General features: G+C 71.5%; 187 protein-coding genes, 2 rRNA genes, 26 pseudogenes and 2 riboswitches (2 of these 217 running past the window's edge). Of the genes and pseudogenes, 101 read left to right on the top strand and 114 right to left on the bottom strand.

Annotated features, from left to right (window positions below):
- Positions 1-59: the 3' end of a PASTA domain-containing protein gene (locus E4N62_RS46580; protein WP_230224478.1), read on the top strand. 1,504 nt of this gene lie to the left of the window's left edge; 59 of the gene's 1,563 nt are visible here — the last part of the coding sequence; the start codon falls outside the window, past its left edge; the stop codon is at positions 57-59.
- A protein-coding gene (locus E4N62_RS46575) for a serine/threonine-protein kinase (RefSeq protein WP_230224477.1) crosses the window boundary here: on the top strand, positions 1-1,942 show its 3' portion. It extends 5 nt beyond the left edge of the window; only the last 1,942 of its 1,947 coding nucleotides appear in the window; its start codon lies beyond the left edge, outside the window; it ends in the stop codon at positions 1,940-1,942. The genes E4N62_RS46580 and E4N62_RS46575 overlap by 64 nt, the downstream gene beginning before the upstream one ends.
- Positions 1,943-1,965: 23 nt before the next feature.
- A complete protein-coding gene (locus E4N62_RS46570) occupies positions 1,966-2,121 on the top strand; it encodes a hypothetical protein (RefSeq protein ID WP_184896882.1) in 156 nt (51 codons plus the stop codon).
- A 42-nt stretch (positions 2,122-2,163) separates the two neighbouring features.
- Here E4N62_RS46570 and E4N62_RS46565 read toward each other — a convergent pair whose 3' ends face one another.
- The 4 genes and pseudogenes from E4N62_RS46565 to E4N62_RS46550 form a co-directional block, all read right to left on the bottom strand.
- On the bottom strand, positions 2,164-3,396 hold the full coding sequence (locus E4N62_RS46565; RefSeq protein ID WP_184896880.1) for a sensor histidine kinase: 1,233 nt from the start codon (positions 3,394-3,396) through the stop codon (positions 2,164-2,166).
- Between the two features lie 61 nt (positions 3,397-3,457).
- Positions 3,458-5,203: a cation acetate symporter gene (locus E4N62_RS46560; RefSeq protein ID WP_230224476.1), complete on the bottom strand. Its 1,746-nt coding sequence runs from the start codon at positions 5,201-5,203 to the stop codon at positions 3,458-3,460.
- A 21-nt stretch (positions 5,204-5,224) separates the two neighbouring features.
- Positions 5,225-5,582 (bottom strand): annotated as a pseudogene (locus E4N62_RS46555) (hypothetical protein).
- Between the two features lie 9 nt (positions 5,583-5,591).
- Positions 5,592-6,359 carry a LytTR family DNA-binding domain-containing protein gene (locus tag E4N62_RS46550; RefSeq protein WP_230224475.1) on the bottom strand — a complete coding sequence of 256 codons (768 nt, stop codon included), beginning with the start codon at positions 6,357-6,359 and terminating at the stop codon, positions 5,592-5,594.
- 102 nt (positions 6,360-6,461) lie between these two features.
- Here E4N62_RS46550 and E4N62_RS46545 point away from each other — a divergent pair, with 102 nt between their 5' ends.
- The 3 genes from E4N62_RS46545 (at position 6,462) to rocD (ending at position 9,129) form a co-directional block, all read left to right on the top strand.
- On the top strand, positions 6,462-6,953 hold the full coding sequence (locus tag E4N62_RS46545) for an Lrp/AsnC family transcriptional regulator (RefSeq protein ID WP_045562354.1): 492 nt from the start codon (positions 6,462-6,464) through the stop codon (positions 6,951-6,953).
- Between the two features lie 122 nt (positions 6,954-7,075).
- On the top strand, positions 7,076-7,906 hold the full coding sequence (ddaH, locus tag E4N62_RS46540) for a dimethylargininase (RefSeq protein WP_230224474.1): 831 nt from the start codon (positions 7,076-7,078) through the stop codon (positions 7,904-7,906).
- On the top strand, positions 7,903-9,129 hold the full coding sequence (gene rocD, locus E4N62_RS46535) for an ornithine--oxo-acid transaminase (RefSeq protein ID WP_230224473.1): 1,227 nt from the start codon (positions 7,903-7,905) through the stop codon (positions 9,127-9,129). The genes ddaH and rocD overlap by 4 nt, the downstream gene beginning before the upstream one ends.
- A 152-nt stretch (positions 9,130-9,281) precedes the next feature.
- Here rocD and E4N62_RS46530 read toward each other — a convergent pair whose 3' ends face one another.
- The 4 genes from E4N62_RS46530 to E4N62_RS46515 are packed head-to-tail and all read right to left on the bottom strand — an operon-like array spanning position 9,282 to position 13,155.
- On the bottom strand, positions 9,282-10,580 hold the full coding sequence (locus tag E4N62_RS46530; protein WP_230224472.1) for an FAD-binding oxidoreductase: 1,299 nt from the start codon (positions 10,578-10,580) through the stop codon (positions 9,282-9,284).
- Complete coding sequence (locus E4N62_RS46525) at positions 10,577-11,440, bottom strand: amino acid ABC transporter ATP-binding protein (protein WP_230224470.1); 864 nt, start codon at positions 11,438-11,440, stop codon at positions 10,577-10,579. The genes E4N62_RS46530 and E4N62_RS46525 overlap by 4 nt, the downstream gene beginning before the upstream one ends.
- A complete protein-coding gene (locus E4N62_RS46520) occupies positions 11,437-12,213 on the bottom strand; it encodes an amino acid ABC transporter permease (protein ID WP_230224468.1) in 777 nt (258 codons plus the stop codon). The genes E4N62_RS46525 and E4N62_RS46520 overlap by 4 nt, the downstream gene beginning before the upstream one ends.
- 9 nt (positions 12,214-12,222) lie before the next feature.
- Positions 12,223-13,155, bottom strand: coding sequence for a transporter substrate-binding domain-containing protein (locus E4N62_RS46515; protein WP_230224466.1), 933 nt, complete (start codon positions 13,153-13,155; stop codon positions 12,223-12,225).
- A 199-nt stretch (positions 13,156-13,354) separates the two neighbouring features.
- On the opposite strand from E4N62_RS46515, the gene E4N62_RS46510 reads away from it, so the two are divergent.
- Positions 13,355-14,638: a sugar diacid recognition domain-containing protein gene (locus E4N62_RS46510; protein ID WP_230224464.1), complete on the top strand. Its 1,284-nt coding sequence runs from the start codon at positions 13,355-13,357 to the stop codon at positions 14,636-14,638.
- Between the two features lie 22 nt (positions 14,639-14,660).
- Here E4N62_RS46510 and E4N62_RS46505 read toward each other — a convergent pair whose 3' ends face one another.
- On the bottom strand, positions 14,661-14,921 hold the full coding sequence (locus E4N62_RS46505; RefSeq protein WP_374117267.1) for a SpoIIE family protein phosphatase: 261 nt from the start codon (positions 14,919-14,921) through the stop codon (positions 14,661-14,663).
- A 450-nt stretch (positions 14,922-15,371) separates the two neighbouring features.
- Between E4N62_RS46505 and E4N62_RS46500 the strand changes: the two genes are divergently transcribed.
- Positions 15,372-16,091, top strand: coding sequence for a 1-acyl-sn-glycerol-3-phosphate acyltransferase (locus E4N62_RS46500; protein ID WP_184896859.1), 720 nt, complete (start codon positions 15,372-15,374; stop codon positions 16,089-16,091).
- A 90-nt stretch (positions 16,092-16,181) separates the two neighbouring features.
- Entirely contained in the window at positions 16,182-17,207 is a 1,026-nt protein-coding gene (locus tag E4N62_RS46495) for an NAD(P)-dependent oxidoreductase (protein WP_230224694.1), read from the top strand.
- 116 nt (positions 17,208-17,323) lie between these two features.
- Here E4N62_RS46495 and E4N62_RS46490 read toward each other — a convergent pair whose 3' ends face one another.
- The 8 genes and pseudogenes from E4N62_RS46490 to E4N62_RS46455 form a co-directional block, all read right to left on the bottom strand.
- Positions 17,324-18,913 carry an alpha/beta hydrolase gene (locus tag E4N62_RS46490; RefSeq protein WP_230224462.1) on the bottom strand — a complete coding sequence of 530 codons (1,590 nt, stop codon included), beginning with the start codon at positions 18,911-18,913 and terminating at the stop codon, positions 17,324-17,326.
- A 163-nt stretch (positions 18,914-19,076) separates the two neighbouring features.
- Positions 19,077-19,874, bottom strand: a complete 798-nt coding sequence (locus E4N62_RS46485; protein ID WP_230224692.1) for an urease accessory protein UreD — start codon at positions 19,872-19,874, stop codon at positions 19,077-19,079.
- Entirely contained in the window at positions 19,871-20,554 is a 684-nt protein-coding gene (gene ureG / locus E4N62_RS46480) for an urease accessory protein UreG (protein WP_230224461.1), read from the bottom strand. Before ureG ends, E4N62_RS46485 begins: the two co-directional genes overlap by 4 nt.
- Positions 20,555-20,754: 200 nt before the next feature.
- Positions 20,755-21,427, bottom strand: a pseudogene (locus tag E4N62_RS46475) (urease accessory protein UreF).
- A gap of 30 nt (positions 21,428-21,457) precedes the next feature.
- Positions 21,458-23,179 (bottom strand): urease subunit alpha, encoded by a 1,722-nt coding sequence (locus tag E4N62_RS46470; protein ID WP_230224460.1) that lies wholly within the window; start codon positions 23,177-23,179, stop codon positions 21,458-21,460.
- A complete protein-coding gene (locus tag E4N62_RS46465) occupies positions 23,172-23,483 on the bottom strand; it encodes an urease subunit beta (protein ID WP_184896850.1) in 312 nt (103 codons plus the stop codon). The genes E4N62_RS46470 and E4N62_RS46465 overlap by 8 nt, the downstream gene beginning before the upstream one ends.
- A gap of 9 nt (positions 23,484-23,492) precedes the next feature.
- The gene (locus E4N62_RS46460) at positions 23,493-23,795 is read right to left on the bottom strand and encodes an urease subunit gamma (protein ID WP_045562427.1); all 303 of its coding nucleotides are present in this window, start codon (positions 23,793-23,795) and stop codon (positions 23,493-23,495) included.
- 111 nt (positions 23,796-23,906) lie between these two features.
- Entirely contained in the window at positions 23,907-24,551 is a 645-nt protein-coding gene (locus E4N62_RS46455) for a TetR/AcrR family transcriptional regulator (RefSeq protein WP_230224459.1), read from the bottom strand.
- A gap of 237 nt (positions 24,552-24,788) precedes the next feature.
- Here E4N62_RS46455 and E4N62_RS46450 point away from each other — a divergent pair, with 237 nt between their 5' ends.
- Entirely contained in the window at positions 24,789-25,808 is a 1,020-nt protein-coding gene (locus tag E4N62_RS46450) for an ABC transporter permease (protein WP_374117279.1), read from the top strand.
- A gap of 105 nt (positions 25,809-25,913) precedes the next feature.
- Here the strand turns inward: E4N62_RS46450 and E4N62_RS46445 are convergent, their stop codons facing one another.
- Positions 25,914-26,192 (bottom strand): type II toxin-antitoxin system Phd/YefM family antitoxin, encoded by a 279-nt coding sequence (locus E4N62_RS46445; protein ID WP_230224457.1) that lies wholly within the window; start codon positions 26,190-26,192, stop codon positions 25,914-25,916.
- A 133-nt stretch (positions 26,193-26,325) separates the two neighbouring features.
- Between E4N62_RS46445 and E4N62_RS46440 the strand changes: the two genes are divergently transcribed.
- The 4 genes from E4N62_RS46440 to E4N62_RS46425 all read left to right on the top strand — a co-directional run bounded on the left by E4N62_RS46440 (position 26,326) and on the right by E4N62_RS46425 (position 29,056).
- The gene (locus E4N62_RS46440) at positions 26,326-26,982 is read left to right on the top strand and encodes an ATP-dependent Clp protease proteolytic subunit (protein ID WP_230224456.1); all 657 of its coding nucleotides are present in this window, start codon (positions 26,326-26,328) and stop codon (positions 26,980-26,982) included.
- A gap of 7 nt (positions 26,983-26,989) precedes the next feature.
- A complete protein-coding gene (locus E4N62_RS46435; RefSeq protein ID WP_230224455.1) occupies positions 26,990-27,307 on the top strand; it encodes a hypothetical protein in 318 nt (105 codons plus the stop codon).
- Positions 27,308-27,672: 365 nt separating this feature from the next.
- A riboswitch (cyclic di-AMP (ydaO/yuaA leader) is annotated at positions 27,673-27,884 on the top strand.
- Positions 27,885-27,887: 3 nt separating this feature from the next.
- Positions 27,888-28,361, top strand: coding sequence for a C40 family peptidase (locus E4N62_RS46430; protein ID WP_184896845.1), 474 nt, complete (start codon positions 27,888-27,890; stop codon positions 28,359-28,361).
- Between the two features lie 77 nt (positions 28,362-28,438).
- On the top strand, positions 28,439-29,056 hold the full coding sequence (locus E4N62_RS46425) for a DUF6328 family protein (protein ID WP_230224454.1): 618 nt from the start codon (positions 28,439-28,441) through the stop codon (positions 29,054-29,056).
- Here the strand turns inward: E4N62_RS46425 and E4N62_RS46420 are convergent.
- On the bottom strand, positions 29,028-29,486 hold the full coding sequence (locus tag E4N62_RS46420) for an ATP-binding protein (protein ID WP_230224453.1): 459 nt from the start codon (positions 29,484-29,486) through the stop codon (positions 29,028-29,030). The two genes, E4N62_RS46425 and E4N62_RS46420, sit on opposite strands and share 29 nt — an antisense overlap.
- A 248-nt stretch (positions 29,487-29,734) precedes the next feature.
- Here E4N62_RS46420 and E4N62_RS46415 point away from each other — a divergent pair, with 248 nt between their 5' ends.
- A complete protein-coding gene (locus tag E4N62_RS46415; RefSeq protein ID WP_230224452.1) occupies positions 29,735-30,595 on the top strand; it encodes a helix-turn-helix transcriptional regulator in 861 nt (286 codons plus the stop codon).
- A 9-nt stretch (positions 30,596-30,604) separates the two neighbouring features.
- On the top strand, positions 30,605-30,829 hold the full coding sequence (locus E4N62_RS46410; protein WP_230224451.1) for a DUF397 domain-containing protein: 225 nt from the start codon (positions 30,605-30,607) through the stop codon (positions 30,827-30,829).
- A gap of 57 nt (positions 30,830-30,886) precedes the next feature.
- Here E4N62_RS46410 and E4N62_RS46405 read toward each other — a convergent pair whose 3' ends face one another.
- Positions 30,887-32,017, bottom strand: a complete 1,131-nt coding sequence (locus E4N62_RS46405; protein WP_230224449.1) for an 8-amino-7-oxononanoate synthase — start codon at positions 32,015-32,017, stop codon at positions 30,887-30,889.
- 195 nt (positions 32,018-32,212) lie between these two features.
- Between E4N62_RS46405 and bioB the strand changes: the two are divergent.
- From bioB to bioD, 3 genes and pseudogenes are all read left to right on the top strand, one after another.
- Positions 32,213-33,468 (top strand): annotated as a pseudogene (gene bioB, locus E4N62_RS46400) (biotin synthase BioB).
- A complete protein-coding gene (locus E4N62_RS46395) occupies positions 33,461-34,768 on the top strand; it encodes an adenosylmethionine--8-amino-7-oxononanoate transaminase (protein ID WP_230224447.1) in 1,308 nt (435 codons plus the stop codon). The pseudogene bioB and the gene E4N62_RS46395 overlap by 8 nt, the downstream one beginning before the upstream one ends.
- Before the next feature lie 14 nt (positions 34,769-34,782).
- Positions 34,783-35,501, top strand: a pseudogene (bioD, locus tag E4N62_RS46390) (dethiobiotin synthase).
- 81 nt (positions 35,502-35,582) lie between these two features.
- Here bioD and E4N62_RS46385 read toward each other — a convergent pair.
- A pseudogene (locus E4N62_RS46385) lies at positions 35,583-37,730 on the bottom strand (LuxR C-terminal-related transcriptional regulator).
- A 169-nt stretch (positions 37,731-37,899) separates the two neighbouring features.
- On the opposite strand from E4N62_RS46385, the gene E4N62_RS46380 reads away from it, so the two are divergent.
- Both E4N62_RS46380 and E4N62_RS46375 read left to right on the top strand, forming a co-directional pair.
- The gene (locus tag E4N62_RS46380; RefSeq protein WP_230224445.1) at positions 37,900-38,586 is read left to right on the top strand and encodes a triacylglycerol lipase; all 687 of its coding nucleotides are present in this window, start codon (positions 37,900-37,902) and stop codon (positions 38,584-38,586) included.
- A gap of 120 nt (positions 38,587-38,706) precedes the next feature.
- Positions 38,707-39,393 (top strand): class I SAM-dependent methyltransferase, encoded by a 687-nt coding sequence (locus tag E4N62_RS46375; RefSeq protein ID WP_230224443.1) that lies wholly within the window; start codon positions 38,707-38,709, stop codon positions 39,391-39,393.
- Here E4N62_RS46375 and E4N62_RS46370 read toward each other — a convergent pair.
- Both E4N62_RS46370 and E4N62_RS46365 read right to left on the bottom strand, forming a co-directional pair.
- Positions 39,362-39,736 carry a fic family toxin-antitoxin system, toxin component gene (locus E4N62_RS46370; RefSeq protein ID WP_230224441.1) on the bottom strand — a complete coding sequence of 125 codons (375 nt, stop codon included), beginning with the start codon at positions 39,734-39,736 and terminating at the stop codon, positions 39,362-39,364. The genes E4N62_RS46375 and E4N62_RS46370 overlap by 32 nt on opposite strands.
- Positions 39,737-39,740: 4 nt before the next feature.
- Positions 39,741-39,980 (bottom strand): toxin-antitoxin system HicB family antitoxin, encoded by a 240-nt coding sequence (locus E4N62_RS46365; protein ID WP_184896821.1) that lies wholly within the window; start codon positions 39,978-39,980, stop codon positions 39,741-39,743.
- A gap of 218 nt (positions 39,981-40,198) precedes the next feature.
- Between E4N62_RS46365 and E4N62_RS46360 the strand changes: the two genes are divergently transcribed.
- The 8 genes from E4N62_RS46360 (at position 40,199) to E4N62_RS46325 (ending at position 49,225) form a co-directional block, all read left to right on the top strand.
- Complete coding sequence (locus E4N62_RS46360; RefSeq protein WP_230224439.1) at positions 40,199-41,032, top strand: ABC transporter ATP-binding protein; 834 nt, start codon at positions 40,199-40,201, stop codon at positions 41,030-41,032.
- Positions 41,033-41,036: 4 nt separating this feature from the next.
- A complete protein-coding gene (locus E4N62_RS46355; RefSeq protein ID WP_230224437.1) occupies positions 41,037-43,607 on the top strand; it encodes an ABC transporter permease in 2,571 nt (856 codons plus the stop codon).
- Positions 43,608-43,655: 48 nt separating this feature from the next.
- A complete protein-coding gene (locus E4N62_RS46350) occupies positions 43,656-44,537 on the top strand; it encodes an LLM class F420-dependent oxidoreductase (RefSeq protein ID WP_230224435.1) in 882 nt (293 codons plus the stop codon).
- 371 nt (positions 44,538-44,908) lie between these two features.
- Positions 44,909-45,334, top strand: coding sequence for a GNAT family N-acetyltransferase (locus tag E4N62_RS46345; RefSeq protein ID WP_230224433.1), 426 nt, complete (start codon positions 44,909-44,911; stop codon positions 45,332-45,334).
- A 223-nt stretch (positions 45,335-45,557) separates the two neighbouring features.
- Complete coding sequence (locus tag E4N62_RS46340) at positions 45,558-46,895, top strand: hemolysin family protein (RefSeq protein ID WP_230224432.1); 1,338 nt, start codon at positions 45,558-45,560, stop codon at positions 46,893-46,895.
- A complete protein-coding gene (locus tag E4N62_RS46335; protein WP_230224430.1) occupies positions 46,892-47,908 on the top strand; it encodes a hemolysin family protein in 1,017 nt (338 codons plus the stop codon). Before E4N62_RS46340 ends, E4N62_RS46335 begins: the two co-directional genes overlap by 4 nt.
- Before the next feature lie 128 nt (positions 47,909-48,036).
- A complete protein-coding gene (locus tag E4N62_RS46330) occupies positions 48,037-48,849 on the top strand; it encodes an SGNH/GDSL hydrolase family protein (protein WP_230224428.1) in 813 nt (270 codons plus the stop codon).
- A 25-nt stretch (positions 48,850-48,874) separates the two neighbouring features.
- Positions 48,875-49,225 (top strand): DUF4326 domain-containing protein, encoded by a 351-nt coding sequence (locus E4N62_RS46325; RefSeq protein WP_215451202.1) that lies wholly within the window; start codon positions 48,875-48,877, stop codon positions 49,223-49,225.
- On the opposite strand, the pseudogene E4N62_RS46320 reads toward E4N62_RS46325, so the two are convergent.
- Positions 49,181-49,441, bottom strand: a pseudogene (locus E4N62_RS46320) (IS21 family transposase); the annotation flags it as partial. The gene E4N62_RS46325 and the pseudogene E4N62_RS46320 overlap by 45 nt on opposite strands.
- Before the next feature lie 322 nt (positions 49,442-49,763).
- Between E4N62_RS46320 and E4N62_RS46315 the strand changes: the two are divergent.
- Positions 49,764-50,144 carry a hypothetical protein gene (locus tag E4N62_RS46315; RefSeq protein ID WP_230224426.1) on the top strand — a complete coding sequence of 127 codons (381 nt, stop codon included), beginning with the start codon at positions 49,764-49,766 and terminating at the stop codon, positions 50,142-50,144.
- 905 nt (positions 50,145-51,049) lie between these two features.
- On the top strand, positions 51,050-53,731 hold the full coding sequence (locus E4N62_RS46310; protein WP_230224424.1) for a LuxR family transcriptional regulator: 2,682 nt from the start codon (positions 51,050-51,052) through the stop codon (positions 53,729-53,731).
- On the opposite strand, the gene rfbB is transcribed toward E4N62_RS46310, so the two are convergent.
- The 4 genes from rfbB to E4N62_RS46290 all read right to left on the bottom strand — a co-directional run bounded on the left by rfbB (position 53,642) and on the right by E4N62_RS46290 (position 58,747).
- Positions 53,642-54,682 carry a dTDP-glucose 4,6-dehydratase gene (gene rfbB / locus E4N62_RS46305; protein ID WP_230224423.1) on the bottom strand — a complete coding sequence of 347 codons (1,041 nt, stop codon included), beginning with the start codon at positions 54,680-54,682 and terminating at the stop codon, positions 53,642-53,644. The two genes, E4N62_RS46310 and rfbB, sit on opposite strands and share 90 nt — an antisense overlap.
- Complete coding sequence (locus tag E4N62_RS46300; RefSeq protein WP_230224422.1) at positions 54,679-55,743, bottom strand: glucose-1-phosphate thymidylyltransferase; 1,065 nt, start codon at positions 55,741-55,743, stop codon at positions 54,679-54,681. The genes rfbB and E4N62_RS46300 overlap by 4 nt, the downstream gene beginning before the upstream one ends.
- Before the next feature lie 485 nt (positions 55,744-56,228).
- Positions 56,229-57,404: a cytochrome P450 gene (locus E4N62_RS46295; protein WP_230224421.1), complete on the bottom strand. Its 1,176-nt coding sequence runs from the start codon at positions 57,402-57,404 to the stop codon at positions 56,229-56,231.
- A gap of 83 nt (positions 57,405-57,487) precedes the next feature.
- Complete coding sequence (locus tag E4N62_RS46290; RefSeq protein ID WP_230224420.1) at positions 57,488-58,747, bottom strand: glycosyltransferase; 1,260 nt, start codon at positions 58,745-58,747, stop codon at positions 57,488-57,490.
- Positions 58,748-59,159: 412 nt separating this feature from the next.
- On the opposite strand from E4N62_RS46290, the gene E4N62_RS46285 reads away from it, so the two are divergent.
- The 12 genes from E4N62_RS46285 to mug all read left to right on the top strand — a co-directional run bounded on the left by E4N62_RS46285 (position 59,160) and on the right by mug (position 75,251).
- Positions 59,160-60,674, top strand: a complete 1,515-nt coding sequence (locus E4N62_RS46285) for an NAD(P)/FAD-dependent oxidoreductase (RefSeq protein ID WP_230224419.1) — start codon at positions 59,160-59,162, stop codon at positions 60,672-60,674.
- Complete coding sequence (locus E4N62_RS46280; protein ID WP_230224418.1) at positions 60,671-63,961, top strand: ferritin-like domain-containing protein; 3,291 nt, start codon at positions 60,671-60,673, stop codon at positions 63,959-63,961. Before E4N62_RS46285 ends, E4N62_RS46280 begins: the two co-directional genes overlap by 4 nt.
- 30 nt (positions 63,962-63,991) lie before the next feature.
- Positions 63,992-65,251, top strand: a complete 1,260-nt coding sequence (locus E4N62_RS46275; protein ID WP_230224416.1) for a cytochrome P450 — start codon at positions 63,992-63,994, stop codon at positions 65,249-65,251.
- A gap of 62 nt (positions 65,252-65,313) precedes the next feature.
- Positions 65,314-66,141, top strand: coding sequence for a 3'-O-demethyl-4'-N-demethyl-staurosporine methyltransferase StaMA (staMA, locus tag E4N62_RS46270; RefSeq protein WP_230224414.1), 828 nt, complete (start codon positions 65,314-65,316; stop codon positions 66,139-66,141).
- A gap of 19 nt (positions 66,142-66,160) precedes the next feature.
- Entirely contained in the window at positions 66,161-67,579 is a 1,419-nt protein-coding gene (locus tag E4N62_RS46265; RefSeq protein WP_230224412.1) for an NDP-hexose 2,3-dehydratase family protein, read from the top strand.
- A gap of 1 nt (position 67,580) precedes the next feature.
- Positions 67,581-68,567: an NAD(P)-dependent oxidoreductase gene (locus E4N62_RS46260; RefSeq protein WP_230224411.1), complete on the top strand. Its 987-nt coding sequence runs from the start codon at positions 67,581-67,583 to the stop codon at positions 68,565-68,567.
- Between the two features lie 70 nt (positions 68,568-68,637).
- A complete protein-coding gene (locus tag E4N62_RS46255) occupies positions 68,638-69,747 on the top strand; it encodes a DegT/DnrJ/EryC1/StrS aminotransferase family protein (RefSeq protein ID WP_230224410.1) in 1,110 nt (369 codons plus the stop codon).
- Positions 69,748-69,802: 55 nt separating this feature from the next.
- A complete protein-coding gene (locus E4N62_RS46250) occupies positions 69,803-70,423 on the top strand; it encodes a dTDP-4-dehydrorhamnose 3,5-epimerase family protein (RefSeq protein ID WP_230224409.1) in 621 nt (206 codons plus the stop codon).
- Between the two features lie 132 nt (positions 70,424-70,555).
- On the top strand, positions 70,556-71,398 hold the full coding sequence (staMB, locus tag E4N62_RS46245; RefSeq protein ID WP_230224408.1) for a 3'-O-demethyl-staurosporine methyltransferase StaMB: 843 nt from the start codon (positions 70,556-70,558) through the stop codon (positions 71,396-71,398).
- A gap of 110 nt (positions 71,399-71,508) precedes the next feature.
- On the top strand, positions 71,509-73,146 hold the full coding sequence (locus E4N62_RS46240) for an FAD-dependent monooxygenase (RefSeq protein WP_230224407.1): 1,638 nt from the start codon (positions 71,509-71,511) through the stop codon (positions 73,144-73,146).
- A 120-nt stretch (positions 73,147-73,266) separates the two neighbouring features.
- Complete coding sequence (gene purB, locus E4N62_RS46235) at positions 73,267-74,709, top strand: adenylosuccinate lyase (protein WP_230224405.1); 1,443 nt, start codon at positions 73,267-73,269, stop codon at positions 74,707-74,709.
- A 44-nt stretch (positions 74,710-74,753) separates the two neighbouring features.
- Positions 74,754-75,251 (top strand): G/U mismatch-specific DNA glycosylase, encoded by a 498-nt coding sequence (mug, locus tag E4N62_RS46230; protein WP_230224404.1) that lies wholly within the window; start codon positions 74,754-74,756, stop codon positions 75,249-75,251.
- Between the two features lie 13 nt (positions 75,252-75,264).
- On the opposite strand, the gene E4N62_RS46225 is transcribed toward mug, so the two are convergent.
- Positions 75,265-75,705 carry a hypothetical protein gene (locus E4N62_RS46225; RefSeq protein WP_230224402.1) on the bottom strand — a complete coding sequence of 147 codons (441 nt, stop codon included), beginning with the start codon at positions 75,703-75,705 and terminating at the stop codon, positions 75,265-75,267.
- Between the two features lie 222 nt (positions 75,706-75,927).
- Between E4N62_RS46225 and E4N62_RS46220 the strand changes: the two genes are divergently transcribed.
- Positions 75,928-77,085: an ROK family transcriptional regulator gene (locus E4N62_RS46220; RefSeq protein WP_230224401.1), complete on the top strand. Its 1,158-nt coding sequence runs from the start codon at positions 75,928-75,930 to the stop codon at positions 77,083-77,085.
- Between the two features lie 107 nt (positions 77,086-77,192).
- On the opposite strand, the gene E4N62_RS46215 is transcribed toward E4N62_RS46220, so the two are convergent.
- Positions 77,193-77,954, bottom strand: coding sequence for a GntR family transcriptional regulator (locus E4N62_RS46215; protein WP_230224399.1), 762 nt, complete (start codon positions 77,952-77,954; stop codon positions 77,193-77,195).
- Positions 77,955-78,117: 163 nt separating this feature from the next.
- Positions 78,118-79,014 carry an RNA polymerase sigma factor SigJ gene (sigJ, locus tag E4N62_RS46210; protein ID WP_230224397.1) on the bottom strand — a complete coding sequence of 299 codons (897 nt, stop codon included), beginning with the start codon at positions 79,012-79,014 and terminating at the stop codon, positions 78,118-78,120.
- Between the two features lie 160 nt (positions 79,015-79,174).
- Here sigJ and E4N62_RS46205 point away from each other — a divergent pair, with 160 nt between their 5' ends.
- Positions 79,175-80,008 carry an alpha/beta fold hydrolase gene (locus E4N62_RS46205; protein WP_230224395.1) on the top strand — a complete coding sequence of 278 codons (834 nt, stop codon included), beginning with the start codon at positions 79,175-79,177 and terminating at the stop codon, positions 80,006-80,008.
- Between the two features lie 63 nt (positions 80,009-80,071).
- Here E4N62_RS46205 and E4N62_RS46200 read toward each other — a convergent pair.
- Positions 80,072-80,941: pseudogene (locus E4N62_RS46200) on the bottom strand (DMT family transporter); the annotation flags it as partial.
- Positions 80,942-80,988: 47 nt separating this feature from the next.
- On the opposite strand from E4N62_RS46200, the pseudogene E4N62_RS46195 reads away from it, so the two are divergent.
- The 3 genes and pseudogenes from E4N62_RS46195 to E4N62_RS46185 all read left to right on the top strand — a co-directional run.
- Positions 80,989-82,399: pseudogene (locus tag E4N62_RS46195) on the top strand (PLP-dependent aminotransferase family protein); the annotation flags it as partial.
- Between the two features lie 428 nt (positions 82,400-82,827).
- Positions 82,828-84,423, top strand: a complete 1,596-nt coding sequence (locus E4N62_RS46190; RefSeq protein WP_230224393.1) for an alkaline phosphatase — start codon at positions 82,828-82,830, stop codon at positions 84,421-84,423.
- Between the two features lie 329 nt (positions 84,424-84,752).
- The gene (locus tag E4N62_RS46185) at positions 84,753-86,054 is read left to right on the top strand and encodes a GNAT family N-acetyltransferase (protein ID WP_374117278.1); all 1,302 of its coding nucleotides are present in this window, start codon (positions 84,753-84,755) and stop codon (positions 86,052-86,054) included.
- Between the two features lie 220 nt (positions 86,055-86,274).
- Here the strand turns inward: E4N62_RS46185 and E4N62_RS46180 are convergent, their stop codons facing one another.
- Positions 86,275-87,501 (bottom strand): PLP-dependent aspartate aminotransferase family protein, encoded by a 1,227-nt coding sequence (locus E4N62_RS46180; protein ID WP_230224389.1) that lies wholly within the window; start codon positions 87,499-87,501, stop codon positions 86,275-86,277.
- A 60-nt stretch (positions 87,502-87,561) separates the two neighbouring features.
- Between E4N62_RS46180 and E4N62_RS46175 the strand changes: the two genes are divergently transcribed.
- Positions 87,562-88,053 (top strand): Lrp/AsnC family transcriptional regulator, encoded by a 492-nt coding sequence (locus E4N62_RS46175; protein ID WP_230224387.1) that lies wholly within the window; start codon positions 87,562-87,564, stop codon positions 88,051-88,053.
- Positions 88,054-88,192: 139 nt separating this feature from the next.
- Positions 88,193-89,884, top strand: a complete 1,692-nt coding sequence (locus E4N62_RS46170) for a DUF885 domain-containing protein (RefSeq protein WP_184896782.1) — start codon at positions 88,193-88,195, stop codon at positions 89,882-89,884.
- A 62-nt stretch (positions 89,885-89,946) separates the two neighbouring features.
- On the opposite strand, the gene E4N62_RS46165 is transcribed toward E4N62_RS46170, so the two are convergent.
- A complete protein-coding gene (locus E4N62_RS46165; RefSeq protein WP_230224385.1) occupies positions 89,947-90,477 on the bottom strand; it encodes an immunity 21 family protein in 531 nt (176 codons plus the stop codon).
- Between the two features lie 149 nt (positions 90,478-90,626).
- Positions 90,627-91,112, bottom strand: coding sequence for a rhodanese-like domain-containing protein (locus E4N62_RS46160; protein ID WP_230224383.1), 486 nt, complete (start codon positions 91,110-91,112; stop codon positions 90,627-90,629).
- A gap of 131 nt (positions 91,113-91,243) precedes the next feature.
- Between E4N62_RS46160 and E4N62_RS46155 the strand changes: the two genes are divergently transcribed.
- Complete coding sequence (locus tag E4N62_RS46155; RefSeq protein ID WP_230224381.1) at positions 91,244-91,699, top strand: Lrp/AsnC family transcriptional regulator; 456 nt, start codon at positions 91,244-91,246, stop codon at positions 91,697-91,699.
- Between the two features lie 95 nt (positions 91,700-91,794).
- On the opposite strand, the gene E4N62_RS46150 is transcribed toward E4N62_RS46155, so the two are convergent.
- From E4N62_RS46150 to E4N62_RS46125, 6 genes are all read right to left on the bottom strand, one after another.
- A complete protein-coding gene (locus E4N62_RS46150) occupies positions 91,795-94,785 on the bottom strand; it encodes an AAA family ATPase (protein ID WP_230224379.1) in 2,991 nt (996 codons plus the stop codon).
- A complete protein-coding gene (locus tag E4N62_RS46145) occupies positions 94,782-95,945 on the bottom strand; it encodes an exonuclease SbcCD subunit D (RefSeq protein WP_230224377.1) in 1,164 nt (387 codons plus the stop codon). The genes E4N62_RS46150 and E4N62_RS46145 overlap by 4 nt, the downstream gene beginning before the upstream one ends.
- A gap of 224 nt (positions 95,946-96,169) precedes the next feature.
- A complete protein-coding gene (locus tag E4N62_RS46140) occupies positions 96,170-98,035 on the bottom strand; it encodes an ABC transporter ATP-binding protein (protein ID WP_230224375.1) in 1,866 nt (621 codons plus the stop codon).
- Positions 98,036-98,287: 252 nt separating this feature from the next.
- Positions 98,288-98,914, bottom strand: coding sequence for a YigZ family protein (locus E4N62_RS46135; protein ID WP_230224373.1), 627 nt, complete (start codon positions 98,912-98,914; stop codon positions 98,288-98,290).
- A gap of 73 nt (positions 98,915-98,987) precedes the next feature.
- The gene (locus E4N62_RS46130) at positions 98,988-99,566 is read right to left on the bottom strand and encodes a histidine phosphatase family protein (RefSeq protein WP_230224370.1); all 579 of its coding nucleotides are present in this window, start codon (positions 99,564-99,566) and stop codon (positions 98,988-98,990) included.
- Positions 99,563-100,318, bottom strand: coding sequence for a hypothetical protein (locus tag E4N62_RS46125; RefSeq protein ID WP_230224369.1), 756 nt, complete (start codon positions 100,316-100,318; stop codon positions 99,563-99,565). The genes E4N62_RS46130 and E4N62_RS46125 overlap by 4 nt, the downstream gene beginning before the upstream one ends.
- 218 nt (positions 100,319-100,536) lie before the next feature.
- Between E4N62_RS46125 and E4N62_RS46120 the strand changes: the two genes are divergently transcribed.
- Positions 100,537-100,944, top strand: a complete 408-nt coding sequence (locus E4N62_RS46120; RefSeq protein WP_184896752.1) for a CoA-binding protein — start codon at positions 100,537-100,539, stop codon at positions 100,942-100,944.
- 127 nt (positions 100,945-101,071) lie between these two features.
- Positions 101,072-101,764, top strand: a complete 693-nt coding sequence (locus tag E4N62_RS46115; protein WP_230224367.1) for an ABC transporter ATP-binding protein — start codon at positions 101,072-101,074, stop codon at positions 101,762-101,764.
- Positions 101,765-101,776: 12 nt separating this feature from the next.
- On the opposite strand, the gene E4N62_RS46110 is transcribed toward E4N62_RS46115, so the two are convergent.
- The 5 genes from E4N62_RS46110 to E4N62_RS46090 form a co-directional block, all read right to left on the bottom strand.
- Positions 101,777-102,805 (bottom strand): ABC transporter ATP-binding protein, encoded by a 1,029-nt coding sequence (locus E4N62_RS46110; protein WP_230224365.1) that lies wholly within the window; start codon positions 102,803-102,805, stop codon positions 101,777-101,779.
- 207 nt (positions 102,806-103,012) lie between these two features.
- Positions 103,013-104,290 (bottom strand): IS701 family transposase, encoded by a 1,278-nt coding sequence (locus E4N62_RS46105; RefSeq protein WP_230213368.1) that lies wholly within the window; start codon positions 104,288-104,290, stop codon positions 103,013-103,015.
- A 263-nt stretch (positions 104,291-104,553) separates the two neighbouring features.
- The gene (locus E4N62_RS46100) at positions 104,554-107,283 is read right to left on the bottom strand and encodes an ABC transporter permease (RefSeq protein ID WP_230224363.1); all 2,730 of its coding nucleotides are present in this window, start codon (positions 107,281-107,283) and stop codon (positions 104,554-104,556) included.
- A 131-nt stretch (positions 107,284-107,414) separates the two neighbouring features.
- Positions 107,415-110,591 (bottom strand): ABC transporter permease, encoded by a 3,177-nt coding sequence (locus tag E4N62_RS46095; protein WP_230224691.1) that lies wholly within the window; start codon positions 110,589-110,591, stop codon positions 107,415-107,417.
- 237 nt (positions 110,592-110,828) lie between these two features.
- On the bottom strand, positions 110,829-111,779 hold the full coding sequence (locus E4N62_RS46090; protein ID WP_230224361.1) for a universal stress protein: 951 nt from the start codon (positions 111,777-111,779) through the stop codon (positions 110,829-110,831).
- A gap of 77 nt (positions 111,780-111,856) precedes the next feature.
- Between E4N62_RS46090 and E4N62_RS46085 the strand changes: the two genes are divergently transcribed.
- Positions 111,857-112,225, top strand: a complete 369-nt coding sequence (locus E4N62_RS46085) for a VOC family protein (protein WP_230224359.1) — start codon at positions 111,857-111,859, stop codon at positions 112,223-112,225.
- A gap of 4 nt (positions 112,226-112,229) precedes the next feature.
- Here E4N62_RS46085 and E4N62_RS46080 read toward each other — a convergent pair whose 3' ends face one another.
- The 4 genes from E4N62_RS46080 to E4N62_RS46070 form a co-directional block, all read right to left on the bottom strand.
- Positions 112,230-113,459, bottom strand: coding sequence for a VWA domain-containing protein (locus E4N62_RS46080; protein ID WP_374117266.1), 1,230 nt, complete (start codon positions 113,457-113,459; stop codon positions 112,230-112,232).
- Positions 113,456-113,731, bottom strand: a complete 276-nt coding sequence (locus E4N62_RS50010) for a hypothetical protein (RefSeq protein ID WP_374117265.1) — start codon at positions 113,729-113,731, stop codon at positions 113,456-113,458. The genes E4N62_RS46080 and E4N62_RS50010 overlap by 4 nt, the downstream gene beginning before the upstream one ends.
- A complete protein-coding gene (locus E4N62_RS46075) occupies positions 113,728-114,693 on the bottom strand; it encodes a MoxR family ATPase (RefSeq protein ID WP_230224357.1) in 966 nt (321 codons plus the stop codon). Before E4N62_RS46075 ends, E4N62_RS50010 begins: the two co-directional genes overlap by 4 nt.
- 82 nt (positions 114,694-114,775) lie before the next feature.
- The gene (locus E4N62_RS46070; protein ID WP_230224355.1) at positions 114,776-115,432 is read right to left on the bottom strand and encodes a TetR/AcrR family transcriptional regulator; all 657 of its coding nucleotides are present in this window, start codon (positions 115,430-115,432) and stop codon (positions 114,776-114,778) included.
- A gap of 160 nt (positions 115,433-115,592) precedes the next feature.
- Between E4N62_RS46070 and E4N62_RS46065 the strand changes: the two genes are divergently transcribed.
- Positions 115,593-116,153, top strand: a complete 561-nt coding sequence (locus tag E4N62_RS46065; protein WP_230224353.1) for an NAD(P)H-dependent oxidoreductase — start codon at positions 115,593-115,595, stop codon at positions 116,151-116,153.
- A 79-nt stretch (positions 116,154-116,232) separates the two neighbouring features.
- Here E4N62_RS46065 and E4N62_RS46060 read toward each other — a convergent pair whose 3' ends face one another.
- The 3 genes and pseudogenes from E4N62_RS46060 to E4N62_RS46050 all read right to left on the bottom strand — a co-directional run bounded on the left by E4N62_RS46060 (position 116,233) and on the right by E4N62_RS46050 (position 118,350).
- The gene (locus tag E4N62_RS46060) at positions 116,233-116,793 is read right to left on the bottom strand and encodes a YbaK/EbsC family protein (protein WP_230224352.1); all 561 of its coding nucleotides are present in this window, start codon (positions 116,791-116,793) and stop codon (positions 116,233-116,235) included.
- 43 nt (positions 116,794-116,836) lie between these two features.
- A complete protein-coding gene (locus tag E4N62_RS46055; RefSeq protein WP_230224351.1) occupies positions 116,837-117,409 on the bottom strand; it encodes a helix-turn-helix domain-containing protein in 573 nt (190 codons plus the stop codon).
- A 165-nt stretch (positions 117,410-117,574) separates the two neighbouring features.
- Positions 117,575-118,350, bottom strand: a pseudogene (locus E4N62_RS46050) (acyltransferase).
- 97 nt (positions 118,351-118,447) lie between these two features.
- On the opposite strand from E4N62_RS46050, the gene E4N62_RS46045 reads away from it, so the two are divergent.
- Positions 118,448-118,990 (top strand): gamma carbonic anhydrase family protein, encoded by a 543-nt coding sequence (locus E4N62_RS46045; RefSeq protein WP_230224350.1) that lies wholly within the window; start codon positions 118,448-118,450, stop codon positions 118,988-118,990.
- A 101-nt stretch (positions 118,991-119,091) separates the two neighbouring features.
- Here the strand turns inward: E4N62_RS46045 and E4N62_RS46040 are convergent, their stop codons facing one another.
- Together E4N62_RS46040 and E4N62_RS46035 are read right to left on the bottom strand one after the other, a co-directional pair.
- On the bottom strand, positions 119,092-119,742 hold the full coding sequence (locus E4N62_RS46040) for a DedA family protein (RefSeq protein WP_230224349.1): 651 nt from the start codon (positions 119,740-119,742) through the stop codon (positions 119,092-119,094).
- 261 nt (positions 119,743-120,003) lie between these two features.
- Complete coding sequence (locus E4N62_RS46035) at positions 120,004-120,441, bottom strand: DUF4442 domain-containing protein (RefSeq protein ID WP_230224689.1); 438 nt, start codon at positions 120,439-120,441, stop codon at positions 120,004-120,006.
- 251 nt (positions 120,442-120,692) lie between these two features.
- Here E4N62_RS46035 and E4N62_RS46030 point away from each other — a divergent pair, with 251 nt between their 5' ends.
- Both E4N62_RS46030 and E4N62_RS46025 read left to right on the top strand, forming a co-directional pair.
- Entirely contained in the window at positions 120,693-121,748 is a 1,056-nt protein-coding gene (locus E4N62_RS46030) for a hypothetical protein (RefSeq protein WP_230224348.1), read from the top strand.
- Between the two features lie 156 nt (positions 121,749-121,904).
- Positions 121,905-123,293, top strand: a complete 1,389-nt coding sequence (locus tag E4N62_RS46025; protein WP_230224347.1) for an MFS transporter — start codon at positions 121,905-121,907, stop codon at positions 123,291-123,293.
- On the opposite strand, the gene E4N62_RS46020 is transcribed toward E4N62_RS46025, so the two are convergent.
- Complete coding sequence (locus E4N62_RS46020; RefSeq protein ID WP_230224346.1) at positions 123,255-124,100, bottom strand: spermidine synthase; 846 nt, start codon at positions 124,098-124,100, stop codon at positions 123,255-123,257. The two genes, E4N62_RS46025 and E4N62_RS46020, sit on opposite strands and share 39 nt — an antisense overlap.
- A gap of 98 nt (positions 124,101-124,198) precedes the next feature.
- Positions 124,199-125,368 (bottom strand): elongation factor Tu, encoded by a 1,170-nt coding sequence (tuf, locus tag E4N62_RS46015; RefSeq protein WP_184896718.1) that lies wholly within the window; start codon positions 125,366-125,368, stop codon positions 124,199-124,201.
- Positions 125,369-125,880: 512 nt separating this feature from the next.
- Between tuf and E4N62_RS46010 the strand changes: the two genes are divergently transcribed.
- The gene (locus E4N62_RS46010) at positions 125,881-126,663 is read left to right on the top strand and encodes a TVP38/TMEM64 family protein (RefSeq protein WP_230224345.1); all 783 of its coding nucleotides are present in this window, start codon (positions 125,881-125,883) and stop codon (positions 126,661-126,663) included.
- Between the two features lie 95 nt (positions 126,664-126,758).
- Here E4N62_RS46010 and E4N62_RS46005 read toward each other — a convergent pair whose 3' ends face one another.
- The gene (locus tag E4N62_RS46005; protein ID WP_230224344.1) at positions 126,759-127,928 is read right to left on the bottom strand and encodes a thiolase family protein; all 1,170 of its coding nucleotides are present in this window, start codon (positions 127,926-127,928) and stop codon (positions 126,759-126,761) included.
- A gap of 112 nt (positions 127,929-128,040) precedes the next feature.
- Between E4N62_RS46005 and E4N62_RS46000 the strand changes: the two genes are divergently transcribed.
- The gene (locus tag E4N62_RS46000; protein ID WP_230224343.1) at positions 128,041-128,511 is read left to right on the top strand and encodes a helix-turn-helix domain-containing protein; all 471 of its coding nucleotides are present in this window, start codon (positions 128,041-128,043) and stop codon (positions 128,509-128,511) included.
- A 108-nt stretch (positions 128,512-128,619) separates the two neighbouring features.
- Here the strand turns inward: E4N62_RS46000 and E4N62_RS45995 are convergent, their stop codons facing one another.
- From E4N62_RS45995 to E4N62_RS45985, 3 genes are read right to left on the bottom strand one after another with little or no spacing between them, the layout of a single operon-like run.
- Entirely contained in the window at positions 128,620-129,333 is a 714-nt protein-coding gene (locus E4N62_RS45995; protein WP_230224342.1) for a cupin domain-containing protein, read from the bottom strand.
- Entirely contained in the window at positions 129,327-130,262 is a 936-nt protein-coding gene (locus tag E4N62_RS45990) for a PmoA family protein (RefSeq protein WP_230224340.1), read from the bottom strand. Before E4N62_RS45990 ends, E4N62_RS45995 begins: the two co-directional genes overlap by 7 nt.
- Positions 130,259-131,581: a Gfo/Idh/MocA family protein gene (locus tag E4N62_RS45985; RefSeq protein ID WP_230224338.1), complete on the bottom strand. Its 1,323-nt coding sequence runs from the start codon at positions 131,579-131,581 to the stop codon at positions 130,259-130,261. Before E4N62_RS45985 ends, E4N62_RS45990 begins: the two co-directional genes overlap by 4 nt.
- A gap of 353 nt (positions 131,582-131,934) precedes the next feature.
- Between E4N62_RS45985 and E4N62_RS45980 the strand changes: the two genes are divergently transcribed.
- Positions 131,935-132,810 (top strand): undecaprenyl-diphosphate phosphatase, encoded by an 876-nt coding sequence (locus tag E4N62_RS45980; protein WP_230224336.1) that lies wholly within the window; start codon positions 131,935-131,937, stop codon positions 132,808-132,810.
- 177 nt (positions 132,811-132,987) lie between these two features.
- Here E4N62_RS45980 and E4N62_RS45975 read toward each other — a convergent pair.
- The 6 genes and pseudogenes from E4N62_RS45975 to E4N62_RS45950 form a co-directional block, all read right to left on the bottom strand.
- Positions 132,988-134,659 (bottom strand): annotated as a pseudogene (locus tag E4N62_RS45975) (IS1182 family transposase).
- An 80-nt stretch (positions 134,660-134,739) separates the two neighbouring features.
- Positions 134,740-134,961: a hypothetical protein gene (locus E4N62_RS45970; RefSeq protein WP_230224335.1), complete on the bottom strand. Its 222-nt coding sequence runs from the start codon at positions 134,959-134,961 to the stop codon at positions 134,740-134,742.
- Between the two features lie 51 nt (positions 134,962-135,012).
- Positions 135,013-135,273, bottom strand: coding sequence for a Na+/H+ antiporter NhaA (locus E4N62_RS45965; protein ID WP_308186396.1), 261 nt, complete (start codon positions 135,271-135,273; stop codon positions 135,013-135,015).
- Positions 135,274-135,395: 122 nt separating this feature from the next.
- On the bottom strand, positions 135,396-135,731 hold the full coding sequence (locus E4N62_RS45960) for a DUF3040 domain-containing protein (RefSeq protein WP_230224334.1): 336 nt from the start codon (positions 135,729-135,731) through the stop codon (positions 135,396-135,398).
- 200 nt (positions 135,732-135,931) lie between these two features.
- A pseudogene (locus E4N62_RS45955) lies at positions 135,932-136,821 on the bottom strand (slipin family protein).
- A gap of 115 nt (positions 136,822-136,936) precedes the next feature.
- Complete coding sequence (locus tag E4N62_RS45950) at positions 136,937-137,179, bottom strand: hypothetical protein (RefSeq protein ID WP_230224333.1); 243 nt, start codon at positions 137,177-137,179, stop codon at positions 136,937-136,939.
- A gap of 210 nt (positions 137,180-137,389) precedes the next feature.
- On the opposite strand from E4N62_RS45950, the gene E4N62_RS45945 reads away from it, so the two are divergent.
- The 3 genes from E4N62_RS45945 to E4N62_RS45935 are packed head-to-tail and all read left to right on the top strand — an operon-like array spanning position 137,390 to position 138,533.
- The gene (locus E4N62_RS45945) at positions 137,390-137,539 is read left to right on the top strand and encodes a hypothetical protein (RefSeq protein ID WP_230224332.1); all 150 of its coding nucleotides are present in this window, start codon (positions 137,390-137,392) and stop codon (positions 137,537-137,539) included.
- Entirely contained in the window at positions 137,536-138,099 is a 564-nt protein-coding gene (locus E4N62_RS45940) for a PRC-barrel domain-containing protein (protein ID WP_230224331.1), read from the top strand. The genes E4N62_RS45945 and E4N62_RS45940 overlap by 4 nt, the downstream gene beginning before the upstream one ends.
- Positions 138,100-138,101: 2 nt before the next feature.
- On the top strand, positions 138,102-138,533 hold the full coding sequence (locus E4N62_RS45935) for a PRC-barrel domain-containing protein (RefSeq protein WP_230224329.1): 432 nt from the start codon (positions 138,102-138,104) through the stop codon (positions 138,531-138,533).
- A gap of 55 nt (positions 138,534-138,588) precedes the next feature.
- Here the strand turns inward: E4N62_RS45935 and E4N62_RS45930 are convergent.
- Positions 138,589-139,026: pseudogene (locus tag E4N62_RS45930) on the bottom strand (transposase); the annotation flags it as partial.
- Positions 139,027-139,749: 723 nt separating this feature from the next.
- Between E4N62_RS45930 and E4N62_RS45925 the strand changes: the two are divergent.
- The 8 genes and pseudogenes from E4N62_RS45925 (at position 139,750) to E4N62_RS45890 (ending at position 146,051) form a co-directional block, all read left to right on the top strand.
- A complete protein-coding gene (locus tag E4N62_RS45925; RefSeq protein WP_230224327.1) occupies positions 139,750-141,624 on the top strand; it encodes an AMP-binding protein in 1,875 nt (624 codons plus the stop codon).
- 209 nt (positions 141,625-141,833) lie between these two features.
- The gene (locus tag E4N62_RS45920) at positions 141,834-142,025 is read left to right on the top strand and encodes a hypothetical protein (protein ID WP_230224325.1); all 192 of its coding nucleotides are present in this window, start codon (positions 141,834-141,836) and stop codon (positions 142,023-142,025) included.
- Positions 142,026-142,286, top strand: a complete 261-nt coding sequence (locus tag E4N62_RS45915) for a hypothetical protein (protein WP_230224323.1) — start codon at positions 142,026-142,028, stop codon at positions 142,284-142,286.
- 65 nt (positions 142,287-142,351) lie between these two features.
- Positions 142,352-143,164: a transposase gene (locus E4N62_RS45910; RefSeq protein ID WP_230224321.1), complete on the top strand. Its 813-nt coding sequence runs from the start codon at positions 142,352-142,354 to the stop codon at positions 143,162-143,164.
- A gap of 18 nt (positions 143,165-143,182) precedes the next feature.
- Positions 143,183-144,184 carry a TIGR00341 family protein gene (locus E4N62_RS45905; protein ID WP_230224319.1) on the top strand — a complete coding sequence of 334 codons (1,002 nt, stop codon included), beginning with the start codon at positions 143,183-143,185 and terminating at the stop codon, positions 144,182-144,184.
- 829 nt (positions 144,185-145,013) lie between these two features.
- Positions 145,014-145,166, top strand: a pseudogene (locus E4N62_RS45900) (undecaprenyl-diphosphatase); the annotation flags it as partial.
- Between the two features lie 115 nt (positions 145,167-145,281).
- Positions 145,282-145,461 carry a hypothetical protein gene (locus tag E4N62_RS45895; protein ID WP_184896702.1) on the top strand — a complete coding sequence of 60 codons (180 nt, stop codon included), beginning with the start codon at positions 145,282-145,284 and terminating at the stop codon, positions 145,459-145,461.
- Positions 145,458-146,051, top strand: a complete 594-nt coding sequence (locus tag E4N62_RS45890) for an AAA family ATPase (protein ID WP_230224317.1) — start codon at positions 145,458-145,460, stop codon at positions 146,049-146,051. The genes E4N62_RS45895 and E4N62_RS45890 overlap by 4 nt, the downstream gene beginning before the upstream one ends.
- 81 nt (positions 146,052-146,132) lie before the next feature.
- On the opposite strand, the gene E4N62_RS45885 is transcribed toward E4N62_RS45890, so the two are convergent.
- Complete coding sequence (locus tag E4N62_RS45885) at positions 146,133-146,873, bottom strand: SDR family NAD(P)-dependent oxidoreductase (protein WP_230224314.1); 741 nt, start codon at positions 146,871-146,873, stop codon at positions 146,133-146,135.
- Between the two features lie 194 nt (positions 146,874-147,067).
- Between E4N62_RS45885 and E4N62_RS45880 the strand changes: the two genes are divergently transcribed.
- Together E4N62_RS45880 and E4N62_RS45875 are read left to right on the top strand one after the other, a co-directional pair.
- Positions 147,068-148,030 (top strand): RlpA-like double-psi beta-barrel domain-containing protein, encoded by a 963-nt coding sequence (locus E4N62_RS45880; RefSeq protein ID WP_230224312.1) that lies wholly within the window; start codon positions 147,068-147,070, stop codon positions 148,028-148,030.
- A gap of 249 nt (positions 148,031-148,279) precedes the next feature.
- A complete protein-coding gene (locus E4N62_RS45875; RefSeq protein WP_268270568.1) occupies positions 148,280-149,560 on the top strand; it encodes a serine hydrolase domain-containing protein in 1,281 nt (426 codons plus the stop codon).
- A gap of 4 nt (positions 149,561-149,564) precedes the next feature.
- Here the strand turns inward: E4N62_RS45875 and E4N62_RS45870 are convergent.
- A pseudogene (locus E4N62_RS45870) lies at positions 149,565-149,858 on the bottom strand (DUF4291 family protein); the annotation flags it as partial.
- Positions 149,859-149,965: 107 nt separating this feature from the next.
- Here E4N62_RS45870 and E4N62_RS45865 point away from each other — a divergent pair.
- Both E4N62_RS45865 and lnt read left to right on the top strand, forming a co-directional pair.
- A pseudogene (locus E4N62_RS45865) lies at positions 149,966-150,448 on the top strand (nuclear transport factor 2 family protein); the annotation flags it as partial.
- A gap of 205 nt (positions 150,449-150,653) precedes the next feature.
- Positions 150,654-152,258, top strand: a complete 1,605-nt coding sequence (gene lnt / locus E4N62_RS45860; RefSeq protein ID WP_230224310.1) for an apolipoprotein N-acyltransferase — start codon at positions 150,654-150,656, stop codon at positions 152,256-152,258.
- On the opposite strand, the gene E4N62_RS45855 is transcribed toward lnt, so the two are convergent.
- Positions 152,179-153,087 carry a Gfo/Idh/MocA family protein gene (locus E4N62_RS45855; RefSeq protein ID WP_230224308.1) on the bottom strand — a complete coding sequence of 303 codons (909 nt, stop codon included), beginning with the start codon at positions 153,085-153,087 and terminating at the stop codon, positions 152,179-152,181. The two genes, lnt and E4N62_RS45855, sit on opposite strands and share 80 nt — an antisense overlap.
- Before the next feature lie 73 nt (positions 153,088-153,160).
- Between E4N62_RS45855 and E4N62_RS45850 the strand changes: the two genes are divergently transcribed.
- A complete protein-coding gene (locus E4N62_RS45850) occupies positions 153,161-153,673 on the top strand; it encodes a DinB family protein (protein ID WP_230224306.1) in 513 nt (170 codons plus the stop codon).
- An 836-nt stretch (positions 153,674-154,509) separates the two neighbouring features.
- Here the strand turns inward: E4N62_RS45850 and E4N62_RS48470 are convergent.
- From E4N62_RS48470 to E4N62_RS45815, 7 genes and pseudogenes are all read right to left on the bottom strand, one after another.
- A pseudogene (locus tag E4N62_RS48470) lies at positions 154,510-155,028 on the bottom strand (hypothetical protein); the annotation flags it as partial.
- A gap of 233 nt (positions 155,029-155,261) precedes the next feature.
- A complete protein-coding gene (locus tag E4N62_RS45840) occupies positions 155,262-155,945 on the bottom strand; it encodes a uracil-DNA glycosylase (protein ID WP_230224304.1) in 684 nt (227 codons plus the stop codon).
- 132 nt (positions 155,946-156,077) lie between these two features.
- Complete coding sequence (locus tag E4N62_RS45835; protein WP_230224302.1) at positions 156,078-157,658, bottom strand: ABC transporter substrate-binding protein; 1,581 nt, start codon at positions 157,656-157,658, stop codon at positions 156,078-156,080.
- Between the two features lie 185 nt (positions 157,659-157,843).
- Positions 157,844-158,611, bottom strand: coding sequence for an SDR family oxidoreductase (locus E4N62_RS45830; protein WP_215451096.1), 768 nt, complete (start codon positions 158,609-158,611; stop codon positions 157,844-157,846).
- Between the two features lie 12 nt (positions 158,612-158,623).
- The gene (fabG, locus tag E4N62_RS45825; RefSeq protein WP_215451095.1) at positions 158,624-159,385 is read right to left on the bottom strand and encodes a 3-oxoacyl-ACP reductase FabG; all 762 of its coding nucleotides are present in this window, start codon (positions 159,383-159,385) and stop codon (positions 158,624-158,626) included.
- Between the two features lie 147 nt (positions 159,386-159,532).
- A complete protein-coding gene (locus E4N62_RS45820) occupies positions 159,533-159,943 on the bottom strand; it encodes a DUF3037 domain-containing protein (protein WP_230224300.1) in 411 nt (136 codons plus the stop codon).
- On the bottom strand, positions 159,940-160,695 hold the full coding sequence (locus E4N62_RS45815; protein WP_230224299.1) for a HipA family kinase: 756 nt from the start codon (positions 160,693-160,695) through the stop codon (positions 159,940-159,942). The genes E4N62_RS45820 and E4N62_RS45815 overlap by 4 nt, the downstream gene beginning before the upstream one ends.
- A 322-nt stretch (positions 160,696-161,017) precedes the next feature.
- Between E4N62_RS45815 and E4N62_RS45810 the strand changes: the two genes are divergently transcribed.
- Positions 161,018-161,320 carry a hypothetical protein gene (locus E4N62_RS45810; protein WP_230224708.1) on the top strand — a complete coding sequence of 101 codons (303 nt, stop codon included), beginning with the start codon at positions 161,018-161,020 and terminating at the stop codon, positions 161,318-161,320.
- Positions 161,321-161,333: 13 nt separating this feature from the next.
- On the opposite strand, the gene E4N62_RS45805 is transcribed toward E4N62_RS45810, so the two are convergent.
- Positions 161,334-162,755: an MBL fold metallo-hydrolase RNA specificity domain-containing protein gene (locus E4N62_RS45805; RefSeq protein ID WP_230224298.1), complete on the bottom strand. Its 1,422-nt coding sequence runs from the start codon at positions 162,753-162,755 to the stop codon at positions 161,334-161,336.
- 700 nt (positions 162,756-163,455) lie between these two features.
- Here E4N62_RS45805 and E4N62_RS45800 point away from each other — a divergent pair.
- Positions 163,456-164,556 carry an ABC transporter ATP-binding protein gene (locus E4N62_RS45800; protein WP_230224297.1) on the top strand — a complete coding sequence of 367 codons (1,101 nt, stop codon included), beginning with the start codon at positions 163,456-163,458 and terminating at the stop codon, positions 164,554-164,556.
- A gap of 275 nt (positions 164,557-164,831) precedes the next feature.
- On the opposite strand, the gene E4N62_RS45795 is transcribed toward E4N62_RS45800, so the two are convergent.
- Both E4N62_RS45795 and E4N62_RS45790 read right to left on the bottom strand, forming a co-directional pair.
- Positions 164,832-165,842: a Gmad2 immunoglobulin-like domain-containing protein gene (locus tag E4N62_RS45795; protein WP_230224296.1), complete on the bottom strand. Its 1,011-nt coding sequence runs from the start codon at positions 165,840-165,842 to the stop codon at positions 164,832-164,834.
- Positions 165,843-166,038: 196 nt separating this feature from the next.
- A pseudogene (locus tag E4N62_RS45790) lies at positions 166,039-167,660 on the bottom strand (oleate hydratase).
- Positions 167,661-168,039: 379 nt separating this feature from the next.
- Between E4N62_RS45790 and E4N62_RS45785 the strand changes: the two are divergent.
- The 3 genes from E4N62_RS45785 to cydD are packed head-to-tail and all read left to right on the top strand — an operon-like array spanning position 168,040 to position 174,179.
- Positions 168,040-169,584, top strand: a complete 1,545-nt coding sequence (locus E4N62_RS45785) for a cytochrome ubiquinol oxidase subunit I (protein ID WP_230224295.1) — start codon at positions 168,040-168,042, stop codon at positions 169,582-169,584.
- A gap of 35 nt (positions 169,585-169,619) precedes the next feature.
- Positions 169,620-170,615, top strand: coding sequence for a cytochrome d ubiquinol oxidase subunit II (gene cydB, locus E4N62_RS45780; protein ID WP_230224292.1), 996 nt, complete (start codon positions 169,620-169,622; stop codon positions 170,613-170,615).
- A gap of 57 nt (positions 170,616-170,672) precedes the next feature.
- Entirely contained in the window at positions 170,673-174,179 is a 3,507-nt protein-coding gene (gene cydD, locus E4N62_RS45775; protein ID WP_230224290.1) for a thiol reductant ABC exporter subunit CydD, read from the top strand.
- A gap of 447 nt (positions 174,180-174,626) precedes the next feature.
- On the opposite strand, the gene E4N62_RS45770 is transcribed toward cydD, so the two are convergent.
- Both E4N62_RS45770 and E4N62_RS45765 read right to left on the bottom strand, forming a co-directional pair.
- Positions 174,627-176,351 (bottom strand): GAF domain-containing sensor histidine kinase, encoded by a 1,725-nt coding sequence (locus E4N62_RS45770; RefSeq protein WP_230224288.1) that lies wholly within the window; start codon positions 176,349-176,351, stop codon positions 174,627-174,629.
- Between the two features lie 172 nt (positions 176,352-176,523).
- Positions 176,524-176,889: pseudogene (locus E4N62_RS45765) on the bottom strand (universal stress protein); the annotation flags it as partial.
- A 503-nt stretch (positions 176,890-177,392) separates the two neighbouring features.
- Here E4N62_RS45765 and E4N62_RS45760 point away from each other — a divergent pair.
- The gene (locus tag E4N62_RS45760) at positions 177,393-177,590 is read left to right on the top strand and encodes a hypothetical protein (RefSeq protein ID WP_230224287.1); all 198 of its coding nucleotides are present in this window, start codon (positions 177,393-177,395) and stop codon (positions 177,588-177,590) included.
- A gap of 694 nt (positions 177,591-178,284) precedes the next feature.
- Positions 178,285-180,972: a pyruvate, phosphate dikinase gene (gene ppdK / locus E4N62_RS45755; RefSeq protein WP_230224286.1), complete on the top strand. Its 2,688-nt coding sequence runs from the start codon at positions 178,285-178,287 to the stop codon at positions 180,970-180,972.
- Positions 180,973-181,606: 634 nt separating this feature from the next.
- On the opposite strand, the pseudogene E4N62_RS45750 reads toward ppdK, so the two are convergent.
- The 4 genes and pseudogenes from E4N62_RS45750 to E4N62_RS50005 form a co-directional block, all read right to left on the bottom strand.
- A pseudogene (locus E4N62_RS45750) lies at positions 181,607-182,529 on the bottom strand (carbamate kinase).
- A gap of 3 nt (positions 182,530-182,532) precedes the next feature.
- Positions 182,533-183,180: pseudogene (locus tag E4N62_RS45745) on the bottom strand (hypothetical protein).
- A 168-nt stretch (positions 183,181-183,348) separates the two neighbouring features.
- Positions 183,349-184,758 (bottom strand): amino acid permease, encoded by a 1,410-nt coding sequence (locus tag E4N62_RS45740; protein WP_230224683.1) that lies wholly within the window; start codon positions 184,756-184,758, stop codon positions 183,349-183,351.
- 253 nt (positions 184,759-185,011) lie between these two features.
- On the bottom strand, positions 185,012-185,119 hold the full coding sequence (locus tag E4N62_RS50005) for a hypothetical protein (RefSeq protein WP_374117264.1): 108 nt from the start codon (positions 185,117-185,119) through the stop codon (positions 185,012-185,014).
- A gap of 219 nt (positions 185,120-185,338) precedes the next feature.
- Between E4N62_RS50005 and E4N62_RS45730 the strand changes: the two are divergent.
- Positions 185,339-185,842 (top strand): annotated as a pseudogene (locus E4N62_RS45730) (nitrate reductase subunit alpha); the annotation flags it as partial.
- Positions 185,841-185,969, top strand: a pseudogene (locus tag E4N62_RS45725) (respiratory nitrate reductase subunit beta); the annotation flags it as partial. The pseudogenes E4N62_RS45730 and E4N62_RS45725, both read left to right, overlap by 2 nt.
- 309 nt (positions 185,970-186,278) lie before the next feature.
- Here the strand turns inward: E4N62_RS45725 and E4N62_RS45720 are convergent.
- From E4N62_RS45720 to E4N62_RS45710, 3 genes are all read right to left on the bottom strand, one after another.
- Positions 186,279-187,292 carry a 2-hydroxyacid dehydrogenase gene (locus tag E4N62_RS45720; RefSeq protein ID WP_230224284.1) on the bottom strand — a complete coding sequence of 338 codons (1,014 nt, stop codon included), beginning with the start codon at positions 187,290-187,292 and terminating at the stop codon, positions 186,279-186,281.
- A gap of 90 nt (positions 187,293-187,382) precedes the next feature.
- Positions 187,383-188,411: a type I glyceraldehyde-3-phosphate dehydrogenase gene (gene gap, locus E4N62_RS45715; RefSeq protein WP_230224283.1), complete on the bottom strand. Its 1,029-nt coding sequence runs from the start codon at positions 188,409-188,411 to the stop codon at positions 187,383-187,385.
- Between the two features lie 166 nt (positions 188,412-188,577).
- Positions 188,578-189,270, bottom strand: coding sequence for a response regulator transcription factor (locus E4N62_RS45710; RefSeq protein WP_230224281.1), 693 nt, complete (start codon positions 189,268-189,270; stop codon positions 188,578-188,580).
- Positions 189,271-189,562: 292 nt separating this feature from the next.
- Here E4N62_RS45710 and E4N62_RS45705 point away from each other — a divergent pair, with 292 nt between their 5' ends.
- From E4N62_RS45705 to E4N62_RS45690, 4 genes are all read left to right on the top strand, one after another.
- Complete coding sequence (locus E4N62_RS45705; RefSeq protein WP_230224279.1) at positions 189,563-189,958, top strand: hypothetical protein; 396 nt, start codon at positions 189,563-189,565, stop codon at positions 189,956-189,958.
- A gap of 80 nt (positions 189,959-190,038) precedes the next feature.
- Positions 190,039-190,746, top strand: coding sequence for a CBS domain-containing protein (locus E4N62_RS45700; RefSeq protein WP_230224277.1), 708 nt, complete (start codon positions 190,039-190,041; stop codon positions 190,744-190,746).
- Between the two features lie 200 nt (positions 190,747-190,946).
- Entirely contained in the window at positions 190,947-193,625 is a 2,679-nt protein-coding gene (adhE, locus tag E4N62_RS45695) for a bifunctional acetaldehyde-CoA/alcohol dehydrogenase (RefSeq protein ID WP_230224276.1), read from the top strand.
- 267 nt (positions 193,626-193,892) lie between these two features.
- Entirely contained in the window at positions 193,893-194,357 is a 465-nt protein-coding gene (locus tag E4N62_RS45690) for a pyridoxamine 5'-phosphate oxidase family protein (protein WP_230224275.1), read from the top strand.
- Between the two features lie 387 nt (positions 194,358-194,744).
- Here E4N62_RS45690 and pflA read toward each other — a convergent pair whose 3' ends face one another.
- The 3 genes and pseudogenes from pflA to E4N62_RS45675 form a co-directional block, all read right to left on the bottom strand.
- Positions 194,745-195,503: a pyruvate formate-lyase-activating protein gene (gene pflA, locus E4N62_RS45685; protein WP_374117263.1), complete on the bottom strand. Its 759-nt coding sequence runs from the start codon at positions 195,501-195,503 to the stop codon at positions 194,745-194,747.
- Entirely contained in the window at positions 195,500-197,776 is a 2,277-nt protein-coding gene (gene pflB / locus E4N62_RS45680) for a formate C-acetyltransferase (protein WP_230224679.1), read from the bottom strand. Before pflB ends, pflA begins: the two co-directional genes overlap by 4 nt.
- A gap of 493 nt (positions 197,777-198,269) precedes the next feature.
- Positions 198,270-198,474 (bottom strand): annotated as a pseudogene (locus tag E4N62_RS45675) (hypothetical protein); the annotation flags it as partial.
- Between the two features lie 315 nt (positions 198,475-198,789).
- Here E4N62_RS45675 and E4N62_RS45670 point away from each other — a divergent pair.
- A complete protein-coding gene (locus E4N62_RS45670; protein ID WP_230224274.1) occupies positions 198,790-199,302 on the top strand; it encodes a Rieske (2Fe-2S) protein in 513 nt (170 codons plus the stop codon).
- Here the strand turns inward: E4N62_RS45670 and E4N62_RS45665 are convergent.
- On the bottom strand, positions 199,299-199,976 hold the full coding sequence (locus tag E4N62_RS45665; RefSeq protein ID WP_230224273.1) for an isochorismatase family protein: 678 nt from the start codon (positions 199,974-199,976) through the stop codon (positions 199,299-199,301). The genes E4N62_RS45670 and E4N62_RS45665 overlap by 4 nt on opposite strands.
- Before the next feature lie 107 nt (positions 199,977-200,083).
- On the opposite strand from E4N62_RS45665, the gene E4N62_RS45660 reads away from it, so the two are divergent.
- Entirely contained in the window at positions 200,084-200,551 is a 468-nt protein-coding gene (locus tag E4N62_RS45660) for a pyridoxamine 5'-phosphate oxidase family protein (protein ID WP_230224272.1), read from the top strand.
- Between the two features lie 33 nt (positions 200,552-200,584).
- Here the strand turns inward: E4N62_RS45660 and E4N62_RS45655 are convergent, their stop codons facing one another.
- A complete protein-coding gene (locus tag E4N62_RS45655; protein WP_184896596.1) occupies positions 200,585-201,493 on the bottom strand; it encodes a LysR family transcriptional regulator in 909 nt (302 codons plus the stop codon).
- Between the two features lie 75 nt (positions 201,494-201,568).
- Here E4N62_RS45655 and E4N62_RS45650 point away from each other — a divergent pair, with 75 nt between their 5' ends.
- Positions 201,569-202,498 carry a DMT family transporter gene (locus tag E4N62_RS45650; RefSeq protein WP_230224270.1) on the top strand — a complete coding sequence of 310 codons (930 nt, stop codon included), beginning with the start codon at positions 201,569-201,571 and terminating at the stop codon, positions 202,496-202,498.
- A gap of 192 nt (positions 202,499-202,690) precedes the next feature.
- Here E4N62_RS45650 and E4N62_RS45645 read toward each other — a convergent pair whose 3' ends face one another.
- Complete coding sequence (locus tag E4N62_RS45645; protein WP_230224269.1) at positions 202,691-204,022, bottom strand: aminotransferase class I/II-fold pyridoxal phosphate-dependent enzyme; 1,332 nt, start codon at positions 204,020-204,022, stop codon at positions 202,691-202,693.
- A gap of 35 nt (positions 204,023-204,057) precedes the next feature.
- Here E4N62_RS45645 and E4N62_RS45640 point away from each other — a divergent pair, with 35 nt between their 5' ends.
- The gene (locus E4N62_RS45640) at positions 204,058-204,759 is read left to right on the top strand and encodes a pyridoxamine 5'-phosphate oxidase family protein (protein WP_230224268.1); all 702 of its coding nucleotides are present in this window, start codon (positions 204,058-204,060) and stop codon (positions 204,757-204,759) included.
- Here E4N62_RS45640 and E4N62_RS45635 read toward each other — a convergent pair.
- Complete coding sequence (locus E4N62_RS45635; RefSeq protein WP_230224267.1) at positions 204,746-205,903, bottom strand: DMT family transporter; 1,158 nt, start codon at positions 205,901-205,903, stop codon at positions 204,746-204,748. The genes E4N62_RS45640 and E4N62_RS45635 overlap by 14 nt on opposite strands.
- Positions 205,904-206,014: 111 nt before the next feature.
- Entirely contained in the window at positions 206,015-206,548 is a 534-nt protein-coding gene (locus E4N62_RS45630) for a Clp protease N-terminal domain-containing protein (protein WP_374117262.1), read from the bottom strand.
- Positions 206,549-206,857: 309 nt separating this feature from the next.
- Here E4N62_RS45630 and E4N62_RS45625 point away from each other — a divergent pair.
- Positions 206,858-207,283: pseudogene (locus tag E4N62_RS45625) on the top strand (SRPBCC family protein); the annotation flags it as partial.
- A 122-nt stretch (positions 207,284-207,405) separates the two neighbouring features.
- Here the strand turns inward: E4N62_RS45625 and E4N62_RS45620 are convergent.
- Positions 207,406-208,044, bottom strand: a complete 639-nt coding sequence (locus tag E4N62_RS45620) for a PadR family transcriptional regulator (protein WP_374117261.1) — start codon at positions 208,042-208,044, stop codon at positions 207,406-207,408.
- 142 nt (positions 208,045-208,186) lie between these two features.
- Here E4N62_RS45620 and E4N62_RS45615 point away from each other — a divergent pair, with 142 nt between their 5' ends.
- From E4N62_RS45615 to E4N62_RS45605, 3 genes are all read left to right on the top strand, one after another.
- A complete protein-coding gene (locus E4N62_RS45615) occupies positions 208,187-209,407 on the top strand; it encodes a metallophosphoesterase (RefSeq protein WP_230224265.1) in 1,221 nt (406 codons plus the stop codon).
- A gap of 82 nt (positions 209,408-209,489) precedes the next feature.
- A complete protein-coding gene (locus tag E4N62_RS45610) occupies positions 209,490-210,269 on the top strand; it encodes an SDR family NAD(P)-dependent oxidoreductase (RefSeq protein ID WP_230224264.1) in 780 nt (259 codons plus the stop codon).
- A gap of 257 nt (positions 210,270-210,526) precedes the next feature.
- Positions 210,527-211,336 carry a PhzF family phenazine biosynthesis protein gene (locus E4N62_RS45605; RefSeq protein WP_230224263.1) on the top strand — a complete coding sequence of 270 codons (810 nt, stop codon included), beginning with the start codon at positions 210,527-210,529 and terminating at the stop codon, positions 211,334-211,336.
- Between the two features lie 58 nt (positions 211,337-211,394).
- On the opposite strand, the gene E4N62_RS45600 is transcribed toward E4N62_RS45605, so the two are convergent.
- Together E4N62_RS45600 and E4N62_RS45595 are read right to left on the bottom strand one after the other, a co-directional pair.
- Positions 211,395-212,195, bottom strand: a complete 801-nt coding sequence (locus E4N62_RS45600; protein WP_230224261.1) for a CPBP family intramembrane glutamic endopeptidase — start codon at positions 212,193-212,195, stop codon at positions 211,395-211,397.
- 143 nt (positions 212,196-212,338) lie between these two features.
- Positions 212,339-213,853, bottom strand: coding sequence for a glutamate--cysteine ligase (locus E4N62_RS45595; protein WP_230224260.1), 1,515 nt, complete (start codon positions 213,851-213,853; stop codon positions 212,339-212,341).
- Positions 213,854-214,421: 568 nt separating this feature from the next.
- On the opposite strand from E4N62_RS45595, the gene E4N62_RS45590 reads away from it, so the two are divergent.
- A complete protein-coding gene (locus tag E4N62_RS45590) occupies positions 214,422-215,006 on the top strand; it encodes a hypothetical protein (protein ID WP_230224259.1) in 585 nt (194 codons plus the stop codon).
- 409 nt (positions 215,007-215,415) lie between these two features.
- On the top strand, positions 215,416-215,616 hold the full coding sequence (locus E4N62_RS45585) for a DUF5999 family protein (protein ID WP_013005137.1): 201 nt from the start codon (positions 215,416-215,418) through the stop codon (positions 215,614-215,616).
- Positions 215,617-215,733: 117 nt separating this feature from the next.
- Here the strand turns inward: E4N62_RS45585 and gcvP are convergent, their stop codons facing one another.
- Complete coding sequence (gcvP, locus tag E4N62_RS45580; protein WP_230224258.1) at positions 215,734-218,619, bottom strand: aminomethyl-transferring glycine dehydrogenase; 2,886 nt, start codon at positions 218,617-218,619, stop codon at positions 215,734-215,736.
- 172 nt (positions 218,620-218,791) lie between these two features.
- Positions 218,792-218,888, bottom strand: a riboswitch (glycine riboswitch).
- A gap of 124 nt (positions 218,889-219,012) precedes the next feature.
- Here gcvP and E4N62_RS45575 point away from each other — a divergent pair.
- Positions 219,013-219,380, top strand: a pseudogene (locus tag E4N62_RS45575) (PRC-barrel domain-containing protein).
- Between the two features lie 192 nt (positions 219,381-219,572).
- Here E4N62_RS45575 and E4N62_RS45570 read toward each other — a convergent pair.
- The 12 genes and pseudogenes from E4N62_RS45570 to E4N62_RS45515 form a co-directional block, all read right to left on the bottom strand.
- A pseudogene (locus tag E4N62_RS45570) lies at positions 219,573-220,933 on the bottom strand (DNA polymerase IV).
- A gap of 94 nt (positions 220,934-221,027) precedes the next feature.
- Entirely contained in the window at positions 221,028-221,555 is a 528-nt protein-coding gene (locus E4N62_RS45565; RefSeq protein ID WP_374117277.1) for a MerR family transcriptional regulator, read from the bottom strand.
- 419 nt (positions 221,556-221,974) lie between these two features.
- Positions 221,975-222,448 (bottom strand): bifunctional nuclease family protein, encoded by a 474-nt coding sequence (locus E4N62_RS45560; RefSeq protein WP_005475662.1) that lies wholly within the window; start codon positions 222,446-222,448, stop codon positions 221,975-221,977.
- An 84-nt stretch (positions 222,449-222,532) separates the two neighbouring features.
- On the bottom strand, positions 222,533-223,288 hold the full coding sequence (locus E4N62_RS45555) for a MerR family transcriptional regulator (RefSeq protein WP_230224256.1): 756 nt from the start codon (positions 223,286-223,288) through the stop codon (positions 222,533-222,535).
- A 42-nt stretch (positions 223,289-223,330) separates the two neighbouring features.
- A complete protein-coding gene (locus tag E4N62_RS45550; protein WP_230224255.1) occupies positions 223,331-224,302 on the bottom strand; it encodes an FHA domain-containing protein in 972 nt (323 codons plus the stop codon).
- A 61-nt stretch (positions 224,303-224,363) separates the two neighbouring features.
- Positions 224,364-225,248 carry a DUF881 domain-containing protein gene (locus E4N62_RS45545; RefSeq protein WP_230224254.1) on the bottom strand — a complete coding sequence of 295 codons (885 nt, stop codon included), beginning with the start codon at positions 225,246-225,248 and terminating at the stop codon, positions 224,364-224,366.
- 5 nt (positions 225,249-225,253) lie between these two features.
- Positions 225,254-225,586: a small basic family protein gene (locus E4N62_RS45540; protein WP_009343209.1), complete on the bottom strand. Its 333-nt coding sequence runs from the start codon at positions 225,584-225,586 to the stop codon at positions 225,254-225,256.
- Complete coding sequence (locus E4N62_RS45535; protein ID WP_230224253.1) at positions 225,583-226,488, bottom strand: DUF881 domain-containing protein; 906 nt, start codon at positions 226,486-226,488, stop codon at positions 225,583-225,585. Before E4N62_RS45535 ends, E4N62_RS45540 begins: the two co-directional genes overlap by 4 nt.
- Positions 226,489-226,586: 98 nt before the next feature.
- The gene (locus tag E4N62_RS45530) at positions 226,587-229,082 is read right to left on the bottom strand and encodes a mannose-1-phosphate guanyltransferase (RefSeq protein WP_184896552.1); all 2,496 of its coding nucleotides are present in this window, start codon (positions 229,080-229,082) and stop codon (positions 226,587-226,589) included.
- A 112-nt stretch (positions 229,083-229,194) separates the two neighbouring features.
- Complete coding sequence (locus tag E4N62_RS45525) at positions 229,195-229,803, bottom strand: CDP-alcohol phosphatidyltransferase family protein (RefSeq protein WP_230224252.1); 609 nt, start codon at positions 229,801-229,803, stop codon at positions 229,195-229,197.
- Positions 229,804-229,914: 111 nt separating this feature from the next.
- Positions 229,915-230,031, bottom strand: a 5S ribosomal RNA gene (gene rrf / locus E4N62_RS45520).
- Positions 230,032-230,126: 95 nt separating this feature from the next.
- Positions 230,127-230,686, bottom strand: a 23S ribosomal RNA gene (locus E4N62_RS45515); the annotation flags it as partial.

Genomic DNA, 230,686 nt, shown 5'->3' with positions numbered 1-230,686 from the left:
GTCAGGCGCACCGCATTCGGGAGCCGGCCGGGTCATCGCCGACCGCTATCTCCTGCTGAACCAGCTGGGCAGCGGCGGCATGGGCCATGTCTGGCTGGCGCACGACCGTCAGCTGGACTGCGAGGTGGCGCTCAAGGAGATCGTGTTCCGCCATCCGGGCGAGGCCGAGCAGGAGCGCACCGCTCGCGTGGCCCGCGCCCGCGCGGAGGCCCGGCACGCCGCCGGACTGCGCGCCCACCCGAACGTGGTCACCGTGCACGACGTCCTGGAACACGACGAGCTGCCGTGGATCGTCATGGAGTACGTGCCGGGCGCCCTGGACCTGAAGGCGCTGGTGACCCAACGAGGCTCCCTCGCGCCTGCCGAGTGCGCCCGGATCGGGCTCGCCGTGCTGGACGCGCTGACGGCCGGACACGAGCGCGGCATCATGCACCGGGACGTCAAGCCGGCCAACATCCTGCTCGCCCCGGACCGCACCGGATCACCGTACGCACGCGTCCTCCTCACCGACTACGGCATCTCCGTCCAGCCGGACACCCAGGAGACCCGGTACACCCGGACCCATGTCCTGGTCGGGACCGCCGGGTACCTGGCACCCGAGCGGGCGCAGGGTGGGGCGCCGACCGCCGCGTCCGACCTGTTCTCGCTGGGCTGCACGCTCTACCACGCCGTCGAGGGGTACGGGCCGTTCGACCGCGACTCGGAGATCGCGGCGCTCACCGCCGTGGTCCTGGAACAACCGCGCCCCATGCTGCGGGCGGGCGCGCTGGAACCGGTGCTGGCCACCCTGCTCGCCAAGGACCCCGTACACCGGATCACCGCAGCCGAGACCGAGGCGGCGCTCTCCGCGATCGTCACGCCCCAGGCCCACCCGCGCACCGAGCCCGACCTCGGCTCGCAACCGCAGTGGGCGAGCGGGCCCACGCACACGGCGGATCACGAGTACCCCCTCGCCCCTCCGGGCGCGCACGAGACACCGTGGTACGCGCCGTCGGGTGGAGCCGGCGAGCCGGGAGGAGGGGCTGCACCGGCACGTGCGGACGGCTGGTCCCCGCCGGAGCACCGAGGGGCGGGCTCCGGCGGGCATCACCGTCGGCATCGCAGCCGCGCCCTGCTCGCGGGCGTGGCGACCACCCTCGGTCTCGCTCTGGTCGTCGGCGGAACCTGGTACGCCATGGGGAACATGAAGGAGCTGACGGACGGCCTCGGCGGCGGAGGCGGCGGGAACGCGGCGCTGCCGTACGGCAGGGCCGTGGGCCTGACCGAGCCGCTGAAGGACGGTGACTGCGTCGACGTCACCTGGCGCGACACCCCGTTCACCGACCCGGCCGGGCTGCGGATCGTGGCCGGGTGCGCGGGGCCCGCGATGGACGGCCAGGTGATGGCCTCCTACGAGGTCTCGTCCGCCGCGGACGCCCGCGCGGGGGGCGCGGCCCGGTGCGAGCAGCTCACGGCGGAGGCCCGGGACAGGCTCGTGGACGTCCGCTCCCTCGCCGTGGTGCCGACCGACGACGGTTTCGACGCGGCCGGCCGCCGGGTCGCCTGTCTGCTGCTGGGCGAGCGCAGGCCGGTGTGGGGGCCGATCGGTGAGTACCGGACGGTGGGTGAGACGGTGCTCGTCGACGTGGCCACCCTGCAGAAGCAGGACTGTCTCGACACGATCTCCAGCAACAAGATCCGGCTGGTCTCCTGCCAGGAACGTCACGAGGAGAAGGTTCTCGGGTTCCACGAGATGAGTCCCGGCACCAGCTACGGCGATGCTCAGGAGCAGGCTCGCGACGCCTGCAAGAAGAACCTGCCGCCGGTGCAGTACGGCTATGAGCCCGATCGGACCGGATCCGGTTTCTGGGTCAGCGAGGACGGCTGGAAAAAGGGCGCGCATTTCGTCGTCTGCACTGTCATTTCCGCCACTGGGGGCACCATGGAGGGAGAAGAAGCCTGAGGACCTGAGGGAAGGGTGTCGCGATGCCCGGTTCGACGAAGGCCATGGGGGTGCTCACCGTCGGTGGGCTGGTCATGGTGACGGCCTACTCGGTGGCCCTCGGCAGCAACGGCTGGCTGTGGTTCGGCTGGGTCGTCCTGGGCCTGCTGACGCTGGGGATGGTGGCGGCGCGCACCTGAGGCCCACCGAGGGCTCGGCAAAGAGCTCACCCAGGGTGATCCTCAGGTGCGGGGTATTCCCCCGTCCGGGTGTACGCCCGGCTGGTATTTCGGCAGCCGGGCGGTGATCTTCATGCCCGCGCCCACCGCGGTCTCGATGACCAGGCCGTGGTCGTCCCCGTAGACCTGGCGGAGCCGCTCGTCGACATTGCTGAGGCCGATGCCGCCGGACGGGCTGGTCTCGCCGGCGAGGATACGGCGGAGCACATCGGGTTCCATGCCGACGCCGTCGTCCTCGATGACGACGAGGGCCTCGGCTCCGGCGTCCTGCGCGGTGATGCTGATGTGGCTCTTGCCGGCGGCGGTGACGGACCGGCCTTCGAGCCCGTGCTTCACCGCGTTCTCCACGAGGGGCTGGAGGCAGAGGAAGGGCAGGGTGACCGGCAGGACCTCGGGGGCTATCTGGAGCGTGACCGAGAGCCGGTCGCCGAAGCGGGCCCGGACCAGTGCCAGATAGTGGTCGATGGCGTGGAGTTCGTCGGCGAGGGTGGTGAAGTCGCCGTGTCTGCGGAACGAGTAGCGGGTGAAGTCGGCGAATTCCAGCAGCAGTTCGCGGGCGCGCTCGGGGTCGGTGCGGACGAACGAAGCGATCACCGCGAGCGAGTTGAAGATGAAGTGCGGGGAGATCTGGGCGCGCAGGGCCTTGATCTCGGCCTCGATCAGTCGGGTCCGGGACTGGTCGAGATCGGCCAGTTCGAGCTGGACGGAGACCCAGCGGGCGACCTCGCCGGCCGCACGGACGAGGACGGCGGACTCGCGGGGCGCGCAGGCGACGAGCGCGCCGTGGACCCGGTCGTCGACCGTGAGGGGGGCGACCACCGCCCAGCGCACCGGGCAGTCGATGATGTCGCAGGTCAGCCGGAAGGCCTCGCCCCGGCCGGTCTCCAGGGGCCCCGCCAGGCGCCCCATGATCTCGGCGCGGTGGTGCTCGGCGACGCCCTCCCAGGCGAGGACGGACTCGTGGTCGGTGAGGCAGAGCGCGTCCGTGCCGAGCAGGGTGCGCAGCCGTTTGGCCGATCTGCGGGCCGTCTCCTCCGTGAGGCCGGCGCGCAGCGGGGGCGCGGCGAGGGTGGCGGTGTGCAGGGTCTGGAAGGTGGCGTGCTCGACGGGTGTGCCGAGTCCGCCGAGGCTGTCGCGCGGGCGGGCCGTACGCCGGCCGAGCCAGAAGCCGGCCGCGAGCAGCGGGAGCACGGCCACGCAGAACCCGGCCAGGAACCCGGTCGCTTCACCGCTCATCGCTCACCTCCTGCATCTGGTACACCGCTCACCGCTCGTGGGTTCCCGCCCCGGTCGCCCCTCATCGCCGCCACAGTTCGATCTCCTTGGTCGCCGCGCGGGTCCGGCCTCCGACGAGTTCCTCCGGGAGGTGGAAGCGGGCCAGGATCGCCGGGGTCTCGGGCGGGACCTTGCCGGGGGTGGCCAGGGACACCAGGACCATCGTGAGGAAGCCGAGCGGTACGGACCAGAGGGCGGGCCAGGCCAGCAGGGCGTGCAGGGTGCCGGTGCCGGGGTATCCGGCCATCGTGGCTGCGACCGCGAGGAGCGCAGCGCCGCCTCCGACGAGCATGCCCGCGGCGGCGCCCGGCGGGGTGAGGCGCCGCCACCAGATGCCGAGGACGAGCAGCGGGCAGAACGAGGACGCCGAGACGGCGAAGGCAAGGCCGACCGCGTCGGCGACAGGCAGCCCGCCGACCAGGACGCTCGCGGCGAGCGGCACCGCCATGGCGAGGACCGTGGCGAGCCGGAAGTGCCGTACGCCCCGGGCGGGCAGCACGTCCTGGGTGAGGACTCCCGCGACCGCCATGGTCAGTCCGGAGGCGGTGGACAGGAAGGCGGCGAAGGCACCGCCCGCGACCAGCGCGCCGAGCAGGTCGCCGCCGAGGCCGCCGATCATCCGGTCCGGGAGCAGGAGGACGGCCGCGTCGGCGTCGCCGGTGAGGGTGAGGTCGGGGGCGTAGAGCCGCCCGAGTGCCCCGTAGATCGGGGGCAGGAGGTAGAAGACGCCGATCATGCCGAGGACGACGACCGTGGTGCGGCGGGCGGCGACACCGTCCGGGCTGGTGTAGAAGCGGACGACGACGTGCGGCAGGCCCATGGTGCCGAGGAAGGTGGCGAGGATCAGCCCGTAGGTGGCGTACAGGGGGCGTTCCTCGCGGCCGGACGCCAGCGAGGTGGACATGCCGCCGTTGGTGCCGCGGTCGGCGACGGGGACGGGGTCGCCCTCGGTGAAGGTCAGACGGGTGCCCCTCTCGATGCGGTGGGTGCCGCCGGGCAGGTCCACGCGCCGGTTGTCGTGGCGAAGGCCGTCGATCGTGCCGGTGGCGGTGACGGTGAGCGGGCCGTCGAGCTTCAGGTCGAGGGTCTCGTCGACGCGGACGACACGCTGTTCGCGGAAGGTCGCGGGCTCGTCGAAGGCGTGGCGCGGGGCGCCGTCGCCCTGCCAGGCGAGGACGAGGAAGAGGGCGGGGACGAGGAGGGCGGTGAGCTTGAGCCAGTACTGGAAGGCCTGGACGAAGGTGATGCTGCGCATGCCGCCGGCGGCGACCGTGGCGGAGACGACGACGGCGACGATGACGCCGCCGAGCCATTCGGGGGCGTCGGTGAGCACGTTCAACGTCAGTCCTGCGCCCTGGAGCTGGGGCAGGAGGTAGAGCCAGCCGACGCCGACGACGAAGGCCCCCGCGAGCCGTCGTACGGTCTTGGAGGCGAGCCGGGCCTCGGCGAAGTCGGGCAGGGTGTACGCGCCCGAGCGGCGCAGCGGGGCGGCGACGAACAGCAGGAGGACGAGGTAGCCGGCGGTGTAGCCGACCGGGTACCAGAGCATGTCGGGGCCCTGGACGAGGACGAGGCCGGCGATGCCGAGGAAGGACGCGGCGGAGAGGTACTCGCCGCTGATCGCGGCCGCGTTGAGGCGGGGGCCGACGGTGCGGGAGGCGACGTAGAAGTCGGAGGTGGTGCGGGATATCCGCAGGCCGAAGGCGCCGACGAGGACGGTCGCGACGACGACGAGGGCGACCGCGGGGACGGCGTAGTTCTCGTTCACGGGTTCACTGCTTCCGTCGCCTCAGCGGTCCTCGACGAGGCGGACGAGGTCCTGTTCGTTGCGTTCGGCGCGGCGTACGTGCCGCAGGGCGAGGAGGACCAGGGGTGGGTAGACGCCGAAGCCGAGGAGGGCCCACTCCAGGCCGGCGCCGTCCGGCATCGCGGCGAAGACCAGGGGCAGCGGGGCGACCAGCAGGACCAGGACCGCGAACACGGCGAGGGCGGCGCGGAGCTGGCTGCGCATGAGGGAGCGGACGTAGGTGTGGCCGAGGGTGGTCTGTTCGTCGATCTCGGTGCGGGGGCGCTGGTGGCCGGTGGGGCGGGGTGCGGCGGGGCACGCCGGTGACGACGACGCGGCGTTCGGTGGGGTCGTTCGGCATGGCGGCTCCTCAGCCCGTGGTCCGGCGCATCAGCAGGTCGCGCAGTTCGCGGGCGTGGCGGCGGCTGACCTGGAGTTCCACGGAGCCGACGAGGACGCTGACCGTGCCCGCGTCCAGCCGGAGTTCGCCGACGTGCCGCAGGGCGACGAGATGGCGGCGGTGGATGCGGACGAACCCGCGTGCGCGCCAGCGCTCCTCGAGGGTCGACAGGGGGATGCGGACGAGGTGGCTGCCGTGCGGGGTGTGCAGTCGGGCGTAGTCGCCCTGGGCCTCGACGTGGGTGATGTCGTCGACGCTGACGAAGCGGGTCACCCCGCCGAGTTCGACGGGTATCTGGTCGGGGTCGGGTTCGTGGACGGGGATCGACGGGGTCGGGGCCGTGATCGCCTCGCGGAGCTGGGCGGCCCGGCGGATCGCCTCGGCGAGGCGTTCCCGGCGTACGGGTTTGAGGACGTAGTCGACGGCCTTGAGGTCGAAGGCCTGGACGGCGAAGCCCTCGTGCGCGGTGACGAAGACGACCAGCGGGGGCCGGGCGAAGCCGGTGAGGAGGCGGGCGAGGTCGAGGCCGTCGAGGCCGGCCATCTGGATGTCGAGGAAGACGACGTCGATCGCCTCGGGCCCGTCGGGGCCGGACTCCAGGGCGCGGTTGATCCGCCGCAGTGCCTCGGTGGCGTCGTTGGCGCCCTCGGCGCTGCCGACCCGTGGATCCGCGTTCAGCAGGTACAGCAGCTCCTCCAGGGAGGGTTTCTCGTCATCGACGGCGAGCGCGCGCAGCATGAACGTGGAGTGTAGGAGTAATTCGTACTCCTGCACACGGGCGCGCGGCGGAGGCCTTCGCGCCGGGGGTCGCGGACGCCTCCCGCTGGCTACAGTGCCCTCATGAACAGCAAGTCCGCGGCGTTCGACGAGCTCGACCGCAAGATCATCACGGCGTTGATGGCGAACGCGAGGACCAGCTTCGCCGAGATCGGCTCGGACATCGGGCTTTCGGCCACCGCGGTCAAGCGGCGGGTGGACCGGTTGCGGGAGACCGGGGTGATCACCGGGTTCACGGCCACCGTGCAGCCGGCCGCGCTCGGCTGGCGCACGGAGGCGTACGTGGAGGTGTACTGCGAGGGCGCGGCGCCGCCCCGGCGGCTCGCGGAGGTGGTCCGCAACCATCCGGAGATCACGGCGGCGATGACGGTGACCGGGGGCGCGGACGCGCTGCTGCACGTGCGGGCGGTCGACGTGGAGCATTTCGAGGAGGTGCTGGAGCGGATCCGCACCGAGCCGTTCATCCGGAAGACGATCAGCTACATGGTGCTGTCGCACCTGCTGCCGGAGGCTCCGGAGGCCGCCGCGACCCAGGACGCAGCGAACGTGCGCTGAGCGGGTTCAACACGCAGTATTACTGCGCGAACACGCAACGTTCGTTCCTTGTCGTGCGCCTGGCCCGATTCCTACCGTGGTGTCATCCCCGTCGACACCGTCAGGAAGCGGAGAAACCCTCTGTGCCCGACAGCCGTGTGCCGCGCCTTCGGCGCTTTCTCGTCTGCGAACCCAGACACTTCGCCGTGCAGTACTCGATCAATCCCTGGATGCATCCGGACGTCCCCGTGGATGTCGACCTCGCCCAGGATCAGTGGCAGGAACTGATCCGCGCCTACCGGACCCATGGTCACACCGTGGACACCGTGGAGCCGGTGGCGGCGCTGCCGGACATGGTGTTCGCGGCCAACTGCGCGCTCGTCCTCGGCGGCCGTGTCCTCGGCTCGCTGTTCCACGCGCCCGAGCGGCGCGCCGAGTCCACCGCCTACGACGCCTGGTTCAAGAGCGCCGGGTACGAGGTGTTCCGCTCGGAGTCGGTGTGCGAGGGAGAGGGCGATCTGGTGCCCACCGGTCGCCATCTGCTCGCCGGGACCGGCTTCCGCACCACCCGTGAGGCGCACCGCCAGGCACAGGAGTTCTTCGGTGTCCCCGTGATCAGCCTCCAGCTGGTGGACCCGCGGTTCTACCATCTGGACACGGCGCTGTTCGTCCTGGAAGACGGCAGCGACGGCTCCGCGGGCAACATCGCGTACTACCCGGAGGCCTTCTCGCCCGGCAGTCGCGCGGTCCTCGCCCGCCTCTACCCGGACGCGGTGATCGCCACCCGCGAGGACGCCATGGCCTTCGGCCTGAACTCGGTCTCCGACGGCCGTCACGTCTTCCTCTCGCCCCGCGCCAAGGAGCTCGCCGACCAGCTCGCCCGCCAGGGCTACGTCCCCGTCCCCGTCGACCTGTCGGAGTTCCAGAAGGCCGGCGGCGGCATCAAGTGCGTCACTCAGGAGATCCGCTCATGACCGCTCCCGTCCGCGCGCGTTCGTCGGCCGACCTGATCCGCGCCGAGGAGCCCGTCCTCGCGCACAACTACCATCCGCTGCCCGTGGTCGTCGCCCGCGCCGAGGGCACCTGGGTCGAGGACGTCGAGGGCCGCCGCTATCTGGACATGCTGGCCGGCTACTCCGCCCTCAACTTCGGCCACCGCCACCCGGCGCTGATCGAGGCCGCGCACCGCCAGCTCGACACCCTCACCCTCACCTCACGGGCGTTCCACAACGACCGGCTCGCCGAGTTCGCCGAGTCGCTGGCCGAGCTGACCGGCCTGGACATGGTGCTGCCGATGAACACGGGCGCCGAGGCCGTGGAGAGCGCGATCAAGGTGGCCCGCAAGTGGGCGTACGAGGTGAAGGGAGTCCCGGCCGACCGGGCGACGATCGTGGTGGCCGACGGCAACTTCCACGGCCGGACCACGACGATCGTCAGCTTCTCCACCGACCCGGTGGCCCGGGACGGCTTCGGCCCGTTCACTCCCGGGTTCCGGGTGGTCCCGTACAACGATCTCGCGGCGCTGGAGGCGGCGGTCGACGAGACGACGGCCGCGGTGCTCATCGAGCCCATCCAGGGCGAGGCGGGCGTGCTCATCCCGGACGACGGCTATCTGCGCGGGGTCCGCGAGCTGACCCGGCGCACCGGCTGCCTGTTCATCGCCGACGAGATCCAGTCGGGCCTCGGCCGCACCGGCCGGACGCTCGCCGTGGAGCACGAGGACGTCCTCCCCGACGCCGTACTGCTCGGCAAGGCCCTCGGTGGCGGCATCGTGCCGGTGTCGGCGGTGGTGGCCCGCCGTGAGGTGCTGTCGGTCCTGCGGCCCGGCGAGCACGGCTCGACGTTCGGCGGCAACCCCCTCGCCGCGGCGGTCGGGTCGGCGGTCGTCGAGCTGCTGCGCACCGGGGAGTTCCAGCTCAGGGCCACCGAACTCGGCGGGGTGCTGCGGGAGGGGCTCACCGAACTGGTCGGCCGGGGCGTGGTCGGTTTCCGGGCGCGCGGACTGTGGGCGGGCGTCGACGTCGACCCCGCGATCGGTACGGGCCGCGAGATCAGCCGGCGGCTCATGGAGCGGGGCATCCTGGTCAAGGACACCCATGGCTCCACCATCCGGCTGGCCCCGCCCCTGACGATCACGGCGCCGGAACTCCGGTCGGCGCTGGGGACGTTGGGGGAGGTCCTGGGCGAGGGTTCCTGAAGCCGAGGGCGTCTCACGAGACGAAGCCCGCCCCCGCGCCCCGAAAGGTGCGCGGGGGCGGCGCGAGCAACCACGACGAACCCGCGGCGGGGGCGAAGGGGCACCGGCCCTGGGGACGGGACGAGGAGGGGCGGAGGGGCGGAACACGCCGCTCAGGACCGCAGCCGATCGAAGCGGAACGGCAGGAGCACCTCCGGCCTCCGCCCGGTACGGATGTACTCGGCGAGCCGCGCCCCGGTCGCCGGCCCCAGCGTGACCCCCAGCATCCCGTGCCCGGTCGCCGCGTACGCGTTCTCATGGCTCGGAACCCGGTCGACCACGGGCAGCCCGTCCGGGAGGAACGGCCGCCCGCCCACCCACGGATCCCGGATCAGGCTCACCAGATCGTCGGGATCGTCGAACCAGCGGCCCAGATAGGGCCGGCTCGCGAGGGCGACCGCGACGACCCGCCGCCAGTCGAGCCGGTTGTTGTTGCCGCTCAGTTCCATCGTCCCGCCGATCCGCGTGGTGCCGCCGATCGGCGAGGCGACGGCCCGGCGCTCACCGAAGTACAGCGTGTGGCGAGGCGCCGGATCCAGCTCCACGGAGAAGCTGTAGCCCTTGCCCGCCTGGAGGGGCATCGGCCTCCCCAGAGCGCGCAACAGGCCGGGCGAACGCATCCCGGCGGCGACGACGACGGCCGAGCAGGGGATCTCGCCGTGCGCGGTGCGCAGTGCGGTGATCCGCCCCCCGGCGGACCGGAATCCGGTGGCCTCCGCGTTCTCGTGAACCTTCACCCCGGCTGCGGCGAGCGCGTCGCCGAGCGCTTGGGCGAAGGCCTCCGGATCGACCACCCCCTCGCCCTCGACGAGATAGGCCGCGCGCACCGTGGGCGCCAGCGCGTCGTCCAGCAGCCGGGCGTCGGCGCCCGTGGTGACGTCGTCGGGCAGCGGGTAGCGGCCCTCCGCCATCTCCCGCTGGACGGCGAGGTGGTGGCGGGCCTCGGCCGGGGACAGGAAGGCGTGCACCATGCCGGGCCGGGTGAGGGTCGTGTCGACGCCGCCCTCACGCAGCCCTTCGAACAGGTCGAAGGTGGTGCGGTTCAGCTCCGCGATCGCCGCGTAGCCGTGCCGGAACGCGGCCGGTGTGCTGTTGCGCCAGAACCGCCACAGCCACCGGACGAACGCCGGGTCCGGCAGCGGCCGTAGGTACAGGGGCGAGTCGGGGCGGCCGAGCGAGCGCAGGGCGTAGCGCAGGACACCGGGGGCCGGCACGGGTGTCGAATGGCTGAGGCAGACCCAGCCCGCGTTGCCGCGGGACACCCCGGAGCCGAGGCCCCGGCGCTCCACGACCTCCACCGGAACCCCGGCGGCGGCCAGGTAGTACGCCGTGCACAGCCCTACGACGCCACCGCCGACGACCACCACCGGGGCGTCGCCGACCGGTGCGCCTGCATCGGGCGCTCGGGTCATGACGCGGTCCCGTACGAGGCGAGGAACTCCCGGGTGCGCGCGTGGGCCGGACGATCGAGGACCTCCTCGGGTCGGCCCTCCTCCACGATCCGGCCCCCGTCGACGAAGACGACGTGGTCGGAGACCTCGCGGGCGAACGGCAGCTCATGGGTGACCAGCAGCATGGTCATGCCGTCGGCGGCGAGTTCCCGCATCACGCTCAATACCTCCCGGGTGGCCTCCGGGTCGAGGGAGGAGGTGGGTTCGTCGAAGAGGAGCACCTCGGGGGTGAGGGCGAGGGCGCGGGCGATGGCGACGCGCTGCTGTTCGCCGCCGGAGAGCTGGTCGGGGAGGGCGAGGGCACGGTGGGCGACCTTGACCCGGCGCAGCAGGGCCACGGCCCGCTCCAGTGCCTGCTGTTCGGGGACGCCCGCCTTGCGCTGGGCGAGGACGACGTTCTCGACGGCGGTGAGATGCGGGAAGAGGTTGAACCGCTGGAAGACCATGCCGACGGTGCGGCGCAGCCGGGCGAGGTCGCGGCAGACGGTGCGGCCGCCCTGGTGCACCACTTCCCCGGCGACCTCGACCGTGCCCCGGTCCGGGCGTTCCAGCAGGTTGACGCAGCGCATCAGCGTCGTCTTGCCGCCGCCGCTCTGCCCGATGACGCTGACGATGCGGCCCCGGGCGACCTCCAGGTCGACGTGGTCGAGGACGAGACGGCCGTCGAAGGACTTGCTCAGGCCGCTGATGCGGACGACGGTGTCGGCGGTCGCCCGGTGTTCGCCGGGCGTGAGCTTCTCGGGGTCGGCCTCCGCGGACCCGGCCCCCGCGGTGGCTGCTCCGGGTGCGGCCTTCTCGGGTGTGGTCGCCGACTCGGTCATACGGCACCTGCCTTCATGTCGGTGTCGTCCCCGACCGGGACGGTCGGGCCGGGGGCGAGCAGCGCGCGGGCCGCGTTCAGGCGTCGGCGTCGCCAGGGGGACAGGGGCACTCCGGCCCGCACCCTGCGCTCCAGCAGGAGGAGCAGTTGGGAGAGCGGATAGCAGAGGGCGAAGTAGACGGCCGAGATGACGAGGTACACCTCCAGGGCGCGGAAGGTGGCCGAGGTGATGAGCCGGCCCTCGGACATCAGCTCGGCGGCGGAGACGGTGACCAGCAGCGAGGTGGACTTCAGCAGGTCGACGAGCATGGTGTTGGTGCCGGGCAGCGCCTGACGCACGGCCTGCGGCAGGATGACGTGGCCGAAGATCCCCGCCCGGCCGAGGCCCAGTGCCTCACCGGCCTCCGTCTGTCCCGCGTGCACCCCGCTGATCGCGGCGCGGAAGATCTCCGAGAGGTAGGCGGCGTAGAAGACGACGAGGCTGAGGCAGCCGGCCGTGAAGACGTCCAGGCGGACACCGGCCGAGGCCAGCCCGAAGTAGGTGAGGAAGATGATGGCGAGGAGGGGGACGTTCTTGAACACCTCCGTGTAGACGGCGGCGGCGGCACGCGCGGCCCACGCCCGGCTGAGCCGGAGGAGAGCCACCGCGAGGCCGAGCAGCACCGCGCCGACGAAGCTCACGACCGTGTAGGAGACGGTGCGCCAGAGGGCGTCGACGAGATCGCTCCGGTAGTCGGACCAAGGGACTTCGAAGAAGGCGGCGAGATCGGACACGTCGGCCCCTCACTCGCCGACGGACGGCGGGGTCCAGTCCCGTGGCCGGTCCACGCCCCGTCGCGCGGCGGCGACATCGGCCGTCGGCACGAGGAACTGCTTCGGGTCGCCGCCGTACTTCTCGACCAGCCCGGACATCTCACCGTTCTCGTACATGCGGTCGATCTCGGCGGAGATGGCCTTCTCCAGCTTGTCGGCCTTCTTCGGGAGGTAGAAGCCGGTCTGGTACGGCTGGAAGTAGGCGTAGGCGGGCTTCGCCTCGACCTCCGCCGCGCTCGGCGGGGTCAGGTACTGCGTGCTGATCCTCAGGTCGGGGCGTTCCTTCTGGGCCGCGATGATGATGAGCGGGTCGAGGAAGCCGACGTCGACACGGCCCGCTCCGAGGTCGTCGAAGACGCCCTGGGCATCGGGGTAGGCGTGCAGCTCGGCACCCGGGACGGACTGGATCGACTTGACCCAGACATAGCCCTCGACGGTCCCGAGGTCGTGGCCCTCCAGGTCGTCGACCGTCCGGTAGGTCCTGCCGTCGCGGACGGCCATCGCCGGGGGCGAGTAGTAGGGCGGGTCGGTGAACAGGCCCTGCTTCTGCCGGTCCGCCGACCAGGCGACCCCGCCTATGGTGATGTCCACCCGGCGGGACTGCACCCCGGCGAGCATGCCGGCGAAGTCCGTGACCTGGGGTTCCACCTTCAGGCCCAGTTTCTCGGCCACCTGGTTGAGGATGTCGCCGTCCAGTCCGACGATCTTGTCGCCCTGGACGCTGGTGTAGGGCGCGTAGGGCTGGACGGCGACCTTGATGACGCCGGGAGTGAGGGTGCCCAGCCCCGCGGTCTTCGCGGACACGTTCTTCGGGCCGTCGTCACCCTCCGCACCACAGGCGCCGACGGTGGACAGCAGGAGGGTCGCGGACAGAGCGGCGACGAGTGGACGCAGACGGTTCATCGGCGTGGGCCTTCCGTATCGGCCTGCGGGCCCCGCCGTTCACCGCGGTGTGCCTCCGGCGGGGGTGTGATGAGGCCAAAGGCTACGAGCGGGCCGGTCGTCGGTCACTGTTCGCTTCGTACGAACTTGTGGTGAACTCCGGCCCTCCCGCTGTACGGTGCGTCCAGCCTCGGTCCGCCTCTCGACGGGAGGAACGCCCGTGCTGAGCCCGTCACTCGCTCAGGAGATCGCCGGGGACACCTCCGCGGTCATCGGCTTCAACGTGCTGATCACCGATGCGGAGGGCATGGTCATCGGCAGCGGCGACAGCAGCCGGGTCGGCACCTTCCACGAGGCCTCCGTCGAGGTGATCCGCACCCAGGAACCGGCCGCGCACAGTGCCTCGCAGGCGCATCGGTTGCGGGGTGTGCGGCCCGGTGTCACCCTGCCCCTGGTCACGGACGGGCGGGCGGTGGGCACGGTCGGGATCACCGGCACACCGGCCCAGGTGCGGCGGTTCGGCCTGCTGGTGAAGCGTCAGACGGAGATCCTGCTGCGGGAGTCGGTGATGCTGCGCTCCCGGCTGCTCGCCGAGCGGGCGGCCGAGAAACTGTTCGCGGACATCGCCTCCTACGATCCTCAGGTGGTCGAGGGCGACTTCCTGCTCTTCCGTGCCGCCGAGCTGGGCTTCGACCTGCGGTTGCCCCGGGTCGCGGTGGCCTTCGAGGTGACCGTGGCCGAGCCGGGCGGCCGTCGGCACGGCGGAGCGCCGACCCGGGACATGGCACTGGTGCGCTCGGAGCTGCTCCGCACGGTCCGTGAGGTGTTCGCCGACCCCCAGGACATCGTCGCCACCACGGCTCCCGGCCGGCTCGGCGTGCTGCACCGCCTGCGGGCCGACCGGGCGACGGCGTCCCTGACGGCCGACTGCCGCCGGGTCGCCGATCTCATCGCCGCGCAGAACTCCCTCACGGCCCGCGCCGGTATCGGCGGACCGGCCGACTCCGTGGGCGCCCTGCACGACTCCTACCAGGACGCCTGCGACGCACTCCGGCTGACGGCCCGGTGGGCGGGCGGTTCCGCCGGGCGGCCGACCACCCGCGCGGCGGGCGACGGCCTGGTGCATCCGATCGCCGATCTGCGGATCCAACAGCTCCTGGCGGCGGTGGGCCAGCCCGCCCGAGGCCGACTGCTGGCGGTGACCGCCGCGGACCTGCGTGTCCAGCCGGACTGGACGGTCCTGCGCGACACGATCATCGCCTGGTGCGAGGGCGGCTTCAATCTCGTACGGGCCGCCGAGGCGCTGCACGTCCATCGCAACACCGTGGTCTACCGCATGCAGAAGATCGAGCAGTTCACCAGCCGGTCGCTGCGCGACCACCGTGCCACCATGGCCCTCTATCTGGCCTGTCTGTCGGACGAGTTGGGCGGGGCTCCGAAGCTGCCCGCGCGCCCCGGGGAAGTCGCGGACGACCAGCCGTCGAGGCCCGGACGGACAGGCTGAGAGGCTCTGCGAGCGAGTCCGGTCACCGCTCTGCGGTGTGCGGGGGCCGGAGCAGCAGGGCGATGTCGTCGGTGTGCCGGCCGGTGCGGTGGGTGTGGTGCACGAGGTCGTCCACGAGTTGGTGCAGCGGGAGGTCGCCGGAGTCGCCGAGGTGGGCGTAGAGGCAGGAGACGAAGCGGCCGGCGTTCAGGTCGGCGAGGTCGCGGTCGGTGCGGGTGAGAACCTGCTCGGGCGTGGCTCCGGCCGTGGCGTGGGCGTGGACGGCCATGCGCACCTGCCCCATTCGGATCGTTCACGCCCGGTTCCTCCCCGGACCCGGTCATTCGGCGCCACGCCCTACGCGCATATGCCGACGCTAAGGCCGCTCGCGGGAGAGGGCATGTCGATCAGGGGTGTGGGCGGGCGGGAGCACGTGGTGCGCCCGCCGGGCCGAGACGAGCCGTGCCGTGGCGTGGCGTGGCGTGGCGTGCCGACTCAACGCGTCCCCGCTTGGCCGCCGGCCCGCCGGTCCTCCAGTCCGCCGAGTGCCGGGTGCCGGTCGGCGTCCTCGCTGTTCGGTTTCCTCCGGCCTCCTCCCGGTGACGTGGCAGGTAGGGCTACGATCAATCGTCGACACGCTGGACGAGGCCCACCAGCGCTCCCGCGCCTGACGCAGCGTCAGCGAGGTCGGCGAGGAGTCCTCGTGAGTCCGAACACGTCCACAGAGCCGATCCGGTAGCGCGAGGGAGACGCCGTGTTCTATTACCTGCTCAAGTACGTGCTTCTGGGCCCCCTGCTGAGACTGGTCTTCCGGCCTCGCATCGAAGGCCTCGAACACGTGCCGTCGTCGGGCGCGGCCATCGTCGCGGGCAATCACCTGTCCTTCTCGGACCACTTCCTGATGCCCGCGATCCTCAAGCGCCGCATCACCTTCCTGGCGAAGGCCGAGTACTTCACCGGCCCGGGGCTGAAGGGCAGGTTGACGGCGTTCTTCTTCCACAGCGTCGGGCAGATCCCGGTCGACCGCTCCGGCAAGGAGGCGGGCCAGGCCGCCATCCGTGAGGGGCTCGGCGTGCTGAGCAAGGACGAACTCCTCGGCATCTATCCCGAGGGCACCCGTTCGCACGACGGCCGCCTCTACAAGGGCAAGGTCGGCGTCGCCGTCATGGCGCTCAAGGCCGGGGTGCCCGTCATCCCGTGCGCCATGATCGGCACCTTCGAGGCGCAGCCCCCGGGCAAGGTCATCCCCCACATCCACCCCGTCGTCATCCGCTTCGGCAAGCCCCTCGACTTCTCGCGCTACGAGGGCATGGAGAACGAGAAGGCCGTGCTGCGCGCCATCACCGACGAGATCATGTACGCGATCCTCACGCTCTCCGAACAGGAGTACGTCGACCAGTACGCGGCCGTCGTGAAGGCGGAGGAGGCCGCCGCGGCGAAGGAGCGCAAGTTCCCGCGTATGCCGCTGAGTTGAGCGCATTGGCCCAGGTGTTCTGCCAGTAGCAGAGCATCAGGGCGCCCGGCACCGGAACGTCGTACGGTCGAGGCCATGACACGACGTGCTGTGGTGGTCGGAGCGACGGGACAGATCGGCCGGGTGGCCGTGGGCGCGCTGGCTCGCGACGGGTGGGAGGTGACGGCCGTCTCGCGGGGCGGCGGCCGGGACGACGACTGGCCGGATGAGGTGCGGACCCTCTCCGCCGACCGTGGCGACGACACGGCGCTGGCGGCCGCGATCGGTGACGGCTGCGACGCGCTGGTGGACGTGGTCGCCTACGGCCCCGAACACGCCCGGCAGTTGCTGGCGCTGGCCGACCGGGTGGGCTCGGCGGTCGTCGTCTCCAGCGTCTCGGTGTACGAGGACGACGAGGGCCGCAACTTCGACACCCAGGCGGAGCCCGGATGCTTCCCCGCCTACCCGCTGCCCCTGCCCGAGAGCCAGCGCACGGTCCGGCCGGCCGACACCTCGTACAGCACCCGCAAGGCGGGCCTGGAGCGTGCACTCCTCGCCGGGGGCGACCGGTTGCCCACGACCCTGCTGCGCGCGGGCGCCGTCCACGGACCGCACTGCCGTACCCCGCGCGAGCTGTACTTCGTCAAGCGCAACCTGGACGGCAGGCCGCGCCGGGTCCTCGCGTACGGCGGTGCGAGCCGCTTCCATCCGGCGAGCGTCCACAACATCGCCGAGCTGGTCCGGCTGGCGGCCGCCCGGCCCGGTTCGCGGGCGCTGAACGCCGTCGACCCCGAGGCGCCCACCGTTGTGGAGATCGCCGCCGCCATCGACGCGGTGATGGGCGTACGGACGGAGAACGTGCTGGTGGACGGCCCCGCCCCGTCACCCACGGTGGGCGACACCCCGTGGTCCGTGCCGGTGCCCGTGGTGTGCGACATGTCGGCGGCGGAGCGGGAGCTGGACTACCGCCCGGTGGTCCGGTACGCGGAGTCGCTGCCGCGGACGGTCGCGTGGATCGAGGACCGGCTGGCGGACGGACGGGACTGGCGGGAGGCCTACCCCCGGATGGCCGAGGTGTACGGGGACCTCTTCGACTACGCGGCGGAGGACGCCTGGCTGGCGGAGCACCAGGCGTGAACACCCGCGCGCGTGCGTGAACTGCGCATGAGTGAGGGGGCGACCGGCGACGACGGTCGCCCCCTCACCGTTCTCTCATGGCCCTACGGCCCCTTCACGCCCTACGGGTGCAGGTCCTACGGGGTCGGCGTGGCGTGCGGGGCGCACTTCACGTCGGCCTTGCCCACCTTGCCGGTGAGCAGGTAGGTGTCCACGCGCTCGTTGACGCACGGGTTGACCAGACCGGTGACTCCGTGGGAGCCGGCCTTCTGCTCCGTGATCAGCCGGGAGCCCTTGAACCGCTTGTGCAGTTCGACGGCGCCCTCGTACGGCGTGGCCGCGTCCCGCTCTGACTGGACGATCAGGACGGGCGGCAGGCCCTTCTTGGTCTTGACGTCCACCGGGGTGTACTGCTTGGACTGCCAGGTGGCGCACGGCAGGTTCATCCAGGCGTTGGCCCAGGTCATGAACGGGTGGTTCTTGTGCAGCCGGGTGTTGTCGCGGTCCCACTTCTCCCAGCTCGTGGGCCACTTGGCGTCGGTGCACTCGACCGCCGTGTAGACGGCGTTGCCGTTCTCGGAGGCGGCGTTGCCCGCGGTGTCGGTGAGGTCCGGGGCGGCCGCGTCGACCAGCGCCTGGGTGTCACCGGCGGCGTACTTGCTCCACACCCGGGCGGTGGGCGCCCACGCGGAGTCGTAGTACGGGGCGCTCTGGAAGAAGGAGATCAGCTCGGCCGGGCCGACCAGCCCGCCGAGCGGGTTCTTCTTCGCGGTGGCGCGCAGCTTCAGCCAGTTCGCCTGCACCTTCGCCTGGGTGTCACCGAGGTGGTAGGTGGCGTCGTTCGCCGCGACCCACTTCGTCCAGTCCTTCCAGCGGCCCTCGAAGGCGACGTCCTGGTCCAGGTTGGCCTGGTACCAGATCTTCTCGCGGGAGGGGTTCACCACGCTGTCGACGACCATGCGGCGCACGTGGGTCGGGAAGAGGGTGCCGTAGACGGCGCCGATGTACGTGCCGTACGAGACGCCGAGGAAGTTGAGCTTCTTCTCCCCGAGGGCGGCCCGGATGACGTCCAGGTCACGCGCGGTGTTCGGGGTGGTCATGTGCGGCAGCATCGCGCCGCTGCGCTCCTTGCAGCCGGCCGCGTACTTCGCCGCGAGCCTGCGCTGCTTGCTCTTGTCGGCCTCGGAGTCCGGGACCGGGTCCATCTTGGGCGCCTTCACGAACTCCTGCGGGTCGGCACAGGAGATGGGCGCCGACTTGCCGACACCACGCGGGTCGAAGCCCACGAAGTCGTAGGCCTTGGCCGTGTTGACCCACAGCGGGCTCTTGGTGGTGACCCGGCGCGGGAAGCGCAGGCCGGAGCCGCCCGGACCGCCGGGGTTGTAGACGAGCGCGCCCTGGCGCTCCTCCTTCGTACCGGTGCTGTTGATCCGGTCGACGGCGAGCTTGATCTGCTTGCCGTTCGGCCTGGCGTAGTCCAGCGGCACGGTGACCCAGCCGCACTGGATGGGCTTCTCCAGACCCCAGCCCTCGGGGCAGTCCTGCCAGGCGATGCCCTGCTTCGCCGCCTTCGCGGCGGCTACGGCGACTCCCTTGGCCTCACGGTCCCGCGCACTCGCACCGTCCGCGGCACCGGCCGCGGGCGCGGTGACGGCACTGGCTATCAGGGTCGCCGTGACGAGCAGTCCGGCGGAGCCGAACGCTCCCGCCCTTCTCGTCGGCCTCATACCTCTCAAGAGGGAACTCCCCGTACATCGATTCGAAGTGTCGAATGGTCACGGGGATCCTCGTACCTGTGAGGCACCTGGGAACAGGGGGCCGACGTGTTCTTTACTAATCCGATAACCGGTGCGGAAAGTCCCGTTCAGCGGATGGCGGACCCGCTCCCCCTCAGCCGTCCAGCTCGGCGAGAGCCTGGTCGAGCACACGCCGCAGCCGCAGCGCATCGGGGGCGAGCGCGCTGACGAGGACGGCGGGGCCGGCGAGCGGAGTGAGCACGGCGGTCTCCCCCAGCACTCTCGGCTCGGGCAGCTTGTCGACGAACTCCGGCCGTACGACGAGGAGTTGACCGAGGGCCCGGTGTCCGCCGAGCACCGCGGGTCCGTCCCAGCCGCCGGGTGCCCCCGGCCCGCATCCCACCTCCTGGTCGAGCAACGCCCGCCCGCCGAGCAACAGGGTGAGCCGGCTCCGCAACCGTCCCGGCTCCTCACCGGCCCGGCCGAGCACCTGCTCCTCCCGGAACACCGACCGCGCCCCGACGGCGAGTTCCAGCCGCGTCGACACGGCCAGGTCGCTCCCCTGGGCGGAAATCAACTGCTCGGGCAGCCACCGCAGTTCGCCTCCGGCGGCCACGTCGATCCGTACGTCGTAGCGGGCCTCTCCCCTGGCCTGCCCGGGCAGCGCGATCGTCGCGGCGGCCGACCCGACGTCCAGCCGGGCCCCCTCGCCGATCTCCGCCTCGACGGCGAACCGGTCCCCGCCGAGCGGCCCGCTCATCGCCCCGACCAGCATGACGCGCGCCGCGTCACCGCTCCCCCGGGTGCGCCGCAGGGCCAGGGGTCCGTCGCTCTCCAGCACGGGCAGGGCCGTACCGCCGCGCCCGTCGGCGCGGGCCGCGATACGCGCGGTGGCCCTGACTCCGGTCGTCCCCCTGTCCCGCTGCACGGCGGCCCCTCTCGCCACCGTCATGCCGTCCACGCCGCGAGCTTCTCCCGGACCCAGGCGGCGACGTCCGCGACCCCGGTCCCGCCGCGCAACGACTGGAACACCACGGGCAGGTGCGCACGCTGTGCCTTCGCGTCCGCGGCCATCCGGGCGAGGTCGGACCCGACGTACGGCGCGAGGTCCGTCTTGTTGACGACGAGCAGGTCGGCGGTGGTGACACCGGGCCCGCCCTTCCGCGGGATGTCGTCGCCGCCGGCCACGTCGATGACGAAGATCTGCGCGTCGACGAGGCCCTTGGAGAAGGTGGCGGTCAGGTTGTCGCCGCCGGACTCGACGAGGATCAGGTCGAGCGGTCCGACCTCGTCCTCCAGATCCTCCACGGCCTCCAGGTTCGCGGAGATGTCGTCCCGGATGGCCGTGTGCGGGCACGCCCCCGTCTCCACGGCCGTGATCCGCTCGGGCGGCAGTACGGCCTCCCGCAGCAGGAACTCGGCGTCCTCCCGGGTGTAGATGTCGTTGGTCACGACCGCGAGGGACAACTCGTCCCGCAACGCCCGGCACAGCGCCGCGACGGTCGCCGTCTTACCGGACCCGACGGGCCCACCGAGCCCCACGCGCAGGGCCCGCCGAGTCCCGTCGGGCCGCCGCGCGTCCGCGGCGAGGGCGGAGGGGCCGTCGTGGGAGTGGGTGTGGTCGAGATGCATGACTGCGGCTCCTTGTTCGAGAGGGTGGGGTATGCGCGGAAGAGCTCGGGGAGGACGGTCGTACGGCGAGCGCGGGTCCATGGGGCCTCTCGCGCAGTTCCCCGCGCCCCTAAAGGATTCAGGCCCTGCGGGCCTGAAAAAAGCTGGGGCGCAGCCCCTTCAAGGATGGGACGGGTAAGGGCGGCGGGGGCGAACCCCGCTCAGGACGCGAACAACCGCACAGGCCAAGCCGCATGCACCTGCGCACCGATCTCCAACAACGGCCCGGAAGCCACCGGCAGACCCCCACCCCACCGGCCCCCACCCCCGCGCCGCCTCGACCGCCGCCCCCACCACCCCGTCCATCTCGGGAGCCAGCCGCGCCAACACCCCCGTCGCCTCGAACGGATCAAGACTCAGCAACCGCACCGTCGCACTGGCCGCCCCGCTCACACTCTCGTACGCGGCGCAGTACGCGGCATCGTCCGCCCCCAGCCCGGCGACACGGGCGGCGACCCCCAGCACGACCGGCTGGTGCGCCCCCTTGGGGAACGCCCGCGCCACCGCGTCCAGCTCCCCGGAGGGCCACGTCGCCCGCGCCGCCCGCATCAACTGCCGCCCCAGCTTCCGCGAGGCGACCCGCAGCGCGAGCGACGGCGTACGGGCGTCGGCGGCAACGTCCAGCTCGACCGGGTCGACACCCAGCGCGGCGGCGGCCGCGAGGGACGCAGCCACCAGTCCGGCGGTGTGCAGTCGCCCCCGGCAGAACGCCTCCAGCCCCTCCGCCCCGGTGATCAGCCCGGCCTTGACGGCCGCCTCGGCCCCGCCGGAGTGCGCGTGCCCCCCGGCGGGGAAGCGGCCGTCGGCCAGGACGAGAAGAGTCGCCCTAGACATCACGGACCCCAGCCACACGGACCCCAGCCATCAGAAGAGGAAGTAACGCTGGGCCATGGGCAGTTCGGCGGCCGGTGTCGCCTCGACCAGTTCCCCGTCGATGTGCACGGCGAAGCTGTCGGGGTCGACGCGCACCTCGGGCCGCGCGTCGTTCTCCCGCATGTCCGCCTTGGTGACCCCGCGGGTCGACTCGATGGCGACGAACCGCTTGCCCAGCGACAGCCGCTCCGGCAGCCCGTCCTCGATGGCGAGCGGTGCCACGAAGTTGAACGAGTTGGAGGCGGGCGCCCGCCCGATGGCCCCGTACATGGGACGCGGGAGGATCGGCTGCGGCGTGGGGATGGAGGCGTTGGCGTCGCCCATCTGCGCGTAGGCGATCTGCCCGCCCTTGATCACGAGCTGCGGCTTCACGCCGAAGAACGCGGGCTCCCACAGCACGAGGTCGGCGAGCTTGCCGCTCTCGACGGACCCGATCTCCTTGGAAAGACCCTGCGCGAGCGCCGGGTTGATCGTGTACTTGGCGACATAGCGACGTACCCGTCGGTTGTCCGCACGCCCGTCACCCGGGAGCGCGCCCCGCCGTCGCTTCATCACGTGCGCGGTCTGCCAGGTCCGCAGAATGACTTCGCCCACCCGGCCCATGGCCTGCGCGTCGGAGGAGATGATCGAGATCGCGCCCAGGTCGTGCAGGATGTCCTCGGCCCCGATGGTCGACGGCCGGATCCGGGACTCGGCGAACGCGAGGTCCTCGGGCACGGCCGCGTTCAGGTGGTGGCAGACCATCAGCATGTCGAGGTGTTCCTCGGCGGTGTTGACGGTGTAGGGCCGGGTCGGGTTGGTGGAGCTGGGCAGGACGTACGGCTCGGAGACGACGGTCATGATGTCGGGCGCGTGCCCGCCGCCCGCGCCCTCGGTGTGGTAGGCGTGGATCCCGCGCCCGGCGATCGCGGCGAGCGTGTCCCCCACGAAACCGGCCTCGTTGAGGGTGTCCGTGTGGATGGCGACCTGGATGCCGGTCCGTTCGGCGACGGTCAGCGAGGCGTCGATGACGGCCGGGGTCGAACCCCAGTCCTCGTGCAGCTTGAGGCCGAGGGCGCCCCCGCGGATCTGGGACAGCATCGCCTCGTGCGAGACCGTGTTGCCCTTGCCGAGGAACCCGATGTTGAGCGGGTACTGCTCCATCGCCTCCAGCATCCGGGCGAGGTGCCACGGACCGGGTGTGACGGTCGTGGCCTTCGAGCCCTCCGCCGGTCCCGTGCCGCCACCGACCAGGGTCGTGACACCGGACGACAGGGCCTCGTCGGCGATCTGCGGGCAGATGAAGTGGACGTGGGCGTCGATGGCCCCGGCGGTGACGATCCGCCCGTTGCCCGCGATGATCTCCGTCTCGGGGCCGATGACGAGGTCGGGGTGGATCCCGTCCATGGTGTCGGGGTTGCCCGCCTTGCCGATGCCGGTGATCCGGCCGTCCCGGATGCCGATGTCGGCCTTGACGATGCCCCAGTGGTCGATGATCACCGCGCCGGTGATGACGGTGTCCGGGGTGCCTTCTGCGCGCGTAGCACGCGCCTGGCCCATGGATTCGCGGATGACCTTGCCGCCACCGAACACGGCCTCGTCGCCGGCGAGTCCGGGTCCGCCGGAGCGGTCCTCCTCGATCTCGACGAGCAGATCGGTGTCGGCGAGCCGGATGCGGTCACCGGTGGTGGGGCCGAACAGGTCCGCGTACGCGGCACGCGAGATCTCAGGCATCGAGGGCACCTCCGGTCTCGCCGCGCAGACCAGGCACGACACGGGCGCCGGTGAGCGGTACGAGTTCGACGTCGACGGGGATCCCGGGCTCGAAACGCACGGCGGTGCCGGCGGCGACGTTCAGCCGCTTGCCGCGCGCGGCTGCGCGGTCGAACTCCAGGCCGGGGTTGGCCTCGGCGAAGTGGTAGTGGGAGCCGACCTGGACGGGCCGGTCGGCGGCGTTGAGGACGGTGAGCCGGGTGACCTCACGGCCCTGGTTGTAGACGATCGGGTCCGAGGCGAACAGGATCTCTCCGGGAATCACTGGCCCCCCTCAGACGATCGGGTCGTGGACGGTGACGAGCTTGGTGCCGTCCGGGAAGGTCGCCTCGACCTGGACGTCGTGGATCATCTCGGGGATGCCCTCCATGACGTCGTCCCGGGTGAGCAACTGCCGCCCGGAGGCCATGAGTTCGGCCACCGTGCGGCCGTCCCGCGCGCCTTCCAGGAGGTGCGCGGTGATGAGTGCGACGGCCTCGGGGTGGTTCAGCTTCAGGCCGCGGGCCCGGCGCTTCTCCGCCACGTCGGCCGCCACATGGATCAGCAGCCTCTCCTGCTCGTGCGGGGTCAGTTGCACGGCGTCCACCTCACATCCTCGCTCCGGACCGTGCGGGATCCGGTTGCCTCGCCACCGGACAAATTCGCTGGTGGCGTGGCCGCAGGCTAATTGGGTGGCGTTTCGGCGACGTTAACGCCCCGCCCGCTCAGTCCCGGTCTTCGGGTCGCCCATGCTCGTCAGCGCCTGCAGACCCAGCTCGACCACCTGGACCGGCGCTTCCCCGAAGAGCGCGTACTGGGCGAGGAAGCCCTGGGCGAGCGCCACCATCGTCCGCGCGACGCTGATCGCGGGGATGTCGGCCCGCATCAGGCCGGCGTCCTGGTAGGCCTCGACGATCTTGATCCAGGGCTTGCGGACCTCTGCGAACCCCTCCTGAAGGATGGCGTGCAGCTCGGGATTGCGCAGCGTCTCGGCCCAGACCTGGACCATGAGCCTCGGATAGAGGGACTCCCCCGCCTCCCCCAGCATGGGCTGCCGGTGCAGGATCCGGCGCAGGACCGTGCCGATCAGCACGTCCGGCGGCGGAGGAGGGCTCTGCGTGGTGGCCTCCTCGAACGCCGCGCGCACTTCGGCGAGGACCGTGCCGGCGATCGCGGCGATCAGTTCCTCCTTACCGCTGAAGTACCGGTAGACCGCCCCGGCGGAGAGGTCGGCCTCCTTCAGCACGTCCTGCATGGACGTGGCGTGGAAGCCGTTGCGGGCGAAGCAGCGGGCGGCGGCGTCGAGGATCTGGCGGCGGCGGGCGTCGAGGCGCTCCTGGGATACGCGGGGCATGCCGCCAAACGTAAAACGAACGTTCCTTCTTGACAAGCGCGACCCTCGGGAGCATGGTGAGCCCAAGAAAAACGAACGATCCTTCTTTTTAAGGAGACCCAGATGTCCGCCCCGTCCGCTGCATCCACCGCGGCCCAGGCCACGGGCACAGGCACAGGCACAGGCACCACCCCCGCCGCAGCCGCCCCCTCCACCGGCGCGGCGACCACGGGCCACTCGGTACCTCCCGGCCGTCGCATGGTCGCGATCATCGTCCTGGTCCCGCTCGTCGCGGCGCTCGCGCTCTGGGCCTTCGCCTGGCCCAACGCCCGCACCGCGCCGCGCGACCTGCCGCTCGGCGTGGCCGGACCGGCTTCCGCCGCCACCCAGGTCGAGCAGCAGCTCGAGCAGCGGGACGGCGCGTTCGAGATCCACCGCTACGCCGACGAGGCGGCCGCCCGGGAGGCGATCGAGGACCGGGATGTATACGGCGCGGTGGTCGTCTCCCCTGCCGGGCCCAAGCTGCTCACCGCCTCGGCCGCGAGCCCGATGGTCGCCCAGTTGCTGCAGCAGGCCGTGACGGAGCAGGCCGCACAGGAAGGCACCCGGGTGACGACCACCGACGTGGTGGCCGGCCCGGCGAACGACCCGCGGGGCGCGGCCTTCGGTTCGAGCGTGCTGCCCCTGGCCCTGGCCGGGACGGCGTCCGGCGCCATGATCACCCTGCTCGGGCTGCGCCGGGGTCGTGCGGCGGCCGCGTTGACCGGGGCCGCCGCACTGGTGGGGGCCGCGGCCGCCACCCTCGCCGACAGCTGGCTCGGTGTGCTCGGCGGTCACTGGTGGGCCGAGGCCGGCGTGCTGGGCCTGGCGATCCTGGCCGTCGGCGCCACCATGGCCGGACTCGCCGCGCTGCTGGGCAGGGCGGGCCTCGGTCTGGGCGCCCTGCTGATCGTGTTCCTCGGCAACCCGTTCGCGGGCGCCTCCTCCGCACCCCAGATGCTCCCGGAGCCTGCGGGCGCCCTCGGTCAGCTCCTCCCGCCCGGCGCCGGGGCGTCGCTCCTCAGGTCGGTGTCCTTCTTCGACGGCGCCGGCGCCCTGGCCCCGACCTTGGTGCTGACCGCGTGGGCCGCCCTCGGTCTGACGGCGATCCTCATGGCCGGCCTGCGCGAGCGCCGCACCCGCCCGCCGAGCGCCCCACCGAGCGGACCGCCCGGAGCCGCCCCCGGCCCACTGAGCCCGGCGACCGCTCTCCACACCGGCCCTGCGCCCCCGCTGTAGCGGACGGGGGCGCAGGGCCTTTCGGTTGCCGAGGTTGCGGGTCCCCTGCGTAGACGCGGGAAGCGACCGCCGCCCGGGCCCAGCCCACCGCTCCTGTCAGGAGTCCTACGAAGCCCCGGGCCCCCGGTGCTCGGCCGCGATGCCGAAGCGCTGCTGTTCCCGCGCCGTCGGCGCTACCTCGCGTACTCGGGAGACGGCGCTGATCACCGGCTCGTCGGTGGGCTCCTGGAGGGCTTCGAGCTGCTCCAGGTCCGCCGCGGAGACCAGGGCGACGAGGGGCTTGCCGTGCCGCGTCACGACGACGCGCTCGCCGCCGTAGACCACGCGGTTGATCAGATCGGCGAGCTCAGCCCTGGCTTGCGTCACCGGAATCTCGTAGGCCATGCAGTCCAGCTTAGACCGGGCACCTCGCGCCGCCCCGAGTACGAGATCCCGCTCCGGCCGACCGAAACGCCTCCTCTCTGGTACGTACGTCCTGTACATTTTTTACAGAAGTCGATCAGAGGAGGCGCGTCCCATGCCAGCGAACCGCGTGCCCGCGAACCGGCCGTCGGCCCGTCATGTGCTGCCCGAGTTCACCGAGCGCACCAGTGCGGGTCACCGAACGATGGATCCGTACGCCAAGTTGTTGGAAGAACGGATCGTGTTCCTCGGGACGCAGATCGACGACACCTCGGCGAACGACGTGATGGCGCAGTTCATGCACCTCGAACACCAGTCGCCGGACCGCGACATCTCGCTGTACATCAACTCGCCCGGCGGCTCGTTCAGCGCGATGACGGCGCTCTACGACACCATCCGCTTCGTCACCTGCGACGTGGAAACCGTCTGTCTGGGGCAGGCGGGATCGGCCGCCGCGGTGCTCCTCGCGGCGGGCACGCCGGGCAAGCGGTTCGTGCTGCCCGGCGCGCGCGTGTTGATCCACCAGCCGGCGGTGGCCGACCGGATCGAGGGGCAGGCCAGCGATCTGGCGATCCAGGCCGAGGAGTTGACGCGCAACCGCCGGAAGCTGGAGGAGATGCTCGTCCGGCACACGGGCCGGAGCCCGGAGCGGATCAGCGCCGACATCGAGCGGGACACCTTCCTCGACGCGGAGGCGGCGGTGGAGTACGGCCTGGCCGATCGGGTGATCCCGAACCACAGGGCCTCGCGTACGCTCCCCGGCGCGAGGTGAGCCGGAGATGCTCCCGCCGGAACTGCCGCCGTTGCCCGCGCTCACGCGCGCCGAGGCCGAGCTGATCGACCGTTACCTGGATGCGGTCGATCTGCTCGGCCGGATCAATCCGGCCCGACCGGGCGACACCTACCGCGGGTTGCGCGCGGCGCAGGCTCTCGTCTCCAAAGCGACCGCCCTGCGCGACGCGCTCGAACTGATGCACAGGCGTGGAGAGCACGAGGTGCACGCCCCGACGCTCGCGCGAGCCCTGCGGGTCCTGGACGGCGAGCGGCGGGCGGGGCGGGTGACGCTGCCGCCGGAGCCGGAGGACTCACCCGCCTAGGTGTGCTGACCCGAGAGGTTGGTGACGCGGCTGAACCGATCCCTGAGCGCTCGCCGTACTCCTGACGGAGCGTCCGGTCCAGGTTTCGCGCCGTCCGGACGGCCTACCGCTATCGACCCATCGGCCCATACGTCGTGAGGACCTGTGAAGTTGCGCAACATGCCTGGTACCGGGCCGGAATATGCCATTCCGGTGCTGGTGCGGACCTCCTCGACCGCAGAGACACAACAGCTGAAAAGGATCTGTCCACCCGAACGGGCGAGTGGTGAGTAAGACCACAAATCCACGGTTCCGTTGGGATTTTCGGACGTCCGTACGCCAAGATCCCTTCCTGACGACAAGCCCCCGCCGCAGCGGCGGGGCGATCCGGGTGGACGCCGAGTCCTGCCGCTACCCGGATGACCGGTCGACAGAAGTGCATCGGCAGGAGTGGAGGACCCAAGCACGACGGGTCGCCGGAACGGTCACGCCATGACCGGGCCGAGCAGCCCTTGGGGTGAAGCCGCGTCAGCGGCCGGGCAACTTCGCCAGCCCGAATCCGACAGGTCATCCTTCACAGGCGGCTGACGAAGGGTTGCGCATGACTGCGCTGAATCGTGTCCCGTCGCTGTTGACCCGGGCCGGCACGGCCTCGGCTCTGACCATCGCCGCTGTCAGCGGCAGCATCGTGGTCCCGGGCGCCGCATCCGGCGCCGAGGCCGCCACTGTGGCGTCGAAGGCACTGAAGGTCGCGGCTTCCAAGAAGGGCTCCCCTTACAAGTACGGCGCCACGGGCCCGAGCAGGTTCGACTGCTCAGGGCTGACGCTCTACTCGTTCAAGAAGGCGGGCAAGAAGCTGCCCCGTACTGCTCAGCAGCAGTACAACAAGACGAAGCACATCTCCGCGAGCAGCCGCAAGCTCGGAGACCTCGTCTTCTTCCACTCGGGCTCGAACGTCTACCACGTCGGTATCTACGCGGGGAAGGGAAAGATCTGGCACTCGCCGAAGACGGGTGACGTCGTCCGGCTGCAGAAGCTGTGGACGAAGAACGTCTGGTACGGCCGGGTCCGCTGACCCACCGTCCGGGGCGGCGGAGAGCTCTGCCGCCCCGGACGGGCGTGCGACCGGCGGTTTTGGATACCCGTTCGACCATGGCCGACGAACGCACCCGCCCCGCACGCAACGAGACCCCGCTCGAACGCGCCGACCGCAATTTCTCCGAGCTGCTGCAGGAGTTGCGCGTCACCCAGACCGGGGTGCAGATCCTCTTCGCGTTCCTGCTGACGTTGGCCTTCACCCCGCGCTTTCCGGACCTGGACTCCGTCCAGCGCGCCACGTACGTCATCACCCTGCTGCTCTCGGTCCTCGCGGCGACGCTCTTCACCGCCCCGGCCGCCCTGCACCGCTCACTCTTCCAGCAGAACGCCAAGCCCGTCATCGTCCAGGTCTCGTCGAGGCTGGCCACCGCGGGCCTGATCGTGCTGATGCCGGCCTTCACCGGATCGGTCCTGCTCGTCGTGGACGTGACGCTCGGCCGGAAGGCCGGGATCACCGCCGGGGCCGGCACCTTCCTCGTGTGCCTGAGCCTGTGGGCCGTCCTCCCGAGGCTGGTGGGCCGTGTCTCGGACCGCTACGGCTCGACTCCGACCACGCGCGCACCCGCGCCGCCGTCGACGACACCTCAGGGCCCGGGCACCAGCACGGATACGGGCACGAGCCCGGAAACGGACCGGGACGCCGTCACGTCTCCTGCGGACCGCCTGCGCTGACCGGCTGCGCCGGGACCGTCCAGGGCAGTTCGATCGCCACCGTCTTGCCGCCCTCCCGGGTGGGTCTGACGCTGAGCCTGCCCCCGCACTCGGCGGTCAGCCAGCGGATGATGACCATGCCCCGGCCGTTGTCCTGCTGGACGGCGGCCGGCAGCCGTTTCGGAAAGCGTGGATGGCTGTCGGTGACGCCGATGCACAGCTGCTCGTCCCGGTCGAGGGCGATGTCCACGGTGAAGGTGGGCGACTGACCGAGGGTGTGCTGGACGGCGTTGGTGGCGAGCTCGGACACGATCAGGCGCACGGTGTCCGCGATGTCGGTGTCGCCCGGCAGACCCCATTCGGCGAGCACGCCGGCGACGTAGTTCCGGGCCGTGGACACCGAGGCGGGATCGCTCGGCAGAGTGACGGATGCTTCCAGGTGATCTGCCATGGCGAGGCGTCCCTTTCCCACGGGACCGGATGTCCGACAGGGAGCGGATGGTTCGACTACGGTCCCGGACTGGTGCTTCGCGCCAGACTGCCACTACCTGGGCTGTCTCGGGTGGCGATCCACCAAGATATGCATATATCTGTCGCTCGAAGCGGTGAACTATCCGACGGCCGACCGTATTTCGGTGGGGGTTTCGTCCATCCTTTGTCGTCACCCCGACTTCGCGCGCCGGGCGGAAGGAGAATCCCATGCAGTACGGTCCGGCGGTGCGCCGCCGCAGGCTCGGTGCCGAGTTGCGTGTCCTGCGCACCCGTTCCGCGCTCACCAGCATCGAGGCGGCCCACCGCGTGGGCTGGCACCAGTCCAAGGTGAGCCGGATCGAGACGGGCGCGAGCGGGGTGAAGCCCGCGGACGTCCGCAAGCTACTGGACGCGTACGGGGTCTGCGACGCCGAATTACGGGAGCTGCTCCTGGCGCTGGCGGGCTCCGAGGACGGCGGCGGGCGGCACAACTGGTGGCACGCGTACCGGGGCGTACTACCGCCGACGTACCGGGACTTCATCAGCCTGGAGTCGCAGGCCGGGGGGATGCGGACGCTGGAGACCTCGGTGGTGCCCGGCCTGCTGCAGATTCCCGAGTACGCGCGGGCGGTGACCCGGGCCGCGGTGGAGGGGCTGGAAGACGACAAACTCGACGCGCTCGTGGAAGTGCGGCTCGCGCGGCAGGAAGTACTGCGCGGGAACCCGCCGCTGGAGCTGAGCGCCGTGCTCGACGAGGGCGTTCTCCGACGCGAGGTCGGCGATCCCGAGATCATGGCCCGCCAGCTGGGCCGGCTGGTCGAGGCGGCGCGACTGCCTCAGGTGCGACTGCAGGTGCTGCCGTTCACTGCCGGAGCGCACATCGGCGTCACGGGCCCTTTCGTAATTTTCTCATTTCGGAGCACATCCGATCTGGACGTGGTTGTTCTCGACCACTTGACGAGTAGCCTCTACCTCGAACGGAAAGAAGACCTCAAGGCGTATGTCGAGGCCTTCAACGCCCTTCAGATCCACGCCCTTTCGCCCGAGGACTCGTTGGATTACATCGCCGGGCTAGCCGCCGGCGCGTAAGGAGGCACCATGTCCGCACTGCCTCGGAACGTACCCACCAGTACCGAACTGCGCGGAGTGCGATGGCTGCGCGGCAGTCGCAGCACGGGGATGAACAACTGCGTGGAGACGGCCCGTCCCGCGTCCGGCCGCTGGGCCGGACTGGTGGCCGTACGCGATTCGAAGAACACGGCGGGGCCCGCCCTGCTGTTCGACCCCGACGCCTGGGAGGGATTCATCACCACGCTTCGGTGACCACCACCGACGGCGTTCGCACTTCCGCTTACGGCGACGCTCGGTCCTGACGCCGACTCACGGCCGCGTATCGCCGATGATCCCCACGGCTCGGTCGATCTGTTCCCGCGTGAGATCCGCACGGGCGGTCAGCCGCAGCCGCGAAACGCCGTCCGGTACGGACGGTGGACGGAAACAGCCGACGGCGAGACCCGCCGCCCGGCAGTCCGCCGCCCACCGCACCGCCTGATCCGGCGACGGCGCGCGTACGGAGACCACCGCGGCGTCGGGCCGCACCGCTTCATGGCCCGACGCCGTCAGCCGTGTGTGCAGCTCCCGCGCCACCTCGCGGGCCCGTGCGGCGCGCTCCGGCTCACGGCGCAGCAGCCGGAGCGCGGCGAGCGCCGCTCCGGTCGCCGCGGGGGCGAGGCCCGTGTCGAAGATGAACGTCCGGGCCGCGTTGACCAGGTGGTCGACGACCTTCGCGGACCCGAGCACCGCTCCGCCCTGGCTGCCCAGCGACTTCGACAGCGTGACCGTCACGACCACGTCGGGGGCGCCCGCGATCCCCACCGCGTACGGCGCGCCCCGGCCGCCGTCGCCGAGGACACCGAGGCCGTGCGCGTCGTCCACCACGAGCCCGGCGCCGAACTCACGGCAGGCGGCGGCCAGTCCGGTCAGCGGGGCGGCGTCGCCGTCCACGGAGAACACCGTGTCGGAGACGGCGACGGCAGGCGCCCCGCCGCCCGTGGCGAGCGCCTTGCGGACCGCCTCCGGGTCGGCGTGGGCCACGACCTGGGTGGTGCCCCGGGCCAGCCGGCAACCGTCGATGAGGGAGGCGTGGTTGCCCGCGTCCGAGACGATCAGGAAGCCGTGCGGGGCGAGCGCGGTGACGGCGGCGAGGTTGGCCGCGTAGCCGGAGGAGAAGACGAGGGCGGCCTCGAAACCGCAGAAGTCGGCGAGTTCCCGCTCCAGCTCGCCGTGCAGCTCGGTGGTGCCGGTGACGAGCCGGGAGCCGGTGGCGCCGGCGCCCCAGCGGCGCGCGGCCTCGGCGGCGCCCTCGGTGATCTCGGGGTGCCGGGCCAGACCCAGGTAGTCGTTGCTCGCGAGATCGAGGAGCGGCGAGTCGGCGGGGCGGGGACGCAGGGTGCGCACCAGCCCGGCCCGGCGGCGCGCCGAGGCCTGCTCGTCGATCCAGCCGAACGCCATGGGTCCTCCGGTTTGATGTGCGGCCCGCAGCACCGGGCCGTCGTGGACGGCTCGGCGGGGGCTTTTGTAGGCAGTGCACAGACACTAACGGCCGGACCAGCCGCCCACGATGTGGCAATACCCACACGTCGATCCCACTCTGTTGTCCGAAGCCTCCTTGGCCGGGAGCGGTCCCGTAGGACAGGATCGGCTCTCATGGACCTGCTGAACACGCTGGTGGACAAGGGGCTCCGGCGAGAGCCGCTGAGCCGTGCCGAGGCGCTCGCCGTTCTGGGCACCTCCGACGACGAGCTGTTGGACGTGGTGGCCGCGGCCGGGAGGGTGCGCCGGCACTGGTTCGGGCGCCGGGTGAAACTGAACTACCTGGTCAACCTCAAGTCGGGCCTGTGCCCCGAGGACTGTTCCTACTGCTCGCAGCGGCTCGGCTCGACCGCCGGCATCCTCAAGTACACCTGGCTCAAGCCGCATGAGGCCTCCGAGGCAGCCGCGGCAGGGCTCGCGGGCGGCGCCAAGCGGGTCTGCCTGGTGGCGTCCGGGCGCGGCCCGACCGACCGGGACGTGGGCCGGGTCTCCGACACCATCAAGGCGATCAAGGACGGCAACGAGGGCGTCGAGGTGTGCGCCTGTCTCGGTCTGCTCTCCGACGGCCAGGCGGAACGTCTGCGGGAGGCGGGCGCCGACGCCTACAACCACAACCTGAACACGTCCGAGGCGACGTACGGCGAGATCACGACGACGCACACGTACGCCGACCGGGTGGACACGGTCCAGAAGGCGCACGCGGCCGGTCTGTCGGCCTGCTCGGGGCTGATCGCGGGCATGGGCGAGAGCGACGAGGACCTGGTCGACGTGGTCTTCTCGCTGCGCGAACTGGACCCGGACTCCGTGCCGGTGAACTTCCTGATCCCGTTCGAGGGCACCCCGCTGGCCAGGGAGTGGAACCTGACCCCGCAGCGCTGTCTGCGGATCCTGGCGATGGTGCGGTTCGTCTGCCCGGACATCGAGGTGCGGATCGCGGGCGGCCGCGAGGTCCATCTGCGCACGATGCAGCCGCTCGCCCTGCACCTGGCCAACTCGATCTTCCTCGGCGACTACCTCACGAGTGAGGGCCAGGCGGGCAAGGCCGACCTGGAGATGATCGCGGACGCCGGGTTCGAGGTGGAGGGCACCGACCAGGTGACGCTGCCGCGGCACCGGGCGACCGCGGCCGCCGGTGAGGGCTGCGGGTCCGCGGAGAGCGCCGGGTGCGGGTCGCACGCCGGGGGCGGCTGTGGATCGCACGCGGAGGAGGGCGCGGGCGCGGGTTGCGGGTCGCACGCGGGGGTGGGGTGTGCGGTTCCGCCACCCAGGCCCCGGCCCCGGCCGCCGCGACCCCGGTCGGCGAGGCTCGTACGGATCTGGTGGCCGTACGCCGCCGGGGCGCCGGCACCGATCTCGCGCCCAATGCCTGAGGTGCCCGCCCCCCTCGGCACGGCCGGTCCGAGCGTGCCGGAGCTGCTGGAGCTCGACCGGCGGCATGTGTGGCACCCGTACGGGCCCATGCCGGGTCGGCAGGAACCGCTCGTCGTGGAGTCGGCGAGCGGGGTCCGGCTGAAGCTCGCGGCCGGTTCGGGCGAGCTGGTCGACGGCATGTCGTCGTGGTGGTCGGCGATCCACGGCTACAACCACCCCGTCCTGAACGAGGCGGCGCGCGAGCAGCTCGGCCGGATGAGCCACGTCATGTTCGGCGGGCTCACCCATGAGCCCGCCGTGCGGCTGGCGAAGCACCTCGTCGACCTGTCGCCCGACGGTCTGGAGCATGTGTTCCTCGCCGACTCGGGGTCGGTGTCCGTCGAGGTCGCGGTCAAGATGTGCCTGCAGTACTGGCGCTCGCTCGGCCACCCCGACAAGCGGCGGCTGCTGACCTGGCGCGGCGGCTACCACGGCGACACCTGGCAGCCGATGTCGGTGTGCGACCCCGAGGGCGGGATGCACGAGCTCTGGCAGGGCGTCCTGCCCCGGCAGGTGTTCGTGGACCCGCCGCCGGTCGAGTTCGACGAGGAGTACGCGCAGTCGCTGCGCGCGGCGATCGAGCGGCACGCCGGCGAGCTGGCGGCCGTGATCGTGGAGCCCGTGGTGCAGGGGGCGGGCGGGATGCGCTTCCACTCCCCCGCCTATCTGCGGGTGCTGCGCGAGGCGTGCGACGCGCACGACGTGCTGCTGGTGTTCGACGAGATCGCCACCGGGTTCGGGCGTACGGGAGCGCTGTTCGCGGCCGACCACGCGGCGGTGACGCCGGATGTGATGTGTGTCGGCAAGGCGCTCACCGGCGGTTATCTGACCCTGGCGGCGGCCCTTTGCACAGCCCGGGTGGCCGACGGGATCTCGCGGGGCGAGGTGCCGGTGCTGGCCCACGGGCCCACCTTCATGGGCAACCCGCTGGCGGCTGCCGTCGCCTGTGCCTCGATCGAGCTGCTGCTGGGTCAGGACTGGCTCGCGGAGGTCAGCCGGATCGAGACGGGGCTGCGGGACGGGCTGGCGCCCGCGCGTGAACTGCCGGGGGTGAGGGACGTCCGTGTCCTCGGCGCGATCGGGGTCGTCCAGCTCGACCACCCGGTGGACATGGCGGCCGCCACGGCGGCAGCGGTGCGCGAGGGCGTGTGGCTGCGGCCGTTCCGGGATCTCGTCTACACGATGCCGCCGTACGTCACCGGCGACGAGGACGTGGCGCGGATCGCGCGCGCGGTGTGCGCGGCGGCGACGGCGGGATGACGGAAAGGGATGACATGACGGTCCTGGTGGTCACGGGGACGGGTACGGAGGTCGGCAAGACGGTCACCACGGCGGCCGTCGCGGCGGTGGCCCTGGCGTCCGGCCGGTCCGTGGCCGTCCTCAAGCCCGCGCAGACCGGCGTACGTCCGGACGAGCGCGGTGACGCGGACGAGGTGGCCAGGCTCGCTGGCGCCGTGACGGTACGCGAACTCGCCCGCTATCCCGAGCCGTTGGCCCCGGCGACCGCCGCCCGGCGCGCCGGGCTCCCCGCGGTGCACCCCGAGGACGTGGCCGAGGCGGCGGCGAAGCTGGCGGTCGACCACGACCTGGTACTGGTGGAGGGCGCGGGCGGCCTCCTCGTCCGGTTCGACGAGGCGGGCGGCACGCTGGCGGACACGGCCCGGCTGCTGGGGGCGCCGGTCCTGCTGGTCGCCTCGGCCGGACTGGGTACGTTGAACACGACCGAGCTGACGGCACGCGAACTCGCCGCGCGGGAAGTGGAGTCGGCGGGTGTCGTGATCGGCAGCTGGCCCGAGGTCCCGGATCTGGCGTCGCGGTGCAATCTGGCTGATCTGCCGGTGGTCGCGGATGCGCCACTGGTGGGGGCGGTGCCCGCGGGGGCCGGGGCGTTGCCCCCGGCCGCCTTCCGGGCGGCGGCCGGGGTTGGCTGGCGCCGGCGTTGGGCGGGGTGTGGGACGCGGTGTCCTTCAGTGCCAGCGAGGCCGCGCCGTAGGGGTCCTGTGGCGGGTCTTCTGCGGGTACGTCGTGGCTGGTCGCTTAGTTCCCGCGCCCCTGAGGGGGCGCGCCGGCGCTCTCAGCTTTCCGTCTCCCCCAGCAGCCTCACCAGCTCGATCCTCGATCTGATGCCCAGCCGCGAGAACACCCCCCGCAGATGGTGGTCGATCGTGCGCGGGCTCAGGAGCAGCCGCGAGGCGATCTCCCGGTTGGTCGCCCCCTCCGCCGCCATGCGCGCGATCATCAGCTGCTGGGCGGTGAGTCGGGTCGCCAGGGCCTCGGCGGCGGGTGCGGCGGTGGCGCGCTCGCCCAGGGCGCGGAGTTCCGCGCGGGCCTGGGACGCGCAGTGCGGGGAGCCGAAGTGGTCGAAGGCCTCCAGGGCGCTGTGCAGCCGGTCGCGGGCCTCGGTGCGGTTGCGGAGCCGCCGCAGGGCGCTGCCGAACAGCAGTTCCGTACGGGCGCGTTCGAAGTCGCGGGTGCCGGAGGCATGCAGGTCGAGGGCGGCGCGGTAGTGCTCGACGGCCTCCTCGCCGGTGGCGAGGAGGGCCCGGCAGCGGGCGCTGAGCGCGAGGTCGTCGGCGCTGCGGACGGTGCGGGCCCAGCGGTCGTAGTCGGCGTGCGCGGCGACGGCCACCCGGGTGTCGCCGGTACGGACGGCGGCCTCGACGTAGTGCGGGGTGGCGAGGTGCCGGATGGCCCGGTGCCCGTGCCCGGGGCCGAACCCGGCGAGGGCGCGCAGCCGGGCGGCCGAGGCGGCGTAGCGGCCGGTGCTCAGGTCTAGGAAGGCGAGGGCGAACATCGCGAGCGCGGCGGGCAGTCCGAGGCCGCGTTCCAGGGCGTGGCCGCGGGCGGACTCGGCGCGCTCCCGGCAGACCTGCTCGTCGCCGGTGATGGCGGCGAACATCGCGAGGGCGGCCTGGAGATGGCAGGCCCCGTTGTCCTGCCCGGTGGCGTACGCCTGGCGCAGGGCGTCCACGGCGGCGGCCTCGGCGGCCTTGGGGCGGCCGGTCCAGAACTCGGCGTAGGCCCGGAACTCCATGGCCTGCGGCACGGTCGCCGTCTCGCCGCCGGCCCGCGCGGAGGCGGCGGCGCGGGCGGTGGCGGTGAAGGCGCGGGTGTGGTCGCCGAGGAGGAGGGCGGCGATCCCGGAGTGGATGAGCTGGGTGGGGTCGCCGCCGGGACCGCAGCGTCCGGCGGCGGCTTCGAGGACGTCGCGGGCGTCGTCGTAGCGTCCCTCGAACGCGGCGGCGAGGGCGCCGAGGGTGCTGGGCGGCAGGATGCCGAGCCCGTCGGCGACGGCGGCGGCCTCGCGGCAGCGGCGGAGGTCCCCGGTGTAGATGGCGGCCTCGGTGGCTCGTGCCAGCAGATGGGAGGCGTGGTCCGAGGTGTGGTCGCCGACGTGCCGGACGGTGGCGGTGAGCAGGGCGTCGAACGCCTCGGCGGCGTTGCCGGCGCGCAGGGCGAGCAGTCCCGCGAGGGCGTCGTCGTCGGTGGCGGCGACGAGACGGCGGGCCCGGTCGCCGTCGCCGGACTGCCAGGCCTCGGCGGCGGCCCGGGCGAGCAGGGGCGCGCGTTCGGCGGGTTCGGGGGTGAGGCCGGCGGCGCGTTCGGCGAGGGCGGACGCGAGGGCCGGGTCGCCGATGGCACGTGCCACCCGTGACGCGAGACGGAGTTCGGCGGCGAGCCGACGGCTGGGGCCGAGGGCGGCGGCGGCCCGGTGCCAGGACCGGCCGGGTCGCTCGCCCTCGCCGCTGAGGACGGCGGCGAGGAGGCGGTGGGCCTCGCGCCGGTCGGCCGTGGACGCGGACTCGTACACGGCGATCCGGGTCCAGGCGTCCCGGAAGACGATGCCCTGGGCGGTGGTGTGCGCGAGGCCGGCCGCCTCCGCCGTGTCGAGCGGCCGGGTGTCGAGGCGGGCGGCGGTGACGGCGCGCGCGCGTGCGTCGCCACCGGGTACTGGTCGGCGGCGGCGAGGAGCAGCAGGAAGCGGGTGTCGTCGGGCAGGGCCCGCACGTCCCGCCGGTGGCTCTGCAGGAGGGTGGGGGCCAGTGCGAGGGGCTCGGCGGGGAGCGGGTCGAGGCCCGCGAGCTGGCGGGGTGAGGGCCGCGGCGAGTTCCGCGGCGGCCCGCGGGTCGCCGTGGGCGGCGTGCAGCAGGCGTACGCGCACGCCTTCGGACAGCGTGGGCACGGCGGCCGACGCTGCGTCCGGACTCGGCCACGCGTTCATGGGGGGCGGTGGCGAGCGATGCGGAAGTCGCGGGGGGTTCACCGGAGTCACCACACCCATCACGTTACTTGCGGGTTAACCGGCCAGTAAAGACCGGCGATTTCGCCGATGCGGCGCGCGTAGACCCCGCTGACACTCCTGACGAACCCCACCCGTTTCAGGAGGCACCATGCATCGCCGCATGCGCCGTATCGCCACGGCCCTCGCGACCGTGACCAGCACGCTCCTTGTGTCGCTCTCCTTCTCGGCGTCCTCCGCCCAGGCCGCCACCCACAACCCGGTCGTCTTCGTACACGGACTGAGCAGTTCGTCCAGCAGCTGGGACGACTGGATCGCATACTTCAAGGCGGACGGCTACACGTCCTCGGAGCTGTACTCCTGGTCCTACGACTGGGGCCAGTCGAACGCCACCACGGCGGCACAGCTGAAGACCAAGATCGACAGTGTGCGCGCCACGACGGGCGCCGCGAAGGTCGACGTGGTGGTGCACTCCATGGGCGCGCTCAGCTCCCGCTACTACCTCAAGAACCTCGGCGGGACCTCGTACGTGGACGACTTCGTCTCCACGGCCGGTGTGAACCACGGGACGACCGTCGCCGGTTGGTGCCGCTGGCTCTACACGTCGTGTGCCGAGATGTACACCGGCAGCTCGTTCCTGACCGCGCTCAACTCCGGTGACGAGACGCCGGGCAGCGTGTCCTACGCCAGCTACTGGTCGAACTGCGACGACGCGCTCACCCCGGACACCACCGCGATCCTCAGCGGTGCGACGAACGTCGAGGTCGGCTGTGTCTCGCACAACGAGATGAACAACGACCACGGCGTGTACGAGCAGGTCCGCAACTTCATCGCCTGACGCGGCACCCGCCGCCCCACCCCACCCGTCGCACAGTCGTTCCCCACGGCCGTGCGACGGGTGAGCCCGTGCTTCCCGGGGGACAATCGCGGTATCCGCCGCCCTCTTCGGGAGGTTCCCATGGTCCGCGCCCGTGCCGCGAAGGACGCCGTGCACCACCCCCTCTTCGCCCGTTTCTACGCCAGACTGAGCGTGTCGGCGGAGCCGAGGATCGGCCCGCTGCGCGAGGAGTTGCTCGCCGGGCTGTCGGGGCGCGTCATCGAGATCGGGGCCGGCAACGGCCTGAACTTCGCCCGCTACCCCGCCGCCGTCTCCGAGGTGGTGGCGATCGAACCCGAGCACTCGCTGCGGCGGTTGGCCCTGGAGGCCGCCCTGCGCGCCGAGGTACCGGTGGACGTGGTGCCGGGCGCGGCGGAGGCGCTGCCGGTCAAGAGCGAGGCGTTCGACGCGGCCGTCGTGTCCCTGGTGCTGTGCAGTGTGCGGGACGTACGGCGCTCGCTGAGCGAGGTCCGCCGGGTGTTGCGTCCCGGTGGTGAGCTGCGGTTCTTCGAGCACGGCCGGGGCGGTGGCCGGGCCATGCGGACGGCCCAGCGGGCACTGGACGGCTCGGTGTGGCCGGTGCTGTTCGGCGGCTGCCACGTCTCCCGTGACCCGGTCGACGCGCTCCGAACCGCCGGGTTCGAGGTCGGGGAGGTACGGGAGCTCCTGGTGCCCGAGCAGGGGCCGCGGCTGCCCAGCTCCTACTGCGTGCTGGGCCGGGCGCGGCGGCCGGGCGTCACTGGCTCCACTGGCGCAGCTCCCGCGTGATGTCGTGCAGGCCGGCCTCGCCGCTCTTGACGAGTCTGGCCAGTTCGCGCACCTGCTCGGCGGAGGTGACGACCTTGACGCCGCTGGCCACCAGGTAGCCGTAGGCGACGGCGGAGGCGAACAGCGCGTTGGAGCGTTCCAACGCCGGTACGTGCAGGAGGAGTTGGAGCAGGGCGGCGGCGCGGGCGTGCGGGGTGTCGTAGACGGCGACGTCGAAGATCTGGGCCTCGTGCCGGGCGACGGCCGCGACGAGCGCGCCCCAGTCGGTGACCTGGGGATCGCCGGGCGTCTTGCGTTCGGCGACCATCAGGAGCCAGGCGAGGTCGATGCGAAGCTGACTCAAGGGATCAGTGACGTCCCTCGCGCCCGTTCTCGGGCTCGGTGCCGAACTCCTCGGCGAAGACCGCCTCGTACTGCTTCATGAAGTCGGCGGCGGACTCGACGAAGGTGTGACCCGCCTCGCCGGTGTCCTGCCTGACCAGTTCCTCGATGTACCGGTTCACACTCATCCCGCGCTCCAGGGCTCGCTCTCGGGCGGCTCGGGCCGTGTCCTCGTCCACCCGCACGTTCAGCTGGGTCTTGGCCATGGTTCGACGCTAGCGCTGGAGTGCTAGCGGAGGCAAGGGCGCCTTGGCCCGGAACCGGCCCGAGGGCACCCGATGGGTGCCCCTTACATTGATCACGGAAACCCGACCTGCGACGGAGACGGCCTCGCCCCTCGGGGGGATTTCGGCTGTGCCCTGAGTCACACTAGGCTCGGCCGAGAACGCCCGGAATTCGAACTGGTTCGAGCCTGGAGGCCGTTTTGTCCACTGCTGCCGCTGAGCACCCCCTCGGCCGCGCGGAAGCCGACGGCATCGCCGCCCGTGCCCGGGGCCTGACGAAGGCGTACGGTTCGGGCGAGACGGCGGTCCTCGCCCTCGACGCGGTCGACGTGGACATCGCGCGCGGCCGCTTCACCGCCGTGATGGGCCCCTCGGGCTCGGGCAAGTCCACGTTGATGCACTGCCTGGCCGGACTCGACACCGTCTCCGCCGGACAGGTGTGGCTCGGGGACACCGAGATCACCGGACTCAGGGATCGCGACCTGACCCGGCTGCGCCGGGACCGGATCGGCTTCATGTTCCAGTCCTTCAACCTGATCCCGACACTGAACGCGGCCGAGAACATCACCCTGCCCATGGACATCGCGGGCAAGAAGCCCGACGAGAAGTGGCTGGCCCAGGTCATCGACACCCTCGGACTGCGCGACCGGCTGAAGCACCGGCCCGCCCAGCTCTCCGGCGGTCAGCAGCAGCGCGTGGCCTGCGCCCGCGCGCTCGCCTCCCGGCCCGAGCTGATCTTCGCGGACGAGCCCACCGGAAACCTCGACTCCCGCGCCGGGCTCGAAGTGCTCGGCTTCCTGCGCGAGGCGGTGGACCAGCTGGGGCAGACGGTCGTCATGGTCACCCACGACCCGGGTGCCGCCGCCCACTCCGACCTGGTGCTCTTCCTCGCGGACGGGCGGATCGTGGACCGCATGGAGCGTCCCTCCGCCGAGGCGGTCCTGGAGCGCATGAAGCGCTTCGACACCGTCCGGGCGGCCCCGGTCACCGAGGCCACCGGGACCGCTGGGCCCATCGACGCCGACAAGGACTGAGACCGTGCTCAAGGCGACCCTGCGGAGTTTCCTGGCGCACAAGGGGCGGCTGCTGCTCTCGGCACTCGCGGTGATCCTGTCCGTGGCGTTCGTCGCGGGCAGCCTGATCTTCTCGGACACGGTCACCCGCACCTTCGACCGGCTCTTCGCCTCCACCTCGGCCGATGTGACCGTGGGCCCCAAGGACGACGGGCTGGAGGGCCAGCTGCCCACCGGGGCGCAGGAGACGGTGCCCGCCTCGCTCGCCGAGCGGATCGCGGGCATCGACGGCGTCGCGGACGCCTACATCGACGTGTCCGTGGAGAACGTCACGGTCGTCGACAGCGACAACGAGTCGGTCGGACCGACGACGGGCGCCCCGACCATCGCCACCGACTGGCACCCCACCGACCGCAGCCCGGTGAAGCTGACGAGCGGGCACGCGCCGGAGGGCCCCGGCCAGGCGCTGCTGGACGCGGACACCGCGAAGAACAAGGACGTGCGGATCGGCGACACCCTGAGGGTCCTCGCCCGGCCGGGCTCCTTCGAGGTGGAGGTCGTCGGCATCGCCACCTTCACCACCACCAACCCCGGCTCCGCGCTCGTCTTCCTCGACACCCGGGTCGCGCAGACCGAGCTGCTGGGCGACCCCGACGCCGCCACCGACATCTCGGTGACCGCCGGGCCGGGGGTGAGCGACGACGTGCTCAAACGGCGGATCGCCGACGCGCTGGGGCCGACGGCGTACGAGTACGAGACGGCAGACGAGCAGGCCGAGTCGGCCGCCGCCTCGCTCGGCGGATTCCTCGACGTCATCAAGTACGTGATGCTCGGTTTCGCCGGCATCGCGACGCTCGTCGGGATGTTCCTCATCGTCAACACCTTCTCGATGCTGATCGCCCAACGCACCCGCGAGCTGGGCCTGTTGCGCGCGCTGGGTGCCGACCGGCGGCAGGTGCGACGGTCGGTGCTGACCGAGGCGGCCCTGCTCGGCCTGGTCGGGTCGACGCTCGGTCTCGCCGTGGGCATCGCACTGGCCTTCGGACTGATCGCGCTCATGGGCGCCTTCGGGATGAACCTGAAGTCGACCGAGATGGTGATCGGCGTGGGAACGCCCGTCGCGGCCTACGTCGTGGGGCTCGGCGTGACCTTCGTGGCGGCCTATCTGCCGGCGCGCCGGGCGTCGGCCGTGTCGCCGATGGCGGCGCTCGCGGACGCCGAGATCGCCGGGGCCGGGCGGCCCCTGAAGGTCCGCGCGGTGGTCGGCGCGGTCGTCGGGGCGGCGGGTGCCGCCGCGCTGGCCGGGTGCGCGGTGTCGTCCGACACGGGGTCGGCGGCCTCCCTGCTCGGCCTCGGTGTGGTCCTCACGCTCATCGCGACGGTCATCGCGGGACCGCTCCTCGTGCGGCCGGTGATCCGTGTCCTGGGCGGGGCGTTCCCCGCGTTGTTCGGCTCCGTGGGCCGGATGAGCCAGCGCAACGCCCTGCGCAACCCGCGCCGGACCGGGGCCACCGCCGCCGCGTTGATGGTGGGCATCGCGCTGGTCGGCGGCATGTCCGTGGCGAGCGCGTCGATGACGAAGTCCTTCGACCAGGAGATCGACAAGACCCTGGGCGCCGACTTCGTCGTCCAGAACCAGAACTTCCTGCCGTTCCCGCAGGAGGTCACCGACAAGGTCCGCGCCACCGACGGCGTCGGCCTCGTCGTACGGCAGCGGTTCACCCCGGTCGCGGTCCGGCTGCCGGACGGGACACGGATCGAGACGACCGCCGGGGCCTACGACGCGCGGCTCGACGAGGTCGCGAACGTCACCTACGCCCGGGGTGACAGCGCGGCCGCGCTCGCGGACGGTGCCATCGCCATGGACGTGGAGTTCGCGCGGGAGCACGACGTGAGCGTCGGCGACACGATCCCGGTGCGGTTCCCCGCCGGGAAGAGTGCCGAGCTGAAGGTGGCCGCGCTCACCGACCAGGACACCGCCGACGGTTTCGGGATGCAGGGCGGGCTGTTCTTCGGGACGGGCACCATCGAGTCCCAGGTGCCCGACGGGCAGGACTCGGCGCTGTACGTGAACACGGGTTCCGGCGTGGACGCCGACGAGCTGCGCGCGAACCTGGAGCGGACGCTTCAGGCGTATCCGCAGGTGCAGGTCCGCGACCAGGCCGACTACAAGGAGCTGGTGCGGGGCCAGATCGCCGTACTGCTCTATCTGGTCTACGCGTTGCTGGGCCTCGCGATCGTCATCGCCGTGCTCGGCGTGGTCAACACCCTCGCCCTGTCGGTGGTGGAGCGCACCCGGGAGATCGGGCTGCTGCGCGCGATCGGGCTGGCCAGGCGGCAGCTGCGGCGGATGATCCGGCTGGAGTCGGTGGTGATCGCCGTGTTCGGCGCCGTCCTCGGGCTCGCGCTGGGGCTGGTCTGGGGCGTGTGTGTGCAGCAGGTGCTGGCACTGCAGGGGATGAAGGCGCTGGCGATCCCGTGGGGCACGGTCGTCGCCGTCGTGATCGGCTCCGCGGTCGTGGGCGTGGTGGCGGCCCTGCTGCCGGCCCTGCGGGCGTCCCGGATGAACGTGTTGGCGGCCATCGCGCACGAGTGATGTACTCGCGGTGCGCCAACTCAAGTCCCTTGTCAGTGAGGAGAGTTCATGCCGCGCCCGTTCCGCTTCGGAGTCAGCCTGCTCAGCCCCACGTCGGCCGGGGAGTGGCGCGCGAAGTGCCGCCGCGCCGAACAGCTCGGCTACGACGTGATCCTGGTCCCCGACCATCTGGGCATGCCGACCCCGTTCCCCTCGCTGGTGGCCGCGGCGGCGGCCACCGAGCGGCCGCGGCTCGGCACCTTCGTACTCAACGCGGGCTTCTGGAACCCGACGCTGCTGGCCCGCGAGGTCGCCACCACGGACGCGCTGACCGGCGGACGGCTGGAGCTGGGGCTCGGCACCGGATACGTGCCCGCCGAGCACGAGAAGGCGGGTCTGCCGTGGGGATCGCCGGGCGAGCGGGTGGACCATCTGCTGCGCACGGTCGAGGAGGTGGACCGGCTCCTCGGTTCCGACGACCACCGGCCGCGCCCCGCGCAGCGGCCCCGGGTGCCGCTGCTGATCGGCGCCAACGGTGACCGGATGCTGCGCGCCACCGCCGAACACGCGGACATCGCGGCGTTCACCGGCGCGCGGGCGGTCGGGGACGGGAAGCTGGAACCGCTGACCGCCGAGGAGCTGGACGAACGGGTCGGCCGGTACCAGGAGTTCGCCGCCGGGCGCAAGGAACCGGCCGAGCTCAACCTGCTGATCCAGATCGTCGAGCTGACCGACGATCGCGCCGCCGCCGTGCGGCCGTGGCTCGGTCATCTGCCGAACCTCAGCGAGGAGCAGGCCCTGCGGCTGCCGCTGGTCCTGGTGGGGACGCTGGAGGAGATCGTCGACCAGGTCCTGGCGCAGCGGGAGCGGTACGGCTTCTCGTACCTGACCGTCCTGGAGCCGAACATGGAGGCCTTCGCGAAGGTGGTCGAGGCACTGCGGGGCAGGTGAGACGACCGGTCCCCGAGCGGGCCCCGAGCGGGGTGGGCCCCGAGCGGGGTGGGCCCGAGCCGGGCGGGTCCCCGAGCCATGCCGGCCCCGAGCCGGGCCGCCGCGAGGCCGGGCGTGCCGACCCCGAGGCCGGGCGGCACCGAGGCCGGGTGGCCGCTCCGGGTCGGCGCGCCCGGTGGCCCCTGCCCCGGCCCGTCCAGATCGCCTCCCGGCCGGCCGGCTCCGTACAGCCCGACCGACTCCCGTGGGGCTTCCGCCCGGCTCCGCTCCGCCCCGGCCAACCCCGGCCCACGCCCGTGCGGCCCATGTCCGGCCCCGTCCGGATCCTGGAATTCCAGGTCGTCCCGTGGCCTCCGTGGTGGGATCCGATCATGACCGACCTGCGTATACGGGCCGCGACGCCCGACGACCTCGACGCCGTGCTCGCCTTCTGGACGGTGGCCGCCGAGGGCACGAGCATCAGTGACGACCGCGACGGCGTCGAGCGACTGGTGGCCCGCGACCCCGAGTCGCTGATCATCGCCGAGCTGGGCGGAGAGCTGGTGGGCACGGTCATCGCCGGCTTCGACGGCTGGCGATGCCATCTGTACCGGCTCGCGGTGCACCCCGGGCGCCGCCGCAGGGGCATCGGTTCGGCGCTGCTCACCGCCGCCGAGGAGCGGTTCCTACGGCTCGGCGGGCGGCGCGGGGACGCGATGGTGCTCGTCCGCAACGAGACGGCCCAGCATGCCTGGCGAGCGGCCGGGTACGCACCCGAGGAGAAGTGGCGGCGATGGGTGAAGCCGCTCGGGGACTGACCGCCTCCCACGGGGACCGACATGCCTTTGCCGATCCTTTACCATGGGTGGGCCCGCCAACCTCTACGGAAAGGTTGTGAGCGTCCGCCCATGGGCGAGCCTCCCAGTACCAGCACCGGCGCCCGCCGTCGTACCGGCACCGGCGCCCGCGGTGTCACCGGCCCCGGTGCCCGACGTCGCGCATACCTCCGCCCCTGTCCGACCATGGGACGGAGGTGACCCGATGACCGAAGTGCTCCTCCTTCTGGTGGCGGTGCTGCTCTCGCTGATCTGTGGTGCCTTCGTCGCCGCCGAGTTCTCGCTGACCACGGTCGACCGGGGCCGGCTGGAACGAGCCGTGGAGCGCGGCGAACGGGGCGCCGCGGGCGCCCTCAAGGCCGTACGGAACCTGACGTTCCAGCTCTCCGGCGCCCAGCTCGGCATCACCGTCACCAACCTGGTCGTCGGCATGCTCGCCGAGCCGTCCATCGCCAAGCTGATCGCGGGCCCGCTGGAGGCTGTCGGCGTGCCGGGCTCCGCGTCGAGCTCCGCGGCCCTCGTCATCGGTACGGCCCTGTCGACCGTCGTCCTGATGGTCGTCGGCGAGCTGGTGCCCAAGAACTGGGCGATCTCCGCGCCGCTGCCGGTGGCGAAGAAGGTGGCGAACCCGCAGCGCTGGTTCAGCGCCGCGTTCCGGCCGTTCATCACCCACCTCAACAACACCGCCAACCGTCTCGTACGGCTCTTCGGCATCGAGCCCGCCGAGGAGCTGGCCTCCGCGCGCGGACCCCAGGAGCTCGCGGCCCTCGCCCGGCACTCGGCCAAGGAGGGCGCCCTGGAGGAGGACACCGCCGAGCTGTTCGTGCGCACGCTCAACCTGGCCGACCTGACCGCTGAGAACGTGATGACCCCGCGCGTGCAGGTCATCGCCCTCGACGCCCAGGCGACCTGCGAGGACGTGGCGAACGCGACCCGGGCCACCGGCCTTTCCCGCTTCCCCGTCTACCGCGGCAGCCTCGACTCGGTCATCGGCACCGCGCACATCAAGGACGTCCTGGCCGTGCCCGCCGAGCGCCGGCTGCGCACCTCTGTCGCCGAACTGCTGCGCGAGCCGCTGTTCGTCCCCGAGTCGCTGACCGTCGACCGGGTCCTCGACCGGCTCTCCGGCAAGCGCACGATGGCCGTCGTCATCGACGAGTACGGCGGGACCGCCGGTGTCGTGACCCTGGAGGACATCGTCGAGGAGGTCGTCGGCGAGGTCCGCGACGAGCACGACCCGCACGAGACACCCGACCTGGCGGCCGTCGGCACCGACGAGAACGGCCGCGAGCTGTACTCCGCCGACGGCTCGGCCCGCACCGACCAGCTCGCCCGCGTCGGCCTGCGGGCGCCCGAGGGACCGTACGAGACGCTCGCGGGTCTCGTCGCCACCGAGCTGGGCCGCATACCGGCCGTCGGGGACACCGTGGAGGTCGTCGGCTGGCGGCTCGATGTGGTGGACGCGGCAGGGCGCCGGGCCGCGCGAGTGCTCCTGCACGCGCCGGTCGCGACCGCCGAGGAGCACGAGGAGGAGACCCGATGACCGCCGTCCAGCTGCTGATCGGCTTCGCGACGCTGGTCGTCAACGCCTTCTTCGTGGGCGCCGAGTTCGCCCTGATCTCCGTACGCCGCAGCCAGATCGAACCGCACGCCGAACGGGGTGACCGTCGGGCCCGCAGTGTGCTGTGGGGCCTGGAGCACGTGTCCGCGCTGATGGCGGCCGCGCAGCTCGGCATCACGCTGTGCACCCTGGTGCTCGGTGTGGTCGCGGAACCCGCGATCGAGCACCTGCTGGAGCCGCTGTTCCACGCGGTGGGCGTGCCGGAGGGCGCGGGCCACGTGATCTCGTTCGTGATCGCCCTGGCGCTCGCCACCTATCTCCACATGCTGCTCAGCGAGATGGTGCCGAAGAACATCGCCCTCGCGGAGCCGGTGCGCAGCGCCCTGCTGCTCGGTCCGCCGCTGGTGACGCTGTCGCGTGCGCTGCGCCCGGTGATCTTCACGGTCAACGCGTTCGCGAACACGCTGCTGAAGCTGATGCGGATCGAGACGAAGGACGAGGTCGCGGCGACCTTCTCGGACACCGAGCTGGCCCGTCTCGTCGCGGACTCCAGCGAGGCCGGCCTCATCGACGACCGTGCGCAGGAGCGGTTGCGCGACGCCCTGGAACTGGGCCGCAGGCCCGTGCGGGACGTGGTGCTCCCACTGGAGCGGGTCGTCTACGCGGGCATGGGCGTCACCCCCGAGGAGCTGGAGCGGCTGTCGGCCGAATCCGGGTTCTCCCGCTTCCCCGTGGTCGACGAGGGGCGCCGGATCGTGGGGTACCTCCATGTGAAGGACGCGCTCGACGCGGCCCCTCGGGACGTGCCGTTCTCCGTCCGCGACATGCGGTCCATCGCCCGGGTGCGGGAGACCACGCCGCTGGACGACGTCCTCACCGCGATGCGCCGCAGCCGGACCCATCTGGCGGCCGTGCTGGGCGAGGACGGCCGACTCGCGGGCATCGTGACCATGGAGGACGTCCTGAGGGAACTGTTCGGACAGCCCGCCGTCTGAGTCGGGCTCCTCTCGTCCCGCCGACCGGCTGACGGTCGGACCGTCCGACCGACTGACGGTCCGGCCGCCGGCCGCCGAACAGGGTGACCGACCGCTGGGTATGTGCACGGGGTACCATTTCCGACGCCATGCAGACGAATCCCGGCCCTTCCGGCCCCACCGCCCCCGGGCCCGCCTACTCCAGCCTCGTCACGGTCGGCGACTCCTTCACGGAGGGCATGTCCGACCTCCTCCCCGACGGTACGTACCGGGGCTGGGCCGACCTTCTCGCGGGCCGCATGGCCGCGCGGACGCCCGCCTTCCGGTACGCCAACCTCGCGGTGCGCGGAAAGCTGATCGGTCAGATCGTCGCCGAGCAGGTGGAGGTCGCGGCCGCGATGGAGGCGGACGTCATCACCCTGGTCGGCGGCCTGAACGACACGCTCCGGCCCAAGTGCGACATGGGCCGGGTGCGCGGCCTGCTGGAGGAGGCTGTGGAACGCCTCGCCCCCTCCTGCAAGCAGCTCGTCCTGATGCGCAGCCCCGGCCGCCAGGGCCCGTTCCTGGAGCGCTTCCGGCCGCGTATGGAGGAGCTGTTCGCGTGCGTCGACGAACTGGCCACCCGGCACGGCGCCCTCGTCGTCGACCTCTACGGCGCGCCTTCGCTGGGCGACCCCCGGATGTGGGACGTGGACCGGCTGCACCTGACCGCCGAGGGGCACCGCCGGGTCGCCGAGGCGGTCTGGCAGACCCTCGGCCACGAGGCGGAGGACCCGGAGTGGCGAACCCCTATGCCCGTCACCCCGCCGCCCGGCTGGACGGCCCGCCAGGTCGCCCACGCGCGCTTCGCCCGGCAGTACCTGCTGCCGTGGATAGGGCGCCGTCTCACGGGCCGCTCCTCGGGCGACGGCATGCCGGCCAAGCGGCCCGAGTTGCTGCCGTACGAGGGCCCGCTAGCGTAGGGACCGGTCCGACCGGGAGGCGCGTGTGACCACGACCGTGATCAACCTCAAGGGCCGTATCCGCGACTTCGGCCCCCGGCTGGAGTACGCGCCCAGCGACGTCGTCTACATCGGCCGCCGCTGGACGATGGGCCACTGGGACCTGCCGCAGCACCCGCTCTTCAACCCCTTCCAGTACGACACCGAGAAGAAGAAGCGCGACGGGACGCGGGCCGAGGTCATGGCGAAGTACCGGGAGTACCTGACGGCCGACCCCGAGCTGATGGCCCTCGTCCCGGAGCTGCGCGGGAGGACGCTGGCCTGCTGGTGCGCGCCCGAACCCTGCCACGGCGACATCCTGGCGGAGCTGGCCGACGGCACGAAGTCCTCCGCCTAGCGAACAGACCACCCGTTCCTCGATCTTCGGCAGATAGTCGTCGATCGCGCCGGCCCGGTGGCGGCGCTGGTCGGGTTGCTGGCCGACGGCCCGCATCTTCACATAGCGGGCCACCGTGTGGTGGTCGACGCCGTCGGTCAGTTCGGCCGCAGCGCGGTAACTGCCCGTGAGGTCGTACGCCTCAAGGGTCTCCATGATCTCCCTGCTGTTCTTCACCCGCCCGAGCCTCGCCGAGCGGGATGCGTCCAAGGCGAGCGGGGAGATATCTGGCCGTGCGTGAGGAGTCCCTAGGCCATCAGTGGGGCGGTAAGAGGCCGCCTATGGGGAGCTTGTATGGCCGCCTTCAGGCAAACGCCGGGGCCCTGACCGGAAACGGCTCCAGCTCAACCCGACAATGCCCCTCAGACTTTCCTCAGGCTTCCCTCAAGTGGTGAGCCGGGATTCTACGCATAGTTGTCACTATCAATTCGCAAGAGTAAGCAGACAGTCGAGGAGACTCCCGTTCGGAGGGAGTCTCCGAAAACGAGGAGACATAGATATGCGAGGCAAGCAGACAATCGGCGCGGGCATTCTGGCCCTGGCCCTGGTATCCGCAGCCGGCTGGGCCGCCCAGGCCGCCACCAGCGAGACCGCAGCCGGCCAGGCCGCCGCGGCCAAGACGCCGGCGCGGGCCGCGGCCGTGGACGGGCACCAAATCGTTCAGCTCCCCAACGCCAACGTGCCCAACTTCCAGCGTCGGACGCTCAACTGCCCGGCGGGCAAGAAGGTTATCGGCGGCGGTGCCGAGGCCCGGGGCAACGGTGCCGTGCTGATCGGGAGCTTCCCCACGAATGACGGGCGCGGCTGGATCGCGGTTGGCCGTCAGAACGGCTCCTCCACCGTCGGCATCACGGTGTACGCGATTTGCGCCAACCCCTGACACAGGGGTGATTCCTACGGGTCGGCAGGAGCCACCCCTGCCCCGTCTCCTTGTTTCGCCGGTGCGACACTCAGACGCCGACCCTGCCGGCGGCAGTTCGCAGGCCACTCGTTGCCTCCACCCACCGAACGACTCTGACGCGTAAGTAACCGCAGGCAGGTGGTATTTCGGGCACGACGATGATCTCGGCGGGGCCGTTCCCGCCGGGTTTCGTTCCGGTTGGCTCATCCGGTGGCCTCCATGGGGTCGATGGTGGCCCGGTGGCCGAGTCGTTGCGGCGCGTGCGGGGTCGCGCCGGGTGACGGTCGGCCCGCTGCCTGAAAAGCTGCGGATCGATTTCCACGTCGCGGTTTCTCCTCCGGTCACAAAGGCCGAACCGGTCAGGAACTGAAAGTGGTCGAGCCGGAGCAGGACGTCGGCACGCGCGCGCATACCGTGCGCGCCATGGATGATGGTGTTGTACGTCTGCCGCACATCGGCCTGTTACCTGCACGTTCACGACAGGTTGCCGGTGCGTTCCGGACAATCGCAGGTCCGCGCCGTCGGGGTCCGGGGAGCCGACACGGGATGGACATCCACCGGAAATGAATCACTTCCGGCCATCTCCGTGCTCATTTCCGCCGAGTATTCTTCCCAGCGGTATCCAAACGATTCCGGACGCCGCCAGTGCAGCAAGGAGGGAGCCTTTGGGCGGTCTTGCCCTTCGGGCGAGCACTGTGATCGGATATGAAAATCGGACGGCGAAGTTCTGGTCGATGAGGGAGAAAATGCACAGCTGTTCACGGTCGGCAATGGCGAAGTGCGAGAATCCGGTTCTCAACGTAGTTCACACACAGCCCATTTCCCGGGGAGCAGTTCACGGCAGGGAAGACCAGCTGGCCCAGACGATCGCCCAGCTGCGCGCCGTGGCGAGCACCGGGCGGAGCACGGTGCTGGTGATGGGGGCGGTTCCCGGCGCGGGCAAGACCCGCCTTCTCAGGGAAGCGGCCTCGCTCGCCGAAGGTGACGGCTTCATGGTGCTGGGCGCCGCCCCGGCCGGGCCCGACTCCACCCCCGGGGCCGTCATCGAGGCGGCACGGGCACGGCTCCCCGGCGCCGGGAGCACCCGCACCACCGTCGTCATCGACGATCTGCATCTCGCGGGCCTCCCCGCACTGACGACGCTGAACGACCTCATCGTGGCACTCAGAGGACGCCCGATCCTCTGGCTGCTCACCTTCACCACGGGACGCGACGCCCCACCCCGGGAACACCTGCGGACCTCTCTCGCCGGACTCCGCACCAGCCTCCCGGTGGAACACGTGCGGGAGCTGGGACCGATCGAGGGCGACGCGCTGGCACGACTGGTCGCCGACCACACGGGAGCCACCCCCGACCCGGCTCTCCTCGCCCTCGCGGAGAGCGTCAACGCCACCCCGCGCTCGGTGATCGAGCTGATTCGCGGCCTGGCGGAGGACGACGACCTGTGCCTGATCGACGGCACCTCCCGATTACAGCCCGCCCCACCCGGCGGCCCCTCGGCCGGGTGGGGCATCCCGGTGCCCGCTCCCGTGCCGAAACGCTTCTCCGCGACCGTCCAGCAAGACCTCAGGACACTGTCGGACCCCACCCTGAAGGCGCTCAGACTGGCCGCCGTCCTCGGATCACCGTTCGCACCGGAAGACCTGTCGGCCCTGCTCGGCGAAGCACCCGTCGGTCTGCTCGCGGCCGTGGACGAGGCCGTCGACCGGGGCCTGCTCGTCTGCGGCGAACGCGACCTCGCCTTCCGCACCGAGCCGATCTGGCGGGTCCTGCTCGACTCCGTACCGCCCCCGGTGCTCGCCCTGCTGCGCCGGCAGGCCGCGAAGATCCTGCTGCCGCGCCCCGAGGGCGTCGAGCGCGCCGCCCTCCAACTGGTCCACGTCACCCAACCCGGCAACACGGACGAACTACGCATCATCGCCGAGGGCTCCCGCAAACTCCTGCTCGCCGACCCCTCCACAGCCGCCTCGCTGGCCACCCGCTCCATGGAGCTCCTGGACCCCGGCACCCCCGAACGCGTGCGACTGGCACGGACCGCCGTCGAAGCGCTCACCAGAGCCGGCCGACTGGACCACGCGATCGCCCTGGCCAAGGACACCGTCGACGAGACAGCCCGCCTCGGCGCCCCCCTGCCGCCGGAGCTCGTCGAGGACGTCGCCGCGTTGCGGGCCTCGATGTCGACCGCACTGCTGCTCCTCGGCAACGCCCCACTCGCCCGCCGAGCGGCAGGCGACGCGCTCGCGCTGCAGCACGGCGGGTCCCAGCACCGCGAGGCGATCGTCGCCCACCTCGCCTCCTCCTACCTCACCGGCGACGTCACCGCCGTCCAGCGCGCACACCAGATCCTCGGCGCACCCGACCGCCACACCGGCGCCGTGCAGGTCGGCGCGATGACCTTCCAAGCCTTCGGCCAGTGGCGTGCCGGCGACGTCGGCGAGGCCGTGGCCACCCTGCGCAGGGCGGTCGCCCTCGACCGCGCCGACGACGAGGCGCCGATCCTCGACCCCCGCTGGTTCCTGACCTTCACCCTCGCGAGGACCGACGAGTACGAGCAGGCGGCGGCCGTCATCCGGAGCTCCGCCGCCATCGCCTCGAAACACGGCACGCTGACCACCGCGGTGCCCGCCGTGCTCCGCGCCCAACTGAACCTCGCACAGGGCCGGTTGGACGAGGCAGAGGACGACGCCAAGCTCGGGGTCGGCACCGACGGTCCCTATGTACCGATGCTCGCCCCCCAGGCATGGCTGGTTCTCGCCTCCGTGGCCCTGCGCCGAGGAGCGCTCACCCAGGCCGAGGAGCACATCACGACCCTGGAGAAGGACTTCCCCCAGCACGCCTCCAGCCCCTGGTGGGGCGCGCGGCTGCTGCTCAACGCGCAACTGGCCGAGGCGCAGGCCGACCAGCAGGCCGCGACGGAGATGCTGGCCGAGATCGGGGCACAGAACGGTGCGCTCCGCGAGGTCGTCCTGGAGGATCCGACCGCGGCCGCCTGGTGGGTCCGGTGCGCTCTCGCGGCCGAGCGGCCCGACCTCGTCTCGGCGGTGATCGAGGCGACGGAGCACCTCCGTGGACGCAACCAGTGCGTGCCCTCGGTGGTGGCCATGGCCATGCATGCCCGGGCGCTCGCCGAAGGGGACGCCGAGGCACTCGACCGGGCCGGGCGGCTGCACCGCAATCCCTGGGCGCAGGCGACCGCGGCCGAGGACCACGCCGGGCTGCTCCTCGACCGCGGGGAGCACGAGGCCGCCATCAGTGAGTTCGACAGGGCGATGAGTGCCTTCGGCGCGCTCGGCGGGGAGCGGGACGCCGCCCGGGTGCGGGCGCGGCTGCGAGGCTTGGGTGTACGGCGGCGGCACTGGACGCATGCGAAACGGCCGGTGTCCGGGTGGGAGAGCCTGACCAAGACCGAGCGGAAGGTGGCCGAGCTGGTGGCCGGAGGGCTCACCAATCAGCAGGCCGCCCGGCATCTGTTCATCTCACCGCACACGGTCGGGTTTCATCTGCGGCAGATCTACCGGAAGTTGGGAATTCGGTCGCGCACCGCGCTGATCCGGTTGAGGGCGTGAGGGCGGGGTGCGCCTCTTCAGGGGTTCCCACCAAGCGCGGTTGTCGGTGTACCACTCGATCGTTTCGATGAGGCCCTCCTCGAAGGGGATCCGCGACCTGTGGCCCAGCTCCCGCAGCTTGGCATCGGTCAGGGAGTAGCGGCGGTCGTGGGCCTTGCGGTCCCGCACCTGTTCGACGCTTCGCCAGTCGGCGTCGAGGGCGTTCAGGAGGCGGGTCGTGAGGTCCGTGTTCGTCAGCTCGGCCGTTCCGGCTATGTGGTAGACCTCGCCCGGTTCGCCCCGCTCGGCCACCAGGCGGATCGCTCGACAGTGGTCGTCGACGTGGATCCAATCGCGTACGTTGCCGCCGTCGCCGTAGAGCGGGACGGTCAGGCCGTCCAGGAGGTTGGTCACGAAGAGAGGGATGACCTTCTCGGGGTACTGGTACGGGCCGTAGTTGTTGCCGCAGCGCGTGATGCTCACCGGGAGGCCGTGCGTGCGGGCGTGGGCCAGGGCGATCAGATCGCCGCCTGCCTTGGCCGCCGCGTAGGGGGAGTTGGGGTTCAACGGGGCCGTCTCGTCCCAGGAGCCGGTGTCGATGCTGCCGTACACCTCGTCGGTGGACACATGGACGACGCGTGGGGTGCCGGCGTCGAGGCAGGCCCGCATCAGGGTCTGCACGCCGAGCACGTTGCTGTGGACGAACTCGTCGGCGTCGGCTATCGACCGGTCGACATGGGACTCGGCCGCGAAGTTGACGACGAGGTCGTGGCCGGGAACCACGTCGGCGACGAGACCGGCGTCCCCGATGTCGCCGTGGACGAAGGTGAAGCGGCCCTCGACAGGCTCCAGGTTGGCCGGATTGCCGGCATAGGTGAGTTTGTCGAGCACGGTCATTTCGTCCTCGTCGGCGTAGGAGCGTACGAAGTGGGAGCCGATGAAGCCGGCGCCTCCCGTGACAAGGATCTTCATGAGGTCACCTGCACCTTGCTGTGGTCGCCGAGGACGAGACGATGGGAGCGCAGGATGCGGGGCGTCGACGTCACCTCGACCTCGCGTCCGATGAGAGAGCGTTCGACGCGGCGCACGCCGACGATGGACGCCCCGCGCAGCACGATCGAGTACTCGACCTCGCTGTCGATGACCGAGCAGCCGCTGTCGATCGAGGTGAACGGGCCGATGTAGGAGTCCTGGATGCGGGATCCGGCGGCCACCACCACCGGGCCGACGATGCGGGAACCGGTGACGGTCGCGCCCTCCTCGATCACCACCCGACCGACCAGTTCGCTGGAGTCGACCACTCCCGAGCAGTCGGCCTCGACACCGTCCAGGACGAGGCGATTGACCTCCAGCATGTCGGCGACGTTGCCGGTGTCCTTCCAGTAACCGGACACGAGGGTCGACTCCACCCTGCAGTCCGAGTCGATCAGTTCCTGGATGGCATCGGTGATCTCCAGCTCGCCCCGCCAGGAGGGTTTGAGGCCGCTGACGGCGTCGTGGACGCGGGCGCTGAACATGTAGACGCCGACCAGCGCGAGATCGCTCCTGGGGTGCTCCGGCTTCTCCTCCAGACCGATCACCCGGCCGTCGGCATCCAGTTCGACCACGCCGAACGCGCGCGGGTCCGACACCCGGGTCAGCAGGATCTGGGCGTCCGGTCGGCTCACCCGAAAACGGTCCAGGAGAGCGCCGATACCGCCGACGACGAAGTTGTCACCGAGGTACATCACGAAGTCGTCGTCGCCGAGATAGTCCCGCGCGATCGCCACGGCGTGGGCGAGACCCAGCGGTGCCTCCTGAGGCAGGTAGGTGACGTCCAAGCCGAACCGGGAACCGTCGCCGACCGCGGCCTCGATCTCGGCTGCCGTGTCGCCGACCACGATGCCGACCTCCCGGATGCCCGCCTCGGCGATCGACTCAAGTCCGTAGAACAGCACCGGCTTGTTGGCGACGGGCACGAGTTGTTTCGCCGAGGTGTGCGTGATCGGCCGCAGCCGGGAGCCGGAGCCGCCGGCGAGCACGAGCGCCTTCATCGACGCCTCCGCAGTACGTCCGCCGCACAGGGATGTCCCTGCGGTTCGGCCTCAAAGCTAGGAGCCATCATCTCCCCAACTGTCCGTGGAAGGACCGGATACGTGATCCATGCTGGTGAACGCCGGAGAGCCGCACATCCCCCGGAGGCGGCCTCCACGGGTGGGTTTGCCGGTGCCGGGGCGACGTTCCCGCGCAACGCCGCACCCGCAGCCCACGCGACCACGTGGACTCAGGACCGACTCGCCCCTCCCGCCCGCCCGAGTGGCATCCTGGCGCTTCCCCAGGGGACGGAGGCGCTCGCGGAGGCGGCAACAGCGCGCGGGAGACGGCGTGTCACCACCTGGTACGCCGGTGCGCCCGCGATCGCCTCCGACTGCCCACTCCGGTGCCGACCGCGCCCCCCTCCGTTCCGCCCCGTCGCACACGAACGTGCCCTGCCCCTCGACGGTGAGGGGCAGGGCACGTCGGTGTACGGCCGTGGCCGTCAGTTCAGCACGGCGGGCAGGGCGCTCAGTCGACGGATCATCCACTCCGACTCCCACTCGACGGAGGAACCGGTGCTCAGCCGGGCCTTCGGGAACCGGCGCAGGAACTCCCGTACCGCGATCTGCGCCTCCAGCCGGACCAGGGAGGCACCGATGCAGTAGTGCGTACCGAGGCCGAAGCTGAGATGGCCGTGGCCGCCCCGGGCCGCCTCGAAGCTGTCGGCGCCCTCACCCGGCTTCCGGTTCGCCGCCGCGATGCTGACCTGCACGGGGGCACCCTTCGGGATCAGATATCCGCCGAGTTCGATGTCCTCGGTGGGGAAGCGCCAGGTGGGATGCGGGAACGGAGGGTGCACCCGCAGGGCCTCCTCGATCCAGCTCTTGATCTCCTCGTCGTTCCCCGGCCGCTCCTCGGGCGGTCGCCGCAACGCCTCGTACAGCGATGCGGAGATCAGGCTGCCCGTCGTCTCGTATCCGGTGATGATCATGCCGACGGTCCAGACGATCACCTCGCCCTCGGTGACCTTGTCCGGCCCGTCGGCGGCCGCGAGGAAGCCCGTGATGACGCCGTCCCGTAGCGGGGCGGGGTTCTGCACCCAGCTCTCCACGGCCCCGAACAGCGCGCCGACCGCCTCCTGACGGGCCGGGTAGTCGGAGGAGTACAGCATGACGTCGGTGATGCTGCGCAGCCGCCGCTCGGCCTCCAGGGGCAGCCCGAGCATCTCGGAGATGAAGGCCAACGGCACTCGGTGGGTGTAGTCGGTGACCACGTCGACCTCGGCGGAGTCCGAGGAACGCGACTGCTCCAGCTCGTCCAGGAAGCCGCCCACCTTGACACCGACCCGCTCGCCCCACCGTTCCGTGTTGCGCGGGCTCAGCACCGGCTGGTGCACCCGCCGGATGCGGGCGTGGTCCTCGCCATCGCTCATGATCATGGCCCGGGCGTACTCCGGGGGCGGCTGCGACCCCACCATCAGGCCCGGCTTGCGCATGAACTGGGGGACCAACGTGATGTCCTTGGCCATCTTGGGATGGGTGAGCGCGGTCCGCACCAACTCCGGGTCGCACACCACCCAGGCGTGCTCCTCCAGGTAGGGGATGCGCACGACCGGCGCCACCCGCGCGGCGGCCAGCAGCTCCGGCATGCAGTCGAACGGACCCGGATCCACGGGCATGTCGGTCAGAGGGGCTTCCGACAAGCCGGTCGGATCGGTCGGATCAGCCTGTTCCGTCGAGTCGGTCGTCTTCGTATGGGCGTTCAACGGGTGATACCTCCGGTGGGGATCTGGCCTTGGGAATCGGCCATGGACTCGATGAGATCGGCGGCTCGTCGGGGTGCGTCGACGCTCCGGTGCTCCTCGGCCAGTGCTCGTGCCCGCCGTCGGTGGCTCCCGTCGTGCAGCACGGTGGTCACCGCGTCACGCAGGTCGGCCTCGGACACGGGCCGCCGTTCGAGGACGACACCGGCACCGGCCCACTTCACCCGCGCCGCCACATCGGGCTTCTCCTCCGACCCCGGTACGACGACCAGGGGGACTCCTTGGGCGAGGGCCGCGTTGACGCCGTTGTAGCCGCCGTTGGTCACCATGGCGTCCACCCGCGGCAGCAGATGGTGGTAGGGGATGAACCGCTCCAGCCGCACGTTCGCCGGCAGCGGCCGGAGCCGTTCGACGTCCAGGTCGCTGCCGGTGGTGACCACGACCAGGACCTCCTGGTCGGCCAGGGCCCGTACGGCCGGGCGGAGCAGCCCGTCGACGTCGTTGGCGGTGGTGCCCTGGGTCATCAGCACCACCGGGCGGTCGCCATCCAGGTCCTCCCACCAGGCGGGCGGGTCGAAGTGCTTCGGGGGCAGTCCGAGGAGAGGGCCCACGAAGTGGGTGCCGGGGAGCAGATCGCTGCGGGGAAACTCGAAGGACGGCACGGTACCCAGCAGATAGAGGGCCGGCGGGCGGGCTATGTTCTCCATGGCGGAGGAGCGCAGCCGATCCAGGCCGACCAGGGCCCGGACACGGTCCGCCTCCTGGCGCATGTCCCGCATCACCACGTGGTCGGAGACGAACCGGAGCAGCGCGTTGCGCACCCGGCCCAGCGGTGACGAACTGGGGCCGAGCCCCCGGCCCAGGGGTGCGGTGTCCCGACTGCCCAGGATGTAGACGGAGTTGGCCAGCCACGCCACGGGGATACCGGTGCGTTCGCCGACGAAGCAGGCGCCGTAGCACATGTCGTCGGCGAGGATGCAGTCGGCCGGGAACCGTTCGAGGACCTTCGACAGGTCGTCCATCTGGCGGGGCGCGGTCCGGTAGAAGATGTCCCGGACGCCGATCTTGAAGTTCGCCGGTCCGCTCAGCCCCGCGTGCTCGGGGAACGCCTCCTCGCGGCTTCTGCCGCTGAAGTCGAGCTCGGGGCTCATGGGTTCGAAGTGCGCCCCGGCCCGCTCCACCTGCTGTTGGAAGGCCCGTCCGGTGTACCACCGCACCTCGTGGCCGCGCCGGGCCAGTTCGCATGCGACCTCCAGCATGCTCACGACGTGCCCCGGTGCCGGGGTGGTAGCGATCAAAACACGCGTCAACGTCGCCTCCGCGAGGGGTCTCGTGATCACCGATCGCGCCGGTCGGCCCGATGCCCCAGCGGGCCCGGGTCGACCTGACACGCACGCCAGCATCGCCTCGCCCGGCGGCTGGAACGGCGGCGACGGCAAAACCCCACGTACTCGCGCAGGGTGACACCGCCCTGCCGCGCCGACCACGTGGGCCGACGGCCCGTCGAACCATGCGTGCGCAGGTCCGCCGGGGGATGCGAACGCGCAGGGGCACGACGAAGGATTGCCTCCGGAGCACATTCCCCGCATCGCCCTTTCCCGGGATGAGGAAAGGCCCCGCGTTCATCCAGGACATGCCCCGGCCTCGGACTTCGCCTACTGGAGGAAACCTGTGACGGCACCCTTGCAGGACAGTGACGGGCCGGACGACGCCGTCGGCGGACCGAAGCAGGTCACCGTCATCGGCGCCGGTATCGCCGGCCTGGTGACGGCCTATGAACTGGAACGCCTCGGACATCACGTGCAGATCCTCGAAGGCAGTGATGAGATAGGCGGCCGCATTCACACCCACCGCTTCTCCGGTGCCGGTGAGCCCGGCCCGTTCGCCGAGATGGGGGCCATGCGTATCCCCGCCGGACACCGGCTGACCATGCACTACATCGCCGAACTCGGGCTGCAGAACCAGGTACGGGAATTCCGGACGCTGTTCTCCGACGACGCCGCCTACCTGCCGAGTTCCGCCGGATACCTCCGGGTGCGCGAGGCACACGACACGCTGGTCGACGAATTCGCCACCGGACTGCCGAGCGCGCACCACCGCCAGGACACCCTGTTGTTCGGTGCCTGGCTGGATGCCAGTATCCGGGCCATCGCCCCACGCCAGTTCTACGACGGACTGCACAACGACATCGGTGTGGAACTGCTGAATCTCGTGGACCACATCGATCTGACGCCCTATCGCTGTGGCACCGCCCGCAACAGGATCGATCTGCACGCCCTGTTCGCCGATCATCCCCGTGTACGGGCGTCCTGCCCGCCCCGGCTCGAACGCTTCCTCGACGACGTGCTGGACGAGACCAGCTCCAGCATCGTGCGGCTCAAGGACGGCATGGACGAACTGCCCCGCCGACTCGCCTCCCGTATCCGGGGGAAGATCTCCCTGGGCCAGGAGGTCACCGGCATCGACGTACACGACGACACCGTGACCCTGACCGTCCGACAGGGCCTGAGGACGGTCACCAGAACGTGCGACTACGTGGTGTGCACCATCCCGTTCACCGTCCTGAGGACGTTGCGGCTCACCGGCTTCGACCAGGACAAGATCGACATCGTCCACCAGACCAAGTACTGGCCGGCGACGAAGATCGCCTTCCACTGCCGAGAGCCCTTCTGGGAGAAGGACGGCATCAGCGGGGGCGCCTCCTTCACCGGCGGCCATGTCCGGCAGACCTACTACCCGCCCGCCGAGGGCGACCCCGCCCTCGGCGCGGTCCTCCTCGCCAGCTACACCATCGGCCCGGACGCCGAGGCCCTGGCCCGGATGGACGAGGCCGAGCGCGACGCCCTCGTCACCAAGGAACTCAGCGTGATGCATCCCGAGTTGCTCAGGCCCGGCATGGTCCTCGCGGTCGCGGGCCGGGCCTGGGGCGCCCACCGATGGTCCCGGGGCGCCGCCACCGTCCGCTGGGGCCAGGAAGCCGCCCTCCGCGAGGCCGAGCGCCGTGAGTGCGCACGACCGCAGAAGGGCCTGTTCTTCGCCGGCGAGCACTGCTCGTCCAAGCCGGCCTGGATCGAGGGTGCCATCGAGTCCGCGATCGACGCCGCGCACGAGATCGAGTGGTACGAGCCGCGCGCCAGCCGCGTCTTCGCCGCCTCCCGCCTCAGCCGCTCGGAGCGGTCGGCGTGAGCGTCTTCGACCTGCCCCGGCTGCACTTCGCCGGCACGGCCACCACACACCTGCCCACCGGCGCCCGCAGCGGCCTCGTCGACCTGGCCACCAATACGGCCCTCACGGCCGACGGCCGGCCCTTCCCGGCTCACCGCCCGCCCGCCGAGTACCACGACCACCTCGACCGGCTCGGCCCCCGCTACGACACGACCGGCCGACCGGCGCCCGACGGGCCCTTCACCGAGGCCAAGGGCGAGGACTTCGCCGGCAACGGACACTTCGCCGTCGACGCCCGGATCGTCGGCGTCGAGTGCCGCGCGGGCGAACTCGACACCGCCGACCCCGTGGTGGGACGGAGCGTCGACATGTGGGGGCACTACAACGAATACCTCGCCACCACCGTCAACCGGGCCCGCGTCTTCGACCTCGACCCGGCCTCCGAGTGGACCACCACCCTCATGGTGGGACAGTTCGGGTTCGGACGCGACGGGCGTTCCCACGACGTCGGCTACATGCTGACCGGTACCGTCCACGGCTTCCAACCGCCGAGGTGGCACAACCCCGGTCATGTGCGCGACCTCGGGGACGCCGAAGGGCACTGGCTGGCCGAACGTCTGCGCCGGTCCGTGGTCCACCAGTTCGTGGCGTCCGAGGACGACGAACTGACCTGGTTCGACGAGACCGATACCTCACCGGCGGTACGGCGGCTGCGGGACACGGTGGCCACAGAGGGGGTCGGCGGTCTCGTCGTACAGTTCGCGCTCAGCCACCGGGCCACCCCCGAGGCCCCCGACCGCCCGAGCCGCCTGCGGCTGCGCGGAACCATCGCCCCCTGGCTCCCGCACGAGATCCGGACCTACCCGGCGGGACGGCTGTTGACGCCCCGCCAAGGGCCGCACAACCGCACCGACCGTGGTCCGCACAACCTGACCGTGCGACTGGCGGACGACCACGCCACGTTCAACATGATCACGGCGCTGCCCACGTCCGACCGGACGGCGGGCGACGGCCGACCCGAGGCCGCACCGCTCGACCTCGGTGACCTCGAACTGCGTACGGCGCACACCGATCGACTGGTCGCCCGCCTGCCCCGGCAGGCCTATCTCGGGGACGCGTACGCCCTGGCCGGCGGGCTGGTCACCGTGCCTGTCGAGATGCCCGCGCACGAGGCCGCCCACGAGGCACTGCGCCTGGTGGGCACCGGACCCGACGGCCCGGTCGTCCATCTGCGCGAGAAGGAGATCAACGTCCAGGTCGACGACGCCTCCCTCATCCTGGAGCACCCCCGGGACACGGCCGACGCGGAGCACGACGTCGAGGTGCTCGTGCGGTCCTTCGTACGGGGCCGTCCGGCCGCCGTCGACGAGATCGGCGTACGGCAGTTCTTCAACCCCCGGGCGCTCCCCCGCGATCCGGTCGCGAGCGCCCCGGAGGCCCGGTCGTCCGACGTGGACATCGTCCGGGCGCGCGCGGGACGGCGGGACGACGACGGGCCGTGGTCGAGCGGTTGCCTCCTGAGCACGGACGACGACGGCCGGGGATGGCTGACCCTGCGGGGTGCGACGGCCGGTACCGCCCGCGTCCTGCTGTCCACCGGCCCGGACGACGTGCCGTGCGACCCGGACGCGCCGGGCTCCGCCGCCCTCGGCCACGACCAGGACAACACGCTCGATTACTGGCCCGGCGCCGGACACCTGTCGGTGCGGGTGCTGCCCGACGACTGGCGGCTGGACGGTGTCGGCGAGGACGAGGTCACCTTCGACCTGGTCTACCGGGAGGTCTTCGCCTACTACGAGCACGTCCACTCGTTCATGAAGGCCGAGGTCTTCAGCCTCGCGGACCGCTGCAAGGTGGAGACGTACGCCAAGCTGATCTGGCAGATGTGCGACCCGCGCAACAAGGCGAGGACGTACTACATGCCGCCCACGCGGGAGTTGTCCGCACCCAAGGCCCGTCTCCTGCTGACGTTCCTGCGGGCCCAGCAGAAGCCCGACGAGGTACTGCTGACGACGCCGGCCGTCGCGCGCGGCGGCCGGAGGATCACCACACGCGCTCGACTCGTCGAGGTGCTGCGCGACGCCGCCGCGATCGAACTCGCCGTCATGCTCCAGTACCTGTACGCCGCCTACTCGGTACCCACCCATGGCGTCGGCGCGGAGTACGTACGCCGGGGCCTGTGGACGCCCGAGCAACTGCGGCTCGCGTGCGGTGACGGCGGGGAGACCCTCGACGAGGGCATCCGCAGCATGCTGCTGACCATCGCCCGCGAGGAGATGATCCACTTCCTCCTCGTCAACAACATTCTCATGGCAGTGGGCGAACCCTTCCACGCGCCCCGGATCGACTTCGGCACCGTCAACCAACAGCTGGCCGTCCCGCTGGACTTCGCCCTGGAGCGCCTGGGGCCCGGCAGCGTGGAGCGGTTCGTGCAGATCGAACGGCCCGAGGACCTCGTCGACGAGGTACGGCGCGGCGACGCTCCGGCGCCCCCCGCCGCGTACGACGAGCGGCACCCGTACGCCTCGCTGAGCGAGCTGTACGCGGACATCCGGGAAGGGCTGGAGAGCGTCCCGGGCCTCTTCCTGGTGGACAGGGGCCGAGGAGGCGGCGAACACCATCTCTTCCTGCGCGAGTCCCTCAACCGGCGCCACCCCGACTACCAGCTCGAAGTCGACGATCTCTCCAGCGCGCTGTTCGCGATCGATGTCATCACCGAGCAGGGCGAGGGCGGCGTCCTCGACCCGCGCGCCGAGGAGACGTCCCACTACCACGCGTTCCTGCGCGTCTCCGACCTGCTGCGCGGCGCCCCGACGATCGGCGGACGGCCGGGAGGCGAACGCTGGAACCCGGCCTACCCCGTCGTACGGAACCCCACGCGCGGGCACGGGAACCCGGCGATGGAGACGGTCACCGACCCCGACGCCCGCGCCGTCATGGAGCTGTTCGATCGCGCCTACTTCATGGCGTTGCAGCTGATGGCCCAGCACTTCGGCGAGTGCCCGGACGCCAGTCTGCGGCGGTCGGATCTGATGAACGGGGCGATCGACATGATGACGGGCCTGATGCGGCCGCTGGCGGAACTGCTCGTCACCATGCCGTCGGGGCGCCGGGGCATGACCGCCGGACCTTCCTTCGAACTGCCCGAGCAGCCCGCGCCCGTCTCCCGGCCGGACGTGGCCAGACGCGGTATCGCCCGCCGCCTCGACGACCTCGCGGCGCGGTGCGCCAAGCATCCGCTCGTCCCCCCACGCGTGGCGGAGATGAGCGCCTTCTGGGCCGACCACTTCCGCCCGCCGAGCCGTTAGCGCCCGAGCACTTCCGACCGAAGGAGACGCATGCCATCCGCGACGCTGCCGCGGTTCGACCTCATGGGCTGGGACAAGGAGGACATCGCCCACCCCTACCCGGTCTACCGGCGCTACCGGGAGGCCGCCCCGGTCCATCGCACGGCGTCGGGCCCCGGAAGGCCGGACACCTACTACGTGTTCACCTACGACGACGTGGTCCGCGTCCTGTCCAACCGGCGGCTCGGCCGCAACGCCCGCGTGGCCTCCGGCGACACCGGCACCGACACCGCGCCCGTCCCGATCCCGGCCGAGCACCGCGCCCTGCGGACCGTCGTCCAGAACTGGCTGGTCTTCCTCGACCCGCCGCACCACACCGAACTGCGCTCCCTGCTCACCACCGAGTTCTCCCCCTCGATCGTCACCGGCCTGCGCCCCCGCATCGCCGAACTCGCGAGCGAACTCCTGGACCAGCTCCGAGCACAGCGCCGGCCTGATCTCGTGGAGGGCTTCGCGGCGCCCCTGCCCATCCTCGTCATCTCCGAACTGCTGGGCATCCCCGAGGAGGACCAAACCTGGCTGCGCGCCAACGCGGTGGCCCTCCAGGAGGCCAGCACCACCCGGTCGCGCGACGGCCGCGGCTACGCACGGGCCGAGGCGGCTGCCCAGGAGTTCACCCGCTACTTCCGGCGCGAGGTGGACCGGCGCGGCGGCGACGACCGCGACGATCTGCTCACCCTCCTCGTCCGCGCCCGGGACACCGGATCGCCGCTGAGCGTGGACGGCGTCGTCGGCACCTGCGTCCATCTGCTCACCGCCGGCCACGAGACCACCACCAACTTCCTCGCCAAGGCGGTCCTCACCCTGCGCGCCCACCACGACGTCCTCGACGAGCTGCGCACCACACCCGAGTCGACACCGGCCGCCGTCGAGGAGCTGATGCGGTACGACCCGCCCGTACAGGCGGTGACGCGCTGGGCGTACGAGGACATACGGATCGGCGACCACGACATCCCGCGCGGCAGCCGGGTGGTCGCCCTGCTGGGCTCGGCGAACCGGGACCCGGCGCGCTTCCCGGATCCCGATGTGCTGGACGTCCACCGCGCCGCCGAACGGCAGGTGGGCTTCGGCCTCGGAATCCACTACTGCCTCGGCGCGACCCTGGCCCGCGCCGAGGCCGAGATCGGCCTGAGGGCCCTGCTGGACGGCGTCCCCGCCCTCGGCCGAGGCACCCACGAGGTCGAGTACGCCGACGACATGGTCTTCCACGGCCCGACGCGGCTCCTCCTCGACCTGCCCGACGCCGCATGACCCCCCGGCCACCCCTTGCCCCCGGCCACCCCTCGACCTCGCACCAGCAGGAAGGCACAGCCATGACGCAGCAGTCCGACACCACCGCAGACTCGGTCGGTGAGGTGTACGACCAGTTCGCCGACGCCGGCGCCAGCACCGCGATGGGCGGCAACATCCACGTGGGGTACTGGGACGACGACCCCGAGGTGCCGATCGCCGAGGCCACCGACCGGCTCACCGATCTCGTCGCCGAGCGCCTCGCACTCCGCCCCGACCGGCATCTGCTGGACGTGGGCTGCGGCATCGGCGTCCCGGCTCTCAGGATCGCCGGAGCGCACGACGTCCGGGTCACCGGCATCACCGTCAGCCAGCAGCAGGTCGCCGAGGCGGCCGGGCGGGCGGTGGAGTCCGATGCCGGGGGCCGGGTCTCCTTCCGGCTGGCGGACGCCATGGACCTCCCCTTCGAGGACGTCTCCTTCGACGGCGCCTTCGCCATCGAGTCGCTGCTGCATCTGCCCGACCAGACACCCGCGCTCAGGGAGATCCACCGTGTCGTCCGCCCCGGCGGCCGGCTCGTCGTCGCCGACCTGTGTCAGCGACAGCCGTTCACCGGCGCCGACGAGGCGGTACTCGACGGGATGCTGCGGATGTACGAGATCGCCGGGATCAACACACCCGCCGAGCATCACGCGCGACTGGCGGAGGCGGGCTGGGAACTGCTGGAGCTGACGGACATCGGTGAGCGGGTCCGCGCCAGCTACGGGCATGCCGCCGCCGCGTTCCGGGGTCTCGCCGGGGCTCTCGACGCCGGGGCGGCGCAACAGATGGAGGCTGCGGCCGACCTGATGGAGACCTTCGGTGGGCATCCGCACGCCGGCTACGTCCTGATCACCGCGCAGCGGTCCTGACCGGACGGGGAGACCTGTGATGTCTTCTGCTCTCGGCCCGCCGTCCGCCGCCCTACGCCCGCGTGAGGACCGTGCGACGGCCGACCGTGTCGCCCTGTCCGCCGCGACCGCCCGCGGAGCCCGGTCGCGGACCGAGGAGGTGCGGGCCTGGCTGACCGAGCGGCGCCGTGCCCATGTGTTCGAGGTGACGCGGATACCGTTCGCGGAGCTGCGGCAGTGGCGGTTCGAGGAGGGCACCGGCAATCTCGTGCACCGCAGCGGACGGTTCTTCACCGTCGAGGGCATGCATGTCGTCGAGTCGGACGGGCCCTTCGGTGACGGCCCGTACCAGGAGTGGCAGCAGCCCGTCGTCCGCCAGCCCGAAGTGGGCGTCCTCGGCATTCTCGCCAAGGAGTTCGACGGAGTGCTGCACTTCCTGATGCAGGCCAAGATGGAGCCGGGCAATCCCAATCTGCTCCAGCTCTCCCCGACCGTGCAGGCCACCCGCAGCAACTACACACGGGCGCACCGGGGCACGGACGTCAAGCTCATCGACCAATTCCTCCGGCCTGCCCCCGACCGGGTCCTCGTCGATGTCCTCCAGTCCGAACAGGGCTCGTGGTTCTACCGCAAGTCCAATCGCAACATGATCGTGGAGACCGTCGACGACGTTCCCGAACTGGACGACTTCCGCTGGCTCACCCTCGGCCAGATCGCCGAACTGCTGCACGAGGACGACCTGGTCAACATGAACGCCAGGACCGTGCTGTCGTGCGTGCAGTACCCGGACACCTCCCCCGGGGCGCTGCTGTCCGACGCCCAGCTCCTGTCGTGGTTCACCGGGGAGCGCTCCCGGCACGACATTCGCGTGGAGCGCGTCCCGCTCGCCTCCGTGCGCGGCTGGAAGCAGGGTGTCGAGTCGATCGAGCACGAGGACGGGCGCTACTTCAAGGTCGTCGCCGTCTCCGTGCGGGCCGGCAACCGCGAAGTGGTCGACTGGGACCAGCCGTTGCTGGAGCCGGTCGGCCTGGGGGTCAGCGCCTTCCTGGTGCGCGAGTTCGAGGGCGTACCCCATGTCCTGGTCCACGCCCGGGCCGAGGGCGGATTCCTGGACACCGTCGAGCTGGCTCCGACCGTCCAGTGCACACCCGGCAACCACGCCCATCTCACCCCGGAGCACCGCCCGCCGTTCCTCGACACCGTCCTCGACGCCCGCCCCGAGCGCATCCGCTACGAGGCCGTCCACTCCGAGGAGGGCGGACGCTTCCTCAACGCCAGGAGCCGCTATCTGCTGGTCGACGCCGACGACGTCCCCCTCGCCCCGCCCCCCGGCTACACGTGGGCCACCCCGGGCCAGCTCAGGACCCTCACCCGGCACGGCCACTACCTGAACGTCGAGGCCCGCACGCTGCTGGCCTGCGTCAACGCGACGGCCGCACGGCCGCGAGGAGGACAGTGACATGGGGTACACACCGCTGATCACCGTGCTCGGTGCCTCGGGTTTCGTCGGGTCGGCCGTCACCCGAGCGCTGGCGTCCCGGCCCGTCCGGCTCCGGCTCGTCTCCCGTCGGCCCTGCGCCCACGCCCCCGGCGCGGCCGAGACCGATGTCGTCACCGCCGATCTCACCGACCGGGCCGCGCTGGCCGGGGCGGTTCAGGGTTCGGACGCGGTGATCCATCTGCTGCTGGGGGAGGGCGGCTGGCGGGCCGCGGAGTCCGACCCCGGTGCCGAGCACGTCAACGTCGGCGTCATGCGGGACCTCGTCGACGTACTGCGGCCCGCGCCCGGCGACGCCACACCCCCGCTGGTGGTGTACGCCGGTGCAGCCTCGCAGGTCGGGGTGCCGCCCCGGGAGCCCCTCGACGGCAGCGAACCCGACCGCCCCGAGACCGCCTACGACCGGCAGAAACTGACAGCCGAACACCTCCTGCTCAAGGCCACCGCCGAGGGCCGGGTACGCGGCATCGGCCTGCGCCTGCCCACCGTGTTCGGCGAGAGCACGGCGTCCGGCACCGGCGACCGAGGCGTCGTGTCGGCCATGGCGCGCAAGGCCCTCGACGGGCAGACGCTCACCATGTGGCACGACGGCACCGTGCGCCGCGACCTGGTCCATGTCGACGATGTCGCGGCGGCGTTCACGGCCGCCCTCGACCACCCGGACGCCCTCGTGGGCGGCCATTGGCTGATCGGCGCCGGCCGGGGCGACGCGCTCGGCGATGTCTTCCGGCTGATCGCCCTCACCACGGCCGAAGTCCTCGGGCGGCCCGCGGTCGACGTGGTCTCGGTCGAACCGCCCGCGCACGCCCCCGTGACCGACTTCCGCAGCGTCACCCTCGACTCCTCCGCGTTCCGGGCGGCCACCGGTTGGCAACCCCGTATCTCCCTGCCCGAGGCAGTGCGCCGCACCGTCACCGCCCTGGCCCGGGAGCGGACCGGGAGCCGGTGACAGCGACACCCTCGACCCCTACTCACCACAGGCGTACGGCTGTGCGCCGCAGCACTGGAAAGGCTGGACGATGACCACGCGTGTATGGGACTACCTGGCGGAGTACCGAGCCGAGCGGGCGGACATCCTCGACGCCGTCGAAACGGTCTTCGAGTCGGGCCAGTTGGTGCTCGGCGCGAGTGTGCGCGGCTTCGAGGAGGAGTTCGCCGCCTACCACGGGGTGGACCACTGCGTGGGTGTCGACAACGGAACGAACGCGATCAAGCTCGGTCTCCAGGCCCTCGGTGTCGGCCCCGGCGACGAGGTGATCACGGTGTCCAACACCGCCGCCCCCACCGTCGTCGCCATCGACTCCACCGGCGCCACCCCCGTCTTCGTCGACGTCCGCGAGGACGACTTCCTCATGGACACGAGCCAGATCGAGGCGGCCGTCACCGAACGCACCCGCTGTCTGCTCCCGGTCCATCTGTACGGCCAGTGCGTCGACATGGCGCCACTGAAGGAGATCGCCGCCCGGCACGGGCTGGTCGTCCTGGAGGACTGCGCCCAGGCCCATGGCGCCCGGCAGGGCGACACCATGGCCGGCACCACCGGTGACGCCGCCGCCTTCTCCTTCTACCCGACCAAGGTCCTCGGCGCGTACGGCGACGGCGGCGCCACGATCACCGGCGACGCGTCCGTGGCCGCACGCCTGCGACGCCTGCGCTACTACGGCATGGACGAGCGCTACTACACCCTGGAGACCCCCGCCCACAACAGCCGCCTGGACGAACTCCACGCCGAGATCCTCCGCCGCAAACTCCGGCGCCTCGACACCTACGTCAAGGGCCGCCGCGCCGTCGCCGAACGCTACGCCGACGGCCTCGCCGACACCGACCTCGTCCTGCCGCGCACGGTCCCCGGCAACGAGCACGTCTACTACGTGTACGTCGTCCGCCACCCCCGGCGTGACGCCATCATCGAGCGCCTCAAGGCCCACGACGTCCACCTCAACATCAGCTATCCGTGGCCGGTCCACACGATGACGGGCTTCGCCCACCTCGGCTACGCCAAGGGCTCGCTCCCGGTCACCGAGGCACTGGCCGGCGAGATCTTCTCGCTGCCGATGTACCCCTCGCTCGCCCCCGAGCTCCAGGACAAGGTCATCCAGGCCGTACGCGAGGTCCTCGCCACCCTGTGACCGCCCGTCAACTCTCTTTCCGTACCCCGCCGTTCGCCGAGTCACTGGAGCAGAAGTGAAAGCACGCCCGCTCACCGTCGAGGGAGCCGTCGAGTTCACCCCCCGCGTCTTCCCCGACGACAGGGGCAAGTTCGTCTCGCCGTACCAGGAGGCGGCGTTCACCGAGGCCCACGGCGCCCCGCTCTTCCCCGTGGCGCAGACCAACCACAGCGTGTCCCGGCGTGGTGTCGTACGCGGCGTCCACTACACGGCGGCGCCCCCCGGCACCGCCAAGTACGTCTACTGCGCCCGGGGCCGGGCCCTGGACATCGTCGTCGACATCAGAGTCGGTTCGCCCACCTTCGGCCGCTGGGACGCGGTGCTGATGGACCAGCGGGATCACCGGGCCGGCTATTTTCCCGTCGGGGTCGGCCATGCCTTCGTGGCCCTGGAGGACGACACCGTCATGTCGTACATGCTCTCCGAGAGCTATGTCGCCGAGCACGAACTCTCCCTGTCCGTCCTGGACCCGGCCCTCGGGCTGCCGATCCCCACGGACCTCGAACCGATCCTCTCCGAACGCGACCGCGCGGCCGTCACCCTCGCCGAGGCCCAGGAGAAGGGTCTGCTGCCGGACTACGCCCGCTGCCAGGAGATCGAGCGGGGACTCGCCCTCCGGGCGAGGCCCGTGGCGTAGCCCCGCACCGACGCGGCGCACGGCGGAGGCCGATGCTCCGCATCACCCCTGACCACCCCGGCGACCGTCCCTTCCTGGCGACTGTCCCTTTCTCACTGTTCTCACTGTCGATCGATCCGAAAGGCCGTTCCCATGACCGACTCCACCCAGACCCTGCCCGTGCCGGAAGCCGTCGGTGAGCTGTACGACCGGCTGACGCTGAGCGCGATGAACGACGGCTCGTTCAACCCCAATGTGCACATCGGCTACTGGGACACCCCGGGCTCCGAGGCCACCATCGAGGAGGCGATGGACCGCCTCACCGACGTGTTCATCGAACGGCTGAACGCGTACGCCACTTCCCACGTCCTCGACCTCGGCTGCGGGGTGGGCGGGCCCGGCCTCAGGGTCGTGGCGCGCACCGGGGCGCGGGTCACCGGCATCAGCATCAGCGAGGAGCAGATCAGGACCGCCAACCGGCTGGCCGCCGAGGCCGAGGTCGCCGACCGTGCCGTGTTCCAGCATGGTGACGCGATGAAACTGCCCTTCGCCGACGCCTCGTTCGACGCCGTGATGGCGCTGGAGTCGATCTGCCACATGCCCGACCGGCAGCAGGTGTTCACCGAGGTGTGCCGGGTGCTGCGCCCCGGGGGCCGGATCGTTCTCACCGACATCTTCGAGCGCCACCCGCGCAAGGCGGTACGACACCCCGGCATCGACAAGTTCTGCCGCGACCTGATGTCGACCACGGCGGACATCGACGACTACGTGGCGCTGCTGCACCGCTCCGGGCTGCGGCTGCGCGAGATCGTCGACGTCACCGAGCAGACCACGCTGCGCCTCGCCGACGAGATCGGCAGGCTCGCGGCCGTCGAGGAGCGCCCCGTGGCCATGGACGAGGGCAACTTCGACTTCGGCGACGACTCCTTCAAGCCCTCCGACCTGGCGGGCGTCGATGACTTCGGTTGCCTCCTGGTCACCGCCGAGCGCCCCTGACCCGCTGAAACGCCGGGAGGCCCAGGGGCACCTGCCCTCCCGGCGCCCGTCCCCCGGGCCACGAGCCCACGCGTCCGCGACACGGACCCACAAGGAGAGGCAGGAACGAGATGACGCATTCCGGTGAGCGGACCGATGTGCTGATCGTGGGCGGCGGCCCGGTAGGGATGGCGCTGGCGCTGGATCTGACGTACCGGGGCATCGACTGTCTGGTCGTCGACGCCGGTGACGGCAAGGTCCGGCACCCCAAGGTCAGCACCATCGGCCCCCGCTCGATGGAACTCTTCCGCCGCTGGGGCGCCGCGGACACGATCCGGAACGCCGGCTGGCCCGCCGACCATCCCTTGGACATCGCCTGGGTGACCAAGGTCGGCGGCCACGAGATCTACCGCTACCGGCGGGGCACGGCCGCGCACCGCCCGGCCTTCGTCCATACCCCCGAGCCCGATCAGATCTGCCCCGCCCACTGGCTCAACCCGGTGCTGATCGAGGCCGTGGGCGCCCACCCGGACGGCCCCCTGCGACTCCGTACGACCGTCGACGGCGTGCTCCAGACCGACGACCACGTCGAGGCCACCCTCACCGACCACGCCACCGGCACCACCGGCACCGTCCGGGCTCGCTTCCTGGTCGCCTGTGACGGCGCCTCCTCGCCCATCCGCCGGGCCTGCGGCATCGAGGCACCGGCCCGCCACCGTACGCAGGTCTTCCGCAACGTCCTCTTCCGCGCCCCCGAACTCAAGGATCGCCTGGGTGAGCGGGCCGCCCTGGTCTACTTCCTGATGCTGTCGTCCACGCTGCGCTTCCCCATGCGCTCGCTGAACGGCAGCGACCTGTACAACCTGGTGGTGGGCTCCGACGACGACACCGGCGCCCGACCCGACGCCCTGGCCCTGATCAAGGACGCCCTGGCCCTCGACACCCCGGTGGAGCTGCTCGGCGACAGCGAATGGCATCTCACCCACCGTGTCGCCGACCGCTACCGGGCCGGACGGGTCTTCCTCGCCGGCGACGCCGCGCACACCCTGTCGCCCTCCGGCGGCTTCGGACTCAACACCGGCATCGGCGACGCCGCCGATCTCGGCTGGAAGCTCGCCGCCACCCTGGACGGCTGGGCGGGACGGCACCTCCTCGACACCTACGACAGCGAGCGTCGACCGATCGCCGAGGAGAGCCTGAACGAGGCCCACGACAATCTGCGGCGCACCATGAAACGGGAGGTCCCGCCGGAGATCCACCTCGACGGACCCGAGGGCGAGCGGGCCCGCGCCGTGATGGCGGGGCGACTCGAGAACAGCGGCGCGCGTCGGGAGTTCGACGCCCCTCAGATCCACTTCGGACTGCGCTACCGCTCCCCGGCGATCATCGACGACCCCGACGCACCGATCCGCCAGGGGCAGCCGGACGCCGACTGGCGGCCCGGCAGCGAGCCCGGGTACCGTGCCGCGCACGCCTGGTGGGACTCCACGACCTCCACGCTCGACCTCTTCGGCCACGGCTTCGTCCTGCTCCGCTTCGCGGACCACGACGGCCTCCCGGCGATCGAGCGCGCGTTCGCCGAGCGGGGCGTACCCCTGACCGTGCACCAGGGACAGGACACGGAGATCGCGAAGCTGTACGCACGCTCCTTCGTCCTGGTCCGCCCCGATGGTCACGTCGCCTGGCGCGGCGACGACCTGCCCGGCGACCCCATGGCCCTGGTCGACACGGTACGAGGTGAGGCCGCGCCCCGTGAGCCGCGGGGCTGAGGCCCACGCGGACTCCCGTCCGCCGGTGGGACGGCTCGAACCGAACCCTTCTGACCTGTATGTTCCTACAGTCCGTGCACGGTGCGGACCCTGTAGGGACGCCCGGTAAACTCCGTACACGTGACTTCTGCGCCAGCCAAGCCCCGCATCCCGAACGTCCTCGCCGGACGCTACGCCTCCGCCGAGCTCGCCACGCTCTGGTCTCCCGAGCAGAAGGTGAGGCTGGAGCGGCAGCTCTGGCTGGCCGTGCTGCGGGCCCAGAAGGACCTCGGCATCGAGGTGCCGGACGAGGCGCTCACCGACTACGAGCGGGTCCTCGACACCGTCGACCTGGCCTCCATCGCCGAGCGCGAGAAGGTCACGCGGCACGACGTGAAGGCGCGGATCGAGGAGTTCAACGACCTCGCCGGGCACGAGCACGTGCACAAGGGCATGACCTCCCGCGACCTCACCGAGAACGTGGAGCAGCTGCAGATCAGGCTCTCCCTGGAGCTGGTCCGCGACCGTACGGTGGCCGTGTTGGCGCGCCTCGGCAAGCTGGCCGGGGAGTACGGCGAGCTGGTCATGGCCGGCCGCTCGCACAACGTGGCCGCGCAGGCCACCACCCTCGGCAAGCGGTTCGCGACGGCCGCCGACGAACTGCTCGTGGCGTACGGCCGGGTCGAGGAACTGCTCGGCCGGTACCCGCTGCGCGGCATCAAGGGCCCGGTGGGCACGGCCCAGGACATGCTCGACCTGCTGGGCGGGGACGCCGCGAAGCTGGCGGAACTGGAGGACCGGATCGCCGGGCACCTCGGTTTCGCGCAGGCGTTCACCTCGGTCGGCCAGGTCTACCCGCGCTCGCTGGACTACGACGTGGTGACCGCGCTGGTGCAGCTGGCGGCGGCCCCCTCCTCACTGGCCAAGACGATCCGGCTGATGGCCGGGCACGAGCTGGTCACCGAGGGCTTCAAGCCCGGCCAGGTCGGCTCGTCCGCCATGCCGCACAAGATGAACACCCGCTCCTGCGAGCGTGTCAACGGCCTCATGGTCATCCTGCGCGGCTACGCCTCGATGACCGGTGAGCTGGCCGGCGACCAGTGGAACGAGGGCGACGTGTCCTGCTCCGTGGTGCGCCGGGTCGCGCTGCCGGACGCCTTCTTCGCGCTGGACGGTCTGCTGGAGACCTTCCTGACCGTCCTCGACGAGTTCGGCGCGTTCCCGGCGGTCGTCGCGCGTGAGCTGGACCGCTACCTCCCCTTCCTCGCCACGACCAAGGTGCTGATGGGCGCCGTCCGGGCGGGCGTCGGCCGCGAGGTCGCGCACGAGGCCATCAAGGAGAACGCCGTCGCCTCCGCCCTGGCCATGCGCGAGCAGGGCGCCGAGCGCAACGAACTGCTCGACAAGCTCGCCGCCGACGACCGCATTCCGCTGGACCGGGCCCAGCTGGACGCGCTCATGGCCGACAAGCTCTCCTTCACGGGCGCCGCCGCCGACCAGGTGGCCGTCGTCGTCGGCCGGATCGAGGAGATCGTCAAGCAGCGCCCGGAGGCCGCCGGCTACACGCCGGGAGCCATCCTCTGACCCGCTACACCCAGGCCGAGCTGGAGGCCGCCCGCGACCGGCTGGTGCCGGACGTCACCGCGGACGGCCTCCGGGTCCTTTTCTGCGGCATCAACCCGGGGCTGATGACGGCGGCCTCCGGCCACCACTTCGCCCGCCCCGGCAACCGCTTCTGGCCCGTGCTGCACCTGTCCGGCTTCACGCCCCGGCTCCTGAAGCCGTCCGAGCAGGGCGAGCTGCCGTCGTACGGTCTCGGCATCACCAATGTCGTGGCCCGGGCCACGGCACGCGCCGACGAGCTGACGGCCGACGAGTACCTGGAGGGCGGCCGACTGCTGACCGCCAAGGTGCAGCGGCTGCGCCCGCGTTGGCTCGCGGTGGTCGGGGTGACCGCGTACCGCGCCGCCTTCGGCGACCGCAGGGCCGGCGTCGGACCGCAGGAGAGGACGATCGGGGACTCACGTGTGTGGGTGCTGCCCAACCCGAGTGGCCTGAACGCCCATTGGACGGCGGCGACGATGGCGGAGGAGTTCGCCCGGCTGCGGGTGGCGGCGGAGGGCTGACCGGCCGGGGCGGTCACGGGGGGTCCGTCTCCGTTATCAGCGCGACGAGTTGGAACGGCAGTTCCTTGTCCCACTGGGAGACGCCGAGGGCGACCCAGCGTCCGTCGACCTGCCAGAGGTGCAGGTCGGGGACGTGTGAGCTGAGCACCGCCCATGGCTCGGGTATGTCCTCGCCTTCCATCGACCGGTCGAGGACGCTCCACAGGCTGAACACCGCCGGGGCGCCCCAGCGCGCGGTGAGCAGCTCCGACAGGGCGTCCCGCTCCGCCTCGTACTGTTCCTCGGTCTCCTCGCGCCGTGAGCCGTCGTCCTCCCAGAAGTCGGCGCTCGTCCGTAACTCGGCGACGTGGTACCCCGGTCCGGCCGTGCCGACGTCCGACCGGCCGGGCTCCGCGGGGAACTCCTCGGAGCACAGCCGGTCGATCACGGCGAGGTGGTGGGCGATGCTGCTCATGCGGTCCAGTAAAGCGGTCACCACTGACAATTGGCACGGTGCCAGGTGGCTGTGCCGGGGGTCCCGCGCCCGGGCTCCGGCGCCAGGTGTCATGGCGGCCGGGCCGGGCCGTCGTGCGGGGGCCGCCGGGGATCCCGCAGGTCGGAGGCGGCGGACACTCGCCCGGGTGCGTCGTGGCGAGTACGATCCGGCAGACACGGGCGCGAGCTGGGAGGACGGGCGTTGGGGCCACTGACCGGCGGGGATCCTTCTCTGCTTCGAAGAATCAACTCGGCCGTGGTGCTGCACGCGCTGCGGGCCACGGATCACGCGACGCTGACCGAGATCACCAGGGTCACCGGGCTGTCCCGGCCCACGGTCGAGGGCGTCGTGGAGGGGTTGGTCGAGGCCGGGCTGGTGGTCGAGCGGGCCGCCGAGGAGGGGGCCGCCCGGCGGCAGGGGCGCCCGGCGCGGCGCTACCGGTTCCGGGCCGAGGCCGGCCATCTGCTGGGACTGGACGTCGGCTCGCACCGGGTGGCCGCGCTGCTCGCCGACCTCGACGGACGGGTGCTGGGCTCGCTGTCCAAGGAGGTCTCCGAGTCCGCGTCGGCGGACGACCGGCTGGAGCGGCTGCGCTCGACCGTCGCCGAGCTGCTGCGCAGGTCAGGTGTGTCGCGTGGTTCGCTGCGCGCGGTCGGCGTGGGCAGCCCGGGGGTCATCGAGGCCGACGGCGCCGTACGCCTGTGCGCGGCCCTGCCGGAGTGGACGGGACTGAACCTGGGCGAGCGGCTGAGCCGTTCCTTCAAATGCTCCGTGCTGGTCGAGAACGACGCCAACGCGGCCGCCGTCGCCGAGCACTGGAAGGGTGCCGCCACCGAGTCCGACGACGTGGTGTTCGTGCTGGCGGGACTGAGCCCAGGCTCCGGTTCGCTGATCGGCGGGCGGCTGCACCGGGGGTACGGCGGCGCGGCCGGGGAGATCGGCGCGCTGCATCTGTTGGGCCGGGAGGCCACCCCCGAGGCACTGCTGTCGACCACGGGCGAGCCCCTGCACCCGCTGGACGAGCAGGCGGTCGCCGAGGTCTTCAAGCACGCGCGCGAGGGCGACCCGCGGGCCCGGGAGGCCGTCGACCGCTTCATACAGCGGCTCGTCCACGACGTGACGGCCCTCGTCCTCGCCCTGGATCCCGAGCTGGTCGTCGTCGGCGGCTGGGCGGCCGGCATCGACGACGTCCTCGACCCCCTGCACCGCGAGCTGGCCCGCTACTGTCTGCGGCCGCCGCGCGTCGCCCTCTCCCGGCTGGGCGAGGCGGCCGTCGCCATGGGCGCGCTCCGGCTCGCCCTGGACCACGTCGAGGAACAGCTCTTCGCGGTGGAGGGCACGGTGACGGCCCGCCGCTGAAGCACGGCCGAACGCGAGAACGCCGCGCCCCGGGAGCCGGGGCGCGGCGGTTCGTCGTGGTGGAGCGTGGTGGCGGCGCGCGGCGGGAGACAACGCTGTCGGCGGCGTCAGGACGCGCGGCGCTCCGGCCCGTGGTGGATCTCGACGCCGCCCGAGGCGCCGAACGTCAGTCGGCACGTGTCAGCACGGTAGGTGGCCAGGGAGACGGCCGCCGTGCGTCCCTCGGCGAAGAAGCGGGTGGTGACGACCAGGACGGGCGCGCCCGGCAGCCGGTCGAGTTCCTTGGCGTCGTCCGCGCGGGCGGAGCCCAGCTCCACCGAGCGCTCCTGTCCCTCCAGCTCCAGGCGCTGCAGCTCGCGCAGGACGGCACGCGCGCGTGCGGCGCCGGAGGGCGCGTCTATGGCGGAGAGGGCGGGTACCGAGTCCGCCGGGACGTAGAGCAGTTCGGCGGCGACGGGCTGACCGTGCGACACGCGGGAGCGGCGTACGACGTGCACCTGCTCGCCGTGGACGCTCTCCAGGATGTCGGCGACCGCGGCGGGCGGTGCGCAGGCCGAGCAGTCCACGGCCTGCCAGGCGTCGCCGACGGTGCCCGGCCACGCGTGCTCCTCGGTGCCGACGGCGACACCCACGCGCGGGGGCGCGACGGTGGTGCCGACGCCGCGACGGCGCTGCAGCCGGCCCTCCAGTTCGAGCTGCTCCAGCGCTTGGCGGAGGGTGGCCCGGGCGACGCCGAAGCGGGCCGCGAGGTCACGTTCGTTGGGCAGGATCTCCCCCACCGAGAACTCGGAGTCCAATGCCTCACTGAGCACGGTCTTCAGATGCCAGTACTTCGGTTCCGGCACCGATTCCAGCTGCTGGGTCCCCACCCTGTCCTCCGCTGCTTCGCCGTGGCCCGGCGGCGTTTTTAGCGCCCTTGTTTATTAAAGGTTGTTGCACTTTCTTGCGACCATAGGCCTGCCCCCACCCTTGGTCAAGACCAATCATCGAACCCTCGGGCATCCGACAGGCCGGACCGTCCGACAGCGTTCATCAAGGCTTCACGGCCGCCACGGAGAGCAGCTTCTCCGGGTTGCGCACGATGTAGACGCACTGGACGAGCCCGTCGGCGGCGTCGAGTTGGAAGACGCTGTCGACCTCGCCGCCGGAGACGAGGACCACGGCGAAACCGCCGTTGATCTCCATGAACCGCAACGAGGCTTCCAGCAGGCCCTTGCCGGCCGCGCCGTGCACGAACCGGCCCACCCTGTCGGCGGTTTCGAGGACCCGCACGGGGGCCTTGCCGATGCCGCCGCCGTCGCCGTCGCCCACCAGGCGGACGTCGGGGGCCAGCAGCGCCATGAGTCCGTCGAGGTCGCCGTCCTCCGCGGCGGCGAGGAACTCCTCCGTCAGCGCGCGCCGTTCGCCGGGGTCGACCTCGTAGCGCGGGCGCCGCTCGTCGACGTGCCGGCGGGCCCGCCCGGCGAGCCGGCGCACGGCCGGCTCGGCGCGGTCGATCATGGCCGCGATGTCGGCGTACGGGTAGCCGAAGGCCTCCCGGAGCACGAACACGGCGCGTTCCAGGGGCGAGAGGGACTCCATGACGACCAGCAGCGCGAGGGAGACGGTGTCGGCGAGGACGGCCCGCTCTGCGGTGTCCGGGACGGTGGCCGCGTAGTCGGTGACGTAGGGCTCCGGGAGCCAGGGGCCGGGGTACGCCTCGTTGCGCGACTGCACCTGGCGCAGCCGGTCGATGGCGAGCCGGGTGGTGATCCGGACCAGGTAGCCACGCGGTTCGCACACGTCGGAGCGGTCGGCGCCGGACCAGCGCAGCCAGGTCTCCTGGACCACGTCCTCGGCGTCGGCGACCCGGCCGAGCATCCGGTAGGCGACTCCCATCAGGACGGAACGGTGCTCTTCGAAGACGTCGATCGCGATGTCGGTGGTCACCGTTCCATCCCAACCCGAGGGGCGGGGCCGTGTCCAGGCGATTCCCGTGAAGCGCGCGGCTGGTTACCGCCGGGGACTACCCGCCGGTAGCAGTTGCTGACAAGCTGTCTACGACCGCCGCACGCCGGCCCGTCCGTCCGCCCACACGAGGAGCTGCACCATGTCCGCCGCCACGGTCTCCTTCCAGGTCCCCTCCCCGCTCGGCCCACGGCCCGTGACGGTCTCCTACACCCGCGAGGGCACCGGTGAGCCGCTGCTCCTGCTGCACGGCATCGGCCACCACCGGCAGGCCTGGGACCCGGTGACGCACATCCTGGCGGCCGAGCGCGAGGTCATCACCGTCGACCTGCCCGGCTTCGGCGCCTCCCCCGCGCTGCCGGACGGTCTCTCCTACGACCTGCCCACGACGACCGCCGTCTTCGGCGCCTTCTGCGAAGCGCTGGACCTGGACCGGCCCCATGTGGCGGGCAACTCCCTGGGCGGTCTGCTCGCCCTGGAACTGGGCCGCGAGAAGCTCGTACGGTCCGTCACGGCCCTGTCCCCGGCCGGGTTCTGGAACGAGACCGAGCGGCGTTACGCGTTCGGCGTCCTGCTCACCATGCGGCACATCTCACGGCGCCTGCCGCTCCCGCTGGTCGAGCGGCTGTCCCGGTCGGCGGCCGGCCGCACCGCCCTGACGAGCACCATCTACGCCCGCCCGGGCCGCCGTTCACCCGAGGCGGTGGTCGCCGAGACGCTCGCCCTGGCGGGGGCCACCGGGTTCGACGAGACCCTCCGGGCCGGTGGCAGCGTCCTGTTCACCGACGACGTCCCCGGTCTGCCCGTCACCGTGGCCTGGGGCACCCGGGACTGGTTGCTCGTCCGCCGCCAGGGCGTCCGCGCCAAGCGGGTCATCCCGGGCGCCCGGCTGGTGCGGCTGCCCGGTTGCGGCCACTGCCCGATGAACGACGACCCCGCCCTGGTCGCCCGCGTCATCCTCGACGGCAGCCGCTGACCGGGCCGGCCGTCGGCCCGCCGCCCGGCGGCGGGTCGACGCCCCGGACCCCAGGGCGACCCCGGCGCCCACCAGCACGCTGCCTACGGCCTGCGCGGCACCGTAGGAGCCCGTGCCGACGAGGGGGGCCGTGCAGGCGGCGGCCACCGGGATGAGGCCGGAGAAGAGGGTGGCGCGCTCGGTGCCGATGCGCTGCACGCCCATGTACCAGCACACGAACCCGACGACCGTGACGACCGCCGCCTGCCACAGCAGCGCGGCGGACTCCGTACCGTCCGGGCGCCGCAGCCACGCGCCGCCGTCGACGGCCAGGCCGACGACGGCCGACTCGATCGCGGCCACCGCGCACACGGTCGCCGACAGCAGCCGCGGGCCGAGCGGCCGCAGCACCGGCACCGCCAGCACCGCGAAGCCGATCTCGCCCGCCAGCGCGCACAACGAGAAGCCGATGCCGACTCCGTCCGTACGGCCCCAGCCCTGGACGGCGAACGCGCCGGCCGCCACCAGCAGCGCCCCGTGCAGGACCGTCCGCCGGGGGCGGCGGCCCTCCGTCAACGGGACGAGGACCGCCACGGCCACCGGGGCACAGCCCACGAAGACCCCCGGTACCGCCGGTTCCGCCGAGCGTTCGGCCGCGAGCACGGCGATGTTGAAGCCGACCATGCCGACCGCCGCGAGCAGCCCCAGCCGTGCCCACTGCCGTGCGGTGAGCCGGCGCAGGGGTGCCGTGCCGCCCCGGCCGAGCAGCGGGAGCAGCAGGAGACAGGCGAGGCCGTAGCGGAGGAACTGGCCGCCCGCGTACGGGTAGTCGCCGAGGACGCTGTTGGCGGTGAACGAACCGCCGACGAGCACGCAGGCAAGGGCGGCGAGGAGGGATCCGGTGATCGCGGAAGGGGGCCGGGTGGTTGACGGGGCGGTGGGCGTGGGCTTCATGGGCGTGACGCTAGGGAGCCCGGCGGTCCGGTCTAAGGTCCACTTCCATGACGTCATCGGGGTCCAATTCCGGCCGTGGCGCGCTCGCCGGGTCCGCTCCCTGGGCCGCCGCCTGGGAGTTGCTGCTGCCCGTCGCGGACGCGCCCGCACGCGCGCGTGGACGCACGTTGCAGGCGGCGCTGAGGGAGGCGATCCGGTCGGGGCGCCTCGCACGGGGGACGCGGCTGCCGGCGAGCCGGGAGCTGGCCGCCGACCTCGGCGTCTCGCGCGGACTGGTGACGGAGGCGTACGAGCAGCTGGTCGCGGAGGGGTACCTGCGCAGTGGCCAGGGCGCCGGGACCTGGGTGGGCGCCGCCGTGCGCACGACGGCGCCGCCCCGCGCGCGGGACCTCGCTCCGCGTCCGCCGGGCGCCCGCGCCGACTTCGTGCCCGGGACGCCCGACCTGTCGCTGTTCCCCCGGGCGGCGTGGGCGGCGGCCCAGCGTGGGGTCCTCGCGGAGCTGCCGCACCACGAGCTGGGTTACCCGGATCCGCGCGGGCTGCCCCGGCTGCGTGTCGCGCTCGCCGAACTGCTCACCCGGCGGCGGGGCGTGGTCGCCGCCCCGGAGCGGATCGTCGTCGTCTCCGGGGTGGCCCAGGCCAGCACGCTGCTCGGAGCCGTGCTGCACGCGCGCGGGACACGCGTCGTCGGCGTCGAGGACCCCGGGAGCCCCGAGCACGGGACGCTGTACGCGGCCACCGGGCTCGCCACCGTGGCGCTGCCGCTGGACGACGAGGGGCTCGCGGTCGGGCCGCTGCGGGAGGCGGGGGTGCGGGCCGTGGTGACGACGCCGGCGCACCAATTCCCGACCGGTATCGCGTACTCCGCGCGGCGGCGGGGCGAACTGCTCGACTGGGCGCGGGCGGTGGACGGGCTGGTCGTCGAGGACGACTACGACGGGGACTTCCGCTACGACCGCGCCCCCGTGGGGGCACTGCAGGGCCTCGACCCCGACCGGGTCGCCTACACGGGGTCCGTGAGCAAGTCCCTCGCGCCGGGGCTGCGGCTCGGCTGGCTGCTCGTGCCGACGTGGCTGGCGGAGGAGGTCGTCGAGCGCAAGCGGACCATGGATCTCGGGCATCCCACCATCGACCAGGCGCTGTTCGCGCGGTTCGTGGAGCGGGGGGACTACGACCGGCAGCTGCGGCGGTGTCAGCGGGCGTACCGGGAGCGGCGGGACGTGCTGGTTGCGGCGCTCGCCGAGCACTTTCCGGGGGCGGAGGTGTCCGGGATCGCCGCCGGGCTGCATGTCATCGTGGCGCTGCCGGAGCGGTACAGGGCGGTCGAGGGTTTCTGGAGCGGGCCCGGGCGGGTGGGGTGGGGTGCGGGGCTTGGCGGAGTACGGGCGGGTGCCGGATGGGCGGGTGCGGTTGGTTCTGGGGTACGCGCATCTGTCTCCCGGGCGGATTCGGGAGGGTGCGGGTGTTGGCGGCCGTGGTGGGGTGACTCCATGGGGTTCTCGCCCCCGCCGCCCCTACCCTTGCCTCCCCACTCTCGGCTTCGCTCGAGGCGGGAGGTGCCCCACCCAGGGGCTGCGCCCCTTCGACCCCCAGGCGTCCGTCCGGTGGGGGCTGGTCGCGCAGTTCCCCGCGCCCCTGAAGGAGCCTTCGGCCCTTCGTCAAAAAGCACGGGGCGCAGCCCCTGCTTCTTGAGGGGCGCGGGGAACTGCGCGAGAAGCCCCCACCGGACCCGCACCCGGCAACGTGCAGGTACCCCCGAGCGGCACGCGGTGTCGGCTTCCCCCCTCAGCCCGCGCAGTTGTTCACTTGTCGTTTCCGTGTGCGCTGCGGCGTGCGCGTAGTTGTGGCTGTGCACATTGGCCGGATCCGTCGCTGGAGGCGCATTCATGTCACACCGTCCGCCGAGTTCCCTGCCCGGTCGCCGCAGCGTGCTGCGCGGCTCGCTCGCCGCGTCGGCGGCGCTGGCGCTGCCCGGTTCCGTCGCGCTCGGCTCGGCGCCCGCGCTGGCCCTCTCGGGGCGGCCGAGGGCCGGCTGGGGTGTGCAGGCCGGGGACGTGACCGCGCACTCCGGGCTGGTGTGGGTGCGGTCGGACCGTCCGGCGCGGATGATCGTCGAGACGTCCGCCACCGAGTCGTTCCGCAACCCGCGCAGATGGCACGGCCCGCTGCTGGGCGCCGGGACGGACTTCACCGGTACGACACGGCTGCGCGGGCTGCCCTCGGGCGAGCAGATCCACTATCGCGTGCTGCTCGCCGACCCGGACGACCCGCGCCGCACCGGGGAACCGGTCACCGGTACGTTCCGTACGCCGTCCCTGAAACGCCGCTCCGGGGCGCGGTTCGTGTGGTCGGGCGACCTGGCCGGACAGGGCTGGGGCATCAACCCCGACCGTGGCGGCTACCGGATCTTCGACGCGATGGGCGCGCTGGACCCGGACTTCTTCCTGTTCAGCGGCGACACCATCTACGCCGACGGCCCGATCGCGGCGACGGCGGCCCTCCCCGGCGGCGGCACCTGGCGGAACATCACCACCGAGGAGAAGTCGAAGGTCGCGGAGACGCTCGCCGAGTTCCGGGGCAACTTCCGCTACAACCTGCTGGACGAGAACCTCAAGCGGTTCAACGCCCAGGTCCCGGCGCTCGTGCAGTGGGACGACCACGAGGTCACCAACAACTGGTATCCGGGCGAGATCCTCACCGACGCGCGGTACACCGAGAAGAGCGTGGACGTGCTGGCGGCGCGGGCGCGGCGGGCGTTCGGCGAGTACTTCCCGATCTCCACGCTGCGGCCGGGCTCCCGGGAGGGCCGTGTGCACCGGGTGGTGCGCCACGGTCCCCTGCTGGACGTGTTCGTGCTGGACATGCGGACGTACCGCGACGCCAACTCGCCCGGTACGCAGACCACCGACCCGGTGGGCATTCTCGGCGTCGAGCAGTTGGAGTGGCTCAAGCGGGAGCTGTCGCGATCGCGCGCGGTGTGGAAGGTGATCGCCTCCGACATGCCGCTCGGCCTGGTCGTGCCCGACACCGGGGACGGCAAGCCGAACATCGAGGCCGTGGCGCAGGGCGACCCGGGCGCTCCGCTGGGGCGGGAGCTGCAGATCGCCGAGTTGCTGCGGTTCGTCAAGCATCGGCGGATCACCGGCACGGTGTGGCTGACGGCGGACGTGCACTACACCTCGGCGCAGCACTACCAGCCCTCGCGGGCCGCCTTCACCGACTTCGAGCCGTTCTGGGAGTTCGTCTCCGGACCGCTGAACGCCGGTGCCTTCCCGGCGAACGCGCTGGACGGCACCTTCGGCCCCGAGCGGGTCTTCGTCAAGGCACCGACCACGGCGAACGTCTCTCCGGCGGGCGGCTACCAGTTCTTCGGCGAGGTCGACATCGACGGCCACAGCGGGGAGTTGACGGTCCGGCTGCGGGAGCAGGACGGGACCGTGCTCTACACGAAGGTGCTCCGGCCGGGCCTCGTCGGGCAGTAGCCGTCGGCATGGGGACATGAGCCCCTGACCGCCGTGTCTCCGCAGGTCAGGGGCGATTGCCAGTGATGGCTCCTACCGTCTTCCCGTGACGCGATCTTTGCAGGGGCGTGACCCCGGCGGGTGTCGAGGACCACCCGCGGTTCTTCACCGGTCGCGGCGGGTGCGTGCGGCGCTGGTCTGACTTCTCCGGTCACCGTTGACATCGGTTCCGACAGCACCAGTCATAGAAAAAGCAACAAAAGGTGCGGAACGATGCTTTTACCGGTCAGTCACAAAGCGTTCGTGATCACGCAACACCGTTCGTCCACAGTGGCCACATGACTCAGGACATGTCCGATGTGACGCAGGCGAGCCACGGCCGCCCCATGCACCACCCGCTGCACTCCGCCCTCGCCGGAGTTCGCGGCTGGTGGGAACGGCGCCACGGCCACGCGCCGCCGCCGAAGGATACCGACGCCCGGCCGCCGCTCGCCGAGGGGCGGCAGGCCGGGCCGTCGGAGACGGTCGCCCCGGTGGTCACGGGCGCGACGTTGATGTGGCGTATGCGGACGACGGTGAAGGACGAGCCGGGTTCGCTCGCCGCGCTGTGCACGGCGCTCGCGGAACTCAGGGTCGACATCCTGAGCCTGCAGACGCATCCGCTGGCCGAGGGCACGGTCGACGAGTTCCTGCTCAGGGCGCACGAGGAACTGTCCGCCACCGAGATCGGCCACGCCGTGTCGGAGTCTGGCGGCACCGGGACCTGGATCGAGCGCGGTGACGCCCACGACCTGGTGGACGCGCCGACCCGGATCCTCGGTCTGGCCACCCGCACGGCGCTGGACGCGGCGGAACTCCCGCTCGCCCTGCGGCAGTTGCTCGGCCGCTGCACGATCCGCTCGCTGCCCGCCACCGCTCCCGGCTCGGGGCGGGCCCAGAAGGGTGTCCCGGTCGAGGGCGTCCTGGAGGACACGGTGATGCGGCTGCGGGCTCCGGAAGGCGGGGTGATCACCGTGGAGCGGCCGTATCTGCCGTTCACACCGACCGAGTTCGCGCGGGCGCGGGCGCTGGTGGAGCTGGACGCGCGTCTGGGGCCCCGGATCCCGCGCAGCCAGGACGTGCTGACCCTGCCGGAGGGCAACGACATCATGGTGCGCCGCGCCGACGTCGGCGACCTGCGGGCGGCGAAGGCGATGCACGAGCGGTGCTCCGCACGCACGCTGACCATGCGGTACCACGGGCCCGTGGGGGATGCCGACCGCTATCTCAAGCACCTGCTCAGCCCGCGCTTCGGGCGGACGCTCGCCGTGCAGACGGCCTCGGGGCGCCTCGTCGGGCTGGGACACCTTCTCTGGGACGGCGACGAGACCGAGATCGCGCTGCTCGTCGAGGACGAGTGGCAGCGGCGGGGCATCGGCGGTGAACTGCTCCGCCGACTGGTGGAGATGGCGGCCGAGACGGGCTGCGAGAACGTGTACGTGGTGACGCAGGCGTCCAACACGGGGATGGTCGCGGCGATGCGGGGCCTTGAGCTGCCGCTCGACTACCAGATCGAGGAGGGGACGCTGGTGATCACCGCGCGGCTGTCCGAGGCGGGGGTCCCCGAAGCAGGGATCTCCGAAGCGGTGGAGGGGCGGCGGCGGGTGGGGTGACCGAGCGGGTGAGGTGACCGAGCGGGTGGGTCGGGTGCGGGTGAGTGGGGGCTGGTCGCGCAGTTCCCGCGCCCCTGACGGGGCGCGGTTGCCGGGCGGTGGTTGCATGGCACTGGGGTTCGGGGGCGGCCACCGGGCCCGCCTGGCCACCTGAATCGGCCCACGCCACCTGACTCGGCTCAGGCCCCGTCGGCCTGCCCGGAACCCCGCCCGCCCACCCCTAGGCGTGCCCCGTCGAGAACGCGGGCCCCTCGTCCTTGCTCCACTCTCTCGGGAGGCCGGTGGCCGTCTCCCCCAACGCGTGGTCCAGGTCCGCCCACAGGTCGTCCGTGTCCTCCAGGCCCACCGACATACGCAGGAGACGGTCGCTCACCCCGGCGCCGCGGCGGTCCGACTCCTCCACTATGCGGTGGCTGATCGAGGCCGGGTGCTGGATGAGCGTGTCCACGCTGCCGAGGCTCACCGCCGGGGTGATGAGGCGGACGGCGGCGATGACCTCGTGCGGGTCGCCATGGACCTCGAAGGCGATCATGGCGCCGCCGATGCTCGGGTAGTGGACCCGGGCGACGCGCGGGTCGGCGGCGAGGCGGCGGACGAGTTCGGCGGCGGTCGCGGACGCCGCACGGACGCGGACCGGGAGCGTGGACAGGCCCCGCAGCAGGAGGTAGCCGGCGAGCGGGTGCAGCACGCCGCCGGTGGCGAAGCGGACCTGACGGAGCCGTCCGGCGAACTCCTCGTCGCAGGCCACGACCCCGGCCATCACGTCCCCGTGCCCGCCGAGGTACTTGGTCGCGCTGTGCAGGACGAGCCGGGCGCCCTGTTCGACGGGGCGTTGCAGGACGGGCGTGGCGAAGGTGTTGTCCGCGAGGAGCGGGACCGAGCCGCAGGCGTGCGCGAGGGCCCGCAGGTCGATCTCGGCGAGCGTCGGGTTGGCCGGGGACTCGACCATGACCAGGCCCGTGTCGGGGCGCAGTGCGTCCGCGACGCCGGCCGGGTCGACCCAGGTGACCTCGGTGCCCAGCAGCCCGGCGGTGAGGAGATGGTCGCTGCAGCCGTACAGGGGGCGAACGGCGACGACGTGGCGCAGGCCCATCGAGGCGCGGACGAGGAGGACGGCGCTGAGGGCGGCCATGCCGCTGGCGAAGGCGACCGCGCTCTCGGTGCCTTCGAGGCGGGCGAGGGCGGTCTCGAAGCGGGCGACCGTCGGGTTGCCGAGCCGTCCGTAGATCGGCGGGCCCTCCGGCTGGGCGCCGTCACCGGCGAAGGCGTCGATGCGGGCGGCCTCACCGCGGCTGTCGTACGAGGGGTAGGTGGTCGACAGGTCGATCGGCGGGGCGTGCAGGCCCTGGCGCGCGAGGTCGTCGCGGCCGGCGTGCACGGCCTCGGTGGCCAGTGCTCTCGGCGTGGTGCGTGCGGGGTCGTACGCGTGCGTGCTCGCAGAGTTCATGGAGGTCAGAGTGAACATCGGCCGGGTCCCGGGGTGCGAGCACCGTGTTACGTTCGAACAATGGCCGATTCCGTCGTACTCGATCCGGTGGACCTCCATCTGCTGCGGCTGTTGCAGAACGACGCCCGGGCGACGTACCGGGACCTCGCGGCGCAGGTCGGGGTGGCGCCGTCCACCTGTCTGGACCGGGTGACACGGCTGCGCCGTGCGGGCGTGATCCTCGGCCATCAGCTGCGACTGGATCCGGCCAAGCTGGGGCGGGGGCTGGAGGCATTGCTGTCGGTGCAGGTCAGGCCGCACCGGCGGGAGTTGGTGGGACCGTTCGTGGAGCGGATCCGGGCGTTGCCGGAGTCTCGGACCGTGTATCACCTCACCGGGCCGGACGACTATCTCGTGCACGTCGCGGTCGCGGACATGGCGGATCTGCAGCGCCTGGTCCTCGACGAGTTCACGTCGCAGCGCGAGGTGGCGCGGGTGGAGACCCGGTTGATCTTCCAGCAGTGGGAGTGCGGGCCCCTGCTGCCTCCGGACACGGACCGGCCCGCACCCTGAGCCGGCGAACACCGTCCGCCCCCGGAGCACCTCACACGCGTCACCCGCATCACGCCCTGAGCGGAATCCAGCCGACGTAAGGCTCAAGCGCGGGTTGAGCAGCTGACGCCGATCCCGTGGCCGTACCAAGATTGTCGGCATGTCTGACACCAAGAGCCCCCTGCCCCGTGAGGTCGCCGACGCGTACGTCGACGACCTCATCGCCCTCGACCCCGTGACCGGTACGTACCTGGGTGTGAAGGAGAGTTCCGGCAAGTTGCCGGACACCTCGCCGGCCGGTCAGGAGGCCCGCGCGGAGCTGATCCGGACGACGCTCGCGCGCCTCGACGAGGCGGAGCGGCGACCGGGCGCGGACAGTGACGTCGAGCGCCGGTGCGCGCGCCTGCTGCGCGAGCGGCTGACGGCGGAGCTGGCCGTGCACGAGGCCGAGGAAGGGCTGCGCGCCGTCGGCAATATGGTCACGCCCCCGCACGAGGTGCGTGAGGTGTTCACGATCACCCCGGCGGAGACCGAGGAGGACTGGGCGGCGATCGCGGAGCGGCTGCGCGCGGTGCCGACGGCCTACGCCGGCTATCGCGAGTCCCTGGCACTCGGCCTGGAGCGGAAGCTGTACGCGGGTCCCCGCCCGACCGCGACCTTCATCGGCCAGCTCACCGAGTGGGCGGACACGGACGGTTCGGGGCGCGGCTGGTTCGAGGACTTCGCGGCGGCCGGGCCCGAGTCACTGCGTGCCGAGCTGGACGAGGCCGCGCGCGGGGCGACCCGGGCCGTGGTGGAGCTGCGCGACTGGATGCGCGACGTGTACGCCCCTGCGGTGGAGGGGGCGCCGGACACGGTCGGCCGGGAGCGCTACGGCAGGCTGGTCCGCTACTTCACGGGTTCGGACCTGGACCTCGACGAGGCGTACGCGTACGGCTGGGCCGAGTTCCACCGTCTCCTCGGCGAGATGAAGGAGGAGGCCGCGAAGATCCTGCCCGGCGCCGAGACGCCCTGGGTGGCGCTCGCGCACCTGGACGAGCACGGGCGGCACATCGAGGGCGTCGACGAGGTGCGCACCTGGCTGCAGTCGTTGATGGACGAGGCGATCGAGGCGCTGGACGGCACCCACTTCGACCTCGCCGAGCCGGTGCGCAAGGTCGAGTCCTGCATCGCCCCGCCCGGTGGCGCGGCGGCCCCCTACTACTCGGCCCCGACCGAGGACTTCTCCCGCCCGGGCCGCACCTGGCTGCCGACGATGGGGGCGACCCGCTTCCCGGTGTACGACCTGGTCTCCACCTGGTACCACGAGGGCGTTCCCGGTCACCATCTCCAGCTCGCGCAGTGGGTGTACGTCAAGGACGACCTGTCCCGCTACCAGGCCACGATCGGCGGGGTGAGCGCCAACGCCGAGGGCTGGGCCCTGTACGCGGAGCGGCTCATGGACGAACTGGGCTTCCTCAAGGACGCGGAGGAGCGGCTCGGCTATCTGGACGCGCAGATGATGCGCGCGGCCCGGGTGATCGTCGACATCGGTATGCACCTGGAGCTGGAGATCCCGGCGGACTCGCCCTTCCACCCGGGCGAGCGCTGGACCGTGGATCTGGCCCAGGAGTTCTTCGGCGCCCACAGCAGCCGGCCGGCGGACTTCGTGGAGAGCGAGCTGACGCGCTACCTGACGATGCCGGGGCAGGCCATCGGCTACAAGCTCGGCGAGCGGGCCTGGCTGCTGGGCCGGGAGAACGCCAGGCGGCGCCACGGCGAGGCCTTCGACGCCAAGTCCTGGCACATGGCCGCGCTGTCCCAGGGTTCGCTGGGCCTGGACGACCTGGTGGACGAGCTGTCCCGGCTGTGATCCGGTCCGGCCGGGCCCACCGCCGCCCACCACGGCGGGGCCCGGCCGTCACGCCGGTTCCCTCAGACGTCGGCCTGGGATCTCACCCTGACCAGGCCCAGCCAGGTCTCCGGGCCCGTCGAGACCCGGGCGGCGCTGACCCCGTAGTGGCCGGGAGCCAGTTCCACCCGTGCGTGGTCGGTCTCCGGCAGCGACCTGCCGGGCCAGACGGCGTCCAGGAGGACGACCGGACCCGGCACCCGCCAGCTCAGCTCCGGCCCCCAGACCGCGCTGTCGAGGGCCGCCGGAACGCCCGAGAGGAGTTCGGTCTCGGAGTCGGCCGCGTACCAGCGGACGAAGGTGCCGTGCTCGGGCAGATACGCGGTGGACGCGGGTTCGTCGCCGAGGACCAGGGCGCGGGTGTCGCCGACGGGGAGCAGGCCGACGTCTCCGTCGACCTCGCAGACCCGGTCGTAGTCCGAGGACGTCTCGTCACCGTCGGCGCCCGCCCAGAACGGCAGCACCGCCTCAGGTATCGCGATGAGCGGTCCTCCGCTCGACTCCACCCACCGCACCACATCGGGTACCACCGCCGCGTCCGCGTATCCAGCCATGCCCAGAAGCTACACGGCGGGCGTCGATGCGAACTCGCCACCCCTGACCACCTCTTGACAAACTGTCAGCAACGGGTCGCGGTCACGGTCGGCGAGGGCGTGCCGGTGAGCGTGAAGAACCCGGCGACCGACCGGACGGCAGCCCCGGGTCAGCAGCCGCAGTCCTCGGCGTCCACGGGCGCGGTGAGCGGGTCCGCCGTGCGTCGCCCCTCGCCCTCCCAGGTCTCGTACGCGAGGCCCTCGCGCGCCCAGTACTCGAACCCGCCGAGCATCTCCTTGACCTGGAAGCCGAGTTCGGCGAGGGCGAGGGCGGCGCGGGTCGCGCCGTTGCAGCCGGGGCCCCAGCAATAGGCGACGACGGGCACGGACTTGTCGAGCAGCCGCTCGGCCTGTTCGGGGATGAGAGCGGTGGGGAGGTGGACCGCGCCCGGGACGTGGCCCTGGTCCCAGGACGCGGTGGAGCGGGAGTCGAGGACCACGAAGCCGGGGTCGCCGTCGGCGGCGAGCGCGGCGGCCACGTCGGAGACGTCGGCGTGGAAGACGAGACTGGCCCGGAAGTACGCGGCGGCCTCGGCCGGGGCGGCGGGGGCGACCCGCAGGACGGCGTTGGCGGCGGACGCGGTGGCGATGGTCATGAGCTGGCCTTCCCTCGGGGAAGCCCTTGTTCCCCTCACCGGAAATCTACGGCGGACGATCACTGTCCCTGAAGGGGCGATCCACGGCTCTGACCTTGTTCGGCCGGGGATTCCCCTGCTATTCATCGGGGATGCCCGCGAGCTCCCCGTATCTGCCCGATGCCACCGACTGGCGCATCCTGGAGGTCCTCCAGCGCGAGGGCCGGGCCAGCTTCGCCGAGCTCGCCCGTGCCGTGTCGATGTCGGCGAGCGCCGTGACCGAGCGGGTGCGGCGCCTGGAGGAGGCGGGTGTGATCCAGGGCTACGCGGCCGTCGTGGACCCGGAGCGGCTGGGGCTGCCGATCCTTGCGTTCGTCCGCCTGCGCTACCCGACGGGGAACTACAAGCCGTTCCACGATCTGGTGGCCGTCACGCCCGAGATCCTGGAGGCGCACCACGTCACGGGCGACGACTGCTTCGTGATCAAGGTCGCGGCCCGTTCGATGCGCCACCTGGAGGAGGTGTCGGGCAAGATCGGCGCACTCGGGTCGGTGACGACGAGCGTCGTCTACTCCTCACCGCTGCCCCGCCGCCCGCTGGGTCGGTGACCTCGCTTCGCGGCGCCACCGACCTCGCTGCCGCACGGCCCGTCGCGCCCGCCGGCCGCTGACCCCGCTGCCGCACGGCTCGTCCCGGCCGCCGGTCACCGACCTCGCTGCCGCACGACCGATCCCGTCCGCTCCTTCACGACCTCCAGCTGGGCATGGATCCGCCTGCGCAGATCGGCGACGTGGCTGACGATGCCGACACTGCGGTCGCGTTCGCGCAACGCGTCGAGGACGTCGAGGACCTCGTCGAGGGTCTGGTCGTCGAGGCTGCCGAACCCCTCGTCGATGAAGAGGGTGTCGAGCCGTACGCCGCCCGCCTCGTCGGTGACGACGTCGGCCAGACCGAGGGCGAGCGCGAGGGAGGCGAAGAAGGTCTCGCCACCGGAGAGCGTGGCCGTGTCCCGCTCCCGCCCCGTCCAGGCGTCGACGACGTGCAGCCCGAGCCCGCTGCGCCCGCGTCCGGCCCGGTCGTCGGAGTGGACGAGGGTGTAGCGGCCGGAGGACATCCGCTGGAGCCGTACGGTCGCGGCGGCCGCGACCTGTTCCAGCCGGGCGGCGAGGACGTACGCCTCCAGCCGCATCCGGCGCTCGTTGTCGGCGGAGGTGCCGGCCGCGAGCCCCGCCATCCGCGCGACCCGGTCGTACTCCTCGCGCAGCGGTGCCAGCCGACGCACGGAGGCGGTGGCCCGCGCGGACAGCTCGTCGAGTTGGACGCGGCTGCGCTCGGCGGCGTCCCACGCGGAGACGGTGTGCTGGAGCCGTCGGGCGGCGGCTTCGGCGTCCCGCTCGGTGGCCCCGAGATCGACGGGCGGCTGCTGGGCCGCGGCGGCCGTCTCCGCCTCCGCGAGCACGGCCCGCACGGCCGCCTCCTCCGACTGCCAGGCGTCTAGGCGGTGTTGGAGATCCCGGTGGGCGGCGTCGTCGAGCACGGCGGCGGCCGCCTCCCGCGGGGTGTCGAACCCGGCGCGGAACGCCGCGTCCGCCAGGCGCGCGTCGGCGTCCTTCAGGCGCTGCGCGGTGTCGTCGGCCGCCCGGGCGGCCTCGGCGGCCCCGTCGAGCTTCGCGGCCCACGCCTCCAGCCGGCCGGCCAGCTCGGCCACGCTCTCGGCGTCACCCCGAGCCTCGGCCAACTCGGCCTCCAGGGCGGCGCGTTCCCGCTCCAGGGTGTCGCGCCGGGTGTCGCGGGACGCGGCCCTGACCGCCGCCTCCTGTCGTGCGGCGGCCCGTCGGTCGCGTTCCTGTTCGGCGTGGAGCAGCGCCTCCTGCGCGGGGTGCAGGTCGAGGGCGAGCCGCCGGGCCTGTGTGTGCTCCCGCTCCAGCTCCGCCGCCGTCGCGGCGAGCCGCTCGGTCGGCGCGTCGCCCGCCTCGGCGCTCGCGGCGGCCAACGCCCTTTGCGCTAGCCCCAGTTGCCGTTCCGCGCCAGCCCGCTCCTCATCGGCCCGCTGGAAGGCGGCGAGCGCCTGCTCCTCCGCCTCGCGGTCCACATGGCCCGCGACCTTCCGGGCGGGCGCGGGGTGCTCCGTGCCGCCGCAGACGGCGCACGGCCGCCCCTCGACGAGCTCGGCGGCCAGCTCCGCCGCGATCCCCGACAACCGCTGTTCCTTCAGGTCCAGCCAGTGGGCGCGGGCCTGCCCCGCCCGCTCGGTGAGCCGGAGCACCTCCGCCTGGGCGGCGTCGGTGTCGCGGCCGAGCTGGTCGCGCTGACGGGCGGCGGCGAGCCGTCGCTCGGCGGGTTCGCGCCGCACGGCGAGCTGTTCGGCGCGGGCGGCGGCCTCCTGCGCGGACTCGATTCGGCCGCGCAGCCCGGCCCGGGTGGTCTCCCACTCGGCGAGCCAGCCCTCGGCGTCCTGCAGGACGCCTTCGTCCGCCCGCTCCTCGCTGTCCAACTCGGCCTGTTCGGTGCGGAGTACGGCGAGTCGCCGCTCGGCACGGCGGGCCGACTCCAGCGCCCCCAGCTCCTCGGAGGCCCTGCGGGCGGCGGCGGCGAGTCCGGCGGCACCGGCGTCGGCGTACTCCCCCGACAGGCGCGCTCGCGCGGCCTCCTCCTCCCCTCGCGCCCTGCGGTGCTCGGCCTCGGCCGCGTCGCGCAACTCCAGTGCCGGGGCCACGGCCTCCGCCTTGCGGGCGCGCTCCATCCGCGCCCGGTCCTCCCGGTGGGCGTCCGCCCGCTCCTCCAACCGCGCGGCGCGCTCCCGGGCCTCCGCGAACCGCCTTTGCAACCGCGCCACTTCGCGTACGTCGTCCAGGACGCGGTCGGCCGCGGCCCGGGCCGACTCCGCCGCCGCCCGCGCGCAGTGGGCGATGGTGAGCCGTTCCCGGGCGGTGCTGCGGGCCACGGCGGCCCAGGCGAGGACCGCGTCGGCGAGACCGGGGTCCCCGGGGGACAGCTCGGGCAGATCCGGGGCGTCCCCCGCCGCCTGCTGCATCCGGTGGGCGTCGGCGAGCAGTGCCTCGTCGCCCTCGCGCACCCTGGCCTCGGTCTCCCGGCGGCGGTCGGCGAGCCGCTTCTCGACGGCCGCGAAGTGGTGGGTGTCGAAGAGACGGCCGAGGAGCCGCCCGCGCGCCTCGGCGTCGGCGCGCAGGAACCGCGCGAAGTCACCCTGCGGCAACAGCACGACCTGGCAGAACTGTTCCCGGCTCATCCCCAGGAGCTGGGTGATCTCCTCGCCGATCTCCTGGTGGGAGCGGCTGAGGTCCTTCCAGGCGCCGGCGGCCGCGTCGTACTCGCGCAGCCAGCTCTGCGCCTTCTCGACGGTGGTGCCCGTGCCGCGTTTCTTGGGGCGCTCCCACGGGGGCTGCCGCGTGACCTCCAACCGGCGTCCCGCGACGGTGAGTTCGAGGCGGACCTCGGTGCGGTCCGCGGGTGCCGCGTGGTCGCTGCGCAGGTTCATGCCCTGGCCGCTCTGCCGGGCCCCCGGCACCGAGCCGTACAGCGCGTAGCAGACGGCGTCCAGGACCGAGGTCTTGCCGGCGCCGGTCGGGCCGTGCAGCAGGAACAGTCCGGCGGCCGAGAGCTCGTCGAAGTCGACGGACTCGGTGCCGCCGAAGGGGCCGAAGGCGGTGATGTCGAGCCGGTGGAGCCTCATCGGGCGACCTCCCGGACCGTCTCGTCGGCCCGTACGGCGTCGAACGCGTCCCTGAGCACGGTCCGTTCGTGTGCGTCGGGGCCGGTACCGCGGACATGGGCCACGAAGTCCTCGGCGATCTGCTGGTCGTCCCGGCCGGCCAGGCGCCGGGCGTAGGAGACGTCCGGGTCGCCGGGGGCGCGTTCGGGGGCGAAGACGAGGCTGAGGGTGTGCGGGAAGCGTTCGCAGAGCCTTGCCATGGGCTCGGCGGGCCGGACGGGGTCGGTGAGGGTGGCCTCGACCCACGCCTCCTCGTGCCGGGCCAGGTCCGGGTCGGCGAGCAGGTCCTCCAGCCGCCCCCGGAGCCGGGCGAGGGGGCGCGGCACGGGGCAGTCGATCCCCTCGGCGTCGATCGAACCGTCGGCGCCGAGGTCCACCAGCCACATGCTCTTGCGGTGGTCGGCCTCGGAGAAGGAGTACGGCAGCGGGGAACCGGAGTAGCGCACGCGCTCGGTGAGGGTCTGACTGCCGTGCAGATGCCCCAGCGCCACGTAGTCGACGCCGTCGAAGACACCGGCGGGTACGGCGGAGACACCGCCGACGGAGATGTCGCGCTCGCTGTCGCTGGGTTCGCCGCCAGTGACGAAGGCGTGGGCCAGGACGACGGAACGGGTGCCCGCCGGCCGGGCGGCCAGGTCGGCCCTGACCCGGTCCATGGCGGCGGCGAGCACCGCTTCGTGGCCGGCCTTCTCAACCCCGAACTCGTCCTTCACGAGCGCGGGTTCGAGGTAGGGCAGCCCGTAGAACGCGACGTCGCCGTGGGCGTCCGACAGCGTCACGGGGGTGCCGGCGGCCGAGGCCGATGTCCGCAGATGGATGCCGGCCCGGCCGATGAGGCCCGCCGCGACGCCGAGCCGCCGCGCCGAGTCGTGGTTCCCGGAGATCATCACGGTGGGCACGTCCAGCTCGGCCAGGCGGTGCAGGGCGTCGTCGAAGAGCTCGACCGCGGCCAGCGGCGGCACCGCCCGGTCGTACACGTCCCCCGCCACGACCACCGCGTCGACCTCGCGCTCCCGCACGGTCGCGACCAGACGGCCGATGAACTCGGCCTGCGCGCCGAGCATGTTCACCCGGTGGAACGACCGACCGAGATGCCAGTCGGATGTGTGCAGAATTCTCAAGAAACTGCTCCGACCTGCATACGTCCCCCTCTTTCACCCGTGGCCCCGGCGCCGGACCAGCCGGTCCCGGCTCTCGCACCGACCACGCTAACGCCTGTCGGCACCTGGTCCCGCACGGACCTCGATCCGAGCTCCCGCGATCCCGCGGCCGCACGGTGCCGCGACCGCGCCGTGCCGCGGAGCCCCGCCGGGGGCGGGCGGGGCTCCCCCTCGGCGTTACTCGGTCACGTCGCCGGTGCCGGCGCGGGCAGTCCGTCGAGGCCGGCTTCCGGGACCGGTCCGGTGAGGTCCGGCTTGGTGTTCTCGCCGAGGAAGCCGCCCGACTGGTGCTGCCACAGCTTGGCGTAGGCACCGTTCGCAGCGAGCAGTTCCTCGTGGGAGCCCTGCTCGACGACGCTCCCCCGGTCCAGGACGACGAGACGGTCCATGCCGGCGACGGTGCTCAGCCGGTGGGCGACCACGAGGGCCGTCCGGCCGTCCATCAACCGCCACAGGGCGTCCTGGACGAGGATCTCGCTCTCCGAGTCCAGCGCGCTGGTCGCCTCGTCGAGCAGCAGGACGGGGGCGTCGCGCAGGATGGCCCGGGCGAGGGCGACGCGCTGGCGCTGGCCGCCGGAGAGCTTCACCCCCCGCTCCCCCACCAGGGTGGCGAAGCCGTCGGGGAGTTGGCCGACGAACTCCGTGACGTGCGCGGCCTCGGCCGCGGCGTGGATCTCCTCGTCGCTCGCGCCGGGCCGGGCGAAGGCGATGTTGTCCCGCAGACTGCGGTGGAACATGGCGGGTTCCTGCGGGACGTAGGCGATCAGTGAGCGCAGATCGGTCTGGCGCAGCCGGCTGATGTCCTGCCCACCGATGAGGATGCGTCCGTCGTCGATGTCCGACATCCGCAGCAGGAGCCGGGTCAGTGTGGTCTTGCCGCCGCCGGACCTGCCGACCAGTCCGATGCGCGCGCCCGCGGGCACGTCGAGGTCGAGCCCCTGGAAGATCGGCTTCGCGCCCGCGTGGGCGAAGCTCACCTTCTCGAAGCGGACGCCTGTGTCGCGGAGGGCGAGCGGTTCGGGGTCCGTCGGGTCGACCACGGTGGGCGGATCCAGCAGCAGCTCGGTGAACTGCGCGGCCTCGGTCATCGAGTTCTCCAGACGCCGGTAGATCTGGTTGAACTCGAACATGATCTGGGTGGCGTTGGAGAAGTAGGTGAAGGCGACGACGACCTCCTCCACTCCCCTGCCCGAGCCCCCGAGGGCGATGGCGACCACCAGACCCAGCACATTGGTCAGGATGGACATGGGCGCGATCAGGGTGTCGACGCGCAGATTGGCGTAGTCCCACGACCGCAGGGTCAGGCGCCGGGAGTCCGCGACACGGTCGCGGTGTTCCTCGGCCTCCCGTGCCTCGGCCGCGAACGCCCTGATGGTCTCCATGTTCACGAGGCTGTCGGCGACATGGCCGGAGACCCGGGCGACCGCCGCCTCACGGTCGTGGACGAGCCGCTGTCGGCGCCGGATCAGCGGTGTCGCCGCCACCACGGTCACCACGATCATCGCCAACAGGCCGACGACGAGCATCGGCTCGTAGGTCCACAGCACCACGGCCCCGAACAGCAGGGGGACCACACTGCCCACGATCCGGAAGGTCAGCGTGTCGACGAAGTCCTCGAAGCGCTTGCCGAAGCTCAGCACCCGCTTGGTCAGGGAGCCGGCGAAGTTGTCGTGGAAGAACGCCGCGTCCTTGGCGAGGAGTTCGTCCATGCCGTTCACGTAGAGGTGTTCCATGCCGAGCGCGTCCACCCGGTTCAGGCAGTGCTGCCCGACCCGCCACACGGCCTCGGCGAGCAGCAGCGTCACCCCGAACGCCACCACGTACGGCAGCGCCGAACCGAGGGTGAGACCCCCTTCGTCGGCGGCCTGCCCCGCCAGCTTGGCGATCAGCAGGGGGGCGACGTAGCGGATGCCGATGTTGCCCAGGGCCGGCAGCAGCAGAGCCGGCAGGGCCAGTCGTCGTAGGCGCAGCAGTTCCAGACCGTAGCGGCGCAGCGCCAGAACGACCGCGCTCCTGCCCGGCGTCGACCCTCGCGTATCTGATGTCCCCATCACACTCCCGGAAGTTGAGAAGTCGGAAGTGTCCCGTCGGCGGAGGCTCGCAGTCCACACATTTAACGCGGACCGGCGATAACCGGACATCGATGTGTCGAGCCGACGCGACGGGCGTCCGCGCTGGTGAGCCCGCGACGGCGAACGCGGCGGCGACCCCGCTCGGCTCCGCCACACGACGGGCTCAGAACGCCAGTCCGATAAGTGCGGCGACCGGCGGGACGAGGAGCGGGAGCGGGAGCGGGTCGGCGCTCAGGCGTCCCCGTACGCCTCCCCACCGAGTTCGAACCCGGCGGTGCCCGCGGTGGTGTCGGCGAGCCAGGCACGGAAGGCGTCCACGTCGGCGTCGGGCAGTCCGATCTCGATGGTGACGGCCTCGCCGTAGTGGACGTCACGGACCTGGCGCCCGGTGGAGCGCAGGTCGTTCTGCACCTTGCCGGCGCGCTGGTGGTCGACGGTCACCGTAGCCAGCCGGAAGCGCCGGCGCGTGAGGGTGCCGAGCGCGTCGAGCGCCTCGCCGACGGCGCCGCCGTACGCCCTGATGAGTCCGCCCGCGCCCAGCTTGACCCCGCCGTAGTACCGGGTGACGACGGCGACGACGTACCGCATGTCCCGTCGCAGCAGCATCTGGAGCATCGGGACGCCGGCGGTGCCGCCGGGCTCGCCGTCGTCGCTCGCCTTCTGGACGGCCGCGTCGGCGCCGACGACGTACGCGAAGCAGTTGTGCGAGGCGTCGGCGTGCTCCCTGCGGACGGCCGCGACGAACTCCTGCGCCTCCTGCTCGGTGGCCGCCGGGGCGAGCGCGCACAGGAAACGGGACCGGTTGACCTCGGTCTCGTGCACTCCCGCGCGGGCGACGGTGCGGTACTCGTCCTGCATCCGGCCAGCCTATGCGCAGCCCGAAGCGGGTCGGCACGGGGTGCGGGCCGGGGCGCGAGCGCCCGTCACACCCTCACCCCTTGGCCCCCCTGGTCTGCTTGCCCCCCTTGGTCTGCTTTCTGCCCCTGGCCACGATCAGGTCCGTCAGCAGGGCCGTGCCCGGGGCGAGTGCGGACCAGGTCGGGCCGTGCCAGGAGAGGAAGGCGATCGCCGAGGTGGGGAACTTGGTGCGCACCTCGTCCAGCGCGTCGTCGAGGGCGTCGCCGGCAAGGTCGAGGACGAGCTCCTCCAGACCCGGGTTGTGGCCGACGAGCAGCAGGGTCCGCACCCGGTCGGGGATCTCGCGCACCACCTCCAGCAGTTCGGGCACCTCGGCCGCGTACACCCGCGCGTCGTGCCGTACGGGCGGTGGCGTGCCCCACTCCGCGGCGGCCAGCTCCCAGGTCTGCCGTGCCCGTACGGCCGTGGAGCACACCGCCAGGTCGGGCAGACAGTCCGCGTCGGCGAGGGCCCGCCCGGCGGCGGGGGCGTCGCGGCGGCCCCGTGGTGCCAGGGGCCGCTCGTGGTCGGGGACGCCCACCGGCCAGGCGGACTTGGCGTGCCGCAGGACGATCAGTCTGCGCAGTGGGCCCGCTCCGGCGCGCGCCTTCATGCCGATGCTCCGATCTGACGAGTGAGCTCCAGCCCGAGGAGCCGGTCCGCGTAGGCGTACGTCTCGAACCGCGCCCCGTCCGGTACGTCCGGGGCGCCCTCCACGTCCCGCAGTACGTCGAGCACCGCGCGGACGTCCAGGTCGTCCTCCCAGGCGGCGCGCAGGGCGTGGCGTACGGGCTCGGGAACCGGCCGTGACGGTCGCGTCGCCCACGCCGCCACCGCCGTGCGCCAGTGGTCGAGCGTGTCGGCGGCCTCGGTGAGCGCGGTGGCGTCGAGGGTCGCGGGCGTCCGGCGGGGGTGGGTGAGCAGGGCGAGCCGGAGGACGGTGCCCGACGCCGACGGCGCCTCGGTGCCCCGCACCGGGGCCACCTCGACCGTGACGTCGGTGTCGGCGCGCTCGGCGCCGACGGCGCTCACTCCACGGTCACCTGCGCCGTCACCGTGGTCGTCGCGCCCCGGCCCCCACTCCCCCGTGCCGGTCACGCGCAGCACCCGTTCTCCACCCCTCGTGGCGGTGGTCTCGTTCGGCCGGACGCCGAGGTCGTCGGCGCGGCGTCGCAGTTCGGCGGGCGGGTCGGCGACGAGGAGAACGGGGCTTCCGTCCAGCTCCAGGGCGCGGGCGAGGACGTCGGCGACCAGCAGGACCCGCAGGGCCGAGGTGTCCTCCCCCGGCGCATGGGCATGGACCCGGATGAGCGCCCTGCGGATCTCGGCGGGTTCGCCGGTCCGGGCGTCGGTGATACGCAGCACGGGGTGAGCGTAGGCGCGGAAACGGCCGGACGCAGTGCGGAGGACGGCCTTCCGGTCCACCGGCCGCCGTGAGGGCACCGTGAACGTACTCACGGACGCACTCATGGACGCCCGTGAGGGGCCCGGCGCCGGGAATCGCCGGACACCGCACGCTGTTGGCGCAGGCAGGCCCCGCCACCGGGCGCCTCGTACGGACGGACGGACAGAGGAGACGGCACATGTACGGCGACCCCGCCACGATCCGCAAGATCCTGACGGAACTCGGCGACACCTGGGCGGTCGTCGGCCTGTCCACCAACCGCGACCGGGCGGCGTACGGCGTCGCGCAGGTCCTCCAGCGCTACGGCAAGCGCGTCGTCCCGGTGCACCCCAAGGCCGAGCCGGTCCACGGCGAGCAGGGGTACGCCTCCCTCTCCGACATCCCCTTCCGCGTGGACGTCGTCGACGTCTTCGTCAACAGCGCCCTCGCCGGTCCCGTCGCCGACGAGGCTGCCCGCATCGGTGCCGAGGCGGTCTGGTTCCAGCTGGGTGTGATCGACGAGGAGGCCTACCGCCGCACCCGCGAGGCGGGCCTGGACATGGTGATGGACCGCTGCCCGGCGATCGAGATCCCCCGTCTGGGCTGACGCCGCCGGACCCGTGCGGACGCGGTCTCCGCGTGGCGGTGCCGCCCCAACACAGGGGGCTTTTCCGGGCGTTGCACCGGGTGCGACACTGGTGCGCTGCGGAATCGGCGGAGCATACGGGGGCACGATGGGCCAGGCGGTGACCGCGGCCATGCTGCGGGTGGCGGATGTACACAAGTCCTACGGCCGGGGCGCCGGCGCCGTGCACGCACTGCGCGGCGTCTCCTTCGAGGTCCCCCGGGGGGAACTCGTCGCCCTGAAGGGACGGTCGGGCTCGGGCAAGACCACACTGCTCAACATCGTCGGCGGTCTGGACGAACCGGACGGCGGGCGGGTGACCGTCGACGGTCTGCACCTCGGCGACCAGGGCGAGGACGCCCTCCTCGCCCTGCGCCGGGAGCGCATCGGCTTCGTCTTCCAGTCGTTCGGACTCATCCCGATCCTGACGGCCGCCGAGAACGTCGGCGTGCCCCTGCGGTTGCGCGGGGCGGACCCGCGCGAGCGGCGGGAGCGCGTCGAACTGCTGCTGTCCCTGGTGGGGCTCGCGGACCACGCGGCGCAGCGGCCGGGCGAGTTGTCGGGCGGGCAGCGCCAGCGGGTCGCCATCGCCCGCGCCCTGGCCAACAGCCCCTCCGTCCTCATCGCCGACGAGCCGACCGGTCAGCTGGACGCGGAGACCGGGCACTCCGTGATGGAACTGCTGCGCGCCGTCGTCCGCAGCGAACGGATCACGGCGCTCGTGGCCACCCACGACACGACGCTCCTCGACCTCGCCGATCGTGTGCTGGAGCTGAAGGACGGCGAGATCACCGAGTCCTGACCCGGTCCCGCCTCAGCCCTCCGGCCGCTCCCCGGCCGAGCCCCGGCCGTCACTGCCGTTCCGGGCGTCACTGCCGTTGCCGCCGTCACTGTCGTTGCGGGCGTCGTCCGGGCGGACGGCGATGTGGTCGGGTTCCAGTTCCAGGGCGACCCGGTCACGCATCCCCAGGGCCCGGGTGTACTCGGCGGGGAGCTGGAGGCGGCCGGCCCGGTCGAGCATGGCGTACTCGCGGGCCACCAGGTTCTCCTGCCCGGTGGCGGAGTCGACCTCGCTGTGGCGCAGGACCTCCGTCGCCGTGCGGCCGTCCCGGATGGCGACCGTACGGCGGACCTCGTCGGCGACGGACTGGTCGTGGGTGACGATCACGATGGTCGTCCCCAGCTCCTCGTTGGCGGTGCGGAACGCGGCGAAGACCTGTTCGGCGGTGTGGGAGTCCAGTTCGCCGGTGGGCTCGTCCGCGAGCAGGACCGCCGGATCGTTGGCGAGGGCGACGGCGAGGGCGACGCGCTGCTGCTGGCCGCCGGACATCTCGTGCGGCCGGCGGTCGCGGCACTCGACGACGTCCAGCAGGTCGAGAAGCTCCAGGGAGCGCTCGGCCACGGCTCGGCGTCCACCCCGGGCACGGGCCAACTGCAGGGGCAGGGCGACGTTCTGCGCGGCGGTGAGATAGGGCAGGAGATTGGCGGAGGTCTGCTGCCGGACGAAGCCGACGGTCCCGCGGCGATAGGCGAGCCGTTCCTTGGCGGACATCGTGACCAGGTCGTGGTCCGCGACCCGGGTCGCTCCGGCGGTCGGTCTGTCCAGTCCCGCGAGGATGTTCATGAGGGTGGACTTGCCGCTGCCGGAGGCGCCGACCAGGGCCAGCAGCTCCCCCTTGCGCACGAGGAGGTCGAGGCCCTGCAGGGCCTGCACCTCCACGCCGTCGGCGGTGAAGATGCGCACCAGGCGGTCGCAGCTGATCAGGGCGTCCTGTCCGTAGGCGGCGTCGCGCGCGGCGAGCGCACGGTCGGCGAGTTCATCGAAGGTCGGGCTGCTGGTCATCGGCTGCTCCTGGGAGGTCGGAGGGGCACGGGCCGGTGCCGAAGGGGGCTCGGCCGAAGGGGGCTCGGTCGCGGGGTTCTGGGCCCTGGGGCATCAGAAGGGCCCTAGTAGGGCTCCGTTAGGTTGCTCTGGCTCTTGGGTTCTGGCTGGTGGTGGATGTTCTGGGCAGCGGGCGGTGGCAGGTGGTGCAGGTGCCGGTCCAGCAGTTCAGCAGGTCCTGGATGGCGTCGAGGATCTGGTAGAGGGTGAGTCCGCTGTATCGGCTTTTGGGGACAGGCGCTGTTCGGTGAGGAAGGCGTGGGCGGCGGTGACCAGGGTGACGTGGTGGTGCCAGCCGTTCCAGGAGCGGCCCTCGAAGTGGTCCAGGCCGAGGCCGTGCTTGAGTTCCCGGTAATCGTGCTCGATGCGCCAGCGGATCTTGGACAGGCGGACCAGTTCGGTGATCGGTGTGTCGGCGGGCAGGTTGGACAGCCAGTAGTCGGTGGGTGCTTCGGCGTCCTGGGGCCATTCGACCAGCAGCGTCACCTCGGGCAGGACACCGTCCCAGTGGCCGTGCTCGGCAGTGGCGGCGGCTTGGGCCAGACGGCGGGCCCTCACCCCGGCCGGCCGCACCCGCAGCGCCAGAAAGCGTGAGTGCATCGGCCCGCGGGAGCCTTCACGCCAGGTCACCTCGGTGAACGCCTGCCGTCCGTGCTCCTGAGCCAGCGCTGCCACCGAGGACGGCTTGTCCCGGTAGCGGGGCTGCGGCCTGCGACCGTTCCCGGACCAGGCCGGGGCGGTGGGCCGCACGTCGTGCGGGTGGACCGTCACGTCCGAACGGACCGCCACGACATAGCCGATGCCCCGCTCGCTCAGACCGTCGCGGAAGTCGGCGTTCTGCCCGTAGCCGGCGTCGGCCACCACCACCGGCGGCACCAGACCCCACCCGGCCAGCTCATCGAGGATGTCCAGGGCCAGACGCCACTTCTCCCGGTGCCCGACCTCCTGCGGTATCCCGGTCTTCTGCCGCCGCACCGCATCGTCCGCCCACTCCTCGGGCACGAACATCCGCCACTGCAGCGGACAGGACGCCGTGTCGGAGACCGCGTGCACACTCACCGCGACCTGGCAGTTGGCCCGCTTGCCCAGCGCCCCGCAGTACTGGCGCGCGACCGCCACCGACATCTTCCCGTCCTTGGGGAACGACACGTCATCGACCGCCCACGCCTCCGGGCCGATTCTCGGCACCATCCGCTGGGCGATCCGCCGCCGCACCGGCACCGGATCCCACGTCGACTGGTTCACGAACTGCTGCAGGTTCTGCTCGTTGCCGTCGGGCAGCCGTTCCGCCATCGGCTGGATCGACTTCCGCCGTCCGTCCAGCATCAGTCCCCGCAGGTAGCAGTCGCCCTTCGCCCGCTGATCCTTGCGCGGCACCGACGCGAACACGTCAGCGACGAATAACGCCAACGTCGCCCGAGCACGGTTCACTTCATGTGCGTCCACACCTTCAGCGTTCCCCCAAACAGGACCGACAGACAGACGTAACGGAGCCCTACTAGGGCGTGTTTCGGAAGTCCCTTCGTCGCCCGAAGGGCGGCTCTGCGGCGTCCGGTGCGTGCTCTCGGCGCGCCGGACGAAAGGCCTCGTACTGGGTGTACTCGGCCTTTCGTCCGGTGCGGCGGTGGGGGTACCTCTCGGTCGAGCGCTAGCCGAGACTGGGGGAGCGTGCCGGACGCCGCAGAGCAGAAGGGACTTCCGAAACACGCCTAGGTGTCACCCAGCCTCAGTTCGCGCACCGAGCCACGTCGGCTGGTCCACCAGGCCTGGCCGGCGGGCACCCCGACGGCCAGGAGCAGCACGGCGAGCGCCGGAACAGCCAGCGAGAGCGGATCGGTGCGCAGCACGGCCCCGTGCGGAGCGGACGGTGAGGCCAGGGCGATCGCCGTGAGGTCGACGCCGGGCGCCAGCAGGTGGATGGCGACCCAGCCGGTCAGTACGCCACCCGCCGCGGCCAGGCACGCCTGTGGGAGGGCCGTGAGGATCAGCAGGCGGCGGCCCTGGGACCGGGTCATGCCCATCGTGCGCAACCGGGCGAGCAGGGCGCCGCGTTCGGGCGCGGTGCGCAGCACGGTCAGCACGAGCGCGAGGATCGCGTACCCGGCGCCCGCGGCGACCGCGACGCCGTACAGGCGTTCCGCGCCCGACTGGAGCGGTGAGTCGACGTGCCGGTTGCGTTCCTCGGCGCGCAGCCGGACGGTCGCCGCCGTGCCGTCGGCCGCCGAGCGCAGCGCCCGGCCGTCGAGGGCGTCACCGGTCAGCAGCAGGGTCGTCGCGCGCGCCTCGCCGCGGGGAAGGCCGGCTCGGTCCACGATCAGGAACTCCTCACCGGACACGGCCGGGGTGCGTTCCCGGACCTGGGCGATCCGGACGGTGACGGAGGTGCCGTCCGGGAGCAGGACGGCGTAGGGGCCGGTGCCGTACTCGTCGGCCACGCGGGGCGAGGCCAGCGCGGGCAGGGGCCGGTCGGCGCCGCCCGCCGTCCCGGCGTCCGCCTGCCGGAGGGTAGACGCGTCGAACGGTCCCGTGCCCGTGCGGTGCGAGAGCCGGGCGTAGCCCTCGGGGTCCACGGCGGCCAGGGGTACCAGCCGGCTGCCTTGTTCGGGCTTGGCGTCGTAGGTGACGTGCGCTTGCGTCATGTCCTGTACGCCGGGGAGTCGACGGACGCGGTCGGGCAGGCTTCGGGGCAGTTCACCGGTGGTGGTCTCGATCCGGCCGTCCGCGCCCACCTCGTGGAGGGCGGCCTGGTCGCGGGCCGCCGTGACGCCCGCCAGGACCGAACCGCCGAACGCGGCCGTGGTCAGGGCGCTGAGCAGGGCGAGCAGCGGCAGCACGGCGAAGCCGGGGGCGCGGGCCACATGGGCCAGCGACAGCGGAATCACCAGGCCGCGCAGACGTGCGGCCGCCCTGCTCAGTGCACGGAGCGGCAGGGGGTGCAGGCGGGCCAGCAGCAGAGCCGCGACGACGCCCGTCAGCAGCGGGGCGGCGGCCACCAGGCCGGTGCTGCCGGATCCCTGGCGGCGCAGTGCGGCGACCGCCCCCACGGCGATCACCAGGACGGTCAGTTCCGCCACCGTGCGGCGCCGTGAGGGCCGGGCGGCGGTGAGGTCCTCGCGCCCGTCGTGCGTCCGTACCGTGCGGTGCGCCACCACGGCGCGCACGGGGAGCACGAGGCAGGCGAAGAGGGTGACGGCGACGGCGATGACGACCGCGGGCGCGGTGCGGGCACCGGGCAGGACGAGCAGCGCGGCGGTGAGTCCGAGGGCGCCGGCGGGCACCGCCACCACCGCCGTCTCCGCCAGCAGGCGCGCGGCAAGGCCGGGCAGTGAGGCTCCGCGGGCACGCAGCAGGGCCAGCTCCGCGCGCCGACGATCGGCCGCCACGCCGCCCGCCATGGCGAGGACGATGACGGCGAGGCTGCCGGTGCCGACGGCGGCGAGGAGCAGCAGCGGGTCGATCCCCGACCGGAGCCGTGCGTGGTCCGCGAGAACCTCGTCGAGGTTGGTCTGGGCCTCCAGGCCGTCGTCCACGACCGTCCGCAGTCGTTGCACTCCCGGCCCCGATTCCAGGGCGGCCACGGCGGACGCCAGCCGGTCGAGGTCGTGGCCGCGCAGGGTGGCGATGTCGGGGGCCACGTGCCAGTACCGCTCGGGCCGCCCGGGGGTGCCCAGGAGGGCCGGGCCTGCGTCGGGGGCGAGGAGCAGGCCGGCGAGCCAGTGGACCTCCGACGGCGGAAGGTCCGGCCGGCGGCTCAGTGCGGGGGTGCGCAGCACCGGCAGGGCCGACCAGTAGGCGCCCTCGGGGGCGCGGGGGACGACGACGCCGGTGATCCGGACGGCGAGCGGGGCGCGGCCCGAGCCCGGTACGTGGATGACCGAGCCCACGCGGATCTTGAGGGTGCGGGCGGTCTCCACGGTGACGGCGGCCTCGACCTGCTCGGTCGCCGCGGTCACCGGCGCGCCCGTGGTGCGCGGCAACCGGCCCGCGCTGAGCCGGGCGTGGGAGCCCAGATCCTGCTGGGCGGCGAGCACCACCTGGGCGGGCCGGCCGGCGGGCTGGGGGAGCCAGGAGTCGGACGCCTCCAGGCCGACGGTGGTACGCACGCCGTACGACGACTGCGCGAGGTCGGGGACCAGCGGCGCCTCGGCGGTGGCGAGGATCTCGGCGCGCGCCTCGGTCAGCGGTGCGGCGCGCAGGGCGGCCTCTATCTCCTCGACCGAGTCCATCCAGGGCAGCGGTACCTGCATCTGCACGGTCGTCTGGTCGGGCAGGGCCTGCTCGACGGCCCGGCGCAGCCCGGCGTCCCCGTAGCGGTCGACGGCGCGCGGGTACGCGGCGGCCAGCACGGCGGTCACGGCCACCAGGAGCGCGAGGGCCACGGACGTACCGGCGAAGGCCCTGAGCCGGGTCCGCAGTCCGGCCCGCACGCGCCGTGACACGGCCCTGGCCTCCCCGCCGCGAGCGGGCGCCGCGTCCGCGCCACCGGCCCGAGCAGGCACCGCGTTCGCGTCACCGGCCCGAGCGGGCACTCCGTTGGTCTCTCCGTCCCGAGGGGGCACCGGACGCGCGTTCACTGTGTCACCTCGTCCCGAAGAGCCGTCACGGGTTTCGCCCGCCGCAGGGCGAGGGCCACGGTCACGAGGGCGGGGCCCGCCGCGAGGGCCGCCAGCAGGGCGGTCAGCCGCAGGAGCGGGAGTTCCACCGACACGGGCGGGAGCGGCCGGGTGGCCTGCCCGGTCAGGACGACCAGGGGCACCAACGCGTGCGTCAGCACCGTGCCCAGGGCCGTGCCGACCAGCAGCGCCAGGGTCACCAGGACGCCGTGTTCCACGACGACCAGCCGGGCCAGCCGACGGCGCGGTGTCCCGAGGGCGCGCAGCACGGCGAACTCGCCGTCCCGGGAGCGCATGGCCCCTGCCGCGCTCACCGCGAAGCCGAGGGAGGCGAAGAGGACCGTCACCACCGCCGCCGCGATCAGCGCCGCTTCCGGGGCCGCCCCGAACGGGTCGTCGCGCAGCTTCGCCGCCAACTCGTCGCGTACCGTCACCTGCTCGGGATCGACGTCGGGCAGGGCGCGCGCGGCCGCCGCGGTGGCCCCGGGCGCGTCCGTGCCCAGCCACCACTCGGTGGGCTTCAGGCTGGTGCCGTAGCGGGCCTGCAGCACCTGGTTGACGGCTCGGAGGTCGACGAACAGGGCCCCGCCGTCCTGTGTGGTGGCTTCCGTGGTGGGCAGGGCGCTCGCGGTGCGGACGATGCGTACGGGCACGGTACGGCCGTCGAACGTGACGTCCACGCGCTGCCCCTCGCGGGCGCCGGACGCGGCGAGGAACCGGTCGGTGGCGACCGCGACGATCTCGGGCGCCGCAGGCTGGACGACCTTGAGCCGGACCTCCAGCGGCAGGGCGGGCGGCATCAGTTCGGGCAGCTGGTACCCGGTGTCGTAGGTGAGGGTGAGGGGTGCCGTCGACGTGAGCCGGGGCAGGGTCGGCCGGGCCTCGTCCTCGGGTGGGGCGGCGCCGGAATCGGCCTCGACGGCGGTCGTCCACTTCGTCGGCAGGGTCACCTCTCGGACGTCGCCGTCGCCCGCTGTCGCCGTGAGCCCGCCGATGACCAGGCGGTGCCGGTCGGGGCGCTCGGTCGGCTGCGAGGTGCTCAGCCGGAGCGCGATCAGCGCCAGGGGGCCCCGCGCGCCGTCGAGATCCGGGGTCAGCCGGTGCTCACGAGCGTCGGCAGGAAGATGGCCGGACGGCAAGTCGTAGGAGGTTCCGTGGCGGTCCCGCACCGTGAGCGTGACGTCCGCCTCCGTCCCCGGCGCGGTGCCGTGCAGGGCGGCGGCCAGGGTGAGCCGGGTGGTGCCCTCGGGTATCGCGATGCCCGCGGGGGCGCCGCGTGGCGCGAGCCCGGCGAGCAGCGGGCCGTCCGACAGGTCGCGCCGCGCCAGCACCGTCCCGGCGGCCTCTGTCGTGTTCAGCGCCACGACGGTCGCCTTGCGGCTGCCGGACAGCGACATCGTGCCCCGGGCCGCGGGGGCGACCGCGTCCACGTGCGGGAGGCCGGCGTAGACGTCCGTCCGGCCGACGACACCGCCCCCGGAGGCCACGACGCGCACCTCGGCGCCCGCGCGGAAGTCGGCCTGGTCGGCCTGGGAACGGAGCCAGGACGCGTGCTGCCCGATCGCCACCACGCCCAGCGCCACGGAGATGACCAGGAGCAGGACCGGACCGGCCCCGCGCATCGGCCGACGGCTGAACTGCCAGCCGACCATGGCCGCGGTCAGCCCGTGCCCACGGGTCAGCAGCCGCTCGCCGGCCCGCGCCAGCAGGGGCAGCAGCCGCAGCACCAGAACCGTTCCGGCGAACAGCACCAGGGCGGGCGCCACCACCAGCAGCGGGTCGACACCGAGGACCCCGTCGCGGTCGGCGGTGACGGCACCGGAGTCCTGGCTGCCGAGCAGCCAGAAGGCGACACCGGCCACGGCCAGCAGCCCGACGTCCGCCCCGGCGCGCAGCGGTGCGGACAGCGCTCCCGCCCGCACCGAGACGGTGCCCGCGAGCGTCGCCCGCCACGCCGGGACGGCCACCGCCAGCGCGCACAGCCCGGCCACGGCCGCGGCGACCGCCCACACCTCGGGTCGGCCCCCGGCGGGCACGTCGACGCGTACCCCGGTCCGGCCCAGCGCGCCCTGCGCGGCCAGCAGCCGCGTCAACGGTCCCGACAGCAACGGCGCCAGCACCACCGCCGGCGCGGCGATCAGCAGGGCCTCCAGCGCGGCCAGGCCCGCCAGCCGTGCCCGGGTGGCCCCGCGCGCACGCAGCAACCGGGTCTCGCCCGTGCGGTCGGAGTCGAGCAGCCGTGCGACCAGCAACAGGGCGCAGGCGGCGAGCAGGGCGAGCTGCCCGGCGATGATCAGCATGCCGGCCCGTGTGACGAGCAGGGAGCGTTCGACGCGGTCCAGCACCTCGGGCAGCGCGGTGTCCGCCGTCGTGGCGCTGCTGAGCGCGGGGTGCTTGCGCAGCTGCGCGTTGCCCGAGCGGGCGGCCTCGCGCAGCGGGCCGATCCGGTCCGTCGTCAGCGCGGAGTAGTCGGCCGAGACCAGCCAGCCCGACGCGCCGACGCTCACCCTGCCCGACGTCGGCACGCCCGCGGCGGTGAGCAGGGGCCCGTACGTCGTGTAGCTCGACGCCTTCACCCCGCGCCCGCCCAGGTCGTCCAGCTGCCAGTAGGGGGCCCGGACGTCCGTCGGCCGGTACACGCCGGTGATCACCACGGGCACCGCCGGGCCGTCCAGCTGGTCGTCGACGGTCAGCCGGGTGCCGGGGGCCACCCCGAGCCGCCGGGCGGCGCTCTGCGGCAGGGCGACCTCGACGGGCCCCGAGGCGACCGTCTCGCGGGGGAGCCGCCCGGCCACGGTCCGCACCTGGCCGCGGTCCAGGGCCGCGAAGTACGTGAGGTCCGGGTTCCCGCCCCGCTCGGCGGGCGGCCGCAGCTCCCCGGGCAGGGCGTAAGACCCGGACCGCAGCAGCGTGCGCACCCGCACGGGCAGCCCGTCGAAGACGGTGCGGGCCCCCGCCCGTACGGCGTCGTCGGCCGCCTGCCGCTCGTCGGCCGGCACGTCGGCCTTGAGCACCAGAGCGGCCTCGGCGGCGGTGCGCTGCTCCGCGAGCGACCGCCGCAGCGCCGCGTCGCCTATCGCGCCCGAGTAGGCGGTGAGCGCGGCCAGGACGGCCGTGGTCAGCAGCACGGTCATCAGCACGGCGCCGAGAAGGGCGCGATACGCCCACGCTCGCAGCACGATGAACCGCAATAAGCCCGCAGGCACAGCTCTTTCCCCACCGGACCCCCGTTGCCCCGTAACCCCCGTTTTCAACCACACGGACCGGAACGCGCTGCCACGTCGGTAGCGTGCGACTGCGAGAGGGCATTCTAGGACTGACTTTGGTCGTCTTGTGATCGATATCGGTGCTTCTTGAGAGGATCGATGTCTTCAGTCGTGCGGAACCACCGCCACCGGTACACCGGCGTGGTGCAGCACCGCATGGGTCACCGGCCCGATGTGCGCCCCCAGCGGCGAACGGCGGACGCGGCGCCCGACCACGAGCAGGGAGGCGTCCCCGGACGCCTCCAGCAGATGCTCGGCGGCCTTTCCGCGCCGCGACTCCTCCACCACCTCGACGGACGGATACTCCAGCCGCCAGGGACGCAGCGCCGCACTCAGCCCGGCGGCGTCCATACCGCCCAGGTCGGCATCGAGATCCTCGCCCAGGCCCGGCCTCTCCCGCAGTCCGGACCGCGGCGGAGGACTCCAGTCGTGCAGGACGCGCAGCGCGGTGCCCCGCGCGGCGGCCGCCTCACACGCGAACCGGATCAGCGTGGGGTCCGGGTGCGCGAGGTCCACACCGAGCACGACGGGCCGGAACGGCGTCGCGGCGGCCGCAGCCCCGGCCGGGCCCGGCGCGTGCTCGTCCACCGCCCGCTCCCCGGCCCGCACGAGGACGACGGGCCGCGCGGTGTGCGCGACCACGTGCAGCCCCACGGAGCCGAGCAGGAAGCCGGCGATCCCGCTCAGCCCCCGGGAGCCGAGGACCACCAGCTCGGCCTCCGGTGCCGCCTTCACCAGTTCCTCGGACGCCCGCCCCGTCAGCTGGTCGACGCCGACGTCCACAGCGGGGTGGCGCCGCCGAATCCCGTCGGCCGTCTCCCTCAGGACCTTCCCGACCCCCGTGCCGTGCTCCCCCTCACGGTTCCGGCCCTCCTCCGCCTCCGACTCACCTGCCGCCCCCGTCGCCGACGGCCGCCCCATCGGCTCGGGAACCGGCTCCCAGACGTTGAGCAGCCTCAGCGGCAGGGCCCGCAGCCGTGCCTCCCGGGCCGCCCACTCGGCCGCGGCGAGGCTCTCGCGCGAACCGTCGATTCCCACGGTGACGGTGCGGGACATGGACGCACCTCCTGAGGTCGAGGTCTGATCCCAGCATCGCCGCACGGCGGCGGATCCGCAGGGGCGAGAATCGGACCGTGCTGAGCATCGGATCCGTGGTACTGGGCGCGTCCGACGTGCGGCGGGCGGCGGCGTTCTGGATGGAGGCCCTCGGATACGTCCCCCGCGAGGAGCCGGAGGACGACTGGGTCGTCCTGGTGGATCCGCGGGGCGTCGGCGCGCAGATCTCCCTGGGCCTCAGCGAGACGCCCGTGCGGGATCGGCCCCGCGTGCACCTGGACCTCTACGCGGGCGACGCGCGGGACCAGGCCGCCGAGGTCGAGCGACTGGTCGGTCTCGGCGCGCACCGCGTCGACTGGGACGACTACCCGGAGGACGCCGACTTCGTCGTCCTCGCCGACCCGGAGGGCAACCGCTTCTGTGTGATCGACACCGGCCGGGAGTGACCCCTCACACCGGCAGCAACCGCGTCACCAGTTCCCCGAGCCGCCGCGCGTTCCGGCAGGTGTGCATGTCGACGATCCCGGCGTAGACCGGGGCGGCGGAGTCGCCCACCCCCCAGGTGCTCGGCGTCTCGGGGTTCAGCCAGTGCACGCGGCGGGCCCGGGCCGCGATGCGCCGCAGGGCCTCCTCGTTGGGGTCGAACCCGTTGGTGCGGGCGTCCCCGAGCACGATCACCGACGTACGGGGGCCCACGGCGTCGAGATGGCGCTCGGCGAACTCACCGAGCGCGGCCCCGTAGTCGCTGCTGCCGTGCCAACCGGTGAGGGTGGCCTCGGTGGCGATCCGGCGGCCGAGTTCGGCCGGGTCGGCCTGCCCGGTGGTGACGAGGCGGGTGACCTCGTCGACGCGATTGACGAAGGCGTAGACCCGCACCTTGCTGAACTGGTCCCGCATCGCCTGCACCAGGAGCATCGTGAAGTTGGCGAACCCGGCGACCGACCCGGAGACGTCGCAGAGCAGCACGATCTCCGGGCGGGCCGGCCGCTGCCGTCGATGGGCGGGACGCAGCGGTACGCCCCCGGTGGACAGCGAGCGCCGTAGCGTGCGCCGGATGTCGATCTGGCCGCGCGCGGCCCGGCGCCGTCTGGCGGCCAGCCGGGTCGCGAGCTTGCGCGCCAACGGCTGGACGGTACGGCGCAGTTCGACGAGTTGCTCACGGTTCGCGACGAGGAAGTCGACCTGGTCGGCGCTCCGCGCGACACCCCGCTCGGCGATCATGTCCGCGCCCCGGCGCTCGGCGACCCGCCGCCGCGCCTCCGTCCGTACCCGGTCGCGGAAGTCCTCGATACGGCGCCGGACCTCGTCCGCGTCCAGCCGCTCGGTGAACCCTGCCGAACCGAGCCCGGCCGCGGTGCCCCCTCCCGGGCCGAGGGTGAGCCCTCCACCGAACCCCATACGGAACGCGCCACCGGCACCGGTGAGCCCGGGCTCCGCGCCCGCCCCCTGCTCCCTCGCGCCCGCCAGGATCCGTGCCAGCAGCGTCTGCGGGCGGAGGCGGTCCAGCGTCTGGTGGGCGGACCAGCCGTCGGAGCCGGGGGAGCCGTAGCGGCCGAGCAGTTCCACGGCCTCGGCGGCGAGTCGGGTGAGCGCGGCCGTGTCGTTCGCGGCCAGCGCCTCGGCGAGCCGCTCCCGCAACTCGTCCCGGTCCCCGGCCGACGCGCCCCGTGCCCCCGTCAACTCCCCACGCCGAGCGGGAAGTACAGCTCGAAGGTCGCGTCGAAGACGGGTCGCTGCCGGTCGGCACGGAGCAGTGCCGCCGCCAGCCCCTCCCGGATCCGCTCCCGATCGGCGAGACCCAGCACCTCCAGCACGGCCGCCGCGTCCACGGTCTCGCCGGGTCCGATCCGTATCCCGTGCCCACGCAACGCCCGGACCAGCGCGGTCAGCCGCTCGGCCAGCGGAGAGGCGGGAGCATCGGAGGAACCTGGAGCGACGGGGGAACCGCTCATACCAGCGTCAGCTTCCGCGCGGCCTTCTCGATGTCGTCCTGGTGCTTGAGGATCACGCCGAGACTGTCCCGGACGACCGTCTCGTCGAGGGTGTCGGCGCCGAGGGCGAGCAGGGTGCGCGCCCAGTCGATGGTCTCGGCGACGGAGGGTGCCTTGCGCAGCTCCATCTCGCGCAGCGCACCGACCACCCGGACCAGCGAGTCGGCGAGCGCGGTGTCCAGGCCGGGGACCCTGAGCCGTACGATCCGCTGCTCCAACTCGGCGTCGGGGAAGTCGAGGTGCAGGAAGAGGCAGCGGCGGCGGAGCGCCTCGGAGAGCTCCCGCGTGGCGTTCGAGGTGAGGACGGTGAAGGGGCGCCGGGTCGCGGCGATCGTGCCCAGCTCGGGAACGGTGACCTGGAAGTCGCTCAGCACTTCCAGCAGCAGCCCCTCGACCTCGACGTCCGCCTTGTCGGTCTCGTCGATGAGGAGCACGGTCGGCTCGTCGCCCCGGATCGCGGTCAGCAGGGGGCGGGTGAGGAGGAACTCCTCGCTGAAGATGTCGGAGCGCGTCTCGTCCCAGGCCTCGTCGCGCCCGGCCGTGATGCGCAGCAGCTGCTTGGCGTGGTTCCACTCGTACAGGGCGCGGGACTCGTCGATGCCCTCGTAGCACTGGAGCCGGACCAGGCGGGCGGCGCCCGCCTGGGCGACGGCCTTGGCCAGCTCGGTCTTGCCGACGCCCGCGGGGCCCTCCACCAGCAGCGGCTTGCCGAGCCGGTCGGCCAGGAAGACCGTGGTGGCGACGGCGGTGGAGGCCAGATAGCCGCCTTCCGCGAGCTGTGCGGAGACGTCGTCCACGGACGAGAAGAAGCCGGTGCCGACGAAGTCCGCCCCCGCGCGCCCGCCGCTCGGGCCGCTCGGGCCGCGCGTGCCGTCTTCGTCCCGCGCGCCGCCGACGCCGTTCACCACGTTCGTGTCGGTCATGTGGCCCCTCCCGCTCCGCCCGGCGTACGAGGCACCTCCCCGACACCCTCGACAAAGTTACCAAGCGGTCGCTTGGGCTGCCCTACGCCGTCCCGACCAGCCGCGTGATCAGGTCCCCCCACCCGAGCTCCAGCCGGTCGAGGGACATCCCACGCCGCTCCACCAGGTGGTCGACGAGGTTGATGTCCAGGTAGCCCAGCAGGGTCTGCGCCAGCAGCTCGATGTCGCCCTGCACCCCGGCGCGGCGCAGCAGCATGCACAGGTGGCTGAGGCGGAGCCGGGCGGCCGGGTTGGCGTGCCTGCGGGTGGCGTCCGCATGGGCGGCGAGGTAGAGGTCGCGGTGACCGTACTCGTGGCGGATGGCGGCGGCGCCGAAGGCCCGCAGCCGCTCCACGGGAGGCGCGTCGGGGCCGAGCGGCGGCGGGCCGGTCAGGAACGAGGCCTGGAACTCCCGCTCGTGGTGGTCCAGGAGCGCGACCAGGAGCCCGAACCGGTCGCCGAACCGCCGGAAGACGGTGCCCTTGCCCACCTCGGCGGCGGTCGCCACGCCCTCCATCGTCAGGTTGGCGGCCCCGCACTCCGCCGCGAGCCGGGCGGCGACCTCCAGCAGGCGCGTACGGTTGCGGGCCGCGTCGGCGCGCAACCGGGGCTGGTCGGAGGCGGCGGGGGTGAGGTCCAGCAGTCCGTCGAGGGGGTCGGGGGCCTGAGGCGCCGGGAAGGGCGGCAGCGACTCTTTCATGAAAAGAGCGTAACGCTCACCACACGCAAGTGGACCCCGGTCCGGATAGCTGATACAAATTTCAACGGACCCCGGTCCGTTTAGCTTTTCCCGCGGGCCTCGGCCCGTCGGCTTTTCCTGACGTGTTCCTTACGTGCACATCCTTGCTAGGAGTCAGCTCATGTCCGTACGCATCCTCGCGCTCGTCGGCAGCCTTCGCGCCGGTTCGCACAACCGCCAGCTCGCCGAGGCGGCCGTGAAGCACGCCCCCGAGGGCGTCGAGATCGAGCTGTACGAGGGTCTGGCCGACGTCCCGTTCTACAACGAGGACATCGACAACGAGGCCGCCCTCCCGGCCACCGCTGCCCGGCTGCGTGAGGCCGCCGGCCAGGCCGACGGCTTCCTGCTCTTCTCCCCCGAGTACAACGGCACCATCCCCGCCGTCCTGAAGAACGCCATCGACTGGCTGTCCCGCCCGTACGGTGCCGGCGCCCTCACCGGCAAGCCCGTCGCCGTGGTCGGCACCGCGTTCGGCCAGTTCGGCGGCGTGTGGGCGCAGGACGAGACCCGCAAGGCCGTCGGCATCGCCGGCGCCACGGTCCTGGAGGAGGCCAAGCTCTCCATCCCCGGCTCGGTCGTCCGCTTCGCCGAGACCCACCCGGCCGACGACGCCGAGGTCGTCACCGGCCTCACCGAGGTCCTGGCCCAGCTCACCAGCAAGGCGGACACCGCCGCCGCCTGAGGCCTCTCCTCAGCCACACCTCGTCGGGTTCCGGGCCGCCGCCCGGGGCTCGACGTCGGCGTTCCGGGGCTGATGCCCTTCAGACGGTGACGCCCAGCCCCTCCAGCACCACCGCGTTCGGCAGCTCCGCGAACGCCTTCCCCGGTACCAGCAGTTTGCCGCGCCGCCGTCCGCTGCCGACCAGGACGTACGGCAGGTCGACCACGGCCGCGTCGACCAGGACCGGCCACGCCGCCGGCAGCCCGACCGGCGTGATGCCGCCGTACTCCATCCCGGCCTCCCCGGTGGCGGTGTCCATCGACGCGAACGAGGCCTTGCGGGCGCCCAGTTGACGGCGGACCACGCCGTTGACGTCGACGCGGGTGGTGGAGAGCACGACACAGGCGGCCAGGCTCGGCTCGCCGCCCCGCTTGCCCGCGACGACCACGCAGTTGGCGGACCGTTCGAGCAGGTCCTGCCCGTAGTGCTGGACGAACACCGTGGTGTCGGCCCACTCGGGGTTCGTCTCGACGTACAGGAAGCGGTCGGCGGGCACGCTGCCGGACCAGCCGCGTACGGCGTCGGCGACCGGGCGGACGAGATCGTCCAGGCAGTCGGGGGCGGGGGTGGCGTGGTCGAAGTCTCCGATGGGTGCGCGCATGGGCCGCACGGTAACAAAGCCCGTGGGCCCCTGATCCGCCGTCTCAGTGCACGCCGGGCACCGAGACCGTCAGCACCATCTCGGTCGGCACCGCGCCCCGATTGGCGTACTCGTGGGGCGCGTTGGCCTCGAAGGTGACGCTCGCGCCGGCCGGGACCCGGTACTCGGCACCCTCCACGGTGAGGGTCAGCTCGCCCGCCGTGACATGCGCGATCTCGACCGTACCCCCGGGGTGCGGGTCCGACCGGCTGCCCTCCCCCGGCATCAGGCGCCAGTTCCACATCTCCAGCGGACCGGGCGCCTCGGTACCGGCCAGCAGCCGGCTGTAGCTGCCGGCCTCGGTGTGCCACAGCCGGACCACCTGCTCGGCCGGAACGACCCTGACCTTGGGCCCCTGCGCGTAGTCGAGCAGGGTGGTGATGCTGACACCGAGGGCGTCGCCGATCTTGACGACGGTGCCGAGACTGGGGTTGGTGCGGGCCTGTTCGATCTGGATGAGCATCCCGCGGCTGACTCCGGCGCGAGCCGCCAGGGTGTCCAGGGTGAACCCCCGCTCGGTGCGCCAGCGCTTGACGTTCCGCGCCAGGGACTGGGTCAGCAGGTCGAGGTCCGACACATTCCGTCCAAAGTCTCAGTCGTCTCGGTTGTCTCGGTTGTCTCGGTGACAGAGTCCAACACGTTGAACGAGGTGAGGTGCACCCGACGTTCACCGAACTGTACTGCGAGGGCGGCGCTCCTCCAGGGCCGTGGGGCGTGGTCGTGTGCGACCGCCCCCGCGTTCCTAGGCGGACTCCTCCGCCCCCTCCGCGTCCCACTCGGCGAGCGCCAGCAACTGCTCCGGTGTGACCCCGTCGGGGATCGGGACCGGCGCGGGTGTCCGGATCGGCGGCTGCCACCCCGCCACCGGGTCCCACCGCCGCACGACCCGCGCGGGCGCCCCGGCCACCACCGAGTGGTCCGGCACCGTCCCGCGCACCACCGCCCCGCCGCGACCACCACGTTGCGCCCGACCCGCGCCCCCGGCAGGATCACCGCGCCGGTGCCGATCCAGCAGCCGGGTCCGATCGACACCGGGTCCATACGGGGCCACTGCTTGCCGATCGGCTGGTGCGGGTCGTCGTAGGAGTGGTTGGTGGAGGTCACGTACACGTACGGCCCGAAGTAGCAGTCGCTGCCGATCGTGACCGTGGTGTCGGCGATGACATGGCTGCCGCGCCCGAGCACGACGCCGTCCCCGATGCGCAGGATCGGTTCCGCGCCGAGGTCCAGGTCGGGCATCAGTCCGGCGGTCAGGGTGACCTGCTCGCCGATGATGCAGTGGGACCCCAGGTGGATCCACGGCTCGCCGAAGACCGTGCCGAGCGGAAAGGCCAGCCTGGTACCCGTTCCCATCGCACCGAAGCGGAAGCGGCCGGGCCGCTCGGCCGTCACCGACCCCGTGCGCTGCAGCCACGCCCAGCCCGCGTGGACGGCGCGCTGCGCGAGGCGGCCCGACCAGGACGAGAACGTGTTCTTCTTCGGCACCCGCTCACCGTACTCACCGGGCGGCACCGGCAGGACGTCGTACGGCTGTGATCTTCACCCCACGCGACGCGCACCCCATGGCTTACGGTGCGGGTGAGGACTGATCTTCACCCAGCATCTGGAGGCGGCGATGAACCGGCAGCGGGCCCTCATCACGACGTTCGACGGCAAGAAGCCGGAGGTGGAGGAGGCCGCGTTCGTCTCCCCCACGTCGACGGTGATCGGCGACGTGACCCTGCGGCCGGGGTCGAGCGTCTGGTACGGGGCGGTGCTGCGGGCGGAGTTCGAGCCGATCGTCATCGGCGCGGACACCAACGTCCAGGACAACTGCACGCTCCACGTCGACCTCGGCTTTCCCGTCTCGATCGGCGAGCGGGTGTCGATCGGGCACAACGCGGTGGTGCACGGGGCGACCGTCGAGGACGACTGTCTGATCGGGATGGGCGCGACGGTGCTGAACGGCGCGGTGATCGGTGCGGGGTCCCTGGTCGCCGCACATGCCCTGGTCCCGCAGGGGATGCGGGTGCCGCCCGGATCGCTGGTGGCGGGGGTACCCGCGAAGGTGAAGCGACCGCTCACCGACGAGGAGCGGGAGCTGGTGACGCTGAACGGCACGCACTACACGGAGTTGGCCAAGGCGCACCGGGAGGCGCAGGAGGAGTACGGGGCGTAGACCGACGCGTCGGCGCGGGAGGAGCACGGGGCGCACACCGCCCGCGGGCCGCGTACAGGCCGGGCCGGCGCTCGGCGGCCGCGCGTCTCCCGTCGTACGTCTCACTCCGCGACGGTGACCAGTTCCCCCTCGGCCGTCTCCGCCTTCTCCGCGGCCTTCTTCGCCTTGCGCTTGATCACCAGCATCGAGGTGACGCCGATCAGGACCGCCAGGACCAGGCCGAGCCAGGAGAAGCGCTTGAGCCAGGCCTCGGCGACGACGCCGACGTAGTAGATGACGGCGGTCGTGCCACCGGCCCAGAGAATGCCGCCGAGGACGTTGGCGACGACGAAGCGCCAGTAGGGCATCTGGAGGACGCCGGCGAGGGGGCCGGCGAAGATGCGGAGCAGGGCGATGAAGCGGCCGAAGAAGACGGCCCACATGCCCCACCGGTCGAAGGAGCGCTCGGCGACGGCGATGTTGCTCTCGCTGAAGTGTTTGGGGAACCGCCGGTTGAGCTTGGCCAGCAGGGGACGTCCGCCCCTGCGGCCGATGGCGTAGCCGATGGAGTCGCCGATGATCGCGCCGGCGGTGGCGCAGGCGCCGAGGACGAACGGGTCGATCTCTCCGTGCTGGGACGCGAGCAGCGCGGAGGAGACCAGGATGATCTCGCCCGGCAGCGGGATGCCCAGGCTCTCCAGGCCGATGACCAGCCCCACCAACAGGTAGATGCTGAGCGGAGGCACCGTTTCGAGCCACTCCTGGACGTGCAAAGCCGGTTCCTCCCGTGCGAGCGGATCAAGTGGATCAAGTGGGTGAGGCGGTACTCATGACCCCCGGCGCCCGCTCTCGACGAAGCACGCGCCGGGGCAGCCTACCCGCTTACTCGGACGGCGACGGGGTGCCGCGGGTTGCCCCACGGGTCGCACCAGTGCTCACCGTGCACGGCCGCGCCCAGTGCGTCACCGCCCTGTGGCGGCGGGGCGCCGGAGCACGCCGGTGCCTGGCGTCGGGCCCACCGGGGCACCACCGGATCACGCGTTGGGGCGAAGGGTCCAGACGACTGTCATCTCGCCCGTCACGGCTCCGTCGGCGCGTCGGATCGCGATCGTGACGGGGAACTCCGGGCGCAGTCCGGCGTCGAGTTCGGCCACGACCTCGACGGCGGGGCGGCCGAGCGTGGCGGTGGCCGTGACCCGTCCCGTCGCGAGCTTCTTGTACGCGATCTCCGCGCGGACCGCGAGCGGCACGGCGCGCGAGAGCTGGTCCCCGAACGCGGCGAGCACGATCGCCCCGCTCGCCGTCTCCCCCAGCGTGAACATGGCACCGGCGTGCGGCCCGCCGACATGGTTGTGGAACTCACCTTGGTCCGGCAGCGCCACCACGGCCTTCTCCGGCGTGGCCTCCAGGAACTCCAGCTTCAGGGTCCTGGCCATCGGCACCGTGGCGGCGAGCATCTCGCCGATCGACATCTGGTCTGCGCTCATGGCGTGATGTTACCCGCGAGTAGGCGGCCATGACCAGGGGGATCTCGCCGGGCGGCGGCGTTCGCGTCCGAGAACCCGGCACCTCCGTGATCGGCCGACCACCTCCTGGCGACACCGGGGCATCAGGGCAATAGCCGCCGCCCCGGGGTGTTTTGGAACCGGTTCGTCACGACCGCGAACCAGCTTGGTGGACTCCCGTGGCACCCCGCCCCCCGGCACATCTATGGTTACGAGCCATGTGGCCAGGACAGCAGCAGCCGCCCGGGGGCGAGCACCAACCGCAGCAGCCGAACCCGTACCAGCAGCCGGGGTACGACCAGTCCGGACAGCCGGTACAGCCGGGATACCAACAGCAGGGGTACCAGCAGCCGAACCCCTACCAGCAGCCCGGATACCAGTCGACGGGCCAGCAGGCCCAGTACGGGCAGCAACCGCAGTGGGGCGCGCAGGCCCCCGCGGGCCCGCCGGTGCCGCCGGGCGGAGGCGGCGGCAACCGGACGAAGCTGATCGCGATCGTCGCGGCCACGGCCGTGGTCGTGGCGGCCGGTGTGACGGGCTTCCTGGTGCTCGGCGGTGACGGCGACAAGGACAAGTCGGGGACCCAGTCGGCTTCTTCGGCCTCCCCGTCGCCGACCGCGTCCGAGAGCGAGGACAACCCGCGCGGCGAGGACGCCGGCGCGAAGCCGACCGTCGAGGGCTGGAAGGTCGTCGTCAACCCCAAGTGGGGTACGGCCTTCGACGTGCCCGCCGACTGGGAGGTGCAGTCGCCCGACACCTTCATCGGCTTCGAGGACTCCGTGAAGGGCGACGGCTCTGTCCTCATCGGGATGTCGGCGCCCGCCGTTCTCAAGGAGAAGTACTGCACCTCCGACGACGACAAGGACGGCCGCAAGGAGTCGAGTTCCCTCGCCGCCGCGGGCACCAAGGGCCAGCAGGGCGCCAAGGGCACCGAGGACATCGCCCGCAACGACTCGGCGTGGTGGGTCTTCGGCGGGTACACCGACCAGAAGCCCGCCTCGAAGAAGAAGTTGACCATCGGCAAGCCCAAGGCGTACACCACGGCGTCGGGCGTCGAGGGCAGTGTCGCGACCACGTACTCGACGGGCGTCGCCAAGAAGGGCAAGTGCGACACCGACGGCAAGGCGACCACGTTCGCCTTCAAGAACTCGGCCGGTGACTACGTCTCCTGGACCTTCCACGGTGACAAGGACGTGCAGGAGGAGGTCCCGGACGCGACGGTGCAGAAGATCCTGAGCACGGTACGCCTCTACGGCGACCCGACGGGCGGCTGAGCGGCCACGCGGCCGGCCGTGGCGGGCGAACTCCGGTGAAGCCTATGCCCACCGCACAGGGCCGGCCGCCAGGGGTCGGCCTCACCTGGCCCGATCCCGCCGCATCAGGTGCGGAAGCGGTTTGGCAGAAGGTGTCGGGGCGGCGATAGTCGGCGGGTGACCACTCCCGCCGCTCCCCGTCGCCGCCCCGCCTGGGCCGGCCGCAACTACACCCTGCTGACGACGGCCGCGGTCGTCACCAACCTGGGCAGCAACGGCGCCCTGATCGCGGCCGCGTTCGCGGTCCTGGAGGCGGGCGGCGACGGCGGGGACGTCGGCCTGGTCGCGGCCGCGCGCACCCTGCCCCTGGTGCTGTTCCTGCTGGTCGGCGGCGCGATCGCCGACCGGCTGCCCCGGCACCGGGTGATGGTCGCGGCGAACGGCCTCAACTGTCTCTCCCAGGCGGCCTTCGCCGTCCTGGTCCTCACCGGCGAGGCACGGCTGTGGCAGATGATGCTGCTCTCCGCACTCGGCGGCGTCGGCCACGCGTTCTTCGGCCCGGCCGCCGAGGGCATGCTGCTGTCCTCCGTCACCGCCGAGCAGGCGGGCCGTGCCTTCGCGCTGTTCCGCTTCGCCTCGCAGGGCGCGACCATGAGCGGCGCGGCCCTCGGAGGCGCCCTGATCGCGGTGATCGGCCCCGGCTGGGTGCTCGCGGTGGACGCGGCGGCGTTCGCCCTGGCCGGCGCCCTGCGCGCCTTCCTGGACGTGAGCCACATACCGGAGCGCGGGGCGGGCGGCGGCCTGCTCGCGGATCTCCGGGACGGCTGGCGGGAGTTCACCGGCCGTACCTGGCTGTGGGCGATCGTCGTCCAGTTCTCCCTGGTGAACGCGGTGATCGTCGCCGCCGACGCGGTCTACGGCCCGCAGGTCGCCCGGGACAGCCTGGGCGGGCCGGGCCCCTGGGGCCTGGCCCTGGGTTTCTTCGGGGCCGGCAACGCCGCCGGAGCGCTGCTCATGGCCCGTTGGAAACCACGCCGTCTCCTCCTCGTGGGAGTCCTGTGCGTCTTCCCCTTCGCCCTGCCGTCCGCCGCGCTGGCCGTGCCGGTGCCGATCGCCGTGCTGTGCCTGACCATGTTCGTCAGCGGTCTGTCGATCGAGGTGTTCGGGGTCTCCTGGATGACCGCGCTGCACCAGGAGATCCCCGAGGACAAGCTGTCCCGGGTCTCCGCCTACGACTGGTTCGGTTCGGTGGCGATGGTGCCGCTCGCCGCCGCGCTGGCGGGCCCGGCGGAGAGCGCCTTCGGACGGACGACCGCCCTGTGGGGCTGTGCCGGGCTGTGTATGGCCGCGACAGCCGCCGTGCTGTGCGTACGGGACGTGCGCAACCTGACCCGGCACAGCACGCCGGTGGCCCTGGCCAAACCCGACGCCCGGCCCGACGCCGGCCCCGAACCCGACGCCGGCGGCGAGACCGGGCCCGCCGCCCCGCGGCCCGAGCCGGGTGGTGCGACCGGCGGCGAGCCCGGTTCAGCCGATGCCGAAGGCCCCGTCGGGCGGCTCGGGTGACAGCACGGCGTCCTCCTCGCGCACGGGCGCGGCGCCGCCGATGAACGCGCGCAGCGCCGTGCCGTGCTCGACCCGCGCGGGGAAGGCGTCGGCGGCGGTCCGCCGGGCCAGGACGGCGATGTCGAGCGGCTGATGGGCGGCGACCAGCACGGCGTTGCCGAACCTCCGGCCGCGCAGCACCGCCGGTTCGGCGATCAGCGACAGCTCCGCGAACACCGTTGCCAGCGTGGCCAGTTGGGAGCGCAGGAAGGTGAACGGCGCGGCATCGGCCAGGTTCGCCAGGTACACACCGTCCGCACGCAGCACCCGTTCGACGGCCCGCGCGTACCCGACGGTCGACAGATGCGCCGGGACCCGTGAGCCGCCGAACACATCGCCCACGAGGACGTCGGCGGAGTCGGCGGGGGCCGCTTCGAGCCATTCCCTCGCGTCCGCCCCGTGCAGCGCGATGTCCGCGTCGGCGGGCGGCGGCAGCTGCTCGACGACCAGGTCCAGCAGGCCCCGGTCGTACTCGACGACCCGCTGCCGGGACCCGGGCCGGGTGGCAGCCACGTAGCGGGGCAGGGTGAGCGCGCCCCCGCCGAGGTGCACCACGTCGAGCGGCAGCCCCGGCTCCGCGACCGTGTCCAGCACGTGCCCGAGCCGCCGCGCGTACTCGAACTCCAGATGGGTGGGCTCGTCCAGATCGACGTACGACTGCGGCGCCCCGTCCACGGTCAACAGCCAGGCCCGTTCCCGGTCGACGTCGGGCATGAGCTTGGCGGTGCCCCGGTCGATGGCACGGGAGACGGGTATGGCTTCGTTCACGCTCCCCATTCTGGTGCAGGGAGCGGCCCGCGGGACGCGCGGGGAACCGCGCGACCGGCCGTGCGCCGGCCCGCGGTCCCCCGCCCGTGGCGAGCCGTCTACCGCACGGCCGTCACGGTCCCCGCCCCCACGGTCCGGCCGCCCTCGCGGATGGCGAACCCGAGCCCCGGCTCCAAGGGAACCTCCCGGCCCAGCTCCACACTCATCGTGACCCGCTCCCCCGGCCTGGCGACGGCGACCTCGCCGAGGTCGATGTCGCCCACCACGTCGGCCGTGCGGATGTAGAACTGGGGCCGGTACCCGCTGGACACCGGGGTCGTGCGACCCCCCTCCCGCGCCGAGAGCACGTACACCTGCGCGGTGAAGTGCCGCCGGGGCTCGACGCTGCCGGGCGCGGCGACGACGTGCCCGCGTCGGACGGCGTCGCGTCCCACCCCGCGCAGCAGCAGCGCCACGTTGTCCCCGGCCTGCGCCTCCTCCATGGGCTTGCCGAAGGTCTCCACGCCGGTGACGACGGTCTCGATCCCGGCGCCGAGCACCTCGACGCGGTCGCCCACCCGGATCGTGCCCCGCTCGACGGCCCCGGTGACGACGGTCCCCCGCCCGGTGATCGTCAGCACGTTCTCCACGGACAACAGGAACGGCGCGTCCAGGTACCGCTCCGGCATCGGGACATAGGTGTCCACGGCGTCCAGCAGCGCGTCGATCGACGCCGTCCACCGTGGGTCCCCTTCGAGCGCCCGAAGCCCGGAGACCCGGACGACGGGTACGGAGTCACCGCCGTACCCGTGCGCGGTGAGCAGCTCGCGGACCTCCAGCTCGACGAGGTCGGTGAGCTCCTCGTCGCCGGCGTCGGCCTTGTTGAGGGCGACGACGACGTGGTCGACGCCCACCTGCCGGGCGAGCAGCACGTGCTCGGCGGTCTGCGGCATGATCCCGTCGAGCGCGGAGACGACGAGGATCGCCCCGTCGAGTTGCGCGGCGCCGGTGACCATGTTCTTGACGTAGTCGGCGTGGCCGGGCATGTCGACGTGCGCGTAGTGCCGGGTGTCGGTCTCGTACTCGACGTGCGCGATGTTGATGGTGATGCCGCGCGCCGCCTCCTCCGGGGCGCGGTCGATACGGTCGAACGGGACGAACGTACCGGCCCCCCGCTCGGCGAGGACCTTGGTGATGGCGGCGGTCAGGGTGGTCTTGCCGTGGTCGACGTGACCCATCGTGCCGATGTTGAGATGCGGTTTCGTGCGGACGTAAGCAGTCTTGGACATGGCGGTACCTCGAAGCCTCTTCAGCGGTACTGAGTGATGGCCCCGGCGGCACGCAGCGGCGGCCGGGACGGGGACCCCGAGGTCTTGCCGACCCTCCCCCTGCGGGGTCCGCCGGAATGTCCGGGAAGGGTCAGCTTCGGGCGCCGTCCGCGGCGGCCACGACGATCAGAAGGGCAGCCTTCGGGGCATCCGCGACTGTCGCGGATGCGTCGAGAGCGAAGGCGTGCCGGAACATGACGTCGATCCTCGTCGACACGTCGGCCCGCGTCGAATGGTTTTCGGTACCCGGACGTTCCGGGAGGGAGCGGAAGAGAGATGCTTCACAGGACGACGCACGGGATGAACGGTGAGCGGGCGGGGTCCGTGTTCCGGAAGGCGCAGGCGGCGCGGTGTGCGGTGCCTCGCACAGGCCGGGGCGCACCGTGCCGGACGAGCCTGTTGTTCCGCTTGCTGTGACGCCGGTGAGACGTTCCGTACGGCATACACGGACACGGGTCGGTTACCGTCGTCGAATGCTCGATGCCACCACCCGCTCTGGGGGCACCGCCACGGTCCTTCCCCGGACCGCCGCCACGGAGCTCGCCGTCGCCGCACCTGGCACGGTCCCGGCCGTGCCCCCGGGCCGTGCCGCCCGTTGGGGCAGAGTGCTGTTCTCGCCGTGGGCGCGGTTCTCGCTGCTCGTCGCACTGCTCCTGTCCGCCGTGTCCACGGTGCTGCTGTTCGAGCCGCAGCGACTGCTGGCCGACGGCTGGCCGCCCCAGTTGAGCGGTGCCGCCGCGGCCGTGGTGTTCGCGGTGGCGTACGGGCTGTGCACGGTCGCCTTCGTGCCCCGGCCGATCCTCAACATCGCGGCGGGCGCCCTCTTCGGCTCCCAGCTCGGTCTGGCGTCGGCGCTCGCGGGCACGGTCCTGGGGGCCGGCCTCGCCTTCGGCCTGGGGCGGGTCCTCGGTCAGGACGCCCTGCGTCCGCTGCTGCGCCACCGCTGGCTGAAGTCGGCGGACGGCCAGCTCAGCCGGCACGGCTTCCGCTCGATGCTGGCGGCCCGCCTCTTCCCCGGAGTGCCCTTCTGGGCGGCCAACTACTGCGCCTCGGTCTCCCGCATGGGCTATCTGCCCTTCCTCCTGGCCACCGCGCTCGGCTCGATCCCGAACACCGCCGCCTACGCGGTGGCCGGCGCCCGTGCCTCGTCCCCGACCTCCCCGGCGTTCCTGATCGCCATGGCCTGCATCGCGATCCCGGCCCTGATCGGCGCGACGGTGGCCTGGCGCAAACGCCACCACCTACGGGCCCGCTGAGGTCCCCTTCAGAGGCGCGGGGAACTGCGCGACCGGCCCCACCCACCCGCACTCGCCCCCGACCCGATCGACCCCCACCTCAAAGCGCCGCCGCCTCAAACCGCCTCCAGCACCATCGCGTTGGCCAGCCCACCCGCCTCGCACATGGTCTGCAACGCATAGCGAGCGCCGCGCTCCCGCATCGCGTGCACCAGCGTCGTCGTCAGCCGGGTGCCGCTGGCCCCCAGCGGATGCCCCAGCGCGACGGCACCGCCGTGGACGTTGACCTTGTCCAGGTCGGCCCCCGTCTCCTGCTGCCATGCGAGCACCACACTGGCGAACGCCTCGTTGACCTCGAAGAGATCGATGTCGTCGAGACCCAGCCCCGCGCGGCGCAGCACCTTCTCGGTGGCGGGGACGACCCCCGTGAGCATCAGCAGCGGATCGGAGCCGGTGACGGCGAAGGAGTGCAGCCGGGCGAGGGGGCGCAGCCCCAGGCGCGCCGCCGTCTCACCGGAGGTGACGAGGACGGCCGACGCCCCGTCGTTGACGGTGCTGGCGTTCCCCGCCGTGATGTTCCACTCGATCTGCGGGAACCGCTCGGCGAAGGCGGGGTCGTGGTAGGCGGGCCTGAGTCCGGCCAGGATCTCGGTCGTGCTGCCGGGCCGTACGCACTCGTCGCGGGTCACCCCGTCCAGCGGCGCGACCTCGGCGTCGAAGAGGCCGCCCTCCCAGGCTGCCGCGGCCCGGAGATGGGACGACACCGCGAACTCGTCCATCCGCTCCCGCCCGATCGACCACTTCGCGGCGATCAGCTCGGCGCTGATGCCCTGGGGCACGAGCCCCTCGGGGTAGCGCGCGGCGACCCCCGGCCCGAAGGGGTCCGTGCCGGGCGGCACGTTGGACCACATCGGCACCCGGCTCATCGACTCCACCCCGCAGGCGACGACCATGTCGTACGCCCCCGACATGACGCCCTGGGCCGCGAAGTGCACGGCCTGCTGGGAGGAGCCGCACTGCCGGTCGACCGTGGTCGCGGGGACCGTCTCCGGGAACCCGGCCGCGAGGACGGCGTAGCGGGTGGTGTTCATGGCCTGCTCGCCCACCTGGTCGACGGTGCCGCCGATGACGTCGTCGATCAGCGCCGGATCGACACCGGAGCGGTCGACGAGGGCGCGCAGGGTGTGGGCGAGGAGTTGGACGGGGTGGACATGGGCGAGGGCGCCGTTCGGCTTCCCCCTGCCCAGGGGCGTGCGTACGGCTTCGACGATCACGGCGTCACGCATGGGTCGGGCCTCCACGACTGTCAGGGACCAGGGGAACCACCAGCGAGTAGGAACTCCAAACTCACCCTAGTCCTGGAAGTTGGAAAAACAAACCCTCCCCTAGACTGGGCGCATGCCCGCCTCCGGAGATCCGCGCCCCTGTTCCATCGCCGACACCCTGGCGATCGTCGGCGAGAAGTACTCCCTGCTGGTCCTGCGCGAGGTCTGCCTCGGCAACGGCCGCTTCGACCAGCTGGTCCGCAACATCGGGGCGCCGCGCGACGTGCTGGCGACCCGGCTGAGGCGCCTGGTGGACGCGGGTGTCCTGGCCAAGCACGTCTACAACGAGCGCCCCCAGCGCTTCGAGTACCGGCCCACCCGGGCGGGACTCGAACTGGAGCCGGTCCTGATGACCCTCATGGCGTGGGGCGACCGCCACCTCCGCACGGCCGGCGACCGCCCCATGGTGATCGAGCACGCCTGCGGCAAGACCCTGGTCCCGGCGGTCACCTGCACGGCCTGCGGCACAGAGGTCCACCACGAGGACCTCAGGGCCCACCCCCAGACCCCGGGCTGGTCGGTGAAGGGCCCGACGGCACCGTGACCCCCCGGCTCACACAAGCGCCCTGAAGGGGCGCGGGGAACTGCGCGACAAGCCACGAACAACCCGCAGCCGCCACACCACGGTTCCCCCCGAGCTCCGAGGCGCCCCTCAGTCCCCCGTATAGACGTCCAACCGCCCACACATCCCGAACTTCCCAAGAACCGCGGGCTCTTGGGCACACACGCCGGCCTCGGCCAGATGGGACACATCCCCCCGCTCCAGCCGGCCCAGCTGATCCCCGGTCGCCGCGGCAGCGGCCCGCGCCCCCCGCTCCCACCTCGCGCGCCACTGCGCGAGCCGGGGCCGCACGAGCGCGGCGGCGGCCCGGTGGAACGCGGCGAGCGGCTCGGGCCCGGACGCGTAGCGCAGCGTCCGGTAGCCCTCCAGGGCCAGGTCGCGCCGGGCCCGCGCGACCCGCTCCCGCTCCTCCTCCGGCGCGTCCGGCGGGATACGGGTGGCCGCGGCGTACGTCTCCGGATCGGTCAGGTACTCCGGGGGCAGCGTGAGGACCGCGTCGCCCGCCTCCGGGAGCCCGTTGTTCTGCATGAGGACGGTGATGCGCAGCTCGTCCTCGTTGACCAGCCGGTGGATGGTGCCCGGCGTGAACCAGGCGACCGTCCCCGGCGCCAGCGGCGTGACCTCGTACCCCGAGGTCGTCAACGTCTGCACGGCGCCGCGCCCGCCGGTGACGACGTACGCCTCCGAGCAGGTCAGATGCATATGGGGGGTGCCGCCGCAGACCCCGTCCGCCGCGGGCCAGTCGTACACGGACAGGTGCGACAGGGCGACCCCGCCCGGCAGTCCCTCGTAGCCGCTCACCACGGGTGCGCCTCCAGGTACTTGGCGATCTCCTCCCGCTCCCAGGAACCGTCCGCCACGACGACGCGGTAACGGCGGGTGAGCGTCTCGCCGGGAGCCAGCTCCAGCTCCTCGAAGAACGCCCAGGAGGGGGCGACGGCGGCGAACGGCTCGTTGCGGACGAACCAGTGCGCCGGATGGGCGCCCTCGGCACCCGTGTGGTCGTTCTCGGGGGCGTGCGCGAAGACGAGCGTGGCGTGGCCGTCGGTGCCGTCGTGCTCGCCGGAGTACGCCAGCCAGGGCGCCTGCTCACCCATCAGTCCGGGTCCCTCCGCGTCGGGCCCGATGATCCGCCCGTCGCGGAAGGCACGCGGGCCGCGCCAGAACAGACCGGTGTAGCCGGCCATCTCGCGCCCCGCGGTGGTCGGGCTGCCGAACAGCAGCGGCTCGTCCCGTCGGTTGGTGATCGCGCTCGTCCAGGTCAGTGCCCACGATCCGGACTCGGTGTCCACGTCGTGGATCTCGATCCGGCGCTCCTCTTCCGCCCACAGCTCCCCGGTGTACGGGTGCCAGGTCAGCCGCTCGGCGATCACGACCCGCTCGCCGTCCGACTCGACGACGTCGAAGCCGACGTGCGCCATCGAGCCGACCCGCTCCGGGATCGGCAGATAACCCTCCCCGTGGACGTACGAGTTGCCGCCCCACAGGTTCTGGCCCGACAGGTGCGAGGCCGTCAGCTGCAGACCCTTGTGCCAGCGGTGGTCGTTGGGCCGGAAGTCGGTGACGACGTCCCCGGCCAGCGTCCGGATCGGGTGCAGATACGGCTTCGGGGCCTCCCAGTCCGCCTCCGGCCGGTAGACGTAGCTCAACAACTCGACGCCCGTGGTGGGTTCGGTGACCGTGATCCGGTCGCCGTGTGCGTGGACCACGCGCAGCCCGTCGTGGAAGGTCATGCGGTGATCTCCTCACTCGTGCCGGCGGCGCTGGTGCCGACGGTGCTCGGACCGGCAGGGCTCGGACCGGCGGGGCTCGTACCTGCGGGGCTCGCGTCGGCGAGGGACGCGTCGGCGAGGCTCGCGTCGGCGGACACCCGGACGGTTCCGGGTGCCCAGCCGGGGGCGCCTCCGTGCATGGCCGTGTAGTACGGGTCCCCGGGGCCGATCTCGCCACGCCGTACGGTCGCGTCCGTGAAGGCCGACTTGTAGAGGGCGGCGATCAGCTCCAGACTCGTCCGTCCGTCGGCGCCGCTGCTGCGCGGCCGTTCGCCCGCGCGCATGCTCGCCACGAGTTCGCGCAGCTGGGCGAGGTGCGAGCTGGGCACGTCCGCGCCGAAGTCCCGCCAGGCCGCCGCGTCCGCCTCGGAGGTACCGGGGACGGGGGTGACGGACCAGTCGGCGTTGGAGTGGCCGTACAGATGGGTCAGCTCGACGGTGGCGCGCTCGCAGTCGATGCGGATGCGGCTGACCTCGTCGGGGCTGAGGACGCTGTTGACGACGGTGGCCAGGGCGCCGCTCTCGAAGCGGACGAGGGCCGTGGAGACGTCCTCGGTCTCCACGTCGTGGACCAGCCGCCCGGCCATGGCCCGGACCTCGCTCCACGGGCCGAGCAGGTCGAGCAGCAGGTCCATCTGGTGGATGCCGTGGCCCATGGCGGGCCCGCCACCCTCGGTGGCCCAGCGGCCGCGCCAGGGGACGGCGTAGTAGGCGGTGTCGCGGTACCAGGTGGTCTGGCAGTGCGCGACCAGCGGACGTCCGAGGCCCCCCTCGGCGAGCAGCTCGCGGACGTGCCGCGCGCCGGAACCGAAGCGGTGCTGGAAGACGATCGAGGCGTACGGTCCGCCGGTCTCCGCGCCCTCCTCGGCCTCGACCGCGTCGAAGTCGGCGAGCGTCGGTACCGGTGGCTTCTCGCACCACACCCAGGCGCCGGCCCGCAGCGCGGCGATCGTCTGGTCGCGGTGCAGGGTCGGCGGGGTGCAGATGCTGACCAGGTCGGGCCGCTGCTCCGCCAGCATGCGGTCCAGATCGGTGTAGCCGTGCGGGATGCCGTGCTCGGCGCAGAACTTGGCCACGGCCTCGGCATCGATGTCGACGGCGGCGACGACCTCGGTCTCGCCCTCCTCGGCGAGGCGCTCCAGCGCGGGCAGATGGGAGCCGCCGCCGATGGCGCCGATGCCGACGATCGCGGCCCGGACGCGGCGGCCGGTCAGCGGGGCCGGGGGACGGTCGGGTCGCTGGTCCGGAGTCGGGCTCGGGTCGTTGCTGGGTGTGGGCATGGACGTGATCAGCACTCCATCGAACGTGACAGCGGACGGCGGCGGGCGCCTGGTGGCGGGGGTTCCGGCGGAACGGCGACCCTCACACGGCAAGCGCTTTCCCTCGTCAGCAAAGTATGTGCGGACATAGTGACTGGTCAACACCGCGGATCCGGCCGTTCCACGCCTCGGAACGCCCACGCTCCACCCGTCTCCCGCACACCCTCCGCCCGGGCCCCGCCCGGCCCTGCCAAACCCCTGTGGCAGCCCCGTCACCAAGGGGCGCTAGGCTGCCCCCCAGCACCTGTGATCACCCGCCCCGCGGCACGTCTTCCGTCGGCCCTCCTCGATCAGCGCTTGGACCACGTAACTTCATGTCTTGGTTTGAATCCCTCATCCTCGGACTCGTCCAGGGGCTGACCGAATTCCTCCCCATCTCCTCCAGCGCGCACCTGCGCCTGACGGCAGCCTTCTCCGGCTGGGAGGACCCGGGAGCGGCCTTCACCGCGATCACCCAGATCGGCACCGAGGCGGCGGTGCTCATCTACTTCCGCAAGGACATCGTCAACATCATCTCGGCGTGGTCCCGCTCCCTGTTCAACAAGGAGATGCGCAGTGACCACGACGCCCAGATGGGCTGGCTGGTGATCGTGGGCTCCATCCCGATCGGTGTCCTCGGGGTGACCCTCAAGGACCAGATCGAGGGCCCGTTCCGCGATCTGCGGCTCACGGCGACGATGCTGATCGTGATGGGCATAGTCCTGGGCGTCGCGGACCGGCTCGCCGCGCGCGACGAGACCGGCGGCAAGCACCGGGCCGCGAAGGAGCGCAAGACCCTCCAGCAGCTCAACGTCAAGGACGGCCTGATCTTCGGCATCTGCCAGGCCATGGCCCTGATCCCCGGCGTCTCCCGCTCCGGCGCCACCATCAGCGGTGGCCTCCTCATGGGCTACAAGCGCGAGGCCGCGGCCCGCTACTCCTTCCTCCTCGCCATCCCGGCCGTGATCGCCTCGGGCGGCTACGAGCTCAAGGACGCGATGGAGGGCGGCCATGTCTCCTGGGGCCCGACGATCTTCGCCACGGTCATCGCCTTCTTCGTCGGCTACGCGGTCATCGCCTGGTTCATGAAGTTCATCTCCACCAAGAGCTTCATGCCGTTCGTCTACTACCGCATCGCGCTCGGCATCCTCATCATTGTGCTGGTCAGCATGGGCGTACTGAGCCCTCACGCGGGCGAGTCCGGGGGCTGAGGCAGTGCACACATGCAGCACCATCTAGCATTTCCCAGTGCCTGACTGCATCACCACGCCATGATCATCTCCCACTCGTCTCCCACCTGGGAGGCGGGACGCACTACCCCTAGGGCGTGTGCGTCCGCAAAGTCGGGATGACACGGAAGGGCCCGCACGGCCAGCCGACGCTGTTGGTTAATTCGGGCCCTCTTGCTTCGCCCCGTGGACTTGGTCGGCGGGGCGAAGTGCTGCGAAGTGGCTGGTGCGAGTGCGGGCCCGGGGTGTTTCGGTGAGGTGGGCGTCGATGCGGGCGAGGTTGATGGCGGCGCCGGTGAGCTGGTGCTGAAGACTGGTCTTCGCCAGGCCCCGGTAGCGGGATCTGCGCAGGCCGCAGCGCCCGACGCCTTGGGAGATGGTGCCTTCGACGCCGGCGCGGATCTTGTAGCGGGCTTTCCACTCGTCGGTCTGCTGGAGAGCTCGGGTGCGTTGAAGGGCCTGGTGCTCGTCGTGCTGCCGCAGGGTGAGTTCCCTGCGTTCGGCCTTGGGTGAGCTGACGCAGTCGCGCAGTGCGGGGCAGTGGCGGCAGTCGGCCGGGGAGAATCTGACCCGGATCACGGGAAACTGCTGCTGAGAGCTGCGCAGAGCCCACTGGGTGCTGGTGGCTCCGTTCGGGCAGGTGACGTGCTGCTGGTCCCAGTCGATGGTGAAGGCGTCCTGGTCGTAGCCGCTGCCGTTCTTCGCTTGGGAGACGGTGACCGCCTGGAGCGGTCCGTGCAGCTCGATGCCGTGCTCGCGGCGGGCGGCCGCGATCTGGGAGGCGGTGGCGTATCCGGTGTCGACCCAGTGTTCGCCAGGCAGGCAGTCCCGTTCGGCCAGGCCGTTGTGGATCTTCTCGCTCATCACGCTGTCGGGGACGGTGGCGACGGTCGTTGCCACGTTCGTGATCAAATTTGGGGTGTCCGGCTCACAGGTCTCGGTCAGATGGGTCTTGTGTCCGTCCCAGAGGATGTCGCGTTTCTTGCTGCCCCTGGCTTCTGGGTCATAGGGCGTGACCAGGCGCTTTGCGCCCGGCGGTCGGTCTTTTGGGTCCCGTCGCCTCACCTCGCCCCCGACCAGGTGGAAGTGCTGGACCCACATCTGCCGCAGGATCTTCACCTGCTCCAGCTCCCGGAGCCCGGCCGGTGCCTGAGGCGAGAAGACGGCGTCAAGCAGCCGCATCCCGTCCGTCCCGATCCGTCGGCCGACTTCCTCCCGTCTGGTGTGGGCCTTGGGGAACCGGGAGTCCTCGGCCCGGGTGGCGTAATGCCGGAACCAGTCTGGTTCGGCGATCTCCGCCAGCCAGTCGGGGGCGGCCTGCGCGAGCGCGTTCAACGTCGAGCGAAGCGTCTCCGCGACCATCTCCAGCCAGCACAGTTCCCGAGCCGCGGACTGCACATGCGTGGAGTCGGTCCGGGCCCGGCCTGACGTCTTCAGCAGGCCTTTGTCACGGGCCGCGGCCAGGATGCCGTCCAGCACCATCCGCCCGGCGTCCGCTTCGACGAGGCGGTCCCTGAACTCCGACAGCACCGAGAAGTCGAAGCCGGGATCGGCCAGTTCCAGCGCGAGGGCGTATTTGAAGTCGATCCTCGGCGGCCTGCCTGTCGGTGAGCCCCTCGACGAACTGCAACACCAGCACCAACGCCAGCCGGCCCGGTGACCAAGCAGGCTTCCCCCGCGCCGGGAAGAGGTCGGCGAACTCCTCGTCAGTGAACAGCGGACCCAACTCGTCCCGGACCCGGATCGCCAGGCTCCCCTTCGGGAACGCGGCCCGCGTCACCCGCACCGTCTCCGCCGGGATCTCCCCAGGCCCCTTCGGCTGCATAGACATCGACACCCACCCCGTACGACAACGTCGGCTCCCAAGACCACAACCGGGTCTTGGGAGCCGACGTCACGCACGGGCCCGACTTAACCAACAGCGTCGGCCAGCCGTGCGGGCCCTTCCGTACAGAGGGTGGAGCGGGTCAGCTGAGGTTCATGTCCGGCCAAGGCCGCGACCCTCGCCACAAGGAAACGCAGTCGCTCATCCACCGTGTCCCAGGCATCGCCGGTGAGGTCGTCCAGCGCGGCGGCGGCGGTGAGGGTGATCCGGCCGAGGCGCGCTTCCACGTGCTCCCACGTGTGCGTCACCTCGACTGCCTCACCGTGCGGACCCGTGCCCAGTTGCGCCTGCCGACTACCTCATCCATGCAGTTCAGGCGGTATGTCGGTACTCGTGGATGACTCCGCCGAGGCGCTCTCTGCGGCGTATGCCCAGGCGGGTGACTCGTAGCTGTCGGCGAGCGGGCTGTTCGCCCACACCAGCGCGATGAGGGCCGCCGCCAGCAGGACGAGCCCGCCGAACGTCTCCGCGCGCAGGATCTCGGCGAGGGAGCGGCGCTCGGATCCCGGCAGCAGCGCAAGAAACGGCGGCGGCGCGGCACCCTGCCCCTTACTGGTCATGACGCAGCGCCTTCCGACTGCCGCCCGCTGGCGCCGCCGCGGCGGGCGCTCTGACGGGCTCCTTGCGCGTGGGCCACCGTTGACTCGCCGAGCACAGCGGCGCCGTACCGGCAGGCGTGCCGCTACCGCCGATCGGGAGGCGTGCCGCCCTCACGTGTTCTCCGGTTGCGGTACCAGCCCCGCAGGAACAGGGCCGCGGCGGCGAGCAGTGACACCCAGGCGAGGGCGAAACACCAGATCAGCACGGGGGACGACGTCGCCGCAGCGGCCAGCAGCAGACCGAGGCAGAGCACGGCCGGGGTGCACAGGATTCCCGCCGCGAGGGGACGCCGCGCGATGGCGTGCAGCCGGGACCGTGTGCGCAGCGTGCGCTGGAGTTCGACGTCGGAGTCCAGGCTCTGCTCGATGTCCGCCAGGATCTTGCGTTCGTGAGGTGACAGCGCGGGTCCCTCATCCATTCCAATCCACCTCCCTGTGTGCGAGGTGCCGGGCATGCTCCCAGTTTCGCCCTTCGCGACAGGTTCGTCCGCACGAACACCGGCCAGCCAGGGCCGTGCCGTGGGTGCCGAGTGCACGTCGGCCATCGCCACAGGTGGCGGTGGCCGACCGGAGCGGGCTTGTCCCGCGCGTCGGTGCCGCTCGCGGCGATGCCAGCCGGTCAGCTCGCCACCGCCTCAGACGCTCCCGCGAGAGACGGCTGGGCAGAGACCACGGACTCGCCGCCCGCCGGACTGCCCGTGCCCCGCGTCGTTGCCGGACGGGACGGCTGTGGGATCTGGTTCTGGTGGTGCTCCCCGGCGCGTTCGAGGAAGCGCAGGAGTTCGACGGGGAAGGGCTGGATCAGGGTGGAGTCCTTCTCGGCGGCCACGGCCACGACGGTCTGCAGGAGCCGCAGACGGAGGGCGACGGGCTGTTCGGACATGGCCGTAGCGGCCTGGACGAGCTTCCTGGACGCCTGCAGCTCGGCATCCGCGTTGATCAGGCGGGAACGCCGTTCCCCGTCGGCCTCCGCCTGCCGCCATGGAACGCTTCATGCCCTCGGGCAGGGAAACGTCCTTGATCTCGACCCGGTCGATGGTCACGCCCCACTCGACGGCCGGACTGTCCATCATCAGTTCCAGGCCCTGGTTGAGCTTCTCCCGGTTGGAAGCAGTTCGTCGAGGTTGGACTTGCCCAGGATCGAGCGCAGCGAGGTCTGCGCCATCTGCGAGACGGCGAACCGGTAGTCCTCCACGCGGATGATCGCGTCCACCGGGCCGACGACCTTGAAGTAGATCACCGCGTCCACCCGCTCGGTCACGTTGTCCCGGCTGATGCCGTCCTGTGCTGGCACCGGCATCGTGACGATCTGCATGTTCACCTTGCGCAGCCGGTCGATCCCGGGGACGACCATGGTGAACCCCCGCCCACGGACCGAGCCCGTCAAGCGGCCGAAACGCAGTACGCCCCCCCCGGCTCGTACTGCCTGATCACCCGCGCTGCGTCCGCCAGATACAGCACCCCGCCGATGCCCGCCGCGACCAGAGCGGTAAGCGGTCCTTGCGACATGACAATCACAGACAACCGCGGAACTTTCCTTCTTGACTCGCCGTCCGCGGTCAGGTCCGGGCGGCGGTCGGCTCGCGTCGGCCGAGAGCTTCGCCCCTCACGGCCGACAGCCGACTCACACAGGATCCGGCCGACAGGCCGTGAGCGACAGAGCACGCTCCCGGGTGCTCATGCGTACGAGCACGGTGCCATAGCCAGTGAGCGCCAGCAGGCGCGCGACTTCCCACCACACCGGGAGCTCACCAGGGCTATTGGAGTTGGTCCAGTTGCTCAGCGCGTGGAGCAGCGCCAGGGGCCAGATGGAGACGGTGTGCAGCCGCAGCGCGGCCAGCAGGAAACCGAAGACGGTCGCGTGCACCACCTGGAAGGCGCGCAGCTCTTCCCGTCACCGACCAGGCCGTGGTCGGCGATCGGCAGGTAGCCCTGATGCCGCCGCACGTCAATACCCCATGATCGCCCTTCGGGCCGCACGCGTCTTCCCCAGTACTCGGTGGTGTCTGGCGGGTGCAGCGCTGTCCGTGGCGGCGGATACTGGGATCAGGGGCGCGGGTACGGGAGGTCGGCGCAGATGGAGTGGTGGATCTGGCTCGTCATCGCCCTGGCGGTCGTGGCGGTGTGCGCCGTCTCGGCGCTGGGAATCCAGGCGCGGCGGCGCGGCGGCGGGGTCATCGCGGGCAGGCGCCCGCGCCGGGGCGGCGGCGACAGGACTGGGTCATGACCGGATACATGCGGGCAAGTGAGATCGCCAAGCTGCCGGTGGTGACCCTCGGCGGCGAGGACGTGGCCCAGGTCAAGGACATCGTCTTCGACACCGCCCGCGGCAGCGTGCGCTGTTTCACCCTCAGCGGGCGCGGTCTGCTGTCGGGTCCCCTCAAGCGGGACCTGCCGTGGAACAAGGTGCACGCGCTCGGCCCGGACGCGGTGATGATCCGGAACGAGGACGCACTCGCCGAGGACGACCAGACGTCCAAGGACCTCACCGCTGCCGGCGGCGGCAACGTCCTCGGTGCCCGGGCCATGACCGACGGCGGCACCGACCTCGGCAAGATCGTCGACGTCATCATCGAGACCGGACGCACGCCCGCCGTGGCCGGCTACGAGCTCGAGGCTGCCGGCCGCGGCCACCAGCGGGTCCTGCTGCCCGTGGTCAAGCCCGTCGCCGTCTCCGGCGAGATGGTCCTCGTCCCCGACGCCACCGGCGAATTCACCGCCGGAGACCTGGCCGGGTTCCCTGAAGCAGCCCGCGGACTGCGCACCCGCCTCGAAGGGGAGGCGTGACGATGCCGCTCTTCAGCCAGGCCAAGGGCCGCGACATCGTCGGCCTGTCCACCGCCGAGACCCTCGCCACCGTCACCGGGCTCGCCATCACCGTCTCACCCGCCCGCATCGCCGCCCTCCGCGTGAAGACCAAAAACCCCGGCACCCTCGTCACCTGGAACCATGTCCAGGCATTCGGGCCGGACGCCATCACCGTCCGCTCAGCCGACGACATCCAGACCGAGGACGACACCAAGACCCCTGCGGACAAGAAGCACGACCCGCTCGGCAAACGCGTCCTGACCGAAACCGGGCACGACCTCGGCACGCTGCAGGACATCGAGTTCGACGAAACCACCGGCCACATCCAACGCCTCATCCTCGCCGGTCAGGACGTCGAAGGCGAACGCCTCCTCGGCGCCGGCAGCTACGCCGTCATCGTCGCCACCCCCTGACCCGCCGGCACCCCGGGCAGCAACCGAAGTGCGCGCCAGCCCTACGGGCTCTCCGTTCGTCAAGGTGCTTGGCCATCGCGCTGACCTGGGACTTCGACAGCTGGGTGACGCCGAGGGACTCGGCGAGCTTCTCGACCCGGCGGGTGGAGACACCGAGCAGGTAGGCGGTGGCGACCACTGAGATCAGGGCCGGCTCGGCCCGGCGGCGCCGTTCGAGGAGCCAGTGCGGGAAGTAGCTGCCCTGCCGCAGCTTGGGGACGGCGAGTTCGACGGTGCCGGCCCTGGTGTCCCGCTCGCGCGGGCGGTAGCCGTTGCGGTGGTTGACGCGTTCGTCGCTGACCTGCCCGTACTCGGCTCCGCAGAGGGCGTCGGCCTCAGCGGACATGAGTGCGTCGGCAAACGTCTTGATCATCGCGCGGAGCAGATCGGGACTCGCCGCGGCAAGGTTGTCCTCCGCGAGGGCGGGCAGGGGCAGGCTGTCAGGTGCGGTCATCGTGCTGATCTCCTTCGAGGCTTCGACACTTCGAAGATCAGCCGGTGGCCGTTCGTCTATGCGGGCATCAGCCCGATGCCGGAGCAAACCCCCGGATCAGGTCCAACCCGTACACCACTTCCCAGGACCCAACCCGTACTCACGCATCAAGGCCCGGTACGACATCCCTGCCCGGGCGTCACGGCGGATCGCCGCGTACAAGTCGAGCTTGGACTTCGGTGGCGCCATCGCAGCCTCATCCCGCAGAGCACGTCCATGCTCCCACCGCAGCCCCTCAAGCGTTGCCAGAACTCACAGACATCGCCCTCCGGCGAGACAAGGCGTTCTCGACCCTGAGCGACAAGTGGTGTCGGATCCCGTCGACAGAACCACGCTGTCTGCGCACGCGGAGCGGGAGGCAGCCGGGCGGGACTCGGCCGAGTCGTCTGGAGACGCACGTGGGTTGATCTGAACGGGCTGTGACAGTGCCCGGCCAGCTTGCCCAACGCGGACAACCGTCTGGTCGCTGCCGGCCTCCTTCGCCGACGTGATCCCACCGGCCGGTCCCCCCTCAGCTCTTCCTGAGGAAGCCCTCAGAGTTCCACCAAGCGGCGGGCCGACGGCATGACCGACGATCGAACAGGTCCTGCCCGAGGAGCCGGTGTCTGGGTTTCCATCCAGGGCCGATCCAGTTGTGCCAGGCACGTGCATGATGTCGCAACCGCACTACGAGAGAGCCGAGAAATGCAGTTCGAGGACATACGGAGCGAATGGTCGGCCGACCCCGAGGGCTTCTGGGAATCCCAGGCGGCCCGGCTCACCTGGGCGCAGACCCCGGACAAGGCCCTGGACGCCACTGGTGCCGCGTTCTACCGCTGGTTCCCCGGTGGAATGATCAACGCGGCCGAGAACTGCCTGGACGTCCATCTCGCCGAGGGCCGGGGCGAGGCCACCGCGCTCATATTCGACAGCCCGCAGACCGGCACCAAGGACGCCTACTCCTACCGTCGCTTGCACGACGAGGTGGTCGCGTTCGCCGGGGCCCTCGATGGCCTCGGACTGGCCGCCGACGATACCGTCTTGATCTTCATGCCGGCCGCGCCGCAGACCGTCGTGGCCATGCTTGCCTGCGCCCGGCTCGGCCTCACTCACTCGGTTGTCGTCACCTCGGTACCCGTCGCCGTGCTGCGCGACCGCATCGACGACGCCCGCCCGGCGGCCATCCTCACCGCGTCCGGCGGTTTCGACGGCCCGGACGCCATCGTCTACCAGCCGCTGCTCGAGGCCGCCCTCGCCCAGGCCGACCACCGGCCGCAGCACTGCGTGGTGCTTCAGCGCCCTCAAGCCGGCCGGTGGACGCCGGTGCCCGGCCGAGACCTCGACTGGCACGACCTGATCGCCACCTCTACCGCGACCGGGCCGCGGCCCGTCCCCGTGCCATCGGCGCACCCTCTCTATCTGCTGTACACCTCCGGATCGACGTCCCGCCCGAAGGCCGTCACGCGGGACACCGGCGGCTACCTGACCGCGCTGCGCTGGGCCGTCGAGAACGTCTTCGGCGTCCGGGCGGGCGACGTGTTCTGGACCGACTCCCACCCCGGCTGGGTGATGGGCCACTCGTTCACCGTGTACGGGGCGCTCGTCACCGGGGCCACGACCGTCGTCTACGAAGGGTCTCCGGTCGACACGCCCGACCCGTCGGCGTTCCCGCGGATCATCGCCGAGTACGGCGTCAGCGTGCTGTTCTCAACGCCCATGACACTGCGCCGCATCCGCACGGCGTCCCTGGAGGACCGGCCGTTCGGGTCCGGTGGCTCACCGCTGCGCGCGGTGTTCCTGGCCAGCGAACGGGTCGAGCCGGAGCTGATGGACTGGATCGGCGCGTTCTTCGGCTGCCCCGTCGTCGACAACTGGTGGCAGACCGAGACCGGCTGGCCGATCGCGTCCAACTGCCTGGGCCTCGGCCTGCTGCCGGTCAAGCCCGGCTCCGTGGCCCGGCCGCTGCCCGGTTACCAGGTCGAGATCCTCGACGAGGACGGATGCCCGCTCCCGGCTGGGGAGCAGGGCCACGTCACCGTCCGGCTGCCGCTGCCGCCCGGCTGCCTGACCACGCTGTGGAACGACGACGAGCGGTTCGCCGACACCTACCTCAGGAACTTCCCCGGCCATTACGACACCTCCGACGCCGGCCACCTCGACGAGGACGGCTACCTGTGGATCGCGGGCCGCACTGACGACATCATCAACGTCGGCGGCGACAGCCTGTCCGGCCTCGATGTCGAGCACGTCATCGGTGCGCACCCGTCCGTCAAGCGCTGCGCGGTCGTCGCCGCCCCGGACGGCTTCTACACCCAAGTCCCGGTCGCCTTCGTCGTCCAGCGCGACGACACCGACCTCGCCCCGCACCACCTGGCCCGAGAACTGCGCGCTCTGGTCGACGAGCGGATCGGCGCATGGGCCCAGCTGACCCGCTTGGTCTTCGTACGCGCCCTCACCTACACCCCGTCCAAGAAGATCAAGCGTTCCGACCCGCGTGCCTGGCTGTCCACCGGCACCGGTCTTGACGTCCTCGCAGACATCCGTCTGACTTCCGACGCCACTGCAAAAGTGGATGAGTGAGACCCATGCATCGTGAAACGTGCAGGTGAGGTGGGCTGGTGTGCGGGCGAGTTGCCGTGCTCGTGCTGGTCGGTAGCGGGTGTCCATGGTGAAGATCGTCTGCCCTGTCGGCTGAGGCGGTTCCCGGGTTCCGCTGCGCTCGTCGCGGGACCGCTCCTACGATCCGTGACCGGGTCGGTACGCAGTGAGGTCGCCGGAGGGTGCGGGGTATGGGAGACCTGGAGCGGATCATCGCTCGCCGGAGCGAACTGGACGCGCTCGCTGAGGAGTTGGCCAAGCAGCTGCGGGAGGTTCAGGTCGAGCGGGAGGAACTGCTGGTCGCCGAGCGGGTGCTGAACCTGCTGGCCGAACAGGACCGGGCCGTTACCGAGGTTGCTGAGGCGGTTCCGGCGAAAGCGTAGGTGGCGGGGCGTGCGGTGCTGCTGATCCCGCACCGCGGTGAGACCGGCGACGAGGCCGCGCTGCCCGCCGACTACCGCCGGATCCTGGCGATCGTGCGGGCCGCCGGAGGGGCGGTGCAGGTCAAGTTAGTGGGTGAGGAACTGGGGCTTGAGGTGGGGGTACGCGGGAAGCTGGAACCGCTGCAGGCGAAGATGACCAAGCTCGCCGATCGCGGCTGGCTGCACAAACGGCCCGACGGGAAGTTCACCGCACGCCTGTAGCAGCACCGGACCGGGGGTGGCAAGAGAGCGTAACCGGCGAGCCCCCGACGGCAGTTGAGTTTGGTGTGAAGAAAAACAACCATCCCGTCGAGGGCCCTGACGGCCTTGTCCACACCGCCCGCCTGCCGCTGTCGAGTGCCACCCTGAACTGGCTCGCCGACCTGTTACGCGGCCACTTCAAGAAGATCGGCTCCCGGTGGCGGGCCCTGCCCGCGGGGAAGATCGCCGGTATCGTGCTGGCGGTGCTGCGCTGTGACCAGCGGCCAGGCGACCTGGCAGGCGGCAACGGGATACACCGCACCACCGTCACCCGGTGGGTGCGGGAGGTCGTGGGTCTGCTGGCCGCCCGCGCCCCGCGCCTGGACCGCGCGCTGAAGAAGATCGCCCGAAAGGGTGGCGGGGTGGTGCTGCTGGACGGCTCGGTGATACGTACCCGGCGGCGCACCGGGGCCGAGAACCGCAAGAACTACTCGGGCAAGAACAAATGCCACGGCCTGCTCGTGATCGCGCTCACCGACGACCGGGGCCGACTGCTGTGGGTCTCCGCGGCCCGGCCCGGGCGGACCTCGGAGATCACCGCCTGCCGACACGACAAACTCACCGCCCATCTCCCTGCACGCGCGTCGGCTGAGGTCGGCGACGGTCGAGCTCGTCCGAACTTCCCGTGCACTCGACTGCGAACGCGCTGGTCACCCGTGCAGACGACTTCGGACATTGACACCCGGCCCCGAAGGGCACTGCGAGCGCTCGTAGGGAACTGGCCGGCATGGCAGAAGACGCGGATCCGCAGCAGGACGTTACTTACCGAGCGCCGGTCGGATCCGTGGGCGGACTCGCGCATACGCATGCCTGTGTCCTGCTCGCCGAAACCGTGCTGATCGTGGTTGTTTGGGGACATGATCAGCAAAGTCCGCGCGCGTGTTCTGCCGGCCTCCCAGCGCCGCTCGCTGGATGAACTGACCGAGGATCTGGACCTGTCGTCCGGGGACACCGCGTCCAAGCGCTCGGCGTTCTGGACGATGCTGACGCTGTCGTCGGTCATCGCGTCCGGCGGCGTGCTCACGGACTCGACGGCCACCGTGATCGGCGCGATGATCATCGCGCCGCTGTCCACACCGATCATGGGCATCGCCCTGGGCTCGGTGCAGCGCCGCCGTACCGGATCGGCCAGGGTCGTTCTCCTCGCGTGCCTGCTGGTGATCGCGGTCGGGATGGCCATGTCCGTGGCCCTCCCCGGTGACTACGACCTGCTGTCCAACAGCCAGATCTCGTCGCGTACGTCGCCGGGTCTGATGGACCTGGTCGCCGCTCTGGCGACCGGTTTCGCCGGCGCGGTGGCGCTGGCCCGTCGGGACGTCGCCGCCGTGCTGCCCGGGGTCGCGATCGCCATCTCTCTCGTCCCGCCCCTGGTGGTGGCCGGAGTGTGCCTTGGGCAGACGTCCGGATGGCTGGCGCTGGGCGCGCTGGTGCTGTTCGTGTCGAACCTCTTCGCCCTGGTCTTCGGGGGCATGGTGGTCTTCGCCTCGCTCGGTTACGGCGTGGAGGCCGACAAGGCAGCCGGACGGCCCGCCCGAAGGACCTATGCCGCCATGATCCTGCTGTTCGTCGTCGTGTTCGTTCCACTGACGGCCAACACCGTCGTCACGCTCCTGCTCGACACCTGGACCGGCCGGACCAAGGACGCGGCCAAGCAGTGGCTCGCCGGCGTGCCGGGCGCGTCCGTCACGAGTGTCGACGCGACCTCCCGGACGATGCACGTCCACGTCCGCAGCCCCGGAGACCTCCCGCCTGTGGAGTTTCTGCTTGACCGGCTCGAGGGACGGATCCCGGACGGTATCCCCGTCGTGGTGGACACGTCGCGTGGCCGGCGCATCGACGCAGGAGTGGTCGGCGGCTGAGCACCACCCGGGCCGGGCCGTCCCACATTGTCTGCCAGGGCACGACGGTTGTGTCCCGCCCGGCGCTCCGGCTCACGCGGTGGGGCCGCCACCGCCGGTCGGCCCACCCGCTGTCACGGCTCCCCGGAACGGTGATCGGGAGATTGCCGGTCTCGGCCGTGCCGTCCGGAACGTTGCCGGCTGCCACCGCGTGTGGCCGCCTGGGCCGTCCGGTCCCGCTCCGGTCACCTGAAGGGGTGGCAACGACGCCGTGCGATGGCGGCATGGGCCGTTTCCGTGCCGATTCACTGAAACCGTGAACCATCCAGCCAAGGCACCGAGACTCTGCCGACGGAACGCCCGGCGGCACCGTGTTCCCCGCCCGAGATATGGAGCTCTTGTGCGTCTCATCCGGGGCACCGCTGCCGCCCCAGTCGGCCTCACGCATCCTGCCCTTGCCGAAAATCTCATCCGGGCTGGTGAGCGACCGAGGCGCGCACTGCGGCCAGTGCCTTGTTGGACAGTTTGGCCGCGGATCAGGGGCCGGTTCCCCGCGACCACGAACGCCGGAAAGCGGCTGTACCGGCTTCGTCACGGCGGCAAGGAGTGGCTGGACGAAGATCGACACAGTCGCATCGCCGTGGAGACCCGCATGGGCCGCGAGGCCGCCGGCGTGGATGGTCTCTACTCGCACGTTGCCCTGGCCATGGAGCAGGAGATTGCCGATTCGCTGCAAAGCAGGTGGCTGCGCCTTTCGTGGCAGGCGAGGGAGGGCACTGGAAAAGCGCCGTCTCCCACCGCTCTTCCATTCGATCTTGAAAAGTGGTGGAAAACAGCAGGTCAAAGCCGCTCAGGACAAGTCGTCATAGGTTCGTTCATGAAGTTCATCTCCACCAAGAGCTTCATGCCGTTCGTCTGGTACCGCATCGCCCTCGGCATCGTCATCGTCGTCCTGGTCTCCATGGGCGTGCTGAGCCCGCACGCGGGCGAGTCGGGCCACTGACCGGGGCTGCCCCGAACAGCCCGTCCCTCCCCAACTCCCCTTAGTGACCAAGCACATACGGCATCCGTAGCCGCCCAGTAGCGCACTGTCAGTCCGGGCGCCTACTCTTGTCCGCATGTCCCCCGATTCCCCCACCCGTGGTTCCGTGCGGTCCGCCGACGACCTGAACGACCGGATCAGAGCCCTGTGGCGCCACGCGGGCGCGTCACTGTCGGCGCAGGAGCGGGCGGAGTACGAACTGCTGGTCGTGGAATGGGCGGCGGCGACCCGGGGAGACGTGATCGAGGCCGCGTGACCGGGACACCCGAGGACGGCACGCCCAACGGATCGATCATCTTCCTGAACGGCACGTCCAGTTCAGGCAAGTCGACCATCGCCAGGGAGCTGCTCCGCATCCTCGACGAGCCGTACTTCCACATGCCGGTCGACGCGTTCCACGCCATGCGGACCCGCCAGGAGATGCCGCCCGACCGGCTCACCACCGTCCTGCACCGCACCTGGCGGGGCTACCACCGCGCGGTCGCCGGCATGGCCGCCGCGGGCAACAACGTCGTCATGGACCACGTCCTGAGCGCGGAATGGCGGCTGCGGGACTGCCTCGACCTCTTCGTGCCCCGCGACGTCGTCTTCGTCGGGGTGCACTGCGACCCGGACGAGCTCGGGCGGCGCGAGCGGGAGCGAGGTGACCGACCGCCGGGGCTCGCGGCGCGCCAGTTGGAGCAGGTGCACGCCCACGGCGTCTATGACGTCGAGTGCGACACGAGCCGGTCGGACCCGCTCCGATGCGCCGCCCTCATCAGGGAGTTCCTGGCCGACCGACCTATGCCGACCGCGTTCCAGATGCTGATCGACAACGGGTTCGGCCCTCACTCACCGGCCGACTGAGCGCCCCTCCAGAGGCGCGGGGAACTGCGCGAGCAACCACAGACGACCCGCACCCGGCCGCCGACAACGCCCCCGCTCACCTCACCGGCCCCCGGACACCCGCAGCACCGCCCCCGTCGTGTACGAGGCCTCCGGCGACATCAGCCAGGCGATCGCCGAGGCGATCTCGTCGGCGCGACCGGGGCGGCGCAGTGGCACGGACGCGGCGATCCGGTCGGGACGCTCGGGATCACCCATCCGCGCATGGATCTCCGTGTCGATCACCCCGGGCGCGACCGCGTTGACCCGGATGCCGTCCGGCCCGAGCTCCTTCGCCAGCCCCATGGTCAGCGTGTCGACCGCCGCCTTGGTCGCCGCGTAGTGGACGTACTCACCGGGACTGCCCAGCGTGGCCGCCGCAGAGGACACGTTGACGATGGCTCCGCTCCCCCAGGCCGCCATCACCTTCGCCGCCCGCCGCGAACACAGCAGCACACCGAGGAGGTTGACCTCCACCACCCGCCGCAGCACCTCCGTGTCCGTGTCCGCCAGCCTCCCGAACGGCCCCGTCACCCCGGCGTTGTTGACCAGCCCGGTCACCGGCCCGAGCCGGTCCGCCGCCGTCTCGAACAGCCGGTCCACATCGGCCTCCACCGAGGTGTCCGCCTTCACCGTGACACAGCGCGCCCCGTTGGCCCGCACGCCCGTGGCGATCCACTCGGCCGCAGCACCGTCGTTCACATAGCCGACCACCACGTCGTGCCCGTCCGCGGCGAGCCGCAGGCAGGTCGTGGCACCGATCCCCCGGCTCCCACCCGTGACCACCGTGACCGGACGTGACATCCCAACCTCCCCGACACACCAAACGATCAATCATCCTACGATCGCAGCTTCGCCCCCGCCTCGCATCGGGGGCAACCATTCCGGCCCCGGCGGCAACAGATGAGTGGCAGGCTCCTTTCACGCGAGCCCCACACGCACCACCCTTTCTCCTGGGCTCTTCTTCCGAACCAGGCACGGAACCGAAGGACTTGAACGTGGCTGTCCGTTCCTCCCGCTCCGCCCGCCGACCCCGGCGCCGCACCACCGTCATATCCGCCGCCGTGGCGGCCGTCGGGCTCGCGGCGTCGCTCGTGATCGCCTTCGGCCCCGGCCGGGACACCGGCACCGAGGCCGCCGGGAAGGCCGGGGCCACCCCCGTCACCGACACCACCCGGACGTCCGCCCCGCCCACCGGCACCCCGGAACGGAAGAAGCCGTCGCCCACGCCGTCCAAGTCCCCGTCCCCGTCGGCCTCGAAGACCACCCCGGCGGCGACCCCGACCACCGAGCCGACCCGGCCGACGACCGCCGCGACCGGCCGGTCCGGTTCCGCCTCGGGACAGCTGGCGGGACGGATCCGCCCCGGCGTCGACTACACGGGGGTCGCCACGTTCTACGACGCCGGGAACGGTGACGGCGCCTGCTCGTTCGGCGCGAGTGGCGACGTCATGACGGCGGCTATGAACACCACCGACTACGAGGTGTCCAAGGCCTGCGGGGCGTACGTGCGCGTCCGCGCGGGCGGCGCCGCCGTCACGGTCCGGATCACCAACGAGTGCCCGTCACCGTGCAGGCCCGGCCAACTCGACCTCAGCGCCGAGGCCTTCGCCAAGCTCGCGGCGCCCTCCCGCGGCGAGATACCGATCACCTGGAGCCTGCTGAGCCCCGCCATCTCCGACCCGCTGTCGATCCGCTACAAGACCGGCTCCAGCCAGTACTGGTGCGGCATCCAGGTGCTCGGTCACCGCAACCCGGTGGCGCGGCTGGAGGTCCGCTCCGGCGGCGCCTGGACCCCGCTGCCGCGTACCGGGTACAACTACTTCCTCTCCGAGCAGGGCGGCGGGTGCGGCGGCGCGCTCCGGATCACCGACATCTACGGGGAGCGGTTGACCGTCGAGGGCCTCACCGTGCGACCGGACGTCGTACAGCGGACGAGCGTGCAGTTCACGGCACGCTGACGGCAGCCGACCCTGCCCCCGCAGCGGGCGGATCACAGCGAACGGGTCACAGCAGGCGGATCACAGCGGGCGGATCAGAGGGTGCGGTCGCAGGGCGCGGATCACGGGGCTCACGGGGGCGGCTGGGGCGGCTCACCGACACGGCTCGCGCGCCCGATCCGCCGGACAGCGCAAGCTCGCGCGCGCGTCGTCGAGGTCCCGGCCGATGCTGAGGGTGCCACCTGCCCACCGATCTTCCCCGGGACCCTCATGCCACCCACGCCCGCGCCCCGCCCGCGCCCCGATGCCGGTCCGCGTGCCGGCCGCCTCCGTCTTCGCCCTGGCCTTCGCCACGGTCTTCGTCTCCGTATCCGGCCCCCTCTGCGGCGCCCCTCCCTCGTCGCCCTGCTCGGCGCCTCCTGCCTGGGCGGGCTGCTCCTCGCCCCGACCGCGGGCGCCTCCGCCGACGGCGGTGCCGACGGCCGAGGCGAGCGCGCCCTGCAACGGCAGCTCGAAGAGCTGGTCGCCACCCCCGGAGGTCCGCCCGGCGTGATCGCCGTACTGCAACGGGACGGCAGCCCACGCGTCCTGCGGGCCGGAGTCGCCGACCTGGAGAGCGGCCGTCCGATCGAGATCACCGACCACATGCGCATCGCCAGCACGGCGAAGGCGTTCAGCGGCGCGGTGGCGCTCCGCCTCGTGCAACAGGGTGAGCTCAGCCTCGACAGCACCATCGGCGACACATTGCCCCGACTGCCGCAAGCCTGGTGGCCGGTCACCCTGCGGCAGTTGCTCAACCACACCAGCGGACTGCCCGACTACAGCGAGGACCAGGAGTTCCTGGACCTGCTCCTCGCCGACCCCCGCCGCACCTTCGACCCCCGCCGGCTCCTGGACTTCGTGGCGGACCAAGCACTGCGGTTCCCTGCGGGCTCCCGGTACCAGTACTCCAACTCCGACAACATCGCCGTCGCCCTGATGGCGGAGGCCGCGACCCACAAGACGTACGAGGACCTCCTGCGCCGGATCGTCTACCGGCCGCTCGGGCTGACCGACACCAGCCTCCCCCTGGGGTACGAGATGCCGGAGCCGTACATGCACGGGTACGCCGTCGAGCCGCCCGCGCCGCCGGAGGACGTCAGCGAGGCGCTCAGCGCGTCCGGTGTGTGGGCCTCGGGCGGGATCATCTCCACCCCACGAGACATGACGCGGTTCATCCGGGGCTACGCCGCCGGGGAGCTGACGTCGAGAGAGATCCTGCACGAACAGCGGCGCTGGATCCGGGGGGCCTCCGAACCGGCCGGTCCGGGCCGCAACAGGGCGGGGCTGGCCATCTTCCGCTACGACACACGCTGCGGGGTGGTCCTGGGCCACACCGGGAACTTCCCCGGGTACACCCAGCTGATCGCCGCGACCCCCGACGGCCGCAGGTCCCTCACCTTCTCGCTCACCACCCAGGTGAACGCGCGGCTGACCCCCGACCTCGTGGAACGGCTGCGCACGATCGAGGAGAACGCGGTCTGCGCACTGCTCGGCCCTCGCCGCGGCTGAGCGCTCAGCTCCGCAGATGGGCCAGGACATCGTCGGCGACGGGATACGGCGGCTCATCCGGCAGCAGTGCCGTGGCCGCCTCCAGGTCACGTGCCCGGACGAGGCCGTGGATCTGCCTGGCGAGCGGCGTCACGTCCTCGATGCCGACGATCCACTCGTCGGCGTACCGCGCCGCCGCCTCACCCGACAGGCCCAGCTGCAACGAGCGATGGGGCAGCGGGGCGAGCCGCAGGTCGCGCTCGGGGTCCCACTGGACACGGGCGGGCGACCGACGGACCTCCCGCTGCCAGGCGCCCCGGCTCGGCCCGGCGGCGCGGCCGGTCGCAGGTCTGAACACCCGGAAATATCCCCCATCCGACCGCACGCCCCTTGGCGTGGCGCGGGTTCTGCCCCAAGACTGAGCCGATGACGCAGCGTGTGGAGCTCGCGACCGTGATGGACCGACTCGCCGTCGACGGCCTGATCACCGAGTACGCGGTGGCCGTGGACGACGGTGACTGGGCGGCGTACCGGGACCTGTTCGCACCGCACGGCCGCGCGGACTACCGCTCGGCCGGCGGCATCGAGGGGGACGCCGGGCAGGTCGCCGGGTGGCTGGCGCGGAGCATGGAGCTCTTCCCCATGCGCCAGCACCTCATCGTCAACAGACGGGTGCGCTTCGAACTCCTGGAGCAGGACACCGGCGACACCGCCCGGGTCCAGGCGGACTACGTCAACCCGATGCGCTTCGCCGGCCACGACGAAGGATCCACCGCCCCCGACTTCGTCTGCGGCGGCCGCTACGCCTTCGCCCTGGTCCGCACGCCGGACGGCTGGCGCCTGCGCGAGGTCGTGGTCCAGGAGAAGTGGCGCCGCACCCCCGAGGGCCTCACCCCGCACAGCACCCCTCACCCGCCTGACCGGGCCCCTCGCACCTCCGCAACGCCCCACGCCTCCGCCAAGCCACCGGCTGCCACCACACCCCGGCTGCCACACACCCGTAACCCGCCCCGCGCGCCACCCCCACCCCACCCCACCCCACCCAGGCCCTCTGTCGGAGATCGTCTCCGGCGCGCACACTGGAAGGACTCACCGGTGGGGAGGGAGGCGCTGGATGCGAACGGCGGCGGACTGGGTGGCCTCCCCATGGCGGCGGCGGACGGCGGTATGGACGGCCACCCCCTGGCGGCGGCGAGCGGCCCTCGTCGTGGCCGGAGCCCTGCCCGTGCTCGCGTTCCCCGCGCCGGGCCTGTGGTGGTTCGCGTACGGGGCGCTGGTGCCGTGGATGCTCATCGTCCGCACCGCCCCGACCGCCCGCCGGGCGCTGTACGACGGCTGGCTGGGCGGATGCGCGTTCATGCTGGCCATGCACCACTGGCTGCTGCCGAACCTCCATGTGTTCACCTTCGTCATCGCCGGCCTGCTGGGCGCGCTGTGGGCGCCCTGGGCCTGGCTGGTGCGCCGGTTCCTGGCCGGGACGCCGTCACCGGGCCGGGTCGCCGCGGCGCTGCTGGTCGTGCCGTCGGGCTGGCTGGCGATCGAACTCGTCCGCTCCTGGCAGGGCCTCGGCGGGCCGTGGGGTCTGCTGGGCTCCAGCCAGTGGCAGGTGGAGCCCGCGCTGCGGCTTGCCTCGGTCGGCGGAGTCTGGCTGATCAGCTTCCTGCTGGTGGCCGTCAACGTGGCGGTCACCGTACTGGTCGCCGTACGCCGGTCGCGGGCGCCGGCGCTCGCCGGTCTGGTCGCGACGGCCACCGTGACCTCGGCGGTGTGGCTGTGGGCGCCGCGCCCCGACGTCCGGGGCGAGGTGCGGATCGCCGTCGTGCAGCCCGGCGTGACCGACGGGCCCGACAACCGGTTCGACCGTGAGGAGGCACTCACCCGAAGCCTCGCCGGGCGGGACCTCGACCTGATCGTGTGGGGCGAGAGCAGCGTCGGTCACGACCTCGCCGACCGTCCCGATCTCTCCGACCGGATAGCCGCGCTGGCCGACCAGGCGGACACGAACATCCTGGTGAACGTGGACGCCCGCCGCTCCGACCGTCCCGGCATCTACAAGAGCTCCGTGCTCGTGGGTCCCGAGGGCCCCACCGGCGACCGCTACGACAAGATGCGTCTGGTCCCCTTCGGCGAGTACATCCCGATGCGCTCGCTGCTCGGCTGGGCCACCTCCGTCGGCGAGGCGGCCGGCGAGGACCGCAGGCGCGGCACCGAGCAGGTCGTGTTCGACTCCGGGAAGGGGCTGCGGATCGGCCCCATGGTCTGCTTCGAGTCCGCGTTCCCCGACATGAGCCGTCACCTCGCCCGGGACGGCGCCGAGTTGCTGCTCGCCCAGTCGGCGACCTCGACGTTCCAGCAGAGCTGGGCCCCCGAGCAGCACGCCTCGCTGGCGGCGCTGCGGGCCGCCGAGACCGGCCGCCCGATGGCCCACGCGACCCTGACCGGAGTCTCGGCGGTGTACGGCCCGGCCGGCGGGCCGGTCGGCCCCCGGCTCGGCACGGACGAGAGCACGACGGCCGTGTACGACGTGCCGCTGGCGAGCGGTACGACACCCTATGTCCGCTTCGGCGACTGGCCGGTGGACGCGGCGCTGCTGACCCTGCTCGCGTGGGGCGCCTTCGAGGGCGTACGGACCCTGCGGCTCAGGCGGCGGGGCGGTCCTCCACCGCCCGCACCACCCGCTCGCACAGCTCATGGGTCGCCAGCGCGTCCCGCGCGCTGAGCACCCTGCCCGCGCGCACCGCGTCGAGGAAGGCGAGCACCGCCTGCTCGATGCCACGCTGCCGGGCCACCGGCACCCAGTCGCCCCGCCGCCGCAGGGACGGCTGTCCCTTGTGGTCGATCACCTCGGCGAGGTTCACCACCTGCCGCTTGGTGTCCTGTCCGGAGACCTCGAGGATCTCCTCCGCCGAGCCGCTGAGCCGGTTCATGACACCGAGCGCGGTGAACCCGGCCCCGGAGAGCTGGAGCACGACATGGTGCAGCAGGCCGTCCTCGGTCCGGGCCCGTACGGTCACGTCCTCGACCTCACCCGGGGCCAGGAACCGCAGGGTGTCCACGACGTGGATGAAGTCGTCCAGGACCATCGTGCGCGGCACCTCGGGCAGACCGATGCGGTTCTTCTGCATCAGGATCAGTTCGCGCGGATGGTCGGCGCACTGGGCGTACCCGGGCGCGAACCGCCGGTTGAACCCTACGGCGAGCCCGACGCCGCGCTCCTCCGCGAGCCGTACGAGCCGTTCCGAGTCGGCGAGTTCGTACGCGAGTGGCTTGTCGACGTACGTCGGCACGCCCGCCTCCAACAGGCGTTCCACGATCTCGGGGTGGACGTCGGTGGGCGCGTGCACGAAGGCCGCGTCGAGGTCCTGGGCCAGCAGCGAATCGAGGTCGGTGTGCCGTCGGCCGGGCGGGAGGTGGAGGCTGTCGGCGACGCGGGTGAGGGTGGCGGGCGTGCGTGTCTGCAGATGGAGTTCGAGCCCCGGTTGGGTGCCGAGCACCGGCAGATACGCCTTCCGCGCGATGTCGCCGAGCCCGACGCAGCCGACCTTCACTGGGGTCTCCCGTCCACGGTGTGCCGTCGAAATGCCTCGTCGGCAGCATACGGGGGCTGCGAGGATGGCCCGTATGACCGACCTGCGCACCGAACCCTCCGTCACCGCCGGCGAACGGGCCATGCTGGAGGGCTGGCTCGACCACCACCGGGAGACCCTCGCGCTGAAGTGCGAGGGTCTGGACGACGCCCAGTTGCGGACCGCCTCGGTGCCGCCCTCGCAGCTCTCCCTCCTCGGGCTCGTACGGCACATGGCGGAGGTCGAGCGCATCTGGTTCCGCAAGGTGCTCGTGGACGACGACCGGGGCCCGATCTACTTCAGCGACGCGGACCCGGACGGGGAGTTCCACCTCACCGAGGCCGACACCTGGGAGGAGGCGTACGGCACCTGGCAGGCGGAGATCGCGATCGCCCGCCGCAACGCCGAGGGCCTCGCCCTGGACGACGTCGCCAAGGCCGTGCACCGACGGTCGGGCGAGGCACCGAGCCTGCGGTGGCTCTACACCCACATGATCGAGGAGTACGCCCGACACAACGGCCACGCGGACCTGCTCCGGGAGCGCATCGACGGGGCCACCGGATACTGACCGGAGCCGGGGGCGGCCGACCGCAGCCAGGGCGAGCGACCGGAGCCGGAGCGGCCGACCGCAGCCAGGGCGAGCGACCGGTGCGGCGAGGGCCCGGGGGGCCAGGGCCGGCGGCCGCGTTCTTCCCGAAGTAGGGCGCGCGGCGTCGTCCTGAGGCCGCGGGCGTCACCCATGTGGGGGCATCATCCGGCCGCCCCCTCCCCAAAGGGGCCCGCACACAGCAGAGTTGCGCGCGTGCATCGACCGACCACCACCGCAACGCTCCTGGTCACCGTGGCCGTATCGGCTCTCACCGGCTGCGTGACCCCGCACCACCCGCCCCCGCGGCAGCCCGTCGCCCTTCCGTCCCGCCCGTCCGAGCCCCGCCCGGAGGGCACCACCGAGACCCAGATCGTGGAAGCCCCAGCGCGCGAGGCGCTGCGGCTGGTCGGCCCGCCCCGGGAACCCACCCCGAGCGCGCCCCCGGCGCAGAAGCCCACGTCCGGGCCGCCCCCGGCACCGGCACCGACGCCGCCCCGACCCCCGCCGCACCCCGCCACCCCGCGACGAGCGGCCGGCCCCGCGAGCGGCAGGGCCCGCCACCGGGCTCCCGCACCCACGTCGAGATCCCGCCCCCCCAAAACGGTCCCGACGACGTAGGCGAAGAACTCCGACGTCTGCGCACTCGGCCACCGATACGGCGGCTGGGGCAAGGACACCCCCAGGCGGTCATCTGCAAGGACGTCTACGGCCGCTGAACCCCTGCCGGGCACACGAACCGGCACGCCCCGGCCTGCGCCGCCCCGCACCGCCCCGGCCTGCGCCGCCCCGGCCGACCCTTCGCCGCTGGGACCCTGGGGCCGCTGTCGTGGCGGCCCCGGTGTCTCCCCACCCGTAGGGCCCGTCTCGTCGAGCCGGGCCTCCAGCCGGGCCAGGGCGGTGCGGACACCGTCGCCGTGGCCGTCGTCCGCCAGCGAGGCCAGCGCTCCTCGGGCCAGCCGCAGATGGCTGCGGGCCGCGTCGGGGCGGCCCAGTCTGGCGTAATCGGCGGCGAGGTTGAGGTGGAGCGAGGGATAGAAGGCCCGCACCGCGAGCTCGTCCCGGTCCTGCGCCGACCGGCCGTCGCCGAGCTCGTCGGCCGCCGACAACGCCCTGAGGTCCCAGGCCAGTTCGGTGTCCGGGTCGTCCTGCGTGTCGGCCATGTAGTGCGCCAGGGTGCAGCGGTGGAGCGGTGTGCCGTCCTCCCCGATCTCCGCCCACAGCCGCAGCAGACGGTCCCGGGCCTCCTCGCGGTCACCCCCGTGGTGCAGCATGACCGCCTGCCCGATCCGGGTCAGCACGGCGTCCGGCGCCACCCGCTCCTGTCGCTCCACCACCGCGTCCTCCGCACTCCTCGCCCCCTGCCCCGTCTGTCCCTCCCGACGCTAACGGCAGGCACGGGCAATCCCGGTCAGGCCGCTCCGTACGGCCGCGGGGGAGCCTCGGCGGCCGTACGGCGAGCAGCCGGTCGGACGGACCTACACGTACGGAGGGACGAGCGGCCGGCCGGTGTCGACCGAAACCGGGGCTGGAGGCCGAAACCGGCCGAGGCCGGGGCCGAGCGGGCCCGTCAGCCGAGGTTCGGGATCGTCCAGTCGATCACCTCGTGCCCCTGCCGGGCGACGGCCTCGTTGATCTGCGTGAACGGCTGGGAGCCGAAGAACTTCTTGGCCGACAGCGGCGAGGGGTGCGCGCCCTTGACCACGATGTGGCGCTCCTCGTCGATCAGCGGGAGCTTCTTCTGCGCGTAGTTGCCCCACAGCACGAAGACCGCCGGGTCGGGCCGGTCGGCCACCGCGCGGATCACGGCGTCGGTGAACTTCTCCCAGCCCTTGCCCTTGTGCGAGTTTGCCTCGCCGGAGCGGACCGTGAGGACCGCGTTGAGCAGCAGCACGCCCTGCTGGGCCCACGGCATCAGATAACCGTTGTCCGGGATCGGGGTGCCCAGCTCGGCCTGCATCTCCTTGTAGATGTTCCGCAGCGAGGGCGGGGTCTTCACCCCGGGCCGCACGGAGAAGCAGAGCCCGTGGCCCTGGCCCTCGCCGTGGTACGGGTCCTGGCCGAGGATCAGCACCTTCACGCTCTCGTACGGGGTGGCGTCGAGCGCGGCGAAGACCTGCTCACGGGGAGGGTAGACGGGACCCTTGGCACGCTCCTCCTCGACGAACTCGGTGAGTTCCTTGAAGTAGGGCTGCTGCAGCTCGTCCCCCAGGACCCCGCGCCAGGATTCGGGCAGCATCGCGATGTCGGTCACGTCAACTTCCTCCGGTGTGCGCTCACTTCACGGCCACGGAACACGCGGCCATGGGCGGCCGCGCGAAGCGCGGCCGCCGTCAGAGCACAGAACCTACAGGCGCCCACTGACAACGGGACCGGGCACCCGGAATTACCAGCTGGTCTTCCACGACAGCTGCCACATGATCATCATCGTCGCGGGGTCGATGACGTTCTCGAGGCCGGCGATCTCCTCGTTGGCGGCCGTGTACGCCTTGCCCTGCCACAGCGGGATCAGCCGGGCGTCGTCCACGAGGATCTGCTGGGCCTCCTCGAACTCCTCGCCCACGGCGCCGCGGTCGCTCTCGGCGCGCGACTCCGGGATCAGCTTGTCCGTGATCTCGGGGGCCTCGTACGGCGTGCCGAGAGCATTCTGCTTGCCCACGAAGGGGGCGATGAAGTTGTCGGCGTCGTTGAAGTCGGGGTTCCAGCCGCGCCCGAAGACCGGGTACTCGCCCTTCTGGTAGCCCTCGGAGTAGGTCTTCCACGGGCGGCTCTTCAGCGTGACCTCGAACAGGCCGGACGCCTCCAGCTGCCGCTTCAGCTCCTCGAAGGCCGGCTTGGTCTGGGAGCCGTACCGGTCGGTGGTGTACCAGAGCTGGAGAGGAACCGTTTCGGTGATGCCGGCCTCGGTGAGGATGGACTTCGCCTTGGTCGCGCTGGGGTTGCCGTAGTCGTCGAAGAAGCCCGTCGTGTGGCCGACCAGACCCCGGGGGATCATGGAGTAGAGCGGCTCGACGGTGTCCTTGTAGATGTTGTGGGCGAGCGCCGGCCGGTCGAGGATCTGGGCGACAGCCTTGCGGACCGCGGGGTTCTTCGCCCAGGGGTCCTTGGGGTTGAACACCAGGTAGCTGATCTCGGTGGTGGCGTTCTCCACGATCTGGAGCCCCTCCTCATCGTGGTTGGCCTGGATGTCCACGATGTCCGAGGCGCCGAGACCCCGGTAGATGACCGAGATGTCCTTGTTCTTGAGGGCCTTGACCATCTCGTCCGACTGCGTGAAGTACTGGATGGTGACCGCGGAGTTCTTGTGGTCCGCGATGCCCTTGTAGTTGTCGTTGCGGGTCAGCTCGGCCCTCTTGCCCTCGTCGTAGGAGGCGAGGTTGTAGGGCCCGGAGCCCGCGATGTCCCCGCCCTCGCGGAGCTTGTCCGCGGGGTACTCCTCGGGGTCCACGATCGACATCGCCGGCGTGGTGAGCACCAGCGGGAAGGTCGCGTCGGGCTGGCCGAGGTGGAAGACGACCTCGCGGTCGCCCTTGGTCTGCACCCGGGAGAGGGTGGTCAGCAGACCGGCGGGGCCGCCGTTGACGTTGATCTTCTTGATCCGGTCGAACGAGTACTTGACGGCCTTGGCGTCCAGCGTGTGCCCGTTGGAGAACTTCAGGCCCTCACGCAGCGTGCAGCTGTACACCGTGCTGGAGTTGTCCGTGAACTCGCAGCTCTCGGCGGCGTCCGGCTCGGGCTCGGACCCGCCGGGCGCGTAGCCGAGGAGGGGCTGGAAGACGTTGCGCATCAGCTCCCAGGAGCTGTCCCAGGCCGCGGCAGGGTCCAGCGTGCTCGGCATGCTGGTGGTCCCCACGACGATGGGGTCCGCATCGTCGGAGGCGTCCGAGGAGAACACACCACACCCGGTCACCATGGATATGGACGCGATCACCGCGAGTGGCGGCAAGTATCGGTTCCGGTTGAACACGTGCATGCTCCTCGAAATGCCGTACAGAGTGGCCGAACGATACCGCAGGCTCCCCGAGCCGATCCCGCTAGGTCGGCAAGCCCTTGGTCGGTCCGCGTGTGACGGCGTTGTCGAGGCCCCGTGAGGGGTACGGACGGGCGCCGGAGCGGTTCGGTGAATCGCGCACCGGCGCCCGCCTCACTCTGTCAGCCCACCCCGGCGTTGAGGAAGATGCCGCCGTCGACCACGAGGGTCTGTCCGGTGATCCAGTCGGACTGGTCGGAGGTGAGGAAGGCGGCGGCGCCCCCGATGTCGGAGGGCACGCCGAGCCGTCCGAGCGGGTAGGACGCGGCGGCCTCTGCCTCCCGGCCCTCGTAGAGGGCCTGGGCGAACTTGGTCTTCACCACGGCGGGCGCGATCGCGTTGGCCCGGACCTTGGGCGCGTACTCGTGCGCCAGCTGGACGGTCAGGTTGATCATGGCGGCCTTGCTGATGCCGTACGCGCCGATGAACGGCGACGCGGAGACACCGGCGACGGAGGCGATGTTCACGATCGCGCCGCCGTTGTCCTTCTGCCAGGCGTGCCAGGTCCGCTGGGCGAAGCCGAGCGCGGAGACGACATTGGTCTCGAACACCTTGCGGGCCACGTTCAGGTCGAGGTCGGCGATCGGGCCGAACACCGGGTTCGTACCGGCGTTGTTGACCAGGTAGTCGACGCGGCCGAAGGCCTCCATCGTGCGTTCCACGGCGAGGGCCTGGTGGGCCTCGTCGTGGGCCTTGCCGGCGACGCCGATGACGCGGTCGGCGCCGAGCTGCTCGACGGCCTCCTTGAGCGCGTCCTCGTTACGGCCGGTGATGCAGACCCGGTCGCCGCGTGCGACGAGGGCCTCGGCGATGCCGTAGCCGATGCCGCGGCTGGCGCCGGTGATGAGCGCGACCTTGCCCGAAAGCTCGGGGAGTTCCACCGAAGTCATGTTCTGGATCCCTTAGTTGAGCGGTCCGCCGGCGACGTACAGCACCTGGCCGGAGACGAAACCGGCGTCCTCGCCCGTGAAGTAGGCGATGGCTCCGGCGATGTCCTCCGGGCGGCCCACGCGCTGGACGGGGATCTGGGTGGCCGCGGCGGCCTGGAAGTCCTCGAAGCCCATGCCGACGCGGGCGGCGGTGGCGGCGGTCATGTCGGTGACGATGAAGCCGGGGGCGACCGCGTTGGCGGTGACGCCGAACTTGCCGAGCTCGATGGCCAGGGTCTTGGTGAAGCCCTGCAGGCCGGCCTTGGCGGCCGAGTAGTTGACCTGGCCCCGGTTGCCGAGCGCGGACGACGAGGACAGGTTCACGATCCGGCCGAACTTGGCCTCGACCATGTACTTCTGCACCGCCTTCGCCATCAGGAAGGCGCCGCGCAGATGCACGTTCATGACCGTGTCCCAGTCGGACGCACTCATCTTGAACAGCAGGTTGTCGCGGAGCACGCCCGCGTTGTTCACCAGGATCGTCGGGGCGCCCAGCTCCTCGGCGATCCGGGTGACGGCGGCCTCGACCTGGGCCTCGTCGGAGACGTCGCAGCCGACCGCGAGCGCCCTGCCGCCTGCGGCGGTGATCTTCTCCACGGTGTCCTTGCACGCGGCCTCGTCGAGGTCGATCACCGCGACGGCCCGCCCTTCGGCGGCCAGTCGTACGGCGGTCGCGGCGCCGATGCCGCGCGCGCCACCCGTGACCACGGCGACACGCTGCTCAGTGGTGGACATTGCTGGTTCTCCTCGCCCTTGGGATGCGGCTCCTGCGGCGCCCCCATAGGGTGAGCGACCGCTTAGTACCTTCAGTACACGTGACGCTAGAAGTCCTGGCACCCGGTGTCAACGTTCCACCAGGTGTGATCCCTTACCTTGCCCCGGTCACTTCACCAGCAGGGCGAGCAGCCGCTCGGCCTCCGCCGCCGGATCCGCGGTGAGCCCCGTGTGCACGGGTCCCGCCTGGACGACCGTCGACCGGGGCGCGACAAGCCAGCGGAACCGCCGTCCGGCGTCGTCGCCGGCGGCCTGCCCGGCCGCCTCTCCCCCGGCGCACACGCCCTCCACGGCGCGCAGCGCGGCGCGTACGCCGGCGACGTCCGCCCCGGGGTCGAGGGCGAGCAGCTTGGCCTCGTCGAGGTGGGTACGGACCGCCACCAGGGCCCGGGAACGGCTGTACACGAGGACGCCCGCGTTGAAGCACTCGCCGCGCTCGATCCGGGGCACGATCCGCAGCAGCGCGTACTCGTAGACGTCCTGCCCGGTCGCGCCGGTCCCCAGGAAGCGGTCGCTCACTTGATCCCCTCGATGCGTTCGTGCACGTCGGCGGCGCGGACGAGCAGGGGTTCCGCGTACGCCCGCCGCAGCGCGTCCGGTGTGTCGAAGCCGGGCTCGTCCGTCAGCCAGACGTCGGGGATCTCGGCGGTCACCTCGGCGAGCAGTTCCTCGGTGACCAGGGGCGCGAGCTCGGCGGCGGCCGCCGCGACGTCGGGGCCGAAGCGGGCCAGGGCGTGGTCGGCGGCGGCGTACGGCTTGGCGGCGGAGGCGCGGGCGCCGGGCCAGTTGTGGTGCCAGATCATGGTGGCGCCGTGGTCGATGAGCCACAGCTCGCCGTGCCACATCAGCAAATTGGGGTTGCGCCAGGATCGGTCGACGTTGTTGATCAGTGCGTCGAACCAGACGATCCGCCCGGCCTCCTCGGGGCTGATCTCGAAGGCCAGCGGATCGAAGCCGACGGCCCGGGGCAGGAAGTTCATGCCCAGGTTGGTGCCGCCGCTTCCCTTGATCAGTTCCTGCACCCGCTCGTCGGGTTCGCCGAGACCCAGGACGGGATCGAGGTCGACGGTGACGAGGCCGGGCACCCGCAGTCCGAGCCGCCGGGCCAGCTCCCCGCAGACCACCTCCGCGACGAGCGTCTTGCGGCCCTGCCCCGCGCCGGTGAACTTCAGGACGTACGTGCCGAGGTCCTCGCCCTCGACGAGCCCCGGCAGGGACCCACCCTCGCGCAGAGGCGTGATGTAGCGGGTCGCAGTGACATTTCTCAGCATTCCCACAGGCCGCTCACGCCATTCCCCTTACAATCCATGGTTGCCTTGCAGATACGTGAGCATAGTAACCGAGGGTGATCGACGACGTCGAAGCGTAGGTGTGCCGCAGCACGTGGAAGCCGTCCTTAGGGGCCGCCGCGATTGCCAGGGTTGCGCACCCTCAGCGGATGGCGGAATGACGGCAGGCTCCCTTGCCCATCCGGCTTCCCCCGAGGAAGCTCGACCTCCCCGGCGGATACGCCTCGACGTGGCGCTTCAACTCCATGGCCACTGTGGAAGGCATGTCGACGGTTCGAGTCCTCTTTCCCTTCACGCCCCGTGCGTGGTCGACGTCCTGCGGACTCAGCCCGAATACTCCTCGCTGCGCCGCTGGATCGAAAAGCACCTGGGGCCCAGCACGCCGACCTCGGCGGTGTTCTGGGCGACGACCTGCGGTGCGGTGCCCGCGCCGGCGGCCGGTGTGCTGCCTGCCTTCGTTCGACGGGAACCAGGCTTTGACGAGCGGCACTCCGACGGCGAACGCGGTGCCGCCGATGCCGAGGAAGAATCCGCCGATCAGCAGGGCGGCGAGGGACCCTTGCGCGGGTCCGGGCGCCTGGTCCGATCGGCGCAAGGGTCTGGCTGACGCGCACGCCCCCTCACCGGACGAGGACCCGCTCCCCGGGACGCGGCACGACGGCGGTCCAGCCCAGGGTCCGGTCGATACGGTCGCGCAGCGCCTCGGCCGCGTCGGGCTCTCCGTGCACCAGGTACGTCGTCTGCGGGGCCTCGGCGCCGCGCAGCCAGTCGATGATCTGAGCGGCGTCGGCGTGGGCCGAGAAGTGCGGTACGTCGGCGACGGTGGCGCGCACCGGGACGTACTCGCCGAACATCTTCAGCGCCTTGGCACCGTCGACCAGGTCACGGGCGCGGGTGCCCTGTGCCGCGAAGCCCACCACGACGACGGCGTTGCGCGGGTCGGGCAGCAGGCGCCGCAGGTGGTGCAGGACGCGTCCGCCGGTGGCCATGCCGGACGCCGAGACGATGACGGCCGGTCCGCCGGCCCGGCTGATGTCGACGGAGTCCTGGATCGACCGTGCGGCGAGGAACGGCTCGGGGCTGAACGCGGCCGTGCCCGCCTCCGTGACCTCGGGGCGCAGCTCCGCGGCCCGGGTGAGGACGGCGTCCCGGTAGACGTCCAGGGCGGCCAGGGCCATGGGGCTGTCGACGTACACCGGCACATCGGCCGGGAGTCGGCCCTCGCGGCGGAGCTCGGCGAGTTCGTGCAGGACGACCTCGGTGCGGTCGAGGGCGAAGGCCGGGATGACGACGGTGCCACCGCGGGCGAGGGTGCGCGTCAGTACGCTCGCGAAGTGGTCTCGTGCGGTGTCCTCCTCGTGTGGCCGCTTGCCGTACGTCGACTCCATCAGCAGTACATCCGCCCCGGAGAACGGCTCGGGAGGGAGAAGCAGGGGATGGCCCGGCCGGCCGAGGTCGCCGCTGACTGCCAGGGTGTGCCCGTCCTCCAGGGTGAGCCGGGCCCAGGCCGAGCCGAGGATGTGCCCGGCGGGGTGCAGTGTCAACCGGGTGCCCGGGGCGACGTCGGTCGGCGTGCAGGTGGGTACAGGGTCGAGGAGCTTCAGGGTGCGGTCGACGTCCGAGTCGTCGTACAGCGGCCGGGCGGGCCGGTGTTTGGACCAGCCGTGCTCGTTGGCGTGCTGGGCCGTCTCCATCTGCAGCTTCGCGCTGTCCCGCAGCACGATCTCCATGAGCCGGGCGGTGAACTCCGTGGTCACGATCCGTCCCCTGAAGCCGTGCCGCACCAGTCGGGGCAGGTATCCGCAGTGGTCCAGGTGAGCGTGGGTGACCACCACCGCCTCGATGTCCTCGGCGTCGCAGGGCAGGCCGCGCCAGTTGCGCCTGCGCAGATCGGCGAGGCCCTGGAAGAGCCCGCAGTCGATCAGGACGCGTGCGTGGTCGCTCTCCACGAGGAACTTGCTGCCGGTGACCGTCCCGACACCGCCCACGAACGTCAGCAGCGCGGGCCGGGAAGGCGAGGGATGCAGTGCCTCAGTGGTCATGACGCGGGTCTCCTCCGGGATGCGGCCGATCGGCCCTGGCGGCTTCGTGGCAGAAGCGGTGGGAAGAACTTGAGGGGGCGCGGCACAGCGGTTCCGGGCGCGCACCGGACCATCGTGACTCCTCAACTGTGAACTGACGTACGTCGGTCGGCCGGCTCAGGTCGGTGGGGTGCGTAGGTCGACGGCGGCCTGTGCGCACGACCGCGCAGCAGGCGGACGGCGAGCGCATCAAGGCTCGCCGTGAGAACCATCGTCACGGCTGTCGCCGCGACCAGCAGAACCGCGAACTGCTCCCAGAACTCCGGCGTGAGACTCGTACCCACTGCCCTCACTCCCCCTTCGTGGTCGGCGTCCTTCTCCTTACTTCCAGCCAACTCCGATACAGGCGGGGGCGCATGAGCCGTCCGGTCCGAAACAGAGGCCTGGAACGGCCCTTGCGCGGACTGGCACGGCCTGGTCCGACCTGCCGACGGTGTGAAGGAACGGCTCAGGGCTGTTTCCCTCCCTCCCCTGGCCGTGCCTCCAGCCTGCGGGGACACGGCAGCCGTCCGGGCCATGGGTCAAAAGGCCCCGCCACGGGTCCGCGCGGTCTGCGTCGCGGGGGCCCTCGACCTGTGTGGCAAGGGCCTGGAGGACCTGTCACCCGCCCTGCGCCCGCGCGCAGTCTGGGCATGCAAGAGCATCAGGGAGGGGAGAGATCATGGCGACCGTCGTCTTCGACAAGGCCACACGGAGATTCCCGGGGATGGACCACCCGGCCGTCGACGCGTTTGATCTGGAGATCGCCGACGGCGAGTTCATGGTGCTGGTGGGGCCCTCCGGCTGCGGGAAGTCCACAGCGTTGCGCATGCTCGCCGGGCTGGAGGACGTCGACTCCGGTGCCATCCGCATCGGCGACCGGGACGTGACCCACCTGCCGCCCAAGGACCGTGACATCGCGATGGTGTTCCAGAACTACGCTCTCTACCCGCACATGACGACGGCTGACAACATGGGCTTCGCCCTGAAGATCGCCAAGAAGCACAAGGACGACATCCGTCGCCGTGTCACGGAGGCTGCCGGTGTCCTCGGCCTCGGCGACTACCTGGAGCGCAAGCCCAAGTCGCTCTCCGGCGGCCAGCGCCAGAGGGTTGCGATGGGGCGGGCCATCGTCCGCGAGCCACAGGTGTTCCTCATGGACGAGCCGCTGTCCAACCTGGACGCCAAGCTGCGCGTACAGACCCGGACGCAGATCGCCTCGCTGCAACGGCGACTCGGCACGACGACGGTGTACGTCACCCACGACCAGGTGGAGGCCCTGACCATGGGCGACCGCGTGGCGGTGATGAAGGCCGGCGTGCTGCAGCAGGTGGGGACGCCGAAGGAGGTCTTCCAGCGCCCCGCCAACGCCTTCGTGGGCGGTTTCATCGGTTCGCCCGCGATGAACCTCTTCCGCCTCCCCCTCGCCACGGACGGTACCGAGCTGGGCGGCCTGATCGTGCCCGTGCCGCGGACCGCCCGCGAGCCGGACGCCACGGAGATCCTGCTGGGTGTACGGCCCGAGCAGTTCGAGATCCTTTCGTCCGAGGACCTGGAGACTCCGGCACTGGATCTCGTGGTCGACGCGGTCGAGGACACCGGTGCCGTCGCCTACGTCCACGGGACCGCCAAGGCCGGGCCGGAAGCCGTCCCAGTGGTGGTCCGTCTCCCCGGGCGGCCGGTTCACGGCAAGGGGGAGCAGCTGCGCGTCACCGTCCGTCCGGAGGCCGTCCAGCTCTTCTCGGCCCGGACAGAGCTGCGGCTGCCGATCGACGGGAGCTGAGGCACCACTGCCCACCGAGGGGGCCGGACCCGGAGTGGCACGAGACCGACAGGAGCATGACCGCCGTGCTCGACAGGAACGGGAACAGTCTCGACGCCCGCCGAGGCCGGCGCGTGACACCGCGGCTCCGGTCGGCAGCGGGGCCGGTGGTGGACATGCCCGTGGGACCACGACTCCGGCTGAACTGCACACCCTTGAGTCCGATCCACCCGGCAGAGAGGCGAAGGTGCGCGCCTTCGTTGCCGACCGGGCGCACCGCCCCCGTTGGCCCGCCGTCACCGGCGGACGGTCAGTGGCACCGTGTCCTCGATCACCGCCCGGCCGTCCTCCGGTGACTCCCAGTACGCCGTGAGCGTGCCGACGCCCGAGCGGGCCGCCTTGTAGGGGATCGTCACGTCGAACGTGCCGCGGGTCCCGGTACCGGAGGTGGCGGTGACGTAGACGTCGGCCGCGGTGCGCCCGGTGACGTCGTTGATCTTCAGTTTGAGCGTCGCCTCGAACGTGTTGGCGCTGCCCCGGACCCGTACCGGGGTGCGGATGCTGTCGCCGATCAGCGGCGACTCCACGAGGACGAGCGGTGCCAGATCCTCGAAGTCGGCGCGGGTCACGGGCTCGTTGAGGACGATGCCCTCACCGCCGAAGGACGTCACCGGCTTGCCGTCCAGCTCGAACTGAACCTTGTGGATGGACGGGAAGCGGGTCGCGGTGAAGACGACCTGTGCGAGCCGGGCCTGCATCGACAGGCTTCCGCCACCGTCGTCGTACCGTCCGGACAGATCGATCGTCGCCACTTGGTGGCGGACCACGACCGAGCGGAGCGTCGTTCCCGAGGGAATGGCCGTGGTACGGCCGTGGCGGCGTTCGTACCGGTCGGGCCCCGCCAGCAGAGCGCGCAGGGCTCCGGCCGCGGTGGTGGGCGCGGTCACGGTGCGCGGGGCGGGCGAGACCTTCTCCCCGTGCAGGAAGTACACCGACGTACGCACTTTGGACGCGCCGCCGGACGTCACCGGCGGCGCCGGCGTGCCGGGCTCGGTCGGCCTACCGGAGGTGGTGGGTGTGGTGGACGCGCCCTGACCGGGGGTGGCGCTCTCGTTCCCGGTCGTCCCTCCGGTGGTGCCTCCGGCGCTCGGTGTGCTCGGCCGGTCACTTCCGGCGGACGTGCCCGGGGAGCCGGCGTCGCTGCCGCATGCCGTCGCCAGGGACGAGACCAGGACGACAGCCGTGGCCAGCACCATCGGCCGGCTCAGCCGGCGGTGCGTGCACCTGGTGGGAACTTCGGTGTTCATGGCAGCCTCCTCCACACCTTCCAGCCAACGCCTCCGGTGGAGCCGCCCCAAGTGCCGTACGGGTCCACGTAGGTGGGTCTTCTGGTACTCGTCCCGGGCCGTTCGGCCGCATACGAGACCGCATCAGACAGGGGGCCGACCGCACCAACAGACGCGGCCGCGGCTGCCACCCGTGGACGCGCCCGTGGCTACCCCGTCAGCTCCGGCCCGGGACGGCGTCGAGAAGCGGCCCGATCCGTCTAGGGCCCTTCTGACGGTGCATGGTCTCCAAGGCCTCTTTCAGCACGTGCGGGTCGTGGTGCCCCTGGTAGACCTCGGGCGGCCGCCGGTCGAGGCCGAGCAGTTCGGCGACCGCCGTCCACGCGGTGCGCACGGAGTACTCGACGGTGAACACCACGTCGTCCGGCACCTCGGCGAACTGCCCGACGAAGGCGAGGTTCACCGACCCCCGGGGCACCACCCGGGGCCGGTCCCCGTGCCGACGGACCAGGAACTGGCTGGTGATGTAGGGCATCAGGCACGGTACGACGGTCGAGCCCGCCAGGACACGTTGCGTCAGGTCCTCGTCGAAGTGCAGGTGGTGCAGTACCTCTTCGAGGATCTCGCGACCGGAGCACTCGGTCATCGGCTTGCCGGTGTGGTTGCCGGGCCGGCCGGGGAAGAGCCCATAGCCCCACCACACCGACACACCCTCGGGCTGGTCCCGGTAGACGGGCTGGCGGTTGACGACGATGGTGAGCAGCCAGTTGGAGGCCGTGAAGGTCATCAGCCCGCCCCTGCCCGTCTCGCGCCCGCTGAACTTCTCCATCGCGTCGAGGAACGCCGGGTCCTGGGCGGTGACCGTGAAGGACTCCCACCTGGATTCCGGGATGTTCTTGTCGAAGACGTCGGGGTCGCCGAAGTCGTCCCTGCCCCGGGACAGGCGGTGCCACAGCAGCCAGGCGTCGGAGCGGCGTGCGCCGCGGGGGTCGGGTGCCTCGGTGTGGGAGCCGAGGCAGGAGGCGTCCGTCATCGAGCCGTTGGTGACCAGGACGAGGTCCTCGGGGGTGACCTGGATCGTGTCGTCGTGCCCGTCTCGGAACAGCAGGATCCGCTCGACCGTCGTACGCGGCCCCGGCGCGAACACGAGGTCCCGTACCCGGCAGCCGGGGTGGATGGTCACGCCCCGCTCGGCCAGCCAGGCCCGCAGCGGGCGGACGATGGAGTCGTACTGGTTGTAGCGGGTGCGATGGATCCCGGACATGGTGGTGAACTTGGGGAACAGGTGGATGAACCGCTTGAGGTAGCGGCGGAACTCGATCGCGCTGTGCCAGGGCTGGAAGGCGAACGTGGTGCACCACAGGTACCAGAAGTTCGTGGTGAAGAAGTGGTCCGTGAAGCAGTCGGTGATGCGCTTGCCGTCCAACCGCCCCTCGGGCGTGGCCAGGCACCGCATCAGGTCCAGCCGGTCGCGCTCGGAGAACCCCATCGAGGTCACGTCGACGATCTTCCCGTCCCCGTCGACGAGGCGAGCGATGTCGTCCCAGGCGAACGTCTCGTGCCCGGCGAGGATCTCCTGCGTGACCGACATCGACGGATCGTCGAGGGAGGGGATGGCGGACAGCAGGTCGTAGGTGCAGCGGAACTCGGGCTCGAACATCCGGCCGCCGCGCATGGAGTAGCCGGTCTCTGGGGTTCCGCCCGCGTCCAGACTGCCGCCGATCCGCTCCTGCTCCTCGAAGAGGTGGATGTCCGCCCGTCGAAGCCGCCGTCACGGATCAGGAACGCCGCCGCGGCCAGCCCCGCGATGCCGCTGCCCACCAGATATGCCTTCGCCATCGCTGCTCCTCGTTCTCGGTACCGGCCGGCCGGCCCGCCCGTCGTACGGGAACCGGTGTGCTCACGGTTGCTCGCGGGGCCCGGTCGGCATCAGGGGCCTTTGGGTACCGGGGGCCGGTCCGGTCGGCCCCAGTCATGGGGCCGGTGACACCGGTTGCTGACGGCCAGGACAGCCGGTGGAGTCGTTCGGCCCAGCTCGGGGCGTGGGCATGAGGGCCGTTCGGCCCCCTCACTCGGCCCGGTCGGCTGCTGTTCCGGCCACTCCCCCACACCCGAAGGTGTCCTCCATGGGCCGGGTCCTGTCCGGTCGGCCCCGCATGTCCCCCTGCCGACCCCCGGCCCCTCGGAGGTGCTCGGCCCGTACGCGAGGAGGCCCGCCGTGGAGCTGGCGCTGGCTCAGGAGACCGTGGCGCGATGGCAGTTCGGCATCACGACCGTCTACCACTTCCTGTTCGTCCCGATCACCATCAGCCTGGCCTTCCTGATCGCCGGACTGCAGACCGCCTGGGTGCGCACCGGGAAGGACAAGTACTTCAAGGCCACCCGGTTCTGGGGCAAGCTCTTCCTGATCAACATCGCGATGGGTGTGGCCACCGGCATCGTGCAGGAGTTCCAGTTCGGTATGAACTGGTCCGACTACTCGAAGTTCGTCGGTGACGTCTTCGGCGCTCCGCTGGCCATGGAGGCACTGCTCGCCTTCTTCTTCGAGTCCACCTTCATCGGTCTGTGGATCTTCGGTTGGGACAAACTGCCCCGGAAGATCCACCTGGCCTGTATCTGGCTGGTCGCGGTGGGCACGTTCCTGTCGGCGTACTTCATCCTGGCCGCCAACGCCTGGATGCAGCACCCGGTGGGGTACGAGATCAACGAGGCCACCGGGCGCGCCCAGCTCAACGACATCGCGGCGGTGCTGTTCCAGAAGACCACCCTGACCGTCGTCTTCCACACGCTCACCGCCTGCTTCCTCACCGGCGGCGCCTTCATGATCGGTATCGCCGCTTATCAGCTGCGCCGTGCGTCGAAGGCCATGGCCGCGGACCGTACGCCGGGTCGGATCGCCGCGATGCGCACCTCGCTGCGGCTCGGCCTCGTCACCGTCGTCATCGCGGGCCTCGGCACGGCGGTCAGCGGCGACGCACTCGCCAAGGTGATGTACGAGCAGCAGCCGATGAAGATGGCCGCCGCAGAAGCCCTGTGGGAGAGCGAGGACTCCGCGCCGTTCTCGCTGTTCGCGTACGGCGACGTCTCCGAGGGCCGCAACACCGTGGAGATCGAGATCCCGGGCCTGCTCTCCTATCTGGCCAAGGGCGACCTCGACTCCGTCGTCCCCGGCATCAGCTCCGTCGAGGCGCTGGAGCAGGCCGAGTACGGCGATCTGGCCCCGGACTACAAGCCGTCCATCCCCACCACCTACTGGTCGTTCCGCCTGATGATCGGTTTCGGCATGACGTCCTTCGCGATCGGCCTCGCCGGACTCTGGCTGACCCGGAAGAAGCGGTGGCTGGCGGCGGAGAAGCAGCGCGGTGAGGACGAGGTGCCGCTGCTGATGCTCACCCCCACCCGTGAACTGGGTCCGGCCGCGGGCCGCTGGGCCTGGCAGCTGCCGCTCCTCACCGCCGGCTTCCCGCTGATCGCCAACTCCTTCGGCTGGATCTTCACCGAGATGGGCCGTCAGCCCTGGACCGTGTACGGGCTCATGACCACCGCCGACGCCGTCTCGCCCGGGGTGACCGTGGCCGAGCAGATCACCTCGCTGAGCGTGTTCACCGCCCTGTACGCGGTGCTGGCCGTCGTCGAGGTGAAGCTGCTCGTCAAGTACGTCAAGGCCGGAGTCGTCGACGAGCAGCCACCGCCGGAGGTTCCCTCGCTGCGCGGCCCCGCCGCCGGTGAGGACTCCGACCGCCCGATGACCTTCGCCTACTGAGGACCTCCCGGGTCCTTTCGGAAAGAGACACGGCCATGCAGCTTCACGACGTCTGGTTCGCCCTCATCGCCGTCCTGTGGATCGGCTACTTCTTCCTCGAAGGCTTCGACTTCGGAGTCGGCGTCCTCAGCGGACTGCTCGCCCGCGACGAGTCCGAGCGCCGGGTCCTCATCAACACCGTCGGCCCGGTCTGGGACGGCAACGAGGTGTGGCTGCTCACCGCCGGCGGCGCCACCTTCGCCGCCTTCCCCGTCTGGTACGCCACCCTGTTCAGTGGCTTCTACCTCCCGCTGCTGGCCATCCTGGTCTGCCTCATCGTGCGGGTCGTCGCCTTCGAGTACCGCGGCAAGCGTGACGACGCCCGCTGGAAGCGCACCTGGGAACACGCGCTGTTCTGGACCTCGCTGCTGCCCGCGTTCCTGTGGGGCGTGGCCTTCGCGAACATCGTCCGGGGCGTCAAGATCGATTCCGAGGGCGAGTACGTCGGCACGGTCCTGGATTTGCTGAACCCGTACGCGCTCCTGGGCGGCCTGGTCACGCTGGCCCTGTTCACCTTCCACGGCGCGGTGTTCGTGTCCCTCAAGACCCGGGGCGGCATTCGTGAGCGGGCCCGGGTGGCGGCCCGGTGGGCGGGTTCGGCCACCGCCGGTCTCGCGCTGGTCTTCCTGGTGTGGACCCAGAGCGAGGGCGGCAACGTGCGCAGCCTGGCGGCGCTCGCCGTCGCCGCGGCCGCGCTGCTCGGCGCCCTCGCGGCGAACCAGCGAGCGCGCGAGGGCTGGGCGTTCACCCTGTCCGGCGTGACGGTCGCCGCGGCCTTCGCGATGCTCTTCCTCACGCTGTACCCGGACGTCATGCCCTCCAGCCTGGACACGGCCTGGAGTCTGACCGTCTCCAACGCCTCCTCCTCGGCGTACACGCTGACGGTCATGACCTGGGTCGCCGCGATCATGACACCGCTCGTGCTGCTCTACCAGGGCTGGACGTACTGGGTGTTCCGCAAGCGCATCGGCGTCGAGCACATCCCCGCCTGATCCCGGCTCGAAAGCCACCGGCTCGAGAGCCACCGAGAAACTGAGAGGCGGTCACCGATGAAGCCCGTGGACCCGCGGCTGCTGCGCCATGCACGCGCCACCCGGCTCTTCCTGGCAGCATCCGTGGTTCTGGGCACGATCGGTGCCGCGCTGCTCGTCCTGCAGGCCGTCGCCATCGCCGACGTGGTGGTGGGGACGTTCCAGGACGGGCGGGACCTCGCGTCCCTGCGCGATCCGCTGCTCCTGCTGGCCGGTGTCTCGGCCGGCCGGGCAGCGGTCGCCTGGCTCACCGAGACCGCAGCCCATCGGGCCTCCGCGGCGGTGAAGTCGCACCTGCGCGAGCGACTGCTGGCGCACGCGACCGCACTCGGCCCGGACTACGTGGCCGCCCAGCGCAGCGGCGAACTGGCCACGCTGGCAACGCGGGGTGTGGACGCGCTCGACGACTACTTCGGGCGCTACGTGCCGCAGTTGGCGCTGTCGGTGGTGGTCCCGGTCGTCGTCCTGGCCCGGATCGTGACCGCCGACTGGCTCTCGGCGGCGATCATCGCGGCGACACTGCCGCTGATCCCGTTGTTCATGGTGCTGATCGGGCTCGCCACCCAGCACCGGATGGACCGTCAGTGGCGGTCTCTGTCCCGGCTCTCGCACCACTTCCTCGACGTGGTGGCGGGCCTGCCCACGCTGAAGATCTTCGGCCGGGCCCGGGCGCAGGCGACGGCGATCCGGCGGATCACCGACGAGTACCGCCGGGCCACCCTGCGCACCCTGCGGATCGCCTTCGTCTCCTCCTTCGCCCTGGAACTGCTGTCCACGCTGTCCGTGGCCCTGGTCGCGGTGAGCATCGGTCTGCGGCTGGTCGAGGGCGGGCTCGATCTGCACACCGGGCTGCTGGTACTCGTCCTCGCCCCGGAGGCGTACGCGCCGATCCGGGCCGTGGGCGTCCACTACCACGCGAGCGTCGAGGGCCTCACGGCGGCCGGGAAGATCTTCGACGTCCTGGAGACCCCCCTGCCCCGGCGCGGCACCGCAGACGTCCCCGACCTCTCCACGGCCCCCATCACGATCACCGGTCTCACCGTGACCCGCCCGGGCCGCTCCGCTCCCGCCGTGGACGACCTGTCCCTGACCATCCGGCCCGGCGAGACACTCGCCCTCACCGGCCCCTCCGGAGCGGGCAAGACCACTGTCCTGTCCGTCCTGCTCGGCTTCACCTCCGCCACCGCCGGAACGGTGACCGTCGGCGACCGGAACCTGGCCGACATCGACCCGGAGCAATGGCACCGACACATTGCCTGGGTCCCGCAGCACCCGCACCTCGTCGCCGGGACCGTGGCCGACAACGTCCGCCTCGCCCGCCCGGAGGCCACCGACGCCGAGGTACGGCGCGCCCTCGCCGACGCCCACGCCCTGGACCTCCCCACCGACCTCCCCCTCGGCGAGGGTGGCGCCGGCCTCTCCGCCGGCCAGCGCCAACGCCTCGCCCTCGCACGCGCCTTCGTCAGCGACCGTCCCCTCGTTCTCCTCGACGAGCCCACGGCCCACCTCGACGCCGAGAACGAGAGCGCCGTCGCCAACGCCGTCCGGCGCCTGTCCGCCACCCACACGGTGGTCCTCACGGCCCACCGCCCCGCCCTGGTGGCCCTGGCCGACCGACGGGTGCACCTGAGCGCCCCGGTCACCGACGACCACGCGCAGCCGTCGCCAAGTCGCCCGACGGCCGAGCCTGCCGGGCCCGCGAACCGTACGCAGGGGATCGTCGACGGGCGGCACGGCGTCGGGTGGCCCAAGGTCCGCACCGCAGGCGGACCGCTGCGGCGCCTGACCCGGATGGCCCTCACCGGCCGCACCAGAGGGCGACTTGCCCTGGCCGCGCTCCTCGGAGCGCTCGCCCTCGCCTGCGCCGTCGCGCTGATGGGAACGTCCGGCTGGCTGATCTCACGGGCCGCGCAGCAACCCCCGGTGCTTCACCTCATGGTCGCCGTCACCTGCGTACGCGCCTTCGGCATCGGCCGCAGCGTGCTGCGGTACGCCGAGCGGCTGGTCGCCCACGACGCCGTACTGCGCGGCCTCGGCACCCTGCGGACCGCCGTGTACGCCCGCCTGGAACGGCTCGCGCCCGCCGGTCTGCGCCTGTACCGGAAGGGCGATCTGCTCTCACGCTTCGTCTCCGACATCGACTCCGTTCAGGACCATGTGCTGCGTTTCCGCCTCCCTGCCACCGCCGCTGCCCTGGTGGGGACGACGGCCTCGGTACTGCTCGGCGTACTGCTGCCCGCCGCGGGGATGGTCCTCGCCACCGGCCTGCTGCTCGCCGGCGTCGGCGTGCCGCTGCTGACGGCGGCCGTCTCACGCCGCACGGAACGTCGACAGGCACCAGCGCGGGGCGTACTGGCCACCACCGTCCTGGACGCGCTGTCTGGTACCGGTGAACTGACCGTCGCCGGAGCGCTCCCGGGCCGGCTGGCCGCCGTGCGGGCGGCGGACGGACATCTGACCCGCCTCGCCGCGCGCTCGTCCGCCACCGCGGGCCTCGGGTCGGGACTGGTCACGCTGATCGCCGGGCTCACGACCACCGCCTGTGCGGCCGTCGGCGTACGAGCGGTGGCCGCGGGTCAGCTGGACGGCGTACTGCTGGCCGTCCTGGTCCTCACGCCGCTCGCCGCCTTCGAGGCGGTCGCCGGGCTCCCGGCCGCCGCCCAGGTCCGGCAGCGCAGCCGCCGGGCGGCCGAGCGCGTCCTCGACGTCATCGACGCCCCCGCCCCGGTGCGCGAACCCGAGCACCCGGCCGCACCCCCCACGTCGCCGCTGCCCCTGCGGTTGCGCGGGCTGACCGCCGTCTGGCCGGCACGCCGCGAACCGGCCCTGCGCGGCATCGATCTGGACCTCACCCCTGGACGCCGGATCGCGGTCGTCGGCCCGAGCGGCTCCGGCAAGACCACCCTGGCCCAGGTACTGCTGAGGTTCCTCGACCCGGCAGCGGGCCACTACACACTCGCCGGCACCGACGTGACCACCATGTCCGGGGACGACGTGCGACAGGCTGTCGGCCTGTGCGCCCAGGACGCCCACGTCTTCGACAGTTCCCTGCGCGAGAACCTCCGGCTCGCCCGCCCCGACAGCACCGAGCAGGAGCTGTGGGCGGCCCTGGCGGCGGCACGCCTCGACACCTGGGTGCGCGCGCTGCCCGCCGGGCTCGACACCCCCGTCGGCGAGCACGGCGCCCGCCTCTCCGGCGGTCAGCGCCAACGCCTCGCCCTGGCCCGCGCGTTGCTCGCCGACTTCCCCGTCCTCGTCCTCGACGAACCCACCGAACACCTGGACCTGCCCACCGCCGACGCCCTCACAACCGACCTGCTCGCCGCCACACGCGGACGCGCCACCGTACTGATCACCCATCGGCTCACCGGCCTGGACCAGGTCGACGAGATCCTGGTCCTCGACCACGGCCGCATCGTCCAGCGCGGCACCTGGGAGGAACTGACGACAGTGCCCGGACCGCTGCTGCGCACGGTGGAGCGCGAGCGCGCCACCGCCCTCTCCCCGATCCCCGTGTCCGCCTGACGAGGCCGTGCCCGTGTGACGGGGGAGGACGGGTGCGGCCACCCGTTGCACGCCTCTTGCCCGTGGCTCGAGAGGCCTGCGTTCAGCGGCGGAGCACAGGCACGGTCCTTGTGGGCGTCCTCCCGCCGGCGCTGCAACCCTGATCGTCAGGACATGCGCCGGCGCCGAAGGTGCAGGGGCGGATCGGCCCCACCGCGAGACCAGTGGTCTCCCTCGGATGTGATCGAGCCGGACCCGGTAACCGTTCGCCATCCCTGGCCCGGCCGACGTCGGCCGGGTCGGTGTTCTCATCGGTACGTCTCGGTCCGCGGACTCGAAGCGGCCGCCGTCATGGGCCAGTTCCGCTCGGCGGACCACGCGCTCAGACCGGTACGCAGCCTCGACAGCTGAGGAGACCGCCCCACCGGCGAGGGCAGGACCGCCGGGTTCACGCTCAGGCGGTGAGGGCTACCGGTCCGTCACCGGCACCCGCCAGCGCAGGAGGGTGCCGCCGGTGGCCGGGCTGGCCCACTCCAGGTCCCCGCCCAACTGCTGCGCACGTTCCGCCATGTTGCTCAGGCCGCTGCGCCGGCCCTCGGCCGGGATACCCACGCCGTCGTCGGAGACCTCCAGCCGCACTTCGCGCCCGTCGGTCTCCAGCACCACCTCGGCGCGGTTGGCCCGCGCGTGCCGGGCGATGTTGGTCAGGGACTCGGACAGGACGGCCACGACGTGGTCGGCGATCTCCTTGGGCACGTGGGTGTCCAGCAGGCCCTCCATCCGCAGGCTTGGCGCGAATCCCATCACCGGCGCGGTCTCGCCGACCACGCGCACCGCCCGCGCCCTCAGGCCGGGCCCGGCTGCTTCGTCATGCGCCCTCAGACCGAAGATCGTGGACCTGATGATCTTGATGGTCTCGTCCAGGTCCTCCACCGCCCGCACCACGCGCTCCGAGGCCTCCGCGTGCTCGATGAAGCGGCCGGCGCTCTGCAGTGTCATGCCGGTGGCGAACAGTCGCTGGATCGCCAGGTCGTGCAGGTCCCGGGCGATCCGGTCGCGGTCCTCGAGCATCGCGATCTGCTCTGCGTCCCTGCGGCGTTCGGCCAGTTCCATCGCCACTGCGGCCTGTGCCGCGAAACCCTGCAGTGGTTCGGTTTCCTGGTCCGCGAACACCTTCCGGCCCGCCTCACGGACCAGCAGCACGACGCCTCGCAGCCCGTCGCCCGAGCCGATGGGGACGGCCACGGCCGGACCGAGGCCGGTGAAACGCTGGAAGTCCGTCGCAACGCGCTCGTCCTGGAAGATGTCAGGGCTGGAGACGGGAGTGGCGTCCGAGAAGGCCTGGCCGATCAGACTGCCCTTCACGGGCAGCACCAGTCCGCGGTGTGCCTCAGCCTCCTGGCCGATGGCCAACTCCACCGTGAGCGAGTCTGTGTCCGGCATCGGCAACGCGACCACGGCCAGGGCCGCGCCGGTGATCTCCCGGGCCCGTTCGGCGATGAGCGCGAGGACCTCGCCGCGCTCGCTTCCGGACATCAGGCTGTGTGTGATCTCCGCGCTGGCTTGCAGCCACCGCTCGCGCAGCCTGGACTCCTCGTACAGCCGGGCGTTGTCGATGGCCACACCGGCCGCCACGGCCAAGGTGGAGAGCACCGACTCGTCGTCCTCGTCGAACTGCGCCCCGCCCCGCTTCTCGGTCAGGTAGAGGTTGCCGAAGACCTGGTCGCGCACCCGGATCGGAACGCCCAGAAAGGTGTTCATCGGCGGGTGGCGGGGCGGGAAGCCGTACGAAGCGGGATGCCCGGAGAGCTTCGTCAGCCGCAGCGGCTCCGGGTGGCGGATGAGTTCACCGAGGATGCCGTGGCCCTCCGGGTAGTTGCCGATCTGTACGACCTGCGCGTCGCTGACGCCGACCGTGAGGAAGTCCGACAGCCGCTTGCCGTCCGGACCGATCACACCCAGGGCGGCGTACTCGGCGTCCACCAGCACGGCCGCGGCCTCCACGATGCTCCGCAGCGCCTGTTCCAGGTCCAGCTCCCGGCCGACCGAGAGCACCGCCTCCAGCAGGCTGTGCACGCGGTCTCGGGTGCCGCGGGCCGCGTCCAGGCGAGCCTGCAGCTCCTCCAGCAACTCGTCCAGCCTCAGCTGGGGCAGCCGTACGCGGGCCTCCCGAGGCTCCTCGGAACTTCCCACCCCTGATCCTCCAGGTCCCCATCAACCGTGCCGACAACCGGCCGTGACTGTTCCTGTGCCACGGTACGGCCCACCGCAGGGGACGGTACAGGATCAAGACAGGTCGCAACGGCTCCGCAGGTCGAGGCCCTCCTCGACGCCTGCCGCCGAGCTCGTGCTGCCCGGCGCATGGTCATGCCGTGTGGGGTACGACGGCGACCGGGCAGGCTGAGTGGTGCAGCAGGGTGTGGGAGACGCGGCCGAGCCGGAGTCCGAAGGCGCCCTTGTTGCGTCGGGCGCCGACGACCAGCAGGTCGGCGGTGGCCGACGCGTCGAGCAGGATCCTACGGGCGGGACCCTCGGCGGTGCGCCGGTGCAGTTGCACGGACGGGTGTTCCTCGGCCACCTCGTTCAGCGCGGCCTCCAGCGTCCCGGCTGCTCGCTGTTCGTGCAGGCGGGCGGGTTCGCCCGCCGGCAGGGGATGGTCGGTGGTCTCGTGCGCGGGGCACCGCCAGGCCCGTACGGCTTCGAGGACGGCTCCGCTGCGTGCCGTTGCCTCTCATGGGGCCGAACGGCCCTCAGTGCGACGGCCCATCGGCCTCTGTGCCCACGGTTCGCGGATCCGCCACCGTACCGGGCATGGAGTTCTTGCACGTCGCGCGCGGAGGGATGCACGCATGCTGAAACGGTGCCGCGAGGGGTTGCTGTGGCGCTGGCGGCGCAATCCGCTCAAGCGCCGCTCGGACGTCGCCGAAGCCTGGGTCGGCCTGGCTACGGTGGCGGCGGTGCTGTTCACCGCGCCGACGGTGGGTGTGACCGCGGCTGCCGTCGCCGAGCGTTCCGCGCTCACGGAGTCCCAGGGACTGCGTCACGTCACCGCGGAACTCGTCGAGGACGCCCCCGCGGCGACCGTGGCGCGGTTCTCGGGTGCGGCGGACGACCAACTCGTCCGTGCGACCGTGAGGTGGACGACGGATGGCTCCGCCACGACCGGGACGGCCCTGGTGGCAGCGGGCCGCGAGGCCGGCTCACGGACGACGGTGTGGCTCGACGCATCCGACCGTGTTCACCCACGCCACCCACCCCGCCCAGGCCAGGGCGCAAGGAGTGGTGACCGGTACGTCCGCCGCGGTGGGTGCGGCTCTCCTGGTACTGGGCCTCCGGTGGGCCGCCCGGGTACGGCTGGACCGGCGCCGATGGGCGCAGTGGGACCGGGACTGGGCCGCGTTCGAGGCGCACCGGGGCCACCGGCACGCATGACGGCCCGTCGGTGACGCGTGTTCGCCTCGCCCCGGACCTGTCCCGGCCGGGGCCGCCACTCTGCTTCACGCTCCCCTTCCTTGGTGGCCGTGGGCGGCCAGGAACGCGTCGGCCCATCCCCCTCCACCCGGTATGCGTGTCCGAGCCGTCCGGGTGAAACCGCGATCGTCCGCCGGCCAGTGGAGCGGAAGCGGCATCGCGACCTGCTTGTCCGGGCCGCCACCTGACCGGCATCGTCGGCCGGACCATCGCCACCAAGCTCTCCTCCCTCGGCCACGGGATCGTCATCGGCGCCCGCGATCCCGCGGCAACCCCTCGCCCATACCGAACCGGACGCCATGGCACCCCGCCCTTCGCCACCTGGAACGCGGCTCACCCCACCGTGGAGCTGCGGTCATTCGCCGAAGCCGCCATCCTCGGCGAAAGGGTCGTCAACGCCACCGCCATCGCATACTCCTCGGCATACGTCGTGATCATGCGGGCGTGCGCCGATGTCAACCCGCCACGGGTTCTCGGCTCCCAGACGGGGATCCGTCCCGATTCCCCTCTGCCGGGCTATACGGAAGCGGGTTCCGGGTGGCCGAGGGCCGACCGGCCCACCGGACGGGACATCCGGCACCTCCCTCCCGGCGGGTACCGGTTCGACGCTGGAACGGCCACAGATCTGCCCTATGAGGCTGAGGAGCGCGACACCATGGTCCGTTACGTGTACGACTTCCACCAGGGCGGCCGTGACATGGCCGACCTGCTCGGCGGCAAGGGAGCGAACCTGGCCGAGATGACCCGGCTCGGCCTGCCCGTGCCGCCCGGTTTCATCATCACCACCGAGGCATGCCGGGCCTTCCTGGCCACTGGTGTCGAGCCCGAGGGGCTGTCCCGGGAGGTCTCCGGTCACCTGGCCGCGCTGGAGGAGTCCGCCGGGCGCTGTGTGGGTCAGCCCGACGATCCGCTGCTGCTGTCCGTGCGCTCCGGGGCACGGTTCTCCATGCCCGGGATGATGGAGACGGTCCTGGACATCGGCCTGAACGACGACTCCGTGCTGGGGCTGGCCAAGACGTCCGGCAACGAGCGGTTCGCCTGGGACTCCTACCGCCGCCTGGTCCAGATGTTCGGCAGTACGGTCATGGGTGTCGACTCCGCGCTGTTCGAGAACGCCATCACGCTGCTGAAGAACTTCCGGGGCGCCGAGGACGATGTGCACCTGGATGCCGGCGATCTCGCCCAGCTGGTGGAGACGTACAAGAGCCTGATCCACGACGAGACCGGCGAGGACTTCCCACAGTCTCCCGCCGAGCAGCTGCGCCGGGCCATCCTCGCGGTCTTCCAGTCCTGGAACGGCGACCGCGCCCGCCTGTACCGCAGGCGCGAGCACATCCCGGACGACCTGGGCACCGCAGTCACCGTCCAGCGCATGGTGTACGGCAACCTCGGCCCCGACTCCGGCAGCGGCGTCGCCTTCACCCGCGACCCGGCCACCGGCCGCCCCGGCCTGTACGGCGACTACCTGCCCAACGCCCAGGGCGAGGACGTCGTCGCCGGCATCCGCAACACCGTGCCCCTGGCCGAACTGGAACGCCTCGACACACGGTCGTACCGGCAACTGCTCACCCACATGGGCACCCTGGAGAACCACTACCTGGACCTGTGCGACATCGAGTTCACCATCGAGCGCGGCACCCTGTGGATGCTGCAGACCCGAGTGGGAAAGCGCACCGCCGAAGCCGCGTTCACCATCGCGGCGGAGCTGGTCGACGAGCAGCTCATCAGCCCGGACGAAGGGCTGGCACGGGTGAGTGGGGAGGAACTGGCCCGGCTGATGTTCCCCCGCTTCGATGCCTCGGCCACGGGTGAGGCGCTCGCCCACGGCCTGCCCGCCTCGCCGGGCGCCGCGGTCGGCTCCGCCGTCTTCGACTCCGCCACAGCCGTACGGCGCGCCGCGGCCGGCGAGAAGGTGATCCTCGTACGCCAGGAGACCACCCCCGACGACCTGCCGGGCATGGTCGCCGCCCAGGCTGTGCTGACCAGCCGGGGCGGCAAGACCAGCCACGCGGCTGTGGTCGCCCGTGGTATGGGCAAGGTCTGCGTGTGCGGCGCCGAGGAACTCACCGTCGACGTGGAGCAGCGGCACTTCACCACCCGTGATGGCACTGTCGTGGAAGAGGGAACGGTCATCTCGGTGGACGGCTCCGCCGGGGCCGTGTACCCGGGCGCGGCCCCGCTGGTCGACTCCGAAGTCATGCGGTACCTGGAGACCGGTGAGCGGTCGGAGGGCGTGGTGACCGCGGTTGCCCGTGCCCTGGAACAGGCCGACGGGGCACGGCGGTTGGAGGTGCGGGCCAACGCGGACACCCCCGAGGACGCCGCGCGCGCCCGGCGGTTCGGCGCGCAGGGCATCGGTCTGTGCCGTACCGAGCACATGTTCCTCGGCGAGCGCCGCAAGCTGGTCGAGGAGATGATCCTCGCCCGCGACGACCTCACGCGCGAGCGTGCGCTCGCCGCCCTGCTCCCCCTGCAACGGCAGGACTTCATCGGCATCCTGGAGGCGATGGACGGCCTGCCGGTCACCATCCGCCTCCTCGACCCGCCCCTGCACGAGTTCCTGCCCGACCGCACCGAACTCGCCGTGCGCATCGCCACCGCCGAGGCCCGTGGCGATCTTCCGGACCCGCACGATGCCGAGTTGCTCGACGCGGTGAGCCGCATGCACGAGGAGAACCCGATGCTCGGCCTGCGTGGTGTCCGCCTCGGCCTGGTGGTGCCGGGTCTGGTCGCCATGCAGGTGCGGGCCATCGCCGAAGCCGTGGTCGAACGCACGAGGGCCGGGGGCTCCCCCAAGGCCGAGATCATGGTGCCGCTCGTCGGCGCCGTCGAGGAACTGCGGATCGAGCGCGACGAGGTGCGACGGGTACTGGCCGAGGTCTCCGCGAAGACCGGTGTTTCCGTCACATGCCCGGTCGGCACCATGATCGAGCTGCCCCGCGCCGCGCTCACGGCGGCCCGGATCGCCGAGCAGGCGGAGTTCTTCTCCTTCGGTACGAACGACCTCACCCAGACCACCTGGGGCTTCTCCCGCGACGACGTCGAGGCCGCGTTCTTCTCCGCCTACCTGGACAAGGGCATCTTCAGCACCTCACCGTTCGAGACCCTCGACCGGGAGGGCGTGGGCCGACTGGTCCGGATCGCCGTCGCCGAGGGCCGCGCGACGCGGCCGGACCTGAAGATCGGCGTCTGCGGCGAACACGGCGGCGACCCCGACTCGGTCCACTTCTTCCACGGCGAGGGACTGGACTACGTCTCCTGCTCCCCGTTCCGCGTCCCGGTGGCCCGCCTGGAGGCCGGACGAGCCGCGCTGTCGGGGGCCCGTGGCAGCGACAGCCGGTGACGCGCGTCCAGGCTCCGCCCCTTGGCCTCGGCGGCTCGGGGGCGGGGCCCGGCCGTGCCGCGGCCCTCAGGGGGCGTACGACGGATGAGGGATGAAGTGCCGTATCGACGACAGCCCACCCGAGAAGCACGCCTCGGGTGAGATCGGGGCACGGATGGGCTCCGACAAGCACTGAGAGGTCACGGCACCAACGGTCTCGGCTGACGTACACAGCCACGCCCAGGCCTTGCCCAGACTCCAGCCGGAGCGCCGGTGGTCGCAGGCGCTGTGCCCTCACTCCCACGCTCCGGCTACGCCCTCCACGGCAGGCGGTCAGCGTCGTCGGGACGCTCTTGGCCCACAAACCGCCGATCAGCTCGCGCCCGGTGACCAGTTGGGGTTCGATGCGGACGCTTCGACGGCGACCACCGCGCCGACGATCGCACGGACCGGTTCCGAAGCCGCGGAGGCACTCCTGCCGCCCCAGTTCACGGAAGCCGTCGTTCGGATGCATCATCCGGTCCGTCTTCCGCTTCCCAGCAGTAAGCCCTTCAGTAGGAGTCCTTGGCTGGACGGTGACGAACCGTGGGGGAAGATCGGTCCCGACCGTGCCGGACGACGGCCTTCTGCCGGGACCTCCCCGTTCCGCCAGACGTCAGCCGACGGTCAGATCGGGGCGGACGAGCGTGCCCGACCTGCCATGGACGATCTCGTACGCCGCATCGAGTGCACCGATCGCGGCCAGGCCACCCGTGCGTTCGACGAACCGGGCCGCGGCCTCCGCCTTGGGACCCATCGAACCGTCGGGAAACCTGCCACGGCGCAGGTCGTCGGGGGTGGCGTCGAGGAGTGGCTGCTGGTCCGGAGTGCCGTAGTCGGCGTAGACGTTCGGAACGTCGGTGAGGATGAGCAGGAAGTCCGCCTTGAGGTCCTCGGCCAGCAGGGCAGCGGTGAGGTCCTTGTCGATCACCGCGTCGACTCCGTGCAGCGCGCCGGTGTCGAAGTCAGCGGTGACGGGGATGCCCCCGCCGCCGGCGCAGACGACCAGCGCTCCGCAAGCGAGCAGGTCATGGATGGTCTCGGTCTCCACGATCTCCTGGGGTGACGGGGAGGCGACGACCCGGCGCCAGCCGGTGGTGTCCTGGGCGATGTGCCAGCCGTGCTTCCGGGCGAGTGACTGGGCGATGTCCCGGGTGTACACCTGCCCGACGAACTTGGTGGGTCGCGCGAAGGCCGGATCGTCGGCCTGGACGCGAGTGTGGGTCACCAGTGCGACGATCTTGCGACCGGGCAGGGCGCTGTACATGCTGCGGGCGAGCAGCGAGCCGATCATGCCCTCGGTCTGGGCACCGAGCAGGTCCAGCGGATAGGGGCACTCAGCGCGGGATCAGACGCGCTCTCCATGGCGAGGAGGCCGATCTGCGGGCCGTTGCCGTGGGTGAGGACGACCTCGTGCTCGTGCGCGAGCGCGGCGACGGCCGTGGCGACCCGGTCGATGTTCGCCTGTTGCACGGACGCGTCGGGGCGTTCGCCCCGGTGCAGCAGGGCGTTGCCGCCGAGGGCGATGACGATGCGCATGGTTCAGTCCTCCAGAGTGGCGACGAGCACGGCCTTGATGGTGTGCAACCGGTTCTCCGCCTGGTCGAAGACGATGGAGGCGGATGAGGAGAAGACCTCGTCGGTGACTTCCAGTGCGTCCGGGCCGTAGTTGTGGGGTACTTCCTCGCCGAGCCGGGTGTGGTGGTCGTGGGGTCGCGGCAGGCAGTGCATGAACTTGACGTCCGGGTTGCCGGTCTCGCTCCGCTCGCCGCAGGTCTCGGGCGGCTCCCCCATGGAGACCCAGACATCGGTGTGGAGGAAGTCGGCGCCGCGTACGCCCGTTTCGATGTCCTCGGTGAGGGTGATCCGGGCCCCGCCCCGCCCCGCTCGGCGAGCGAGCGGCAGGCAGTACGGGGACACCGGAGTGGGCGGCGAGCGCCGTGACCGTCGACTGGGCTGAGCCGCGGTACTCGATGGCATCAAACATGCGGCCGAGGCCGCGGGCCGTGTCGGCGACGGACTCCTTGGCTCCCATGTGAGTGTCGCCCGGCCCCAGGTAGGTGGTCGCGGCGCCCTGGTCCGCGGCGGCGACCTCGAAGGCGCAGCGCCGCCGCGCCGGGCGGCCTTGAGGTCGGTGGCGAGGTCGAGGAGGTGGTGGATCTCAGCGGCGGTGAAGTCGAGTTCGCTCATGCGGGAGCGGCCTCGCAGGTCGTCGAAGAGCCGGGCGTCGACGTTGCGCGGGGTCAGCCGGGACAGTTCGAGACCGGGGCGGTGGAGGATCTCTTGGCGGAGTCGGCCGACCTCGGAGTCGACGTGGAAGGTGTTCATGGCGAGCTTCCTCAGACCGTACGGACGTGGTCAGTCGTGGTGCCGTGGCGTGTACTTCCGGAAACCGCCAGTGCGATACCTCCGCCTCCCCCGAGAGCTCCCCTTGGCCGTCATGGGCGTCTCGGGCGCCCGTGCCTGAGGGACCGTGGCCCCGGGCTGCGCGGGCACCGTCTCGCCGTACTCACCGCGGTCGCGCTTCAGCCAGACGTAGACCGGCAGGCCGAGCAGCAGCACGAACAGCCCGTAGTAGACGGTCTGGTAGCCGCTGCCCTGGATCGACCAGTACGAGAAGGCCATCGCGAGCGCGGCGACGGTGACGTCCCGGGCCAGCTGCCTCGGCTTCAGGCTGTCCCTGCCGCGTACCAGCAGCCAGTACAGCTGGGCGGCGGCGGAGAACAGGTACGGGATCACGGCGGTGAACACGCTCAGCAGGACGATCTTGGTGAAGACGTCCTCGAAGCGCGTGTAGCTGAACGCGGTGATCAGTGAGGCGAGCAGGGTCGAGGCGACGATGCCGAAGACCGGGACGCCGCTGTCTCCGCGCAGCTTGGCGAAGGTCCCGGGGAAGAGTCCGTCGCGGGCGGCGGCGTAGGGCATCTCCGCGCACAGCATGGTCCAGCCGTTGAGGGCACCGATACCGGAGACGATGGCGGCGACGGCGACCGCGTCGCCCGCCCAGGTGCCGCCGAAGATGTTGTTCGCGGCGTCGGTGAACGGCGCGGTGGAGGCGCCGAGTTCGCCGTGCGAGACGGTACCGAAGACGGCAAGGGTGCCCAGGATGTAGATGACGGCGCAGACGAGCGTGCCGTACACGGTGGCCCGTGGCACGTTCCGCCCCGGCTCGCGCACGCGGCCGGCGACCACGGAAGCGGCCTCCAGCCCGAGATAGCTGAACAGGGCGATGGCCGCGGCGGCGGAGATCGCACCCGACGCCGACCGGCCACTGGCGTTGAAGGCGCCGAAGTTGTCCGGGTCGATGAACAACAGCCCGATCGTGGCCATGAACACCAGCGGCACGAACTTCAGCACGGTGGTGATCACTTGGAACGCGCCGGTGTTGCGCACACCGGTGAGGTTGATCGCAGCGGGGACCCACAGGCCGATCAGGGCGATGAGCACCGAGATCCCGGTCCTGTGCCCGGTGTTGACGAACACCTCGACATAGCCGACCCAGGCCACCACGATCGCGGCGTTCCCCGCCCAGGCGGTGATCCAGTACGACCAGGCGTTGAGGAACCCGGCGAACTCCCCGAAGGCCTCACGGGCGTAGACGTACGGCCCACCGCTCGCCGGGACCCGCTTCGACAGTGCCCCGAACGTCACGGCCAGCGCGAGCGCGCCGAGCGTGACGGCGACGAACGCCACGAGCGAGATGGGCCCGTACGGGGCGAGGGCCGACGGCAGGGCGAAGACCCCGGTTCCGATGATGCTGCCGATCACGAGCGCGGAGGCCGCGGGAAGGCCAAGTGCCGCCTTCGGGGCGGCTGGTGCGCCGTCGTCGGCGGCTTCGGATCCTTTGGGGGGCGCGGACATGACTGTGCTCCTTGGACTGATCACAGAGAGGGAGTCGATCCACGATTGATCCTTCTGCTCCACGGCGACCGGGGTGAGTGGCCACAAGTCCCCCTGTTGGCCCGTTGGTCCCGAGTGCCGGCGGCTCTACCCGCCCCCGACGTTGCCTCGATGCGTGGATTCAGTCGTGCGGGACGACGGCCACGGGGCAGCCGACGTGGTGCGGCACCGCGTGCGTGACGGGACCGATGTGACTGCCCGGACGGCCGTCCCGCGTCCGGCGGCCCACGACGGCGAGGGAGGCCCGGTCGACGCGCGCACGAGTTCGGCGGTGCGTCGCGGCGGCGGGCGGACTCGAAGGCGAACTCGATCAGTTCGCCGCAGGGGCGGCGGGTGTCCAGTCCGAGGACCACGTCACGGTACATCCCCGTCACCCGCACGCCCGACGCGCACTTCCTGACCGAGACCCGCTACAACGGCACCAAGGTCGTCGCGGTCAGCCCCACCGGCCGTCGGCCCCCTGCTGGACACCCTCGGCACCACCACCAAAGGCATCACCGTCCACCCCGATCAGGAGATCGACGACCTGCGCCGCCGCAACGGGACCGTGCGGGACGGCGTCGCCGCCGGACGCCCTTCGCTCGCCACCGCGAGCAACATGTGTGAGGCGATCCTCGCCCTGTCCGGCACCACCAACGGACGCCTGGCCACCGAGGGCTTCCGCGCGATGGAGCGACAGACCGGCAGCGAGGGCCTGGTCGAGCTAGCCTCCGAGCTTGAGGCCGAGCGGATCACCTTCGCCGACACCCGCACCCAGCCACGGTCCGTGATGACCTCCTGTGAGTGGTCGGGCAGCGAGACGGGCGGCCGTCGCTACTCCCCCTTCGTCATCAACACCGAGCACAAGAAGCCCTGGCACACCCTCACCGGACGCCAGCACTTCTTCGTCCAGCACGACTGGATCGCCGAACTCGGCGAGCAACTCCCGGTCTACCGGCCGCCGTTGAATACGCTACAAGGTGGCGCTGCCGCTGCACCCCGAGTACCGGACGATGCCGATGGTCTGGTACGTACCTCCGCTCTCCCCCGTCCTCGACGCCGTCGACGCGGCGGGCGGCAACCAGGACGACCCCGACCATTCCTCGTCGCCTGGTGCGGCGTGATCGCGCTGCTCGTCCTCACCCGCTTCCTATGCAGGTCATTGGCTGCTGGGCCGCCCGGGCAAGCGCCTCCTGCGCCCGGGTGGCGTGGGGTCGACCCGTTGGATGCGCGCTGGGCGTTGTGCATGGAAGGGGCGGCCGTGGCGTCAACGACCAGAGTGGTCACCGTTTCGGCGTCCAGCTGTGGCATGGCCGAGCGACCTCCTCACCTGACAAGTACCTGTATCGGGGCGGTTGCTTCCAGCGTTCCGACGAAGAGCCTGACCCGCCTCGCCGAAGTACGCGTGCTCAGACCCCCGGCGGACGGACGAGAGTGTTGTCACCGGTCCGACCGGCGAGGTAGTCCTCGACGTTGCCCACGGTCGTCTCGGCGATCTGGCCCACCGCGTCGCGGGTGAAATACGCCTGGTGAGAGGTGATCAGTACGTTGTTGAACGTCATCAGCCGGGCGAGGCGTTCGTCGGTCATCACCTCCAGGGACTTGTCGAGGAAGAACACCCCGGCCTCCTCCTCGTACACGTCCAGACCGACACCGCTGAGCCGCCCCGCACGCAGCGCCGCCAGCAACGCGTCGGTGTCGACCAGGCCGCCGCGGCTGGAGTTGACCAGGATCGCGTCGTCCCTCATCAGGCTCAGCGCCGCGGCGTCCACCAGGTGATGGGTCTCGGGCAGGAGCGGCACATGCAGGCTGACGAGGTCGGACTCGGCGAACAGCTGCTCACGCGGGACGTACTCCATACCGAGGTCAAGGCAGTCGGGGTTCTCGGTGATGTCCCAGCCGAGCAGCCGCATCCCGAATCCATGGGCGATGCGGGCGAACGCGGCGCCGATCTTGCCGGTGCCGACCACTCCGGCCGTGCGGCCGCGGAAGTCGCGGCCCATCAGACCGTCGAGGCGGAAGTCGAACTCGCGGGTGCGGTGCGCGGCCCGTACGATCCTGCGGTTGACCGCGAGCGCCAGCGCCCACGCGAACTCGGCGACCGAGTAGGGCGAGTAGTACGACACCCGGGCCACCGTCAGCCCGAGTTTCTCGGCAGCGGACAGGTCGATGTTGTTGTAGCCGGTGGACCGCTGGGCGATCATCCGGGTTCCGCCTTCCGCCACAGCCCTCAGGACCTGCGCGTCCAGGGTGTCGTTGACACCGCTGAGCACGACCTCGTGGCCCGCCGCGGTAGGAGCGGTGTCCCGGTCCAGGAACATCCCGAGACAACGCAGTTCATGACGGCCTGCGAAGACCCGGTCGAACGCTTGCCGCAGCAGGGCCTCCTCGTCCGCGAGGACGCCGTACGCGACGATCTCCATGGGGGCTCCTCCCGAAGGGAAAGGCGATCGTCACTCCACCCTAGGGGCCGTGGGTTCGTGTGGAGCCCACAGCCCGCGCCGATGCCGCAGTCAGCCCAGCGGAAGGCGAGCGGCGACGTACTCGGTGAGGTCGAGGAGGCGGTTGGTGTAGCCCCACTCGTTGTCGTACCAGCCGAAGACCTTCACCAGCTCACCGTGCGCCTGGGTCAGTGGGGCGTCGAAGACGCAGGAGGCGGGGTCGCCGACGACGTCCCGCGAGACGATAGGTGCCTCGGAAACCCGCAGGACGCCCTTCAGTGGCCCATCGGCGGCCTCCCGGAACGCCGCGTTGACCTCCTCCACGGTGACGGCCCGGTCGAGGACCACACTCAGGTCGGTCAGCGAACCGTCCTCCACGGGGACCCGTACGGCGATGCCGTCCAGGGTGCCGGACAGTTCCGGCAGGACGAGGCCGACGGCACGCGCGGCACCGGTGCTGGTGGGGATGATGTTCACGGCGGCGCTGCGGCCGCGGCGCAGATCCTTGTGCGGGCCGTCGAGGACGACCTGGTCGTTGGTGTAGCCGTGGATGGTGGTCATCAGGCCCTTGTCGATACCGAAGGACTCGTCGAGGACCTTCACCATCGGCGCCACGCAGTTGGTGGTGCAGGAGGCGTTGGAGACCACGTGGTCCCGCTCCGGGTCGTACGCACCCTCGTTGACGCCCATGACCACGGTGGCGTCGACACCCTTGCCCGGCACGGACAGCAGCACCTTGCGCGCGCCGGCCTCCAGGTGCAGGCCGGCCTGTTCGCGGGTGCGGAAGCGGCCGGTGGACTCGATGACGACGTCCACGCCGAGGCTGCCCCAGCTCAGGGCGGCCGGGTCGCGTTCGGCGGTGACGGCGATGCGGTGTCCGTCGACGGTCAGTGAGTCGTCGTCGTGTTCGACGGTGCGGTTCAGGCGACCGTATGTCGAGTCGTACGCCAGCAGGTGCGCCAGCGTGGCCGGGGAGGTGAGGTCGTTGACCGCCACGACCTCGACCGGTGTGCCGGTGCCACGCTCCGCGCGTTCCAGCACGCAGCGCAGGTAGTTGCGGCCGATGCGACCGAAGCCGTTGATGCCGACGCGCACGCTCATGTCCGTCGTCCTCCCGATCGATGCCCGGCGGTGTGCCGGGGTGGGTTCCCAGCCTGCGCGCGGACAATCGGGAGGGCAGGGGTCGGACGGGGCGGGCTGCGGGACCTTCGGCCCCGAGTCGGGCTTCGCCCGTTGCCCGGCGCCGGCTGTCGCGTGGCGCGTCGCGTCAGCGGCTTTGCTGCCGCAGCCGGTCCCGGGCTTCGGTGGCGAGCACGGCGGCCTGGATGCGCCGCTCCACGCCGAGCTTGGCGAGCAGACGGGAAATGTGGTTCTTCACCGTCTTCTCGGCCAGGAACAGGCGCTGACCGATCTGTCGGTTGGTCAGTCCCTCGCCGATCAGGGCCAGGATCTCCCGCTCCCGGTCGGTCAGACCCGGCAGGGCGTCCGGCTCCTCCTCCTTCTGCTGTCCGCCGCGCAGCCTGGCCATCAGCTTGGTGGTGGCGCTCGGATCCAGCAGCGACTGGCCCCGGGCCACCGTGCGCACGGCCGCCACCAGGTCGGAGCCCTGGATCTGCTTCAGCACGTAACCGGATGCGCCCGCCATGATCGAGTCCAGCAGGGCCTCCTCGTCGTCGAACGAGGTCAGCATCAGGCAGGCCAGGTCCGGCATGCGCGAACGCAGCTCCCGGCACACCGTGACACCGTCGCCGTCCGGCAGACGCACGTCGAGGACCGCGACCTGCGGGCGCAGAGCGGGGACGCGGACAAGCGCCTGCTCCGCCGTGGCGGCCTCGCCGACCACGGTGATGTCCGGTTCGTCGTTCAGCAGGTCGTGCACCCCGCGCCGTACCACCTCGTGGTCGTCCATCAGGAAGACCCGGATCGGGTTGTCGTGGCCGGGCTGCTCGCCGTCCGCCATCAAATGCTCCAGTTCTGCGTATGCCGCGTTCCACGCCGGTGTCGGCGTGGAACGCGATGGGCCGTCTCGTTGGAGATCCTTCCCGGTTCGGGGCCGTATGCCCAGGGCCGGTCGGCCCCTGTTTCCCCGGGTACGCGCTGCCGCCGGTCGAAGTCGTCGAGGACCAGTTGCGTCGGCCGGCAGCGGGTGACGGGGCCCCACGGTCCCGGTTTCCGGGGCCGGGTGGCCCTGGGGCGGGGGCGGGGGCTCGCCTCAGGCTGGAGCCGCGGAACGATCACAAGGAGTGGAACAGATGACCGTCAGGGACACCGACATCCAGCAGACCCCCGCCACCGTACGGGTCCGAGGCACGGGCGACGTGGACGAGCAGGCGCTCGCCTACGCCCGCACCAAGGTCGACGCGGTCCTCGGCCGGTCGGGACTGCCGCCCGTGAGCGGCGAGGTGCGGATCGAGAAGGCCACGGCGCACCACGCCACGCGCCTTTGGACGGCACGGGCCGAGATCCGGGTGGGCCGCGACCTCGTGGTCGTCCACGCCGAGGAGGCCACCGCCCATGAGCTCGCGGACCGGCTGCACGACCGGCTGCGTGGCCAGGTGGAGCGGGTCGTGCACCGCGGGGACGCGGCCCGCAAGTCGGCCACGCCGCCGGCCTGGCGCGGCGGCCCGACGGACGGACGGCAGGAGTAGGGGCCTGGAGCCGGGCGCGGCGGGGTTCACCCTCCCGCACCCGGCCCGTCCAGGGGCCCCGGAGAGAGAAGGAGGGCGGCGTGAAGACCCACACCGTCGGAGAGGTGATGACCCGTGAGGTCATCCAGGCACATCGGCAGACGGCGTTCAAGGACCTCGTACGGCTGCTGAACCGGCACCGGATCGGCGGACTGCCCGTCGTCGACGCGGACGACAAGGTGGTCGGGGTGATCTCCGCGACCGACCTCGTCCACGGGCAGGCGGACCGCGCCGACCGGCGGATCCGTCTGCCGGGCCTGCGTCGTCCGGTGCGCGTCCCGGCGGGTGGGGCCCCGGGACTCGTCGCGGCGGAGCTGATGTCCTCACCCGCGGTCACGGTGCATCCGGAGCAACTGGTCCCGGAGGCGGCCCGGATGATGGAGCGTCACCACATCGAGCGGCTTCCCGTGGTGGATGAGGAGGACCGTCTCATCGGCATCGCCACCCGCCGCGACCTTCTGCGTGTCTTCCTGCGCACGGACGAGGAGATCCGCCGGCAGGTGATCGACGAGGTTCTGGTCGGCGCCCTCGGCCTGTCCGCCGACGCGGTCACCGTGTTCGTCCGGGACGGCGTGGTCACACTGAAGGGACGCCTGGATCGCCGGAGCGACATCACCCTGGCGATCCGATCGGCGTGGCGGGTCGAGGGGGCCGTCGGAGTGGTCAACGGCCTGACCTACAGCGTCGACGACTGCCACCCGGCCGAGCCGCGCCCCCTTGACGAACCCGCTCAGGAACCGCCCGCGTGAGGTCCCGTTGCCCGAGAGGGCCGTCCGGCCCGCCCCGACCGGGCCGGACGGGCGGAGGAAGGGACCAACGGCGTCTGCGGCCGGGCCGCACCGCGGACGAGAGTGGAAACGGAGCGGCACCGGCATTGCTCGCGCTGCCGCTCCCGTAACGCCCCGCCGGATCACCTCCGGCGGCACCGACGTACCGGAGGCGCACTCCCATGACCCGACAGGAAGCCGGGACCACGACCACGACTCCTCTCACCGAGGCTCCGTCCGACACCACCATCGCGGTGGACCGGCTGGTGACGGCCGGGTCGAAGGCGCTCACCGACTACGAGGAGCTCGACCAGGAGCAGGTCGACCACATCGTCAGGAAGGCCTCGGTCGCCGCTCTGGACCGGCACACCGCGCTGGCACGGCTCGCAGTGGAGGAGACCGGACGCGGCCTGTTCGAGGACAAGGCGGCCAAGAACATGTTCGCGTGTGAGCACGTCACGCACAGCATGGGCCACATGAAGACCGTCGGCGTGATCGCACGCGACGACGTGGAGGACCTGGTGGAGATCGCCGAACCGGTCGGCGTGGTCGCCGCGGTCACCCCGGTCACCAATCCGACCTCCACCACGATCTTCAAGGCGCTGATGGCGCTGAAGACCCGCAACCCGGTCGTCTTCGCCTTCCACCCCTCCGCCCAGCGGTGCAGCGCCGAAGCGGCCCGCGTCGTGCGCGACGCCGCCGTCGCCGCCGGTGCGCCCGAGCACTGCATCCAGTGGATCGAGACCCCGTCCGTCGAGGCCACGCGCACCCTGATGCACCACCCCGGCATCTCCCTCATCCTCGCCACCGGCGGCAACGCCATGGTCAAGGCCGCGTACTCGGCGGGTAAGCCCGCCCTCGGCGTGGGCGCCGGCAACGTCCCCGCCTACGTGCACAAGAGCGCGAAGCTGCGCCGGGCCGTCAACGACCTGGTGCTGTCGAAGTCGTTCGACAACGGGATGATCTGCGCATCCGAGCAGGCCGTCATCCTCGACGACGAGATCTACGACGCCGCTCTCGCCGAGTTCCGCACCCTGCACGCCCACTTGGCGACCGCCGAGGAGAAGGCGAAGCTGGAGGTCTTCCTCTTCCCGACCGGCAAGGCGGCCGGCAGCGGCTGCGAGCCCAAGGTCAACTCCGCGGCCGTGGGGCAGAGCCCTGCCTGGATCGCGGAACAGGCCGGGTTCACCGTGCCCGCCGACACCTCGCTCATCCTGGTCGAGGCCGAGCGGGTCGGCCCGGACGAGCCGCTGACCCGCGAGAAGCTCTGCCCCGTGCTCGCCGTGCTGCGCGCCGGTTCCGAACAACAGGGCTTCGACCTAGCCGCCGACATGGTCGCCTTTCACGGCCAGGGCCACAGCGCCGTCGTCCACACCGAGGACCCCGCGCTCGCGGAGGCGTACGGCCGCCGCATCAAGACGGTGCGCGTCATCGTCAACTCCCCGTCCTCGCAAGGCGCCATCGGCGGCATCTACAACGGCCTGCTGCCGTCGCTGACGCTCGGCTGTGGCTCCTGGGGCAGCACCTCGGTGTCCAACAACGTCTCCGCCGCCCAACTGCTCAACATCAAGCGGGTCTCCACCCGTCGCAACAACCTCCAGTGGTTCAAGGTCCCACCGAAGATCTACTTCGAGCCGCAGGCCCTGCGCTACCTGCAGTCCATGCCGGACGTCCACCGCGTCACCGTCGTCACCGACGCCACCATGACCCGCCTCGGCTTCGTCGACCGCGTCACCCGCATCCTGCAGCGCCGCCGCGAGCCGGTCACCGTGCAGATCATCGACAACGTCGAACCCGAACCGAGCATCGACTCCGTCCGGCGCGGTGCCCGCCTCATGGGCGACTTCCGACCGGACACGATCATCGCGCTGGGCGGCGGCTCGCCGATGGACGCGGCCAAGGTGATGTGGCTGCTGTACGAGCAGCAGGCCGACGGCAAGGACGTCGACTTCGCCGACATGCGGCACAAGTTCTCCGACATCCGCAAGCGCGCCTTCCGCTTCCCCGTCCTGGGCAGGCTCGCGCGCCTGGTGTGCGTGCCCACCACGTCCGGAACCGGCGCCGAGGTCACCCCCTTCGCCGTCATCTCCGACCCGGCCACCGGCAAGAAGTACCCACTCGCCGACTACGCGCTCACCCCCAGCGTGGCGATCGTCGACCCGCTGCTCACCACCGAACTGCCTCCCGCGCTCGCCGCCGACAGCGGCTTCGACGCCCTCACCCACGCCATCGAGGCGTACGTGTCCGTCTACGCCAACGACTTCACCGACGGCCTGGCGCTCCACGCGATCCGCCTCATCTTCGACAACATCGCGGCCTCCGTGAACGACGGCGCGGGAAGTACCCAGGCCCGGGAGAAGATGCACAACGCCGGCACCATCGCGGGCATGGCCTTCGGCAACGCCTTCCTCGGCATCGTCCACGCCATGTCCCACACCCTCGGCGCCACCTTCCACATCGCCCACGGCCGCACCAACGCCGTCCTGCTGCCGCACGTCATCCGCTACAACGGCACCGTCCCCACGAAGCTCACCGGCTGGCCCAAGTACGAGCACTACCGCGCCCCCGAACGCTTCCAGGACATCGCCCGCACCCTCGGCCTGCCCGCCGCCACGCCTCAGGAGGGCGTGGAGTCGCTGGCCTCGGCCGTGGAACGCCTGCGTGACGGCGTGGGCATCGAGCCGTCGTTCAGCGCCCTCGCCGTCGACGAGCGCGCGTTCCTCGACGCCCTGCCCCAGCAGGCCCTGAACGCCTACGAGGACCAGTGCGCACCCGCCAATCCACGGATGCCGATGCTCGACGACATGCAGGAACTCATGCGCACGGCCTACTACGGCCAGAAGGACGCTCCCAGCGCATAGGACGACCGCTGGAAAGCGCCGGGGTGCGGTAGGGCCGTTCGGCCCTACCGCACCCCTCACTGCCCGCATTCAAATGGCCTGATCCATCCCGCCCGTGACCCACCGTCCACCGGGCTCCACCCCGAGACCTCGGCGGGTCTCATGCCACCGATCTTCGAAGGGACACACAGATGCGGTACTGGCCCCGCGGCGACCAGCGCCGTCACGGCAACGGCGCTCCCACCGAAGCACCCGCGCAGTGAGCGACGAAACCTACGGAAACCCACCATGACCACCAACAACGCCCTGCCCTTCACCGCCGGTCCACGGCACAGCGTGGGACTCGACAGCGCCGAGGCCCTGCGACTCCTGGGCAGCGTCTCCCTGGGCAGGATCGTCTTCACCCAGCACGCGCTCCCCACGATCCGGCCGGTCAACCACGTCCTCGACGACGGCGACATCATCATCCGCACCCACGAAGGCTCGGTGATCACCGCGCACACCCGCCATGCGAACAGCTCAGGCGTCGTCGTCGCCTACGAGGCCGACGCCATCGACCCGGACACCCACCTCGGCTGGAGCGTGGTCGTCACCGGCTACGCCCGCCTGATCACCGACCCCCACGAACTGGCCCGTTACCAGGCGCTGCTCCATCCCTGGGTGAAACAGACCATGGACTACGCAGTCCGCATCCACCCCGACCTGGTCACGGGAATCCGGCTCACCGCCGCGGACGAGACCATCAGCGCCTGACCCCGACGGATCAGCGATCCGGTGCAGGACCGCTGTGGCGCGCCCTGCGACACCTGCGCAGCAGGATGCCGTCCTCCAGCAGCAGCCGTTCGAAGACCGGACCTTGGTGCAGAAGCCTCCACGTGCTCAACGCCGGCGCGGTTCGATCAAGATCCGCTCCGGGTCGGTGGTCGGCCGACCGGTCTACGTGGCCGTCGGCGTCGACATGGAGAGTGCAAGGACGTGACGCCGGTCGAGCCGTCACGCTCCGAGGTGCCGATTCCGGAGCGGCGCAATTTCGCCAGGTGCTGAGGCAAGCTGGGGCCCCACCTGATCGCGGCCAGTTGTTCAGGCCCGTCCCGCAGCGACTCCGGCGCCCTTGTCCGCCCGGGATGCACCACGCCAGGGTCACAGGGCCCGGAGCCCGTGCTCCCTGAACTGCTCACGCACGCGCTCGGTCAGCTCCGGGGCGGGCGTGGCGGTGTCGCGCAGGGGGAAGGGCAGCCCGAGGACGTCGTACTTGTGGGCGCCGAGTTTGTGGAAGGGCAGGACGTCGACCCGGTCGACGTTGCTCAGCCCGGCCAGGAACGCGCCCAGGCCGTCGATGGCTTCCGGGTCGTCGGTCCAACCGGGGACCAGCACATAGCGAACGTGCACCGGGACGCCCAACCGGTCCAGTCGGGTGGCGAAGCTCAGGGTGGGGGCGAGCGAGCCGCCGGTGAGCTTTCGATAGGTGGCGACGTCGAAGGACTTGATGTCGAGCAGGACCAGATCGGTGTCGGCGAGCAGTTCGTCGGTCGCGCGGGCGCCCAGGAAGCCGGAGGTGTCCAGAGCGGTGTGCAGGCCGACCTCCTTGCAGCGGCGCAGCACCGCGCCCGTGAATGCCGGCTGGAGCAGGGGCTCGCCTCCCGTGAGGGTCACTCCCCCACCCGCCGTGGTGATGAAGGCCCGGTACTTGTCGAGCTCGGCCATCACCTCGTCGACGGAGGCCTGGCGCCCGTCGCGCATGTGCCAGGTGTCGGGGTTGGCGCAGTACAGGCAGCGCAGTGGACAGCCGCTGACGAACAGCACGAACCGCGTGCCTGGGCCGTCGACGCCGGTGGACAGGTCCCAGGAGTGGATCCGTCCCGAGACCTGTCCGGCGGCGAGCTGCGTCACGGTGTTCACAGCGCCCCATGGAAGGTGCGGCTGATCACGTCGAGCTGCTGCTCGCGGGTCAGACGGACGAAGTTGACCGCGTAGCCGGAGACCCGGATCGTCAACTCCGGGTACTTCTCCGGGTGTTCCATGGCGTCCTCGAGCGTCGCCCGGTTCAGCACGTTGACGTTCATGTGGAAGCCGCCGGAGGCCGTGTAGGCGTCGAGGATGCCGGCCAGGTTCGCGGCACGCTCGGCCGGGTCGTGGCCGAGCCCCTCAGGCGTGACGGTCGACGTGAGGGAAATGCCGTCGCGGGCGGCCTCGTACGGGAGCTTCGCCACCGACAGCGCGGAGGCGACCATGCCGTGCCGGTCGCGCCCGTTCATCGGGTTCGCTCCGGGCGCGAACGGGGCACCCGCGCGCCGGCCGTCCGGGGTGTTACCGGTGTGCTTGCCGTACACCACGTTCGAGGTGATGGTCAGCACCGACTGCGTGTGCTCGGCGCCCCGGTACGTGGGGTGCTTGCGCACCTTCGCCATGAACGACTCCACCAGCTCGACGGCGAGATCGTCGGCGCGGTCGTCGTTGTTGCCGTACGCGGGAAACTCCCCCTCGGTGCGGAAGTCGACGGCGAGGCCCGTGGCGTCCCTGAAGACCTTCACCCGCGCGTGCTTGACCGCCGACAGACTGTCCACAGCGACCGACAGACCCGCGATGCCGCACGCCATGAAACGGTGCACGGGGTAGTCGTGCAGCGCCATCTCGATCCGCTCGTAGGCGTACTTGTCGTGCATGTAGTGGATGACGTTCAGTGCGTCGACGTACGTGGCCGCCAGCCAGTCCAGCACCCGGTCGTACGCCGCCGACAGCTCGTCATAGTTCAGGTACTCGCCCATCAGCGGGGGCGTCTCCGGCGCGATCTGCTCGCCGGTCATCTCGTCCCGGCCGCCGTTGACCGCGTACAGCAGCGCCTTTGCGAGGTTCACTCGGGCCCCGAAGAACTGCATCTGCTTGCCCACCGCCATCGCGGACACACAGCAGGCGATCGCCGTGTCGTCACCGGTGCGCGGCCTCATCAGCTCGTCGGACTCGTACTGGATGGAGCTGGTGTCGATGGAGACCTGGGCGCAGAACCGCTTGAAGCCCTCGGGCAGCCGCGGAGACCACAGGACGGTGAGGTTCGGCTCGGGGGCGGGGCCCAGGTTGTACAGCGTCTGCAGGAAGCGGAAGGAGGTGCGGGTGACCAGCGGGCGTCCGTCGGCGCCGATGCCGCCGATGGACTCCGTCACCCAGGTGGGGTCGCCGGAGAAGAGGGCGTCGTACTCGGGGGTGCGCAGGAACCGTACGATCCGCAGCTTGATGACGAAGTCGTCGATCAGCTCCTGGGCGCGGGTCTCGTCGATGCGGCCCTCGTCCAGGTCCCGCTGGAGGTAGACGTCCAGGAAGGTCGAGGTTCGCCCCAGCGACATCGCGGCGCCGTTCTGCTCCTTCACCGCAGCCAGGAAGCCCAGGTAGAGCCACTGCACCGCCTCATGTGCGGTGGCGGCGGGGCGGGTGACATCACAGCCGTAGGAGGCGGCCATCTCGGCCAGCTCACCCAGCGCGCGAATCTGCTCGGCAAGCTCCTCACGGTCCCGGATGACGTCCGGGCTGGAGGGTTGCGCGTCCAGCAGCTCCCGCTCAGCCCACTTGGCCTCGATCAGCCGGTTGGTGCCGTACAGGGCGACACGCCGGTAGTCACCGATGATCCGTCCGCGGCCGTACGCGTCCGGCAGCCCGGTGATGATCCCGGCCTTGCGGGCGGCGCGCATCTCGGGGGTGTAGGCGTCGAAGACGCCGTCGTTGTGGGTCTTGCGGTAGGTGCCGAAGACCTCCGCCACGAACGGATCGGCCTTGTAGCCGTACGCCGCCAGCCCGTTCTCCACCATCCTCAGGCCGCCGTTCGGCATGATCGCCCGCTTGAGCGGGGCGTCGGTCTGCAGGCCGACGACCAGCTCACGGTCGCGGTCGATGTAGCCAGGCGCGTGCGAGGTGATGGTGGACGGGGTGGCCGTGTCGACGTCGAGGATGCCCCTCTCCCGCTCCACGGGGAACAGGACGCTGACCTTGTCCCAGACCGCGCGGGTGCGCCCGGTCGGGCCGGCCAGGAACTCCGAGCCGCTTTCGTACGGCGTGTAGTTGGCCTGGATGAAGTCCCGTACGTCGACGCGCTCCTGCCACCGTGTTCCGGCGAATCCGCGCCACGCCTCCACGGATGCGTCCACGCCGGTCTCGGCCGCTTCTGCGTGGGGTGCCACCGTCATCACTGCCTCCGCTTCGTTCACGACACCGTCCGTGGGATCTCCGCGTTCGGCTCCACCGACGATGCTCGTCGCCCACCGTGCTCCGGGGCAGGGCCGCCAGGAACCCGTCACCGCGACCGTCCGGCCCCTTTGCCCTGGGGCCGTTCGGCCCTCTGCGCAGGCTCGCCGCCCGGGTGGCCCGAGGCACTGCGCGGCCGACCGATCGCCGCACATGGCCGGGCAGAAAAAGAGGCGGAAGGACCATCCGCTTCTCGCGGATCCTGATTGCGCGGTGAACAGATGACGGCTGCTGCCCCGCGTCTGTGGCTGGTCCTTTCCGCCGGTTCCATACAACCGGCCTGTGCACCACCACTGGGAGGGCGCAGTGGGCCATCGTCCGGGTCCGGCTGCCCCTTCCGTGCTGGTGTGCCTCGTGTGAGGGCGAGGAGGCTGCCGCGACTGTCACGCGAGCCGCCCCGGCCCAGGGTGACCGAGGCGACAGAACCAGCTCCGGTCAGCTGTCCCAGGTCCAGTCGGCGACCTCGGGCAGGTCGATGCCCAGCCGGTAGCGGTCCATGTCGTTGCCGACGACCATGTCGAAACGGCGTGGTGGTGCCGACTTCCTTGTAGCCGCGAACGTGCAGGTTCTTGTGCCCGGTGCGCGTGTAGGCCAGGCGGTGGATCAGCCAGGGGTGACCGTGGTAACCGCGTGAGGCCGGGCCGGGTGTCTACAGGACGTACGTCCCGCGGTCGTCGCCCCCGACGAGACCGGGCAGCGAGCCGCCCTCCCGCAACGGCGCGATGTACCGGGTCGCGCTGACTTCCTTGAGCATCGGCCCAGGCTACCGGCGTACCGACGGCCCCCGGGTGCGCCCCGTCCGGCGGCGCCGCCGACCGACAGCTTTCAGACAGCTGTTTTTGACGCCGTCATGATCCCGGACAGGTCAAGATGTGCACCCTGTCTGAACGTTCAAGCGCAGACCCGCCGTATTCATGGGCGAAAGCGCAAAGCCATCTCGGAAGGAACCGTCAGCATGACCAGCGAAACGACCAAACCCGCTTCGATCCCGGGCCGTCGCACCGTCATGGCGGCCGTCGGCGTGGCGGGGCTCGCCGTCGCGCTGACCGCGTGCGGATCGGACGACGACGCGTCGACGTCGAGTTCGTCCGGCGCCGGGGCCGGCGGCGACTCGAACGCCGACTCCGGCGGCAGCACGGGAGGCGACACGACCGGCGGCAGCACGGGCGGCGACGCGGGCGGCAAGGAGATCGCGAAGACCGCGGACATCCCCGAGGGCGGCGGCAAGATCTTCGAGAGCGAGGGCGTCGTCGTCACCCAGCCCGAGGCGGGCACGTTCAAGGCGTTCTCCTCCGTGTGCACCCATCAGGGCTGTGCGGTGAAGACGATCGCCGACGGCGTGATCAACTGCCCCTGTCACAACAGCAACTTCTCGATCGCGGACGGCAGTGTGAAGAGCGGACCGGCGACGAAGGCGCTGCCGGCCAAGCAGGTCACCGTGTCTGGGGACTCGATCACCCTCGCCTAGCGTTCGCCGGACGCGCGGCCCGCCGGCCGCTCGAAGCACTCCACCACCTCGTCCGTGGTCGCGACCGTGGCGACCAGCGCGAGGGTGTGACGGATCATCGCGGGGGTGTAGTCGGCAGGCACCCCCGCGATGGCGTCGCCGGGCACGACCACCGTGTAGCCCAGGTTGACCGCGTCGAACACCGCGTTCGGCACGGCCACGTTCGCCGAGACGCCGGCGACGACCAGGGTGCGGCAGCCCAGGTTCCGCAGGAGCGCGTCCACATCGGTGCCCGCCAGCGGGGACAGCCCGTGCAACCGCCGTACGATCAGGTCCTCCTCGGCGACCTCGATGGGCGGCGCGACCCGTACGGCCTCACTGCCCGTCAACTGCCGTACGGGCAGCCGTTCCGCCGCGCGGAACAGCCGTGCGTTGCGGTTGGCCCCCCGGCCGTCGGGCCGCCGCTCGGCGACGGCGTGCAGGACCTGCGCCCTGCACCCGTGGGCCGCGGCGACCAACCGGGCGACACGCGCGAGCACCCCCGACGACCGGGCCTCCCGGGCGAGTTCGGGCAGCGCGCCGTCGGCTCCCACGACACCCTGCTGACACTCGACGGTCAGCAGGACGGTGGTGGCGGGATCGAGGAGCCCGCCCAACTCCCGTCGGCGCTCGGACTCACTCGCGTACGCGGGCATGACGCTCCCCCTGTCGCCGGCGATCGGGCGGTGGAGCGTAACGCCCCTTGCGCAGGGACGGAAGACGACCGATGCTCTTCTGACGCCACATCAGAAAAGGGGACTCCATGGCCGTCACCCAGCGCCGGGGCCGGAAGATCATGATGGAACCCTCCGAACTGGACGAGTTCCTGAGCACGCAGCGCACCTGCCGGGTGGCGACAGTCGGGTCCGACGGCGCCCCGCACATCAGCCCGCTCTGGTTCTTCTGGGACGGGACCTCGTGCTGGCTCTACTCGATCACCCGCAGCAAACGCTGGTCCGCGCTGCGCCGCGACCCGCGCCTGGCCGTCGTGGTCGACGCGGGCGAGGAGTACGGCGAACTGCGCGGCGTCGAACTGTCCGGCACCGTCGAATTCGTCGGCGAGGCACCGCGCACGGGCGAACCGGTCCCCGAACTCGTCGAGGTGGAGCGGCTGTTCGCCCAAAAGAACTTCGGCATCGACGAAATGCCCCACGACGGCAGGCACGCCTGGCTGCGTCTGACACCGGACGCCGTCGCGTCCTGGGACTTCCGCAAACTGGGCTCGCCGTGACCGGCCCCCTCGGCCGACGGACGCTCCCGCGGTTCAGCCCGCTCCGCACCCGTCGCCCGCGGTCCGCAGCGCCTCCACCGCCGCCCTGATGGACGGCCGCCGGTCGGCGTCCGAGCGCCACACCGCGTACACGCTGCGGTGGACACGGTGGCGCACCGGCACGGTCCGCACCCCGGCCGGCATCGGGTCCCGGCCGAGCCGGGGCGCGATGCAGACACCCAATCCTGCGGCGACCAGGGCGAGTTGCGTGTGGTGTTCACCCGCGCGGTGGGCGATGTGGGGCTCGATGCCGTTGGCCCGCAGCGTGTAGAGCAGCCATTCGTGGCAGAACTCGCCCTCGGGCCAGGCGACCCACGGCTCCTGGGCCAGCTCCCGCAGGTCGATCTCGTCCCGGGCGACGAGCGGATGGTCCTCGTGCAGGGCCACCTCCACCGGGTCGTCGAGGATCGCGGCCCTGGCCAGCCCCGCGGGCACGGGCAGCGGCTTGTTGTACCAGTCGAGGACGACGGCCAGGTCGATGTCGCCCCGGATCACCGCGTTCGCGGCGAGTGCGGGTTCCAGTTCCCGTGAGCGCACGCGCAGCGCGGGATGGTCCTCGCGCAGCGCGCGGAACACGGCGGGAAACAGCCCCCGGACAGCCGTCGGGAACGCGGCCAGCCGCAGTTCGCCGACCACCTGCCCCCGCTGTTCCTCCAGTGCCGACTGCGCCAGCTCGACCTGCGACAGGATGCGCGCGGCGTGCTCGGCGAGCAGCCGCCCCGCGTCGGTGAGGCGCACCCCCCGCCCGTTCTTGGCGAGGAGCCGCTGACCCACCTCGCGTTCCAGCTTGGCCATCTGCTGCGAGACGGCCGAGGTCGTCACATGCAGGCCCTCGGCCGCCCCGCTGACCGAGCCGTGCCGGGCGAGGGCGTCGAGGGTGCGCAGGCGCTCCAGATTCAACATGTAAGCGATACTACGAGGATCGACTCACCAATTCTCGCTTGTGCTACGAGATCACCGGGCGCCATCGTGGTGCGCATGACCACCGCCACGCCCACCCGAGCCCCCGGTCGCGCCCCTGACCGCTCCCGCGCCGCCGTCGACTGGCGGCTGCGCTTCGCCTTCCTCTCCCTCGTCTGGGGTTTCAGCTTCCTCCTGATCAAGGTGGGCACACAGGCGTACGCGCCCTTCCAGGTCACCCTGGGACGGCTGCTGTTCGGCACGCTGGTCCTCGCGGCGGCGATGGCGGTGAGGCGGGAGCGGCTGCCGCGCGGCGCCCGCACCTGGGGTCACCTGACCGTGGCCGCCTTCTTCCTCAACGCCCTGCCGTTCTCCCTGTTCGCCTACGCGGAGCTGACCGTCCCGTCCACTCTGGCGGGCATCTGCAACGCGACCTCACCCCTGTGGGGCATGGCCCTCTCCCTGGTCGCGCTCTCCGAGGACCGCCCCACCCGGGTGCGGGTCGCCGGTCTCGGCCTCGGCTTCCTCGGAGTCCTCACCGTGCTCGGCGCCTGGCAGGGCTTTCAGGGCGTGGACGCCACCGGCACCGCGCTAGCGCTGCTGGCCTCCCTCTGCTATCCCGTCGGCTGGATCTACGTCCGCCGCACCCTGGCCGGCACCACCGCGTCGCACCTCTCCCTCACCGGCGCCCAACTGCTGCTGGCCACCACCCAACTGGCCTTCGTCACCCCGGTGTTCACGAGCGTGCCGAGCAGTTTCCCGGTGCTGCCCCTGCTGGCGGTCGTCGCGCTGGGCACCCTGGGCACGGGGGTCGCGATGCTCGTCCAGTACGGGCTCGTCTCCGAGGTCGGCCCGACGACGGCCCAGATGGTCACCTACTTCATCCCGGTCATCGCCACGGCCGCCGGCGTCGCACTCCTCGGCGAGTCCCTGACCTGGTCGACCCCGGTCGGCGCGGCGATCGTCCTGGCGGGTGCGGCACTGACACAGGCCAGACCGCGCACCTGATCCAGCAGGAGCCGAGCGTCCCGGCGGACGCGCCGGGCCCACATCCCCGGCCCGTGCCGTCACACGTACGCGGCCGGCGTCCCGACTGCTGTGACGGCACACGTACCGTCACGCGCATCCCGCTCGCGCCCCGGCCGCCGCGACGTGACCTCACACGCATCCCACTCACGTCCCGGTCGCCGTGACCTGACCTCACACGTATCCCGCTCCCGCGCCCGGCCCGATCGCCGAGGCCACCGCGTCCGCCACCCTCCCGATCTCCTCCTCGGTGAGGGTGGAGACGGTGATCCGGATCCCCTGCGGGGCGCTCATCCGGAAGCGCGCCCCGGGCGCGACGGCCCAGCCGGCGTGCAGCAGCCGCGCGACCGCGCCGGTCTCGTCCGGCACCCGGATCCACACGTTCATCCCGCTGACCCCGTGCGCCTCGACCCCGCGCCGCGCGAGGGCACCGATCAGCGCGTCCCGCCGCCGCCCGTACGCCGCCGCCACGGCCTCCGCGTCCACCGCACCGCCGGACCACAGCCGGACGACGGCCCGCTGCACCAGCAGGCTCACCCAGCCGGGCCCCAGCCGCTGCCGGCCCCGCACCCGGTCGACGGTGGCCGCGTCACCGGTGAGCACGGCGAGCCGCAGGTCGGGGCCGTACGCCTTGGCGACCGACCGCACGAAGGCCCAGCTGCGGGTGACCCCGGCGAGCGGATGCAGGGACTGGTCGACGATCCGGTAGCCGTGGTCGTCCTCGATGAGCAGGGTCCCCGGATGCTGGGCCAGCACGGACCGCAGGGCACGCGCGCGAGCGGCGCTCACGGCCGCGCCGGTCGGGTTCTGCGCCCGGTCGGTGACGATCAGGGCACGCGCCCCGCCCTCCAGCGCGCCTCGTACGTCGTCGGGGAGGGGCCCCTCGTCGTCGACGCCGACCGGGACGACCCGCAGCCCGAGCGCCGGCACCAGATCGAGCACGCTTCCCCACCCGGGGTCCTCGACGGCGACGGTGTCCCCCGGCTTGAGGTGGACGGCCAGCACCCGTTCGATGGCGTCGAGCGACCCCGAGGTGACGGCGACCGGCCCGTCCGGCACCCCGTCGGCGTCCAGGTCGGCCCGCGCGATCCGGGCCAGTTCGGGCTCCACGGCCGCCGCCCCGTAGAGGACCGGTTCACGGTCGCCCTGCTCGGCGGCGGCCGCGAACGCCTCCGCCAGGCGCGGCAGCTGCGCGGGGTCGGGATTGCCGTCGGCGAGGTCCCGCGCACCCTCGGGGACCTCCACCCGGATGTACTCCCGCCCCGTCGTCGCCGGCCGGGACCGCACACGGCTGCCCCGGCGCCCCGAGGTCTCGATGACCCCACGCTCACGGAGCGTGCGATAGGCGGCCGCGACGGTGTTCGGATTCACGCCGAGCCGGTCCGCCAACTCCCGCATAGGCGGCAGCAGTTGACCGGGTTCCAGCCCGCCCTCCGCCACCGCCTGCTCGACGCTCGCGGCAATCTCGACTGCGCGTCGACCAGCGATCAGGTATTCTCCTAGCACAAATCTAATTATGCACTAGTGCAATGGAGAGCGCAATGACGGGGACCCAGCGGTCGACGACACCGGAGCCGACGACACCACCGCCCGCCGCCTACACCCCCACCGAGCGCACCGTCCCCACCCGGGCCGCCCAGAAGGCCTCGTACGACAGGGAACTGGTGCACTCGATACTCGACGAGGGGTACGTCTGCCATCTCGGCTTCGTCCGCGACGGCGCCCCGGTGGTGCTGCCGACGCTGTACGGCCGGGTCGGCGAGACGCTCTATGTGCACGGCTCGACGGGCTCGCGCCCGCTGCGGATGACGGGCCAGGCCGACCCGGGCCTCCCGGTGTGTCTGACGGTCACCCATGTGGACGCGCTGATCCTGGCCCGCTCCGCCTTCCACCACTCGATCAACTACCGCTCGGTGGTGGTGCACGGCACCGCGCACCAGGTGACCGACCCCGAGGAGCGCCGGATCGCTCTCGACGCGCTGGCCGACCATGTCGTACCGGGCCGCTCGCGGGACTCCCGGCCCGCCAACGGCAAGGAGTTCGCGGCCACGGCCGTGATCCGCCTCGACCTGAACGAGGTCTCGGCCAAGACCCGCACCGGCGGCGCCAACGACGAGCCCGAGGACTTCACGCTCCCCCACTGGGCCGGCGTCGTCCCCCTCCGCAAGGGCTACGGAACCCCGATCCCGGACCCCGACCTGGCCCCGGGCACCGCACTCCCGGCCTACCTCAAGGCCCTGTAGCCAACGGCGAACCCGCGCCCCTGACCCGCGCCCTCAAGGGGCGCGGTGAACTGGGCGAGCAACCACGACGGACCCGCACCCCGCGGACTTCAGGCCCCGACCGCCTCATCGGCCGCATGTCACCGGGCCCCGGCCACCTCATCGCCCCCGACCCACCGGCATGCCGACCCCGCCCTTCCCCACCGGACGCCACCTTCCTCGGCGCCCTCCTGCCCGGCGCGGACCGCTGCGCGACGTACGCCCCGGCCAGCACGACCAGCCCGCCGACCATCTGCGCCGCGCCCAGGTGCTCACCCAGCAGCACCCACGCGAGCACGGTCGCCACCACCGCCTCCAGACACCCCACCACCCCGGCCACCTGGGGAGACAACCGCCGTACGGCCACCACTCCGGTCACATACGCGAGCACCGTGGCGATCAGCACCACCCACCCGAGCAGCACCCACGCCGGAACGGCCGTCCCGTCCATCAGCGCGGTGCCCCCGAGCACCTCCCACTCCATCCCCCACGGCCGGGCCACCACCGTGAGCACGGCCGCCCCCACCAACAGTCCGTAGGCGATGACACCGAGCGGGTCCGGTGCCTCGGCCCCGGCCTCGCTCCCCTGGTCGGACAGCACGAAGTACCCGGCCTGACAACAGGCGGCGCCGAGCGCGAGCAGCAGCCCCAGCGGATCGAAGCTCAGCCCGGACCATATCTCGACGACGCAGGCGAGGCCGCCGACCGCGAGAACGACCCCGACCGCCGCCGCCCGGGTCACCGGCCGCCGCTGCACGCATCGCACCCACCCGAGGACGAGCGCCGGCCCGAGGTACTCCACGAGCAGGGCGACTCCGACGGGGATACGCGAGATCGACGCGAAGTAGAAGGCCTGCACACCGGCCACGGCGAACAGTCCGAAACCGACGAGCAGCGCGGGCCGCCGCCGCACCAGGTCCCTGTGCCGGACGGCCCACGGCAGCATCACCAGCGCGGCGCCGACGACGCGCAGCCACACCACGTGCAACGGTTCGAGCCCGGCCTCGATGAGTGGTTTGGCCGCCGTGCCCGATCCTCCGAAGGCGACGGCGGACCCGAGCGCGAGCACCAGCCCGACACCCCGACCGCGTTGTCCGTGACTCCTCTGAGACGTATGCACCGGCACATGATGACAGCCGACGACAGGAGCGTCACCCCCGTTGACACCTGTCTCACCGACTGGACCGCAGGCGGGCTGCGGCCGACTCGGGCGCAGCCACCCAGAAGACAGCCGGGGTCAGAGGGCCTCGCCCGTCCGCACGACCCGCCGCGCCACAGCCCCGACGTCGACACCCACGGTGGCCAGCACCTCCACGGCCCGCGATCCGGCGGTCGCGACCAGCGCGGCGAGCAGGTCCACACCGTGGGCCGACCGCTCCCCCCGCCGCACGGCACGGTCGTACGCCTGCCCCATCGCGCGGGCCGCGACCGGCGACCAGCCGGGCGCGCCCGGGACACCCGGGACGACTCCGGCGTCCTCGACCCCGATCTGCCAGCGCAGTCCGTAGCCGATGCTGCGCTGCACCATATAGCCGAGCAGCCGGGCGACCTGCGGTCCGTGGAAGAGGGCGCGGACGTCGGGGTCGGACTCCAGGAGCGTGTGCAGCAGATGGGCGGTGTCGATCTGCCGGTCCCCGTCCCGGAGGGCCCGTCTGCGCGCAGCGGCGATCACCGAGGTCAGCTCGTCCGTGAGCCTGCCCTCGATCTCCACGTGGTCCGAACCATGATCTACGGCCGACTGCCGGGGAATAGGGGGTCGCACGCCCTCCACCCCATCAGTCCCACCACCCCCGGGTCATCCACGGCAGGAAGCATCTTCGTGTCCCACACAGGTTGCGTAGGGAGGACCCGCCTCTCCTCCCTGGGGATGAGATGGCGGCGCTCACGCCCCAGGGGCGCGCGCCTCCTCGCCCCACGCCCCGCGCATGGGACCTGTTCGACGCGGCACTGATCCAAGATCCCCTGGACACCGAACCGTCCGGAAGCCCCCCGCCTTTCCTGACGGTTCATCAGTATTGAATGTTCGGGGACCCGGGACTACGTTCCGCGACACCACCGTCCGAGACGAAGGGGTTGTCGCATGGCCGATGTCAGCGCGGAGGCACGCATCGAGGCGCCCGCCGAGCAGGTCTGGGCCCGGCTCGTCGACTGGTCCGCGTACGGCGAGTGGAACACGACCCACACCGGCTTCCCGCAGGGCGGCCCGCGGACCCTCGAAGTAGGTGGCACCTTCCAGGAGAACCTGAGGCTCATGGGCTTCCCGGCGGAGGTCGAGTGGACCATCGCCGAGCTGGAACCCGCGCGCACCCTGGCCATCCGCGGCAAGGGCCCCATGGCCGTGGACCTCACCACGCGCTACACCCTCACCCCCGACGGCGACGCCACCACGGTCCGCGTCGACGGCCGGTTCACGGGCGCCGCGGTCTCCCTGATGGCGGGCAAGCTCAAGGACTCCGCCACGGCCGCGCTCGACGAGTCCCTGCGCAAGCTGGGCGCACTCGTCGCCCGACCGAAGCCCTCCCTACCACCCACGCGCCCCCACCGCACACGCGCCGCCCGGCACACACGAGAGCGCCCCCGGTCCACTCCGGGGGCGCTCCCGTACCTCACCTCACCCACTCACCGCTGTCAGTCCTCGTCGGCGAGGATCAGGTACAGCTTCTTGCGGGCTTCGTTGATCACCGTCAGCGCCTTGTCGCGCTGTTCCTTGTCGCCGGTCTTCCAGACCTGGCCGAACGCCTCCATCAGGCCGAAGCCGGCCTGCCGGATCTCGCTCAGCGCCTCCCAGTCGACCCCGCGCGAGGCCTCTTCCCAAGGAGCCTCGGGCCCCTCCTCGGCCGCGGTGCGACCGGCCTCGGTGAGCGAGAACAGCTTCTTGCCGCCCTCGGTCGCGCTGGCGATCAGCCCCTCGTCCTCCAAGAGCTGGAGGGTGGGGTACACCGAGCCGGGGCTGGGCTTCCACGCCCCACCGCTGCGCTCGGCGATCTCCTGGATCATCTCGTAGCCGTGCATGGGCCTGTCCTTGAGAAGGGCCAGGATCGAGGCACGTACATCGCCCCGCCGTGCCCTTCCCCTGGGTCCGCCTCGGCCGCGTCCGCCCCACGGGCCACCACCGAAGGGCCCGAACGGCCCGGGACCACCATGGCCCGGCCCGAACGGCCCGAAGGCGGCACGCAGCGCCTCGCCGTCACCTCGTCCGCGGTGGTGCTCCCCACCGCGTCGCCCATGCCCATGCTCGAATCCGAAGTCCTGTCCACGGGAACGCATTGCCATCACTCCATCCATCGTTGACCTGTCGCGAATCTGTCGCGATGCCTCAACGATATATCGGAACCGATCGCATGACAACCCTCGGGCACAGGACGACCGGATAGCCTGCGCGAGACAGCAGCATGGCCAGGGGGGAAGCGTGACCGACACCAGCAACACCCGACCCGCCGACAGCGACGCGCGAGCTCCGCGGCAGGGCCGGCTGCACCGCCTGATGCGCTGTCTCCCGCTGATCGCCCCCGTCCTCCTGTGGACCGTGCCCTGCTGGGTGCTCCTGTACGCCGACCAGCACTGGCCGCTCCCCGTCACGACGGTCGGCACCGCGCTGTTCGTCCTCGGCCTCGTCGGCATGCCGCTCGCGATGGCGCGCGGCCACGGCCGACGCCTGCAAGACAGGGCGGCGATCATCGGCGACACCCTGCTCGGCGCCAGCTGGGTTCTGTTCACCTGGTCCGTTCTGCTCGGCCTCTTCCTGCGGCTCGCCCTGACCGTGACCGACGTCGGCGCGAGCCAGGACCGGGCCCGCATCGTCACCTGGGCCGTCCTCGGCACCACCGCCGTACTCCTCGCCTGGGGATACGTCGAAGCCCGCCGGGTGCCACGTGTGCGCCGCCTCGACGTGCAACTCCCTCGGCTGGGCGCGGGGTTGGACGGCCTGCGCGTCGCCCTCATCACCGACACCCACTACGGCCCGCTCGACCGCGCCCGCTGGTCGGCACGAATGTGCGAGACGGTGAACACCCTGGAAGCCGACCTGGTCTGCCACACCGGCGACATCGCGGACGGCACGGCCGAACGCCGCCGCGCCCAGGCCACCCCACTCGCCACCGTGCGGGCGACCCATGCCCGCGTCTACGTCACCGGCAACCACGAGTACTACAGCGAGGCCCAGGGCTGGGTCGACCTGATGGACGAGCTGGGCTGGGAACCGCTGCGCAACCGCCACGTGCTGCTCGAACGGGGCGGCGACACCCTCGTCGTCGCCGGCGTGGACGACGTCACCGCCGAATCCTCCGGCCTGGCAGGCCACCGCGCCCATCTCACCGGTGCCCTGGACGGCGCCGACCCCGACCTGCCCGTCCTGCTCCTGGCCCACCAGCCCAGGTTCATCGACCGGGCGACAGCAGCCGGCATCGACCTCCAGCTCTCCGGCCACACCCACGGCGGCCAGATATGGCCCTTCCACCACCTGGTCCGCCTCGACCAGCCCGCCCTCGCCGGTCTCAGCCGGCACGGCACCCGCACCCTCCTCTACACCAGTCGCGGCACCGGCTTCTGGGGCCCGCCCTTCCGCGTCTTCGCCCCCAGCGAGATCACCCTGCTCGTACTCCGCTCCCCGCACCCGCCGACCTCGATGTAGCTCGGACGGCCGGCTGGGTCGGCAGGTCCATCCCGGCACACCCGCGAACCGCCGGGCGCCGACGCTCCCCTAAGGTGCGGGAATGATCTCCGACAGCTACCTCTCCCGACTGTTCTCCCTCGACGGCCGGGTAGCCGTGGTGACAGGCGGCAGCTCCGGCATCGGCAAGGCCATCGCCACGGCGCTCGCGCAGGCCGGGGCGAGCGTGGTGATCGTCGCGCGCGGGGAGACGGAACTGGCGGCCACGGTCGACCGGCTGACGGCGGACGGCTGCCGCGCGGCCTGGGTGAGCGGCGACCTCGGCACGCGAGCAGGCGTGCGCGCGGCGGCGGAGCAGGCGACAGAGGCGTTCGGGGAACCCGACATCCTCGTCAACAGCGCCGGCGTCAACCTCCGTCCCCCGCTGAGCGACCTGGGCGAGGACGTGTGGGACACCACCATGGCGGTGAACCTGGACGCGCCCTTCCTGCTGGGCCAGCGCTTCGGGCCCGGCATGGCCGAGCGGGGCTACGGACGCATCATCCACATCACCTCGCAGCAGGCGCACCGGGCGTTCGTCCGCAGCGGCGCGTACGGCGTCTCCAAGGGCGCCCTGGAGTCACTCGCCCGCTCGCAGGCCGAGGAGTGGTCGCCGCACGGCGTCACCTGCAACACCCTGGTCCCCGGCTTCGTCCCGACCCCGCTCAACACCCGACTGTCGTCCGACCCGGAGCAGGTGGCGGCGCTCGCCGCCCGCACCCTGACCGGCCGCAACGGTCTCCCCGACGACTTCGCCGGCGCCGCGGTGTTCCTGTCCGGACACTCAGCCGGCTACATCACCGGGCAAACGATCTTCGTCGACGGCGGCTTCTCCGTCCACTAGGCGGACCCCCGACGGCGGCCAAACGGATCCCCGTCTGCCAAGCGGACCTTGTCTGTCAGGCGGACCTCGCCTGCCAGGCTGGGCCCTGGCTGCCAGGCTGATCCCGTCCACCAGGCGGCTTCTCCGTCCGCCGGCCCACCGTCCGGCGAAGTGGCCCGATGAGAACCACGAAGTGGCCCATGAGAACCGGTCCACCCAGTCCACCGTCCCGGAATTGGCCTTGGCCCGTGGCTCCCCGAACCGCCTAGCGTCGTCCCATGCGCATTCGTATCGTCGACGCCTTCACCGACCGCCCCTTCTCCGGCAACCCGGCCGGAGTCCTGCTCCTCGACGCCTTCCCGGACGACGCCTGGCTCCGGAACGTGGCCAAAGAGGTCAACCACGCCGAGACCGCGTTCGCCCACCCCCTCCCGGCGGGCGGCGACGCCGACTGGGCGCTGCGCTGGTTCACGCCGGTCGCCGAGGTGGCGATGTGCGGCCACGCCACACTGGCCACGGCGCACGTCCTGAACAGCACCCACACCCACGAGGGCCCGGTTCGGTTCGCCACGCGCAGCGGCGTCCTCATCGCCACACCCCAGCCGGACGGTTCCCTCACCCTCGACTTCCCGACCGCGCCCCTCACCCCGGTCCCCGTCCCGGACGGCGTCGCGGAGGCCCTCGGCGCCGAGCCGTTGAGCGCCTTCGACACCGGCCCGCAGGTGGGCGACCTGCTGCTGGAACTGGCCGACGAGAAGACGATCCTCGGTCTGACCCCCGACCTGCGTTCCCTCGGCCGCTACTCCGAGCGCGGCATCATCGCCACCGCCCGCGCCGAGGACGCCGCCGCCGACCACGACTACGTCTCGCGCTGCTTCTTCCCGAACATCGGCATCGACGAGGACCCGGTCACGGGCAGCGCCCACACCGCCCTCGCCCCCTTCTGGTCCGCACGCCTGGGCAGCCCGGATCTCACCGGCCTCCAGGCCTCCCCCCGCTCCGGCCACGTCCGCACGGGACTCCGCGGCGACCGCACCCTGCTCTCCGGCCGCGCGGTCACGGTCATCGACGGCGAACTCCTCGCCTGACGGGCGGCCTGCGCGGGCGTCGGTCCGGCCGCCGTCGCCCACTCCGGCCGCACTCCCCTCAAGGCGTGGGCAGCCAGTCCACCTTCCCGGCCAGCAGCGCGTACCCCACGAACGCCCCGATGTCGAGCAGCGAGTGGGCCACCACCAGCGGGCCCACTCGCCCCCACCGCCGGTACAGATAGACGAACACCACGCCCATCACCATGTTGCCGACGAAGCCGCCGATGCCCTGGTAGAGGTGGTACGAGCCGCGCAGCACCGAGCTGGCGGCCAGCGCGCTCCCCGGCGACCAGCCCAGTTGCTGGAGCCGACGCAACAGATACCCGACCACGATGACCTCTTCGAGGATCGCGTTCTGGACCGCGGAGAGGATCAGCACGGGGTACTTCCACCACACCTCGGGCAGCGCCTCCGGTACCACGGTGAGGTTGAAGCCGAGGCCGCGCGCCGCCAGGTAGAAGGCGATCCCGGTGCTGCCGATCACCGCGGCGATCGCCGCACCCCGGCCGAGATCGGGCCACGGCTTCGTCCGGTCGAAGCCGAGGGTCCGCAGCCCGGCGCCCTCACGCAGCAGGAAGTGCGCGACCAGCGCGACGGGCACCAGGGCGGTCGTGATGCCGAAGAGCTGCCACGCGAGGTCGAGCCACGGCCGACCCGGCGCGGCCGAGGCGTTCATGGTGGCCGCCTGGTCCTTGAGCCCACCGGGTTCGGTCACCGATCCGATGAAGCTGATCAGCGCGGACACCCCGCTCGCGCCGAGCGAGAGCGCGAGCACGAGAAGCGTCTCGTCCCTCAGAATCCGTCGGCCCGGCCGCTCCTCCGGTACCGCGCCCTCCACCGACTCCGCCTGCCCCTGCACCCACGCCTCCCGTTGTCCGGCCCGCCGAGGGTCCATCATCACCCGCGGCGGTCCGCGACATTCCGTCGGCGTCCCCTCTCAGCGGCCCACCCGAACGGAGACGACGCCCGGGAGGCGGCCGGCGGCCCGGCGAAGGCAGGCTCTCAGCCCAACGGCACCGGCTCCGGCAGCCCGACCGGCCAGCTGTGGACCGGTTCCCCGGAGTGCATCAGCTCGCCGTAGCGCCGTGTCGTGGCGGCCAGCGCCTCGTCCCGGCCCAGCCCCTTGGCCAGAGCCCGGTGGAACGTTTCGACCTGCCAGGACGCCCCGTTGACCCGGCGTCGGCAACGCTCCTCGATCACACCGAGGTAGAAGTCGCGATCGACCGGCTCGACCCCCCACGCGTCCAGCCCCGCCTCGGCGAGCGGCAACAGCTCGTCCCGTACGAGGTTCACCGCGTCCACCGGCCCCACCCCGCCGTAGCGCCCGCGCGGCCACTGCAGCCGCGCGTCGATGCCGTGCCGGCACGCCTCGTCGAAGTTGGCGGCGGCCGCCTCGAACGGCAGCCGTGTCCAGACCGGCCGCGACTCCTCGGCGAGGGCGCGTACCACGCCGTAGTAGAAGGCGGCGTTGGCGATCACGTCCGTGATGGTCGGCCCGGCGGGCAGCACCCGGTTCTCCACGCGCAGGTGCGGGACCCCGTCGGCGATGCCGTAGACGGGCCGGTTCCAGCGGTAGATCGTGCCGTTGTGCAGGGTGAGTTCGGCGAGAGAGGGCACGCCGCCCGCGTCGAGGACGGCCATCGGGTCCTCCTCGTCGCAGATGGGCAGCAGAGCCGGGAAGAAGCGCAGGTTCTCCTCGAAGAGGTCGAACGCCGAGGAGATCCACCGCTCCCCGAACCAGGTGCGCGGCCGCACCCCTTGGGCCTGCAACTCGGGCGGCCGGGTGTCGGTGGACTGCTGGAACAGCGGCGGTCGCGACTCGCGCCACAGCTCGTGCCCGAACAGGAACGGCGAGTTGGCGCCGATGGCGACCTGCGCGGCGGCGACCGCCTGGGCGGCGTTCCACACGTCGGCGAACCGGCCCGGGGTGACCTGGAGGTGCAACTGCACCGAGGTGCAGGCCGCTTCGGGCGCGATGGACTTCGAGGTACAGACGAGCCGCTCCACCCCGTCGATGTCGAGGGTGAAGTCCTCGCCCCGGGCGGCGACGATCTGATCGTTGAGCAGGGTGTAGCGGTCGCCCGCGGAGAGGTTCGAGGAGACCAGGTCGTCCCGGCCCAGGGTCGGCAGAATGCCGATCATCACGATTCCCGCGCCGACTTCGATCGCCTTGCGGTCGGCATACGCGAGGGAGGTGCGCAGTTCCTCGGAAAGCTGGTCGAATACCCGGCCGCCGAGCCGATGTGGAGCGATGTTGACTTCCAGGTTGAACATGGCGAGTTCTGTTTGGAAATCTCGGCTCGCAATCCTCTCCAGTACTTGCGCATTCATCATTCTGGGCAGCCCGTCACCGTCGACGAGGTTCAGCTCGATCTCCACACCCATCAGGTTCTTGGGACGATCGAACCGCTTCTCCTCCAGCAGCCGCGCCAGCCCCGCCAGGCACTGCCTCAACTTGTCGCGGTACTGCTGGCGATCGGAGAGGCCGAACGGCCCCGCCACGACCTTCTCTCCCATCTAGGGGTCCCTCCTTGGATGGGCAGGCCGACGATCCGGCCACTGCTGTCTCGGGTCCACGAATGATGATGCCCCGATGGAGCCGCTGATAACGTCCCGGCCGCGACCTGCGCACGCTAGGCTGAACGCGGTCGCCAACGACACTATTCACTCGGCGTGCTTCTGGCACATTCAGCGGGCATGAATGAGCATGCGCTTTCCGCCTGTTGTGTTTCGTGAAAAGCGTCGACGAGAACAGGCCGTCCGCTACGCACCGGTATTACGAGGTCACCGGCGGTCCCCGTTGAAAAAGCGGGTTGATGGGCAGCTCCCGGCGACCTGATACCGCCTTGTTCTTCATATGGGGAACGGCTAGACGAAACCTTGCGTGAACACGTGTCGTATAAACTCTGCAAACGAGGCTGAGAGCGGCACTCGCGGTCCTCGGTCCCGCCGTCGGACCACGCGCGGCGGACCCACCCACGCACCCGGACCCCGGGCACCCGTCTCTCCGATCCCCGTGAGCTGACAGCGCCGTCTGCCCCCGCCCTCGCGCCACCGTGCCTGTCGAATGGAGAGGCGACCCACCATGCCGCTGCATGTCCCCCCGGCTCCCGCGCCCGCCCTGCGCACCGTCCTCATGGCACTCGGTTCTCCCACCGCCGTCCACGAGACGCGAACCCCGTCGCTGAAGAACGCCTCGGGCCCCGCCACCCCCGAACTTCCGCTGCCCGTCCACGTCCTCGACCGGATCACCCCGGCGGGCACGGGCACCGCCCGGCTCACCGGATGGCGGTTCCTGATCCGCTGCGGCGACCGCGCCGTGGCCGCCGCAGAGACCCGGCTGACCCCGGACGGCTGGGTGTTCTCGCACTTCTTCGAGGGCCCGTACATCACCTCCACCGAGCGCGCCCTGCGCCAGGCCGAGGTCCTGCAGATGCCCTACCAGCCACGCCTGCTGTCCGTGCCCGAGCTGTACATGATCACGCTCTGGCTGCACGCCGGCCCCACCGCCGACGGCGCCTCCGGCCATCCGGCCCCGGACGACCTGCTGGTCCCGCTGGCGCCGGCACCGCCCGGTATCGCCGCCCACCGTCCGCACCGGGTCGCCGATCTCCTCCCGGTACTGACCACCCGACTCACGCCCGCACCCCTACTGGGGTCACCCGCCTGAACCAAGGCCGGCTCGCCTCTTCGCACCGCTCGCGCCCCGCTGCCGATTTCCCGGTGGCGGGGCGCTCGCTTTCCCTCTGCCCCATCACCGAGAATGCGCGCTCTTTCGGGCAGCAATACGCTCGTACGAGCTATTCGCTCGCTATCCCACCACCGAACTAGCCCCATCCGACCATGGCGAACCACCCGAAGGGACAGGGGGGCGGGGATGAACCGTCCGCGCAAGGGATGCGTCATCAACCTGTGAAGAAGCCGTGCTGCGAAATGCCTGCGGATTGACGCCCGTGGGGCAACACTGGGACCGGACCGATTTATCACAACGGGGGGCGGCCATGAACGAGGCTTCAAGCCGCGGGTCGGACAAACCAGCCGACTCAGACCACACGACAAGCCGAAAGATCCCAACAACCATGTGCCAGCACCAGCCACTGTGCCCGACCGCCGAGTCCGCCGACCGGGAGGGCGCCCGACTCGTGGCGCACCACCCGGAGCAGGGATGGAGCCTGCTCTGCAACGGCGTTCTGCTCTTCGAGGACACCGGTGAGCTCCTGCCGGACGGCCAGATCATCGCACCGCACCGCCCGATGGGCACCGTGGTGACAGCCGCCTGAGCCGCACAGACGTGCGCGCAGGGTGAACGTCCCCGCACGGGACGTCAGCCCGGACAGACGAGGGGCCGGCCGGAGAACGCACTCTCCGAACCGGCCCCGACGCGTATCCGCGGACGACTACTCCGCGTAAGCGTCCAACGGCGGGCAGGAGCAGACGAGGTTCCGGTCACCGAAGGCCTGGTCGATCCGGCGCACCGGCGGCCAGTACTTGTCGGCGGGCGAGACCCCGGCCGGGAAGACCGCCTCCGCACGGGTGTAGGCGTGCTCCCACTCCCCGCCGAGCGCGGCCGCCGTGTGCGGCGCGTTGCGCAGCGGGTTGTCGTCCGCCGGCCACTCGCCCGAGGCGACCTTCTCGATCTCCGCACGAATGGCGATCATCGCGTCGCAGAACCGGTCCAGCTCACCGAGGTCCTCCGACTCGGTCGGCTCGATCATCAGCGTCCCGGCCACCGGGAACGACATCGTCGGCGCATGGAAGCCGTAGTCGATCAGCCGCTTGGCGATGTCGTCGACGCTCACCCCGGTCGCCTTGGCCAGCGGCCGCAGGTCGACGATGCACTCGTGCGCCACGAGCCCGCCGGGACCGGTGTAGAGCACCGGGTAGTGCGGCTCCAGCCGCTTGGCGATGTAGTTGGCGCTGAGCACCGCCACCTGAGTGGCCCGCTTGAGCCCCTCGCCGCCCATGAGCCGGACGTACGCCCACGAGATGGGCAGGATGCCCGCCGAGCCCCACGGCGCCGCAGAGATCGGGCCCACACCCGTCTCCGGACCGGCCGCGGGCTGCAACGGGTGGTTGGGCAGGAACGGCGCCAGGTGCTCGCGCACCGCCACCGGCCCGACGCCCGGACCGCCGCCGCCGTGCGGGATGCAGAACGTCTTGTGCAGGTTCAGGTGCGAGACGTCGCCGCCGAAGTGTCCCGGCTTGGCGAGCCCCACCAGCGCGTTGAGGTTGGCCCCGTCGACGTAGACCTGCCCACCGGCGTCGTGCACCTGCGCGCAGATGCCGGCCACGTGCTCCTCGAACACACCGTGCGTCGACGGGTACGTGATCATCAGCACGGACAGCTCGTCACGGTACTGCTCGATCTTCGCCCGCAGGTCCTCGACGTCGATCTCGCCGTCCTCGGCGGTCTTCACGACGACGACCTTCATCCCGGCCATCACGGCGCTCGCCGCGTTGGTGCCGTGCGCGGAGGACGGGATGAGACACACGGTCCGCTGCGCGTCGCCGTTGGCCCGGTGGTAGCCGCGCACGGCCAGCAGCCCGGCCAGCTCGCCCTGCGAGCCGGCGTTCGGCTGCAGCGACACCTTGTCGTACCCGGTGGCCTCTGCCAGGCGCTCCTCCAGCTCACGGATGAGCGTGAGGTACCCCTGCGCCTGCCCGGCGGGCGCGAACGGGTGCAGCTGCCCGAACTCCGGCCAGGTCACCGGCTCCATCTCGGTGGTCGCGTTGAGCTTCATCGTGCAGGAGCCCAGCGGGATCATGCCCCGGTCCAGCGCGTAGTCCCGGTCGGCGAGCCGGCGCAGATAGCGCAGCATCGCGGTCTCGGAGCGGTACTCGTGGAACACCGGGTGCGTGAGGTAGTCGTCCGACCGCAGCAACGCCTCGGGCAGCGTGTCGTCGGCGGCGGCGTCCAGAGCCTCGGCATCCCCCTCCACCCCGAACGCGGTCCACACGGCGCCGAGCTGCGCCCGGGTGGTGGTCTCGTCGCAGGAGATCGACACCAGGTCGGCGTCCACCGGGTGCAGGTTCACGCCATGTTCCCGCGCCGCCGCCACGACCTCACCGGCCCGCCCGGGCACCCGCACGGTGAGCGTGTCGAAGTACGCGCCGTGCACGACCTCGATGCCACCGGCGGCGAGCCCCGCGGCGAGCACGGTGGCGTACCGGTGCGTACGCCGGGCGATGGTCCGCAGCCCCTCCGGCCCGTGGTAGACGGCGTACATCCCGGCCATCACGGCGAGCAGCACCTGAGCCGTACAGATGTTGCTGGTCGCCTTCTCCCGGCGGATGTGCTGCTCCCGCGTCTGCAGGGCGAGCCGGTACGCCTTGTGTCCGTCCGCGTCCACGGAGACGCCCACGAGCCGCCCGGGCAGGCTGCGCGCGAACTTCTCCTGTACGGCCATGTAGCCCGCGTGCGGACCGCCGAAGCCCATCGGCACACCGAACCGCTGTGTCGTGCCCACCGCGATGTCGGCACCCAGCTCACCGGGCGACGCCAGCAGCGTGAGGGCGAGCAGGTCGGCGGCGACGGTGACCAGCGCGCCGAGCTGGTGCGCCTGCTCGACGACCGGCTTCAGATCGCGTACGGCACCGGAGGCGCCGGGGTACTGAAGCAGCACCCCGTTGATCTCCCGCTCGGCGATGTCGGCCGGGATCCCCTCGCTCAGGTCCGCGACGACGACCTCGACCCCGGTCGGTTCGGCACGGGTCTGGATCACGGCGATCGTCTGCGGCAGCGCGTCCGCGTCGACGAGGAAGAGCCCCTTCTTGTTCTTCCCCATGCGCCGGGACAGCGCCATCGCCTCGGCGGCGGCGGTGCCCTCGTCGAGCAGGGAGGCCCCGGAGGTGGGCAGCCCGGTCAGTTCGGCGACGACCGTCTGGAAATTGAGCAGTGCCTCCAGGCGCCCCTGGGAGATCTCGGGCTGATACGGCGTGTAGGCGGTGTACCAGGCCGGGTTCTCCATGACGTTGCGCAGGATGACGGGCGGCGTGAAGGTCCCGTAGTACCCGAGCCCGATCATCGACCCGAGCACCTGGTTGCGGTCCGCCAGCGAACGCAGCTCCGCCAGTACCTCGGCCTCGGTGCGGGCGCCCGGCAGATCGAGCGCCTCGGCGTTCTTGATCACATCGGGCACCGCGGCGGCCGTCAGCTCGTCGAGCGAGCCGTACCCGACGTGCGCGAGCATCTTGGCCCGGGCCTCGACGTCCGGGCCGATGTGGCGCCGCTCGAAGGGGATTCCCTGTTCGAGCTCGGAGAGCGGAATGCGATGGGCGGTCATTACGGAGGCCTCCTGGTCTGACACGACCTTCGAGGGACACCACGGCACGGGTGCCCGGACGGCCTCCCCCTCTGTCATCTCAACCTGAGAGCTTCACCGGTCCTGGTTCGGGCCGGTTTTCACCGTCGGTGAGAGCGGGAGCCGTGACACCCGCTCTGCTTTCCAGAGTGACCTCGTCCGTGCGGTACGTGGGCCTGAGAGATTCCGGGGAGGATTTGCTCCTTCGGCGCCTCCGGATGGTGTCCGGAGGACTCTCCCGCACGGGGTCAACAGCCGCTGCCAGCGTATCAGCGCGGTCAACGCACTCACCTTCGAGTGGCCGCCGCCCCCGATGTGCCTTTTCGTAGTCATGAGACACGATGTGCGACTGTTCTGCGACCACATGGAGGGCCCGTGCAGACCGACATCGATCCGCGCAACCTGATCGGCCGCAAGGCGTTCGACCGCAGGGGCAGCAAGATCGGCACCGTGGACGAGGTCTACCTCGACGACGCCACCGGCATCCCCGAGTGGGCGGCGATACGCATGGGCTTCTTCGGCCGCGACGCTTTCGTCCCCCTGGAGCCCAGCGAACTGGTCGAGGGCACCCTCCGCGTTCCCTTCGAACGCTCCCTCATCAAGGACGCCCCCGACTTCGGCGTGGGCCGCCACCTCTCCCCGGAACAGGAACTCCAGCTCTACCACCACTACGGCCTGGACACGGCCCCACCCCACCCATGGACCACGACTTCGGCAACACAGCAGGCAAGGACGACACCTGACCCCGCCCCTCCCCGAGCCGACCATCCGCCCGGCCCTCCCCGAGCGGCCACCCGACTGACCGGCACGGGCCCTCCCGGGCCGACCACCCCGGCCCTCTCGCGAGCCAGCGCCCTCTGAGTCCCAGCCCGCCCCTGATCCCCGCCGCGACGGCGCTCAGCCCCGGCGGCGCGGCCCGGCAATGCCCACCCTACTCAGCCCCGCACCCCACCCGGCACCAACGGCAACGGCTCAGCCGGTTCCAGCTCCGGATCGTCGGTCCGGAACGTCCGCACACGCCCGGGCTCCACGTCGTCCGGCGTCTCGAACCGCACGGTCACCCGCCCCAGCCCACTCCCTGCACCCACCCGTGCCCGTACTCGGCATGCCGCACATCGTGCCCGGCTCTCCACTGCCGCTCCCCACCCGCACGCTCCTCGACAGCGGGCGCATCCACAGCTACCCCGGCGGCCCCGGCGTCGTCCTGGACAGGACCCACCTCCCCGGCCGCCTGCGCGAACAGGTCCTCCTGCGTGTAGTCGGCGAGACCGCTGACGCCCACCCCCAGCAGCCGCACACCACCTGTCGTGTCCACGGCCTCGAGCAGTCGACCCGCGGCCTCCCGCACCACCGTGGGGTCGTCCGTGGGCCCCCGCAACGTCTCGGACCGGGTCAGCGTCGAGAAGTCGTACCGCCGCACCTTCAGCACGATCGTCCGCCCCGACAGCCCGGCCCCCCGCAGCCTCCGCACACACCGGTCCGCGAGCCGCTGCACCTCCATCCGCACCCGCACCCGGTCATGGATGTCGACGTCGTACGTGTCCTCCACCGACACCGACTTGGTGTCCCGCTCGGCCACGACCGCGCGGTCGTCCCGCGCCAGCGCCATCGCGTACAGCCCGTGCCCGTGCGCCTTGCCCAGCAGCCGGACGATCTCGTCCTCCCCGGCCTCCACGATCTCCCCGACCGTGGTGATCCCGGCCCGCCGCAGATGGTCCCCGGTCGCCGGCCCCACGCCCGGCAGGATCCGTACGGACATCGGCCCCAACAACGCCCGCTCGGTCCCGGGCTCGATCAACACCAGCCCGTCCGGCTTGGCCTGCTCGGAAGCGATCTTCGCGAGCATCTTGGAGGCCGCGAGCCCCACGGAGCCGGTGAGCGCGGTCACCGCCCGTATGTCCGCCCGCAACCGCACCCCCACCAGCCGCGCGGACTCCTCGTCCCAGGCCGCTCCTCCGGCCTCCAGGTCCACGAACGCCTCGTCCAGGCTCAACGGCTCCACCAGTGGAGACAGATCCCGCAACAGCCCCATGACCTGATCGCTGATCGCCCGGTAGAACGTGAAGCGCGGCGTGAGATACGCGGCGTTGGGAGCGAGCCGACGCGCCTGCGCCATCGGCATCGCCGAGTGCACCCCGAAGACCCGCGCCTCGTACGAGGCGGTCGCGACCACTCCCCGGGGCCCCAACCCGCCGACCACAACGGCTTTCCCGCGCAGACTCGGCTTGGACGCCTGCTCCGCCGAGGCATAGAAGGCATCCATGTCGAGATGCAGAATCGTTGGCGCGGTTCTCACATGTCCGATGCTGCCCTACGCCACTGACAATGCCCCATACCTCGCGTGGACGGCGGCACCGCTGCTCACATCGCCGGACCCCTCGGCCGGCCTCTCAGACCGCCCGGTTGCGTCGCCGCGCGAGCTCGTCCGACGGGTTGTGTCCCACGAGTGTCTCCCCGGTGTCGACCCGTTCTCCGTGCAGCTGGGAGAGAGCGCTTTCCACATCACGCCAAACGACCCCCACGGCGATCCCGAAGACCCCCTGGCCGCCCTGGAGCAGGGCGTGGACCTCGTCGGGCGAGGTGCACTCGTAGACCGTCGCCCCGTCGCTCATCAGCGTCATCCGCTCCAGATCACTGAAGCCCCGCTCCCTCAGGTGCTGGACTGCGGTGCGGATGTTCTGCAGCGACACCCCCGTGTCGAGGAACCGTTTCACGATCTTGAGGACGACGACGTCCCGGAAGCTGTAGAGGCGCTGTGTCCCGGAGCCCTGCGCGGAGCGCACACTCGGCTCCACGAGACCGGTGCGGGCCCAGTAGTCGAGCTGCCGGTAGGTGATGCCGGCCGCCGCGCACGCGGTGGGACCCCGGTAGCCGACGTTCTCATGCGGCTCGGACGCCGCCTCTGCGCTGTCCTGCACGACCGCGGGCCGCTGCGGGACGTGACCGGCCGCGCTGCTGTGAAGCTGGTACGGGCCGCTGTCCCCCAGCCTGCGTCCGGGGGCACCCCCAGCCGTACCGTCGCCGCTGCTTCTCACGCCGACCTCCGTCCTTGACCTGCCTATCGACGGTAGGCAGCCACCAGGGGTGCGTCAACGACCACCGCACTCGCCACGCCGAGTGATAATCACCCTGAGAGTGGTTTCGCGTGCCCTCCCGCGGGGAAAGGCTAGCCGAATGCACTCCGGCGGAGCCGACTGACGGCACACAGTTCCCCGGCACGTGCGGACCCCCGCTCGGACGCCCTCAGAGCAGCAATGCCCCGCCACCTGGATACATGCACGGACATCGCGACGGGCGGCGTCGAGATCGCACGGCCTCGCACCACCGCCCACCCGGCTCACTGACTGTTCGTACCGAAGTCCTCGGGCGAGATCTGGTCGAGGAACTCGCGGAACTTCTCCACCTCGTCCTCCTGCTCGTCCGGGATCGCGATGCCCGCGTCGTCGAGTACCCCGTCACTGCCGAAGATCGGCGTACCGGTACGCAACGCCAGCGCTATGGCGTCGGACGGCCGCGCACTCACCTCGACCCCACTGGCGAACACCAGCTCCGCGTAGAAGACGCCCTCACGCAGGTCGGTGATGCGCACTTCCGTGAGCTCCTGGCCGACGGCCTCCAGCACATCCTTGAACAGGTCGTGGGTCAGCGGCCGCGCGGGGGCCATGCCCTGCTGGGCGAAAGCGATCGCCGTCGCCTCCCCCGGCCCGATCCAGATGGGGAGGTAACGATCGCCTCCCACTTCGCGCAGGAGCACGATCGGTTGGTTGGAGGGCATCTCGACCCGGACACCTACGACATCGAGCTCGTTCACACAGCAACCCTAGGCCGTGCTCGGGATGTTTGGGTAGTCGGGCACAGATCGGCTGCCCGATCCGCCACAGGCGAACACCGCGCCTCAGCGGATTCGAACGCCCAGCGCGCTGCGCACCAGAGCCGCGTGCAGCTTCACCGTGAGCCCTGCCAGCTCCCGCGTGCGGTCCTCCGCATGGGCCCTGGTCTGCGGATTGCGATGCAGACGCAGCGGCGCCACCACCTGATCCACGAGCCCCGCCTCGCGATCCGCGGCGGCCCGCATCACCCTCAGATGCCGTGGCTCGATACCGAACCGCCCCAGTTCGACCACAAGCGTGGCGACGGTGAGGGTCTCGGCCTCGTACGAACCGTCCGGCAGCGCGGCCACCAGCCCGTACGACTCCCACTCCGTCAGCTGCTCCTCGCCGATCCCGGCGCCGGCCAGAAGCTCATCGCGCCCGATCCGGGCCGCCGGCGCCTCCTCCGGCTCCCCGAAGAACTCGCTCAGGCGCTCTCCGTCGCCCACGTCACGCTGACGCCCCACGGACGGCAGCCGTACGTCCTCGCCCCGCTCCAGGGCCTCCAGATGCTCGCGGATCACCTTGAGCGGCAGATAGTGGTCCCGCTGCATCCTGAGAACGTGCCCCAGGCGCTCGACGTCCTCGGCGCTGAACTTGCGATACCCCGAGGGGGTCCGCTGCGGCTCGATGAGCCCCTCCGACTCCAGGAAACGGATCTTGGAGATGGTTACCTCGGGGAACTCCTCGCGCAGTGCGTTCAGCACCGTGCCGATGCTCACTAGGCCACTGTCCGCGGCGGCGGTGCCGTGGTCGGCACCACCGCTCGTTGTTCGAAGCATGGACCTTCCCTGGGGTCCCCCCGGACGCGGTCCGGGGGAGGGTCAGTAGCCCCGCTGGCTCGCGTAGAAGACCAGCCGGTACTTGCCGATCTGCACCTCGTCGCCGTTGTGCAGGGCGACCTGGTCGATCCGCTCACGATTGACGTACGTGCCGTTCAGGCTGCCGACGTCAGCGACCGTGAACGAGCCGTCCTGGCCCCGGCGGAACTCCACATGGCGACGCGACACGGTCACGTCGTCCAGGAAGATGTCGCTCTGCGGGTGGCGGCCGGCCGTGGTCAGATCGCCGTCCAGCAGGAAGCGGCTGCCCGCGTTCGGGCCGCGACGCACGACGAGGAGTGCCGAGCCGAGCGGGAGCGCGTCGACGGCGGCCTGGGCCTCGGGAGAAAGCGCCGGCAGCTGGGTCTGGCCGGTGACCTCGGAGTCATAGGCCTCGAGGCCGGAGATGGAGATCGTGGAGGTCGTCTCGGACGGACGCTCGGGAGTCGCGCCGGCCCGCAGCGGAGCACCGCAGTTCGAGCAGAAGCGACTGTTCTCCGCGTTGCGGTTACCGCACCTCGTACACACCAGGGCCGACATCGACGGATCCTCCTGCCGCGGCTGCCCCGCCGGGGCATTGGACGCATACGGGTCTGAAGCGAAACCTCCACCCGTACCTGAGGTTGACGGATCCCCGAAACCTATGCGGCCTGACTGGGCAGGGTCAACAGACGGCGCGCCCTGACCTCCGGAAATGTCACCTCCCGGACCAGCGATCTGGTCCCGGAACATGGGGCGCTCACCGCCCTGGCCCTCCGCCTCCGAAGGCTGCGCGCGATGGCGGGAGGTCGCGTTGTCGCTGCCCTCTCGCGCGCTCTTGCCGAACAACTTCGCAAACAACTTCACGGGCGATTCCCCTTGACCGAAACAGACCCGCCCGTGGGGCAGGACGAACCCTGACTGAACACACCGGCCGAGCCGGACAACCTCACAACGTCCGTACCCACCGGACAGTTTCCACCACGCACCACCCATTCGGTGCGCCGACCCCCCGCAACCTCATGCCCTCGCCGGACGGGCCCCATGCACCTGCGGTTCACTGGGAGGACGACCGAGCGTAGTCAGGCCGCTTCGCCGCTCGCAAGGCGTCCACGACGATCTTCTCCGCCCGCCGCACGGTCACGGTGGCCTGCTCCTTCTCCAGTGTCTGCACCACTCCTCCGGGGATGTTCAGTGCGGGCTCGAGGTCCTGCGGGTTGCCGATGACCTTGAAACGAAACGGCTGGGTGATCTTGTTCCCGTCGACACTGATTCCGTCGTCGGAATCAGTCAGATACGTGCTGGCCACGACCCTCACACCGTTCACCTGGATCGCCTCCGCACCGGCCGCGCGCAGCTCCTGGATCGCGTCGAGCAACATGTCCGCCTCGACCGTCCCCTTCGTGTCGTCGATCGTCAGTGTGATGCCGGGCCCCTGCGCCGCCACCGTGCCCGCCAGAATTCCGAGTTGCCGCTCCTTCTCGACCGTCTGCTTGCGCGCCTCCTCAGCCTGGTCCGAGCTGTTCTCCAGCTCGGTGCGCTGATCCTCCAGACCCTGCTTCTCCTCCTCCAGACGCTGCGTACGGTCATCCAGTTCATCCAGGATGCGAACGAGGTCCTCCTGGCGTGCTCCGCGCAGCGCGCTGTCGTCGTTGGTGGAGGCCACCTGGATGGCCAGCCCGAAGCCGAGGCCGAACAGCAGCAGGGCCACGATGAGTTGGGCACGGGTGAAGCGCGGCGGCCACAGCCCCTGGGCCAGCCGCTGCCGCCCGGTCAGCCTGTTCTTCTCCTCCTGAGGTGCCTCACCGGGCTCCTCGATGGCCGTGGGGGCCATGGGGGCCACTTCCTGCGGAAGTTCCCGGCGCAGCCGGGTCGTGGGCGCGTCGTCCTCTCCCGCACCGGGAGTCGGCTTCGGATCGGGCGTGCGGTCCTGGTCGCTCATCGGCCTCACGCCCGGAACACGTGCCGGCGGATCGCCGCGGCGTTGGAGAAGATGCGGATGCCGAGAACGACCACGACGCCCGTGGACAGCTGGGCGCCGACGCCCAACTTGTCACCGAGGAAGACGATCAGGGCGGCCACGACCACGTTCGACAGGAACGACACGACGAAGACCTTGTCGTCGAAGATGCCGTCCAGCATCGCGCGCAGACCACCGAAGACGGCGTCCAGCGCCGCCACCACGGCGATGGGGAGATACGGCTCTACCACCGCCGGTACCTCGGGCCGGACCAACAGTCCGGCCACGACTCCGAGGACGAGGCCGAGTACGGCGATCACGATGTGCCCTTCTCTGTGCTGGGTTCTGCTGTTCGTACGATCACGCTCGGCGCAGCCGGCACCTTGAGGTCGTCCTCGACGGAAATGCTCGTGCGGATGCCGAAGTTCTCCTGGAGGGCATGCAGGTACAGCCCGTCGGGGCTGTTCTGGAACCTGGTACTCAGCCGCTGCCCGTCCCCCACCGCGAGGACCGTGTACGGCGGTGCCAGGGGCTTGTTGTCGACCAGTATCGCGTCGCCCGCGGCCCTGATCGCCGACAGCGCGGTGAGCCGCTGGCCGTTGACCGAGATGGCTTCGGCGCCGGACTCCCACAGCCCGTTGACGACCCGCTGCATGTCACGGTCCCGCACACGGCCCGTGTCCGAGAACCCGGAGGTCTCCCGCGGGTCTCCGTCACCGCCCTGACCGGCGCCCTTGGAGTCGTTGACGACGAGGCGGACTCCGGGGCCGTGCACCTCGACGGCGCCCGACAGGATGCCCATCAGGTCGTTCCCGTCGCTGCCGCCGTCGTCCTTGAGGGCTTTGCGCTGGCGTGCGCTCACGTCGTCCCGGAGATCGTCCACGGAGTCCTCGAGCTCGTCCGCGGCGGCGGTCTCCTCCTGGATGCGGTCGATGAGCTCCTCGCGCTCCTTGGCGACCACGGGCGCGCTGATGCGCGCCTGCGCGGCACCCACCGTCACCACCAGGGCGGCGAGGACCAGACCGACCGCGAGTCCCAGCTTGGCCCGCACCGTCTTCGGCATGCCCGCGGTGCCCGCGGCCTTCTTGCGGGCGGCGGCCTCGGCGTATCCGGCGTCGAGGCTGTGGTCCATGACGTTGTTGAGCAGCGACATGGAGGCGTCCGGACGCGACGGGCGCGCGGGTGTGCTCCGAACGGGGGGCTGCTGCGGCATGCCGCACATCGTCGCACGTCGCGACCACTACCTCCGAATGGCCCCACCGGCGTGCCGGACAGGCCCCGTTGGGGGCACTTGTCCGGCACGCGCGCGTGCGAGGTCGATCAGCGGCCGGCGCTGTCCACGACCGCCGCCCACTCGTCCAGCAGGGCCTGCGCCGAGGCGTCGTCGGGCCCCTCGGCCCACAGATGCGTGACGGCTTCGGCGGGGTCCGGCAGGACCATGACCCACCGCCCGTCGGTCTCCACGACCCGCACCCCGTCGGTGGTGTCCACGAAACGGTCCCCGGCCGCCTCCACGACCCGCCGCATCACCAGGCCCTTGACGGCCCACGGAGTGGCGAGATCCCGCTTCAGGACGTGCGCCCGTGGAATCCGCGCGTCGATCTGGCTGAGCGTGAGCTGCGTGCGCGCCACCAACCCGATGAGCCGTACGAAGGCCGCCGTCCCGTCGAAGACGCTGCTGAACTCCGGCACGATGAAACCGCCGCGCCCGTCGCCGCCGAAGATGGTCGTCTCGTCCCCGCCGACCCGCGTGAGGTCGTCGGGCGAGGTGGTCGTCCACTCGACCTGCGTGCCGTGGTACGCGGCGACCTGCTCGCCGATCCTGGTGGTGGTGACAGGGAGGGCGACCCGTCCGCTCCGCCGTTCGGCGGCCACCAGGTCGAGCATGACCAGCAGGGCCCGGTCGTCCTCGACGATCCGGCCCTTCTCGTCGACGAGCGACAGCCGTTCACCGACAGGGTCGAACCGGACGCCGAACGCGGCCCGCGAGGACGCGACGATCTCGCCCAGTCGCACCAGACCGGAGCGCCTCATGTCGCCCGTCTCCGTCGGGCGCGACTCGTCGAGGCCCGGGTTGATCGTCAGCGAGTCGACACCCAGCTTGCCGAGCAGACTCGGCAGCACCAGGCCGGCGCTGCCGTTGGACGCGTCCACGACGACCTTGAGCCCCGACTCGGCGATCCCGGTGGTGTCGACGTTGCGGAGCAACGACCCGGTGTACGAGTCGAACACGCTGGCCGGGAAGTGCAGGTCCCCGATCTCGCCCGGGAACGCGCGCCTGTACTCCTGCCGCGCGAACACCCGGTCCAGCTTGCGCTGGCTGGCCTGCGACAGGTCGGCGCCCTGCCCGTCGAAGAACATGATGTCGACGGAGTCGGGAACGCCCGGTGTCGTCCGGATCATGATCCCGCCGGCGCTGCCCCGGGCGGTCTGCTGCCGAGCCACCGGCAGCGGGACGTTCTCCAGGTCCCGTACGTCGATGGCGCTGGCCTGCAGCGCCGAGATGACCGCCCGCTTCAGCGCGCGGGCGCCTCGGGAGTGGTCGCGGGCGGTGGTGACCGTGGAACCCTTCTTGAGGGTCGTGGCATAGGCTCCCGCGAGCCTCACGGCCAGCTCGGGGGTGATCTCCACGTTCAGGATGCCGGAGACGCCCCGGGCACCGAACAGGTGGGCCTGCCCTCGGGATTCCCAGATCACCGAGGTGTTGACGAAAGCACCGGCCTCGATCGTCTTGAAGGGGTAGACGCGCACGTTCCCCTGGATGATCGATTCTTCGCCGACGAGACACTCGTCGCCGATCACCGCGCCGTCCTCGATCCGCGCGGCGCGCATGATGTCGGTGTTCTTTCCGACCACGCAGCCACGCAAATTGCTGTGCTGCCCGATGTAGACGTTGTCGTGGACCACGGCCTTGTGCAGAAAGGCCCCGCTCTTGACGACGACGTTCGAGCCCACGACCGTGTGCTCGCGGATTTCGGCGCCGGCTTCCACCTTGGCGTAGTCCCCGATGTACAGCGGCCCGCGCAGCACGGCGTCGGGGTGTACTTCGGCGCCTTCGGCGATCCACACACCGGGCGAGAGCTCGAACCCGTCGATCTCGACGTCGACCTTGCCCTCCAGCACGTCGGCCTGAGCCTTCACATAGCTCTCGTGCGTGCCGACGTCCTCCCAGTAGCCCTCGGCGACATAGCCGTAGACCGGCTTGCCCTCCTTCATCAGCTGCGGGAAGACATCGCCGGACCAGTCGACGGGAACGTCTGCCTCGACGTAGTCGAAGACCTCGGGCTCCATCACATAGATGCCCGTGTTGACGGTGTCGGAGAAGACCTGGCCCCAGGTGGGCTTCTCCAGGAATCGCTCGACCTTGCCTTCCTCGTCCACGATCGTGATACCGAATTCCAACGGATTCGGCACCCGAGTCAGACAGACGGTGACCAGCGCACCCTTTTCCTTGTGGAAATTGATGAGCTCGGTGAGGTCGAAGTCGGTGAGGGCATCCCCGGAGATGACGAGGAAGGCATCGTCCTTCAGCGCCTCCTCGGCGTTCTTGACGCTCCCGGCGGTACCGAGTGGCTTCTCCTCGTTGGCATAGGAGAGCTCCATCCCGAGCTCCTCGCCGTCCCCGAAGTAGTTCTTGACGAGTGACGCCAGGAACTGAACAGTAACGACGGTCTCGTTGAGCCCATGCCTTTTGAGCAGCCGCAGTACGTGCTCCATGATCGGGCGGTTCGCCACGGGCAGGAGCGGTTTGGGCATGCTCGAGGTCATGGGGCGAAGGCGTGTGCCTTCGCCTCCGGCCATCACGACGGCCTTCATGTCGGAAGCGTCCTCCTTGAAGAGACGGTCTAGCCGACTTCACCCGTCCAGATTGTCCCGCACTTTTCCGACGCGGGCCATCGAGCCACTAACGGCCGCCCACTGGGCGGGCTCAATCGGCCATGGCGTCCGCACTGACGAGTCGGCGGACCTGAACCACGTAGAGGATCCCTGCCCACCAGTACAGCGTTGTACCCCATCCGGCGAACGCCCATCCGAAAATAGCAGCGAGTGACGAGATCCATCCGCTTCCGTCACTGAGCAGCAGCAACGGGAAGGCATACATCAGGTTGAACGTAGCCGCCTTGCCGAGGAAGTTCACCTGGGGCGGCGGATAGCCGTGCCGTCTGAGGATGGCCACCATCACCAGCAGAACCAGCTCACGCAGGAGCAGTACAGCGGTCAACCACAAGGGCAGAATCTCGCGCCAGGTGAGCCCCACGAGAGTGGACAGGATGTACAACCTGTCAGCCGCGGGATCGAGAAGCCGGCCGAGGCTGCTGATCTGGTTCCAGCGTCGGGCCAGCATGCCGTCCAGATAGTCACTGACGCCGCTGAGAGCGAGCACCAGGAGCGCCCAGCCGTCGACTTTGGGGCCGCCGAACTCCGGCCAGAGAATCAGCCACAGGAAGACGGGAACGCCAACGAGCCGCGCCATGCTGAGGATGTTCGGGATGGTGAGGACCCGGTCCGTCTGGACCCGTGTCTCCTGGACCTCCACCCGGGTGCCTCCTGGGGGAAAATGAGCCAACGATGCCCCCTGACCCTACCTCAACGCAAAAAAGCTCTGGCTCCTGGGCTTGTGTGCCCAAGAGCCAGAGCTCTAAAAGGAGTTCGGCGGCGTCCTACTCTCCCACAGGGTCCCCCCTGCAGTACCATCGGCGCTGTAAGGCTTAGCTTCCGGGTTCGGAATGTAACCGGGCGTTTCCCTCACGCTATGACCACCGAAACACTATGAAACTATGAATACCGCACCATCCCTCGTGACCATGAGAAATGGGGTTGTTCGTGGTTTCAGAACCAACACAGTGGACGCGAGCAACTGAGGACAAGCCCTCGGCCTATTAGTACCAGTCAACTCCACCCGTTACCAGGCTTCCATATCTGGCCTATCAACCCAGTCGTCTACTGGGAGCCTTAACCCCTCATGGGGGTGGGAGTCCTCATCTCGAAGCAGGCTTCCCGCTTAGATGCTTTCAGCGGTTATCCCTCCCGAACGTAGCCAACCAGCCATGCCCTTGGCAGAACAACTGGCACACCAGAGGTTCGTCCGTCCCGGTCCTCTCGTACTAGGGACAGCCCTCTCAAGACTCCTACGCGCACAGCGGATAGGGACCGAACTGTCTCACGACGTTCTAAACCCAGCTCGCGTACCGCTTTAATGGGCGAACAGCCCAACCCTTGGGACCGACTCCAGCCCCAGGATGCGACGAGCCGACATCGAGGTGCCAAACCATCCCGTCGATATGGACTCTTGGGGAAGATCAGCCTGTTATCCCCGGGGTACCTTTTATCCGTTGAGCGACGGCGCTTCCACAAGCCACCGCCGGATCACTAGTCCCGACTTTCGTCCCTGCTCGACCCGTCGGTCTCACAGTCAAGCC

Origin of the sequence: Streptomyces sp. MNU76 (assembly GCF_020982545.1) — a bacterium.
Lineage (GTDB): Bacteria > Actinomycetota > Actinomycetes > Streptomycetales > Streptomycetaceae > Streptomyces.
Note: the sequence above shows the minus strand (reverse complement) of the source record. Positions and strands in the feature narration are given on the sequence as shown.

Excerpts from the sequence above, each read along its gene's own strand:
- E4N62_RS46380 (WP_230224445.1), top strand. The coding sequence starts at position 37,900 with ATGCATCGCCGCATGCGCCGTATCGCCACGGCCCTCGCGACCGTGACC.
- E4N62_RS46445 (WP_230224457.1), bottom strand. The coding sequence starts at position 26,192 with ATGGCCTACGAGATTCCGGTGACGCAAGCCAGGGCTGAGCTCGCCGAT.
- E4N62_RS46120 (WP_184896752.1), top strand. The coding sequence starts at position 100,537 with ATGTACGGCGACCCCGCCACGATCCGCAAGATCCTGACGGAACTCGGC.
- E4N62_RS46485 (WP_230224692.1), bottom strand. The coding sequence starts at position 19,874 with ATGACGGTGGCGAGAGGGGCCGCCGTGCAGCGGGACAGGGGGACGACC.
- E4N62_RS45875 (WP_268270568.1), top strand. The coding sequence starts at position 148,280 with ATGCCACCCACGCCCGCGCCCCGCCCGCGCCCCGATGCCGGTCCGCGT.
- E4N62_RS45925 (WP_230224327.1), top strand. The coding sequence starts at position 139,750 with ATGCAGTTCGAGGACATACGGAGCGAATGGTCGGCCGACCCCGAGGGC.
- E4N62_RS45590 (WP_230224259.1), top strand. The coding sequence starts at position 214,422 with ATGCCGCTGCATGTCCCCCCGGCTCCCGCGCCCGCCCTGCGCACCGTC.
- E4N62_RS50010 (WP_374117265.1), bottom strand. The coding sequence starts at position 113,731 with ATGAGCGGTTCCCCCGTCGCTCCAGGTTCCTCCGATGCTCCCGCCTCT.
- E4N62_RS45795 (WP_230224296.1), bottom strand. The coding sequence starts at position 165,842 with ATGAACACCGAAGTTCCCACCAGGTGCACGCACCGCCGGCTGAGCCGG.
- ureG (WP_230224461.1), bottom strand. The coding sequence starts at position 20,554 with ATGCATCTCGACCACACCCACTCCCACGACGGCCCCTCCGCCCTCGCC.
- E4N62_RS45550 (WP_230224255.1), bottom strand. The coding sequence starts at position 224,302 with ATGGGTGGTGCGTGGTGGAAACTGTCCGGTGGGTACGGACGTTGTGAG.
- E4N62_RS46035 (WP_230224689.1), bottom strand. The coding sequence starts at position 120,441 with ATGTCGATCGGCGAGATGCTCGCCGCCACGGTGCCGATGGCCAGGACC.
- adhE (WP_230224276.1), top strand. The coding sequence starts at position 190,947 with ATGACCCGACAGGAAGCCGGGACCACGACCACGACTCCTCTCACCGAG.
- E4N62_RS45665 (WP_230224273.1), bottom strand. The coding sequence starts at position 199,976 with ATGCCCGCGTACGCGAGTGAGTCCGAGCGCCGACGGGAGTTGGGCGGG.
- E4N62_RS45640 (WP_230224268.1), top strand. The coding sequence starts at position 204,058 with ATGACGGGGACCCAGCGGTCGACGACACCGGAGCCGACGACACCACCG.
- E4N62_RS46290 (WP_230224420.1), bottom strand. The coding sequence starts at position 58,747 with ATGCTGGAGGTCGCATGCGAACTGGCCCGGCGCGGCCACGAGGTGCGG.
- E4N62_RS45605 (WP_230224263.1), top strand. The coding sequence starts at position 210,527 with ATGCGCATTCGTATCGTCGACGCCTTCACCGACCGCCCCTTCTCCGGC.
- E4N62_RS45815 (WP_230224299.1), bottom strand. The coding sequence starts at position 160,695 with ATGCTGAGAAATGTCACTGCGACCCGCTACATCACGCCTCTGCGCGAG.
- E4N62_RS46410 (WP_230224451.1), top strand. The coding sequence starts at position 30,605 with ATGTCCGCACTGCCTCGGAACGTACCCACCAGTACCGAACTGCGCGGA.
- E4N62_RS46375 (WP_230224443.1), top strand. The coding sequence starts at position 38,707 with ATGGTCCGCGCCCGTGCCGCGAAGGACGCCGTGCACCACCCCCTCTTC.
- E4N62_RS45985 (WP_230224338.1), bottom strand. The coding sequence starts at position 131,581 with ATGCCCACACCCAGCAACGACCCGAGCCCGACTCCGGACCAGCGACCC.
- E4N62_RS46005 (WP_230224344.1), bottom strand. The coding sequence starts at position 127,928 with ATGCGTGACGCCGTGATCGTCGAAGCCGTACGCACGCCCCTGGGCAGG.
- E4N62_RS46300 (WP_230224422.1), bottom strand. The coding sequence starts at position 55,743 with ATGAAGGCGCTCGTGCTCGCCGGCGGCTCCGGCTCCCGGCTGCGGCCG.
- E4N62_RS45960 (WP_230224334.1), bottom strand. The coding sequence starts at position 135,731 with ATGGATGAGGGACCCGCGCTGTCACCTCACGAACGCAAGATCCTGGCG.
- E4N62_RS46180 (WP_230224389.1), bottom strand. The coding sequence starts at position 87,501 with ATGAACTCTGCGAGCACGCACGCGTACGACCCCGCACGCACCACGCCG.
- E4N62_RS45650 (WP_230224270.1), top strand. The coding sequence starts at position 201,569 with ATGACCACCGCCACGCCCACCCGAGCCCCCGGTCGCGCCCCTGACCGC.
- E4N62_RS45655 (WP_184896596.1), bottom strand. The coding sequence starts at position 201,493 with ATGTTGAATCTGGAGCGCCTGCGCACCCTCGACGCCCTCGCCCGGCAC.
- E4N62_RS46455 (WP_230224459.1), bottom strand. The coding sequence starts at position 24,551 with ATGCCCCGCGTATCCCAGGAGCGCCTCGACGCCCGCCGCCGCCAGATC.
- E4N62_RS45585 (WP_013005137.1), top strand. The coding sequence starts at position 215,416 with ATGTGCCAGCACCAGCCACTGTGCCCGACCGCCGAGTCCGCCGACCGG.
- E4N62_RS46315 (WP_230224426.1), top strand. The coding sequence starts at position 49,764 with ATGCGAGGCAAGCAGACAATCGGCGCGGGCATTCTGGCCCTGGCCCTG.
- E4N62_RS45545 (WP_230224254.1), bottom strand. The coding sequence starts at position 225,248 with ATGAGCGACCAGGACCGCACGCCCGATCCGAAGCCGACTCCCGGTGCG.
- E4N62_RS46065 (WP_230224353.1), top strand. The coding sequence starts at position 115,593 with ATGTCCGTACGCATCCTCGCGCTCGTCGGCAGCCTTCGCGCCGGTTCG.
- E4N62_RS45710 (WP_230224281.1), bottom strand. The coding sequence starts at position 189,270 with ATGGCGGACGGCGAGCAGCCCGGCCACGACAACCCGATCCGGGTCTTC.
- E4N62_RS46160 (WP_230224383.1), bottom strand. The coding sequence starts at position 91,112 with ATGACCATCGCCACCGCGTCCGCCGCCAACGCCGTCCTGCGGGTCGCC.
- E4N62_RS45610 (WP_230224264.1), top strand. The coding sequence starts at position 209,490 with ATGATCTCCGACAGCTACCTCTCCCGACTGTTCTCCCTCGACGGCCGG.
- E4N62_RS46435 (WP_230224455.1), top strand. The coding sequence starts at position 26,990 with ATGCTCCCGCCGGAACTGCCGCCGTTGCCCGCGCTCACGCGCGCCGAG.
- E4N62_RS46130 (WP_230224370.1), bottom strand. The coding sequence starts at position 99,566 with ATGAAGGCGCGCGCCGGAGCGGGCCCACTGCGCAGACTGATCGTCCTG.
- lnt (WP_230224310.1), top strand. The coding sequence starts at position 150,654 with ATGCGAACGGCGGCGGACTGGGTGGCCTCCCCATGGCGGCGGCGGACG.
- E4N62_RS46275 (WP_230224416.1), top strand. The coding sequence starts at position 63,992 with ATGCCATCCGCGACGCTGCCGCGGTTCGACCTCATGGGCTGGGACAAG.
- E4N62_RS45885 (WP_230224314.1), bottom strand. The coding sequence starts at position 146,873 with ATGTCACGTCCGGTCACGGTGGTCACGGGTGGGAGCCGGGGGATCGGT.
- pflB (WP_230224679.1), bottom strand. The coding sequence starts at position 197,776 with ATGACGGTGGCACCCCACGCAGAAGCGGCCGAGACCGGCGTGGACGCA.
- E4N62_RS46450 (WP_374117279.1), top strand. The coding sequence starts at position 24,789 with ATGGTCGCGATCATCGTCCTGGTCCCGCTCGTCGCGGCGCTCGCGCTC.
- tuf (WP_184896718.1), bottom strand. The coding sequence starts at position 125,368 with ATGTCCAAGACTGCTTACGTCCGCACGAAACCGCATCTCAACATCGGC.
- E4N62_RS46115 (WP_230224367.1), top strand. The coding sequence starts at position 101,072 with ATGGGCCAGGCGGTGACCGCGGCCATGCTGCGGGTGGCGGATGTACAC.
- E4N62_RS45555 (WP_230224256.1), bottom strand. The coding sequence starts at position 223,288 with ATGCTTCGAACAACGAGCGGTGGTGCCGACCACGGCACCGCCGCCGCG.
- E4N62_RS45905 (WP_230224319.1), top strand. The coding sequence starts at position 143,183 with ATGATCAGCAAAGTCCGCGCGCGTGTTCTGCCGGCCTCCCAGCGCCGC.
- E4N62_RS46175 (WP_230224387.1), top strand. The coding sequence starts at position 87,562 with ATGGCCGATTCCGTCGTACTCGATCCGGTGGACCTCCATCTGCTGCGG.
- ppdK (WP_230224286.1), top strand. The coding sequence starts at position 178,285 with ATGGTCCGTTACGTGTACGACTTCCACCAGGGCGGCCGTGACATGGCC.
- E4N62_RS46140 (WP_230224375.1), bottom strand. The coding sequence starts at position 98,035 with ATGGGGACATCAGATACGCGAGGGTCGACGCCGGGCAGGAGCGCGGTC.
- E4N62_RS46030 (WP_230224348.1), top strand. The coding sequence starts at position 120,693 with ATGTGGCCAGGACAGCAGCAGCCGCCCGGGGGCGAGCACCAACCGCAG.
- E4N62_RS46045 (WP_230224350.1), top strand. The coding sequence starts at position 118,448 with ATGAACCGGCAGCGGGCCCTCATCACGACGTTCGACGGCAAGAAGCCG.
- E4N62_RS46565 (WP_184896880.1), bottom strand. The coding sequence starts at position 3,396 with ATGAGCGGTGAAGCGACCGGGTTCCTGGCCGGGTTCTGCGTGGCCGTG.
- E4N62_RS46165 (WP_230224385.1), bottom strand. The coding sequence starts at position 90,477 with ATGGCTGGATACGCGGACGCGGCGGTGGTACCCGATGTGGTGCGGTGG.
- E4N62_RS45830 (WP_215451096.1), bottom strand. The coding sequence starts at position 158,611 with ATGACTTCGGTGGAACTCCCCGAGCTTTCGGGCAAGGTCGCGCTCATC.
- fabG (WP_215451095.1), bottom strand. The coding sequence starts at position 159,385 with ATGTCCACCACTGAGCAGCGTGTCGCCGTGGTCACGGGTGGCGCGCGC.
- E4N62_RS46060 (WP_230224352.1), bottom strand. The coding sequence starts at position 116,793 with ATGCGCGCACCCATCGGAGACTTCGACCACGCCACCCCCGCCCCCGAC.
- E4N62_RS46110 (WP_230224365.1), bottom strand. The coding sequence starts at position 102,805 with ATGACCAGCAGCCCGACCTTCGATGAACTCGCCGACCGTGCGCTCGCC.
- E4N62_RS46260 (WP_230224411.1), top strand. The coding sequence starts at position 67,581 with ATGGGGTACACACCGCTGATCACCGTGCTCGGTGCCTCGGGTTTCGTC.
- E4N62_RS46570 (WP_184896882.1), top strand. The coding sequence starts at position 1,966 with ATGCCCGGTTCGACGAAGGCCATGGGGGTGCTCACCGTCGGTGGGCTG.
- E4N62_RS45595 (WP_230224260.1), bottom strand. The coding sequence starts at position 213,853 with ATGGGAGAGAAGGTCGTGGCGGGGCCGTTCGGCCTCTCCGATCGCCAG.
- E4N62_RS46170 (WP_184896782.1), top strand. The coding sequence starts at position 88,193 with ATGTCTGACACCAAGAGCCCCCTGCCCCGTGAGGTCGCCGACGCGTAC.
- E4N62_RS45920 (WP_230224325.1), top strand. The coding sequence starts at position 141,834 with ATGGGAGACCTGGAGCGGATCATCGCTCGCCGGAGCGAACTGGACGCG.
- E4N62_RS46350 (WP_230224435.1), top strand. The coding sequence starts at position 43,656 with ATGCCGCGCCCGTTCCGCTTCGGAGTCAGCCTGCTCAGCCCCACGTCG.
- staMA (WP_230224414.1), top strand. The coding sequence starts at position 65,314 with ATGACGCAGCAGTCCGACACCACCGCAGACTCGGTCGGTGAGGTGTAC.
- E4N62_RS45620 (WP_374117261.1), bottom strand. The coding sequence starts at position 208,044 with ATGCGTTCCCGTGGACAGGACTTCGGATTCGAGCATGGGCATGGGCGA.
- E4N62_RS46150 (WP_230224379.1), bottom strand. The coding sequence starts at position 94,785 with ATGAGGCTCCACCGGCTCGACATCACCGCCTTCGGCCCCTTCGGCGGC.
- E4N62_RS46365 (WP_184896821.1), bottom strand. The coding sequence starts at position 39,980 with ATGGCCAAGACCCAGCTGAACGTGCGGGTGGACGAGGACACGGCCCGA.
- cydB (WP_230224292.1), top strand. The coding sequence starts at position 169,620 with ATGCAGCTTCACGACGTCTGGTTCGCCCTCATCGCCGTCCTGTGGATC.
- E4N62_RS46090 (WP_230224361.1), bottom strand. The coding sequence starts at position 111,779 with ATGTCCCGCACCGTCACCGTGGGAATCGACGGTTCGCGCGAGAGCCTC.
- E4N62_RS45660 (WP_230224272.1), top strand. The coding sequence starts at position 200,084 with ATGGCCGTCACCCAGCGCCGGGGCCGGAAGATCATGATGGAACCCTCC.
- E4N62_RS46155 (WP_230224381.1), top strand. The coding sequence starts at position 91,244 with ATGCCCGCGAGCTCCCCGTATCTGCCCGATGCCACCGACTGGCGCATC.
- gcvP (WP_230224258.1), bottom strand. The coding sequence starts at position 218,619 with ATGACCGCCCATCGCATTCCGCTCTCCGAGCTCGAACAGGGAATCCCC.
- E4N62_RS46330 (WP_230224428.1), top strand. The coding sequence starts at position 48,037 with ATGCAGACGAATCCCGGCCCTTCCGGCCCCACCGCCCCCGGGCCCGCC.
- E4N62_RS45800 (WP_230224297.1), top strand. The coding sequence starts at position 163,456 with ATGGCGACCGTCGTCTTCGACAAGGCCACACGGAGATTCCCGGGGATG.
- staMB (WP_230224408.1), top strand. The coding sequence starts at position 70,556 with ATGACCGACTCCACCCAGACCCTGCCCGTGCCGGAAGCCGTCGGTGAG.
- E4N62_RS46345 (WP_230224433.1), top strand. The coding sequence starts at position 44,909 with ATGACCGACCTGCGTATACGGGCCGCGACGCCCGACGACCTCGACGCC.
- E4N62_RS46545 (WP_045562354.1), top strand. The coding sequence starts at position 6,462 with ATGAACAGCAAGTCCGCGGCGTTCGACGAGCTCGACCGCAAGATCATC.
- E4N62_RS45530 (WP_184896552.1), bottom strand. The coding sequence starts at position 229,082 with ATGAAGGCCGTCGTGATGGCCGGAGGCGAAGGCACACGCCTTCGCCCC.
- E4N62_RS46255 (WP_230224410.1), top strand. The coding sequence starts at position 68,638 with ATGACCACGCGTGTATGGGACTACCTGGCGGAGTACCGAGCCGAGCGG.
- E4N62_RS46335 (WP_230224430.1), top strand. The coding sequence starts at position 46,892 with ATGACCGCCGTCCAGCTGCTGATCGGCTTCGCGACGCTGGTCGTCAAC.
- E4N62_RS45980 (WP_230224336.1), top strand. The coding sequence starts at position 131,935 with ATGTCTTGGTTTGAATCCCTCATCCTCGGACTCGTCCAGGGGCTGACC.
- E4N62_RS46530 (WP_230224472.1), bottom strand. The coding sequence starts at position 10,580 with ATGACCCGAGCGCCCGATGCAGGCGCACCGGTCGGCGACGCCCCGGTG.
- E4N62_RS46265 (WP_230224412.1), top strand. The coding sequence starts at position 66,161 with ATGTCTTCTGCTCTCGGCCCGCCGTCCGCCGCCCTACGCCCGCGTGAG.
- E4N62_RS46525 (WP_230224470.1), bottom strand. The coding sequence starts at position 11,440 with ATGACCGAGTCGGCGACCACACCCGAGAAGGCCGCACCCGGAGCAGCC.
- E4N62_RS46395 (WP_230224447.1), top strand. The coding sequence starts at position 33,461 with ATGCCTGAGGTGCCCGCCCCCCTCGGCACGGCCGGTCCGAGCGTGCCG.
- E4N62_RS46075 (WP_230224357.1), bottom strand. The coding sequence starts at position 114,693 with ATGACCGACACGAACGTGGTGAACGGCGTCGGCGGCGCGCGGGACGAA.
- E4N62_RS46515 (WP_230224466.1), bottom strand. The coding sequence starts at position 13,155 with ATGAACCGTCTGCGTCCACTCGTCGCCGCTCTGTCCGCGACCCTCCTG.
- E4N62_RS46000 (WP_230224343.1), top strand. The coding sequence starts at position 128,041 with ATGCCCGCCTCCGGAGATCCGCGCCCCTGTTCCATCGCCGACACCCTG.
- E4N62_RS46470 (WP_230224460.1), bottom strand. The coding sequence starts at position 23,179 with ATGCCTGAGATCTCGCGTGCCGCGTACGCGGACCTGTTCGGCCCCACC.
- E4N62_RS46225 (WP_230224402.1), bottom strand. The coding sequence starts at position 75,705 with ATGAGCAGCATCGCCCACCACCTCGCCGTGATCGACCGGCTGTGCTCC.
- E4N62_RS45895 (WP_184896702.1), top strand. The coding sequence starts at position 145,282 with ATGTCCCCCGATTCCCCCACCCGTGGTTCCGTGCGGTCCGCCGACGAC.
- E4N62_RS46295 (WP_230224421.1), bottom strand. The coding sequence starts at position 57,404 with ATGCCCGTGGATCCGGGTCCGTTCGACTGCATGCCGGAGCTGCTGGCC.
- gap (WP_230224283.1), bottom strand. The coding sequence starts at position 188,411 with ATGAGCGTGCGCGTCGGCATCAACGGCTTCGGTCGCATCGGCCGCAAC.
- E4N62_RS46425 (WP_230224454.1), top strand. The coding sequence starts at position 28,439 with ATGGCCGACGAACGCACCCGCCCCGCACGCAACGAGACCCCGCTCGAA.
- E4N62_RS46550 (WP_230224475.1), bottom strand. The coding sequence starts at position 6,359 with ATGCTGCGCGCGCTCGCCGTCGATGACGAGAAACCCTCCCTGGAGGAG.
- E4N62_RS46430 (WP_184896845.1), top strand. The coding sequence starts at position 27,888 with ATGACTGCGCTGAATCGTGTCCCGTCGCTGTTGACCCGGGCCGGCACG.
- rocD (WP_230224473.1), top strand. The coding sequence starts at position 7,903 with ATGACCGCTCCCGTCCGCGCGCGTTCGTCGGCCGACCTGATCCGCGCC.
- E4N62_RS46240 (WP_230224407.1), top strand. The coding sequence starts at position 71,509 with ATGACGCATTCCGGTGAGCGGACCGATGTGCTGATCGTGGGCGGCGGC.
- E4N62_RS46070 (WP_230224355.1), bottom strand. The coding sequence starts at position 115,432 with ATGAAAGAGTCGCTGCCGCCCTTCCCGGCGCCTCAGGCCCCCGACCCC.
- E4N62_RS45720 (WP_230224284.1), bottom strand. The coding sequence starts at position 187,292 with ATGGAGATCGTCGCGTACGGCGTCCTCGCGGACGAGGAGGCCCTGCTG.
- E4N62_RS45990 (WP_230224340.1), bottom strand. The coding sequence starts at position 130,262 with ATGACCTTCCACGACGGGCTGCGCGTGGTCCACGCACACGGCGACCGG.
- E4N62_RS45690 (WP_230224275.1), top strand. The coding sequence starts at position 193,893 with ATGACCACCAACAACGCCCTGCCCTTCACCGCCGGTCCACGGCACAGC.
- E4N62_RS46135 (WP_230224373.1), bottom strand. The coding sequence starts at position 98,914 with ATGCAGGACGAGTACCGCACCGTCGCCCGCGCGGGAGTGCACGAGACC.
- E4N62_RS46420 (WP_230224453.1), bottom strand. The coding sequence starts at position 29,486 with ATGGCAGATCACCTGGAAGCATCCGTCACTCTGCCGAGCGATCCCGCC.
- E4N62_RS46340 (WP_230224432.1), top strand. The coding sequence starts at position 45,558 with ATGACCGAAGTGCTCCTCCTTCTGGTGGCGGTGCTGCTCTCGCTGATC.
- cydD (WP_230224290.1), top strand. The coding sequence starts at position 170,673 with ATGAAGCCCGTGGACCCGCGGCTGCTGCGCCATGCACGCGCCACCCGG.
- E4N62_RS46415 (WP_230224452.1), top strand. The coding sequence starts at position 29,735 with ATGCAGTACGGTCCGGCGGTGCGCCGCCGCAGGCTCGGTGCCGAGTTG.
- E4N62_RS46095 (WP_230224691.1), bottom strand. The coding sequence starts at position 110,591 with ATGACCGTGCTGCTGACCACGGCCGTCCTGGCCGCGCTCACCGCCTAC.
- E4N62_RS45670 (WP_230224274.1), top strand. The coding sequence starts at position 198,790 with ATGACCAGCGAAACGACCAAACCCGCTTCGATCCCGGGCCGTCGCACC.
- E4N62_RS46205 (WP_230224395.1), top strand. The coding sequence starts at position 79,175 with ATGTCCGCCGCCACGGTCTCCTTCCAGGTCCCCTCCCCGCTCGGCCCA.
- E4N62_RS46010 (WP_230224345.1), top strand. The coding sequence starts at position 125,881 with ATGCTCGATGCCACCACCCGCTCTGGGGGCACCGCCACGGTCCTTCCC.
- E4N62_RS45705 (WP_230224279.1), top strand. The coding sequence starts at position 189,563 with ATGACCGTCAGGGACACCGACATCCAGCAGACCCCCGCCACCGTACGG.
- E4N62_RS45935 (WP_230224329.1), top strand. The coding sequence starts at position 138,102 with ATGCCGCTCTTCAGCCAGGCCAAGGGCCGCGACATCGTCGGCCTGTCC.
- E4N62_RS45940 (WP_230224331.1), top strand. The coding sequence starts at position 137,536 with ATGACCGGATACATGCGGGCAAGTGAGATCGCCAAGCTGCCGGTGGTG.
- E4N62_RS46440 (WP_230224456.1), top strand. The coding sequence starts at position 26,326 with ATGCCAGCGAACCGCGTGCCCGCGAACCGGCCGTCGGCCCGTCATGTG.
- E4N62_RS45535 (WP_230224253.1), bottom strand. The coding sequence starts at position 226,488 with ATGTGCGGCATGCCGCAGCAGCCCCCCGTTCGGAGCACACCCGCGCGC.
- E4N62_RS46185 (WP_374117278.1), top strand. The coding sequence starts at position 84,753 with ATGTCCGATGTGACGCAGGCGAGCCACGGCCGCCCCATGCACCACCCG.
- E4N62_RS45965 (WP_308186396.1), bottom strand. The coding sequence starts at position 135,273 with ATGACCAGTAAGGGGCAGGGTGCCGCGCCGCCGCCGTTTCTTGCGCTG.
- E4N62_RS46190 (WP_230224393.1), top strand. The coding sequence starts at position 82,828 with ATGTCACACCGTCCGCCGAGTTCCCTGCCCGGTCGCCGCAGCGTGCTG.
- rfbB (WP_230224423.1), bottom strand. The coding sequence starts at position 54,682 with ATGAAGATCCTTGTCACGGGAGGCGCCGGCTTCATCGGCTCCCACTTC.
- E4N62_RS46505 (WP_374117267.1), bottom strand. The coding sequence starts at position 14,921 with ATGGGGCAGGTGCGCATGGCCGTCCACGCCCACGCCACGGCCGGAGCC.
- E4N62_RS46490 (WP_230224462.1), bottom strand. The coding sequence starts at position 18,913 with ATGAGGCCGACGAGAAGGGCGGGAGCGTTCGGCTCCGCCGGACTGCTC.
- E4N62_RS45805 (WP_230224298.1), bottom strand. The coding sequence starts at position 162,755 with ATGACCACTGAGGCACTGCATCCCTCGCCTTCCCGGCCCGCGCTGCTG.
- E4N62_RS46405 (WP_230224449.1), bottom strand. The coding sequence starts at position 32,017 with ATGGCGTTCGGCTGGATCGACGAGCAGGCCTCGGCGCGCCGCCGGGCC.
- E4N62_RS45945 (WP_230224332.1), top strand. The coding sequence starts at position 137,390 with ATGGAGTGGTGGATCTGGCTCGTCATCGCCCTGGCGGTCGTGGCGGTG.
- E4N62_RS45850 (WP_230224306.1), top strand. The coding sequence starts at position 153,161 with ATGACCGACCTGCGCACCGAACCCTCCGTCACCGCCGGCGAACGGGCC.